General features: G+C 59.0%; 186 protein-coding genes, 2 tRNA genes, 2 pseudogenes and 1 CRISPR repeat array (2 of these 191 running past the window's edge). Of the genes and pseudogenes, 104 read left to right on the forward strand and 86 right to left on the reverse strand.

What is annotated here, in order from left to right; all coding sequences use genetic code 11:
- The 14 genes from DDIC_RS05495 to DDIC_RS05560 form a co-directional block, all read left to right on the forward strand.
- On the forward strand, window positions 1-405 hold the 3' portion of the coding sequence (locus DDIC_RS05495) for a 3'-5' exonuclease (protein ID WP_247647566.1). Its footprint begins 126 nt before the window's first position; 405 of the gene's 531 nt are visible here — the last part of the coding sequence; its start codon lies beyond the left edge, outside the window; the stop codon is at window positions 403-405.
- 240 nt (window positions 406-645) lie between these two features.
- Window positions 646-1,059: a flagellar basal body rod protein FlgB gene (gene flgB / locus DDIC_RS05500; protein ID WP_136399509.1), complete on the forward strand. Its 414-nt coding sequence runs from the start codon at window positions 646-648 to the stop codon at window positions 1,057-1,059.
- A 69-nt stretch (window positions 1,060-1,128) separates the two neighbouring features.
- Complete coding sequence (gene flgC, locus DDIC_RS05505; RefSeq protein ID WP_136399510.1) at window positions 1,129-1,566, forward strand: flagellar basal body rod protein FlgC; 438 nt, start codon at window positions 1,129-1,131, stop codon at window positions 1,564-1,566.
- A 56-nt stretch (window positions 1,567-1,622) separates the two neighbouring features.
- Window positions 1,623-2,069, forward strand: coding sequence for a flagellar hook-basal body complex protein FliE (fliE, locus tag DDIC_RS05510; protein WP_136399511.1), 447 nt, complete (start codon window positions 1,623-1,625; stop codon window positions 2,067-2,069).
- Window positions 2,070-2,294: 225 nt separating this feature from the next.
- Window positions 2,295-3,938: a flagellar basal-body MS-ring/collar protein FliF gene (gene fliF / locus DDIC_RS05515; RefSeq protein ID WP_136399512.1), complete on the forward strand. Its 1,644-nt coding sequence runs from the start codon at window positions 2,295-2,297 to the stop codon at window positions 3,936-3,938.
- Window positions 3,916-4,122 (forward strand): flagellar M-ring protein FliF, encoded by a 207-nt coding sequence (locus tag DDIC_RS05520; RefSeq protein WP_247647567.1) that lies wholly within the window; start codon window positions 3,916-3,918, stop codon window positions 4,120-4,122. The genes fliF and DDIC_RS05520 overlap by 23 nt, the downstream gene beginning before the upstream one ends.
- A gap of 44 nt (window positions 4,123-4,166) precedes the next feature.
- Complete coding sequence (gene fliG / locus DDIC_RS05525) at window positions 4,167-5,162, forward strand: flagellar motor switch protein FliG (RefSeq protein WP_136399513.1); 996 nt, start codon at window positions 4,167-4,169, stop codon at window positions 5,160-5,162.
- Window positions 5,163-5,199: 37 nt separating this feature from the next.
- Window positions 5,200-6,801, forward strand: a complete 1,602-nt coding sequence (locus tag DDIC_RS05530) for a FliH/SctL family protein (protein WP_136399514.1) — start codon at window positions 5,200-5,202, stop codon at window positions 6,799-6,801.
- A gap of 6 nt (window positions 6,802-6,807) precedes the next feature.
- A complete protein-coding gene (locus DDIC_RS05535) occupies window positions 6,808-8,325 on the forward strand; it encodes a FliI/YscN family ATPase (protein WP_136399515.1) in 1,518 nt (505 codons plus the stop codon).
- Between the two features lie 338 nt (window positions 8,326-8,663).
- Window positions 8,664-11,294, forward strand: coding sequence for a PEP/pyruvate-binding domain-containing protein (locus tag DDIC_RS05540; protein WP_136399516.1), 2,631 nt, complete (start codon window positions 8,664-8,666; stop codon window positions 11,292-11,294).
- On the forward strand, window positions 11,294-12,997 hold the full coding sequence (locus DDIC_RS05545; protein WP_136399517.1) for a sensor histidine kinase: 1,704 nt from the start codon (window positions 11,294-11,296) through the stop codon (window positions 12,995-12,997). Before DDIC_RS05540 ends, DDIC_RS05545 begins: the two co-directional genes overlap by 1 nt.
- A 50-nt stretch (window positions 12,998-13,047) precedes the next feature.
- Window positions 13,048-13,425 carry a response regulator gene (locus DDIC_RS05550; RefSeq protein ID WP_136399518.1) on the forward strand — a complete coding sequence of 126 codons (378 nt, stop codon included), beginning with the start codon at window positions 13,048-13,050 and terminating at the stop codon, window positions 13,423-13,425.
- A gap of 2 nt (window positions 13,426-13,427) precedes the next feature.
- On the forward strand, window positions 13,428-16,076 hold the full coding sequence (locus tag DDIC_RS05555; protein ID WP_136399519.1) for a PEP/pyruvate-binding domain-containing protein: 2,649 nt from the start codon (window positions 13,428-13,430) through the stop codon (window positions 16,074-16,076).
- A gap of 191 nt (window positions 16,077-16,267) precedes the next feature.
- Window positions 16,268-17,239: a 2-hydroxyacid dehydrogenase gene (locus DDIC_RS05560; protein WP_136399520.1), complete on the forward strand. Its 972-nt coding sequence runs from the start codon at window positions 16,268-16,270 to the stop codon at window positions 17,237-17,239.
- A gap of 316 nt (window positions 17,240-17,555) precedes the next feature.
- Here the strand turns inward: DDIC_RS05560 and groL are convergent, their stop codons facing one another.
- From groL to DDIC_RS05575, 3 genes are all read right to left on the reverse strand, one after another.
- Complete coding sequence (gene groL / locus DDIC_RS05565; RefSeq protein WP_136399521.1) at window positions 17,556-19,208, reverse strand: chaperonin GroEL; 1,653 nt, start codon at window positions 19,206-19,208, stop codon at window positions 17,556-17,558.
- A gap of 41 nt (window positions 19,209-19,249) precedes the next feature.
- The gene (gene groES, locus DDIC_RS05570; RefSeq protein WP_136399522.1) at window positions 19,250-19,537 is read right to left on the reverse strand and encodes a co-chaperone GroES; all 288 of its coding nucleotides are present in this window, start codon (window positions 19,535-19,537) and stop codon (window positions 19,250-19,252) included.
- Window positions 19,538-19,918: 381 nt separating this feature from the next.
- A complete protein-coding gene (locus DDIC_RS05575) occupies window positions 19,919-22,993 on the reverse strand; it encodes a hypothetical protein (RefSeq protein ID WP_247647568.1) in 3,075 nt (1,024 codons plus the stop codon).
- Window positions 22,994-23,220: 227 nt separating this feature from the next.
- Here DDIC_RS05575 and DDIC_RS05580 point away from each other — a divergent pair, with 227 nt between their 5' ends.
- The 8 genes from DDIC_RS05580 to aat all read left to right on the forward strand — a co-directional run bounded on the left by DDIC_RS05580 (window position 23,221) and on the right by aat (window position 31,780).
- Window positions 23,221-23,484 (forward strand): hypothetical protein, encoded by a 264-nt coding sequence (locus DDIC_RS05580; RefSeq protein ID WP_136399523.1) that lies wholly within the window; start codon window positions 23,221-23,223, stop codon window positions 23,482-23,484.
- Between the two features lie 309 nt (window positions 23,485-23,793).
- The gene (locus DDIC_RS05585; protein ID WP_136399524.1) at window positions 23,794-25,428 is read left to right on the forward strand and encodes a sensor domain-containing diguanylate cyclase; all 1,635 of its coding nucleotides are present in this window, start codon (window positions 23,794-23,796) and stop codon (window positions 25,426-25,428) included.
- 219 nt (window positions 25,429-25,647) lie between these two features.
- Complete coding sequence (locus tag DDIC_RS05590) at window positions 25,648-25,953, forward strand: hypothetical protein (RefSeq protein WP_136399525.1); 306 nt, start codon at window positions 25,648-25,650, stop codon at window positions 25,951-25,953.
- Window positions 25,954-26,138: 185 nt separating this feature from the next.
- Window positions 26,139-27,482: a DNA repair protein RadA gene (gene radA / locus DDIC_RS05595; protein WP_136399526.1), complete on the forward strand. Its 1,344-nt coding sequence runs from the start codon at window positions 26,139-26,141 to the stop codon at window positions 27,480-27,482.
- A 12-nt stretch (window positions 27,483-27,494) separates the two neighbouring features.
- Window positions 27,495-28,136 (forward strand): class IV adenylate cyclase, encoded by a 642-nt coding sequence (locus DDIC_RS05600; protein ID WP_136399527.1) that lies wholly within the window; start codon window positions 27,495-27,497, stop codon window positions 28,134-28,136.
- A gap of 19 nt (window positions 28,137-28,155) precedes the next feature.
- Window positions 28,156-28,476, forward strand: coding sequence for an ATP-dependent Clp protease adapter ClpS (gene clpS / locus DDIC_RS05605; protein WP_136399528.1), 321 nt, complete (start codon window positions 28,156-28,158; stop codon window positions 28,474-28,476).
- Between the two features lie 9 nt (window positions 28,477-28,485).
- Window positions 28,486-30,801 carry an ATP-dependent Clp protease ATP-binding subunit ClpA gene (clpA, locus tag DDIC_RS05610; RefSeq protein WP_136399529.1) on the forward strand — a complete coding sequence of 772 codons (2,316 nt, stop codon included), beginning with the start codon at window positions 28,486-28,488 and terminating at the stop codon, window positions 30,799-30,801.
- 196 nt (window positions 30,802-30,997) lie between these two features.
- Window positions 30,998-31,780 (forward strand): leucyl/phenylalanyl-tRNA--protein transferase, encoded by a 783-nt coding sequence (gene aat / locus DDIC_RS05615; protein WP_136399530.1) that lies wholly within the window; start codon window positions 30,998-31,000, stop codon window positions 31,778-31,780.
- On the opposite strand, the gene DDIC_RS05620 is transcribed toward aat, so the two are convergent.
- Window positions 31,741-32,235 (reverse strand): hypothetical protein, encoded by a 495-nt coding sequence (locus DDIC_RS05620; protein ID WP_136399531.1) that lies wholly within the window; start codon window positions 32,233-32,235, stop codon window positions 31,741-31,743. The two genes, aat and DDIC_RS05620, sit on opposite strands and share 40 nt — an antisense overlap.
- Window positions 32,236-32,292: 57 nt before the next feature.
- On the opposite strand from DDIC_RS05620, the gene uvrB reads away from it, so the two are divergent.
- The 3 genes from uvrB (at window position 32,293) to dapB (ending at window position 37,371) form a co-directional block, all read left to right on the forward strand.
- Window positions 32,293-34,332: an excinuclease ABC subunit UvrB gene (gene uvrB, locus DDIC_RS05625; protein WP_136399532.1), complete on the forward strand. Its 2,040-nt coding sequence runs from the start codon at window positions 32,293-32,295 to the stop codon at window positions 34,330-34,332.
- 104 nt (window positions 34,333-34,436) lie between these two features.
- Window positions 34,437-36,566, forward strand: coding sequence for an NAD-dependent DNA ligase LigA (gene ligA / locus DDIC_RS05630; protein WP_136399533.1), 2,130 nt, complete (start codon window positions 34,437-34,439; stop codon window positions 36,564-36,566).
- Between the two features lie 16 nt (window positions 36,567-36,582).
- Window positions 36,583-37,371 (forward strand): 4-hydroxy-tetrahydrodipicolinate reductase, encoded by a 789-nt coding sequence (gene dapB / locus DDIC_RS05635; protein ID WP_136399534.1) that lies wholly within the window; start codon window positions 36,583-36,585, stop codon window positions 37,369-37,371.
- Window positions 37,372-37,750: 379 nt separating this feature from the next.
- On the opposite strand, the gene DDIC_RS05640 is transcribed toward dapB, so the two are convergent.
- Both DDIC_RS05640 and DDIC_RS05645 read right to left on the reverse strand, forming a co-directional pair.
- Window positions 37,751-40,066, reverse strand: coding sequence for a methyl-accepting chemotaxis protein (locus DDIC_RS05640; protein ID WP_136399535.1), 2,316 nt, complete (start codon window positions 40,064-40,066; stop codon window positions 37,751-37,753).
- A 250-nt stretch (window positions 40,067-40,316) separates the two neighbouring features.
- A complete protein-coding gene (locus tag DDIC_RS05645; protein ID WP_136401035.1) occupies window positions 40,317-41,171 on the reverse strand; it encodes a DMT family transporter in 855 nt (284 codons plus the stop codon).
- Between the two features lie 334 nt (window positions 41,172-41,505).
- On the opposite strand from DDIC_RS05645, the gene DDIC_RS05650 reads away from it, so the two are divergent.
- Window positions 41,506-41,928, forward strand: coding sequence for a hypothetical protein (locus tag DDIC_RS05650; RefSeq protein WP_136399536.1), 423 nt, complete (start codon window positions 41,506-41,508; stop codon window positions 41,926-41,928).
- Between the two features lie 256 nt (window positions 41,929-42,184).
- Entirely contained in the window at window positions 42,185-42,598 is a 414-nt protein-coding gene (locus tag DDIC_RS05655) for an aspartate 1-decarboxylase (RefSeq protein WP_136399537.1), read from the forward strand.
- Window positions 42,599-42,749: 151 nt separating this feature from the next.
- Here the strand turns inward: DDIC_RS05655 and DDIC_RS05660 are convergent, their stop codons facing one another.
- The 20 genes from DDIC_RS05660 to DDIC_RS13775 all read right to left on the reverse strand — a co-directional run bounded on the left by DDIC_RS05660 (window position 42,750) and on the right by DDIC_RS13775 (window position 65,417).
- The gene (locus DDIC_RS05660; protein WP_136399538.1) at window positions 42,750-43,748 is read right to left on the reverse strand and encodes a J domain-containing protein; all 999 of its coding nucleotides are present in this window, start codon (window positions 43,746-43,748) and stop codon (window positions 42,750-42,752) included.
- Window positions 43,749-43,750: 2 nt separating this feature from the next.
- Window positions 43,751-44,203, reverse strand: coding sequence for a YkgJ family cysteine cluster protein (locus tag DDIC_RS05665; protein ID WP_136399539.1), 453 nt, complete (start codon window positions 44,201-44,203; stop codon window positions 43,751-43,753).
- A gap of 3 nt (window positions 44,204-44,206) precedes the next feature.
- Window positions 44,207-44,647 (reverse strand): CoA-binding protein, encoded by a 441-nt coding sequence (locus DDIC_RS05670; protein ID WP_136399540.1) that lies wholly within the window; start codon window positions 44,645-44,647, stop codon window positions 44,207-44,209.
- 174 nt (window positions 44,648-44,821) lie between these two features.
- Complete coding sequence (locus DDIC_RS05675) at window positions 44,822-46,840, reverse strand: cation:proton antiporter (RefSeq protein ID WP_136399541.1); 2,019 nt, start codon at window positions 46,838-46,840, stop codon at window positions 44,822-44,824.
- Window positions 46,841-47,092: 252 nt separating this feature from the next.
- The gene (locus DDIC_RS05680) at window positions 47,093-48,034 is read right to left on the reverse strand and encodes a hypothetical protein (protein ID WP_136399542.1); all 942 of its coding nucleotides are present in this window, start codon (window positions 48,032-48,034) and stop codon (window positions 47,093-47,095) included.
- Window positions 48,031-48,696 (reverse strand): Fe-only nitrogenase accessory AnfO family protein, encoded by a 666-nt coding sequence (locus tag DDIC_RS05685; protein WP_136399543.1) that lies wholly within the window; start codon window positions 48,694-48,696, stop codon window positions 48,031-48,033. The genes DDIC_RS05680 and DDIC_RS05685 overlap by 4 nt, the downstream gene beginning before the upstream one ends.
- Before the next feature lie 111 nt (window positions 48,697-48,807).
- Window positions 48,808-49,671 carry a homocitrate synthase gene (locus DDIC_RS05690; RefSeq protein ID WP_136399544.1) on the reverse strand — a complete coding sequence of 288 codons (864 nt, stop codon included), beginning with the start codon at window positions 49,669-49,671 and terminating at the stop codon, window positions 48,808-48,810.
- On the reverse strand, window positions 49,664-50,608 hold the full coding sequence (locus tag DDIC_RS05695) for a homocitrate synthase/isopropylmalate synthase family protein (protein WP_136399545.1): 945 nt from the start codon (window positions 50,606-50,608) through the stop codon (window positions 49,664-49,666). The genes DDIC_RS05690 and DDIC_RS05695 overlap by 8 nt, the downstream gene beginning before the upstream one ends.
- Window positions 50,609-50,689: 81 nt before the next feature.
- Entirely contained in the window at window positions 50,690-53,413 is a 2,724-nt protein-coding gene (nifB, locus tag DDIC_RS05700; RefSeq protein ID WP_136399546.1) for a nitrogenase cofactor biosynthesis protein NifB, read from the reverse strand.
- A gap of 73 nt (window positions 53,414-53,486) precedes the next feature.
- Window positions 53,487-54,914, reverse strand: coding sequence for a nitrogenase iron-molybdenum cofactor biosynthesis protein NifE (nifE, locus tag DDIC_RS05705; protein WP_136399547.1), 1,428 nt, complete (start codon window positions 54,912-54,914; stop codon window positions 53,487-53,489).
- A gap of 62 nt (window positions 54,915-54,976) precedes the next feature.
- Window positions 54,977-56,341 (reverse strand): nitrogenase component 1, encoded by a 1,365-nt coding sequence (locus DDIC_RS05710; protein WP_136399548.1) that lies wholly within the window; start codon window positions 56,339-56,341, stop codon window positions 54,977-54,979.
- A 1-nt stretch (window position 56,342) separates the two neighbouring features.
- Window positions 56,343-57,932: a nitrogenase molybdenum-iron protein alpha chain gene (gene nifD / locus DDIC_RS05715; protein ID WP_136399549.1), complete on the reverse strand. Its 1,590-nt coding sequence runs from the start codon at window positions 57,930-57,932 to the stop codon at window positions 56,343-56,345.
- Between the two features lie 11 nt (window positions 57,933-57,943).
- Window positions 57,944-58,321, reverse strand: a complete 378-nt coding sequence (locus DDIC_RS05720) for a P-II family nitrogen regulator (protein WP_136399550.1) — start codon at window positions 58,319-58,321, stop codon at window positions 57,944-57,946.
- Between the two features lie 9 nt (window positions 58,322-58,330).
- Window positions 58,331-58,654 carry a P-II family nitrogen regulator gene (locus DDIC_RS05725; protein ID WP_022659259.1) on the reverse strand — a complete coding sequence of 108 codons (324 nt, stop codon included), beginning with the start codon at window positions 58,652-58,654 and terminating at the stop codon, window positions 58,331-58,333.
- A 27-nt stretch (window positions 58,655-58,681) separates the two neighbouring features.
- Entirely contained in the window at window positions 58,682-59,503 is an 822-nt protein-coding gene (gene nifH, locus DDIC_RS05730; protein WP_136399551.1) for a nitrogenase iron protein, read from the reverse strand.
- A 784-nt stretch (window positions 59,504-60,287) separates the two neighbouring features.
- A complete protein-coding gene (locus DDIC_RS05735; RefSeq protein ID WP_136399552.1) occupies window positions 60,288-61,052 on the reverse strand; it encodes a class I SAM-dependent methyltransferase in 765 nt (254 codons plus the stop codon).
- Between the two features lie 67 nt (window positions 61,053-61,119).
- Window positions 61,120-62,331 carry an anaerobic glycerol-3-phosphate dehydrogenase subunit C gene (locus tag DDIC_RS05740; RefSeq protein ID WP_136399553.1) on the reverse strand — a complete coding sequence of 404 codons (1,212 nt, stop codon included), beginning with the start codon at window positions 62,329-62,331 and terminating at the stop codon, window positions 61,120-61,122.
- Window positions 62,328-63,617 (reverse strand): anaerobic glycerol-3-phosphate dehydrogenase subunit GlpB, encoded by a 1,290-nt coding sequence (gene glpB / locus DDIC_RS05745; protein WP_136399554.1) that lies wholly within the window; start codon window positions 63,615-63,617, stop codon window positions 62,328-62,330. The genes DDIC_RS05740 and glpB overlap by 4 nt, the downstream gene beginning before the upstream one ends.
- Window positions 63,601-65,208 (reverse strand): anaerobic glycerol-3-phosphate dehydrogenase subunit GlpA, encoded by a 1,608-nt coding sequence (gene glpA, locus DDIC_RS05750; RefSeq protein WP_136399555.1) that lies wholly within the window; start codon window positions 65,206-65,208, stop codon window positions 63,601-63,603. The genes glpB and glpA overlap by 17 nt, the downstream gene beginning before the upstream one ends.
- On the reverse strand, window positions 65,160-65,417 hold the full coding sequence (locus DDIC_RS13775; protein WP_168732477.1) for a hypothetical protein: 258 nt from the start codon (window positions 65,415-65,417) through the stop codon (window positions 65,160-65,162). The genes glpA and DDIC_RS13775 overlap by 49 nt, the downstream gene beginning before the upstream one ends.
- 76 nt (window positions 65,418-65,493) lie before the next feature.
- Here DDIC_RS13775 and DDIC_RS05755 point away from each other — a divergent pair, with 76 nt between their 5' ends.
- Complete coding sequence (locus DDIC_RS05755) at window positions 65,494-66,273, forward strand: HAD-IIA family hydrolase (RefSeq protein ID WP_136399556.1); 780 nt, start codon at window positions 65,494-65,496, stop codon at window positions 66,271-66,273.
- Window positions 66,274-66,370: 97 nt separating this feature from the next.
- Here DDIC_RS05755 and DDIC_RS14040 read toward each other — a convergent pair whose 3' ends face one another.
- From DDIC_RS14040 to DDIC_RS05780, 6 genes are all read right to left on the reverse strand, one after another.
- Window positions 66,371-66,496: a hypothetical protein gene (locus tag DDIC_RS14040; protein ID WP_282097280.1), complete on the reverse strand. Its 126-nt coding sequence runs from the start codon at window positions 66,494-66,496 to the stop codon at window positions 66,371-66,373.
- A complete protein-coding gene (locus tag DDIC_RS13940; RefSeq protein ID WP_247647569.1) occupies window positions 66,483-66,668 on the reverse strand; it encodes a gamma-glutamyltransferase in 186 nt (61 codons plus the stop codon). Before DDIC_RS13940 ends, DDIC_RS14040 begins: the two co-directional genes overlap by 14 nt.
- A gap of 87 nt (window positions 66,669-66,755) precedes the next feature.
- A complete protein-coding gene (locus tag DDIC_RS05765) occupies window positions 66,756-68,045 on the reverse strand; it encodes a TRAP transporter large permease (protein ID WP_136399557.1) in 1,290 nt (429 codons plus the stop codon).
- A 9-nt stretch (window positions 68,046-68,054) separates the two neighbouring features.
- Window positions 68,055-68,615, reverse strand: coding sequence for a TRAP transporter small permease (locus tag DDIC_RS05770; protein ID WP_136399558.1), 561 nt, complete (start codon window positions 68,613-68,615; stop codon window positions 68,055-68,057).
- A 199-nt stretch (window positions 68,616-68,814) separates the two neighbouring features.
- Window positions 68,815-69,819 carry a TRAP transporter substrate-binding protein gene (locus DDIC_RS05775; protein WP_136399559.1) on the reverse strand — a complete coding sequence of 335 codons (1,005 nt, stop codon included), beginning with the start codon at window positions 69,817-69,819 and terminating at the stop codon, window positions 68,815-68,817.
- Between the two features lie 826 nt (window positions 69,820-70,645).
- Complete coding sequence (locus DDIC_RS05780) at window positions 70,646-71,743, reverse strand: DUF362 domain-containing protein (RefSeq protein WP_136399560.1); 1,098 nt, start codon at window positions 71,741-71,743, stop codon at window positions 70,646-70,648.
- Between the two features lie 211 nt (window positions 71,744-71,954).
- Here DDIC_RS05780 and upp point away from each other — a divergent pair, with 211 nt between their 5' ends.
- The 16 genes from upp (at window position 71,955) to DDIC_RS05860 (ending at window position 94,278) form a co-directional block, all read left to right on the forward strand.
- Window positions 71,955-72,581 carry a uracil phosphoribosyltransferase gene (upp, locus tag DDIC_RS05785; RefSeq protein WP_136399561.1) on the forward strand — a complete coding sequence of 209 codons (627 nt, stop codon included), beginning with the start codon at window positions 71,955-71,957 and terminating at the stop codon, window positions 72,579-72,581.
- Window positions 72,582-72,591: 10 nt separating this feature from the next.
- A complete protein-coding gene (locus DDIC_RS05790; protein ID WP_136399562.1) occupies window positions 72,592-73,851 on the forward strand; it encodes a uracil-xanthine permease family protein in 1,260 nt (419 codons plus the stop codon).
- A 391-nt stretch (window positions 73,852-74,242) separates the two neighbouring features.
- Complete coding sequence (rfbH, locus tag DDIC_RS05795) at window positions 74,243-75,544, forward strand: lipopolysaccharide biosynthesis protein RfbH (RefSeq protein ID WP_136399563.1); 1,302 nt, start codon at window positions 74,243-74,245, stop codon at window positions 75,542-75,544.
- Window positions 75,541-76,107 (forward strand): KdsC family phosphatase, encoded by a 567-nt coding sequence (locus DDIC_RS05800; protein ID WP_211088898.1) that lies wholly within the window; start codon window positions 75,541-75,543, stop codon window positions 76,105-76,107. The genes rfbH and DDIC_RS05800 overlap by 4 nt, the downstream gene beginning before the upstream one ends.
- Before the next feature lie 72 nt (window positions 76,108-76,179).
- The gene (locus DDIC_RS05805) at window positions 76,180-78,015 is read left to right on the forward strand and encodes a thiamine pyrophosphate-binding protein (protein ID WP_136399564.1); all 1,836 of its coding nucleotides are present in this window, start codon (window positions 76,180-76,182) and stop codon (window positions 78,013-78,015) included.
- A gap of 11 nt (window positions 78,016-78,026) precedes the next feature.
- The gene (locus tag DDIC_RS05810) at window positions 78,027-79,544 is read left to right on the forward strand and encodes an N-acetylneuraminate synthase family protein (protein WP_136399565.1); all 1,518 of its coding nucleotides are present in this window, start codon (window positions 78,027-78,029) and stop codon (window positions 79,542-79,544) included.
- Between the two features lie 144 nt (window positions 79,545-79,688).
- On the forward strand, window positions 79,689-80,729 hold the full coding sequence (locus DDIC_RS05815) for a radical SAM protein (protein ID WP_168732478.1): 1,041 nt from the start codon (window positions 79,689-79,691) through the stop codon (window positions 80,727-80,729).
- Between the two features lie 92 nt (window positions 80,730-80,821).
- The gene (locus tag DDIC_RS05820; protein WP_168732479.1) at window positions 80,822-81,820 is read left to right on the forward strand and encodes a radical SAM/SPASM domain-containing protein; all 999 of its coding nucleotides are present in this window, start codon (window positions 80,822-80,824) and stop codon (window positions 81,818-81,820) included.
- Complete coding sequence (locus tag DDIC_RS05825; RefSeq protein ID WP_168732480.1) at window positions 81,808-82,734, forward strand: NAD-dependent epimerase/dehydratase family protein; 927 nt, start codon at window positions 81,808-81,810, stop codon at window positions 82,732-82,734. The genes DDIC_RS05820 and DDIC_RS05825 overlap by 13 nt, the downstream gene beginning before the upstream one ends.
- A 10-nt stretch (window positions 82,735-82,744) precedes the next feature.
- Window positions 82,745-84,601 (forward strand): B12-binding domain-containing radical SAM protein, encoded by a 1,857-nt coding sequence (locus DDIC_RS05830; protein ID WP_136399569.1) that lies wholly within the window; start codon window positions 82,745-82,747, stop codon window positions 84,599-84,601.
- Between the two features lie 369 nt (window positions 84,602-84,970).
- Window positions 84,971-86,371: a hypothetical protein gene (locus DDIC_RS05835; RefSeq protein ID WP_136399570.1), complete on the forward strand. Its 1,401-nt coding sequence runs from the start codon at window positions 84,971-84,973 to the stop codon at window positions 86,369-86,371.
- A gap of 28 nt (window positions 86,372-86,399) precedes the next feature.
- Window positions 86,400-87,518 (forward strand): CDP-glucose 4,6-dehydratase, encoded by a 1,119-nt coding sequence (rfbG, locus tag DDIC_RS05840; protein WP_136399571.1) that lies wholly within the window; start codon window positions 86,400-86,402, stop codon window positions 87,516-87,518.
- Window positions 87,519-87,545: 27 nt separating this feature from the next.
- Window positions 87,546-89,000, forward strand: a complete 1,455-nt coding sequence (locus DDIC_RS05845) for a hypothetical protein (protein WP_136399572.1) — start codon at window positions 87,546-87,548, stop codon at window positions 88,998-89,000.
- A gap of 538 nt (window positions 89,001-89,538) precedes the next feature.
- Window positions 89,539-90,801, forward strand: a complete 1,263-nt coding sequence (locus tag DDIC_RS05850; protein ID WP_168732481.1) for a GGDEF domain-containing protein — start codon at window positions 89,539-89,541, stop codon at window positions 90,799-90,801.
- Between the two features lie 208 nt (window positions 90,802-91,009).
- Entirely contained in the window at window positions 91,010-91,318 is a 309-nt protein-coding gene (locus DDIC_RS05855) for an MFS transporter (RefSeq protein ID WP_136399574.1), read from the forward strand.
- A 419-nt stretch (window positions 91,319-91,737) separates the two neighbouring features.
- On the forward strand, window positions 91,738-94,278 hold the full coding sequence (locus DDIC_RS05860) for a glycosyltransferase (protein WP_136399575.1): 2,541 nt from the start codon (window positions 91,738-91,740) through the stop codon (window positions 94,276-94,278).
- A gap of 141 nt (window positions 94,279-94,419) precedes the next feature.
- Here the strand turns inward: DDIC_RS05860 and DDIC_RS05865 are convergent, their stop codons facing one another.
- Window positions 94,420-94,641, reverse strand: coding sequence for a hypothetical protein (locus tag DDIC_RS05865; RefSeq protein ID WP_136399576.1), 222 nt, complete (start codon window positions 94,639-94,641; stop codon window positions 94,420-94,422).
- A 252-nt stretch (window positions 94,642-94,893) separates the two neighbouring features.
- A complete protein-coding gene (locus tag DDIC_RS05870) occupies window positions 94,894-96,045 on the reverse strand; it encodes an HD-GYP domain-containing protein (RefSeq protein ID WP_136399577.1) in 1,152 nt (383 codons plus the stop codon).
- 408 nt (window positions 96,046-96,453) lie between these two features.
- Between DDIC_RS05870 and DDIC_RS05875 the strand changes: the two genes are divergently transcribed.
- Both DDIC_RS05875 and DDIC_RS05880 read left to right on the forward strand, forming a co-directional pair.
- On the forward strand, window positions 96,454-97,413 hold the full coding sequence (locus tag DDIC_RS05875; RefSeq protein ID WP_136399578.1) for a polysaccharide deacetylase family protein: 960 nt from the start codon (window positions 96,454-96,456) through the stop codon (window positions 97,411-97,413).
- Window positions 97,414-97,441: 28 nt separating this feature from the next.
- Complete coding sequence (locus DDIC_RS05880; RefSeq protein ID WP_136399579.1) at window positions 97,442-98,086, forward strand: HAD hydrolase-like protein; 645 nt, start codon at window positions 97,442-97,444, stop codon at window positions 98,084-98,086.
- Window positions 98,087-98,336: 250 nt separating this feature from the next.
- Here DDIC_RS05880 and DDIC_RS05885 read toward each other — a convergent pair whose 3' ends face one another.
- The 4 genes from DDIC_RS05885 to DDIC_RS05900 are packed head-to-tail and all read right to left on the reverse strand — an operon-like array spanning window position 98,337 to window position 102,139.
- On the reverse strand, window positions 98,337-99,560 hold the full coding sequence (locus DDIC_RS05885) for an aspartate kinase (RefSeq protein WP_136399580.1): 1,224 nt from the start codon (window positions 99,558-99,560) through the stop codon (window positions 98,337-98,339).
- A gap of 58 nt (window positions 99,561-99,618) precedes the next feature.
- Window positions 99,619-100,110 (reverse strand): tRNA (adenosine(37)-N6)-threonylcarbamoyltransferase complex ATPase subunit type 1 TsaE, encoded by a 492-nt coding sequence (tsaE, locus tag DDIC_RS05890; protein ID WP_136399581.1) that lies wholly within the window; start codon window positions 100,108-100,110, stop codon window positions 99,619-99,621.
- Complete coding sequence (locus DDIC_RS05895) at window positions 100,098-101,765, reverse strand: NAD(P)H-hydrate dehydratase (protein WP_136399582.1); 1,668 nt, start codon at window positions 101,763-101,765, stop codon at window positions 100,098-100,100. Before DDIC_RS05895 ends, tsaE begins: the two co-directional genes overlap by 13 nt.
- Before the next feature lie 2 nt (window positions 101,766-101,767).
- Window positions 101,768-102,139, reverse strand: a complete 372-nt coding sequence (locus tag DDIC_RS05900) for a holo-[acyl-carrier-protein] synthase (protein ID WP_136399583.1) — start codon at window positions 102,137-102,139, stop codon at window positions 101,768-101,770.
- A 166-nt stretch (window positions 102,140-102,305) separates the two neighbouring features.
- Between DDIC_RS05900 and DDIC_RS05905 the strand changes: the two genes are divergently transcribed.
- From DDIC_RS05905 to cas2e, 9 genes are all read left to right on the forward strand, one after another.
- Entirely contained in the window at window positions 102,306-103,643 is a 1,338-nt protein-coding gene (locus DDIC_RS05905) for a UDP-glucose dehydrogenase family protein (protein ID WP_136399584.1), read from the forward strand.
- Window positions 103,644-104,175: 532 nt separating this feature from the next.
- Window positions 104,176-106,758, forward strand: a complete 2,583-nt coding sequence (gene cas3 / locus DDIC_RS05910; protein ID WP_136399585.1) for a CRISPR-associated helicase Cas3' — start codon at window positions 104,176-104,178, stop codon at window positions 106,756-106,758.
- Window positions 106,755-108,374: a type I-E CRISPR-associated protein Cse1/CasA gene (gene casA, locus DDIC_RS05915; protein WP_136399586.1), complete on the forward strand. Its 1,620-nt coding sequence runs from the start codon at window positions 106,755-106,757 to the stop codon at window positions 108,372-108,374. The genes cas3 and casA overlap by 4 nt, the downstream gene beginning before the upstream one ends.
- Window positions 108,371-108,922 carry a type I-E CRISPR-associated protein Cse2/CasB gene (casB, locus tag DDIC_RS05920; protein WP_136399587.1) on the forward strand — a complete coding sequence of 184 codons (552 nt, stop codon included), beginning with the start codon at window positions 108,371-108,373 and terminating at the stop codon, window positions 108,920-108,922. Before casA ends, casB begins: the two co-directional genes overlap by 4 nt.
- On the forward strand, window positions 108,919-109,539 hold the full coding sequence (gene cas6e, locus DDIC_RS05925) for a type I-E CRISPR-associated protein Cas6/Cse3/CasE (protein WP_136399588.1): 621 nt from the start codon (window positions 108,919-108,921) through the stop codon (window positions 109,537-109,539). Before casB ends, cas6e begins: the two co-directional genes overlap by 4 nt.
- A 27-nt stretch (window positions 109,540-109,566) precedes the next feature.
- Window positions 109,567-110,619 (forward strand): type I-E CRISPR-associated protein Cas7/Cse4/CasC, encoded by a 1,053-nt coding sequence (gene cas7e, locus DDIC_RS05930; protein ID WP_136399589.1) that lies wholly within the window; start codon window positions 109,567-109,569, stop codon window positions 110,617-110,619.
- Window positions 110,609-111,331 (forward strand): type I-E CRISPR-associated protein Cas5/CasD, encoded by a 723-nt coding sequence (gene cas5e, locus DDIC_RS05935; protein ID WP_168732482.1) that lies wholly within the window; start codon window positions 110,609-110,611, stop codon window positions 111,329-111,331. The genes cas7e and cas5e overlap by 11 nt, the downstream gene beginning before the upstream one ends.
- Before the next feature lie 8 nt (window positions 111,332-111,339).
- Complete coding sequence (gene cas1e, locus DDIC_RS05940; protein WP_282097281.1) at window positions 111,340-112,242, forward strand: type I-E CRISPR-associated endonuclease Cas1e; 903 nt, start codon at window positions 111,340-111,342, stop codon at window positions 112,240-112,242.
- The gene (gene cas2e, locus DDIC_RS05945) at window positions 112,223-112,531 is read left to right on the forward strand and encodes a type I-E CRISPR-associated endoribonuclease Cas2e (protein WP_136399592.1); all 309 of its coding nucleotides are present in this window, start codon (window positions 112,223-112,225) and stop codon (window positions 112,529-112,531) included. Before cas1e ends, cas2e begins: the two co-directional genes overlap by 20 nt.
- Window positions 112,532-112,573: 42 nt before the next feature.
- A CRISPR array of direct repeats spans window positions 112,574-118,713; the repeat unit is 29 nt; unit sequence GTGTTCCCCACACGCGTGGGGATGAACCG.
- Between the two features lie 606 nt (window positions 118,714-119,319).
- On the opposite strand, the gene DDIC_RS05950 is transcribed toward cas2e, so the two are convergent.
- The gene (locus DDIC_RS05950) at window positions 119,320-119,586 is read right to left on the reverse strand and encodes an RNA recognition motif domain-containing protein (RefSeq protein WP_136399593.1); all 267 of its coding nucleotides are present in this window, start codon (window positions 119,584-119,586) and stop codon (window positions 119,320-119,322) included.
- A gap of 313 nt (window positions 119,587-119,899) precedes the next feature.
- On the reverse strand, window positions 119,900-120,127 hold the full coding sequence (locus DDIC_RS05955; RefSeq protein ID WP_136399594.1) for a hypothetical protein: 228 nt from the start codon (window positions 120,125-120,127) through the stop codon (window positions 119,900-119,902).
- Window positions 120,128-120,485: 358 nt separating this feature from the next.
- On the opposite strand from DDIC_RS05955, the gene DDIC_RS05960 reads away from it, so the two are divergent.
- The gene (locus DDIC_RS05960; protein ID WP_136399595.1) at window positions 120,486-120,689 is read left to right on the forward strand and encodes a dual CXXC motif small (seleno)protein; all 204 of its coding nucleotides are present in this window, start codon (window positions 120,486-120,488) and stop codon (window positions 120,687-120,689) included.
- Window positions 120,690-120,710: 21 nt separating this feature from the next.
- On the opposite strand, the gene DDIC_RS05965 is transcribed toward DDIC_RS05960, so the two are convergent.
- Window positions 120,711-122,171, reverse strand: a complete 1,461-nt coding sequence (locus DDIC_RS05965; protein WP_136399596.1) for an NAD(P)/FAD-dependent oxidoreductase — start codon at window positions 122,169-122,171, stop codon at window positions 120,711-120,713.
- 104 nt (window positions 122,172-122,275) lie between these two features.
- Here DDIC_RS05965 and DDIC_RS05970 point away from each other — a divergent pair, with 104 nt between their 5' ends.
- The gene (locus DDIC_RS05970; protein WP_136399597.1) at window positions 122,276-123,289 is read left to right on the forward strand and encodes a YheT family hydrolase; all 1,014 of its coding nucleotides are present in this window, start codon (window positions 122,276-122,278) and stop codon (window positions 123,287-123,289) included.
- A gap of 77 nt (window positions 123,290-123,366) precedes the next feature.
- On the opposite strand, the gene hrpB is transcribed toward DDIC_RS05970, so the two are convergent.
- The gene (hrpB, locus tag DDIC_RS05975; RefSeq protein ID WP_136399598.1) at window positions 123,367-126,135 is read right to left on the reverse strand and encodes an ATP-dependent helicase HrpB; all 2,769 of its coding nucleotides are present in this window, start codon (window positions 126,133-126,135) and stop codon (window positions 123,367-123,369) included.
- A gap of 116 nt (window positions 126,136-126,251) precedes the next feature.
- On the opposite strand from hrpB, the gene DDIC_RS05980 reads away from it, so the two are divergent.
- From DDIC_RS05980 to bioA, 6 genes are all read left to right on the forward strand, one after another.
- Window positions 126,252-127,397: a sigma-54 interaction domain-containing protein gene (locus DDIC_RS05980; protein ID WP_136401037.1), complete on the forward strand. Its 1,146-nt coding sequence runs from the start codon at window positions 126,252-126,254 to the stop codon at window positions 127,395-127,397.
- Between the two features lie 62 nt (window positions 127,398-127,459).
- A complete protein-coding gene (locus DDIC_RS05985; RefSeq protein ID WP_247647572.1) occupies window positions 127,460-130,789 on the forward strand; it encodes a tetratricopeptide repeat protein in 3,330 nt (1,109 codons plus the stop codon).
- A gap of 335 nt (window positions 130,790-131,124) precedes the next feature.
- Window positions 131,125-131,862 (forward strand): DUF4851 domain-containing protein, encoded by a 738-nt coding sequence (locus tag DDIC_RS05990; RefSeq protein WP_247647573.1) that lies wholly within the window; start codon window positions 131,125-131,127, stop codon window positions 131,860-131,862.
- A 332-nt stretch (window positions 131,863-132,194) separates the two neighbouring features.
- Window positions 132,195-132,593 (forward strand): MucR family transcriptional regulator, encoded by a 399-nt coding sequence (locus DDIC_RS05995; protein ID WP_136399600.1) that lies wholly within the window; start codon window positions 132,195-132,197, stop codon window positions 132,591-132,593.
- A gap of 238 nt (window positions 132,594-132,831) precedes the next feature.
- A complete protein-coding gene (bioB, locus tag DDIC_RS06000; protein WP_136399601.1) occupies window positions 132,832-133,782 on the forward strand; it encodes a biotin synthase BioB in 951 nt (316 codons plus the stop codon).
- Complete coding sequence (bioA, locus tag DDIC_RS06005) at window positions 133,769-135,856, forward strand: adenosylmethionine--8-amino-7-oxononanoate transaminase (protein ID WP_136399602.1); 2,088 nt, start codon at window positions 133,769-133,771, stop codon at window positions 135,854-135,856. The genes bioB and bioA overlap by 14 nt, the downstream gene beginning before the upstream one ends.
- Before the next feature lie 71 nt (window positions 135,857-135,927).
- Here the strand turns inward: bioA and DDIC_RS06010 are convergent, their stop codons facing one another.
- Entirely contained in the window at window positions 135,928-136,137 is a 210-nt protein-coding gene (locus DDIC_RS06010) for a hypothetical protein (RefSeq protein ID WP_136399603.1), read from the reverse strand.
- Window positions 136,137-136,535: a hypothetical protein gene (locus tag DDIC_RS06015; RefSeq protein ID WP_136399604.1), complete on the reverse strand. Its 399-nt coding sequence runs from the start codon at window positions 136,533-136,535 to the stop codon at window positions 136,137-136,139. Before DDIC_RS06015 ends, DDIC_RS06010 begins: the two co-directional genes overlap by 1 nt.
- 256 nt (window positions 136,536-136,791) lie before the next feature.
- Here DDIC_RS06015 and DDIC_RS06020 point away from each other — a divergent pair, with 256 nt between their 5' ends.
- From DDIC_RS06020 to DDIC_RS06040, 5 genes are all read left to right on the forward strand, one after another.
- On the forward strand, window positions 136,792-138,570 hold the full coding sequence (locus DDIC_RS06020; protein WP_136399605.1) for a formate--tetrahydrofolate ligase: 1,779 nt from the start codon (window positions 136,792-136,794) through the stop codon (window positions 138,568-138,570).
- Window positions 138,571-138,814: 244 nt separating this feature from the next.
- Complete coding sequence (locus DDIC_RS06025; RefSeq protein WP_136399606.1) at window positions 138,815-140,869, forward strand: HD domain-containing phosphohydrolase; 2,055 nt, start codon at window positions 138,815-138,817, stop codon at window positions 140,867-140,869.
- The gene (locus DDIC_RS06030) at window positions 140,866-143,064 is read left to right on the forward strand and encodes a CHASE2 domain-containing protein (protein ID WP_136399607.1); all 2,199 of its coding nucleotides are present in this window, start codon (window positions 140,866-140,868) and stop codon (window positions 143,062-143,064) included. The genes DDIC_RS06025 and DDIC_RS06030 overlap by 4 nt, the downstream gene beginning before the upstream one ends.
- Before the next feature lie 31 nt (window positions 143,065-143,095).
- A complete protein-coding gene (locus DDIC_RS06035; protein ID WP_136399608.1) occupies window positions 143,096-144,172 on the forward strand; it encodes a FecR family protein in 1,077 nt (358 codons plus the stop codon).
- A 12-nt stretch (window positions 144,173-144,184) separates the two neighbouring features.
- A complete protein-coding gene (locus tag DDIC_RS06040) occupies window positions 144,185-145,555 on the forward strand; it encodes a tetratricopeptide repeat protein (protein ID WP_136399609.1) in 1,371 nt (456 codons plus the stop codon).
- Between the two features lie 413 nt (window positions 145,556-145,968).
- On the opposite strand, the gene DDIC_RS06045 is transcribed toward DDIC_RS06040, so the two are convergent.
- The 17 genes from DDIC_RS06045 to DDIC_RS06125 all read right to left on the reverse strand — a co-directional run bounded on the left by DDIC_RS06045 (window position 145,969) and on the right by DDIC_RS06125 (window position 161,326).
- Window positions 145,969-146,400 carry an ACT domain-containing protein gene (locus DDIC_RS06045; RefSeq protein ID WP_136399610.1) on the reverse strand — a complete coding sequence of 144 codons (432 nt, stop codon included), beginning with the start codon at window positions 146,398-146,400 and terminating at the stop codon, window positions 145,969-145,971.
- Window positions 146,401-146,429: 29 nt separating this feature from the next.
- Entirely contained in the window at window positions 146,430-146,639 is a 210-nt protein-coding gene (locus DDIC_RS06050; RefSeq protein WP_136399611.1) for a twin-arginine translocase TatA/TatE family subunit, read from the reverse strand.
- A gap of 147 nt (window positions 146,640-146,786) precedes the next feature.
- Window positions 146,787-148,082 carry a transcription termination factor Rho gene (gene rho / locus DDIC_RS06055; protein ID WP_136399612.1) on the reverse strand — a complete coding sequence of 432 codons (1,296 nt, stop codon included), beginning with the start codon at window positions 148,080-148,082 and terminating at the stop codon, window positions 146,787-146,789.
- A gap of 183 nt (window positions 148,083-148,265) precedes the next feature.
- Entirely contained in the window at window positions 148,266-148,781 is a 516-nt protein-coding gene (locus DDIC_RS06060; RefSeq protein ID WP_136399613.1) for a CarD family transcriptional regulator, read from the reverse strand.
- Between the two features lie 311 nt (window positions 148,782-149,092).
- Window positions 149,093-149,689 carry an aminoacyl-tRNA hydrolase gene (pth, locus tag DDIC_RS06065; RefSeq protein WP_136401039.1) on the reverse strand — a complete coding sequence of 199 codons (597 nt, stop codon included), beginning with the start codon at window positions 149,687-149,689 and terminating at the stop codon, window positions 149,093-149,095.
- The gene (locus DDIC_RS06070) at window positions 149,679-150,581 is read right to left on the reverse strand and encodes an alpha/beta hydrolase (protein WP_136399614.1); all 903 of its coding nucleotides are present in this window, start codon (window positions 150,579-150,581) and stop codon (window positions 149,679-149,681) included. The genes pth and DDIC_RS06070 overlap by 11 nt, the downstream gene beginning before the upstream one ends.
- 95 nt (window positions 150,582-150,676) lie before the next feature.
- Window positions 150,677-151,270, reverse strand: a complete 594-nt coding sequence (locus DDIC_RS06075; protein ID WP_136399615.1) for a 50S ribosomal protein L25/general stress protein Ctc — start codon at window positions 151,268-151,270, stop codon at window positions 150,677-150,679.
- Window positions 151,271-151,379: 109 nt separating this feature from the next.
- The gene (locus tag DDIC_RS06080; protein WP_136399616.1) at window positions 151,380-152,327 is read right to left on the reverse strand and encodes a ribose-phosphate diphosphokinase; all 948 of its coding nucleotides are present in this window, start codon (window positions 152,325-152,327) and stop codon (window positions 151,380-151,382) included.
- Between the two features lie 146 nt (window positions 152,328-152,473).
- Window positions 152,474-152,548, reverse strand: a tRNA-Gln gene (locus tag DDIC_RS06085).
- 3 nt (window positions 152,549-152,551) lie between these two features.
- On the reverse strand, window positions 152,552-153,433 hold the full coding sequence (ispE, locus tag DDIC_RS06090; RefSeq protein ID WP_136399617.1) for a 4-(cytidine 5'-diphospho)-2-C-methyl-D-erythritol kinase: 882 nt from the start codon (window positions 153,431-153,433) through the stop codon (window positions 152,552-152,554).
- Window positions 153,434-153,457: 24 nt separating this feature from the next.
- Window positions 153,458-153,991 (reverse strand): ATP-dependent protease subunit HslV, encoded by a 534-nt coding sequence (gene hslV, locus DDIC_RS06095; protein WP_136401040.1) that lies wholly within the window; start codon window positions 153,989-153,991, stop codon window positions 153,458-153,460.
- 4 nt (window positions 153,992-153,995) lie between these two features.
- The gene (locus tag DDIC_RS06100; protein WP_136399618.1) at window positions 153,996-155,405 is read right to left on the reverse strand and encodes a beta-barrel assembly-enhancing protease; all 1,410 of its coding nucleotides are present in this window, start codon (window positions 155,403-155,405) and stop codon (window positions 153,996-153,998) included.
- A 59-nt stretch (window positions 155,406-155,464) separates the two neighbouring features.
- Entirely contained in the window at window positions 155,465-156,916 is a 1,452-nt protein-coding gene (gene cysS, locus DDIC_RS06105) for a cysteine--tRNA ligase (protein ID WP_136399619.1), read from the reverse strand.
- A gap of 18 nt (window positions 156,917-156,934) precedes the next feature.
- The gene (gene rpiB / locus DDIC_RS06110; protein ID WP_136399620.1) at window positions 156,935-157,369 is read right to left on the reverse strand and encodes a ribose 5-phosphate isomerase B; all 435 of its coding nucleotides are present in this window, start codon (window positions 157,367-157,369) and stop codon (window positions 156,935-156,937) included.
- A 126-nt stretch (window positions 157,370-157,495) separates the two neighbouring features.
- A complete protein-coding gene (locus DDIC_RS06115) occupies window positions 157,496-158,281 on the reverse strand; it encodes an outer membrane lipoprotein LolB (RefSeq protein WP_136399621.1) in 786 nt (261 codons plus the stop codon).
- On the reverse strand, window positions 158,278-160,062 hold the full coding sequence (locus tag DDIC_RS06120) for a tetratricopeptide repeat protein (RefSeq protein WP_136399622.1): 1,785 nt from the start codon (window positions 160,060-160,062) through the stop codon (window positions 158,278-158,280). Before DDIC_RS06120 ends, DDIC_RS06115 begins: the two co-directional genes overlap by 4 nt.
- Window position 160,063: 1 nt before the next feature.
- The gene (locus tag DDIC_RS06125) at window positions 160,064-161,326 is read right to left on the reverse strand and encodes a sigma-70 family RNA polymerase sigma factor (protein ID WP_136399623.1); all 1,263 of its coding nucleotides are present in this window, start codon (window positions 161,324-161,326) and stop codon (window positions 160,064-160,066) included.
- Between the two features lie 298 nt (window positions 161,327-161,624).
- On the opposite strand from DDIC_RS06125, the gene DDIC_RS06130 reads away from it, so the two are divergent.
- The 6 genes from DDIC_RS06130 to DDIC_RS06155 all read left to right on the forward strand — a co-directional run bounded on the left by DDIC_RS06130 (window position 161,625) and on the right by DDIC_RS06155 (window position 168,051).
- A complete protein-coding gene (locus DDIC_RS06130) occupies window positions 161,625-164,021 on the forward strand; it encodes a homocysteine S-methyltransferase family protein (RefSeq protein ID WP_136399624.1) in 2,397 nt (798 codons plus the stop codon).
- Window positions 164,022-164,070: 49 nt separating this feature from the next.
- Window positions 164,071-164,535, forward strand: coding sequence for a TlpA family protein disulfide reductase (locus DDIC_RS06135; protein ID WP_136399625.1), 465 nt, complete (start codon window positions 164,071-164,073; stop codon window positions 164,533-164,535).
- Window positions 164,535-165,044, forward strand: a complete 510-nt coding sequence (locus DDIC_RS06140; protein WP_136399626.1) for an N-acetyltransferase — start codon at window positions 164,535-164,537, stop codon at window positions 165,042-165,044. Before DDIC_RS06135 ends, DDIC_RS06140 begins: the two co-directional genes overlap by 1 nt.
- Window positions 165,031-165,579, forward strand: a complete 549-nt coding sequence (gene hpt, locus DDIC_RS06145) for a hypoxanthine phosphoribosyltransferase (protein ID WP_136399627.1) — start codon at window positions 165,031-165,033, stop codon at window positions 165,577-165,579. The genes DDIC_RS06140 and hpt overlap by 14 nt, the downstream gene beginning before the upstream one ends.
- Window positions 165,580-165,621: 42 nt before the next feature.
- A complete protein-coding gene (locus tag DDIC_RS06150) occupies window positions 165,622-166,341 on the forward strand; it encodes a zinc-ribbon and DUF3426 domain-containing protein (RefSeq protein ID WP_136399628.1) in 720 nt (239 codons plus the stop codon).
- Between the two features lie 348 nt (window positions 166,342-166,689).
- The gene (locus tag DDIC_RS06155) at window positions 166,690-168,051 is read left to right on the forward strand and encodes an amino acid permease (protein WP_247647574.1); all 1,362 of its coding nucleotides are present in this window, start codon (window positions 166,690-166,692) and stop codon (window positions 168,049-168,051) included.
- A gap of 595 nt (window positions 168,052-168,646) precedes the next feature.
- Here DDIC_RS06155 and DDIC_RS06160 read toward each other — a convergent pair.
- Window positions 168,647-168,722 (reverse strand) — tRNA-Lys (locus DDIC_RS06160).
- Window positions 168,723-168,805: 83 nt separating this feature from the next.
- Here DDIC_RS06160 and DDIC_RS06165 point away from each other — a divergent pair.
- Both DDIC_RS06165 and DDIC_RS06170 read left to right on the forward strand, forming a co-directional pair.
- A complete protein-coding gene (locus tag DDIC_RS06165; protein ID WP_247647575.1) occupies window positions 168,806-170,737 on the forward strand; it encodes a protein-disulfide reductase DsbD family protein in 1,932 nt (643 codons plus the stop codon).
- A 168-nt stretch (window positions 170,738-170,905) separates the two neighbouring features.
- The gene (locus DDIC_RS06170; RefSeq protein ID WP_136399630.1) at window positions 170,906-171,382 is read left to right on the forward strand and encodes a chemotaxis protein CheW; all 477 of its coding nucleotides are present in this window, start codon (window positions 170,906-170,908) and stop codon (window positions 171,380-171,382) included.
- A 575-nt stretch (window positions 171,383-171,957) separates the two neighbouring features.
- Here DDIC_RS06170 and DDIC_RS06175 read toward each other — a convergent pair.
- The 4 genes from DDIC_RS06175 to DDIC_RS06190 all read right to left on the reverse strand — a co-directional run bounded on the left by DDIC_RS06175 (window position 171,958) and on the right by DDIC_RS06190 (window position 176,003).
- Complete coding sequence (locus DDIC_RS06175; RefSeq protein WP_136399631.1) at window positions 171,958-172,188, reverse strand: hypothetical protein; 231 nt, start codon at window positions 172,186-172,188, stop codon at window positions 171,958-171,960.
- A 9-nt stretch (window positions 172,189-172,197) separates the two neighbouring features.
- A complete protein-coding gene (locus DDIC_RS06180; RefSeq protein ID WP_136399632.1) occupies window positions 172,198-172,815 on the reverse strand; it encodes a GDSL-type esterase/lipase family protein in 618 nt (205 codons plus the stop codon).
- 3 nt (window positions 172,816-172,818) lie between these two features.
- Window positions 172,819-175,494: a TIGR03960 family B12-binding radical SAM protein gene (locus DDIC_RS06185; RefSeq protein WP_136399633.1), complete on the reverse strand. Its 2,676-nt coding sequence runs from the start codon at window positions 175,492-175,494 to the stop codon at window positions 172,819-172,821.
- A 167-nt stretch (window positions 175,495-175,661) separates the two neighbouring features.
- Window positions 175,662-176,003, reverse strand: a complete 342-nt coding sequence (locus DDIC_RS06190; RefSeq protein ID WP_136399634.1) for a hypothetical protein — start codon at window positions 176,001-176,003, stop codon at window positions 175,662-175,664.
- 101 nt (window positions 176,004-176,104) lie between these two features.
- Here DDIC_RS06190 and rnc point away from each other — a divergent pair, with 101 nt between their 5' ends.
- Entirely contained in the window at window positions 176,105-176,848 is a 744-nt protein-coding gene (rnc, locus tag DDIC_RS06195) for a ribonuclease III (RefSeq protein WP_247647576.1), read from the forward strand.
- A gap of 115 nt (window positions 176,849-176,963) precedes the next feature.
- On the opposite strand, the gene DDIC_RS06200 is transcribed toward rnc, so the two are convergent.
- The 6 genes from DDIC_RS06200 to DDIC_RS06225 all read right to left on the reverse strand — a co-directional run bounded on the left by DDIC_RS06200 (window position 176,964) and on the right by DDIC_RS06225 (window position 181,466).
- A complete protein-coding gene (locus DDIC_RS06200; protein WP_136399635.1) occupies window positions 176,964-177,869 on the reverse strand; it encodes a flagellin in 906 nt (301 codons plus the stop codon).
- A gap of 71 nt (window positions 177,870-177,940) precedes the next feature.
- Window positions 177,941-178,231, reverse strand: a complete 291-nt coding sequence (locus DDIC_RS06205) for a hypothetical protein (RefSeq protein ID WP_136399636.1) — start codon at window positions 178,229-178,231, stop codon at window positions 177,941-177,943.
- A 55-nt stretch (window positions 178,232-178,286) separates the two neighbouring features.
- Complete coding sequence (locus tag DDIC_RS06210; RefSeq protein ID WP_136401043.1) at window positions 178,287-179,015, reverse strand: amino acid ABC transporter ATP-binding protein; 729 nt, start codon at window positions 179,013-179,015, stop codon at window positions 178,287-178,289.
- A gap of 20 nt (window positions 179,016-179,035) precedes the next feature.
- Window positions 179,036-179,713, reverse strand: a complete 678-nt coding sequence (gene gltK / locus DDIC_RS06215; protein ID WP_136399637.1) for a glutamate/aspartate ABC transporter permease GltK — start codon at window positions 179,711-179,713, stop codon at window positions 179,036-179,038.
- Window positions 179,706-180,455, reverse strand: coding sequence for an amino acid ABC transporter permease (locus DDIC_RS06220; protein WP_136399638.1), 750 nt, complete (start codon window positions 180,453-180,455; stop codon window positions 179,706-179,708). Before DDIC_RS06220 ends, gltK begins: the two co-directional genes overlap by 8 nt.
- 99 nt (window positions 180,456-180,554) lie before the next feature.
- On the reverse strand, window positions 180,555-181,466 hold the full coding sequence (locus DDIC_RS06225; protein WP_136399639.1) for a glutamate/aspartate ABC transporter substrate-binding protein: 912 nt from the start codon (window positions 181,464-181,466) through the stop codon (window positions 180,555-180,557).
- A gap of 694 nt (window positions 181,467-182,160) precedes the next feature.
- Here DDIC_RS06225 and DDIC_RS06230 point away from each other — a divergent pair.
- The 3 genes and pseudogenes from DDIC_RS06230 (at window position 182,161) to DDIC_RS06240 (ending at window position 188,128) form a co-directional block, all read left to right on the forward strand.
- Window positions 182,161-183,867, forward strand: a complete 1,707-nt coding sequence (locus tag DDIC_RS06230; RefSeq protein ID WP_247647577.1) for a bacteriohemerythrin — start codon at window positions 182,161-182,163, stop codon at window positions 183,865-183,867.
- A 392-nt stretch (window positions 183,868-184,259) separates the two neighbouring features.
- Window positions 184,260-184,562 (forward strand): annotated as a pseudogene (locus DDIC_RS06235) (diguanylate cyclase); the annotation flags it as partial.
- 311 nt (window positions 184,563-184,873) lie between these two features.
- Window positions 184,874-188,128, forward strand: a complete 3,255-nt coding sequence (locus DDIC_RS06240; RefSeq protein WP_168732483.1) for an EAL domain-containing protein — start codon at window positions 184,874-184,876, stop codon at window positions 188,126-188,128.
- A 60-nt stretch (window positions 188,129-188,188) separates the two neighbouring features.
- On the opposite strand, the gene DDIC_RS06245 is transcribed toward DDIC_RS06240, so the two are convergent.
- From DDIC_RS06245 to DDIC_RS06260, 4 genes are read right to left on the reverse strand one after another with little or no spacing between them, the layout of a single operon-like run.
- Window positions 188,189-189,013 carry a lysophospholipid acyltransferase family protein gene (locus tag DDIC_RS06245; protein WP_136399642.1) on the reverse strand — a complete coding sequence of 275 codons (825 nt, stop codon included), beginning with the start codon at window positions 189,011-189,013 and terminating at the stop codon, window positions 188,189-188,191.
- 2 nt (window positions 189,014-189,015) lie between these two features.
- Window positions 189,016-190,239, reverse strand: coding sequence for a replication-associated recombination protein A (locus tag DDIC_RS06250; RefSeq protein ID WP_136399643.1), 1,224 nt, complete (start codon window positions 190,237-190,239; stop codon window positions 189,016-189,018).
- Complete coding sequence (locus DDIC_RS06255; protein ID WP_136399644.1) at window positions 190,236-190,994, reverse strand: 16S rRNA (uracil(1498)-N(3))-methyltransferase; 759 nt, start codon at window positions 190,992-190,994, stop codon at window positions 190,236-190,238. Before DDIC_RS06255 ends, DDIC_RS06250 begins: the two co-directional genes overlap by 4 nt.
- The gene (locus tag DDIC_RS06260) at window positions 190,991-192,709 is read right to left on the reverse strand and encodes a hypothetical protein (protein WP_136399645.1); all 1,719 of its coding nucleotides are present in this window, start codon (window positions 192,707-192,709) and stop codon (window positions 190,991-190,993) included. The genes DDIC_RS06255 and DDIC_RS06260 overlap by 4 nt, the downstream gene beginning before the upstream one ends.
- Before the next feature lie 272 nt (window positions 192,710-192,981).
- On the opposite strand from DDIC_RS06260, the gene DDIC_RS06265 reads away from it, so the two are divergent.
- The 3 genes from DDIC_RS06265 to DDIC_RS06275 all read left to right on the forward strand — a co-directional run bounded on the left by DDIC_RS06265 (window position 192,982) and on the right by DDIC_RS06275 (window position 196,191).
- Window positions 192,982-194,019 (forward strand): GAF domain-containing protein, encoded by a 1,038-nt coding sequence (locus DDIC_RS06265; protein ID WP_136399646.1) that lies wholly within the window; start codon window positions 192,982-192,984, stop codon window positions 194,017-194,019.
- A 2-nt stretch (window positions 194,020-194,021) separates the two neighbouring features.
- Window positions 194,022-195,047, forward strand: coding sequence for a rod shape-determining protein (locus DDIC_RS06270; RefSeq protein ID WP_136399647.1), 1,026 nt, complete (start codon window positions 194,022-194,024; stop codon window positions 195,045-195,047).
- A gap of 328 nt (window positions 195,048-195,375) precedes the next feature.
- Window positions 195,376-196,191, forward strand: a complete 816-nt coding sequence (locus DDIC_RS06275) for an inositol monophosphatase family protein (RefSeq protein ID WP_136399648.1) — start codon at window positions 195,376-195,378, stop codon at window positions 196,189-196,191.
- 14 nt (window positions 196,192-196,205) lie between these two features.
- On the opposite strand, the gene DDIC_RS06280 is transcribed toward DDIC_RS06275, so the two are convergent.
- On the reverse strand, window positions 196,206-196,721 hold the full coding sequence (locus DDIC_RS06280) for an NUDIX hydrolase (RefSeq protein ID WP_136399649.1): 516 nt from the start codon (window positions 196,719-196,721) through the stop codon (window positions 196,206-196,208).
- On the opposite strand from DDIC_RS06280, the gene rimI reads away from it, so the two are divergent.
- The 4 genes from rimI (at window position 196,720) to DDIC_RS06300 (ending at window position 199,535) form a co-directional block, all read left to right on the forward strand.
- Window positions 196,720-197,178 (forward strand): ribosomal protein S18-alanine N-acetyltransferase, encoded by a 459-nt coding sequence (rimI, locus tag DDIC_RS06285; protein WP_247647578.1) that lies wholly within the window; start codon window positions 196,720-196,722, stop codon window positions 197,176-197,178. The two genes, DDIC_RS06280 and rimI, sit on opposite strands and share 2 nt — an antisense overlap.
- Before the next feature lie 14 nt (window positions 197,179-197,192).
- Window positions 197,193-197,957 carry a triose-phosphate isomerase gene (tpiA, locus tag DDIC_RS06290; protein WP_136399650.1) on the forward strand — a complete coding sequence of 255 codons (765 nt, stop codon included), beginning with the start codon at window positions 197,193-197,195 and terminating at the stop codon, window positions 197,955-197,957.
- Window positions 197,958-198,008: 51 nt separating this feature from the next.
- Entirely contained in the window at window positions 198,009-198,404 is a 396-nt protein-coding gene (secG, locus tag DDIC_RS06295) for a preprotein translocase subunit SecG (RefSeq protein WP_136399651.1), read from the forward strand.
- Window positions 198,405-198,485: 81 nt separating this feature from the next.
- On the forward strand, window positions 198,486-199,535 hold the full coding sequence (locus DDIC_RS06300; protein ID WP_136399652.1) for a Smr/MutS family protein: 1,050 nt from the start codon (window positions 198,486-198,488) through the stop codon (window positions 199,533-199,535).
- Between the two features lie 208 nt (window positions 199,536-199,743).
- Here the strand turns inward: DDIC_RS06300 and DDIC_RS06305 are convergent, their stop codons facing one another.
- From DDIC_RS06305 to xerD, 6 genes are all read right to left on the reverse strand, one after another.
- Window positions 199,744-200,157: a DnaJ family domain-containing protein gene (locus DDIC_RS06305; protein ID WP_136399653.1), complete on the reverse strand. Its 414-nt coding sequence runs from the start codon at window positions 200,155-200,157 to the stop codon at window positions 199,744-199,746.
- Entirely contained in the window at window positions 200,150-202,870 is a 2,721-nt protein-coding gene (gene mutS, locus DDIC_RS06310; protein WP_136399654.1) for a DNA mismatch repair protein MutS, read from the reverse strand. The genes DDIC_RS06305 and mutS overlap by 8 nt, the downstream gene beginning before the upstream one ends.
- Window positions 202,871-202,980: 110 nt before the next feature.
- Window positions 202,981-203,421, reverse strand: coding sequence for a LapA family protein (locus DDIC_RS06315; RefSeq protein WP_136399655.1), 441 nt, complete (start codon window positions 203,419-203,421; stop codon window positions 202,981-202,983).
- 159 nt (window positions 203,422-203,580) lie between these two features.
- Entirely contained in the window at window positions 203,581-204,123 is a 543-nt protein-coding gene (locus tag DDIC_RS06320; protein WP_136399656.1) for an HIT family protein, read from the reverse strand.
- Between the two features lie 19 nt (window positions 204,124-204,142).
- Window positions 204,143-207,004: a CBS domain-containing protein gene (locus DDIC_RS06325; protein WP_247647579.1), complete on the reverse strand. Its 2,862-nt coding sequence runs from the start codon at window positions 207,002-207,004 to the stop codon at window positions 204,143-204,145.
- On the reverse strand, window positions 207,001-207,930 hold the full coding sequence (xerD, locus tag DDIC_RS06330; protein WP_136399657.1) for a site-specific tyrosine recombinase XerD: 930 nt from the start codon (window positions 207,928-207,930) through the stop codon (window positions 207,001-207,003). The genes DDIC_RS06325 and xerD overlap by 4 nt, the downstream gene beginning before the upstream one ends.
- Window positions 207,931-208,093: 163 nt before the next feature.
- Between xerD and folK the strand changes: the two genes are divergently transcribed.
- Both folK and DDIC_RS06340 read left to right on the forward strand, forming a co-directional pair.
- Window positions 208,094-208,609: a 2-amino-4-hydroxy-6-hydroxymethyldihydropteridine diphosphokinase gene (gene folK, locus DDIC_RS06335; RefSeq protein ID WP_136399658.1), complete on the forward strand. Its 516-nt coding sequence runs from the start codon at window positions 208,094-208,096 to the stop codon at window positions 208,607-208,609.
- Window positions 208,610-208,716: 107 nt separating this feature from the next.
- A complete protein-coding gene (locus tag DDIC_RS06340) occupies window positions 208,717-209,013 on the forward strand; it encodes a transcriptional regulator (protein WP_136399659.1) in 297 nt (98 codons plus the stop codon).
- A gap of 130 nt (window positions 209,014-209,143) precedes the next feature.
- On the opposite strand, the gene DDIC_RS06345 is transcribed toward DDIC_RS06340, so the two are convergent.
- Both DDIC_RS06345 and DDIC_RS06350 read right to left on the reverse strand, forming a co-directional pair.
- A complete protein-coding gene (locus DDIC_RS06345; RefSeq protein WP_136399660.1) occupies window positions 209,144-213,478 on the reverse strand; it encodes an acyl-CoA dehydratase activase in 4,335 nt (1,444 codons plus the stop codon).
- Between the two features lie 252 nt (window positions 213,479-213,730).
- The gene (locus DDIC_RS06350; protein WP_136399661.1) at window positions 213,731-215,059 is read right to left on the reverse strand and encodes a M23 family metallopeptidase; all 1,329 of its coding nucleotides are present in this window, start codon (window positions 215,057-215,059) and stop codon (window positions 213,731-213,733) included.
- A gap of 227 nt (window positions 215,060-215,286) precedes the next feature.
- On the opposite strand from DDIC_RS06350, the gene DDIC_RS06355 reads away from it, so the two are divergent.
- The 13 genes from DDIC_RS06355 (at window position 215,287) to DDIC_RS06415 (ending at window position 226,768) form a co-directional block, all read left to right on the forward strand.
- The gene (locus DDIC_RS06355; protein ID WP_136399662.1) at window positions 215,287-215,898 is read left to right on the forward strand and encodes a protein-L-isoaspartate(D-aspartate) O-methyltransferase; all 612 of its coding nucleotides are present in this window, start codon (window positions 215,287-215,289) and stop codon (window positions 215,896-215,898) included.
- A 41-nt stretch (window positions 215,899-215,939) separates the two neighbouring features.
- The gene (locus DDIC_RS06360; protein WP_136399663.1) at window positions 215,940-216,854 is read left to right on the forward strand and encodes an Mrp/NBP35 family ATP-binding protein; all 915 of its coding nucleotides are present in this window, start codon (window positions 215,940-215,942) and stop codon (window positions 216,852-216,854) included.
- Between the two features lie 144 nt (window positions 216,855-216,998).
- The gene (gene pgsA / locus DDIC_RS06365) at window positions 216,999-217,547 is read left to right on the forward strand and encodes a CDP-diacylglycerol--glycerol-3-phosphate 3-phosphatidyltransferase (RefSeq protein WP_136399664.1); all 549 of its coding nucleotides are present in this window, start codon (window positions 216,999-217,001) and stop codon (window positions 217,545-217,547) included.
- 12 nt (window positions 217,548-217,559) lie between these two features.
- Window positions 217,560-217,814, forward strand: coding sequence for a hypothetical protein (locus DDIC_RS06370; protein ID WP_136399665.1), 255 nt, complete (start codon window positions 217,560-217,562; stop codon window positions 217,812-217,814).
- Window positions 217,814-218,122, forward strand: coding sequence for an FtsB family cell division protein (locus DDIC_RS06375; protein WP_168732484.1), 309 nt, complete (start codon window positions 217,814-217,816; stop codon window positions 218,120-218,122). Before DDIC_RS06370 ends, DDIC_RS06375 begins: the two co-directional genes overlap by 1 nt.
- Complete coding sequence (locus DDIC_RS06380; RefSeq protein ID WP_136399666.1) at window positions 218,119-219,192, forward strand: tetratricopeptide repeat protein; 1,074 nt, start codon at window positions 218,119-218,121, stop codon at window positions 219,190-219,192. Before DDIC_RS06375 ends, DDIC_RS06380 begins: the two co-directional genes overlap by 4 nt.
- A 14-nt stretch (window positions 219,193-219,206) precedes the next feature.
- On the forward strand, window positions 219,207-220,643 hold the full coding sequence (locus tag DDIC_RS06385) for a hypothetical protein (protein WP_136399667.1): 1,437 nt from the start codon (window positions 219,207-219,209) through the stop codon (window positions 220,641-220,643).
- Between the two features lie 213 nt (window positions 220,644-220,856).
- Complete coding sequence (gene fbp, locus DDIC_RS06390) at window positions 220,857-221,864, forward strand: class 1 fructose-bisphosphatase (protein WP_136399668.1); 1,008 nt, start codon at window positions 220,857-220,859, stop codon at window positions 221,862-221,864.
- Window positions 221,865-221,939: 75 nt separating this feature from the next.
- A complete protein-coding gene (tsaD, locus tag DDIC_RS06395; protein ID WP_136399669.1) occupies window positions 221,940-222,992 on the forward strand; it encodes a tRNA (adenosine(37)-N6)-threonylcarbamoyltransferase complex transferase subunit TsaD in 1,053 nt (350 codons plus the stop codon).
- Window positions 222,993-223,161: 169 nt separating this feature from the next.
- The gene (gene trxA / locus DDIC_RS06400) at window positions 223,162-223,485 is read left to right on the forward strand and encodes a thioredoxin (RefSeq protein ID WP_136399670.1); all 324 of its coding nucleotides are present in this window, start codon (window positions 223,162-223,164) and stop codon (window positions 223,483-223,485) included.
- On the forward strand, window positions 223,482-224,408 hold the full coding sequence (trxB, locus tag DDIC_RS06405) for a thioredoxin-disulfide reductase (protein WP_136399671.1): 927 nt from the start codon (window positions 223,482-223,484) through the stop codon (window positions 224,406-224,408). The genes trxA and trxB overlap by 4 nt, the downstream gene beginning before the upstream one ends.
- Complete coding sequence (locus DDIC_RS06410) at window positions 224,401-225,132, forward strand: outer membrane protein assembly factor BamD (protein WP_136399672.1); 732 nt, start codon at window positions 224,401-224,403, stop codon at window positions 225,130-225,132. Before trxB ends, DDIC_RS06410 begins: the two co-directional genes overlap by 8 nt.
- 178 nt (window positions 225,133-225,310) lie before the next feature.
- Window positions 225,311-226,768, forward strand: coding sequence for a cation diffusion facilitator family transporter (locus DDIC_RS06415; protein ID WP_136399673.1), 1,458 nt, complete (start codon window positions 225,311-225,313; stop codon window positions 226,766-226,768).
- A gap of 297 nt (window positions 226,769-227,065) precedes the next feature.
- On the opposite strand, the gene yihA is transcribed toward DDIC_RS06415, so the two are convergent.
- Window positions 227,066-227,719, reverse strand: coding sequence for a ribosome biogenesis GTP-binding protein YihA/YsxC (gene yihA / locus DDIC_RS06420; RefSeq protein WP_136399674.1), 654 nt, complete (start codon window positions 227,717-227,719; stop codon window positions 227,066-227,068).
- A 186-nt stretch (window positions 227,720-227,905) separates the two neighbouring features.
- On the opposite strand from yihA, the gene efp reads away from it, so the two are divergent.
- Together efp and DDIC_RS06430 are read left to right on the forward strand one after the other, a co-directional pair.
- Window positions 227,906-228,463, forward strand: a complete 558-nt coding sequence (gene efp, locus DDIC_RS06425; RefSeq protein WP_136399675.1) for an elongation factor P — start codon at window positions 227,906-227,908, stop codon at window positions 228,461-228,463.
- 6 nt (window positions 228,464-228,469) lie between these two features.
- Window positions 228,470-230,686 (forward strand): annotated as a pseudogene (locus DDIC_RS06430) (DNA translocase FtsK); its annotated part runs 255 nt beyond the window's last position; the annotation flags it as partial.

The following is a 230,686-nucleotide window of genomic DNA, read 5'->3' on the forward strand; positions in this document are numbered from 1 at the left end:
AGCCTTATCAGGCCGCCGTCGTCGCGGATAATGTTTACAGAGATACACGGCCTGACCTGGCCCATGCTTAAGGACGCGCCAACCTTTGCCGAAGTGTGGCCCCAGATGCAAACCTTTTTTGAAGGGGCGACGCATCTGCTTGCGCACAATGCCTCGTTTGACAGGCGCGTGCTGGCCGCCAGCTGTCAGGCTGCGGGCCAGCGCGAACCGCGCACGCCTTTTTTGTGCACGCTTAAAGGATCCCGGCGCAGTCTGCCGCTTGCCTCCAAAAAACTCAGCAGCGTGTGCTCCTATTTTGGCATCGCGCTGAATCATCATCACGCTGGCTCCGATGCCGAGGCCTGCGCACGCATCTATCTGCAGCTGCGTTCGCTGGGCGTTACCGACGCCCAGATGCGGCTGTAGCTCCAGCTGTCCCAATTCATAGCGCCGATTTGCCCGCCCGTTTTTTCGGGCGGGTTTTTTTGTTGCCGGCCCCTGAGCTTCTCCCTGTCTTGCTCCATCCTTGCGCCTTGCTGTCAAAATACTGTCCATCAGTGGCGTATGCTGCGTTAACTTACTGTAATTAAATGAATTATTAGTAATGGAACGCTTGTTGCTATAAACTTGGCAAGCAGATTTCCGTGAATCACGGGGGTACGAATAATGAAATCAATGTTCAATATGGAAATTGGCCTTGTGGGCAAGGTCATGGATATGCAGCTGCAGCGGCAGAACATCATTTCGGGCAACATCGCCAACGTCGAGACGCCCAACTACAAGCCGCGCGAGCTGACCTTTGAAAAAGAGCTGCAGTCGGCTCTGGGCCTTGACGCCAGAGGCGAGATGACCCGCACCGAGGCGGGCCACATGCCCACGGCCTTCAGCCCGGATTCCTTTGGTCCGCAGTGGGATATGGCGGTCAAACCCCGCGTTGTCCACGGCGAAGACCGCGTGAATATTGATAAGGAAATGGCGCGACACGCCAAAAACCAGTTGCAGTATACGGCGCTTACCCAGGTGATGACCAAGTCTTTTGAAGGCTTGAACACCATCATTCAGGACGGCAAGCAGGCCTGATTTTTTGCCCGCCGCCGCGTCCCATGCGCGGCATAGCCGGAGAGGCAGCGGGCAGCGTAGGAGGAAGCCATGGACTTCATGACGGCATTTGACATCAGCGCGTCGGGCCTTGCAGCCGACCGCACCCGCATCAACACCATTTCGATGAACCTGGCCAACGCCAAGACCACGCGTACGCCCCAGGGCGGGCCGTACCGCCGCCGCAGCGTGGTGCAACAGACGGCGGATGTGGATGATCCTTTTTCCATCCACATGCGTTCGGCTCTCGACAGGGCGGTGCAGGGCGTGCGCGTATCGGCCGTAACCATGGACAACCGCCCCTTCAAGCGGGTGTACGAACCCGGCAACCCCGACGCCAATGCCGAAGGGTATGTGATGTATCCCGATATCAACGTGGTAGAGGAAATGGCCAACCTCATGACCGCCCAGCGCAACTATGAGGCCAACGTCACAACTGTGGACGCCGTCAAGGGCATGTTTGTCAAGGCTCTGGATATCGGCAGATAGGTTTTGGCTACGGTTGCGGCATAGAAAACGAATTTTTGCGAAGCGCGGAGGTTGTCATGAGTATCCAGGCAGTTGGCATGAAGGCGTACAGCGAGGCCATACAGAATTTCAGCAAGGTTCAGGGCAGCCTGCAGCAGGGCGCTTCTGTCGGGGGGCAGTCCCAGTTTGCCAAAACGCTTGATCAAAGCCTGCTGCGCGACAGCGTGGACCGTGGCGAAAACTTTGGCGCCCAGGCCGATTTTATCAAGTATCCTACGCAGGCGCACACCCAGGTAACGCCGCAAAACAGCTTTTCGGGCACGATCAAAAATTCGCTCAACAAGGTCAACGAACTCGATAATGCCAAAAACCTCGCCATCGACGATTTTGCCTCGGGCCGCACGCAAAACGTGCACGAGCTCATGATCACCATGCAAAAATCCAGCATGGCCATGAAGCTTACCTCGGCTGTGCGCGGCAAGGTGCTTGAAGCATATAAAGAAATTTCCAGAATGCAGTTCTGATTTTTTTCCTTTCCGCACGCACTCCTGAACGTCAGGTCCCTCCCACGGCTCAGCCTCGGGAGGGATTTGACGTTTTAGGCGTCACAAATTTGAACATGCTGCCATGGTTATAAAAAGATTATTTTATTATAGGTAGTTATCAAGTGGCATGGCAATTGCTTTGGCATGGCATATGTCCGGCCAAAGCGCCGGAATTACGCCAGTCTTCGCACCAGGAGCTAACTTATGCCGGCTTTTCTTATGCAGTTTGTCAATTCCATCAAGGCGATCTGGGCCAAAATGAGCGTGATGCAGCGCGTGGCCGTCCTGGGTGGGTTGGTGCTTGTAGGCTCTGCAGCCATCGGCCTTTCCATCTGGGCTTCACGCCCCGATTTAAAGGTGCTGTACTCCAACCTCAGCGCCGAAGACGCCAGCGTCGTCATCAAGTCTCTCCAGGCCGACAAGGTCATGTACCAGCTCACAGACAATGGCAAAACCATCCTTGTTCCCAAGGAGATGGTCTACGACGAACGCATCAAGATCGCGGGCGAAGGCGGTCTGGTGGGGCAGGGCATTGGTTTTGAAATTTTTGACAAGGTCAAGGTCGGCCAGACCGACTTTGTGCAAAAGATAAATTACACCCGCGCGCTGCAGGGGGAACTTTCGCGTACCATCAGCGAGTTTCCGGGGGTGGAAAGCGCCCGCGTGCACCTTGTTATTCCGCACCGCAGCCTTTTTGTCGAAGAGCGCCAGTCGCCCTCGGCTTCGGTGGTGCTCAAGCTCAAGCACCCCAACGTCAAGCCCGACCAAAAGGAAATCAACGCCATCCTCAACATGATGCTTATGGCGGTTGAAGGGCTCGATAAAACGCACATTTCCATCTCTGACAACGGCGGCAAGGTGCTGTACCAGCCGGAGTCGGACAGTCTTGCCGGAGCCAGCTCCACCCAGATGGAGCACCGCCAGCAGGTGCAGCGCAACCTTGAGCGCCGTATCGAAGAAATGCTGCAGCCCATGTTTGGCCCTGGCCGCGTCATCGCCAAGGTCAACGTGGACATGGACTTTAGCCAGCGCACCATCCGACGCGAACTTTTTGACCCCGAAAAAACAGCGGTGCGCAGCGAGCAGCGCAGTGAAGAAACCCAGCAGGGCCGCTCAAATCTTGAGGGCGGCTCGCCCGACGCCAACTTTCGCGGCGACGGCGTTACCGGGTCGGCATCCACGCAGAACGGCAGCCGCGAAACCCGCACCACCAACTACGAGATCAATAAAGAAGAGCAGCAGATCGTAACCAATGTTGGCGATTTGAAGCGCATGACGGTTGCAGTCCTCATCGATGGGACGTATGAAAAGACCAACGGTGCGTGGACGTTTATGCCGCGCAAGGCAGACGACCTTGAGCGCGTGCGCCAGCTCGTCACCAATGCCGTGGGTCTGGACAAAGCCCGTGGCGATGCTCTTGAAGTGAGCTCTGCTCCTTTTACGGATTCCGAGCCGCCCAAGGACCCCAACTTTGCCGAAATGCTGGCCGATTACGCAGAACGCCTGGGCAAGCCCCTGCTCAACGCGCTGCTGGCCTTTCTGTTTCTCATGCTTGTGGTGCGGCCCGTGGTTTTGGCCCTTATCCGTCCCAAGGTTGAAGCCGGTGAAATGATCGAGGGCCTTGAGGGCCTGCCCGCCGCCGAAGAGCAGCTGGCGCTCTACGAGGCGCTTGAAGAGGCCGCCAAAACGGATGATGCGGCAGAAGTCGATGAAAGTGACGACGATATGGTTTTCAAGGATGTTGAAGCCCTGAAGGCGCATATTTTCACCCTGTCCGACAATCATATGGAACAGGTGGTGATGCTGGTGCGCGGCTGGATGAAAAATGATGAAACAGCTACAGCCTAAAAAAGCGGGCAGCCCGCCGGCGGAAAGCAGCTCGTCGCTCTCGCAGCTCAAGGCGATCCGCCTGGCGCAAAAAGAAAGCAACCAGCGTGTTGAAGAACTGAAAATGCGGCTCTTTCATATTACCGAGCAGCATATGGACCAGGCCGTGCGGCTTATCAAGCGCTGGCTTGCAGACAAGGAATAGCAACCCCGATGGGCCTCGTGCGGCCACGGTGAAGGAGTAGGGAGATGGAGTTGACCGGCAAACAGCGTACTGCCGTGCTGCTGCTCGCCATGGGCGACAAATTTACGGCTGACGTGTTCAAGCGCATGGACCGGCAGGAAATAGCCGACATCTCCAGAGCCATTGTGGAGTTGGAGCCAGTACCCCGCGAGGTTGTGGAGGAAGTGCTGCGCGAGTTCCACGAGTCGCTGGTTGAAGGTGTGGATATGATCACTGGCGGCAGCGATACGCTCAAACGCCTGCTGGTCAAGAATCTTGACCCCGAAACCGCCAAGTACGTCATGGACTCACTGAGTCTTGAGACAGGCCCGGCGCCCTTCCGCGAGCTGGAATCGGTCAGCCCCAAGCTGCTTTCGCAGATTTTGCGCAACGAGCATCCGCAAACCCTGGCCCTGATCATCGGTCATCTGCATCCCGATCAGGCCGCCAATTTGTTGACAAACCTTCCCGCTGGCGTGCGCGCCGAGGTGCTCATGCGCCTTGCGCGGCTTGAGGCCGTGCCGGAAGAAATGCTTATGGAAGTGGACAAGGTGCTCACTAGCCAGCTTATCGCCATGGGCGGCAAGGAAGGCAAAAAAGTGGGCGGCGTGCAGTCTGTGGCCGAAATCCTCAACGCTGTGGACCGCGCCACCGAAGAAGAAGTGCTTTCCGAAATCGAAGAAGACTCCGCCCAGATGGCCGAAGATATCCGCAACCTCATGTTTGTGTTCGAGGATTGCAAAAATATCGACGATCGCGGCGTGCGCGAAATGCTCAAGGAAATTTCCAACGAAGACCTTACCCTGGCCCTGCGCGGCGCCAGCGAAGATCTGAGGGAAAAATTCTTCAAAAACATGTCGGAACGCGCGGGCAACATGATTCGCGAAGAACTGGAGTTCATGGGCCCGGCCAAGCTCTCCGACGTGGAGGCGGCCCAGCAGAACGTCGTCAAGATCGTGAGGCGGCTTGAGGGCGAAAACAAGCTGGTCATCAGCCGTGGCAGCGGCGACGTTTTTGTTTAGCGGCTCGCCGCAAAATCTGTAACCATCGGAACCGGCCATGGCGTCAGACCAGTTGCGCAAAAAATGGGGCACCATCTTTATGGGCGAGCGCGAGACATCCCCTCAGCAGCTCGATGCCATGCAAGAGCCGTTGCTCCGTGAGCGCGCCCAGCACCAGCAGCAGGAAGATTATCTTGCGCGGGTGCGTGCCAGGGCCGAGGAACGCGCACGCGAAATTCTTGGCGCTGCCTATGCTGAACGCCAAAAGGTGCTGGAAGAAGCCGGGGGCGAAGCTCAGGCCAAAATACAGCAGCTTACGCAAGAGGCCCGGGCGCTTAAGGCGCAGGCGCAGGGCGAAATGGCCGCAGCCCATGACGAGCACGAAAAAGCCCGCGAGCTGCGCGATGAAGCCGAGTTTATTCGCAACAACGCGCACAACAACGGTTTTCAGGCCGGGATGGAACAGGCCGGAGCCGAGCTTAAGGAATTCAGGGCCGACGTGGGGCAGATGCTGGGCAATACCCTGCTGGCGCTGGAGGCCCAACGGCATGCGCTGGTTGAAGACTGGCGCGACGAGCTGGCCGAGCTGGCCCGCGTGGCCGTCGAGGCCGGTACCGGCTGGGTTTTGCAGACCGAGCACCAGAATGTGCTGCAACATCTGGTGTTCAGCTCGCTGCAGCTGCTCGAAAACCGCTCTACCGTGACCCTGCGCGTGCACCCCGACGACGAGGAGACCGTGAGCGACCTTTTCAGGGCTGCCCGCGAGCGCGTGCCCGAGCTGAACCAGTGGATCGTCAACGGCGACGCCTCCATCGAGCTCGGCGGCCTTGTGGCGGAGAGCGCCAGCGGTTCGGTGGAAAATCTGCGCGCTCACTACCGCGAGATGGTCAACGGCATTCTTGAGCACCTCACCTTGCCGCAGGGAGCGCAAGAGGGGCAGGCGGCGCAGGCTGCCAGCGAGGTGTCGGCGCAGGAGCTGGCGAGGCTGGCCGAGGTTGTGCCTCCCAGGCCCGTACCAGCAGGGGAAATGCCCGTTTTGGTGGACGACATGCCCGAGGGCGAAGCGGGGCCGGGAGCCGAGCAGGAATCCGGGCCTGAATCCGTGGAGGATTCTGAGCCGCCGCAGCCAGGCGATCCCGAACAGGGCGCGGTCCTCGCCATGGGGTCCACTGCGAGCAACGACGCCGCACCCGTGCCTGCGGATGCGCCAGCAGACCCCGCCGTACACAACTTTGACGCGGGCGCGCAGCCCGATGACGGCGCCGCTCCCATGCGCGCGCCTGAAGCGGCATTGCTGTCCGATGCGGCCCCCGTACATGACGAGCCCCCCGCATCGGCGCATCCTGCAGTGCCCGCAGCCCCAGAGCCTGTAGACCCGGCAGCTGCCGGTCAGGCCGCCCCCAAGCACGGAGCGGACAACGTGCAGCAGCCTGCCAATGAACATTCTGCAGACGTGCAGCCGACATTTGCAGCGGAGCCTCAGGCCCCGCAGCAGGCTGACGCCCATGGGCGTCAGGTTGCCAATCCCAGTCTGGCCGAGCTTGAGGACGAGCTTTTTCCCCTGCCGGAAGAAGAAAAAATCCACGCAGCCCAGCCGGATTCCAGCGTATTTGTCAGCGGGGGCTTTTTGCCCGGCTCCGGCAACGGTCAGCCGGAGTAACCCGTCATGAAGCTCGACCCTGATGCCTGCATAAAACTGCTCAAAACAAGCACGCCGGTGCGCCTTTACGGCAAGGTCAACAAGGTTGTGGGCCTGGTGGCCGAGGGCAGCGGCCTGCGCGCACCCCTTGGGGCCGTGTGCCACATGCTGCCCGACGACGGCGACGAGGGCATCGCAGCCGAGGTGGTGGGCTTTCGCGATGGCAACCTGCTGTTTATGCCCTACGGCGACATGCGGGGCATACGGCCCGGCAGCCGCATACGCAATACCAGTCTGCCGCCGGTTTTTCCCGTAGGGCCGGAGATGCTGGGCCGGGCGTTTGACGCCTTTGGCTCGCCGCTGGACGCAGGCGCTCCTGTGAGCGCCGAGCTGTACGTTTCGCCCCTGCCCGTGGGCGAAAGCTCCAAAGAAGACTTTATGCGTCAGCAGGAGGAGCAGCGCCCCTTTGCGCCGCAGTGGGCCGACGAGGCCCGCAAACTCTGGCATCCCGAGCTTGCGCCCATCTATGCCGATCCGCCGAGCCCCCTGCAGCGCCCCCGCATCACCGATATTCTTGATGTGGGCGTGCGCTCGGTCAACAGCCTGCTTACCCTGGGCAAGGGGCAGCGCGTGGGCATCATGGCCGGTTCGGGCGTGGGCAAGTCCACGCTCATGGGCATGATGGCCCGCTACACGCGCGCCGACGTCAACGTCATCGCCCTCATCGGCGAACGCGGGCGCGAAGTGGTGGAATTTATGGAGCGCGACCTTGGCCCCGAGGGCATGGCCCGCTCTGTGCTTGTCATCGCCACTTCAGACCAGTCGCCCCTTGTGCGCATGCGCGCGGCCTACGCGGCCACGGCGGTTGCGGAATACTTCCGCGACAAGGGCATGGACGTGCTGCTGATGATGGACTCCGTAACCCGTTTTGCCATGGCCGCCCGCGAGGTGGGTCTGGCAGTGGGCGAGCCGCCCACCACCAAGGGCTACACGCCTTCGGTTTTTGCCCAGCTGCCCAAACTGCTGGAACGCGCCGGGCGCTCCGCCAAGGGAACCATCACGGGCATTTATACGGTGCTTGTTGACGGCGACGACTTTAACGAGCCCATCGCCGACGCCGTGCGCTCCATCCTTGACGGGCACATTGTACTTACCCGCGATCTGGCCGATCAAGGGCATTTCCCCGCCATTGACGTGCTGCGTTCCATCAGCCGTTTGCGCTCCGACATCTGCGACCGGCAGGACGTGCTGGCCGGGCGCGTCGTCACCCGCTGCATGAGCACTTTCAGGCGGGTGGAAGACATGGTCAACATCGGCGCCTATGCCAGGGGCACCAATGCCGAGATTGACGCGGCCATCGCCAAAATGCCGCTTATCAACGCCTTTTTGCGACAGGATGTGGGCGAGCCGCAGTATGTGGAAGACTGCATGGCCCAGATGCGCGCGCTGGCCGACATGGACGACGGCCAGCAGGGCGACCCCAACGGCAACCCGCAGGGCGGCATGCCCGTGCCGCAGCAACCCAACGGCGTCGCGCCTCTGTAGACGCTCACGGCATTCTGCCTTTCCCCTCATTATTTATTTTAAGTATGGGAATTCTGTCACATGCGGCTTGAAGGCGGCTTAGTGCTGTGCTAGGTTCAATGTGCAACTGTTGGCGCTGACCGGTTTTTTTGCCCTGGCACGGGCTTGCTGGGCGGGGGCAGGGCAACGCCAAAAGTTTGTCCGCCCCGCGTGGTTTTTTGTAAAAACCCGACGCAATACGCGTGCAAGGCAAACTTTCCGCCCGCCACGATGCACGACGTTATGGACGAAGACAGCAACGGTGTTTTGCCGGTAAACAGGCATTTCACAGTGAAAACGCTCTATCTTGTGGAGCCGCCATGTCCCTGAGCCGCCTGTTGGGCTTTTTAACGCGAGCCGCCCGGCGCGGAGATGAATCCGTGTCCACTTCTTCCGTCAGCTCGGCGGAAGAAGCTCAGCGTTTTTTTGCCTTGCGGCACCACTCGTTTCGTATGTTTCTTACGGCATGGAACGCCTTTCAGGAAACCATGACCGACCTCGAATACACGCTCTGTTGCGACCACCCCTTCGGTCTTTACCGCGTGCGCGCCCTGTGCACATCCATGGCCACCCAGGTTTTTCAGTGCATCAAGCAGCTTGAGCGGCTCGACCCAGCGCCGTGCGCCGCCCTGTATGCGCGCTTTGGCGAGCTGCAGAAGCTTGTGGCCGAAGAAGTGTACGAGCCGGAGGCCTGCCTGCTGGGGCCGCTGGTGGTTCCTCTGTGTCAGGACGACGCCGGATGTCTGGCCAGCCTGCACAGCGAGGGCCGGGTGCTGGTAGACCCGGCAACCGCGCGGCTCGAAAGGCTGCGCCCGATGTTTCCCGGTGCTGTGCCGCAGGGCTTTGTGGTTACGGCGGCGGGCTGTCAGCATTATTTTCAGAGCGGCGACCTGCAAAGCGAGATAAACCGCTGCATTCAGGCCGCTGGCGGTCTTGCCCCCAACCACCTGGCGCGGCTTTCCAAAAAGCTGGGCGCACTGGTGGAGGCAACCCCGCTGCCGGAGGATCTCGCCCGCGAAATTATCGAGCAGGTGCAGCGGTTGCGCGACCTGTGCGGCAGCCGGCCCATGCAGCTTTTGCTGCGCGGGCGCGTGTGGCCGCCTGCGGCTGGCGAGGGCGAAGGCTGCGGCGTTGTGTTGTGGGGGCCGCCGGTACCTCTTGATGCGCCGGATGAGGATATTTTGCGTGCCGTGCGCGCAACCCTGGCCAGCAAGCAGCGCGCGCAGGCCCTGGTGTACCGGCGTGCGCGGGGGCTTACGGAAGGCGGCACGGGCGTCTGCCTGACCTGCATGGCCGTGGATGCTGGCTGCTGCGGCGGTATTGCCCAGTCGTCCGCGCCGTTGAGCCCGCACAGCGCCAACGTGCATGTCTACGGGTGCTCGGGCCTGCCGCAGGAGGTGGAATATTCCACCATGCCGGTGGACGCCATAAGCGTTTCGCGCGCGGCCCCGCATGCGGTGACAGACCGCCACCCCTTCAAGCCCAAGCGCCCGGTGCTGGATGATGCAACCGCCGTGCGGGCTGCTGAGCTGGCCCTTGCGGTGGAGGAAGCCGCAGGCAGGCCAGAGGTGCTCACCTGGGTATGCAACCCGGAGGGCCGCGTTTTTATGCTCATGGCCCGGCCCATGTCGCTGCCGCAGCAAGAAGAACAGCCGCTGCCCCAGCCCGGCAAGGCTCTGGACGACGCCCTGCTGCTCGAGGGAGGCTTTACGGTAAACCCAGGTCGGGTCTCCGGCCCTGCCTGGGTGGCCCGCCGTTGGGAGGATGCGCGGCGTTTCCCCACTGGGGGCATCCTGGTGGTGCCGGGCGATAATTATATCTGGGGGTCGCTGATCGACCGTGCTGCCGGCATTGTGACGGAGCGCGGCTTTCAGGGGTCGCGTCTGGCCTCGCTGGCGCGCGAATTTGGCAAACCGGCGGTTTTTGGCCTCAAGTGGGCCACTGAGGTCGTGGAAAGCGGCCAGCGCATTACGCTGTGCGCCGACCTGCGCACCGTGTACGAAAACCGTCAGGATTCGCTGCTGCCCAAGGTGCCGCCAGGCAAGGACTATATGCCCGGCAGCCCGGTGTACCAGATTTTGCAGACCGCCTCGCGCCGCATTCTGCCCCTCACGCTGGAGGTGGACAGCGTCGATTTTAAGGCCGCCAACTGCGCCACCTACCACGACATTGTGCGCTATTGCCACGAAAAGGCCGTGAGCGCCATGTTCAGCCTCGGTTCGGAAAAAAAATACGCTCCGCAGCGCATCAAGCAGCTGCGCGACAAAGTGGTCAAGCAGTTCTGGGTGGTCAACCTCAGCGACGGTTTTGTGCGTACCCCCCAGGGACCGGTTATCGACGTGGAGGATGTGGCCTCGCTGCCCATGCAGGCCTTGTGGCACGGTATGAACGCCCACCCCTGGCAGGGGCCGCCGCCCGTGGACGGCAAGGGTTTTCTTTCGGTGCTGTTTGAGGCCACGGCCAACCCTAATCTGGACCCCGCCGCACAGACCGCATATTTTACTGAAAAAAATTATTTTCTTGTTTCAAGCGATTATTGCAGTTTGCATTCCCGTTTTGGTTTTCATTTTGTTTCGGTGGAGGCTCGCCTTTCAGACCGCACCAGCGAGAATTATCTGAATTTTCAACTGCGCGGCGGCGCTGCCAATATTGAACGCCGTATCTTACGAGTGCGCTTTGTTGCCGATATCCTTTGGGAATTTGGTTTTTCACCAGTGGTGCGCAACGATGCCGTGAGCGCCACGCTCAAGAATATGGATAAAGAAGAAGGCGAGCGCCTGCTGGCCGTGGCGGGTTACATGACCATCCATACCCGGCAGCTTGACATGATAATGCAGGATCCGGCCATGGTGGCCGCCCGCCGCAACGAGATGCTCGGCCACTGCCGGGCGCTGTTTCAGGGCGAGCCCATTGCTGCTTCCACCGACTCTCCATCGCAGGAGGCCCGTTGATGTCGTCCACCGTGCCTGCTCCCCACAGAGGCTACAGGGCCATTTACCGCCGGGTGCTGGTTACCCTGCTGCTCATGGCGCTTACGCCTCTCGTCGCTCTTGGACTGTTTTGTCTCGACAGGCTCAGCGCCATCTATGACGAAAAAATCACAGCGGGCATCGAGGCTGTTATCAGCAGCAAGCACCGCGCCCTTGATACCTTTATGGTGGAGCGCATCGCGCAGGTCAAAAATCTGGCTTTTACCCACCCCTACGCCGACCTTAGCAATCCTGTGCGGCTGAGCGAAATTTTCAGCGTGCTGCAGAGCAACAGCCGCTCGTTTGTAGATCTGGGCATCATTGGCATGGATGGCCGTCATGTTTCGTATGTGGGCCCTTTTGACCTGCGCGACGCCAACTATTCCGACGCGCCATGGTTTACGGAGGTGCTGCGCAAGGGCGTGTACGTCAGCGACGTGTTCATGGGCTATCGCCATGTGCCGCATTTTATCATTGCCGTGCTGCGGCACGAGGGCGGCCGCAGCTATATAATGCGAGCCACTATTGATATGGACGCCATCGACGCCCTGTTGCGGCGCATCTACTCCGGCCCGCACAGCGACGCCTTCATTGTCAGCAATCAGGGCGTGCTGCAAACAGGCTCGCTTTACTGCGGCGAAATCATGAGCACGTTTGACCTGCCGCAGGAAAACCTGACCCGCAACAACGTGGTGACCATGCACAAGACCATCCCCAGCGGGGAAGAAATGGTCGTGGCCATGATGCGGCTTGATTCGATGCCCTGGGTGCTGGTGGTCATGGACGACGTGCGTGACAGCCTCAGGCCTTTGCGGCAGCTCAAGGCGCTGATACTCTTTTTTACCCTGCTTGGCGGCGCGCTGACCTGCATGGGGGCCGAGCTGTGCACCCGGCGGCTGGTGGCCTCGCTTGAAGTCTCGGACCAGAAGCAGGCGCACATTGACGCCCGCATGCTGCAATCGAGCAAGATGGCCGCCCTGGGCAAGATGGCTGCGGGTGTTGCGCATGAGGTCAACAATCCGCTGATGCTTATTCAGGAAAACGCGGGCTGGATCCGCGACCTGCTGGACGACGAAGACCCCGAAAAAATCAAGAATTACAAAGAAATTGTTGAAAGTACCGAAAAAATCGAGCAGCACGTCAAACGCGCCAAGGGCATTACCCAGCGGATGCTGGGTTTTGGGCGGCGCATGAACCCGGGCCGTACAGAAATTCTTATCAGCTCGCTGGCCGATCAGGCCATTGAAATGCTCAAGTCCGAGGCAAACAGCCGCAATATTGCCATTGTACGGCAGTTTGACGCGCAGGTTCCGGTCATTTTGTCCGACCCGGCCCAGCTTGAGCAGATATTTATCAACGTGATCGACAATGCCATTGACGCCATGGGCAAGGATGGAACCCTGACCGTCAGCACCCAGCCATGGAAAGCCGGCGTGCGCGTTTCCATCACCGATACGGGGCCGGGTATGGATCAGGAAACCATGCGGCAGATTTTTGACCCCTTCTTTACCACCAAAAAGGTCGGCGAGGGTACGGGTCTTGGCCTTGCAATCTGCTACACCATACTTGAAAAGCTTGGCGGCCGCATAGACGTGCAGAGCGAGCTTGGGCACGGCACCACGTTCAACATCTTTTTGCCGGCGGAACCGCCGCAGCTTGCGCCTGAAGACAGCGCGGAAGCGTAATACCACCGGGCTGCCCCGTCGGGGCATGCTGCCATATAAAGGAGGCCCCCATGCGCGCACTGTTTGTGGACGACGAAGTGGAATTTTTGGAACTGATGCAAAAACGCCTCACCCGGCGCGGCATGGATGTCGTCACTGCTCCCGACGGGCAGTCGGCCCTGGACGCGCTCGACCAGGCCCTTGCCTCGGGCCAGACCTTTGAAATTGTGGTCATGGATGTTCGCATGCCGGGCATGGACGGTCTGGAAACCCTGCGGCATATGAAGGAAAAAGCCCCAAAGATCCCTGTTATCCTGCTTACGGGGCATGCCTGCATGGGCGTGGCCGTGCAGGGGCTCGACCTCGGCGCGTACGACTACATGCTCAAGCCCGTGGCCATCAGCGAGCTTATCATCAAGATGGAGGAAGCGGCTCGGTCCGCTATGTAAACATGGCGCTGCTCGACTGCCTGCGGAAACTGCTGGGGCGTGATGGCCCGGACGAGCCGGATGCGGAACAGCTTGCGCGCGAGGAGGCCTTTAAGGCCCGCCTGCGCGAGCGGTGCGCGCGCTTTCGCCGTTTGCTGTCGTCCAACAAGACCGCGCTTGAGGCCATGAGCGATGTGGAAGAGCATCTCTCCGGCTCGCGTCCGTTTGGCATGGATTACGTGCATGCCGCAAGCACCCGCGTTGTGACGGCTGTTTTTCAGATGGTGCGCGACCTCAACGCACTGTCCGACGACGAGTACCAGTCTTTGCAGCAGTCGTTTGACCGCATCCGCGGGCAGATGCAGAGCCTGCTTGAAGAACAGCCGCTGCAGGACGGCCCCAGCATCATGCCGCTTGGCGATATCCGCCTGCGCCACATTGCCTTGGTGGGCGGCAAAATGGCCAACCTGGGCGAGGTGGCGGCCCACGCCGGGCTGGATGTGCCCGAGGGCTTTGCCGTAACTGTGAGCGCCTATTACCGCTTTATGGAATACAACGGGCTGCGCAGCGAGCTGAACCGCCGTATTCAGGCCACAGACATGCACAGCCTTGAGGAAGTCTTCAGCCTTTCCGCTGCGCTGCAGCAGGCCGTACTCAGTGCGCCGCTGCCGCCCGATCTGGAGCGGGAAATTAGCGAATCCGTCGCGGAAATGCAGCGCCGGGCCGGGCCGGGCCTGCTGCTGGCCCTGCGCAGCAGCGCAGTGGGCGAAGATTCGCTTGGGGTGTCGTTTGCCGGGCAGTACCGCTCCGAGCTTAACGTGCCGCCAGAAGAAGCCTGTGAAGTCTGGAAAGAAATTGTCGCCAGCAAGTATGCCGTCACGGCCATGAGCTACCGCTACCAGCATGGTATCCCTGACGATACGGCCCCCATGTGCGTGGGCGTGCTTGCCATGGTTCCCGCCGCCGCAGGCGGCGTGGCCTACAGCCGCGACCCTGTGGCCGCGGCGCGCGGGCAGGAGCAGGTGCTGCTCAACGCTGTGCCGGGCTTGCCCCAGGGAGTGGTGGACGGCGCCGTTACCCCTGATGTCTTTATTTTTACCCACGCCAACCCGCCCAGACCCATCAGCAAGTCGCTGGCCGGCCTTGCGGGCGTGCCTGCCAGCCTTACGGATTTTCAGGCTGCGGAGCTTGCCCAGGTGGCGCTGGCGCTTGAAGAATATTACGCCGAACCGCAGGATGTGGAGTGGGCGCTCGACTCGCGCACCGGGCGTATTGTGGTGCTGCAGAGCCGCCCCCTGCGCGAGGCCGATGCCGCCACCGAAAACCGCGCCGTTGATGCGGATGCCCAGGGCGCAGCCGGGGCACCTGCCGGGGAGCTTGACGACGCTGGCGCTCGGCCCGGCGAGTGCAAATGCCTGTCGGAGCTGCCCGATGGGCTGAAAGTGCTTGCTGCGGGAGGCGTGGCCGTGAGCCCCGGCGTGGGCATGGGGCCGGTATTTGTGGCCCGCAAGGAAGCGGACATGCTCTCCTTTCCCAATGGCGGAATCCTGGTGGTAGAGCGGGCATTGCCCCGCTGGGCACCGCTGCTTTCGCGCGCGTCGGGCATGGTAAGCGAAACGGGCGGCATGGCCGGGCATCTGGCCTCTGTGGCCCGCGAGTACCGCCTGCCTGCGCTGTTCAGCCTGCCCAATGCCTGCGCCCTGCTTGAAAACGCAGGCGACGCCACCCTTGACGCCGGGCATTGCGCAGTGCTTGCAGGGCGTAATCCCCAGCTTGCCGCCCGTGTGGCCGAGCCGCCCAATCTTATGGAAGGCAGCCCCGTGCACCAGCGCCTTGAGGCCTTGGCCCGGCTGATGGTGCCGCTCAATCTTCTGGATCCGGAGTCGCCTCAGTTCGCGCCCGAGCATTGCCAGACCCTGCACGACATAACCCGTTTTTGCCACGAAAAATCCGTACAGCTCATGTTTGAAGACGGCTCGGGCGTCAACCAGCGCATGGGCAAACAGCTCAAGGCCGGGGTCAAGCTGCAGTATTGGATTGTGGACATGGGCGGGGGTTTTGCACGGCATGTGGGCGGCGCAGTGGTGGACATTGCCGATATCGCCAGTACGCCCATGCTGGCCCTGTGGGACGGCATGATTGCCGTGCCCTGGGCAGGGCCGCCAGCCGCCAGCGCGTCGGGTTTTATGAGCGTGATGATTGAAAGCACCATGAATCCCGACCTGGAAAGCACGGCGCCCAATGCCATGGCGAATAAAAACTTCTTTATAATTTCTGATAATTACATGATTTTGCAGGCCCGTTACGGTTACCACTTTTGTACGGTGGAAAGTCTGGCTGGCGCAAATAATCACGAAAACTTCGTGAGCTTCCAGTTCAAGGGCGGGGCAGCCGACAGGCAGCGTCGCCGCCTGCGCGCCCGCATGGTGGCAGATCTTCTTGAACAGCAAGGTTTTCGCGCCGACGTCAAGGACGACTCGCTGTTTGCGGTGGCGGAAAACTTCGCCGCTGACGACATCCTGCAAAAAACGCGCATGATAGGCTATCTGCTTATCCACACCCGGCAGGTGGACATGATCATGCTGGAGCAGGAGCGTGCCGCAGCCCTGAAGGAAAAACTGGGCGGCGATATGGCTTCGCTGCTCGACCGGCCCCTTGCACCGGGCAGGTAGCTGCCGTTGTAACTCTGCCGCCTGCCGCGAACAGCCGCAAGGCATTGCATGCCGTGGCAGCAGCGGCGTGCCGTGTTCTTTATTCTTGCTTTCAGCCCTTCATCTGATTACTTACAAAAGCATACCTGCTGTGTAGGGAAACCGCACCAGGCAGGGATGTTTCTATTTTTTTGCCTTTTGGGAGAGTTGCCATGCGCAAGCCAAGAATTTTTATACCCCGGGCGGTCGTCCCTGAAGCCCTTGAACTGCTGCGCACCCGCTGCCATGTGGATATGGGCCCAGTGGGAGGCCTGACCGACGATAAACTGATAGAGGCCGTGCGCGGCTGCGACGGCATCCTTTCTCCTGTGGTTGCCTTGCGGGCGGAAGTTATTGAAGCTATGGCCCCCACCTGCAAGATTATTTCATGCTTTGGCGTGGGTTTTGACCATGTGGATATTGCCGCCGCCACCCGTAACGGCATATGGGTGACCCATAACCCCGGCTTTGTGACCGACGATACTGCGGACATGGCCTTTGCGCTCATACTCGGCGTGGCCCGACGGCTGCACGAATGCGACGGTTACGTGCGCAGCGGTGTAAAGCCCTGGCCCATGACCAGCAACATAGGCTTGCGCGTGTCGGGTAAAATTCTGGGCCTTGTGGGCAGCGGACGCATTGCCCAGGCCGTGGCCGCCCGTGCGGCTGGCTTTGGCATGACCCTGCTGTACACGTCGCGTCACCGCAACGAAGACTTTGAGACCCGCACCGGTGCGCGCTACGCCAGCGAGCGGGAGCTGCTGCAGCAGGCTGATTTTGTCAGCCTGCACATGCCCCTGACCCCTGAAACTGACAAGTATATAGGCAAGGCTGAGCTTGAGCTCATGCAGCCCCACGCCATACTCATCAACACGGCGCGGGGCAGGGTAGTTGACGAGCAGGCCCTTGCCGACGCCCTGCAACGCGGCGCCATAGCCGGAGCCGGGCTGGATGTGTTTGAAAACGAGCCGCGGGTTCTCCCCGCCCTCTGCGCGCTGCCCAATGTGCTGATGACGCCGCACAAGGGCGCTGCAACCATGGACGGATTCCTCAACATGGGCCGCAGCAGCGCGGAAAAGATCTTTGCCGCGCTTGATGGCAAGTTGCCTGCCAACTGCCTCAACCCCGAGGCTCGGCCCGCATAGAGCTGGTCGGCCCGGGAGATGTGGGGGCTTGTGCCGCCGCCGGGGTTTGTGAGGTGGCTCCGGTGGGAATCTGGTTGACGCTCTAAGCCGTAAATGAATATCAGGGCAATAGCCACCCTCGCTGTCCCATCTTTTCCCCTGTCCCATCTTTTCCCCCGTAAAAGGCTTATGGGGTTTTTCAGGCTATTGAACAAGCGCCTTCGATGGGGGGGGGCTGCCACTGCCCGACAGGCCAGCTGGTCGTCGTCAGCGCAAAAAAAGGCTCCCGCCGAAGCGGGAGCCTTTGCTATTCAAGCGTATGAGCCCAGGGGCTGGCTTAGTACATGCCGCCCATTCCGCCCATGCCACCCATGCCGCCCATGTCGGGCATGGCAGGAGCCGCACTCTTCGGTTCGGGCTTTTCAGCAATGGCGCATTCGGTGGTCAGCAGCAGAGAGGCCACGGAAGCGGCGTTCTGCAGGGCCGTACGGGTAACCTTTTTGGGGTCGATAACGCCAGCCTTGATCAGGTCTTCGTATTCGCCGGTGGCGGCGTTGAAGCCGAAGCCGTCCTTGCCCAAGCGAACCTTTTCGACCACGATGGAGCCTTCAAAGCCGGCATTGTGGGCGATCTGGCGCAGGGGTTCTTCGATGGAGCGGCGGATGATGTTCACGCCAGCAAGTTCGTCGTCGTCGGCGGGCTTGATGTCGTTGAGCACCTTGGAAACGCGGATCAGAGCGGTGCCGCCGCCAGGCACGATGCCTTCTTCAACGGCAGCGCGGGTAGCGTTCAGGGCGTCTTCAACGCGGTCTTTCTTTTCTTTCATTTCCACTTCGGTGGCAGCGCCCACATGCACAACGGCCACGCCGCCCACGAGCTTGGCCAGGCGTTCCTGCAGCTTTTCGCGGTCGTAGTCGGAGGTGCTGTCTTCGACCTGGGCGCGGATCTGCTTCACGCGGGCCTTGATGTCGTCGCCCTTGCCAGCGCCGTCGACGATGGTGGTGTTTTCCTTGTCGATAACGATGCGCTTGGCAGAGCCAAGTTCGGCAAGGGTCATGCTTTCAAGCTTGGAGCCGGTGTCGTCGGAGGCGACCTGGCCGCCGGTCAGCACGGCGATATCCTGCAGCATGGCCTTGCGGCGGTCGCCGAAGCCAGGAGCCTTGACGGCCACAACCTGAAGGGCGCCGCGCAGCTTGTTGACCACCAGGGTGGCCAGGGCTTCGCCTTCGACGTCTTCAGCGATGATCATGAGGGGACGGTTAACCTTGGCAACCTGCTCAAGCACGGGCAGCATGTCTTTCATGCTGGAGATTTTCTTTTCCGTGCACAGGATGTAAGGGTTGTCCATTTCGCAGACCATCTTTTCGGTGTTGGTCACGAAGTAGGGGGAGAGATAGCCGCGGTCAAAGCGCATGCCTTCCACCACGTCCATGGTGGTTTCCAGACCCTTGGCTTCTTCAACGGTGATAACGCCTTCCTTGCCCACCTTGGACATGGCTTCGGCAATGATGTTGCCGATGGTGGTATCAGAGTTGGCGGAAATGGTGCCGATCTGGGCAATTTCCTTCTGGTCGCGGGTGGGCTTGGCAAGGTTGGCCAGCTCGGCGATCAGGGATTCAACAGCCTTGTCCACGCCACGCTTGATGGCCATGGGGTTGCGGCCGGCGGCCACAAGCTTGGTGCCTTCGCGGTAAATGGCCTGGGCCAGAATGGTGGCGGTGGTGGTACCGTCGCCAGCGGCGTCAGAGGTCTTGGAGGCCACTTCCTTGACGAGCTGAGCGCCCATGTTTTCAAACCTGTCGCTCAGTTCGATTTCCTTGGCCACGGTAACGCCGTCCTTGGTGATGACGGGCGCGCCAAAGGACTTTTCAATGGCAACATTGCGGCCCTTGGGGCCAAGTGTAACTTTAACGGCGTTGGCAAGCTTGTCTACGCCACGGGCAAGTTTTTCACGGGCTTTAACGTCAAAAAGAATTTCTTTAGCGGACATTGGGAAAGTTCCTCCTGAATATAATTCGGCAGCAGTGGGAGTTAGTCAATAATGGCGAGAATGTCTTCTTCGCGCATCACAAGATGATCAACGCCGTCCAGCTTGACTTCGGTGCCGGCATACTTGTTGAACAGCACCATGTCGCCCGCTTTCACAGCCAGAGCGACGCGTTCGCCATTTTCCCCAGTCTTGCCGGGACCAGCAGCAACAACCTGACCCTTGGAAGGCTTTTCCTTCGCCGTATCGGGGATGTACAGGCCACCGGCGGTTTTTTCTTCGGATTCAAGGCGTTTGACCAGCACACGGTCGTTAAGGGGCTTGAGCTTCATGACGTCAAATCCTCCCGGAAATGATTTTTTTTATTGTCCATCTAGGACGCAGCAGCGGCCGCATCTCTTTGGCCGCGCTGGAAATATTGCGCGTTACGAACCGAAGCATGGTAAGCTTCGCCCCGGTTCCGCACCGGCATAGAAATAAGACGCGCTTGGAGCTTGAAAAGGGGTTGAGGCTGATTTTTTTTACTTTTTTTGAAAAAAACAAAAAAATCAAATAAATCAGCACTGTTGCAGATCAATCTTCTTGCGGCTCCATCCGGTTGCACCCATGTGCGCACAATACGTTGGGCATGCAGCTCTAACGGAGCAACGATGTGCAGTCAAGCAGATACTGGCGCTGGCTGGCTCCCGCCCTCCCTGTGGAGGTGCAATGCATCAGCACTGGCAGACGCCGTCGTTGAGCCTGATCCGCGCTTCGCGGCGCAGTTCCTTAACATATGCGGCGTTGTTTTGCAGGTAAAACGCCAGAGAGCGGGCAAAATCTTTTTTCAGCAGGCCTTCAAGAATCAAGGTGCTGATCTCGCGGTCAAGCAGAAGCAGTGAATTGAGGCCCATGACAATGCTGCGCTCGGCCTGCGGCAGGGCGCACATTTTGCGCCAGAACACCTCTCTGGCCCTCGGCTGGTAGTACCACATGTACATCATGTCGAGCAGGTGGGTGATGGTTTGCCGCGCGGTGGCCCTGTCCTTGCCGTAGAGTATCCGCCAGTACTCCGCCGGGTCCTGCAGCAGGGTCTCAAGATCCTTGCTGGGAAACAGCAGCTCCTGACGCGTAAGGTTTTTATACAGCTGGGCAAACTTGCTGTCGTAGTCGCACTGCCGCATGCGCAGGTACATGTTGCGGTCGGCAAAGCCCTCGATGATCGAGGCGACCATGTCCGAGGAGCACTTGGACACGATGGCGGCGCAGTTTTGCAGCAGGCTTGCGGGGTCTGGCAGGTGCATGGCCGTAAAAAAGAGCAGCAGGCCGTGCCCCATGAGCAGCGAAAGCGGTATGGAAAGGGCGCTGCGAAACAGGTTGCCGACAATGGCCTCCTTGGGCAGCCCTCGGTAAATGTTGTGGCCCGATATGTACGCGCTGTTGACCATGGCTATGACCGTGTACACCGCCAGCGCGTTGTCCTGCACGGTGAGGCCCATGAGATCCTGCAGCAGCCACAGACGCACCACCACCTCGAGCAGCGGCACCGACACGCCCGTGTACAGCAGTGAATCGGCCATGCGGCTCCAGCTGACATAACGCTTCCAGGGCACGAGCATGGAGCGGGTAAAGGCGCCGCCGCCCACCACCGCCTGACCCACGTTGCGCACAGCCGTAATGGCAAACCATATGAACGCGCCAAACCAGGTGAGCACCCACCAGCCGTTTACGTAGCTGAACGCCCATTGCGCGGGCAAAAAACCCGCCAGAATTTTGAGGGCGTTGACGATGTCGCTGTTCATGTAGTCTGGCGACCAGAAGGGTATTTCTTCCTGCGAGGGGCTTTGCAGCTGTTGCAGGTCGCGGTTTACGCCCTTGGCGTCGACGCCGCCCAGGGTAACAAGGTTGCCCTCGTGCCCGACCCTGGTAGTGTTTTTTTCAAGCCCCCAGCCGCGCACCTTGTGGCAGCCAACGTTACCGAAACCGGGAATGCGCCTGAGCAGGCGCTGCCACAGGGGCTGGGGCTGCTGCGGCTCGTGGTACTGGGTAAAGCGGTAAATGTCCGTATGCACGGGCAGGGTGAGCCGCTGGGCGTTGTCTTCGCTGCGCAGCACCGCGCGGGCCTTGGGCGGCAGGGTCTCCACAAAAACCAGCCCCATGCCGTGGGTGTGGTGCGAGCGGCTGGTGGAGTCGGTGCCGATGCGCGAACCCAGCGGCGACAGGGCGTAATATTCCTGCAGCTGCGGTATATGCCCAAGAATCTCGTGAAACAGGTGCATCCTTGCGGAGTCTTTAGGTTCGCCGCTGATGATGCGGCGGATAACCTGCTTGAGCCGTGGGGTGCTGCCCTCGTTGACCGCCCTTTGCAGGGTGTTGATCTCTTCCACATGGGCAAGCTGCCCGCTTGTCCACTCGCGCAGGTTAAACAGCTCGAGGTGCGTGATGCGGCCGCGCCCGATCCACAGCAGTTCAAGCACATCCTGCGCCGTCAGGCCCGCCAGGTTAAGGATGATCTGGCAGGGGTGCAGTGGGTGGATGTTTTCGAGCAGAAACTCCGGGGGCTGCTGCATGATGGCGGGCAGCTCGGTGTTTGGCGTGTAGGGGAAGACAATTTTGGGGTTGGCCTCGGGGCCAAGCCAGTCTTCGCGCAGCATGTCGGGAACCATGTCGGCCAGTTCCGTCAGTCCTTCGCGCAGCTTGGCCGCTCTGGCCGGGTCGGTTTCCGCCTCCAGCGCCGCGCTCAGGCGTTCCTTGCGCATCTGGCGCAGCGGCTCCAGCTGGTTGTAGATAAATTCGGCAAGGTGCAGCGACGAGGGCTGGCGCTGCCCCACATAGGCAAGGAATTCGTCCTCCTTAAGCGGGGCGGGCGTCGGCATATCCCAGCGCGCGGCCAGCGAGGCGGCGTGACGTTCGTTCCAGGCGCGCAGCAGTTTGAGCACGTATTCGCGCATCCAGTCGTTTACCGGCGCATACTTACGCAGTGCGTCCACGATGTCGCGCCGGTGCAGCAGGTCGTTAAAGGCCTTGGACGTTTCGGTATTGAGCGGTGACCAGGTAAATTCCACCAGTTTGTCGCGAAACGTGGCCTTGAACTCTATGCCGATGCGCACCGTAATGCCCATGATGTGCGCCGCGCGCAGCAGCTCCTGCGCGGCTTCGGGATCGACGGTGTTGTAGTAGATCACCGTCAGAAAGCGGATGCCCTTGATCCATGCGTCCATGACCAGATGCGTGGGATTTTTGCGCCCCTTGGTATTGGCGTCGTGCACATGGTGGTCAAAGGCGTGCTGGTTCCATTCCTCAGGCATTTCGAGCAGATGAAACTTGCGCAGCAGGGCGCGTACAATGCGCGGCGTGCCGCGCACGGCCTGGTGAAATTCGTGCGCCAGGGGCAGCTGACGGCAGGGATCGTCGGAGCGCACAAGGTCTTTCATTATCTGCACGAGCACGCGGGCGGTATTGTTTTGCAGCGACGAGTGCGAGGAGTACAGCACTTCGTCGTGAAGACGGCGCAGAGCCTGCAGGCGCTCGTTGGGGCCGCCAGCCTCCAGGCTTTCAAGCAGTACAATTACGGCGCTCGCCAGCCGCAGGCCGTGGGACGAGGCCATTTCAATAATGCCGTGGGGGTGCAGGCCCGGCTCGGGCTGGCGCAGCGCGTTGTCCTGCGCGCGGGCTTCCACAAAGGCGTTGACCAGCTGGATCAGCTTGTGATCCTGCGGGTCAAACAGCAGTGAAGAAAATTTCCGGTGCGTGCGTGAGGTCACGCCGGTTGAACAGGCGTCCGGGGTGGTGCGTAAAGATGTGCGCATGTAAAAAAACTTGGCAAAAAGTGCTTATAGATGTTTGCAGAGCCTTTACGGCCTGTAAATAAACTGAATTTTTCTCATGATGCAGCGCATGTGCGCGAAAGTCCAGCGTCATGTTGCGGGCGCGGGGCCGGTTTGTCGGCGTATTGAAAAATAGACCGGCTGCCGTTACCAATAAAGAATAAATCCTCACGCACAGGCATCTGCCACCTTTTACCACGGGAGGCCCAATGTATCAGAAAACCAACGATCTGGCCGGGGGGCATGTGTTTGCAACCGCGCAAGACATGCTGGACTGGCTTGAAAAAGCCATGACCGACAATATCAGCAACAACCGCGACCGCCAGCGGTTTGAGGCCGATCCCTATGCTTATACCGTCAATTACGCCGAGGCTGCCGGGCTTGCGCTTGACGATTATCAGGCGGGCGAGGTGCAGCGGCGCGTGGCGCAGTGGGTTCAGCAGCAGTATGCGGAAGATATGACGGAAGAATAGGCGTATGCCTGCGCCTGCGCGGCATCGGGCAGGTCGGCTGCCCGGTGCCCGTAAAAATGCCTGCGCCATGCAGTTATGCTAATATGCGACCGTATTGTCCATATATTGCATATGATATCAAATAGGCACGTGGCCTTTGTTGTTTCTTTCAACCAGTCGCGGACAAAATTATTAATTTACATTACGCAGAGTAACAGTAAAAACGTCTCTGTTTGAATGATAAAAAATATCTTTTTTGTTGCAATATTCCTGCAAATTGATGAAGCTCGCGTCAGTTAATTTTTTGTGTTTTTTTAAGGTAAGTTAAGGATGATGAAAGCAGTTTTACGCAGTGCAGCCGCACTGCTCGGCAAACTCAAAATCCATATTGAAGAACGGCCCACGCGTACCATATTGGCGCTCTGGGCGTTATCCATACCTTTTGCAGCCGCGCTTTCGCTGCTGGTTGCTCTGTATTGGCGCTCCGAACATTTTGCAGCAGGCCTTGACGAAGCTGAATTTTCGTTGACGCAACGGGTGCAGCGCGTTGCGGAAATGACGGAACTCAAATTTGATACAATCCGCAAACTGACGGCGCTTCTGGCGACGGATTCCCGCATTGTCGCCGCGCTCAGTGGGCAGGGCAATCTGGTGGAGTGCACCAGCTACCTGCAGAGCGTGGGGTATACGCTACGCCTGCACCGGGCGTTTTTGCTCAACAAAAACGGCGTGTGCGTCGCCTCAAACGATGCCGGGCTTGCCAAAAATCTGCTTGGGGTCAACCTGGCTGACCGTGAGTATTTTATTCGCGCCATGGCTGGCGAAAGCGCGGTGCAGTTTGTGGTGGGGCGTGTTTCCACTGTTCCCGGTTTCCATTTTTCCGCTCCCGTGATCGGCCCGGACGGATACCTTGGGGTGGTCGTACTCAAAATTGACAAGGATACTCTGGCCCAGCAGCTGTACCTGCCTACCGGCTTTGTCACTGACCGCGCCGGGGTTGTTGTTGTGCCAGATGTGCCGGAAAACATGCTGCGGGTGGTGCCCGGCGGGTCTGCCGCGTCGCTTGGCGTGGAGCAGAGCCAGCTGCGTTATCAACGCGCGAAGCTTGAAACGGTGTATCTGCGCGAGGTGAACGTGCATGGCCATAAGGCCTGGCTGCGCCATGCGGAGGGACAGCCGTTTTTATGCACGGTTGCCAGCATCGGCAAAGAGGGGCTGAGCGTCTACGGGTTTGAAAACATTGGCCAGCTGGTTGCCGAAACGGAGGCGTCCTTCAGGGTGCGCCTGCTGACCGCGTTCTTTTTTTTGATTCTTGGCTCTGCAGTTATCATTGGCACGTTTGTGAACTTTTTGCGCGACAGGTATCAGCGCAACACGCTGCAAAAGCTCAACGACACCCTGCGGGTGCAGGCCCAGCACGATGCCCTGACCGGGCTGCTCAACCGCAGAATGTTTGATGAAATGGCCGAATCCTGGTTTGCCCAGACCCTGCGTCTTGGGGTGCCCTTTTCACTGGTGCTGTTTGACATAGACCACTTCAAGCGACTCAACGATTCTTTTGGGCACCAGGCAGGCGACAACGTGCTGCGCAAAATAGCCGCCTGCGTGCAAAATACGTTGTCGCGAAAGGGCGACAGGGTGTTTCGCATCGGGGGCGAAGAATTTGCCGTGCTTGCAGGCGCGGAGGACGAAGCGCAATTGCGCTGTTTGATGGAAAAAATCCGCACTGCGGTGGAAGGGTTGCAACTGAAGCATCCCAACGGCCCCAAGGCTGTGGTGACTGTTTCGCTGGGCGGCCTGCTGGTGTGCGGTTGCTGTGATCTCTCGTTTGACGGGGCCTTCAGAAAAGCAGACGAGGCCCTGTACCAGGCCAAGGCCAGCGGGCGTAACCGCAGCGTGCTGGCGGACGCCTCCTGTCTCGTGACCGTCCCCCCCGTCAGGCTCAGATCGCGGAAGCGTTCGTGAGTCGGGATAATCCACTTCGTCTGATCTTTTGTGCTTTCTGCGTGTTGCGGCCTGCGTTTGGTGGCTGCTTTGCGCGCACTGAATTCCGGCAGGGAACTGCGAAAATATTGGGTGTGCACAGTTTGTTGACTTTGAATTTCATTTTCATATACTAAGCCTGCTGCCCGTACAGGGCAGAACTTTTACCGCCTTCAGGCGCAAAGGAGAACAGGCAGAGATATGGCTAACCGTTTTGCAACAACGCAGAATATGGCGATCCAGTCTGTACGCGAAAATGGAAAGGATCTGGTGCTGGCCATCGACAGCCGGGGGCTGTACCTCACTACCGCGCAGTATGTGGGGCGGCCCATTGCCGACCGCAACCGCTACAGCGGCGCGCGGCAAGATACGGACCAGCGCATAGCCGCACTCGGGCTCGACGCTGCCGACCTGCTGGCGGCCAACCAGCACCGTATCCAGGTCGAAACCGTGGCCGCCAAAAAGGTCAACCCCCTCAAGGCCTCCAAGCGCGGGGCCAAGGGCTAGATCGGCGGCATTAGTCGGCCGGTCGCCGCCGGTCGCGCCGCCGCACTTTCGCCCGTTGCGGGGTGGTTGCCAGTTGTGGCCCGCCCTCCGCAGCGGGCGATTGTGTTATTGCATCGTCGCCCTGGCAAGGCCTTTTGCGCGCACAGAAACTTGCGCCCTGTGTACTTTTTTCGTAGGCTTTATTCATGACGAAAACACGCGAGATTTATATCTGCTCATCCTGTGGCTCACAAACCATGCAATGGCGTGGGCAGTGCCCCAACTGTCATGAATGGAACACCCTGCAGGCGGCGGTGCAGCCCAAATCGGCCCCCGGCGGCAACAGGCCCAGACCGGCCCTGGACACGTCCAGCAGGCCCATCCCCCTGCGGGAGGTGCAGGACGCGGGGCACGAGCCATACGGCAGCGGCCTCAAGGCGCTTGACCGCGTGCTGGGCAAGGGGCTTGTGCCCGGTGCGGCAATTTTGGTCGGCGGCGAGCCGGGCATAGGCAAATCGACCCTGCTGTTGCAGGTGGCGGGCCTGGTTGCGGCGCAGGGCAGGCATGTGCTCTACGCCAGCGGCGAAGAATCGCTGCCGCAGATCAAGGGGCGAGCCGAACGTCTGGGCATGCTTGCTCCCGACCTTATGGCCATTGCCACCTCACGTGTGGAAGACGTGCTTGAAGCCGCCAATGCCGCGCCGCCAGCCCTGCTGGTGGTGGATTCGGTGCAAACCCTCACGAGTCTTGAGGCCGACGGCCTGCCGGGCAACGTCAGCCAGGTGCGCGCCGTGGCCACGGCCCTGCTTGAGGCCTGCCGCAGGCTTTCGTGCACGCTGGTGCTGGTGGGGCATGTGACCAAGGACGGCGTGCTGGCCGGTCCCCGGCTGCTTGAGCATATGGTGGATACCGTCATTTCCCTTGAGGGCGACCGCCGTCAGATGTTCCGCCTGCTGCGCGTGTTCAAAAACCGCTTTGGCCCCAACGAAGAACTGCTGGTCTTTCGCATGGAAGCCACGGGCATGCAGATTGTGGACGACCCTTCCACGTTTTTTTTGGGCCAGCGCGATCCTTCGCTTTCGGGTACGGCGGTGGTCATGGCTGTGGACGGTCAGCGCCCGCTGGCCGTGGAGGTGCAGGCCCTTGTGTCGCGTACGTTTTTGAGTATTCCGCGTCGCGCGGCCCTGGGGTTTGACGTGGGCCGCCTGCACCTGCTGCTGGCCGTGCTGGAAAAAAGACTCAAGCTCAACTTTGCTCAGGTTGATATTTACGCAAAGGTGGGCGGCGGCATGAAACTGAGCGAGCCGGGGCTTGATCTGGCGCTGGTAGCCGCTGTGCTTTCGTCGTATTATGATGTTCCCCTGCCGGAAAAAAGCGTACTTTGGGGCGAGGTTGACCTCAACGGGCAGGTACGGCCCGTATCCGCGCAGGATCTGCGGCTTACGCAGGCGCGGCGTCTGGGTTTTGACCCCATAGTGCATCCGGCCATGGAGCAGGGCGGCATCAGTACCATTGCCGCGCTGCAGCAAAGGCTATTTCATCGCAAGTAAAGGCGGGCGGGTATGGGCCTTGAGATTGAGCGCAAATATCTGCAGGTAAATTTGCAAACCCTGCGTCAGACTCTTGTCGATAACGGGGCGCATTGCCTTGGCGCGCATTTTGAATGCAACTGGGTATTCGACACCTCTGCGGGTGGTCTGGTTACAGGCGGCCAGCTGCTGCGGCTGCGCAGCCAGCTGTGGCAGGACAAAACGCGTTATCTGCTTACCCTCAAGCTGCCTGTCCTGCAAAGCGGCGGCTTCAAGATGCGTGAAGAGCGCGAAACCGAAGTGGCCGACGGCGCGGCCATGCGCAGCATTCTTGAAGGGCTGGGCTACATTGTGGCGGCGCGGTATGAAAAAATACGCGAGCCATGGCGCATGGACACCGTAGAGGTAGAGCTGGACGTGCTGCCCTTTGCCGAAGTGGTCGAGCTTGAAGGCCGCGCGCAGGATATAGAATCGGTGGAAAGGCGTCTGAACCTTGACAATGCCGAAATAAGCACCAAAAGTTATCATGAGCTGCATCAGGAATGGTTGCGGCAAAACCACAAGCCGGAGCAGCTCTCCTTTGTGTTTGACGAAGCGCAAAGAGAGCACTGGCGCACATTGCTGGGCCTGACGGACAGGGCCGCCACCAATCCGGCCTCAACGCGGCAGAGCTGAAACGCCTTGGGAGCCACGAATGTCTTTTCTTCCTGACAATCAAACAGGCGGCGAAAGCCGCGTAATAGTGGAAAAAAAGCTTAAGGAGCCGGATCGCTACCGGGTTCTGCTGCACAACGACGACTATACAAGCATGGAGTTTGTGGTGTCTGTATTGTGTGGTATTTTCCACAAAACCGCAGAAGAAGCCACCGCCATCATGCTGGCAGTACACCAGCGCGGGGTGGGCCAGTGCGGCGTTTATACCCTTGAAATAGCCGAAGCCAAAGTTCGGCGCGTTCACAACACGGCGCGGGCGGCAGGGTATCCCCTCAAATGCACCATGGAAAAAATCCATTGAGATAAGCCTATGTTGAGTAAAAATGTTCAGTTGGTCATTCGGGACGCCCTTATGGAAGCCCACCGGCGACGGCATGACCTGTTGACTGTGGAGCATGTGCTCTTTGCGCTGACCAACAGCATGAAGGGGCGCATCATCCTTGAGGGCAGCGGGGCGAGCGTAGCTGTGCTGCGAGAGCAGCTCGAGGAATTTTTTAACAAGGAACTGGAACCCGTCTCGCTGGCGGAAAAGCACGAGGTAGCGCAGACAGACAGCGTGCAGCGCGTGCTTGAGCGGGCGCTTGCGCACATCCGCTCTTCGGGCCGGGATGCCGTCGAGCTTGGCGACCTGCTTATTTCCATCATTGACGAGGAAGAAAGCTACGCGCACTTTTACCTGCGCAAACAAGGGGTTGAGCGCCTGGACGTGCTGACCTTCATTTCGCACGGCCTTGATGAAGGCCCCGGCTCGCGCGGCGTGGAAGCGGGAGCGGAGTCGGGCGAAAACGGCGAGGCCAAGGCCGATCCGCTGGCGCAGTACACCGTGGAGCTTACGGCCCGCGCACGCGAAGGCAAGATTGACCCTCTCGTGGGCAGGGTTACGGAACTTGACCGCGCGGTGGAGGTTTTGTGCCGTCGGCGCAAAAACAACCCGCTGTTTGTGGGCGACCCCGGCGTGGGCAAAACCGCCCTGGCCGAGGGCCTTGCCCTGCGCATTGTGGAAGGCAACGTGCCCGGCATGTTTGCCAAAACCAAGCTCTATGCGCTCGACATGGGTCTTTTGCTGGCGGGCACGCGCTACCGGGGCGACTTTGAAGGCCGCCTCAAGGCCGTGGTGCAAAGGCTCAAGGAGCAGCCCGACTGCATCCTGTTTATTGACGAAATACACACCATCGTGGGCGCCGGTTCCACCTCGGGCGGCTCGCTTGACGCATCCAACCTGCTCAAGCCCGTGCTGGCCAACGGCGAGATACGCTGCATTGGCTCCACCACCTACGAGGAATACCGCAACCACTTTGAAAAAGACCGCGCGCTGGCCCGCCGGTTTCAGCGCATCGACCTTACCGAACCAACGGTGGAGGAGTGTCTTGGCATCCTTGAAGGTCTGGAGCCGCATTACGCGCAATACCATCATGTGCGCTACAGCCCTGCGGCCCTCAAGGCCATGGTTGACCTTACCTCGCGTCATGTGCGCGACCGTCTGCTGCCCGACAAGGCCATTGATGTTCTGGACGAAACGGGCGCAGCCGTGCGGCTGGGCCGTGGCGTAACGCCCGCCGCAAAGTCGGGCAAAAAGAACGGCAACAACGATCCGCTGGTTGGCGTGCCCGACGTGGAGCGCATTGTAGCCCGCATGGCGGGCATACCCGTGCGTACAGTTTCCGGCAAGGAACGCAACAAGCTGGCAACGCTTGAAAAAGACCTCAAGGGGCTGGTTTTTGGGCAGGAAAAGGCCATAGAACTGACCGTGCGCGCCATTTTGCGCGCCCGCGCGGGTCTTGGGCAGGAGCAGCGCCCCGCAGGGGCCTTCCTGTTCTACGGGCCCACGGGCGTGGGCAAAACCGAGGTGGCCCGCAGCCTTGCCAAGCTCATGGGCGTGGAATTTTTGCGCTACGACATGAGCGAATATATGGAAAAGCACTCCGTTTCGCGGCTCATCGGCGCGCCTCCAGGCTATGTGGGCTTTGACCAGGGCGGGCTGATGACCGAAGCGGTGCGCAAGGCTCCGTATTCCGTCGTGCTGCTCGACGAGGTGGAAAAGGCCCACCCCGATATCTTTAACGTGCTGCTGCAGGTCATGGATTACGCCACGCTGACGGATAACACCGGGCGCAAGACGGACTTTTCGAACGTTATCCTTATCATGACCTCCAATGCCGGGGCCTTTGAAATGTCGCGGCCCGCCATGGGTTTTGGCGGCACAGCCCCGCAGGATGCGGCGCACAAGGGCCTCAAGGCGGTGGAAAACACCTTCAGCCCCGAGTTCCGCAACCGGCTTGACGCGCTGGTGCCCTTTGGCAGCCTGACAGAACCCATGATGCTGCGCATTGTGGACAAGTTTGTGGGCGAGATACGCACCAGCCTTGATCAGCGCAGCGTAACGCTTACGCTGACCGAGAGCGCCCGCAAGTGGCTGGCCCGCAAAGGCTTTGACCCCTCCATGGGGGCGCGGCCCTTGCGCCGTCTGCTGCGCACCGAGCTGGAAGACCGCCTGGCGCACGAGCTGCTGTTCGGCTCGCTCAAAAAGGGCGGCAGCGCCAAGCTGACGGTCAAGGGCGACGATCTGGCGCTCGAGCATGAGGGCAGCGCGGCCAAAAACCGCAAGCCTGTGCCGGTAGACGCCTGATAGGCAAAATTGCAAGGCGGGCCGGAGCTGTTGCCGATTGCGGCAGTTCCGGCCTGTTTGCGTCACTGCCGCGTATGCGGCTTTTGCGCGCTGCAACGCCCTGGCGCGCGGATATTTTCAATGCCCGCATGACCTCCCGCAACGCATTGAATAGTGCTCTGCGCAAGCTGAACAAAGCCTGTGAGCAAAGGAAGCTATGATCGGGGCATTTACGGCACTGGCCTCCCAATTTCCACCTACGGAATCAGCCCGTGACGACGGCCTGCTGTGCATCGGGGGCGATTTGCGGCCGGAGCGTCTGGTTGCCGCGTACAGCCGTGGAATTTTTCCCTGGTATTCTAAAGGCATGCCAATTATCTGGTGGTCGCCTGACCCCCGTTGCGTCATGCCGCTTGAGGGCTTTTGCCTGCCGGCGCGCAGCGCCCGCAAATTGCGCCTCCATCCCTTTGAGTTGACCCACAATGCCGCCTTTGGCCGCGTAATACGCGCCTGTGCCGCACCGCGCGACAAGGAGGGCGGCACCTGGATTATTGACGACATGATGCGCGCCTACGAAGGCCTGCACGCCCTCGGCTATGCCCATTCCATCGAGGCATGGCAGGACGGCGAGCTGGTGGGGGGGCTGTACGGCGTGGCCCTTGGGCGGGCCTTTTTTGGCGAATCCATGTTCCATACCCGGCCTGAGGCCTCCCGGGCGGCGCTGGCCGGGCTGGTGGCCCTGCTGCGCCAGCGCGGCGCAACCCTGCTTGATTGTCAGCAGGAAACCCCGCACATCATGCGCATGGGCGGCGTGATGCTGCCGCGAGCTGTATTTCAGGCCGAGCTTGCACGGGCGTTGGCCCCGCAAACGCAAACAGGCGCTGCACAAAATTGCGCAACGCCTGAAATGGCCGGAAGCGGCCTGCCGTTTCCCTGGCTGCCCTGGGGGCTCGTGTACAGTTATTCCCCCGCGGAGGGCTTCTGGGCGGCCAGATCGTAAAATCCGTAGGCCGGGAAGGGCAGCGGGTAGTCGCGTACCGCGTCAAAACGGATAAAACCCGTGGTCTTGCCCTCGCCGATGCCCGCCAGGGGCGCGACGCCCATCGGTACGGGCAGGTCGAGCGGGCAGACCGTGATTCTTTCAATCTGGTCGGCGTAGCGCTTTTCAAGGTATTCGACCAGGGCGTGGCTTTCTTCAGTGGTGAAGGATTCAAGCACGCAGCGCAGAGCGGCTTCTTCGGTGGCGCCCTGCAGCACTTCTGCCGGCACGGAAGGGTCAGCCGGGGCCACAAGCCCAAGGTCCTTGATGGCTTCCAGCTCGGCATCGGTGGCGCCGGGGCGGAAAATCTGCACGTCCACGTGGCGGCAACCCTTGAATGTGCTGAGAGTGGCGGCCACAATGAAAACCCGGTCAAGGGGCAGATCTATCTGCGAAGGAACAAAGATTTTTTCCATGGCAATTCCCGTTCGTTATTGATGTAATCCTGTCCTCTTACTCCAAAACAGAATATTATGGAAGATAATCAGGTCATCCCTTTTAGCCTTGAAACGGCCTATACGCCCACCGGCGATCAACCCAGGGCCATTGACGCTCTGGTGGACAACATACAGGCGGGCGTGCCCTCGCAGGTTTTGCTGGGCGTTACCGGCTCGGGCAAAACCTTTACCATGGCCAACGTCATTGCCCGCTGCAACCGCCCGGCCCTGGTGCTGGCCCCCAACAAGACGCTGGCCGCGCAGCTGTACGGCGAGTTTCGCGAGCTGTTTCCGCGCAACGCGGTGGAGTATTTTGTCAGCTACTACGACTATTACCAGCCAGAGGCTTATGTTCCCGCCTCGGACACCTATATTGAAAAAGATTCGTCCATCAACGACAACATAGACAAGCTGCGCCACGCCGCCACCCACGCCCTGCTGACTCGGCGCGACGTGGTCATAGTCGCCTCTGTTTCGTGCATTTACGGCCTTGGCTCGCCGGAATACTACGCCAAGATGGTTATTCCCGTCGAGGTGGGGCAGCACTTCCCCATGGACAAGCTCATCACCCGGCTGGTGGAGGTGCACTACGAGCGCAACGACTACGACTTCCACCGAGGCACGTTTCGCGTGCGGGGGGACGCGCTCGAGATTATCCCCGCCTACCATCATGAGCGGGCGCTGCGGCTTGAATTTTTTGGCGACGACATTGACCTTATGCGCGAGATTGACCCCCTCACCGGCGAGGTGCTGGCCGAGGTGAGCAAAACCGTGCTGTATCCGGCCAGCCACTTTGTCTCGGCGCAGGACAACCTCAAGCGGGCGGCCAGCGACATACGCGACGAGCTGGCGGTGCGGCTCACATATTTCAAGGAGCACAACCAGCTTGTAGAGGCCCAGCGGCTTGAGCAACGCACCCAGCTTGACCTTGAAATGATTGAAGAACTTGGCTATTGCAACGGTATCGAAAATTACACACGTCACCTCGACGGGCGCAAGCCGGGCGAGCCGCCGTCGTGCCTGCTCAACTACTTTCCCAAGGATTTTCTGCTGTTTGTGGACGAGTCGCACATTACCATTCCGCAGGTGGGCGGCATGTACAAGGGCGACCGCTCGCGCAAGCAGACTCTGGTGGATTACGGCTTTCGCCTGCCCTCGGCGCTGGATAACCGGCCCCTGCAGTTCAACGAGTTCACCAATCTGCTCAATCAGGTGGTTTACGTATCGGCCACGCCCAGCAAGTACGAGCTGGATCAGGCCCAGGGCATTGTGGCGGAGCAGATCATCCGGCCCACGGGCCTTGTGGACCCGGTTGTGGAAGTGCGCCCAACCAAGGGCCAGATGGAAAACCTGCTTGGCGAGTGCCGGGGCAAGGTGACGCTTGGCGAGCGCGTGCTTGTCACCACCCTCACCAAGCGCATGGCCGAGGACCTCACCGAATACTGCTGCAACATGGGCGTGCGGGCGCGCTACCTGCACTCGGACATAGATACGCTTGAGCGCATGCAGATCATCCGCGCCTTGCGGCTGGGCGAATTTGACGTGCTGGTGGGCATCAACCTGCTGCGCGAGGGGCTGGACATACCCGAGGTGTCTCTGGTCTGCATTCTGGATGCGGACAAGGAGGGCTTTTTGCGCTCCACCGGCTCGCTTGTCCAGACATTTGGCCGCGCCGCCCGTAACGCTCAGGGCAAGGTGATACTGTATGCCGACAAGGTTACCGACTCCATGCGTGCCGCCATGGGCGAAACCGAGCGCCGCCGCGCCAAGCAGTCGGCCTACAACCAAGAGCACGGTATCACCCCCACGAGTACCCGCAAATCGCTTGAATCACCGCTGGATAGCCTGTATGTGGAGGATGGCGGCCACGGCGGCGCACGCGGGCGCGGCAAGGGCAAGGGCAAACAGCGCGAGGCCGACGCAGTGCCGCTGACCGCCGAAGATACCGCCGTGCTTGTGGCCAAGCTTGAAAAAGAAATGCGCCAGGCCGCCCGCGATCTGGAATTTGAGCAGGCCGCCGAGCTGCGCGACCGTATCCGTATTTTGCGGGCCAGGCTTATCGCCATGCCCGAATAAACAGGCGCGTGCGCCCCTGTTGAGCCGGGAGCCGCCGTTTGCCCTGGGACACGATCAAGGCCAAACGCAAGGAAAGCCCGGCTGATCATAAAAAAGGTTTTTTCATGTCGCAGAATTCACGTAACGGCAGGCAGGAGCAAAACAGCCTCTTTGCCGCCGCCCCCGCTGGCGGCCCCAGCAACGAGGAGCGCAGCCGCGCCCGCTGGCTGGCCGCAGAGCTGGAGCGCCACAACTATCTGTACCACACGCTGGACGCGCCGGAAATTTCGGACGACCAGTTTGACGCCCTGTTTCACGAGCTGGCCGCGCTTGAAGACCGCTGGCCCGAGCTGCGCTCCGCCCATTCGCCCACCCTGCGCGTGGGCGGCAAGCTGTTGGACGGCCTCGTTACAAAAGCGCACAGCCTGCAGATGTACGGCCTGAGCAACGTTTTTTCCGCTGATGAATGGCGCGATTTTGTGGAGCGCATGCGCCGCGCCTGGGACGCTGACGTCAACGGCCCCATGCCGCAGGCATTCTGGTGCGATCCCAAGCTCGATGGCCTTGCGCTGGAAATCATCTACGTGGACGGCGTGCTGCAGGAGGCCCTGACGCGCGGCAACGGCGAGGTGGGCGAGGTGGTCACCGAGGCCGTGCGCACCATCCGCACAGTACCTTTGCGCCTCAGGGGCGAGGGGCCGTTTCCCGCGCGGCTTGAGGTGCGCGGCGAAGTGGTGATGTACAAAAACGACTTTGACGCTCTCAACGAGCGGCAGGAATCGCTGGGGCAAAAAACCTTTGCCAACCCACGTAATGCCGCCGCCGGAACCCTGCGCCAGCTTGATATTTCGGTTACGGAATCGCGCCCGCTGCGCTTTCTGGCTTACAGCCTGGGCGATGCGCAGTGGCCCCCGGCGCGGCCGTGCCGTCTGCATTCCGAGCTGATGGCCCGCCTGAAGGAATACGGCTTTTTAACGCCGCCAGATGGCAAGCTGTGCGAGACCCCCCAGCAGGTGGAAAACTACGTTGACTGGGTGCGCGAGCACCGCCCGGAATTTGCCATGGAAATTGACGGCGCCGTGGCCAAACAGAACGACCTTGAAGCGCAACAGGCCCTGGGCTTTACGGCGCGTGCGCCGCGCTTTGCCGTGGCCTTCAAGTTTCCGGCCATGCAGGCGCAGACCCTGCTTGAGGGCATAGAAATTCAGGTGGGCCGCACCGGGGCGCTCACGCCGGTGGCAGTGCTGGCCCCCGTGGCCGTGGGCGGGGTGATGGTGTCGCGCGCAACCCTGCACAACGAGGACGAAATCCGCGCGCGGGACGTGCGCGTGGGAGATACCGTCATTGTGCAGCGAGCGGGCGACGTCATCCCCGAAGTGGTTGGCCCTGTGCTCGATAAACGGCCAGCTGGCGCTGAACCTTATCAGTTTCCCCGTACCTGCCCGGCCTGCGGGCAGCCCGTGTACCGTGAGGAGGGCGAGGCCGCCTGGCGGTGCGAAAATCTGGCTTGCCCCGCCATCCGCCTGCGTTCCATAACCCATTTTGTTTCCAAGGCCGGGCTTGATATTCAGGGCGTGGGGCAAAAGTGGATTGAGCAGCTTGTGACCAGCGGGCGCGTGCAGTCGCCAGCCGACCTGTTCAGCCTAAGCGTGCAGGAGCTGCTGGGCTTTGAGCGCATGGGTGAGGTGCTGGCCCAAAAGTTTGTGGACGCGCTGGACAGCGCCCGCCATACCGCCACCTTGCAGCGGCTCATCAGCGCCCTTGGCATCCGCCATGTGGGCGAGCAGACGGCCCGCACGCTGGCAGCGCGTTTTGCCGATCTGGACGAGCTGGAAAACGCCACGGTGGAGAGCCTGCTGGCACTGCCCGATGTGGGGCCGGAAGTGGCCTCGTCCATCCGCAACTTTTTTGACAGCCCGGCAAACCGCGAGCAGCTGGCGCGGCTCAAGGCCAACGGGCCGTGGCCCAAGGGCACGGATGCCGCTTTGGGCGCGCAAAACCTTGCGGGGGGGCCGCTGGCGGGCAAAACCATTCTCTTTACGGGTACCATCAGCGTGCCGCGCGGCACGGCGCAAAAATGGGCCGAGGCCGCCGGGGCCGTTCCCCTTGGTTCGGTGAGCAAAAAACTGGACTATCTGGTGGCGGGCGAAAAGGCGGGCAGCAAGCTTGATAAGGCACGCGGTCTTGGCGTAACCGTGCTGGACGAAACGGAATTCAGAAACCTGTTGCGTGAATCCGGCATTGAGCCGGAATAACGGAAACGGAGAAGCTATGAGCACTTCAATTATCGTGGTTGGGGCCAGCGGGCGTATGGGTAAAACCATCAGCGGGCTTGTGGAAGCCGACCCGCAGTACACCCTTGCGGGTCTGGTGGACAGCCCGGAGCGCATAGCCGCTCTTGCGGGCGCTGCCTGTCCTGTTGCCGACAGCCTGGCGGCCCTGCTGCCCAAGGCTCCTGGGGCTGTGGTTATTGATTTTACCGCGCCTGAGGTGAGCCTTAACTCCGCCAAAGCCGTGGCGCAAACCGGCAATGCCCTTGTTATCGGCACAACCGGCTTTACCGATGCGCAAAAGGACGAGCTGCGCGCCTTGGCCGCCAAGGCCCCCATTTTTTGGGCTTCAAACATGAGCATAGGCATCAATGTGCTGCTCAATATTTTGCCCCAGCTCACCAAAGCCCTTGGCGAAGATTACGATATTGAAATGGTCGAGCTGCACCACAACCGCAAAAAAGACAGCCCCAGCGGCACAGCCCTGACCCTTGGCGAATGCCTGGCCGAGGCCCGCGACTGGAAGCTCAACGACGTGCGCTGCTCCGCCCGCGACGGCATCATCGGCGCGCGCCCCAAGGAGCAGATCGGCATTCAGGCCATACGCGGCGGCGATGTGGTGGGCGTGCATACGGTGTACTTTATGGGGCCTGGCGAGCGCATCGAAGTGACGCATCAGGCGCACTCGCGCGAAAATTTTGCTCGCGGAGCCATCCGCGCCGCAGGTTGGATGGCTGGGCAGAAACCCGGCAAACTGTACAGCATGCAGGACGTGATCAAGGATATTTAAGGGCGGCATCCGTGCCCTGACCGGCTTTGTGCCGTCAGCACGAGTGGTCGGTCTTTGGCTTGTATAACGGCCCGTTGCCGCGCGGATGTTTGCGCGGCAACGGGCCTTTGTCTGTCATGCTGCCCGGACAGGGCGGCGGTATACGAGGCCTGCGGCGTCAGCCTGCTTGCATTTACCCGCTGGGGTAGGCGGCATGTTCTGTAATGGTGGGCGCGGGCAGTTGGGACGATGTTTTAACGGTGCAAGGGGCGGCAAGCGCGCCCGGTAGCCGCCGTCAGTTTCAGCGCGCATGGATGAAAAACCCCGGCGTGGGGTGACCGCGCCGGGGTTGATGCGTGCTTGCTTGCGGTTGGCGCTGTGCGCGCCAGCCATCGTATGCTTACGAAACCATCTGCGCTATGAGCTTTTTGAGGGCCTGCGCCTGAGTGGCCAGCTCTGAAACTGCAGTCGCAGACTGGGCCATGGCGGAGGATGTCTCTGCGCTGATGGTGTTGATCTGCTCAACGGCCTTGTTTATCTCGTCGCTGGTGGAGGACTGCTCTTCGGCAGCGGTAGCGATGGAATGCGCCTGGTCTGCCGCCTGATCCACCAGAACCACAATTTCAGAGAGGGCAGCGCCAGAGGTGCCCGCAAGCTCTGTTGTGTGCTCAATGGTATTGACCGTGTCGTTGACCTGGGCAATGTTTTGCGTTGTGCCGCTCTGTATGCCCTCGATGGCCGAGCCAACCTCGCGGGTCGCCTGCATGGTTTTTTCCGCCAGCTTGCGCACTTCGTCGGCCACAACGGCAAAACCTCGTCCGGCCTCGCCCGCGCGTGCGGCCTCGATGGCGGCATTGAGGGCCAGCAGGTTGGTCTGGTCGGCGATGTCGGAGATGACTGTCATGATCTGACCGATGCTCTGGGCCTGATCGCCCAGCGAAGCCATGCCGTTTTTGAGCGCCAGGGCCTGCGTGTGCAGCTGGTTGATGCCCTGCACCACCTTGTTGACCACTTCCGCACCGTGTTCGGCCTTGCTCTTGGCGTTGGTGGTAGTGTCTGAAGCGCCGCCGGCGTTGCGCGCCACTTCAAGCACGGATGCGTTCATCTGTTCCATGGCTGTGGCGGTTTCAGACACGCGCTGCGTTTGCAGATCCGCGCCGCGACTGGCCTGTTCAACCTGCGCGGAGAGCTCTTCGGTTGCGGTGGAGAGCCGGTCGGCAATCGTGTTTGCGTCTTTGGCCACCTGTGCAACCGCATCACGCTGTTGCTCGATAACATTTTGTTGATGCTTGATTTCTGTAAGGTCAAACACCAGCGTCATGGCCCCCACAATATTGCCGTCCAGGTCTCGGATAAGCGAAGCGTCAATGCGAAGGAACTTGTGCGCTCCGTTTGAAAAGGTCATTTCAGTTTCAATGTCGTGCGCATTGGTGCCTTCCTCAAGGCATTTGTGGCTTACGGTGCGCCTGTTGGCATCGCCGTAAAAGAACTGGGCAGCCGACATGCCGACAAGGTCCTTGGGTTGCCCGGTGACTCCCACAAGTTTGATCATGGCTTCGTTGACGTAGGTAATGCGCACGTCGGTATCGGCAACCAGAGTAGGAAACGTAATGCCCTGCAACACGCCGTCTGCAAACCCCAGACGGTTTTTCAGCACAGCGGTTGTTTCCTTGAAGTTGCCCGCAAGTTCGGCCAGCTCAAAGCTGAAGTTGCCCTTGAGCATGGCCTTGAAGTCGCCGTGCGCAATCTGCGCGCTGTAGTCCATAATGTTTTTGAGCGGGGTTGTGATGACCTTGCGCACCATAAAGATAATGCTGCCAAGCAGTGTCACAAAAATGCCTAGGGCAAACAAGATCAGCGTATTGCGCTGCGCAATGGCGTCTCGTGCAAGGTCGTCTGTAAAGGCAGACGTGCAGACAAGCCAGCCTGTTCTTTCAATGGTATTAAAGACCAGCACCTTGCTTTTGCCCATGAATTCATAATCAAAAAAGCCGTTTTTTGTCTGCAGGGCTTTATCCACGAAGGCAAGCTTGCTGCCGTCGGTCATGTGCACGTCGGAGTTGGGGTGAGCAATGATCCTGTGCTTTGCATCAATGATAAAGGCATAACCCTGCTCTGCAACCTTGACGTTGAGCACATGACTCTTGATATAACTTGCCCAGTTCAGCGTCACGCATACAGCGCCAATGGGCTTGCCGTTGGCTCCCAAAATGGGCGTTGCAATGGCAAAAACTTCTTTTTTGGTAGTTTTGGCAACGATGATATCGGGGTCGATGGCATCCTTGCCCTGCATTGCTGTCTTGAAATATCCCCGTTCGGCATAGTTGTTGCCTATAAATGACTCGCCCGTGTCGGACGCGCCGGATACGGCTATGCCCTGGCTGTTCAAAACAAATATGGAATTGATGCCCTTATATTCTTTTACGAGTGCATTGATCAGGTTGTCCATGTCTGCGCTGTCGCCGTCAAGGGCCTTTTTCGCCTGGCCGCTCTGCGCAGGAACCTTGATCATGCTCATGTTTGCATCAATCAGGTCATTAATGCTCGCTATGAGACCTTTGTTGATTATTCGCATGCCATCAACAGACGTTTCATTGATGATGCTGTATGATGACTTGCCAACATAAACAACAAGTGCGGAAACACCAATAAGCAATGTTATGCTTAAAATTACTGATAATGCAGTGTTTACGCTTTTAAACGAGATCCTTGGCATACAATCCTCCGGTGAGTGCGGTAGCCAACTATTATAATGTTACGCTTGCAACTGTTTGAAAATGTATATTGTCGTTAAACTGCTCACGGCGAGCAGTCGCGTTTATGTGCGTATAGGAAATAATATCGTCAATTTTTTTTAACACTTTATGCTGTTAAGAAGTAAAAATTATTAAAGTCATCGAATTTGTCATTAAATAATCAGTTGGTTATGTGCTCGGGCTTGAGTAGCAGCTGGCAGACGATGCAAGTTATCGTCTGCTGAGCAAAAAAACGGCTCCAAGAATAAGCGTGCCGCCCGCTATGATTCCAGGACCGGGGGCTTCGCCCAGAAGCAGCCATGCAATAATAATGGCGTACACAGGCTCAAGGGTGATGATGATTGCCGCCTGCCGGGCCTTGAGAACCGTGAGACTGCTTACGTAAAGGCTGTATGCCAGCGCCGTGCACAAAAGTCCCAGGCAGACGATCCACAGCCAGTCAAGCGGGACGATGGCTGAAAAATTCTGCCCGGCAAAGGGCAACAGGCAAAGGATGATAACCGCATTTTGCCACCAGCAGGTGTGCATGCCCGACATGCCGCCGGCAAAGTGCCTGTTGGCTATGGCCACCAGACCGTACACCGCTGCGGAGGCTATGCCCCACAACAGCCCGTGCGTGGCCGTGTCGGCCAGAGAATACGACGGCGCAAGGCACGCCAGGCCAATGCTGACCATGATGATGCACAGCAGCTCGCGCATGCTGGGGCGTTCGCGGTAGGCAATGGCCTCAAAAAGCGCCGTAAATGCGGGAAAACAGGCAAACCCAAGCGTGCCCACGGCCACGCCGCCAAGCTTGATGCCCATAAAAAAAGTAACAAAATGCAGCGTCAGCAGTACGCCGCTCACGGCCAGGCCAGCGAGGTCGCGCGCTGTGATGCCGCGCCAGGGTGGATTGCGCTGCATCAGGCACAGGCCTGCAAGAGCCGCAACTGCAACCATGGCCCTTCCGCAGACAAGGTCAATGGCTGAACATTGGCACAACTTGCCAAAAATACCAGAAACTCCAAACAGTACTGTTGCCGCGTGCATACGCAACAAGGCGGAACGAACCGCGTCATGTTGCATCGCACCCCCCGCCTGCCCGGCAGTGTTCAGTAGGTTTTGCCCAGCCTGATTGGCCTGCAGCATGTAAACTCCTTAATGGCAGTGTTTATAGGTACGCGTAATGACAGTGCGCGGCAAGTCTTGTCCATGGGTTGTGCCGGGCAATACAGGCGTGCTTGCGGTGCGGCAGCTAGCCCAGGGACAGGCTCGGCGGTATGCGCGGGTGATGTTTCTGCAAAAAAGTCTAGATTTTATCTTGAAATTCACGGGCAGGTAGTGTAGCGCAAAAAGAAAAGATGGCGTAACACGATGCTTGGCGAACTTGCGCCAGGCCGCACGCATCATCGGGGGCATCATGCCGCAGGTCGCAGCACGCATTAACGACGATCAGGAACGCTGGCTCAAGGACTACTTTCGCACAAAAAGCGCCGGGGCGGAATTTATTTTGCCTTGGGCGGTGGATACGTTTTTTCGGGCCATCACGGGTATAAAGCACATTTTTAGCGCGGCAGAACTCAAAACCATTGTGGAAGCCCACAAGGATATGAAGCTCATGCCCGATCACACGCGGCTTTCCTACCTCTTGCTGCGCGTAACGGATGCCTGCGACGTCAACGGGGTGCATTTGCGCCACGGAGCCAGCAAATCGAGCCTTGAAACCAAGATTAAAAGTCTGGATGATACGCAGGCCACAGCCTTGATGGTCTGGGCGTCTGCTTTTTGGGTCAGCCGCAACTGCTCTGCAGAAAATATGGACGAGTACATCAAGGCCTATTGATTTTTTTCGGTCATATATCTAGGTTCACACCGCCCATGCGGCCCGGAGTGTTGCGACCGCGCCGGGCCTTTCGCCCCCCTGCGGCAGCTGTGAGCATCACGTTGCTTGTGTAGCGATCTGCCTGTCTGGGCTGCAGATACGCGGGGTTTCGCTGAAGCAGCATATGCGGGCTGGGCAATCTGGCCACGGCAATTTTATGGTCGCACGGGCGACCTTTTTTATTTTAGCGCGGGGCGACCGCGCAAGAGAGTTTGTCATGCTGCAAATACTGCGCGCTAAACTGCACTGCATCCGTGTTACCGGCTGCGACCTCAACTATCACGGCTCGGTAACGCTTGATCCGGAGCAATGCCGCGAGGCGGGCATTTACCCGCTGGAATTTGTGTATATCTGGAACAAAAGCAACGGTCAGCGCATTTCTACCTACGTTATCTACGGCGAGCCCGGCTCGCGCTGCTGCATCCTCAACGGCGCTGCGGCCCGTGCCTGCCAGCGCGGCGATGAGGTTATCATCAGCGCGTACGAATTTGTGGACGGCCCGCAGGACCTGTACAGCCGTAAACCCGTTGTGCTCACCTTTAACGCGGACAACAGCGTGCAGGAGCGCCTGCGCTATGTGGTGGACGGCGAGGAAGACGGCGATTTTGGCTTTCACGTAGAAAGCGAGTAGCCTGCGTTGGCCCGTGATTCCGCTATTTTTTCGGGCTGTGCGCTCTCGGGCGCACGGCTCTGAAATGCAAAAGGCTCCGCAAGGAGCCTTTTTTTGTGCGAAGTTTTGGGCGCTGACCGCGCCAGCCCATGGTGCGCAGCTGGCCGGGCGGTTATTCGTTGGTCAGTATGAGATACAGGTCGCCTTGCCAGGGGCCCACGCGCTTGCCCAGGCCTCGCAGCCGTATGGGTTTGCCCACGGCAAAATCGGGCGGCAGGGTTATGTCTACTGTCTTGAGCTCGCCGGAGATCGCCTGACGTATCTGCAGGCGAACCCGCTTGCCGGGCGCCAGGTTGGCCGAGGGCAGGGCAAGGGTCTGCTCCTCGTCGATCTGCCTGCGCAGCCAGCCCTTGACCATGCCGGTAACGCCCTTGCTGTGATCCTTGTTCCACTTGGGCGTGCCCCAGGCCAGATTGCTCTGGTGCAGCCTGACGGTGCGTTTTTCCGCAGCGGCCGGTTTGGGTCTGGGCTGCTCCGGCGCGGGTTCTTCCTGCCGTGGCGGGGCCTTTTCCTGCTGCTGGCGGTTCAGCTCGCTGTAAATATCTTCAAAAACACGGCGGGCAAAGGGGTCGGTCAGCAGGTCGCGCAGCACATCGTGCTCGGAATAGCCGTTTTGCGCGGCCTGTTGCCCGGCTGCAGCGCCGTTTGTCCGTTGCTGCTGGTTGCCAGCAGCATCTGACGCTGGGCCTGCAGCGCCTGCAGGGCCGGATGCCCCGCCTGCAGCATCCTGTCGGGGCGTTTCCCCCTCCGGGCTGGACTTGGACTGGCTTTCTTTTTCCGCCTGGGCAGAGGCCTGCCGCTCGGATTTTTCTTCAGCGGCTTCGTCCTTTGCGGCCTGCGCCTTGCCTTCCTCTTGAGCGGCCCTGCTGGTCTCTGTGGCTGCCTGTACCGTGTCCTCGTGCTTGAGTACGGCACTGAGCGCCACGTAGGCCTCGTTGAGCAGCTGAAATTCGCGGCTGGCCTCGGGGTTGTCGGGGTTGAGGTCCGGGTGCAGTTCAAACGCGCGCCGCCGGTAGGCACGCTTGAGGTCGGCCGTGTCGGCGTCTTTTTTCAGCTTGAGAATGTCGTAGCATTCTTTAAGCGAGATTTGGCGGGAATGGCGACGTCGCATGGCTATTTGAGGATAAGAGCGTTGGCTTCGCAGGAAGCATCGGAAGCAAGCAGGCCGTTTTTACGCAGGTATTCGCGCCCCTCATGCGCAAATTGCGCATGTGTGGCGTCATGTTCGATACCGGGGCAAAATTCTTTGGCCATGGCAAGGCTCGCCGGGTCTTCGATATTGCCGCGAAAAAAAGGCCAGGCCCGGCAGATGGCCGGTTTGCCCTCGTGCACGCCGCAGCCGCTGCCCTGATGAAAAAATATGCAGTAGCCGTCGTCGCCGCAGCGGATTTTGAGCTTGCCGCCAATGCGTTCGCAGTAGCCTTCAGCCACCTGTTGCGGGGGCTGTTGCATGTGCGCGGCCAGTCGGGTCAGGTCGGCTGGGCTGACAACAATGCCTCCCCTGCCTTCGCAGCAGTGGCCGCACATGCGGCAGTTGAAAACGGAGTCTCCATGAACGGCGGGCATGGGCTATAATCCTTGGCCTTGAGTCGTGAATGAGGGGCGCAGCAACCGCGCGTGTTCCACCATGATGCAGGAATCTTCCACCAGGGCTATGCCCGTTTTGGCCAGTGCCTGGCGCGCTTCGGTTGAGCGTATGCCAAGCTGCATCCAGAAGAGCCGGGGTTTCCAGCCCAGTTGCAGCACTTCCCGCGCATGGCCGGGGCAGTATTCTGGCGCGCGAAACAGGTTGACGATGTCTACCGGCTCGGGCAGCTCGGCAAGGCAGGTCGCCGCCGGCAGCCCCCACACGGTCTTGCGCACGGGATGAACCGGGAACACGCGGTATCCCTGATCCATCAGGTAACGGCCCACTCTGTCCACGGCCTGACCGGGTTTGTCCTTGGCGCCGATAATGGCGATGCTGCGCGATTCGCCAAGCAGGGCGCGCAGCAGGCTGTCGTCAAGCATAGTACATCCATGCCGCCTTGAGGCGGTTTGTCAGCGGGCAGCCCAGCGGGTTGCTCCCGTAGGTGTATCTGTAAACATTTCTAATAGACGGCAATGACAAAATGCGCAAGCTCCAAGCCTCGCGGCGAGCAATCTTTTCGGTGCTCCGCAATCCCCCGTAGGCAGGGCGGGAGGCTATGCCGCCCTGGGCGGCGGGCTGGTGTCCTTGCCCGATTCGCGCAGCGGGCCGGAAAAAAGCGGCGCAATTGCAAGCAGTTTGTCTGTCTTGCCAAACAGATAAACAACGTCGTCAGCTTCAAACAGATCATTGGGTTCAGGCGAGGCCTGGGTCGCTCCTTTGCGCAAAATGGCAATGACCGTCACGCCATATTTGCGGCGCATCTGGCTTTGGGCAAGGCTGATGCCGCACAGGGGCGAGGATGCCGCAAGCCGCATGCTCTGCACGCCCATGTCGGGCAGGCGGCTGACCATGGCGTCGAGCTGGTTTACCGAGGCGCTCATGCGGCGGATCATGCGGTAATTCTCTTGCCGGATGCGGGCGGCGAAAGAATCGATGTCCTGTCGGGGCACCAGATACCGCGTGAGCACGCGGCTGAAGACCTCGATGGATGTTTCAAATTCTTCGGCGATAACTTCGTCCGCGCCCAGGCCGCGCAGGGGGGCAACCTCGCTCACAAAGCGCGTGCGGGCAATGATGTGCAGGTGGGGGTTAAAGCGGCGGGCCTCGATAACAATGGCGCGTACGGCTGAAGGGTCGGAAATGACGATGGCAAGAACGCGGGCCTTGGTGACGCCCAGATGTTCAAGCACGATGGGCTGCGAGGCGTCGCCGTGCGAGATGGGCTCCTTGTGCCGGTACCGGGTCACGGTCTCGGGGTTCATTTCGAGGATGGTGTAGCAAAGGCCCGACTCGCGGGCCACATGGGCCAGGTGTTTGCCGCTGATGCCAAAGCCAACAATGATCAGGTGGTCATCCATGGCGCAGGCGCCTTCCTGGTTTTCTGCCGCGGCAAGTTTATGCTCGTTGCGCTTGCCAGCGATCATGTCGGCAACGCGGGGGGCAACGGCCATAAGGCCAGGGGTGAGCATCATGGTGAGCACGCTCACGTCAAGGAAGGTCTGGTAGGCGTTCATGTCAAAAAGCTTGGCGCTCAGGCCCGACGCCGCCAGAACAAAGGCAAATTCGCCCACCTGCGCGAGAGAGAGCGAGGTGATGATGGCCGCCCGCAGGGGGTAGCCCTGCACCAGTACCGAGGGCAGGGTCAGCAGGGATTTTACGACGATGAACAGCGCCGTCAGTACAATGATGGCCACAAAATGCTGTAAAAAAAACTCGAGGTTCAGCATCATGCCCACAGATATGAAAAACAGGCTCATGAAAACGTCGCGGTAGGGCAAAATACCCGAAATGACGCTCATGCTGTACTGCGAGCGGGCAAGCATCAAGCCTGCCAAAAAGGCCCCAAGCGAGAGCGAGAGCCCCAAGTGGTTGGTGAGCATGGCCATGCCAAGGCACAGGCCAAGGGTCGAGAGCAGCAAAATTTCTCTGGTGCGGGTGCGCACCACGGCTTCCATGAGCCTGTCGAGGCCAAAGCGGGCGAACAGCAGCACGCCGCCCAGCACCACCACTACCCGCAGGGTGGAAAAAACCGCTCCCTGCAGCGAAAGCTCAAGCGTACCCGCCAGCAGGGGCACGCACAACAGCATGGGCGCAACCATGATGTCCTGAAAAACAAGGATGGCAAGCGAAAGACGGCCTGTGGGCGTGCTGGTGGCCCCGCGCTCCTGCAATATGCGCAGCACGATGGCCGAGGACGAAAGCGCCACAAGACATCCCCAGAAAAGGCCTTTTTGGTACGTGGCGTCGCGCAGCAGCATGGCAATGCCCGCCACGGCAAGAACCGTCAGGCCGATCTGCAGGCTGCCGCCAAGAAACACCGGCCTCTTCAGCCGGTTAAGGGCCTCGCCCGACAGTTCCATGCCGATGGTGAACAGCAGCATGGCAACGCCGAGTTCAGCAATGTGGTCAATGGCCTGCATGTCCTTGACGATACCGAGCAGGGACGGGCCGCACAAAACGCCTGTAAGCAAAAAGCCCACAGTTGCAGGCAGTTTGATTTTGTTGCAGACGATGGTGACAAAGATCGAGAGAAGAAAAATAATGACTATTTCATAGAGTAAAGGAACTTCCATGCCGCCTCCTGCGGCAATCTAACACTGCGGGCCTGCACAGCGCAAGGCGCATAGTACTGGCTGCGCCCGTTGTATACTTATAGGTATAACTTATTGTAATAAAAGTAGTATTGCACAAATTGAGCGTGCTGGAGCAGATACGCGCCGTAAACGGCGGTCTGCTCCAGCACGGATTTTGACAGAATCGCGCTGCAAAATATTTGCAGGGAGGGCTTGCGCCGACAGCAATCGGGCATTCTGACGCGGGAGGCTCTAATGCCCTGGCCGCATGTCGGGCAGAGCCACAAAGGGCGCAACAGATATGTCCTGCGCCATGGCCAGCATGACCTGCTGGCCGTCGTCCATCTGCACCAGCCCGTCAGGCAAGAACGTCAGCCGCAGGGGAACCACCACGGTGCGCAGCATGGTGAGCTGGTCCTTTTCCATACGCGGCGAAATACTGTGCTGTTTGCCGTCTGCAAGCCAGCGCAGCGAGCATGCGGCGGTGACAAGGCTCGAAACCGCGCCGTTTTCAAAAAAACACAGGGAATTGACGTCGCCGCAAATGGCCGAAGCCGTGGAGTCGTAGGCCGTCAGATCGCCCAGGGGCGTGGGCACGTGCACAGGCCGCGAGGGTTCGCAGCTGCGCAACGCGCCGTTGTCGTAAAAGGCGCAGCCGTACCGCACGGGCATGGGGCCGAGCGGGGCGAGAAGGCGGATGTTTTCTCCCGGCCAGAAGGTGACGCTTTCAAGCAGGCCAGATGGGTAGTAGCGCAGGCCCTGCACCCTGGCGCGGATATCCTGCCCGTACAGGTCAAGGCTGAGCTCTGTGGTCAGTTTGCGCTCGTCCTCCTCTGTCCAGTAGCCGCTCAGTTTGCCCTTGCGCAGCAGTATGCGCTTGAGCGCGCCGTTTCCGTGCCATGCCAGCCATTCGGCGGGCATGTCGCCCAAAGGCGTGCTTACGGTGGTTTGGCTTTGCAGCTCAAGGTTGCGCCACATGCCGTTGGGGTAAAGGCTGAAGCTCTTGCCGCTGCTGCGGCGCACGTCTTCCGGATCGTAGAGCGGCACAAGCCAGCCCTGCGGCGTGGGCACGGTATCCTTTGCCAGCAGGCGGCAGTCCTGCGGAGCGCCGTCCGCCCAGCGCGAGAGCACGTGTACGTCTGAAATTGGGCCGTAGGGGGTAAATACTGTTTCGAGTTGCAGCGTCATGCTCATGATCTGTGCTCCTGAAGCCCGCTGGACGGGGTCTCGCCGCAGAGGGCGTGCGAAATGCTGGCGTGAACGGTTCCGTCTTCCTGTCGGGCAATGGAGCAGGTCAGGCGGTGCTGGCGCAGGTGTTCCTCAAGCCACGGCGGCATGTGCCCGCAGATGATTTTAAGTTCCACAAAGGGCGTGGAGGCCAAAAAGGGGCGCAGAGCTTTTTTTGACGTGATGTCGGGGTGCGCGGCCTGAACTTCCATGAGATTGATGCTGTACACGCCGGGCGCATCTGTGGGCGTGGGCGCGGTGGGAACCTCCGCCTCGCCCTGGGCGGAAGCGAGTATTTCGCTTGCAAGGGCGTCGAGAATATCGGGCGTAAAGGCATCAAGCTCGCACAGGCAAAAGCCCATGCGGCTGAGTTCGTTATATGCCACGCCTGAGATGCTGGCCCCGGCAATGGCGGAATCTGCAGGCAGCAGGCTGGCCAGTTGCCGCAGTTTGTCGCGCATCTTGGCAAGCGTGTCGCACCCTTCAAGCGAAAAAGGCACGGATTCGGCGGCATGCCAGCCCTTGCCGACGCTCCAGTCGCGCAGCCAGACAGAAAGGCGCGTGCAGTTTTCCATGTTGGTGATTGAATTATCAGTATTTTCCAGCACTGCAATGCAGTCGCATTTCATGGCTATCTCCGTATGCTGGGGGCGTCCAGAGTGTTAGCGGCAACCAGTAATATAGTTATTTAAAATAACGTCTATTTATATGCCGTAATATAATAAAGGTATTTTGCGCCACTATAAGCCAAAGGGGCGGGTGCCATACCCGTACCCCAGATGCTTGCCCCAGCCGTTCATGGATTTTTGCGGCAGCAGCGTGGCCGCAAGGCGCTCCAGTTCCAGGGCCTTGCGGGCGTCTACCGCGCAGGACGTATTGCCCAGCCGCCCCGCAGCCGCCGTAAAGGTGGCCAGACCGCAGTTGCCCGCCCGCTCGCCAATGCCCCACAATGTGGTGTTGACGTAGCGCGCCCCGGCATTGACGGCCATGAGGGAGTTGGCAACGGCCATGCCAAAGTCGTTGTGCGCGTGAATTTCCACATCCACGCCAGTTTCGCGCAGCATGCGCACGGCCCGCCAGACCTTGTCGGGCGTGTAGCAGCCCACGGTATCGCTGAGGCGCACGCGCACAACCCCGCATTGCCGCGCGGCCCGCGCCGCTTCGCGCAGCTGGTCTGGCGAGGCGTGCGAGGCGTCTTCAAAGCCCACGGTCACTTCCGCCCCACGGCTTGCGGCCAGAGCGACGCATTTGGCCAGCGAGGCCAGCACTTCGGCGCGGGTGGTTTTGAGTTTGTCCTTGATCTGTCGGTCAGAGACGGGACAGCACAGGTGGATGATGTGGGGCGAGCAGTCAAAGGAGTGGCGCACGTCGCTCTCGCGCAGGCGGTTCCAGGTAGAGATGCGGGCCGTGGCGCAGGCCTCGCGGATGGAACGGATGGTAGCTTTTTCGTTTTCGCCCATGGCGGGAACGCCCGCCTCAATCTGGTCCACGCCCGCCTCGTCCAGCATGGACGCCAGGCGTATCTTGAGGGCGGGGGCAAAGGCGAAGCCCGGAGCCTGCTCGCCGTCGCGCAGGGTAGTGTCGACAATAATGATCTCAGGCATGGCCCACCTCCGCAGAAGCCGTTGCACCCGAAAGACCGCAACAGTCCGTTCGGGCAGAAGACAAGGATTCGGGGGGATGGCATGTGTGACACAGGTCGAGAAACTGGGCGTCGCTCAGGCTGCACTGCTGGCTCTCGGCCAGCTGCTGAACTTTTTCGAGTATATGTTCTTCCGCCTCGCGCGGCAAGGTTAAACCCATCTGGCGGGCCTTGAGACGCACGGAAACACGACCGGAATGCTTGCCCACCACAATGTGGCGCTCAAGACCGACGGTGGCTGGCGGATACGGCTCGTAGAGCAAGGGTTTTTTGGCGATGCCGTCCACATGAATGCCGGATTCGACCGCAAAAACATCCGTGCCCAGCACTGCCTTGTGGCGGGATATGTCAAAGCCCGCCCGGGTCAGCAGGGCCGTGGCGCGGGGCAGCTTTTTAAGGTTTGTCAGGCCGGTGTCGAGCCCCTGGGCGTGCAGGCTCAGGGCCACTTCTTCCAGCGCAGGGCCGGCGTCGGGGCCGTGCAGGGCCGAGCCGCCAATGCATCCCGCCACGCGTGGGCCGCCCTTGAGCAGCCACATCACCGCCAGGGCCGTGGCGCAGCCCGAATGATCGCCGGGGCAAAATTCCACGGTATCCCTGATGGCGGCAAAGCGCGGCCACAGGTCTGTTTCAAAGGTATAGAGCGCATCGCAGCAGCCGCTCAGCCTCGCCCAGGGGCCGTAAGGGGCCGGGCGTTTGCCCGTACGACGGGCCTTGGCGCTGGCTGCGGCAAACTGCAGGTCAGGGGGAATTTCGACCACAAAACCCATGTGGCGCATGAGGTCGATCCATTCCCCGGCCCAGAGCGCAAATGCGTCAGCGGTCTGCCTTTGCTCCTGCGAGTGCGCGGCTGGCAGCACCCGGTACAGCAGGCAGAGCGTTCTGTCCACCAGTTGAGGCATGGAAATAACCTCTTGGCAAAGTTGGCGTGTGCCCCGGCCTGACCGGTTTGCCTCCGGTCAGGCCGGTGGAATGGGCCGGAATTATCCGCAGAGCGCCCTGGCGGCGTCATTCACGGCCTTGTCCACATTTTCGTAGAGGGTGAACACGCGTATACCCCTGGTCTCAAGCTTTTTGAGCGGGCTTTCGCCAATGCGCAGGGCAAGCACGCCCTTGCAGTCGTCCACGGCGGCCAGAATGCCCGCCATGCGCCCCGCCTTTTCACCGCAATCGTCCATGCCGTTGCAGTAACGGGAGACGCTGCGCGTTTCGACGTAGCTGGCGGCGTCGCCGTCGCTTTCGTAGATGTAGAACTGTTCGGCCTGGCCAAAGTGCTGGTCAACGGTCATGCCGGTCTTGGAGGCAACGGCGATGCGTATCTTGCGGGCCACGGCGTGCTTGGCTTCTTCCACCACGGGGGCCTTTTCGGCCACGGGCGGGCGGTAGTCGATGGACCTGTCGTCGGCCAGCAGGCCCACGGCATCGGCGCGGCACTGCTTGCAGTGGTACATCTGCTTGAGCGTTGGCTCGCAGCTGCGGCGCATGTCCATGAGCTCCTTGTTGCTCACAAGGGGCATGTTTTGAAAAACGCTGCCCTTGACCGGGATGAGCTGCATGATGTTGGTCATTACCGCGCCAAGTTCGCGCGCTGTTTCAACCACCTGCGGGATGTGCCCGTCGTTGATGCCCTTGAGCAGCACAGTGTTGACCTTGCTCACAATGCCCACCTGGGTGAGGGCCCGCAGGCCCGCCATCTGGTTGGCCAGCAGCAGGGCCGCGGCGGTTTCGCCCGTGTAGCGCTTGCCGCGGTACATGGCAAACTTGTAGATCTGCGCGCCAATGGCGGGATCGACGGCGTTGATGGTCACGGTGGCGTGGCTCACGCCGACGCGCTTCATGTCCTCCACGTATTCCGGCAGGGCCAGACCGTTGGTGGACATGCAGAAAGTGATATTGGGGTCTTCCCTGCGGATCATCTCCAGCGTGCGAAAGGTCTCATGCGGGTTGGCCAGTGAATCGCCGGGGCCAGCGATGCCCACAACCGTGAGGTTGGGCATGTCGCGCTTGACCGACATAAAGCGGTCAAAGGCCTGGGCCGGGGTGAGCACGGCTGTGGTGACGCCGGGGCGGCTCTCGTTGGCGCAGTCGTACTTGCGCAGACAGTAGTTGCAGCTCAGGTTGCACTTGGGCGCTATGGGCAGGTGCAGCCGCGCCGAGGTGGAGCAGGCCCCGCAGCTGAAACAGGGGTGGGACTTGGTGCGCTCCGCAATGATGGCAGTGCTGGGGGCCACCAGCTCGTTGAGCGCGGAGGCGGCAACGGGCGCAGCTGAGGCGCTTGCCTGCCCGCTGGCTGGTTCGGCAACTTCAATGTGGGAGGCTTCAGCCTGCATGGAGGCTTCATCCTTGAAGTATTTGTTAAGAAGCTCCTCGCGAAAGCTGCTCTCGGTGTGTTGCAGCATGGCGTTGGCCGTTGCTTCCATCAGGCAGAGCGAGCCGTCATAGAACAACAGGCGCGTGCGTTGCCCGCCGACCCTGTCGTGAATGGGAAAGCCGTACCGCAGCAACGGGACATGGTGGCTCTCCTCGATGCGGCGGCCGTCGGAATTGCCCAGCATGAGGTTGGCCTTGCGGGCCAGCAGCGCGTTTTCAATGCCGGCAAAGTCCGCAAAATTGAGAATGTCAAAGTCGCCGCTGAACTGCGTTTCCGTGGCCTGGGCCATGTCGGGCGCAAGCGTCTTTTCAAACGCGGCGCAACGGCTGCCAGTGGCTGCCACCACGGGCACAGCGCCGTTTTCGCTCGTGGCGCGCACAAGGGCCAGCACCATGTCCGGTTCGCCAAATACGGCAACGCGGCACTGCGCGTTGTATTTGTGCGCATCGATCATGGCGTCAAGGTACCGGGCGCGCTCTTCGCGCACAGCGGCGGGGATGGATCCGCCAAGCGCTTCGAGCGTGGCCACAAAGGCGTCGGTATCGCGCAGGCCCACGGGCAGGTTCATGCGCAGGAGCGGCACGCCCCAGGTATCGCGCAGATACGCGCCGGGCGAATATTCCTCGGGGCAGAAGGGCGAAAGCTCAAGCGTGATCCGCGCCCCGGCCATGCGGCCAATACGCGCAAGCGTCGTGCCGTACTGGGGCAGTCGGTTGTAGTTGTCTTCGTGTCCGCCATCAAGGTTTTGCGAAAGGTCGGGCAGCAGCACGTAGTCAAGGCCGCAGGCGTCCAGCAGCGCTTTGAGCGCCCTTGTGTCCGCCGCCGAGAGGTGCCCGGTGATGATGTTAACCAGGTTGTTTGGCGCGGAATCCATGGGGACGTGACGCACAATGGCGTGCAACGCGCGGAAAAAGCCCTCGTACTGCGAGCCGCCGTAGCCGGGCGACGACACAGGGATGATGGTGGCCGTCACCTCGGGGTGTTCGTCCTTGAACTGCTTGATAATGGCGGGCACGTCCTCGCCGATGGTCTCGGCCAGGCAGGTGGTGGATACGCCGATCACCTCGGGGTTGTACAGCTTGATGAGGTTTTCAAGCCCCTTGAGCAGATTTTTTGTACCGCCGAAAACTGTTCCCTCTTCCGTAAGTGAAGAAGAGGCGATATCTACCGGCTCATTGTAGTGGGTTGCCATGTGCCGCCGAATATAGGTGCTGCACCCCTGCGAACCGTGCAGAATGCTCATGCTCTTGCTGATGCCGTAGAAGGCGCTTACCGAACCCATGGGCATGCACATCTTGCAGGGATTTGTATTCAGGTTGACAAGATTGGCGCTCATTGTCTTCTCCTTTGTTCCAGGCGGCCAGTGGCCGCGGCGGCGGGCAAACTGCGTGCAAGCCGATTACGCTGTGCTAGAAATGTGCTGCTCTTGCGGCCAGTGCCTGGTGCACCAGATTGGCCTGCGCCTGCGCCGCCCCGGCAAATGAGGCGTTGCTGCGCGTGAATTGCCACACAGGGCTGTTGATCGAAAGGTTCACCTCGCGGGTGAAGTTTTCCACGCCTTCAAAACCGCCCAGGGCATGCTTGCGTTCGTGGTTGTGGTCGCAAAAGGCAATGCCGAGCTTGTAGGCCAGGGGGCGTTCCTTGACGCCGCCAACCAGAATATCCGCGCCTTTCTGCTTCATGAATGTTTCAAGCTCCGCCGGGTTGGCGTCGTCCAGTATGACGGTGCCGGGGTTCACCAGGCTTGAAATGATTTCATAATCTTCAGGCTTGCCGGTCTGGGTTCCGACCACCACGGTTTCGATGCCCATCTCGTTGAACTGGCGGATGAGCGATATGGCCTTGAAGCCGCCGCCCACAAAGATGGCGGCCTTTTTGCCCACAAAGTGCGGCTTGTACTGTTCAAGAAAAGCCTCGGCTCTGGCGCCGCGCTCGGCAATAAGGGCCTCGGCCTGACGCCTGGCGTAGTCGTCGTTGAGGCGTTCGGCCACCTGACGCAGGGCTGTGGAGGTGTCCTCCACCCCAAAGAAGCTGGCGCGCATCCAGGGCACGCCCATTTCGTCTTCCATGCGGCGGGCCAGATACATCATGGAGCCTGCGCACTGCACAATGTTGAGCTGGGCAGCCGGGGCCTTGATGAGCGTCTCGTACGCGGCGTCGCCGGTGAGCGTGGCCACAATGGGAATGCCCATTTCACGCAGGTAGTTGCGGATGATCCACATTTCGCCCGCGAGGTTGTAGTCGCCAAGGATGTTGACGCCCTTGATCTTGGGCTGGTCCTTGTGCGGCTCCATAAGCTGCACGAGGGCGTTGCAGGCCATGCGGTAGCCCGTGGACTTGGTGCCCGAAAAACCCGGAGCCTTGACCGCGATAACTCGTATGCCGTGCATTTTTTCGGCATTGCGGCACACGGCCTCCACATCGTCGCCGATGACGCCCACAATGCAGGTGGCGTAGACAAAGATGAGTCTGGGCGCGTAGTTGGCCACAGCCTCGTCAATGGCGCGGGTGAGCTTTTCGGCGCCGCCAAAGATGATGTCTTTTTCCTGCAGGTCGGTGGAAAAACTGTTGCGGAAGAGTTCCGACCCGCTTGTGAGGCTGCCGCGAATATCCCAGGTGTAGCTGGCGCAGCCGATGGGGCCGTGAACAATATGAAACGCGTCGGTAATGGGGTTTAACACCACGCGCGCACCACAGTACACGCAGGCCCGCTGGCTCACGGAACCGGCCACGCTGGCCGTATCGCAACGCAGGCCGTCGCCGCTGCAGCAGCCCCCGCCCTTGTTTCCCTTTTCCTTGATGGACGTGCGGCGTTCTTCAAGTATTTCCATAGCCATGGGAACCCCCTTGGAAGGGCGGGGGGCGTACCCCCCGGCCCTTGTCGCGGCTTTGAGCCGTCTTACATGATCAGATCCATGTCTTCGTCGGCGCAGTTGCGGTCAAACTCGTCCATGAGCGCATCGGCGATTTTGGTGGCCAGCTGGAACGCGCCCCGGTAGCCGACGATGGGCAGCGACGCGTGTCCGTAACGGTCGAGAACCGGGAAGCCGGCGCGAACCAGCGGAATGCTCTCGGCCTTGGCGATCTGCTTGCCGTGCGAGTTGCCGAGCAGCAGGTCAACGGGTTCATCCTTGATGAACTGGTGCAGGTCAAAGAGGTCTTTGGCCGCGAAGGCCTGGCACATATCTTCCTTGCCGTATTCCTTGAACAGGGCCTTGGCCAGCTTGACAAAGGTTTCGCCGGGCGTACCGGTGAGCACGTACTTGGGGACCATGCCAAGCTCAAGGCAGAAGCGGGTCATGCCCAGCACCGTGTCGGGATCGCCGTAGATGGCGACTTTTTTGTCATAGAAGTAGGGGTTGGCGTCGAGCATGAGGTCGAGCAGGCGGCCCCGTTCTTCGTCGATAAGCGGGTCAACTTCGCCGCCGTTGAGGCTGGCCATGGCCATGATAAAGGCATCGGTGTCGGCCAGGCCCATGGGCAGCGGCAGCAGGGTAAAGTCCACACCGCAGCGGCGCTTGAGCTGGGCGGCTGGTTCCGCGCTGGTCAGGCGGCCAAGCGCCAGAACCTTGCGGCACGAGCCCAGAGCGCGGATCTCGTCAATGGTGGTTCCGCCTTCGGGGTACATCTTGTATTCGCCGGTCATGGGGGCGTCCATGACGTTGCTGCAGTCGGGGAACATGATGGACTTGAGCTTCATGAGCGACACAAGGTGCTTGTACTCGCGGATGTCGCCGGGGTTCACAAAGCCGGGGAACACCGCAACGGTTTCGGTGGCCTTGCCCTTGACGGCAAGGTAGTTGATGAAACCGGCCATCATGTTGCCAAAGCCCGTCACGTGCGAGCCGACGTAGCTCGGCGTGTTGCAGTGCACCACGATCTTGTCGTCGGGAATTTCCATGTCGTCGATGTAGGTCTTGAGGTCATCGCCGATGGTTTCCGAGAGACAGGTCGTGTGTACCGCGATGATGTCGGGGTTGTAGACCTCAAAAACGGTCTTGACGCCCTGACGGATGTTGGGGCCGCCGCCGAATACGCACGCGCCTTCGGTAAAGGAGCTGGTGCAGGCGATGGCGGGTTCCTTGAAGTGACGCGTAAGGTAGGTGCGGTGATACGAAACGCAACCCTGCGATCCGTGGCTGTACGGCATGCAGTTGTGCACGCCCAGCGCGGCAAACAGTGCGCCCACCGGCTGACAGGTCTTGCACGGGTTGATAAGAACGCCCGATCTGTTCACATGTGTCTTTGGGGTGAGGTCAAGCATACTATTCTCCCACAGTTCCTTGCAGGGTGGCGCGGTTTTTCCAGGGCGGGGTTACCATGTGCCATGCGGGGGTAAAGTACCCCATGCAGAGGTCGTAACCGAATTTTGCCGCACCCTTGAAACCCGCGTAAGGCCCGCTGTAATCGTAGCTGTGCAGCTGCCGGGAGAGGGTCCCTGCCTTCTGCAGCGCGTACTTGTCCTTGATGCCGGAGAAGAACATGTCGGGCTTGAGAATTTCCATAAATTTTTCAGCTTCGTACATGTTGAGGTCGTCAACCACGTAGGTGCCCTCATCCATGTCGCGCATCATGCCGTGGTACTTTTCAAGCGGGATCTCGGCGGCCAGCTTGTCGTACTGTTCCTGGGTAAGGTAGGCGTGATACTTTTTGTCGTCCTTTTCCACGGTGATGTGTTCGATGTTTTTGCTGTCCGCGTCATCCTTGATGTTGGGGATGACTTCGCGCCCTTCGTAGTCGTCGCGGTGGCCAAATTCGTAACCGGCCAGCACGGTCTTGATGCCCAGGTCCTGCAGCAGGCCCTGATAGTGGTGCGAGCGGCTGCCGCCCACAAAGAGGGCCGCGGTCTTGCCGTTGAGGCGGGCCTTGTACGAGGCCACCTGGTCCTGCACTTCGGCCAGTTCTTCGGCGATAACCTGCTCGGTACGCTGCGCAAGCTCCGGATCGCCAAAGTAGGCGGCCATGTTGCGCAGGCTTTCAATGGTTCCTTCCAGACCGATAAAGTTGACCTTCAGCCAGTCCACGCCGTACTTGGTCTTCATCATTTCGGCGATGTAGTTGATGGAGCGGTGGCACTGCACAAGGTTGAGATTGGCCTTGTGCGAGCTGGCTATGCGTTCCACTTCGCCGTCGCCGGTGAAAACCGAAACCACTTCGTAGCCGATTTTTCTCAGGATGCGCTCCTGCTCCCAACCGTCGCCGCCGATGTTGTATTCGCCAAGGATGTTGACGGAATACTTGGTGGCGGGCTCGTAGCTGCCGGTGCCGATAACGCGCTTCATCAGGCCGTTGTTGGCGATGTGGTGACCAGCCGACTGGCTTACGCCCTTGTATCCTTCGCAGCTGTACGCCACGCAACGGATGCCGTATTCCTTTTCAGCTTCTGCGGCCACGGCCTGAATGTCGTCGCCGATCAGGCCCACGGGGCAGGTGGCGGCGATCATGATGGTCTTGGGGTGCATGAGCTCCATGATCTCGTCGATGGCCTTCTTGAGCTTTTTGGTGCCGCCAAAGACGATGTCCGGTTCCTGCATGTCCGTACTAAAGCAGTACTGGATGTAGTTTGGGGTATCGCCCTCTGCCTTGGCCTTGTTGCGGCGCGTGCCCCAGCTGTAGAAGCCGCAGCCCACAGGGCCGTGGGTAATCAGGACCATATCCTTGATGGGGCCGAGCACAACGCCCTTGCAGCCCGCGTAACAGCAGCCCCGGTTGGTCATGATGCCGGGAATGGCACGCGTGTTGGCTATAATCATCTGGTCTTCCGCAGGATTGACCTTGAGCATGTGCTCCTTGCGGTTTTTGAAGACCTTGGCGTTGTAGCGCTCAAGCACTACTGCGTTGGCGTCAATACTCATACATACCTTCCTTATGCGTCAGCGCGCTCGCCAGTGCGAACCACATAGGATTCTTCCACCGGCATCACAAAGATCTTTCCATCGCCGGGGTGGCCGGTGCTGTTGGCCTCTATGATGGCCTTAACAACTGACTCGACCTTTTCATCGGGAACGCAGATATTGAACAACCGTTTGGGAATCAGCCTGCCCACTTCGGTCAGCGACTCGCCCGCCGGAGTGCGCGGCAGCTCGCCGCTTTCCATAACCATGCGCAACGTGGCGGGATCAATACCCTTTTTTCCGCGTCCCAGGCACTTTGTGCATGAGAATGAGGGACATCCGGCTTTGGACAGGGCATTTTTGGTAGCTGCCACCATGTTGGCTCGAACCATTGCAACTATTTCCTGCATGGGAGCCTCCTACAGGCCGGACTTGCCGCTGCTGATGGTCCAGGCCTCGCTGACGCTTGAAACAAAGATTCTGCCATCGCCAAAGTGTCCGTCGCCGGTTTTGGCCACTCGCAGGATAACGCGGATGGCGTCGTCCTTGTCTTCATCGCTGACCACAAGCATGAGCATCTGCTTGGGAATTTCGTCGTACTGGATGTCGCCCACCATGATGCCCTTCTGCTTGCCGCGGCCCACCACGTCGAGCTTGGTAACGGCGGGGAAGCCCGCTGACAGCAGCTCGGAGAGAACCTCGGTGGTCTTTTCAGGCCGAATAATCGTGCGAATCATCTGCATAGCTGTTCTCCGTATTGTGCTGTTGATTTAGGCGTCCATCAGGCCGTGTTCCATGAGCAGCTCTTCGAGCCGTTCCTGGGAGAGGGGCTTGGGAATGATAAACATGTCGTTGCCGTCGATCTTCTGGGCCAGGGAGCGGTATTCATCGGCCTGTCCGCAGGTGGGGTCGAATTCGATAACGGTCTGCTTGTTGATTTCGGCGCGCTGCACCATGTTGTCGCGCGGCACAAAGTGAATCATCTGGGTGCCGATTTCCTTGGCGACGGCAGAGACGAGCTCGGCTTCGCCATCAACCTTGCGGCTGTTGCAGATGATGCCGCCAAGGCGCACGCCGCCGGTATTGGCGTACTTTTTAATACCCTTGCAGATGTTGTTGGCGGCGTAGAGGGCCATCATTTCGCCCGAAGCCACGATGTAGATTTCCCGGGCCTTGCCTTCACGGATAGGCATGGCAAAACCGCCGCACACAACGTCGCCCAGAACGTCGTAGAACACGTAGTCGAGGTCTTCGGTGTACGCGCCCAGGCGTTCCAGCAGATTGATGGAGGTGATGATGCCTCGGCCAGCGCAGCCGACGCCAGGTTCGGGGCCGCCGGATTCCACGCAGCGGATGCCCTTGAAGCCGTTTTTGAGCACCAGATCCAGTTCGATGTCTTCACCCTCTTCGCGCAGGGTATCGAGCACGCTCTGCTGGGCAAGGCCGCCCAAGATAAGACGGGTGGAGTCCGCCTTGGGGTCGCAGCCGACGATCATGATCTTCTTGCCAATTTCGCCAAGGCCAGCGTTAAGGTTCTGTGTGGTTGTGGACTTGCCGATACCGCCCTTGCCGTAAATTGCTACCTGACGCATGAGAATCCCTCTGGGTTTGATGTTCCCGCGCTCGTTGCGCTTGTCCCTCTTTGTGCAGAAAGCGTGCCGTATGATTAATATACTTATTTTATTGAATAATTTTATAATTTGCCTGTACAATCAATACAAAAATGTAAAAACAGCCATGCAGAAGAAAAATGGCGCTATCAACGTAGTGCAGTAAAATTATTAATCAAATTTCTGCGGCCATTTTTTCGGCCCTTGCGACAATACAAATTTGTCTGAAACTGCCCGTCGTCACTGGGCCAAAACGACAATCGAGCGCATGACCGCAGCTGTGGGGCCGCGCCCACGCTGCCTGCCGTTGCGCTTTTAATCCGCGTAAGCGGCATATGCACAAGCGACACAACAACGCGCAGGCTTGCCCCGCAGACGGTAAACCCCGCCATGCGGCAGGGCAGGGCGGGGCTGGGGCATGCGTGAGTCAGCACTTTGCACTGGCTGTCAGGCAGGCTTGGGCAAGGCACGCGGCATTGCGCCGGTCGGGCGGCGCTGGGAGGGGATTTTGTGTATGTGTGGTCTTAGATGAGCGAGGCGCGGGGAATTTGAGCTAAAATTGTACCAATATACAGAAAAATCTGTTGCGCACGCAAAGCGTGAGTGGATAGTAAAAAAATTAGATATTACAGCTGGTAAACAAATTTGTCAGCCAGGCAGCGGGCCATATTGCAGGTAAAGCTGGCGGCAATGGTTGCGCATGGGGCGGGACGGGCGGATGCAGCTGCAGAAAATCTCGGCAAACGAGTGTCAGCAGCCAAAACCTTCAGCAAATATGCCAGATTAGCATTTCAAGGCTGTAGCTGGTGCGCTCAATATATTGTCCGTCAGCGTTGCGAAAGGCTTCAACGTGCGCGGCCAGATGGGCCATATCCGGCTGTGCGCCCCGTGCAAGCAGGTTTGCCGCGCAGGCCTTGAGCAGATGCTCGCGGCTGTGCGGCACAATCCACTGTCCGTCCACAGGCAGTGCCGTGTGCGCAATGCGGCGGGCCTGCAGCCATGCGCGCATGGGTGGGGCATCGGCAAATTGGGGCGGGCTGACGGCATAGCGCACATACAGGTCGGCCATTACATCCGAGGGTTTGCGCTCGGTAAAGCCGATAAAGACCACCTGCTCAAGGGCACAGGCGTGCAGCTTTTCGCGGGCGGCATCGTCGGTAAGGGCTGGGGTCATGGAGGCGAAAACAATCTGGTACCGCTGGTCATCCGCAAAGTTTTGCCAGTCTGAAACAACGGGCCTGATGTTGTCGAGGCCCTGCGCTGCGGCGTCCTGCATGAGGATGCGCAGCATTTCGTCCGAAATATCCACCGCAGTTACCGATGCCGCCTCCTGCGCAAGGCGGATGGTGTACATGCCGCTGCCGCTGCCCACGTCGAGCACTGTTTTGCCGCAAAAATCCACGCCGTTTTCACGGGCAAGGCGCAGCATGCGGGCCTCGTAGTTGTCGTCTCCCGCTTCATAACGGGGAAATGACGCCGCCCGGCAGTTCCAGAAGTCTCTGGTGGCGTATTTGCTATTGTCGTTTGTCATATGAAATTCCTGGGTGCAGGCGGCAGAGCGCCTGCACCCGTTGGGCTGTAAGCAGATGTCGTTGCGTCTAGCGCGCCTCAAGCCGCTGACGCAAAATGCTGACCGGGTGCAGGCTGAACTTGCCAGAGCCGTGCGTAATCTGCACGCGGCAGGTTCCGCACTCAGACACAGCCGCCTGAGCGCCGCTTTCGCGCACTTTGGCAAACAGTTCTGCGCCCACGGTCTGGGCGATGTCGTACTTTTCCTTTTTAAAACCATAGCTGCCGGAGATGCCGCAGCAGCCGGCGTCGGCGTTTTCCACAGTTACGCCGTCGAGGCGACGCAGCAGCTCAAGGCCCGGCAGGCCGTTGCCCTGCGCCCGCAGGTGGCAGGGAGCATGGTAGATGAGCTTGAGGTCGGGCAGGTTTGTATGCTTGCCGTCAACAGCCAGCGAAAGGTCGCCGCTGTCCACGGCATCCAGCAGAAATTCCTGCGCGTCGGCCAGGCTGCACGCGCCGTACTTTTCCGCCACATCGGGGAAGTACTCCGGCAGGTCAACGCGGAACATCAGCGCGCAGCTTGGGCAACCCGTCACCACCGGCAGACCGGCGTCGCGCCATTGGCCAAGGGCTTTGAGGTTGTGCTCCGCATTGGCGCGGGCATGCTGCCAAAAGCCGTTGGCCACCATGGGCAGGCCGCAACACACAAGCTCATCGGGCACAATAACCTTGTATCCCGCACGGTTTATGGCCCACACCATATCAAGTCCGGTGCGGGGGTCGTACACGTCCACATAGCAGCCGGGGTAAAAAATCACGCTGCGTTTGTGGTCGGGCTGGTGCACATGGCGCATGAGCTGGCGGAAGGTCTGCGGCGCAAATGCTGGCAGGGGGGCGCGTTTGTCGATGCCCAGAGCGTCCAGCACCGAACGCGTGACAGGGTTGAGCATGCCAAAGTTCTTGAGCGCTGCCGGGATAAGCCGCAGCCATTTGGCCATGAGCTCGCCGTGGCCAAGCACCCAGTCGCGCAGGCCGGGAGAGTGCGTTTTGAACTGGTCTGCCCGGGCCATCATGTTGAGGCTCGACACCGGCACGCCATGGGGGCAGGAGATGTCGCAGTTTTTGCAGTTGGCGCAGTAGTGCAGCGAGGGGTCTTCGGTCAGCCCCAGCAGACGAAAGCGCTCGTAGGCAGGGCCTATCATGCGCGGGCCCAGAAACTTGGGGGTGGCCTCCGCCACGGGGCAGTGCACCACGCAGGTGGTGCAGGCTATGCATTTGTCAGGATTAATGCGCACGCTCATTGGTTTTCCCCGGCTCCGGCCGCTGCGGCGGCCATGCGGCCCGCCTGCCAGCCCGTGGCTATGGCAACGCCGTGACCGCTTTTTTCTGTTGCATAATCGTAGCCGCCAAGGCTGCGCCCGGCAAAAAAAACGTTTTGCCAGCGCACGGCTGCCGCTGCGTCCACGGGCCGCATTTCGCGGTCAACCCGGACGCCCATGTGTGAAAACAGATGGCTGCCGAATATCTCGGGCTCTGACCACTGCGCCACATCCTGCGGAACGGTAATGTCGATGCCAAATACGGAATCCCAGCATTTACCGGGCTCAAGGGTCATGCCGCCGCCAAGGATGCCGCCGGTGGCCGCCACAAAGGCTCGGGCGGCGTGGCGGCGCAGCTGGCCGGACGCCTCGGCCACCAGCGCGGTGCAGGACTTGCCGCTGATTTCGGCCCGCAGAACTGTGGTGTTTTCCACCATTTCAAAGTTGTGCTTGTGCAGGGCGTGCAGCAGGGCGTCGCGCAGGCGCAGCCCGCCCACCCCCGGAGGAATGGACAGCATCTCCACCACCGGGCAGCCCGCTGCGGCATTGATGGCCTGCCATGTTTCGGGGTTGGCCTTGCTGCCGCACAGGGGCGGTATAAGGATAAGGTCGTACTTGCCGGCATGCGGGGCCAGAGCGTCCAGCAGCCACTGGCGGCTTTGCGGCTTGTCCGCAAGGCGGGCGAGGTCGAGGGCTGTTATGGCGCGGTGCGTCTCGCCAAAGGGCGAAGGCAGGAGCCCCTGGCTGAATTCCCTGTCGGTCCAGCTTTTGTAGCGTTTGAGCTGGCTGACCACCAGCGCCGTGCGGCAATCGCGCAGACCCTGCACGCTGAGCACCAGCACCCGTTTGGCGCTGGTCAGGGCCTGGGCGTCCAGGCTGGCGGGCAGCAGATAGGAAGGTTTGAGCGTGCCCATGATGGTGGGCAGCTGGGTATTGCGCGGCGCGCCGGATTGCGCAAGCGCAGGGCGCATGGGCCAGTGCTGGCGCTCCATCACGTCAGCAAAAAACTGAAAGGCCGAGCGGACGCTTTCTGTCCCCAGCAGCCGGTAGGGATGGTCTTCGGGCAGCAGGGCAAGGCTCTGCCAGGGGTCGGCGGCAAGCCTGCCGTCGGCGTAGCCAAGAAAGTCCACCGAGCCGCCGCTGATAGCCAGCGAACCCATGCCCGTTGTGAGCAGCTGCACGCTGCGGCCCTGTTCGGCTGCGGTAAGGGCGGCCATGAGGCCCGCCATGCCGGAGCCGACCACCAGTACGTCAACAATCCTGCTCATGGGCGGCTCCATCAAGATTGAGTGTTCCCGCGTATACGGCGCGGCCAAGTTCCATTTCACGCGCCTGCATGCCCCACAGGGCGGGGCGCAGGCCGCCCCAGCGCTCCTGCAGGAAGCGCCGCACGTTGTCGGTGGCAGAAAATTCGAGGGTAACGCCGTGCTCCGACAGCGCCGCCACCGTGCGCAGCGAGCAGAACGTGCCCTGGCAGGTGCCCATGCCCAGACGCGTGCGCAGGCGAATGTCGGTAAGCGAGTGGGTGGAGGGGTCGTTGGCCACGCATTCTATTTCGGCCAGGCTGACCATCTCGCATTCGCAGAGCAGGGGGTTGCTGTCGGCTTTTTCCGCGTGTTCCAGCACCGGGGTGAGGTCGTCGCCCATGCGGTCGGCCATAAGCTTGATGCCCTGCACGGGAAAGTACTTGGCGGCGCGGGAAAGCGTGGCTTCGTCCGGGTCGGGCACGATGGCCTCCTGCGCGGTGCGGCAGGATGCGGTAACGCCAAGTTTGGCGCAAACCTTGTCTGCGGTGCGTTCGCCCATGAGGCGGTATGTGGTCAGCTTGCCGCCGAAAATGGAAACCATGCCGTCAAGGCCCTGCTCGGCGTGGTCCATAACATGGAAATTGCGGCTGGCCTTGCGCCCGGCGGCATTGCCCGGCGTGTAGAGGGGGCGTGTGCCCGCAAAAGCGCGCAGAATGCGGTATTCTTTCACTCTGGGGAACAGCGGTTCGCCAATTTTGAGCAGGCGCAGCACTTCCTCGCTGGTGGGGGTGGTGTCGTCGGGTCTGTCGGTGGGCGTGGATGTTGTGCCAAGGATGGTAATGGAACCGTGCGGCACAAAAATATCGCCGTCAGAGCCAGGGTGCAGGCGGTTGACCACGCGCGAGGTAAACCGGTGGTTAAAGACCACAAGCGTACCACGGTCAGGCGAAACAGCCACATCCAGCCCGGCCAGCGCCGCGATGCGGCCCGACCACGAACCGGCGGCGTTGACGATGACAGAGCAGGCAATTTCCACGCTTTCGCCCGTTTGGCGGTTGACGGCGGTAACACCGCAAACCTTGCCGTTTTTTTGGCGAATGCCTGTCACCTCGTGATAGGTGAGCATGCGCCCGCCGTAGCGCCGGGCCGACATGGCGTTGTGCAGCACCAGGCGAAAGCCGTCAACGCACGAATCGGGCACGCGAAAAACGCGGCTGATCTCTGGCGACATGTTGGGCTCAAGGCGCAGGGCCTCTTTAACGTCTATCTCGGGCGCGTCGATGCCAGCGCGGCCGCAGGCCTCAACCCAGCGATCCACATAGGCGGGGTCGTCCTCGGGCGTCAGGGCAAAAAAACCCTCGGTTTCTTCCACGCACTGCCTGCCGATACGCCGCACGATCATGTTTTCTTCAATGCACTCGCGCGCTGATTCGTTATCGTTTACAGCATAGCGGCCGCCGCTGTGCAGCAGACCGTGAAAGCGTGAGCTTGTGCCGTGGGCAAGGCCGCCCTGTTCGAGCAATATGGCAGAAACGCCGCGCATGCAGAGATCGCGCAGTGTTCCTATGCCTGTTGCGCCGCCGCCGATGACGACAACAGTAGTTTCAAGCATGGTTTCTCCAGTGGAGCAAATTGTCCTAACCGTCCTGCGGCAAGCAGACGCTGCAAGATGCCGCGCCCCTGTGCCGCCGTATGATCACGGCGCAACTGCGCGACAAAACTGAAGTGCCAGACCGATTGAGTGGTTGCAGCGGTTTTGCCCAGGAAGGTTGTTAATGCCGTATGGTTATCAATTTGCTGTGTTGCGTCAAGATTGAACACGGGGCAATGTTGTTCGCGCCCTTGCCATAGGCGTCAATGCCGCATAATAAATGCAAAAAACTCAAGGATTGCAGATATGGACTGGTCACAAAAACGCTGCGTTGTGCTCGATATGGACGGCACCGTTTATCTCGGTCATATCCCCATCGCCGGAGCGGTGCGTTTTATTCAGCAGCACTGGGGCAGACTCGATTTTTATTTTTTGAGCAACAATACTTCCAAATCTCCCCTGACCTATGTGGACAAGCTCAATGGAATGGGCATCGCCGCGCGCGAAGATCTGCTGCTTTCACCCGTGACGCCGCTGGTGGATTTTTTGCGGTCCAGGGGCATCTTGCGCGTGTTTCCGGTGGGCAATGCCGACTTTCAGCACGACCTGCAAAGGCGCATGCCCGAGGTGCAACTGGTGGAACAGGGTGCGCAGGCCGTTGTGCTGGCCTACGATACAGAGCTTACCTACCACAAGCTTGCCCGGTCGGCCCTGCTGTTGCAGGACAGCTCCGTGCTTTTTCTTGCCACGCATCCCGACCTTGTGTGCCCCTCGCCCGAAGGCCCGCTGCCCGACGTTGGCAGTTTTATCAGCCTGTACGCAACCGCCACGGGCAGAAAGCCCCAACATATTTTTGGCAAGCCCGACCCCGCCGTGCTCGCGCCCTTGCTGGCGCGCTACCGCAAGGAAGAAATGGTCATGGTGGGCGACCGCCTGAGCACAGACATGCAACTGGCCCGCAATGCGGGCATAGATTCCATACTGGTGCTCAGCGGCGAGGCCACGCGCGCTGATCTGGCGCGTGAGGAGCACCAGCCAACCCTGGTGCTCGAAGACCTTGGCCACGCCGACATGGACCGGGCATAGCCCCGCACAGACATTTGCCACCTAAAAAACCCGCCGGGGCTTGTGCCTTCGGCGGGTTTTTTAGGTGGGGCTCAGCCCCGCAGGTTGCGCTATAAGGCTAGTAGGCCACGGCTGCGCCGTCGCCCCTCGGGTCAGTGCCGCCCTGGCGCACGCCGGTGGCCTGATCCACAAGGATGGCGCCAGCATGGCCCATGGTGTCGGTGTAATTTTCAATCAAACGCACGGGATGCGGCAATGGCCTCTTGCGGGGTCATGCCAAAGTCGACCACGCGGGTAACAATGGCGGCCTGGGTTTGGGGTTGGCCCTCGCCGCCCATAGTGCCGTACACAAGGTAGGGCTTGCCGTTTTTGACCTTGCTGGCGGTCACATCATCCTGACGGATGCTGGAATCCACACTTTTGGGGATTGCGCTAATGGCGGGGCCATAAAAAAGCCCCTGCCTTGGGTAAAGGCAGGGGCTTGATGCGTCAGGGGGCTGCTGCTAGTTGCCGCCCATAAGCCAGTTCATGGGAACAAGCGAGAGCTTGGGGAAGAACAGCAGCAGGAAGAGCATGATGGTTTCCACCAAAACAAATGGTAGCAGTTTGACAACCAGGTCGGCAAACTTGATGTGTCCGATGCCGCACACCACGTACAGCACCGTGCCCACCGGGGGCGTGATAACGCCGATGCCGAGGTTAAGCACAAACAGCAGGCCGAAGTAGTAGGGATCAATGCCAGCCTGCTGGATGAGCGGGTAAAATACCGGCGCAAAAATCAGGATGTTGGGCGTAAGGTCCATGACCATGCCGATCAGGAACAGGAAGATATTGATGCTGATGAGCAGCAATATGGGGCTGTCGATGAGCGGCGAGAACAGCGCGGTCATCTGGTTGGGAATTTGCGCTATGGTGATAAACCAGCCCACAGCCGTGGCCGTGGCCACAATCAGCATAACCACCGAGGTGGTGCGGGCCGCGCGTGCGCTGACCCGCAGCAGATCGCGGAACGAAAGCTCGCGGTAGTACAGCACGCACACCAGGATGGCGTAAATGGCCGCAAATGCGCCGCCCTCGGTGGGCGTAAAGATGCCAAAGCGGATGCCGCCCAGCAGCAGCACCGGCATCATGAAGGCTGGCGTGGAATCAATAATGATCTTGATTGCTTCCTGTTTGGTGAAACGGATGGTTTCGTTGTAGCCGTCCTTGCGCACCACAAAGAACCACACCACCATGAGGGCCAGACCGATAAGGATGCCCGGCACAAGGCCGATCATGAACAGCTTGGTGATGGAAAGCCCGCTGACCGTCGCGCCAAGCAGAATAAAGTTGGTGCTCGGCGGGATAATGGGGCCAAGTATGGCGCCAGATGCTATGACCGCGCCCGCGCGGCCCGGATGGTAGCCCACTTCTTTCATCATGGGCAGCAGCAGACCGCCAAGGGCCGCGGCTTCACCCACCGAGCTGCCCATAAGACCGGCAAAGATAATGCTGGCGATAATGGCCGCATAGCCAAGGCCGCCGCGTACCCGGCCAATCATGAGCTGGGCCAGCTGCACCACGCGTTTTGAAAGGCCGCCCTCCGCCATGATTTCACCCGCAAACACAAAGAAGGGGATGGCCATGAGCGGGTAGTTGTTTGCGCCGTCCAGCATGCTGCCGGGAATGATCATGGCGTCCCACATGCCCGAGTTCCACATAAGCACAATGGCGCACAGCACCAGCACCAGCGCCAGCGGAACGCCTATGAGCATGAAGAAGAAGAGGGAGCCGAGAAAAATAAAGAGTTCCATTCTTCTCTCCTAGCCCTGGTGGAAGGTGGATGCAGGTCTGCGAACAAGGCCCGCAAGGGAGCGCAGTTCCACAATAACGCCTACCAGGGCCATGACGGGCAGGGTGCCGTTGATAAAGGCCATGTTGACGTTGGTCGCCACAGAGTAGGTATCGAGCGTTTGCAGCACGTTGACCACGCCGCCGTAAAACAGCAGGCCAAGGGCAAAAAGGCTGCATGCCGATGCCATGATGTCCAGGGTCTTGCGCTTCACTCCTCCAAACTTGACCACAAACAGGTCGACGGCAATGTGCTTCTTGCAGATGAAGGCCTCAATAGCGCCAAAAAACGTGATGTACATGAAGAGAAACCGCGCCCATTCTTCGCTGGGCGGGTAGCTGGATGAAAAGATGTAGCGCAGCAGGGCATTGTAAAACACAAGGCCGATCATGCCCAGAAAGATAACGGCGCAAAATATTTCAAACAGCAATTGCCCTATGGTTTCATGCTTGGGCTCCTGCTCCGGCTCAAGCAGGGCGTGGATGCCCGGCGCATGATCGGGCGGAAAGTTTTTGGAATTGTCGTCGCTCATAACGAACCTCAGTAAAACGCTGCCCCAATCGCTGGCTGTGCAGAGCAATGCCGGTGTCGGCACGTCTGTTGCGCCGCCCTAGATAGCCGCGTGAAAAATTGTTGCAACCCCTGGGACATCGCAAGCGCAGGGGGGGGTGCTCGTGAACCGCGCAGGCCGGAAAAGCATGCGCTCTTCCGGCCTGTAAAGCAGAGAACAGTTATTTGGAGTCGCGGTAGCTGGCGGCGCTGTCCAGAATGGCCTGGCAGTTGGGAACAGTGTCGTAAAAGAGCTTCCAGCTGCGCTTGCCTGCTTCGACCAGATATTCGTGAAATTCCTTGCTGGGCGTGTTGATGTGGCCCTTGTTGGCAAGGATGGTTTCCTTGGCCTTTTCGTCGCCTTCCTTGACCATGCTCCACACGTCGTTGGCGGAGCGCTTGGCCGCTTCGTCAAACCACTTTTTGTCCTCGGCGGGCAGCGACTGGTAGAACTTGTCGTTGATGTAGAGCGAGTGGATGACAAGGATGTGGCCGGTAAGGGTAATCTCGGGCGTGATTTCGTACATTTTGAGGCTGACGATATCGGCAAGCGGGCTGTCGCCGCCGTCGATAACGCCCTGATCGAGGGCGCCGGGCACTTCCGCAAAGGGCATGGGCTGACCGCTGATGCCGCATTCCTTGGCAAAGTTGGTGTACAGCGGAATGTTGGGCACGCGCATGCGCAGGCCCTTTATGTCTTCGACCGTATTGATGGGCTTTTTGGTGTAGAAGTGGCGGAAGCCCAAGGGAAAGGCGTTCATGGTGCGCAGGCCGGATTTTTCGGTAAAGCCTTCGTTGATCAGGTCAAAGGTCTTGCCTTCCATGGCGCGGCGGGCGTGATCCAGGTTGTCAAACAGCATGGGCGTTTCGAGCATGGCCATGGCGGGGTGCAGGGCAGAGGTCTGCGTGCCGGTGGCGCACATCTGGATGATGCCCTTGCGGGTGGCGGCGATGTAGGCGTCCTCCTTGCCCAGCTGGCTGTTGGGGAAGACCTGCACCTCGTATTTACCGTTGGAAAGCTCGGCAAGATACTTGCCAAACAGATGCATGCCCAGGGTTTCCGGCTCGCCTTCGGGCTTCATGCCCGCAATCTTGATGAGGGTTTTGGCCTCAGAGGTCGGGGCAAAGCCAAGGGTCATGCCGCAAACAAGACCCAGTGCGATAAACAGGGCTACGATACGTTTCATTCTGTAAACCTCCTGCTGGTGAAACTTTTGTGCCACAATAGTAATGAACCCAAACCCTGACCACAGCAGGGCCATAGTTATACCATGCAACGGTCTGCATACCCCAATGCACGCAGAGCGTTAGATCCTTGCAGGCCAAAAGCTGAGGCAAACTTAATGGACGTACCACCAAAAATTCAACTGTTATTTGCGGTAAAAGTTTAATTTTTTCAAGATAAATGTTAAATGGGCCTTAAAAAACCCTACCAATTGAATGCGATATGTAAAAAACTGGTCAGGCGATGAATTCTTTTATCAGGTTTTAAAGTTATATTGAATAGATATTTATTATTTTAATGCTAATATAATATGAAAATATTGTATTTGTATTTATTAAGTATATAGAACATGAGTTTTGTATGTAAAAATAATAAATATTTTGTATAATGAGTAAAAAATTTCTGTCTGAAAACTTTTTTATAAAAAAATATTATTTTTTATAAAAAAATTGTGCAGCATATTTACCTATGTAATCAAAACAATACAAAAATTTTTAAATATAGCATGTGTAGTGTTAAAATATGTGACAAATACATTACAGTTATGTGACGTTTTTATGTCGCAGGTGGTAAGCAGCTGAAAACCCCGCCATTTCAGCGAACCCGCCCTTTCAGCTGCAACAGATATCAGCTGAAAGGGCGGGGGATGCACGATGCTGCCGTGGCGGAGGCCTTGCTGCCTGTATGTACGCTTGTCCATGCCGCGCCGTGCGAGGCTGCTTGCCCCGCAGCCAGCAGGCAGGCTGCGGAGCTTCGCTACTGGGTTGCCCCGCGCTCCGGGGCGGGCCCTATACCTTTTTAAGCTTGTATTCGCGGCTTCCGAGGCCCAGCGATTCGCCGTAGGCGAGCTGCACAGTGCCGCAGGTGTTGGGCCAGCGGGCGGTAAACTTGTCGGTTATCTCGGCTGCGGGCAAGCCCGACGCAAGGGACGGCGCTTTTGACACCAGGTCAAAACAGGCCTGATCAAGGGCCACCGGGTCGGTTGAAGCCAGAATGCCCAGGTCGGGAACCAGCGGCATGTCGCTCCATGGCGCGCAATCGCAGTCTGGCGTTACATTGAGTACAAAGTTGATATAGCAAATATTTTTTTTACGCCCTTTAACAACGCCGTAAGCATACTCCGTCATGCGTTCCATGAACGGTTGAATTTCTGTTTCCCAGTCGACGCTGATGGCCTTTTCGGGGCAGACGGTGATGCACTCAAAGCAGCCGATGCATTTTGCAATGTCCACAACGCTCTTTTTGCTCTTCATGCTGAGGGCGTGTTGCGGGCATACCTTGACGCACTTGGCGCAGCCGACGCATTTTTTATCGCTCACAGACACATGGGTTGCGTGTTGCTCCTTTTTGCCGCGCACCCCTGCGCCGCCCATGGCCAGATTTTTTATGGCCCCGCCAAAGCCCGCCATTTCGTGGCCCTTAAAATGCGACAGCACCACCATTGCCGGAGCGCGGCGAATCTCTGTGGCTATGTGCACCTCTTTGAAATGCTTGCCGTTAATGCGCACAGGTTGGTCGTTTTCGCCATACAGGCCGTCGGCAAGAATGACCGGCGCGTGCACAACCGACGGCGCAAAGCCGTGGGCATAGGCTGTTTGCATGTGGTCGACCGCGTTGTGGCGACTGCCGGAATACAGGGTGGTTGTATCAGTCAAAAAAGGCTTGCCGCCCGCTTCAACAATCTTGTCCACCACCTGTCGCACCAGTGTGGGGTTGAGATGGGTGTCGTTGCCGTATTCGCCAAAGTGCAGCTTTATGGCGGCGAGTTCTTTTTTCTTGATGATTTTCTTCAGGTTAAGGGCATCGCAAAGCCGGGCAACCTTGGCTATTTTGCTGTTGTCGTGCGAGCGGCAATGCATGTCTGCATAATAGACTGTGGCGGGCATGGTCTGACCTCCGAATATGAGTGTTTGCGCGGCCGCAGGGCTGGCGCGGCAGAAGGGTTGCGCCCTGTGAGGCAGGCCTCACTCTACCGTAAGTCGGTTTGACAGAGCAATAGCGCAGCAGGAAAGTATGATTGACATAACATGTGATTAAGAATAGCGTATTTCGGTTTTAATTTTTTTTATCCGCCCGTATGTAAGGTAAGGAGGCGTTATGGCCGTTTATGTCGTTGATCATCCTCTTGTGCGCCACAAGCTGGGCATTTTGCGCATGGGGGCCACCTCCACGCGCGAGTTCCGTACCGTTTCCAACGAAATTGCGCGCTTGCTGATTTACGAAGCCACCAAGGGCTTTCGCACCGAAAAGCACACCGTCGAAGGCTGGGCCGGACCGGTGGAAATTGAGGTCATTTCGGGCAAGATGGTGACGGTTGTGCCCATTTTGCGCGCGGGCCTTGGCCTGATGGACGGCGTGCTGGACATGATACCCGGCGCCAAGATCAGCGTCGTGGGGCTGTATCGCAACGAAGAAACGCTCGAACCCGTTGAATATTACGTAAAGCTCGCCACCGACATGGATCAGCGGCTGGCTATCATTCTCGACCCCATGCTGGCCACTGGCGGATCGCTCATCGCCGCCATCAGCCTGCTCAAGCGCCATGGCTGCAAGCAGATATGCAGCCTCAACCTTGTGTGCGCCCCCGAGGGGCTCTCAAAGGTGCAGGCCGCCCACCCAGACGTGGACATTTACACGGCCGCCATCGATTCGCATCTGAATGAAAACGGCTATATCATCCCTGGTCTCGGCGACGCCGGCGACCGTATCTTCGGAACCAAGTAGCGAGGATCCCATGAGCTCAGCCAGCGCGCGGCGCGAAATTGCACCCACTGACTATAATTTTCGCTTCAGGGATTGCCTTATCGGCGCACAGATGCTTTTTGTGGCCTTTGGCGCTCTGGTTCTGGTGCCCCTCCTGACCGGGCTCGACAGCAACGTAGCCCTGTTTACCGCCGGTGTGGGCACGCTGCTTTTTCAGGTGTGCACCCGGGGCAAAGTCCCTATCTTTCTTGCCTCCTCCTTTGCCTTTATTGCACCCATCATCTACGGCGTGCAGACCTGGGGCATGGCGCAAACCCTTGGCGGGCTGGTGTGCTCGGGTCTTGTGTACTTTTTGCTGAGCGGGCTTATCCGCTGGCGCGGCACTGACGTGGTGCTGCGCGTGCTGCCGCCCATCGTGACCGGCCCGGTCATCATGGTTATCGGTCTTATTCTGGCCCCGGTGGCGGTGCACATGGCCCTTGGCAAAACCGGCGACGGCGCTGTGGTGCTTGTGCCCGAAAATACCGCCCTGTGGATATCAATGACTTCGCTGGCCGTTACCGTGCTGGTGTCGCTGCTGGGCAAGGGATTTTTGCGGCTCATGCCCATTTTGTGCGGTATTGCCGCCGGGTTTATGGTTTCCATCTTCCTTGGCGTGGGCGACTGGACCAATATTGCCGCCACCCCCTGGCTGCGGATGCCATCGTTTACCTCCCCCGAATTTGCCTGGGAGCCGATACTTTTTATCATGCCCATTACGCTGGCCCCCGCCATTGAACACTTTGGCGACATTGTGGCCATCAGCTCCATCACCGGACGCGACTATCTTAAAGACCCCGGCGTGCACGCCACCATGTTTGGCGACGGCGTCGCCACCATGGCCGCTGGTTTTGTAGGCGGCCCGCCCTGCACCACCTATGCCGAAGTTATCGGCGCGGTCAGCCTGACGCGGGTGTTTAACCCCGCAGTCATGACCTGGGCGGCCATGTGCGCCATCTTGCTGTCGTTTGTGGCCAAAATCGGCGCTTTTCTCGGTTCTATCCCCGTGCCTGTCATGGGCGGCATCATGATTCTGCTCTTTGGCGCAATCATGGTGGTGGGCCTCAACACGCTGGTGCGTGCGGGCAAGGATTTGATGGAACCGCGCAATATGATCATTGTGGCGCTGATCATCATCTTTGGCGTGGGCGGCATGCAGTTCAGCATCGGTTCGTTCAAGCTCGGCGGCATCGGCCTTGCGGCGCTTACGGGCGTTGCGCTCAACCTTTTGCTGCCTAAAAGCCGTTCGTAGACTGCCCTTGCCGGGCGCTCTGGCGAACCTTGCGATTACAGTGCGGTATGGCGATTACGTCATACCGCTTTTTTTTTATTGGCGTCGTGGCGGGGCAGGGCGTGTTGCTGCCTTGCCTCGCGGCCACTGCATGGCCGGGTGTGACCATAGTCACAGTGATGATTTTTTGAGGATAGCGTGGTAGTTGTAAAAAATATTCACGTACTATGCCGCAGCCGATGCTTGCGGTGGGCTGTGCGATTTTCTGACGCGGGCGTGGTACGCTGTATGCATTACTCGCCGGGGCAGGAGGGTTTTTGCCGCCGACAGGGCGGCGCAGGCTGGCGTGAGCGCCGCTGGCAGTCTTGATGACTGGTTCCCCTGCTTTTTGACGCCTTCATGAGGAGTGCGCATGTTTGACGATGCTTTTCGGGCAGAAATAACCGCCATGATCAGGCAGCGCGAGGTTGCTGCCGAGACCTTTGTTGCGGGCGCATCGTCGGTTCCTGTGTCGGGCAAGCTCATAGGCAGGGACGAAATAAGCTGCATGGTCGAAGCCGCTCTGGACGGATGGCTCACAGCAGGGCGCTTTAACAGCGAGTTTGAAAGCCTGCTGGCCGATTTTTTGGGCGCGCGGCATGTGCTGACGGTCAATTCCGGCTCATCGGCCAACCTTGTGGCGCTGTCGGCGCTTACCTCGCCCATGCTTGGCGAGCGGCGCATCTTGCCGGGGGACGAAATAATTACCGCCGCGGCGGGGTTTCCCACCACCATCGCCCCCATATTGCAGGTGGGCGCGACGCCTGTTTTTGTGGATATTGACCCGCAAACGTGGAACGTGACGCCCGCAGCGGTTGCCCGCGCCATTACGCCCAAAACAAGGGGCGTTGTGCTGGCGCATACCCTGGGCATGCCCTATGACGCCGAAGCGTTGCGCCAGCTGTGCGACCAGCATGGGCTGTGGCTTGTCGAGGACTGCTGCGACGCCCTTGGCGCGCGCTGGAACGGCAGGCTTACGGGCTCGTTTGGGCATATCGGCACGCTTTCTTTTTATCCGGCCCACCACATTACCACGGGCGAGGGGGGGGCCGTATTTACCAATGATCCCCGGCTTGCCCGCGCCATGGAGTCGTTCCGTGACTGGGGCCGTCATTGCCACTGTCGCCCTGGGCAGGACAACGCCTGCGGCAAAAGGTACGACGGCCAGTACGGCGACCTGCCTCAGGGCTATGACCACAAATATGTGTACTCGCACGCGGGCTACAACCTCAAGATGACAGACATGGCGGCTGCCTGCGGCGTGGCGCAGATGCGCCGCCTGCCAGGCTTCGTCGAGGCCCGCCGCCGCAACTACGCATACCTGCACGGGCGGCTTGCCGGCTGCCCGTGGTTTGACTTGCCGCAGCTGCCGCCGCAGGCCGAGCCGTCGTGGTTCGGGTTTCCCGTCATTTTGCGGCAGGGCGCTCCCGTAGCGCGGCTTGAGCTGCTGCGGGGGCTGGAGGCCCGGCGCATCGGCACACGCCTGCTTTTTGCGGGCAACGCCGTGCGTCAGCCCTTTATGCAGGGGCGCACTTACCGTTGCGACGGGGCGCTGACCAATTCGGACGCCATCATGGAGCGCGGGTTCTGGCTCGGCGTATGGCCGGGCCTGACGGAAGAAATGCTGCGCTACGTTGCTGATTCTCTGCTGACGCTGCTTGAGGGGCATAAATGATGCTGCTGCACCGCGCCATGCTCTGCTCGCCCATGAGCATCAGCCATGTGGTCATTGATGTGGACGGAACCCTTACTGACGGCGGCATCTGCTACGACGCCACCGGCAACGAGCTCAAGACCTTTTGCACACGGGACGGAGCGGGGCTTTTTGCGGCGCGCAGGGCAGGGATTGCGCTGGTTGTTCTCACCAGCCGCGAGAGCGTCGCCGTGCAGAGGCGCGCGGCCGATTTTCAGGTGGACATCCTGCAGCAGAACGTGACCGGCAAGCGCCGCTGGCTGCTTGATTTTATGGAAAAAAACTGTCTTGGCAGGGAGCATCTGGCATATATAGGCGACGACCTCAACGATTACGCCGCCATGGAGCTGGCGTGTTTTGTGGGCTGCCCCAAGGACGCCTGCCCCGAGGTCAGGGCTGTGGCCAACTATGTCGCGCCGCGCTGCGGCGGCCACGGGGCCGTGCGCGACGTGCTGCGCTGTCTGCTGACCCTGCGGGGACAGTGGGACGACGCCGTGCGGGCTGTGTACGGCATTGACGCCTGGCGCGCCGACGCCGCCCGGTAGGCGCTGAAATTTCTTTTATTTTACGCTGGGCAAACATACCGTAACCATCATTTGCTCTGCACTGGGGGAACTGTGAAACTGCGCGTTGCCGATGTGATGATGAACGAACTGTCCCGCCAGGGTCTGAAGCACGTGTTCATGCTCAGCGGCGGGGGCATCATGTACCTGATGGACGCGCTGGCAACAAGCGATCTGCGGCATGTGTGCTGCCACCACGAGCAGGCCGCAGCCATTGCCGCCCAGGCCTACGCCATGCAGTGCGGCGGTTTGGGAGCCTGCCTTGTGACCACCGGCCCTGGCGGCGCCAATGCGCTGACCGGCTGCGCTGCTGCCTATGTGGATTCCACCCCGCTGATCTTTATTTCCGGCCAGGTAAAGACGGCTGACTTTGCTTCGCTGCGCAAGGTGCGGCAGTTTGGCGCGCAGGAAAACGACATTGTTTCCATGGCCCGGCCTGTGACCAAGTATGCCGTGCGGGTGGACGACCCCCGGCAGGCCCTGTTTGAGCTGCAAAAGGCCCTGTACATTGCCGCGCACGGGCGTCGCGGCCCGGTGTGGGTCGATGTTCCGCTGGATGTGCAGAGCGCCATGGTCGACGTGCCGACCCTGCCGCTGTTTGACCCTTCGCGCGAGGCCGGTTGGTGCACGGACGACATGGCCGCGCAGCTTCATCCCGATGTTTGCGTTTTGGACGAGGGAGTGGCGGCAGTGCTGCATAAGCTTGCAACCTGCCGCAGACCTTTGCTCTATGCCGGGCACGGCGTTGCCGCCTCCGGCGCTGAGGATCTGTTCCGCACTTTGGCGCGGCGGCTGGGCGCGCCTGTGGCCGCGAGCTGGCGCGGGCTGGGCATTATGGACGGCGACGACAGGCTGTTTTTTGGCAGCCCGGGGCTGCAGGCCCCCCGTTATGCCAACATGATCACGCAGGCGGCGGATTTTTTGCTGGTGCTGGGTTCGCGTCTGGACAACATGATAACGGCCTTTTCTGAACGCAATTTTGCCAGGCGGGCTGCCAAGGTCGTTGTGGACCTGGACGCGGCGGAGATGGACAAACTGGACATGCCCGATGTTGTACGCGTGCGCGGCGATGTGCGGCAGTTTCTTGAACGGCTGCTGGCCGCGCTGCCCGAGCAGCCCCGGCAGGTCTCCGCTGAATGGCGCGAATTCTGCACCGGTTTGCGTTGCCGGTTTCCCCTGCTGGAAGAAAAGCAGGCGGCCCCCCTGCGTGGGACCGACCTTTACCGGCTGACGGCGGCTGTGGGCCGTGCCGCCTCGGCAGATGACGCCGTGGTGGTCTCTTCCACCAGCCGTTGCAACACGGCCGGGCACCTGGCCTTTTGCTACAGGCAGGGGCAGCGGCCTGTTTCGTCCATGGGCATGGGGTCCATGGGCTTTGCCTTGCCTTCGGTCGTGGGCGCGTGGTTCGCCTCGGGCAAAAAACGCGTGATCATGCTTGAGGGCGACGGTTCTTTGCAGCTCAACATCCAGGAATTGCAGACAATTGTTTATCACGGCATCGACGCCAAGCTGTTTGTTTTTTCCAACAGCGGCTATGCGGCCATTGCCACCATGCAGGACCGCAATTTCGACGGCCGGCATGTGGGCAGCGACGCGCCCAGCGGCGTGAGCATGCCCAGTCTGCAGCGCATTGCCGGGGCCTACGGGTTGCCCTATGTGCGCATTGAGGACGACAGCCAGATAGAAAAGGGCGTTCAGTCCGCGATGCAGACAAAAGGCCCGGTGCTGTGCGAGGTACTGGGCGATATGGCCTTTGACGAAATTCCCAAATGTATTTCGTATGTGAACACAGAGGGCAAGCGGGTATCCGCAGCGCTGGAAAATCCCTTTCCATTTTTATCGGAATCAGTGGTGCGCGAGATTTTTGAGCGTTTTGACACAACAGAATAAGGACACGCAGCATGGAGAGTTCTTCATTGCCCCTGTTTGTTTTTGAGATGGCCAACAACCATCAGGGCAGCCTTGAGCATGGTCGGCGCATTGTCGAGGGCATGGCGCGCAGCGCGGCCCCCTATGCCGGACGCTTTCGCTTTGCCGTAAAGTTTCAGTACCGCGATCTCGACACCTTTATTCACCCGCGCATGCGGGGCAGAACCGACGTAAAAAACATCAAGCGCTTTGAAGATACCCGGCTGAGCCGTGATGAATTTTCCAGCCTGTTCGACTGCGTGCGGCAGCACGGCATGCTGACCATGTGCACGCCCTTTGATGAGGCCTCTGCCGTGCGCATCGGCGAGGAGGGCTTTGACATCATCAAGATCGCCAGTTGCTCCTTTGCCGATTGGCCGCTTATGGAGGCAGTGGCGCAGACCCGCTTGCCGGTCATCGCCTCTGCGGCCGGATGCGGGCTGGAGGTTATCCGCAATGTGCTGTCGTTTTTTCAGCACCGGCGCATCCCCATTTCGCTGATGCACTGCGTGGGTGAATACCCCACGCCCAACGAGCACCTGCAGATGAACCAGATTGATGTTTTCAGGCGCGAATTTCCCGAGGCGCCGATTGGTTTTTCCACCCACGAGGCCCCGGACAACCTGGAACCGGTAAAAATTGCCGTGGCCAAGGGCGCGCGCATATTTGAAAAGCACGTGGGCGTGCCGACGGAGAGCATCACGCTCAACGGTTATTCGGCCAATCCCGATCAGGTGGCGGCGTGGCTGGCGGCGGCTGCCGAGGCCTATGACATCTGCGGGCAGGAGCAGGGGCGTTCGGCCCCGCAGCCCAAGGAGCTTGCTGACCTCGCGGCCCTGCGGCGCGGTGTGTTTGCCAGGGTTGATCTGCCTGCGGGCAGCGTGCTGGACGGCTCGAACATCTATTATGCTTTTCCTTGCCAGCCGGGGCAGGTCATTGCGCAGGATATGTCCAAGTACACCCGGTTTGTGCTTAAAGAGCCGCTGGCGGCCGACGCCGCCGTCATGCAGCCGCAGGTGGACATTGACCGCAGCCTGCAGCGCCTTGTGGCCGGGTACGTTGAGCGCATCGCCGCGCTGCTCAAGAGCAGCAACGCCGTTGTGCCTTTTGACAGCGAATGCGAGCTCTCGCACCACTACGGCATTGAAAGGTTCACCGAGGTTGGTCTTGTGCTTATCAACTGCGTCAACAGGGAATACTGCAAAAAATTGCTCGTGCTGTTGCCCGGTCAGACCCACCCTCTGCATTATCATGTAAAAAAAGAGGAAACGTTTATTATCCTGCACGGCGACCTCACGGTTATATGCAGCGATAACGAGCGCACCCTTACCCGTGGCGACACCATGACTGTCGAGCGGGGCACGCCGCACAGTTTCTCGAGCAAACACGGCTGTGTTTTTGAAGAAATTTCTTCCACGCACTGCTCTGACGATTCGTTTTATGAGGACAAGGGCGGATTTACGTTTCCGCGCAAAACAAAGGTGTATTTGACCAAGGATGTCCTTTGCTAGCGTTGCGGCTGGCAGCAGAAACCCGGCGCAGGACAAGGCCGCGCAGCCTGGGCGTCAGGCTGCTTTGTGCCGTCGCGGCGGCGCAAAATTGGGCGTGACAGCTTCTTAACCTCCTGAAGTACCGTTGTTTTGAGGATGTATGCTATGGAATTGACCGCGCAGGAAATGCTGAAAAGAGAAAAATTAAAAGAAACGAATCCGTACATATACGCAAAGATCCTCCGGCAGGAGCAGCGCTATCTCAATGGGCTTGCAGCCCCGACCATACAGTTTCAGTACGACTATACATGCAACATGCGCTGCGAGCATTGCTGCGTCAGCAAACTTGACAAAAAAGACCGTGTGCTGACGCCTGATGTTCTGAAAGATCTGGCGCGGCAGGCTGATGCGCTTGCGGTCACCCAGTTTACCATTTCTGGCGGCGAACCACTGCTTTTCAGGGACTTTGAAAAAATCGTGCAGGCCATAGGGCCGGACAGGTTTTTTATCGCCACCGATACCAACGGCTGGCTGCTCACCCCGCAAAAGGCGGCCTGGCTCAAGAATATAGGCGTGGGCAAGGTTCATATAAGCCTCGATAGCGCCCTCAAGAGCGCGCACGATGCCTTTCGCAAAACTCCGGGAGCCTATGAGCACGCCATTGCCGCCATAACAAATGCCAAAAAAGCCGGGTTAAGCGTCACGGTCAATACCGTACTTACCAAGGAGCGCGTGCATACTGACGAGTTTTTGCAGTTTCTGCAGCTTGTGGACGACCTTGGCGCGACCACGGTTCTTATGTTTGCCAAGCCCCTTGGCGAGTGGGAAGGCAATCTGGATATCCTGCTGGACGACAAGGATATTGCCTACACCAGGGAGCTTGAAAAAAAACACGCCGTCTGCTCGCACCTGACCCGCAATTATGGTTTTGATCATGGCTGTCTGGCTGTAAAAAGAATGATTTCCATAACTCGTTACGGCGATGTGCAGCCTTGCATGTCCATACTGGTTTCTCTGGGCAATATCTTTGATGAACCGCTGGAAACAATACTTGAACGAGGTATGCGGTCGGAGATTTTCGGCGCGTATTCGCCAACCTGCAGAGCCTGCGCCGATAAGGATTTTGTGGCCCTTTACAACGAAAGAACGCTCGGTAAAGCCGAGCCTCTTGCCTATGCCGACTTTATTTCGAAAAATAAATCATAAAGAGTACTGCAATGGATTCAGGAAATAAAATTAAATTTTATGAAAGACAGGCTGGTGAGGTCATTCCAGATTCGCCAAGCTCGATTAAACGATTGAAACTGAGCGAGTCGCTGCCTCTCGACACGCCGCTTGCGGTGCATCTTTTTCCCGTTTACGCATGCAACCTGCGATGCGAGTTTTGCATCTGGGCGCTTACGGAACAGGAGCGCGGCTATCTCTCCGATGTAAAGGTCATGCCCTATGACCTGTACTGCAGGGCTATCGACGGCCTGGCGCGGTTTCCAAAAAAACTGGGGCTCTGGCGCATCGCTGGCGTGGGCGAACCCCTGATGCACCCGCAGATCGTCGATCTTGTGCGCTATGCCCGGCAGTCTGGATACGTCGAACGGGTTGAAATTGTTACTAACGGAACATTTTTGACGCCTGAAATGTCAAAGGGCCTTATTGATGCCGGGCTGACGCGTTTGCGCGTGTCTGTAGAGGGCAACAGCAGCGATACCTACCTTAAATACGCCAAACGCAGTATTGACTATGACAACCTGGTCAAAAATATAGAGTACTTTTACAAAAATCGCGGCGAAACAAAAGTATATGTAAAAGTCATGGATTACATGCTGCACTCGAAGGCAGAGACAGAGGAATTCATTGCACGGTTTGAGCCCATTTCAGACGCGTTGCAGATCGAGCATCTGACCCCTGTCATTCATGGCATAGATTTTACCTCTCTGTGCGACAGTCATAGCCTGAATATACGGCAAACAGGCGGCGTTTATGACGATGTAGAGGTTTGCGCCCTGCCGTTTTATATGCTGCAGCTTAACCCGGACGGCAAGATTTTTCCCTGCTGTTCGTTTCGCGTGCCAGAACCATTGGCAAATATTAACGAAAAAAGTCTCTATGATGTGTGGAACAGCGATACGCTGCGTAATTTTCAGCTCAATATGCTCGACGCTGGCGCGGCAGGGATGGGCGGAATATGCGAAAAATGCAATTATTTTAAATATATCATGCAGGATAGCGACAGCATCGATGCCGCAAGGGGCGTCATCAGGCAAAAAATCCTTTCCGGATGCCGTCCATGCAAAAAGTAGCCGTTACCGGGCCGACCGGCGAGATCGGCTCCGCCTTTGTGCGGTTTTGTCTGGACGCGGGGCTGCAGGTGCTCGCCATTTGCCGCCCCGGCTCGGCCCGTGCGCATGTTTTGCCAAAGCACAAAAACCTGCGCACTGTCGCCTGCGCCCTTGATCAGCTCGATTCGCTCGATGTTGCGCAGGCTGGGCAGCAGGATGTTTTTTTTCATCTTGGCTGGGCGGATACCTTTGTTTCCGCAAGCAGGAATGACCTTGTCCCGCAGCTGCTGAACGTCAAATACGCCATTGAAGCTGCGCGGCTGGCCAAACGGCTAGGGTGCGAGGCCTTTGTGGGGGCGGGCAGTCAGGCCGAGTACGGGCGCTCTGCCGTGCCTCTGCGACCCGATTCGCCCTGCCATCCCGAAAACGGTTACGGCATGGCCAAACTCTGCGCAGGGCAAATGACGCGGCTTGAGTGCCGCACGCTTGGCTTGCGCCACATCTGGCCGAGGTTTTTTAGCGTTTACGGGCCGGAAGACCGAGCGGTAGCCATGATCCCGTCCATAATCGCCAACTGTCTGGCTGGCGTCAGCCCCAAACTTACCTCTGGCGAACAGCTGTGGGATTATCTGTATAGCCGGGATGTTGCGGAGTCTTTGTACCTGATGGGACAAAAGGGCAGGGATGGGGCCATATATACTGTGGGCTGCGGTAAACCCCGGCAAATCAGGGAATATGTCGAAATAATATGCAAAATGGCTAACCCTGCCGTCAAACCTGAGTTTGGCGCCGTGCCATACGCAAAATCTCAAGTAATGTTTTTGTGCGCCGATATCGAAGCGGCGCAAAAAGATCTTGGGTGGCAACCCAATACCAGTTTTGAACAGGGCATCGCATGGACGCTCGATTGGCACAAGAACATTATAAATAAATAATGGGTTACATATGATCAATTCATTGATTGTTATCCCAGATTACCATAATCATCATTACATCTTCCCCATGGGGATTGCATATATTCATGCCGCTCTTAAAGAAAAGAATTTTTCTGTGAGCGGTATTAATTTGTCTGAGCTTGCCATTATTAAAGATTCGCAGTTTGCCGCCGATAAGCTCCAGAGCATTTTGGCGGAAAACAAGATTGATATTGTAATGTGCGGAGCTCTGACGACTGAGCTAAAATACATACGAAGTGTTTTTGAAACAGCAAAAAAGTTTAATCCAGACATAATAACCATCGGCGGCGGCGGTGGTTTTACTTCCGAGCCGGTCATATTTTCTCAATTGACGGGCGTTGACTATGCCGTCCTTGGCGAAGGTGAAGTAACTATCTGTCAACTTGTTGATGCCATAGAAAACAACAAGGATGTTTCGTCGATAAATGGAATAGTGTATCGCCAGGGCGACGAATATATCCTGACGGGCAATCCCGGCAGCATCAAGGACATCAATTCCATACCCTTGCCCGATTACAGCGGATTTGAGTTTGAGCGTTACCTTGAACGCAATCCTTCCATGCCCATGATACTCGCGCGGTCATGTCCGTATCGTTGCCGGTTTTGTTTTCATCCAAGTGGCAACAAATACAGACAGCGCGATTTCAAGCTTTTTTTTGAAGAGCTTAAAATCTGGATTAAACAGTACAATATTTCATCCATCTCTTTGGTGGACGAGTTGTTTTGCTCCACAAAGCAAAAAATCAAGGATTTTTGCGAAATGCTGACGCCCTACGGCGTCAACTGGACCTGCCAGATGCGTGTGGAGACTGCGGACGTGGATGTCCTGCAGCTGATGAAGGGGTCTGGCTGCACGGAAATCAGCTACGGTTTTGAAAGCCATTGTCAGCGAATTTTGGATCATATGGGCAAGGGCATCAAATGCGCGCAGATCGATCGGGCCGCCCAGGTTACCTACGACGTGGGCCTGGCCATTCAGGGCAACTTTATTTTTGGCGATGAGCTTGAAGACTGGGCAAGCGTTATGGAAACCTTGCAATGGTGGTACGATCACCGTCACTACGGCATCAATCTTGGGTTTATCATGGTTTACCCAGGTACAGGCTACTACAAAAGCTCTGTTGAACGCGGGCTGATAAAGGACAAAAAGGGTTACATCGAAGCTGGCTGCCAGTTGATCAACATGTCCAGAATGACCAATTTTGAAGTGATCAGACTTCAGGCGCTAGAATGGTTTGTGAGTGACAACTACTTGGGCGCAACCAATGTGGCGACTGTTATGGAGAGCAGTTACATTGATGATTTGATGTCTTACAGACTAAGCATTAAATGCGCACATTGTGGAGAAGTTTTTTATGCTGATGTTTATAAAGACATTGCAGAAAGAAAACTGTTCAGAGTTTGCTGCTCTCAATGTGGTCGTCGTAATCAGCTCTCGCTGATCGAATCAGACAATAATTGTAAATTTGATTTGTCTTCAATTGAAAAATATATGGACATCGCATTTAAGATGCGTTGTGGCTACGTTACAAAATGTATTGAATATTTACGTTCAAAATTTAAGCGCATTGGTGTATATGGTGCAGGTGGTAATGGTAACCTGTTCTTAACGCTGCTTGAGAGTGCCAATACAGACATACAGGTTGCCTATGTTGCTGACAGGGATGCGCAAAAGCTGGATGTGTTTAAAAATCGCTACCATGTTACTAGTGTCGACTCTTTGGCCGACTATAATGTAGATGCAATTATTGTTACACCTCTCAGTTTTACACATGAGATTGTGACATTTATAAATAATAGTTGTCCTGAATCACAGACAGTGTGTTTGCAGGACTTTGCAGAATAATCATTTTAGGAGTGATTCATGAAGATCGCCCTCATTATTCCTTCTTATAAGCATACGCTCATACTTGAAGAATTATTGATTGTCAGATTAAAAATGTGGCGGAAGCACGGTATTGATGTTTATATTTATGATTCAAGCAATATATTGAATACAAAAAAATTTGTGGAACGCAAAATTGCATCTGGATTTGACAACCTGTTTTACAGACAGTTGCCCTGTACACTACATGGTAATGAAAAAGTATATATTGCTATTGCGCAAATTCTTGATATGGGCGTGTACGACTATATATGGATTTGCAGCGACGGTATTTCGTGGAACTCTGACGCGTTACTTGAAGTAGAAAGGTTTGCGCAACAGCAGACTGACATGATTATTCTTTCTACAAGAGACAGGGGTAATGTCGGTCTAAAAACATATGCCAGCGCCAACGACGTTTTTAATGACCTCGCCTGGCATCTTACGCTTATGGGCTCCATTATAGCCCGTTGCGACAGCCTGCTCAAGGATGTCGATTTTGACTATCTGCGAAAAAAATACATGACAGATTTGTGCTCGGCCTTTTCGCATGTGGGGCTTTATCTGGAGCAGGCAGCCAAACTCGACAGGTTCAGTGCTGTCCATTTGCCTCCCTATCGGTCCAGATTTCGCAACAGCCCCATAAAATCCGCCTCGGGGTGGTACAAAAACCGGTTTCATGTCTGGGCCAAGTGCTGGACAAAAACGGTGCTCCGCCTGCCCCGGTGTTTTGCAAACAAACAGGCTGCCATCTGCACCAACGGCGAGCGCTCGGGCGTGCTGCGCGAAGAAAGTTTGTGCTGGTCCAGAGCTCGCGGCGTGCTGAACCTGGTTGTATTTTTGTCGTATCTTACGCGCTGGAAGCGCATTACCGAGTACCCCGCATGGCGCATTGGCTGCCTGTCGGTTACCCCGCGTTTTATTGCCAGGCTGCTGCCCGCCTGGCGAAAAAAGTGCGAAACTTTTGCGCGCTACAAGGAACTGACCGCGTTTTTGGACCGCCACAAAAAAATCGCCATTTATGGTACCGGAGCGGCAGCCCTCAGCAGCGCCGCCCTGCTGTCCCTTTGCGGGCGTTCGTTTGACTGCTTTTTGGACTACGCCAATGCGGCGGGCAACAGTTGCAGCGAGGTCTACCCCTGCAGGGTCATGCCGCTTGAAGATTTGATAAATGCCCCGGACAGGCAGGATTATGGCGTTCTCATCGCTCTTGATGATGCGGATATTCCCTCTGGTCTCGACGCGCTGAGGGCGTCAGACATCGGGCGGGAGGCCCTTGGATTGAGCGGTTGCTCAGCCATGGATGAAACCATGGCTGACCTGTACGCATGGCAAAACCGGCTGCCAGAAAAATCCTGGAAGCCCCTGTTCAAGTATTATTTTACCTCGATACGCGAGCGCTTTCAGCTGTTTTTGGTGAAGCGCAAGATTTGTTGCGCCATTAAGGGCGCGGCAAAGCGTCGCAAACGGCTGGCCATCCTGGGCGCTGGCGAGCAGGGCGCGCTGGCCTCGGCCATACTTGACTTTTCAGGTCTCGAGTTTGACTATTTTATCGACATGACAGGCGATTACCCTTCAGATACGTACTGTGGACACCCTGTTTTGCAGTATGCAGATTTTGAAGCGTACAGTCAGAAAAATTCTTTTTGCCTGCTTGATCCGTGTAATCAGGCTGCCTGGAGTGGTTTTGACTTTGGTAAAACCCGCGTTTTCAACATGCATCACCTCATTTGCAGCCTGTTAAAGGTGTAGACTTGCCTTGGAACCGGTTGGAGGGCAAATGGATCAGTTGAGTTCCTTTACCGGTATATATGCCGGGCGACGGGTGCTGGTGACGGGCAGCAGCGGGTTTAAGGGCTCGTGGCTTACGCTGTGGCTGCAAGGCTTGGGCGCGCGCGTTTTGGGTCTGGCGCTCGACCCGCCCAGTACGCCTTCCATGCATGAGGAGCTGGCCCTTGGCGGCATCGTCGCCGCAGAGCACGCTTCCATCACAGACTTTGCGCGCCTGCAGGCCATAATGAAGGACTTTCAGCCAGAGATCGTCTTTCATCTGGCAGCCCAGGCACTTGTGCGCGAATCGTACGCGCATCCGCTGGAGACCCTGCAAACCAATATCATGGGCACTGCCCATGTGCTTGAAGCAAGCCGCCATGTACCGTCACTGCGGGCGGTTGTTATTGTCACCAGCGACAAGTGCTACCGCAATAACGAATGGGTATGGGGATACCGTGAAAACGACCCCATGGGCGGCCACGACCCATACAGCGCAAGCAAGGGCTGCGCTGAGCTGATAACAGCCTCGTATATCAAATCATTTTTTCCTGCCGACAGGTATGGTCAAGACCATCAGGTGGCCGTGGCTTCCGCCAGGGCGGGCAATGCCATAGGCGGTGGCGACTGGGGCAAGGACAGGCTGATACCCGACTGCTTTCGCGCGCTGCATGCAGGGCAACCCATCGTGATCCGTTATCCTCAGGCGGTACGGCCCTGGCAGCATGTTTTGGAGTGCCTGAGCGGGTATTTGCAGCTGGGTTGCCGTCTGCTGGAGCATGGCCCCAGTTATGGCTGCGGCTGGAACTTTGCCCCCATAGATATGGGCGATGTCTGGCCGGTGGAGCGGGTGGTGCGCTACATCTGCACCTTGTGGAAGGACGGGCGGTATGAAGTGCAGCAAGGCAACCAGCCGCATGAGGCCAACATGCTGTGTCTTGACTGCACCAAGGCCAACATAGAGCTTGGCTGGCGGCCCCGCTACAAGGTGGCTGAAGCCCTGCGTGTAACCACCGCGTGGTATCAGGCCTGGGCTGCAAGCCGGGATGCGGCCCATATGCGGGCATTTACCCAGGAGCAGATAACGGCCTACACCCAGCGCCAGCTCCCGCAGGAAGACGAACTGTAATCGCTGTTGCAGCCAAAGCTCTCAACCATGGACAAACGCTATATTATCTGGGCGCCGGCCCTGACCAGAAGCGCAGGCACAAAGGCGCTGTATGCGCTCTATGGCAAGCTGCGCGACAAGGGCTGCACAGCCCTGCTTTTTTGCCCCGAAGAACATCGCGAAGAATACGAATATATAGATGTTCTTGATGAACATACCTTACGTAACGATATCGTGGTGTACCCGGAGATCGTGTGGGGCAACCCTTTGCGTTTCAGTAATGTCGTCAGGTTTGTTTTTTATTTCCCGGGCAGGCTGGCAGGCGAGCCGCAATTTCACCACAGTGAAATGGTCTTTACCTGGTGGGTTGGTTATTTTGATGCGCCAGTGCTGCACTGGCCAACCCTTGATACTTCGCTTTTTTATGACGAAAACCTCCCCAGGACGCATAACTGTTATTTTTTGAATAAAAAATATGACAACATGAAGCTCATTGATGCGCTTGATGGCGCTATCGAAATTACCATGTCCTATCCCGCGAGCAGGGTGGAATTGGCGCAGTTATTAAAAACAACCAAGATATTATACACCTTTGACCGGTACTCGCTGCTCAATGACGAGGCTTACGCCTGCGGGGCGGAAGTCTGCCTGGTGCAGGACGGCGAGCTTGTGCCCTATCGCTCCGATCCCTATATCGACGTTGCCGAGGCGGAAACCCAGCTCGTCAGCTTTATTGCCGCCACCCAGGCTATGAACTACGTCGGCGAGCTGCAGGACGACACGCCGTTTCTGGATAAGTTTGGCGGCCTCAATTACAAAACTGCCATGCGGTGCGCCGCCTGCGGCGCCTGGGAGCAGGCCTTGACGTTTGCGCACAAGGCTTTTTGCGGCCGGCCGCTGCTCAGGCCTGCGCTTGTCGATGCAGGCAGCGAAACCCCTGCGTCGCCTGCCGGGCATGATGATGTGCCGGGCCCCAAATGGCGTATGTTGCTTGAAAAATATTCCGCGTTTGTGCAGCGCAAGCAGTTTGGTCAGGCGGACGCCGTACTGTACGAGGGCATGATGTCGGCCATTGCCGACAACAGGCGCGAGGTTTTTGCCCTGCTGGCTGCCCTGCGAAGCGTGCTGCGCGAAAATCGTGGGCAGGGCAGGGCTTCGCTTCGGTACGCCGAGCTGGCTTTGCTGGCAGACCCGCTTAACGCAATGGCATCGCAGATGTGCGTTTATCAGTATCTTGCCGAGGGCAAGGTCAATCTGGCGGTCATGACCGCCTGCCGCATGTGTTGTCTGTTTTTGAAACCGCTAGTGTTTGAGAGGGCGTTTTTTGGCACGGCCCTGCTTGGCCTTGTTGTTGCGCAATCCGGGCAATCGCCGCTGCAGCTTGCTGCCAAAATGCCCCAGATTATGCAAGCCGCTATGGATGCCGTAAAAAAGCAGGTTGCCTCGCCCACCTCGCCGCGCGAGTGGGGGGCAAAACTGGCGGAAGCGGAGCAGAGTCTGTAAATTTGTACAAAATATATTGCGGGACCTTTGCGGGGCGGGGCCTGCCTGCTGTGCTTTTTTCTGGTTTTTTTATATAATAACAGTTGGTTACTTGATTGATAATTGGTAAACGACTTCAAGGTATCGTGCCGGTTTTGCCGCGCGCGGCATGCCTTGTCTGATTATAACTAGCATATTATTATAAATTCACTGCAGCATCATCATTCTATGTGTATAAGTGAAAAGGAATTGTGTTATTTTTTTAAAAAAATATATTTCATTTGAGTTTTTATTGCTGGTATTTTAATAAAAAATGGAACTTTATTATGTATGTTTTATGCGTAACGTTATAGTATTTGAAAAATAAATTATTATATTTATAAAATTTTTGAAGCTAATAATTTGTATATTCGATATTATTTGGTATCGTATTTAAAAATTGCTGTACCTGCATAAAAAAAGCCTATATATATCTGCAACCCCCTAGCTTGCACGGGCTATGTTTGCGGCAAGCTACAATCTGTCCTCTTTTTTCATCTGGGTAAGTCCTGAGTCAGCAATGCAGCGCAGTAGTAATCACCAGTCGTGGGAATGGGTAGCCGGTCCTGATTTGTGTTATTGCGATGATGTACCGCTCAAGTCGGCAATCCTCGGCGTTCCAACAGTCAAAGGGCAGACTCTTTTTTTCGGCATGGATGTGGCCGACCAGCAGATGGCCATGGAAACGCTTATGGACGAGTACGGCGAGCCGCGCGCTTTTGCCAATGTCGTCGGCCACTATGTGCGCAAGTCTGACGGGGTTCTTTTTTTGCTTGAGATGAGCGGCGTGCCGCTCTTTGACGACGGCTACGGCCTTATGGGGTTCAAGGGCGTAGAGCGCGTAATTGCCAGCATTTCGCTCTATTCCGCAGGTATTTCCACCTCCATCGATCTTGATACCATTTACGCCACAGCGCCCATCGCCATGTGCGTCGTCGACCGCAACGGCCTGCTGATCTCGGCAAACGAGCACCATGTGCTGCTTTCGGGCCGGTCGCTGTTTGATACCAGCGGCGAGCACATTTCGTTGCTGCACACAGAGCTGGAAGAAAAAATCCAGAGCGACTTTTGCAGACTCGAAGAGGGCGGGCAGGTTTCTGACCACGAAGTACGCATTGACGGCAGGGATTATGCCGTCTCCGTCACGCCTGTCCGCAATGCTTCAAGCTCCATCACTGCGCTTTCGTTGGCATATTTTGACATTACCGAGCGCAAATCGCTGGAACGCAAGCTTAAGGAAGCCAACGAACGACTGCGGCATCTGTCCATCCACGACCACCTCACCGGTGCGTACAACCGGCGGTTTTTTGATGCCATCCTTCGGCGCGAAACCGCGCTGTGCAAGCGCCGGTCGGGCAATCTTTCTGTAATTTTGATGGATATCGACTTTTTCAAGTTTTATAACGACAGATACGGGCATGTGGCGGGCGATGAATGCCTGGTGCAGGTCGCCAGCGCAATGCAAAGCTCTCTGGACGGCGTCGGCGGCGAGCTGTACCGCTATGGCGGCGAAGAATTTGCCGTTGTCCTGCCCGAGTACGACGCACCAAGCGCCCATGATGTGTGCGAGTCGTTGCGCACAGCAGTGTATGACCTCAAAACGCCGCACTCTGGCAACGTGTGCAGCTATGTGACCATCAGCGCGGGGGTGGCAACCCTGCGGGATGCGGTGGACGACGCGTCTTCTGCCGGCCTGGCCGCCAAAATTGTCAAGGCGGCGGATACCGCGCTGTATCAGGCCAAAAATACCGGGCGCAACCGGGTAGAAGCCATCATTCTCTAATTGCTCCCCGGAGCCCCGCAGCAAACCTGCCTTGCCGCTTTGCCGGACAGACAGGTTTTTGTTGTTGCGGGGCAGCGCGGCAAGGCCGTGGGTATTGCCTTTAGCGGCGTGTTGTGCGGCATACTGCTTGCCCGCGTAGTGTCTGGCGCTGTGGGCCAGTGGCTTGGCTGGCCGACGCCCTGGCCGTGCTGTTGGGCGCGCTGCTTGCATGGCCGCCCTTGTAGCGGGGGTTGTTATGCTCGACTTTGGCGTGTCCATTGCGCAGGTGTCCAATCAGTCGCTTATTCTCGGTCTTTCGGAATCGGCGCGGGGCCGGGTCAATACCATCTACATGACGGTACTGTTTATGGGCGGTTCTCTCGGTTCGGCAGCAGCCAGCCATGCCTGGGCCGCGTATCGCTGGCCGGGCGTTATGCTGACCGGCGGTGGTTTTGCCCTTGCGGGCCTTGTTTTTCACCTGCTTGAAAGGCGCTGTCCCAGCCCTGCAACGGGCAGACAGCCGCAGGGGTGCTGCTAGGCCGTTGCGCGCGGCGTCGCGCATGCGCGCTTGGGGCGTTTGCACCGGGTCTGTCGCCAAGCGGCGCTGTTCGTTGATGGACAGCGCCGCTTGGCGTTTTTAGCCAAACTCTCTGGTCTCGCGAGCTAATGGAAATGCCTACGGTTACAGTTTTGTGCTGCGTGCCGTAGCAGCAAAACAATTTCAACCTGTTAGCGCCCGCGCGGCAGAGCTGAAAAGCACACGAAACTTCACGCTGTCAGCACACAAGCGGTCTGGAAATTTTCTATAGTTCGCCCATGCAATACCCAGTACGCATCCGCATCATATCCGGCACCACGGCAAATGGCGGGCGCATGACGCCGTTGCAGGGGCGTGGTTGCTGAAGGCCGAGGATGACGGAAGCGCGGACTGCCTACGCACACCCAGGAGGATGCCGCATGTTCCAGAGCATTGCCGGAGAAAAAAAGGATTCCAGCCCGTTTCAAGCCTCGTTTTGTGTTGATCTGCATGTCCATTCCTGCCATTCAACCTGCCCTTCGCAGTGGATTTTGCAAAAGATCGGCTGCGGCGAAAGTTACACCCCTCCCCGCAAGATATACGACATCGCCAGAGCCAGAGGCATGAATTACGTGACCATAACGGATCACGACACCATCACCGGCGCGCTGGAAATAGCCCACCTGCCGCAGACCTTTATCAGCGAAGAAATTTCGGCCTACTTTCCCGACGACAGATGCGAAGTCCATGTGCTCGCCTGGAACATTACCGAAGCCCAGCACAAGGAAATAACACGCCTGAGGCAAAATATCTTTGAGCTTGTGCCCTACCTGACGGAGCAGGGCATAGCCCATGCCTGCGCACACCCCCTGTGCGCGGCCAACAACAGGCTTACCTTGAGCCATGTGGAACAGCTTATTTTGCTGTTTTCGGTATTTGAGCTCAACGGGGCGCGCAACAATGTGCAAAACGAGGTGCTGCGCAAAATTGTTGGCGCTCTTACGCCCGAGGCCACGGCCAAAATGGAAGACAAGCACGGTTTCGGTGCCCATGTCGCCCAGCCGTGGCTCAAAAGTTTTGTGGCCGGGTCCGACGACCATTCGTCGTGCAATATCGCCAGAAGCTCCACCGTGGTCGAAGTGTCCCGCAGGGATGTCGGCCAGTCGGGGCATGCGCCCACAACCGCGCTTTTGCGGTCCATCATGGCGGGCAGAACCACCCCCCGCGTCATTCCGGCCACACCGCTGGGCTTTGCCCACAACCTGTACGCGATCGGCTATCAGTTTTACAAAAATTCCACCGGCCTTGCGCAGGATATAAACAACAGCACCGTACTGCGCTTTGCGGAAAACATGCTCACGGGCCAGCCCGATACGCGCAGCCGCAGCATACGAACGCGCGTCATGTCCATAGGCGGATTTTTGCTGCAATGCGGCCGCTGGGTGGCGCGGTCGGAAAAAAGTATGCAGGAAAACATGCTGGAGGCCGCAGGCCGGGCCATTGGCCGCTCGCAGGACCTGCTGGCGGCTGCGGACAGCGTTAACGTCATCCTGCCGCAAGAGCGCATGCCCCAGCGCGAGGCTCTGCTGGCCAGCTTTGTGGCCGAAGTAACGGAAAGCGTGCAGCTGGCCTGCTCCAATGCCGTGCTGGCAGATGTTCTCAAGGGTAATTTTTTCAATGTATTCAAATTGGTAGGGGCCATGGGTTCGCTATACGCCATGCTCGCACCCTATGGCATCGGCTACTCGTTGTTTGCACAGGACAAGATGTTTGCGCGCGAGTGCCTGCGGCGTTTTGTCCCAATCGGCAAAAAACATGAAATCAACGGCGACAGGGCCGCCATAGCGTACTTTACCGACACCTACCTTGAAGTAAACGGCGTTGCCAAAACGCTGCAGTCCATGCTGCCTCTGGCCAGAGAGCAGGGTAAAAAAATGGATATCCTTACCTGCGTGCGTCCTGACAGCGCGTCCGATACCCCAGGCAGCGATCTTGGCCCGGTGAATTTTTGCCCTATCGGCAGTTTTTCCATACCGGAGTATCCCGAGCTTACGCTCAATTATCCCCCGGCGCTCAAGATTGTGCAGCACTGCTACGAGAGCGGCTACACCCTGCTGCATTCCGCCACCCCCGGCCCCATGGGCCTGGCGGCCCTGCTGACGGCAAAAATGCTCAAGCTGCCCATTCATGCTACTTACCACACGGCTTTTCCGCAGTATATTCTTGAGCTTACGGGCGATCCTTCGCTTGAGGAGGCCACGTGGCGCTACGTGTACTGGTACTATAACCAGATGGATGTGGTTTTTGCGCCCTCGGCGGCCACCATGAAGGAACTCATTGCTCACGGCCTGCCGGAAGAAAAAATACGCCTGTACCCCAGGGGCGTGGACGCCTCGCGCTATACCCCGGCATGGCAGGGCAGCCAGCAAGGGCAGGATTCGGCCGTGCGGTTTTTGTATGTGGGCCGCCTCTCGCGGGAAAAAAGCGTAACCCGTCTGGTGGACGCCTTCAGGCTTGTTCTGGAGCAGATGCCTTCAGCCCGGTTGAGCATAGTGGGCGACGGGCCGCAGGCCGAGGAGCTGCAAAGCCAGGCCGCTGGCATGCCTGTTACCTTTACAGGCTATCTGAGCGGCGCCGCCCTGGTACGGGCCTACGAACAGGCCGACATTTTTGTCTTTCCTTCCACTACCGACACGTATGGCAAGGTAGTGCTCGAGGCGCAGGCCGCTGGTCTGGCGGTGGTGGTGAGCGGGCAGGGCGGCCCCAGAGAAAACGTCATCCCCGGCAAGAGCGGGCTGGTGGTCAGGCAGGAAACAGCCGAGGCCTACGCCTCGGCCATGCTGGCGCTGGCAAGCGACGCCAGCATGCTGCTTGCCATGAAGCACGAGGCGCGCTGCTATGCGGAGTCGCGCAGCTCGCAAAAGGCCTTTGCCGCGCAGTGGAAGCTTATTGAAACCCTGAGCCCGCAGGCCTGCTGGTAAGTGCCGCTGCACACCGTGCAATGCGCACTCCCAGCCCGCTTCTGGCAGGTTTGTGATGCCTGGCGGGTCAGGGCAGGCCCGGCCTTTGGGGCCTGCAAGCCATGTTGACGACCGCCTCCGGCAATGCCGCCGGAGGCGTTTTTAATTGCTGATTCTGCTCACCAGCCGGGCCAGCACGTCCGGGCCGTCCTTGACCAGCCTCTCGCGCAGGGCCGAAGCCTCGCCGAACGAGAGCTCCGTCAGCATGTCCTTGCCCTTTTCAGGGTTGGCAGAAAGTATGGTTTCAAAGGTCTGGGCCACAGCTTCTTCATCACGGCCGGTCAATTCGCTGAGGGCGCTGACCAAAACATCAAGTCTACGCATGTGAGGTTTCCTTAAGCCTGGTGCTGGCGTTGGGCATGCAAACAGCCGCGACGCGGGGCAAGATTTTGTCGAGTGCGGGGAACATGCCGGAATAGTAAAATTTATTTTCTGTCAGCTGTATAGCGTCAACGCGGCGTGCGGGGCAAGCCCCAAAAAGTCAAAAAAAGGAAGAACAAGGGCGACCGACTGCGGCAGCCAGACACGGGCAAAACGGAAGCCGCGCCTCCTGCCTGCGAGGGCGAGCGTCTTGCGTTATGCCGGGCCGCCCAGCAATTCCGGGATATCAAAGGCTGCGGATTCGGTTGCGGAAAGCGAGCGGGTAATGCGCAGCCCGATAAAGCGGGTGAGGTCCACAAACTGCGGCTGTATGGCGCGTCCATCGGGGTCTTGCGCCACAAGGATGCACGGTTGCGCAGGAAAGTTGGTGTTGGAGCGGCACACAATGCCCCTGTGCTCGTTGGACAGCTCCACCGCTGTACCCACGGGGAAAATGCCCACCATTTTTATGAAGCGCTCGACATAGCCTGGGGCCCAGGCCTGACCGCGCATTTTGTACATCATGCCCAGTGCCTTGTTGGGGGGCAATGGGTTTTTGTAAACCCGCTTGGACGACAGGGCGTCGTACACGTCGCTGAGGGAGAGCACCCGGCCAAAAACGCCGATCTGCTTGCCCGAAAGGCGACTGGGGTAACCTGTGCCGTTGTGTTTTTCGTGGTGCTGGGCGATGCCTTCAATAGTTTCTGGCTCAACATTGGAGAATTGTTTGATTTTTTCAACACCCAGCAGCACATGCTCGCGCATGGTCTCGAATTCCTGAAAGGTCAGCGAGCGAGGAGCGGTGAGAATTTCATGCGGAATCAGCGCCTTGCCGTAATCGTGCAGCAGACCGGCCAGCCCCACGTTGTGCAGGCGGTCTTCGGGCATGCCCAAAAAGTTGGCAAAGGCCACGGCAAAAATGGTGACGTTGACGCTGTGGGCGTACGTATATTCGTCGGTCTTTTTTAGCAGCGAAAGCGTGACCAGGGCGTCAACGTTGCGGGCAAGGCTTTTGATGATGTCGCCCACCAAGGGCCGGGCAAAGGTCAGGTCAAGCGCGCCGCCACGTGCGGATTCAAGAAAGTTTTTTACGTTTGCGTAGGCATCTTCGTAAATTTTGTTGGCGTGTTGCAGTTCTACGGCAAGCGGAGTATTGGGCAGCTGGGCCGCTGGGGTTTCGTCAAACGAGCGCTCGGGGTCGTAGTAGGCCTCGGCAAACCCCTGCAGGATGATGTTGTTGATCTCATCCGTCGATGCCAAAATGCCCTCCTGCATGTAGAGCAGGGGAGCCTTTAGCCACGAGATCCCGGGGTCGACAATATACATGCCGGGGCGGAGGGTGGAAACGGGTATTTTGATGTGTGGCATCTGTCGCTAATCGCTTGGGGTAAGAGCTTGCCTTTTCCTTGCTGTTTGCAAACGTTGCAGGCTCAGACATTGGCCTGCTCACTGTCGCAAATAGTCTTTTGCATCATGCGACATTTGATTAATAAATTCAATACGCAAATTGCTAAAAAATAATACTGTAATTCCGGTGTAGTACGTGTCATATCTGCCTCGCTTGTGGGCGAATGGCGTAAGGGATATAGACCCAGCGTGACGGTAATGCCGTACTGCGGCATGGCCCTGCCGGGCAAGCCGACAAAATTCCGCTTTGCGTGAGCTGCTGATGCGTTGGCACCGGCGGCGCAGGAGGATCAACCCATGTTCATGCCATTTGCACGGTTAGGGCGTTTTTGCGTCATGTGGGCGGCGTCATTGCTTATTGCGACCGCCATGCCCTCAATAGTGTCCGCACAGCAAACCGCGTCCGCAAACGATGCGGCCTCTTCATGGCTGCCCGACGCCCAGGACGCCCGCAAGGCCCTGCCCAACGATTCCACGCCTCCCGCGCGGCGCGAACCCGCTACAGTGCTTCCGCCGCTGCCTGCCGCGTCTGTGGGCAATATCCGTCGGGTGGCCATTGCCGACGGGGCCAAGGTCGTCGCCCTTACCTTTGACCTGTGCGAGCTTGATACCGTCACCACTGGCTGCGATATGGATATCCTCGGTTTTTTGCGCAGCGAACGCATACCAGCCACGCTGTTTATGGGCGGCAAGTGGATGCGCACCCATTCGCGCCGGGTTTTGCAGATAATGACCGAGTCGCAGTTTGAAATTGCTAACCACGCATGGTCGCACGGCAATTTTGCGTTGCTCTCGCCTGCGGGGTTGCGCGCCCAGGTGCTGTGGACGCAGGCGCAATATGAGTTGCTGCGCGACGAAGCCTTGCGGCAGGCGCGGGCGCAGGGCCGCCCTGAACCAAACATTGCGCCCGTGCCCACGCTGTTTCGCCTGCCCTACGGGCGCTGCAACGATCAGGCTTTGCAGGCGCTGGCAAACCTTGGCATGCAGGTAGTGCAGTGGGATGTGGTGGCCGAGTCGGGCGGGGACAATACCAGTCCCGAGCACGCGCGGCACGAGGCCAAGCTGGTAGCCTCGCAGGTCAGGCCGGGTTCCATACTGCTGTTCCACGCCAACCTTGTGCCCAAGGGGTCGGCCCAGCTGCTGCGCGAAACCGTGGCCGAGCTGCGCCGCAAGGGATACAGCTTTGTCTCTGCCGGTACGCTGCTGGGCATGGGAACGCCGCAACGCACCATGAACGGCTACTTTACCAGACCCGGCGACAACAAGGCGCTGGACAGCCAGTTTGGCGTTGACGGCACCGGACGGCACACGCCTTTTACCGGCGACTAGCCCCCGCAACCAGACCTAAGGAGCGCCTGTGAAGCAATACCTGTTTTTTGATCTCGACGGCACGGTGACAGATTCCAAGCAGGGCATTATCCGCTCTGTGCAGCACGCGCTGACGTATTTTAACATTGCGCGGGCGGATGAAGAGCTGCTGTACTTTATCGGTCCGCCCCTGCGCGATTCGTTTGGCAAGCTGTTTGACGGCGACGCAGCCAAGGCGGAGCTGGCCGTGAAGAAATACCGCGAATATTACTCCGTCAAAGGTATTTTTGAAAACGCCCTGTACGACGGTATTGCGGATTTGCTGGCCGATCTGCGCGCCGCCGGGCGGGTGGTTTCGCTGGCCACTTCCAAGCCCGAACCTTTTGCGTTGCGCATCCTTGAGCATTTTGGCATTGCCGGGGTATTTGACCATGTGGCCGGGGCGGAGCTGACAGGCCCGCGCAACAGCAAAACCTCAGTGCTGCGGTACGCCTGCGGTTTGTGCAATGTCGCGGATATGAAGCGCTGTCTGATGGTGGGCGACAGAGAGTACGACGTACTGGGAGCCCACGCCGTGGGCATGCCCTGCGCCGGGGTGCTGTACGGTTACGGATCGCGCGGCGAGCTTGAACAGGCCGGCGCCGACAGCCTGTGCGCCGACGTGCCCGCGTTGCGGCAATTGCTGCTGGCCTGATGCGCTGCCTGCCGTGCGCGGCGCGGTTGTGCCGGATGTCCGGCGGGCGGCAGTCACGATGGATGCGGTGCTTTGCGGATGCAGCCCGTCAGCGTCCGCCGCAGGCTGGGGATCCCGCCTTCGGCCAGCCGGGTGAGCATGCCTGCCGTGCGTGGCGGGCTGTGTATTTGGCGCAAAAAAAGCTCCCCGCAGTGCGGGGAGCTTTTTTTGTTCAGTCTGCTGTTTGTCCATCAACCGGGCGGGGCAGGGCCTAGCCCAGGTCCCAGTCCAGGCCGAAGGTGTCGTGCAGAATGCGCACGGCAAGCTCGACGTATTTTTCCTGGATCAGGATGGTGATCTTGATTTCAGAAGTGCTGATCATAAGAATATTGATGCCTTCCTGAGTCAGGGCGGCAAACGCCCGCGCCGCGACGCCGGAATGGTTGCGCATGCCCACGCCGATGGCCGAGACCTTGGCCACGCTCACGTCGTGCAGCACTTCGCGCGCGCCGGTCTTTTGGGCGACTTCTTCCATCATCTCCAAGGTCTGCTTGAGCTCCTTGCGCGAGACGGTAAAGGTCATGTCGGTGTGGCCGTCCTGGCTGGTATTCTGCACGATCATGTCGACCAGAATGCCTTTTTCGGAAAGCGGGCCAAACACTGCCGCCGCCGTGCCAGGCACATCGGGGAGGTCGCGCAGGGTCACGCGGGCCTGATCTTTGTCATATGCAATGCCGGAAACGAGTACGGCTTCCATGGTGGAGTCCTCCTGAGTGACAAGCGTGCCTGGATCATTGCTGAATGTGGAGCGCACGCGCACGGGAACCTTGTATTTTTTGGCAAATTCTACAGAGCGGATGTGCAGTACCTTGGCCCCCATGCTTGCCATTTCAAGCATTTCCTCATAGGCCACGCGGTCCATTTTGCGGGCCGTGGAGCAGATATTGGGGTCGGTGGTGTAGACGCCGTCAACGTCTGTGTAGATGTCGCACTCCACAGAGCCAAGCGACGCAGCCAGCGCCACAGCCGAGGTGTCCGAGCCGCCTCGGCCAAGTGTGGTAATGCGGCCGTCTTCGGTGCAACCCTGAAATCCGGCTACCACAAGCACGTCATAGTTCTGCAGGAATTTACGCAGGGAATTGCTGTCGATGGAGCGGATGCGCGCACGGCCAAAGTCGTCGTCCGTGGTGATGGGAATCTGCCAGCCGAGCAGTGAGCGGGCGCGGATGCCCGCGTCTTTCAGCAGCATGGTAAACAGGCTGATGGAAACCTGCTCGCCCGTAGAGACGAGAGAATCAACTTCCGCGCGGTCAGGCGTGGAAGACCATTCATCGGCAAGGGCAAGCAGCTTGTTGGTGTCGCCAGCCCGCGCCGAAAGCACCGCAATGACCTTATACCCCTGGGCAAGGCCTGCCAGTACTTTCTCACGCACCTGCTTCATGCACTCCAGCTTGGCAACGGAAGTGCCGCCAAATTTCTGGACCAATATTTTCATGCCTGTATCCATTGTCCTCAATCCTTGATGGGTACAACAGGTCAGCCCGCCCCAATACCTAGCCGTGGGCAGAGCTGTCCACAGGCCAATTTTGGCGCAGGTGGCGCAAAAGCTTCGCGGCAATAGGACCGTGAGCTTGCAGCGTCAGTTGGCGACTTACTTCGCACGGTTGCAGGGATATGTCCAGATAATCTTGCGGCATTTCCGCCTCGGGCAGGTATTCGGACCACTCCAGCACAGAAAAAATTTCAGGTCTGTCGAGACCCTCGGCAATCTCGTCGGGCAGGCTGCCGGGGCTGCGGTAAAGGTCGCAGTGCATCACCGGCGGCGTGGTTGGGTAGTAGTTGCAGAGCGTAAACGAGGGGCTGGCGACCTCTGCCTGGTCGCCGCCAGGCAGAGCCTCTACCAGTGCGCGTGTAAGCGTTGTTTTGCCGCTGCCGAGCGGCCCGCGCAACAACAATGCCGCAATGCCGCAACTGCCTACGGCTTCGGCCAGCATGGCCCCGAGACGCTCTGTTTCTGAGAGATTATGCAGGGTTATCTGGGCCATGGCAAAAAATCGTCCTCCGGCGCAGGGGTAGCGGTGTACGCGGCAAGGGCCGCTGGCAGGGCGTCGGCCACGGCCGAGGGGGTGTTGCCCCGCAGGGGCCATTGCCCGGCAAGGCTTTTGCCCGCCAGCGCGTGCAGGGCCACGGCCTGACCGGCCAGCATGTGCGCTGGCTGCAAAACGGTTGCTGCGGTATTGTCGGTCTCCGCGGCGGCGTATTGCGGCGCGTGCGGCTGGGGCAACATGCGGGCAAGCAGGCCTCCCATGCAGCCCGCCAGTACATCGCCAGAACCGCCGACGGCCAGCTGCGGCACATCATAGGGGCACAGCAGGGTTGGCGCTTCGCCTTGCCCTACTAGGCTTGCCGCGCCCTTGAGCACAACAACCGCCCGGCTCAGGCCGCACAGACGCTTCAGGGCGCTTTGCCTGTCAGCCTGCACATCTGCGGCGGAGCTGCCCAGCAGCGCGGCTGCTTCGCCTGGGTGCGGGGTTAATACATCGTGCGCGCGCAGACGGGCCTGCAAATCAAGCCGTCCCGCCATCAGCATCAGGGCGTCGGCGTCAAAGACCGTGGGCGGTCTGTGCGGCAGGGCCAGCAGCGCAGCGATAAAGTCCGCCGCGTCGGCCCCGCGGCCCATGCCGGGCCCGACCACAAGCGCGGCGCAGCGCCCGACAAGTTCTACAAAGTGCTCTGGCAGGCTGGCAGGCCAGCGGCCTTGGGTTTCGCCGAGCGGTAGCGTCATGATTTCAGGCCAGCCGTTTTTGATGTCGGCAATGCCTGCTCCCGGTGCGGCTGCCGTCACAAGGCCCGCACCAGCGCGCAGGGCGGCGCGGGCGGCAAGGTGCGCGGCGCCGCCAAGACCGGGTGCGCCCCCGACGACCAGTACATGGCCGTACGAATTTTTAAAACCGTCGGGCTGTATCCGGGCCAGCGGGGCGAGGCTGCGTCCATCCACCGCATAAAAGGAGCAGGGCGCGCGGCGTTGGGCCGCCAGCGGAATGCCGATGCCTCGCACGTGCAACTCGCCAGTCCAGGGGCGGGCATGGGGCAGCGCAAGGCCAGGCTTGGCGGCGGCAAAACTTACTGTTGCGGTTGCGCGTATGGCTTCGGGCATGGCTAGGCCTGTGCGGCCGTCAAGACCGGAGGGTATGTCGATGGCCAGCACAAAGGGCTGTCCTGGCAGGGCGTTGACACGGCGGATGATTTCCAGCGTTTCGGGCCGCAGCGTGCCGCAAAATCCTGTTCCCAGCAGGCCGTCGACAACGATGTCCGGCAGGGTGCCCCCTTGCGGAGCCAGGGCCGTGTACCGCGTAAATATTACCCCGGCTGCCCTGGCAATGCGCACATGCTTGCCGCAGGCCCCCTTGTAGGACGAAAGGGGTCGCGTGTGCAGCACCAGCGGATGCGCGCCCGCATCCAGCAGATGCCGCGCAAGGCAGGCAGCGTCGCCGCCGTTGTTGCCGCCGCCCATCAAAAGCCACACCCGCAACCCGGCAAGGTGTGGCCGGTAGACGCGCAAAACGTCCAGCGCCGCGCGGGCGGCGTTTTCCATCAGCAGTTCTTCGGGCAGCCCAAGGGCCATGGCCTGCGCATCCCATTGGCGCATTTCGTCCGGCAGCGGAAGCGGGGGAAAAAGATCGTAAAAACGGCTTGGCATGGTTATGCCTCCAGCACCACAACCGCCACAGCGGCATTGCGGTCATGGCTTATGGAAATGTGGGCGTTGCGCATGCCCAGGGCCTCGGCGCGCCGACAGGCCGGGCCGTGCAAATGCAATAGTGGTTGGCCGGCCGGGCCGCGCAGCACTTCTACATGCAGCGGGCCAAGCCCGTCGCGAAAGCCCGTGCCCAGCGCCTTGACGGTTGCCTCCTTGGCGGCAAACCGACCTGCAATGTAGGCAAGGGGACTCTCCGGCAGATGTTTCTGCTCCTCTTCAGTGAGGATTTTTTGTAAAAAACGTCGGCCAAACCTGTCGTAACTGGCCTTGATGCGCGCCAGTTCAGTGATGTCCGTTCCAAGACCGATAATCATACAGTGGTCCACCAGGCGCAGTACGGTCAGAATGTACTGCAGGTTGGGCTGTTGCCCATTTATGGGAAATAGCGTATTGATTTGCTTTCAACCTAAACTATTCTGACCCGTTCCCCGCCGTAACGTCAAGAGCGTTGGCCGTGGGAGCGAACGGAGAAATTTTGTTATGAAGTTGTGCATTATCGGGACAGGCTATGTTGGTCTGGTCAGCGCCGCGTGTTTTGCTGAAATGGGCAATACCGTGACCTGCGTGGACGTTAATCCGGCTGTGGTGGAAAAGCTCAACGCCGGTTCCGTGCATATTTTCGAGCCTGGCCTTGAACCCATGGTTCGTCACAGCCGCACCGACGGACGGCTGAAGTTTACCACCAAGCTTGAGGATGGCATTGCCGACGCCGATTGCGCCTTTATCTGCGTGGGTACGCCGCCCCAGCCCGACGGCTCGTGCGACCTGAGCTATGTGCGCCAGGTCGCGGGCGAAATTGGCCGCCATATGCAGAAGGACCTTGTGGTTGTCGACAAGTCCACCGTGCCGGTGGGCACGGCCGACGAGGTTCGCGCCCTTATCGGCAAGGAGCTTGCCGCCCGTGGCGTATCCTTTACTGTGGATGTCGTTTCCAACCCCGAGTTCCTTAAAGAAGGCGACGCCATCTCCGACTTTATGAAGCCCGACCGCGTTGTGCTGGGCACGGATTCGGAACGCGCCGCCTCCGTTATGCGCGAGTTGTATTCGCCCTTTGCCCGCACCCGCGACAAAATCATTGTCATGGGCGTGCGCAGCGCGGAAATGACCAAGTATGCCGCCAACTGCATGCTGGCGACCAAAATTTCGTTTATCAACGAAATCGCCACCATCTGCGAAAAAGTGGGCGCAGACGTGCGCGACGTGCGTACGGGCATCGGTTCCGATACGCGCATTGGCTACCAGTTTATCTACCCCGGCGTGGGTTACGGCGGCTCGTGCTTTCCCAAGGACGTCAAGGCGCTTATCCACACTGCCGAAAAGGCTGGCGTGGAACCCAAGCTGCTCAACGCGGTTGAAGACGTCAACGCCAGGCAGAAAAAGCACATGGCCGGGCGGATCATGGAATATTTTGCGCCTCAGGGCGGCGTAAAGGGCAAAACCCTCGCCCTGTGGGGGCTGGCCTTCAAGGCCAACACCGACGACATGCGCGAGGCCGCGGCCATCAGCATCATCAACGATCTCACTGCTGCGGGCATGAAGGTCCGCGCCTTTGACCCTGTTGCCGCCGACAACGCGCGCCACATTTTCAAGGACAACCCGCTGGTTGAGATCGTTGAAGGTCAGTACACCGCTTGTGAGGGCGCTCAGGCCCTGCTGGTGGTTACGGAATGGAACCAGTTCCGTAATCCCGATTTTGACAGGATCAAGAGCCTGCTGACTGCCCCTCTGCTGTTTGACGGGCGCAACCTGTACTCTCCCAGTTTTATGGCCCAGCGCGGCTTTGCATACTTTTGCATTGGCCGTCGCACTGAGGCCTAGCCTCGCCCTCTGCCCGGCAACGGGCCGACGGATGACATGACGTTAACCGCCCGGAGCTTCTGTTCCGGGCGGTTTTTGTATGTAGCCCCCCCGCGAGTATAACCCCCATCATGTTTTCAAAGGTTAAGCCTGGTGGGGCTTTTTGGCTTTGTCTACCTGATGGGGGTCATACCTCTATGCCGGGGGATATTTATTGTCTGTGCGCACCGCCCGGCCAGCGCCTGGCAAGGCAGCCGCAGCGAAAGGCTGGCGACAATTTGCGGCAGCCGGGGCAGCTGAAAGAAAGGGCTGCGTTTCTATTCGTTCGTTCTACTTTACCGTCTCACTTATTTATACATTATACACAGATATGTTTTATGGTGCGCGGTTTGTTCCATAGATTGGCTACCTAAAAACGCTTGGGGGGGGTGCGGCAAACAATCAGGCAATTGGGGTGGCTGCAGTTATTTTTTTACATATATTTCAGCTGAATTTATAACATTTAGCGATACTTGTTTGTTGTTTATTGGTTGCGCCCGTGTTATGATAAGCCATGAAAAAATTACCTTTCTGGGCAAAAACACATGGCGCGTCGCAACCGGGGATTTCTGTTGATCAGCACGGGCGCTTTACCAGCGCTGTGGGGCAGCAGCTTGTGCAGGCCATGTTTCCACAAGCATGGCAAAATCTGCAATCTGCCATTGCCTTTCTGTTAGCCGTGCACGACGTTGGCAAAATCAGCCCGCAGTTTCAGATCAAATGCGAGGCATGGGTCGAGCAGTCGGGGCTTGCCAAAGAAGCCGCCAATAACGCATGGGCCACTATCGGCGATCCTCACGCCCGCGTCTCGCAGGATGTTCTTGATTATTTCTGGCAGCAAAAAGGCGCGCTGTCCGAGTCGCACGCATTATGGAGCGCCATTGTCGGCGCGCACCATGGCAAGTGGGCAAAGGCAAGGCCCTACGGGTACGGGCCGGTTTCGCCCCCCTGTCTGGCCCCATCGCCTTCCATAGACTGGTTGCGGGAAGAGCTGGATTTTGTGGCCCGCCAGTGGGAGCGGCAGGGCAGCGTTGAGCTGCCCCCCGTTACCGATGCCGACGGTTACCTGTATGCCGCCTCGGGGCTCATAACCCTCGCTGACTGGATAGCCTCGGACGAACGTCATTTTCCCGCTGATCCCGCATACGCTCCTGTTGATGATGCTCAGATCGACCATCAGGCGCGCGATGTGGTTGACGCCCTCGGCCTTGGCGCATTGACTGTCCGTCCTGGCCTGAGCTTTGAAGAAATATTTGGCAACGCGCCGTACCCCATGCAGGAGGCCGCCTGGCAAACCATAACGGAGCCGGGCGTTTATGTTATTGAGGCTCCCATGGGCATGGGCAAAACAGAGGCGGCGCTTATGGCCGCTTACAAGCTTATGGAGCAGGGCAAGGCGCGGGGTCTGTATTTTGGTTTGCCCACGCAGGCCACGAGCAACCGCATTTATGAGCGCGTGCGGGACTTTGTATGCTGCATATCGCCCACAGCCCAGCGGGTGCAGCTCATCCACGGCAATTCGTGGTTGCTGGACGATCTGCTTGCCGCACCCTACCAGCAGCAACACTCGCCTGCGGATTTTGCCGCTGCCGAGGCGGCGGCTGACCCCTCGCGCTGGTTCTGCTCATCACGCCGCGCCCTGTTGGCCCCTGTGGGCGTGGGCACTGCCGATCAGGCCATGCTGGCGGCGCTTGCGGTAAAACACTTTGCCCTTCGCCGCGTTGCCCTGGTGGGCAAGGTGGTCATTCTGGACGAGGTGCACAGTTACGATCACTACACGCGCGCCGTTATCCGCGAGTTGTGCCGTGTGCTCGCCGACCTTGGGGCTACGGTCATTGTGCTTTCCGCCACGCTCACGGCCTCCGCCCGCACGGCGCTGCTGCAGCCCGGCGGCCCAGTGCCCAGCATGGATGCGGAGGGCGACAGCCTGCCGTACCCCTGCATCAGCGGCCGTGTTTATGGGCAGGATACCGTGCAGCTTTGCCCGTGCGAGGCCCCGCCGTCCCGCTCGGTGCTGGTGGATTTTTTGCCGCAGCAACTGGCGATCGATCAGGCTGCGGATATTGCGGCCTCCGGCGGTCAGGTGCTGTGGGTGTGCAATACCGTCGCCGACGCGCAGGAGACGTTCAGCCGCCTGAAAGACCACGTTGCAACCGCTGCCCCGCATATTGATATGGGTATTCTGCACGCGCGGCTGCCCTTTTTTATGCGCGAGGAGCGCGAAACAGAATGGATGCGGCGTCTGGGCAAGGAGGGTCAGCGCCAGCGCGGCTGCATCCTGGTTTCCACGCAGATTGTGGAACAGAGCGTTGATCTGGATGCCGATGCGCTGTTTACCCAGCTGGCTCCCACAGACATGCTGCTGCAACGCATGGGCAGGCTGTGGCGGCACAATCGGCGTGACCGGCCAGTTGACCAACCCTGCCTGCATATAATTGCCGAAGACCTTGCGCTTGACGACCTGCCATCCATGAATGCAGCGGCTATCAAGCAGGCACTGGGCAGCAAGGCCAACGTGTACGATCCCTTCATATTGCTGCGCACGCTCGAGGTGTGGGGCAAAGTCTCGTCGGTAACCCTGCCAGACGACATCCGTAGTCTTATCCATACAACATATGCAGAACCAGAATATCTGTCGGATGCTTTGCAGGAGCTGTATGACAAACAGTTTGGCAAAAATATTGCCATGAAAATGCAGGCAGATATGAACACAGATGTGTGGCGTCTTGCGGGGTCAGATGTGGAGGAGTACGCTCCAACAAGGCTGTCAGACCATCAGGAATACGGCTTTGTCATGTATCGCACAAAGAAAAATGGCCAGATAACGCTGCTTGACGGCAGCATCATCAATTCCCGCAGTACAGACTTTGTAAAAGATACAGCCCGCAAGCTGCACCGCAACGCCCTCAAGCTTCCAGATTACCGACTTGCGGCAAACCCTCCGCAATCCCGCTTTTTGGCAAACTACAATCTGCGGCACTGGATACAGATTTTTGATGACGGAAAGATGAACGTCTTGGGTCTCAAGGATGGCGAGCATCCGTATTGGGATCAGGAACTGGGCATCGTTTGGCCCAAACAAAGGAAGCAACCATGAACCTTGTGTCAGAAAAGTGGATTCCTGTGCTGAACACGGGTGGCCGCCGCCAGCTTATAAGCCTGCGCGATGCCTTCTGTCAGGGGGAGCAATGGCGAGATCTGGCCGTGCGCCCGCACGAGCGGGTGGCCCTTATGCGGCTGCTGCTGTGCATTGCCCACGCAGCGCTTGAGGGGCCATCCCCCGGCGAGTGGCCGCTCGTGCCCAAACTGCTGCCGAAAAAGGCTGAAGAGTATCTGAAAAAATGGGAGGGCAGCTTTGACCTGTTCGATGCCAAAAAACCCTTTTTGCAGATAGCAGGGCTGAAGGCGGCGACAAAAAAGGCCAAGGATGGCGATGATGCAGACGGCCCGCTGGTCAACGCCAGCAAGCTGGATTTTGCCCTCGCCACAGGCGATCAGAGCACGCATTTTGATCATGAGGGCAGCTTGCCCCAGCGGTTGGTAGAGCTGGCGGCGCTCGCGTTGAATCTGCTGACCTATCTGTGCTTCAGCCCCGGCGGCCTGATTGGGTCCGTCACCTGGAGCGGTCAGGCCACAGCCCGTACCTCAAGCGACGCTCCCTGCGCCGTGGGGTCCATGACGCACACCTTTTGGCGCGGCGGGCATCTGCTCCAGACGCTGCAGCTCAATATGTGCGACCGTGCAGCCATTGAAGCGCATTTGAAGTGCATCGGCGCGGGCTGGGGAAAACCCGTGTGGGAACAGATGCCCAAGAGTCTGGACGACAAAGCCGCATGGGATAACGCAACCCAGACCTATCTTGGTCGGCTGACCCCGCTTCCGCGTCTTGTACTGTTTCAGCGCGAGGGGGCATCCATCATACTTGGCACAGGGCCGGCTTTCCCCAATTTTAATAATGAAAAGGCCCCCTTTGTAGAAGAACCTACTTCTACCGTTGTCTCAAGAATTAGAAACGACAAGCCGACTCAGGCGCTTTTGGCTGTAACACCCGGCAAGGCCCTGTGGCGTGAGCTGCATGCCATTGTAGCCCACCGCAACAAGGATAATGTAGGCGGTTTTTGGGCGGTAGGATTATCGTCGTCAGAAGGCCCTGCAGATCGGGATATCATTGTGGCAGGCATGGCCAGAGATAAGGCCAAGGTGGTAGATACGCTCGAATCTGTCTACCACATCCCGCAAGCCATGCAAAATACGCCGGGGCAGGAGATTTATGAAAAAGGCGTGCAACATGCCGAGTCTATGTCCCGCAGGCTTGGGTGGGCGGTGGAGACCTACCGCGCAACTATTGACGGCGGTTGGTCTGGCAGGCTCAAGGGGGCTGGCGCAGGCAAGGTCGGTCTGCTGAGCAAACTCAGGCAAAAGGCCTTCATCCAATACTGGACAGCTGCGGAGCAGAATCTGCCCCTGCTTTTTGCCTGCGTGGAGAGCCTCGGTACCGATAACCTCCCAGATGCGCAAAAAACATGGGCAAAATCCCTGTTTGCCGCCGCCCGGCAGGCCTACGCCGCCGCCTGCGCACCGCAAACTCCCCGTCAGCACCGGGCTTACGCCCTTGGCCTCGCCAAACTCAGCAAACCCGTTGATGGTGCAAATTCTTCAACGGCGGCTTCAGATACTTCTTCCGACACATCCCATGAGGAGGACGACGAATGACAGCACTGGTGCAATGGCTGCGGACACAAAAGGAGCGCCGTGGGGTTTTGGCCCAATTGCGGTGCGGCATTGTGCCCGGCAAACAGCAAAGGGCATGGCCCCTGCTAGCGCGTTTTGACGGCATTGAAGGGCACAAGGGCGAGGTAGTGCGCACTATCGCCGCCCTGTATGCCGCACACCCTGATGAATCCCCTTCCGGCAGCATGGGGAGCATGTGCCGAAAACTGTGCTCGGGCGACGAAAAACCCGACGATGAAAAGCCCGGCCCCATTGGCGTGCGCTTTCAGCACCTGCTCGCAGCCGAGACGGCAGAGGTGTGCCCCCGTGTGGTGCGCCTGGTTTTGCGGGCCAAGGTGCGGGGCATACCCGTAAATTACGAGCAGTTGCAGGAAGACCTGCTGCAATGGGCGTTTCCGCAAAAACGCAAATATGTGCAGGAGCGGTGGGCGCAGCAGTTCTGGGCCCCGACCGCGGCATCTGCTGCGTCTGACGATGTACCCGGCCAACAGGCGGAAACCCCGCAGGATACCCCGGAGACAATGCCATGACCTGGATGACCCGTTTTATGGTGGATATGCCCGCCATGTACCGCCACCGGCTGAGCGACTGCTATGCCTGGCATCAGGCCATCTGGCAGTGCTTTCCGCATCGGCCCGACGCTGACCGCGATTTTCTGTTCCGGCTGGATGAAATTCCCACAGGGGTTCTGGCGCATGTGCTCAGCCCGCTTGAACCGCAGCGGCCGGATTTTTGCGCGGCGGAGCACTGGCAGGTCAAGGCTGTGCCGCCCAGTTTTCTGGAGCACGACAACTACCGGTTTGACGTGGTCTGCAACCCTGGCCGCAAGGTCAAGGCTTTTACCGGCGACGGGCAACGCAAAAAGAACAGCCGCCGCGAGGCCATCATCAAGCCGGATGAACAGCGCGAGTGGCTCGACCGCAAGGCGGAGGCCAACGGTTTTGAAGTGCTGCCCGGCATGCGCGCAGACCCGTCAACCAGTTATTCTTTCAGAAAAGGCCAACAGTCGGGAACCCACATAGGCGTGCGGTTCAGCGGCGTGTTGCGCGTCACCCGGCGGGACGCCTTTTGTCAGGCATTTACTAACGGCCTTGGCAGTGCGCGCGGTTTCGGTTTTGGAATGTTGCTTCTCTGCCCCGTGCGATAATCATTATACTAATTCAGGAGAGTAATCATGCGCCATCTTGAACTGCATATACTGCAATCTGTTCCTGTTGCCTGCCTCAACCGTGATGACCTTGGTTCGCCAAAGACTGCAATTTTTGGCGGCGTGCAGCGTGCAAGGGTCTCAAGCCAGTGCTGGAAGCGGGCAATACGTGAATACTGCAACGAGCTGCTGCCCCAACGTTTTGGTGGAGAGCGTACCCGTTTGATAGTTGAGCCGCTGCGCGACATCTTTATACAAAAGCATGGCATGGATGAGGCAACCGCCCTTGGCAATGCCAAGACTCTGGCGGAAGCAGTGGCAAAGTTTGACGCAGGCGCCGCCCAAAAGGGCAAACTGCAAACCAAAACGCTTTTCTTTACCAGCAAGTCAGAGCTGGAGGCCTTGGCCGCTGGCCTTGTCGCCAATGAAAATGTTAAAAAACACGCCAAAAACTTTGCCCAGTCCCTGTGCACGGACGCGGCGGATATAGCCCTGTTTGGGCGCATGGTGGCCAGTGAGCCAACTCTTACGCTGGAAGGCTCGGCCATGTTTTCTCACGCGCTCTCCACGCATAAGGCAGACAATGAAATAGATTTCTTTTCTGCCCTGGACGACATGCAGCCCGCGGAGGACACCGGGGCGGGCATGACCGGCACGCTGGAATTCAACGCCGCCACCTATTACCGTTTTTGCGCCCTCAATCTGGACATGCTGGCGGATGCCGCCCACCTTGGCGCGCTCAGCCCGGAGGAGCGGCAGGATATTGTTGCCGCCTTTGTGGAGGCGACACTCAAGGCCATGCCCGGAGCCAGAAAAAATTCCATGAACGCCACCACCATGCCCGCGTATGTGCTGTGCGTGCTGCGCGATAGCGGGCACCCTGTACAGCTGATCAACGCCTTTGAAAAAGCCGTGTATTCGCCCGACGGCAGGGGCTATGTGGATGCCTCGGCCAAACGCATGGATGAGGAATACCAGCGGCTGGAAAATACCTGGGGCCTTACGGCGGCGGAGACCATACGCATGCCGGAAAAGGGCCTTGCTGACCTGCTGCAGGGGGTGCGGCGGCATGTGCGCTGACCTTTGCTGCCTTGCCCTGCGCTTGCAGGCCCCAATGCTTTCGTTTGGCAACGAAAGCCGGTTTAACCGGCGGCTGACCGCCTCGTTGCCGTCAAAAAGCGTGGTGGCTGGTCTGCTGTGCGCGGCCAAGGGGTTGCACAGGGGCAGTCACGAAGAGCAGACTTTTTTGCAGATGCTTGCGTCCATGCCCATGCTGGCCGTGGCTGTGCCGCGCAGGCTCGCTGCAGGCGGCAAGGGCTGGGTTGTGCCCGCCGGGCGTACAGTGGATTATCATACCGTACAGGGGACCCGCAAAGCTGCAGGAGGAATAAAGGACTGCCATATCACCTTGCGGCACTATCTGCACGACAGCGCCTTTGGCGTGTTTCTTACCGGCCCGCGCAACGTGCTGGAAGAGGCGGCCATGGCCGTGAAAAATCCCGTGTGGGGTCTCTGGATAGGCCGCAAATGCTGCATACCCAGCGCACCGGTGTTTGGCGGGATTTTTGATTCCGAGGCTGCGGCGTTGCAAGATATGCTTGACGGCCCGCTGGAGCGCTACACCCACGAGCGGGAGGTGGATAAGTTTGAAGACGGCAACGACTCCCTGCCTGATCAGGCGGAAAGCTTTAACTCTGCCGCGCGCAGGTTTGCTCCACGGCGTGTCATGCGTATACGCGCCAAAGCGCACGGCGGGCAGCACACCGAGCAGACAACCGGTGGTGACGGCTGATGCGCCTTATGTCCGAAACCGTGCCCATTAAAGAAAGAAACTCCATGCTCTTTCTTAAATACGGGCGCATTGACGTGGAGGACGGGGCCTTTGTGCTCATAGACGCATCGGGCGTTCGCATGCAGATTCCCGTAGGCGGCGTGGCCTGCCTGTTTCTTGAGCCGGGCACCACGGTGACCCACGCCGCTCTGGCTCTGGCTGCCGATTGCGGCACCTTGATGGTCTGGGTAGGCGAGGGCGGTGTGCGGTTGTACTCAGCCGGGCAACCCGGTGGAGCGCGGGCCGACCGGCTGCTGTATCAGGCCCGCCTTGCCCTGGACGACGAACTGCGCCTTAAGGTGGTTCGGGCCATGTACCGTATGCGTTTTAATGAAGAACCCCCGCAGAAACGCAGCATAGAACAGCTGCGTGGCATAGAAGGCGCTAGAGTGCGTGCGCTGTACAAGTTTCTTGCCGCGCAGCACAGGCTGACCTGGGGAAAGCGGTCTTACGATCCCAAGGAGTGGGATGCCGCTGATATAGTAAACAAGGCCGTAAGCGTCGCCTGTCACTGCTTGTACGGAATCTGCGAGGCGGCGGTGCTTGCGGCAGGGTATGCGCCTGCCATCGGGTTTATCCACTCGGGCAAACCCCTTTCGTTTGTGTACGATGTGGCCGACCTGTTCAAGTTTGAAACCGCCGTTCCTGCGGCCTTGTCGGTTGTGGCAAAAAATTCGGGCAAGATAGAAAGTGAGGTGCGTTTGCGCTGCCGTGATCTGTTCAGGGAAACACGGCTGCTGCAAAAAATTATCCCAGCTATCGAAGAGGTGCTTTCTGCAGGGGGAATCGCCAAACCAGAAAGCCCCCCCGAGGCAATGCCCATAGCCATACCCAACAAAAAGGGGCTTGGTGATGCTGGTCATCGTAACTGAGGCGGTACCTCAACGGTTGCGGGGGTATCTGTCCCGTTGGCTGCTTGAGGTCAGGGCGGGCGTGTACGTTGGTAACTTCTCTGTGCGTGTGCGCCAAAAATTGTGGGAGGTTGTGTGCAAGCAGATAGGCGACGGCAACGCGGTGCTGGCCTGGACATCGAGCCATGAATCAGGGTTTGAGTTTTTAACTGTCGGTACTAATTGTCGCACGCAGGTTGATTGGGATGGGCTGCCGCTCGTCGCATACACCCCTAGGGTTGATGAGGGGGATGCATCGGTAGATTTGTGATGCGGCTGTAACATGCTGTTATAATAACTGTATTAGCGAAGAGTGTTCCCCACACGCGTGGGGATGAACCGCTTATAATTCTATGAAAAAATATGTTAATCCAGTGTTCCCCACACGCGTGGGGATGAACCGAATATCAGTTATGCTAGCCGATGCATCGGATAGTGTTCCCCACACGCGTGGGGATGAACCGATGACCGGGCAATGAGTGACAACAGCAATTCTGTGTTCCCCACACGCGTGGGGATGAACCGACCTCAAGGCCCGCATTGATTGCCAGTTCTGGGTGTTCCCCACACGCGTGGGGATGAACCGCCGCTGCAATTGCTATGTTTTCGTCAATTTGCGTGTTCCCCACACGCGTGGGGATGAACCGGCCCGGAGCGAACCACCACTCCGGGCAATCACGTGTTCCCCACACGCGTGGGGATGAACCGCTGGGTAAACAGGTATGGGTTAGTCAACGCGAGTGTTCCCCACACGCGTGGGGATGAACCGGCCGCGATCAGCTCGCCGCACTCCTCAATGCAGTGTTCCCCACACGCGTGGGGATGAACCGTGGCAAGGACATGGAACCACTCTGACCAAATAGTGTTCCCCACACGCGTGGGGATGAACCGCGGGCGTCATATTAAAAAGCATGGGGCCAATCGTGTTCCCCACACGCGTGGGGATGAACCGCTTTAGCTCGCCCGGAGCAACGGCCAGCAACCGTGTTCCCCACACGCGTGGGGATGAACCGTCTTTTTCGAGTCGGTCTATGGCCTGTCCCTGGTGTTCCCCACACGCGTGGGGATGAACCGCGCACGGCAATATGTGCGGATTCTCCCAGAATGTGTTCCCCACACGCGTGGGGATGAACCGAGCTCGCCGCCAGAAAAGTTGCGGCAGTCAAAGTGTTCCCCACACGCGTGGGGATGAACCGGACATTGTGCGCCTATACGGTAGCTGGCGCTAGTGTTCCCCACACGCGTGGGGATGAACCGCTCCCTGCCCGGGCGTGCTGGCCGATTTCTTGGTGTTCCCCACACGCGTGGGGATGAACCGCTACATTCAAAGTTTGCATTTTATTTCCCCTTGTGTTCCCCACACGCGTGGGGATGAACCGCGCCCGTACTTCCCCGGCAACGAATTAAACATGTGTTCCCCACACGCGTGGGGATGAACCGCAATATGGCGTCAAAATGCTGGCGTATGGCCCGTGTTCCCCACACGCGTGGGGATGAACCGTTTAGCGGAAAAGCAATAAAAAGCCCCCGGCGGTGTTCCCCACACGCGTGGGGATGAACCGACAACTTGTTATAGTTAAGCGTTGAATTATCCGTGTTCCCCACACGCGTGGGGATGAACCGTGTTAGGCTATTTGTCTAGCCTGTACTACTTGGTGTTCCCCACACGCGTGGGGATGAACCGCTTTCTTCGCTAAGATTGCAGGTCTTGTGCGTGTGTTCCCCACACGCGTGGGGATGAACCGCTTTTGACGCCCGCAACGTTGACCCTTCGCAAGTGTTCCCCACACGCGTGGGGATGAACCGCGTTTGTAATCATGGCTGTACCTTATGGGTTAGTGTTCCCCACACGCGTGGGGATGAACCGAGGGCCTTTCATGGCACGTACCGGCAACAGGTGTGTTCCCCACACGCGTGGGGATGAACCGAGACAAACACAAGTTGGGGGCCATATTCGGCCGTGTTCCCCACACGCGTGGGGATGAACCGGAGCCAAATATGATGAGCCTGTCCACAATACTGTGTTCCCCACACGCGTGGGGATGAACCGATAGCGTGTACCATTGCCGCAAAAACTGGACGGTGTTCCCCACACGCGTGGGGATGAACCGCGTGCGCCAGTAAGTATCGTCTACAACTGGACGTGTTCCCCACACGCGTGGGGATGAACCGGTCGTTGCATGCCCGCTGTGCGGGCATGGTTTGTGTTCCCCACACGCGTGGGGATGAACCGCCAGGACCGATTACGACATGTGGGGCATGTAGGTGTTCCCCACACGCGTGGGGATGAACCGTTTGGGTATCGCGGCAGCGTTGAGGCTATCGGGTGTTCCCCACACGCGTGGGGATGAACCGCCAACGATCAGGCACCGCTGGCCATTCGCGGCGTGTTCCCCACACGCGTGGGGATGAACCGAGCTGGCGCAGGCAGAGGGCAATACGCGCGCCGTGTTCCCCACACGCGTGGGGATGAACCGCACCGGCGTCAAAATCAATGTATTTTTCTACGGTGTTCCCCACACGCGTGGGGATGAACCGGGCAGCGAGTACAAACACGGCCAGATATCTGAGTGTTCCCCACACGCGTGGGGATGAACCGACTCCCGATACAACGTGAGGCGGCAACCACCGGTGTTCCCCACACGCGTGGGGATGAACCGACGCGCAAAAAACAGCTGATATATTGCCGGTTGTGTTCCCCACACGCGTGGGGATGAACCGGTTACGGAAAATATAGGTTTGCCATTAGCAAAGTGTTCCCCACACGCGTGGGGATGAACCGCTTGTATGCGGCATAACCGGGAATGGCCCCAGGTGTTCCCCACACGCGTGGGGATGAACCGGGGCTTTTTCAGTTTACCGGCGAGCAGCCCGTGTGTTCCCCACACGCGTGGGGATGAACCGTCAACGTCTATGTGCAAAACAGCGGGGACACCGTGTTCCCCACACGCGTGGGGATGAACCGCCTGAGTGCCATAGCGAGCTCAGCCAGTGTGAGTGTTCCCCACACGCGTGGGGATGAACCGGGCTGTATCAGAAGTGGGCTAACTGCGATGCGGTGTTCCCCACACGCGTGGGGATGAACCGTGGCGCGGCTGCAACAGCGTGTGAACGAACTGCGTGTTCCCCACACGCGTGGGGATGAACCGTGGCGCTTGTCTTCAAACCCGCGCTGTTTTCCGTGTTCCCCACACGCGTGGGGATGAACCGCTCAAACTGCGGTTCATCATCATCTGGGCAGAGTGTTCCCCACACGCGTGGGGATGAACCGAATGTCCCGGCCTTGGCGCACACATGTTCCCTGTGTTCCCCACACGCGTGGGGATGAACCGAGGTTCTCGACAATAATCCTGACCTTGATCCAGTGTTCCCCACACGCGTGGGGATGAACCGCGCGGGCTGTCTCTACCAGATCAGCTGGGCGTGTGTTCCCCACACGCGTGGGGATGAACCGACGCCTTTTATGACGCCGCAAACGATGCTGCAGTGTTCCCCACACGCGTGGGGATGAACCGGTAGACGGCATCGTCTTCCGAGTGATGGTAGAGTGTTCCCCACACGCGTGGGGATGAACCGAATCCCCCTTCATCGAAACCAACGACAACTTCGTGTTCCCCACACGCGTGGGGATGAACCGGAACTCTTCCCAAACACCGGGGGGCGGCGTCCGTGTTCCCCACACGCGTGGGGATGAACCGCGAAAACCCCTGATCGAACAGGGCGTCTTCGTGTGTTCCCCACACGCGTGGGGATGAACCGTCGTTTGTCTCTGCTGCTTTCAGGGCAGTATCGTGTTCCCCACACGCGTGGGGATGAACCGCCGTTCAAGATGAGGTGTTGAGCGGCGTTGATGTGTTCCCCACACGCGTGGGGATGAACCGATGGTTTGGTATTTTTGCAAGGCGGCCGGGTCGTGTTCCCCACACGCGTGGGGATGAACCGACTGCGCTGCCTGACCACAATGTTGTCATATAGTGTTCCCCACACGCGTGGGGATGAACCGCTGACGTTGATGGTCTGAGAGCTGCTGCTTGGGTGTTCCCCACACGCGTGGGGATGAACCGTCTTTTGCGCGTGCCATTATTGCACCACCAGAGTGTTCCCCACACGCGTGGGGATGAACCGTATTGTCCAGGTCGCGCGGGTCACGGCGCAGGGCCTGTGACGGTGTTCCCCACACGCGTGGGGATGAACCGAATTACAGTTTGGTCTCCATAGAGACCGGCGCGTGTTCCCCACACGCGTGGGGATGAACCGCTCAATTGTTGTTTGGCTAGAGAGTACTATGTGTGTTCCCCACACGCGTGGGGATGAACCGGATTTGCGCCCATACCACGAGGCTGTGAGCATGTGTTCCCCACACGCGTGGGGATGAACCGACTTCTACGGTCTGCGCGACACCGTGCGACTGGTGTTCCCCACACGCGTGGGGATGAACCGACGGAACCAGCCTTGAGCTGGCCTCGGCGGAAGTGTTCCCCACACGCGTGGGGATGAACCGGCGGTGTCTGCCTTGCCGGTGTTGCGGTTTATGTGTTCCCCACACGCGTGGGGATGAACCGCCGTTTTTTGGCAAACGTTCAAAAACGTTCAAGTGTTCCCCACACGCGTGGGGATGAACCGCACCTCACAGCTTGTTCGGGGATTTGGTCACAGTGTTCCCCACACGCGTGGGGATGAACCGATTGTCGGTTACGTATGATTTGTCCCCGACTAGTGTTCCCCACACGCGTGGGGATGAACCGACACGTGGGGGTGGCTGATGATCGCCATCATCGTGTTCCCCACACGCGTGGGGATGAACCGCTGGCGCATAAATACATCAACGAGAGCGGGAAGTGTTCCCCACACGCGTGGGGATGAACCGTTCAATGCCAGTGTAGCAGATGCCCAGCGCGCGTGTTCCCCACACGCGTGGGGATGAACCGGAGCTGTGCTGATGGGTGCTTTACTCGCCGCTGTGTTCCCCACACGCGTGGGGATGAACCGCCGTATTTTTCAGTAAACGCCTTAGCATCCATGTGTTCCCCACACGCGTGGGGATGAACCGCGTGGACTGTACCGACAGCTCAATAATTCCCCGTGTTCCCCACACGCGTGGGGATGAACCGACGACGATTCATCGTTCTGGCCTGAGGGTATCGTGTTCCCCACACGCGTGGGGATGAACCGTGGTTGGGGTTTATCAAAAGCGGCAATCCTGAGTGTTCCCCACACGCGTGGGGATGAACCGGAGTCGCCCGCGCCGCTGGCCATGGAGGGTGCGTGTTCCCCACACGCGTGGGGATGAACCGTACGCAGCGCCGCCATGGCACTGCAAAACCATGTGTTCCCCACACGCGTGGGGATGAACCGGATTCAAAAGATTCAAAGCGCAGTAACATTGAGTGTTCCCCACACGCGTGGGGATGAACCGGGCAGGAGGCGGAGTTGCTCGACGCCCTGGGCGTGTTCCCCACACGCGTGGGGATGAACCGGCGGTTGATCCGCCGGTGGCTGTGCCGTCGTCGTGTTCCCCACACGCGTGGGGATGAACCGCGGTAAAATCTTTGTCTGGCACATCTATTGTGGTGTTCCCCACACGCGTGGGGATGAACCGAGCACAATACCAGGTTCTTTTCCACGCTCAATGTGTTCCCCACACGCGTGGGGATGAACCGTCGCGCACAAATCCGAGATGGACAAGGTGCAGGTGTTCCCCACACGCGTGGGGATGAACCGCCGCCCGCCGGGCCGTGGCTACGCCTCCCACTGTGTTCCCCACACGCGTGGGGATGAACCGAAGAATTTCACTCTGCGTTTCGCAAGGGCTAAGTGTTCCCCACACGCGTGGGGATGAACCGACCGCGCCATTCCATAAAATGGAGGCCGAACGGTGTTCCCCACACGCGTGGGGATGAACCGCTCACCAGATGATCGGGCGTCCACTGGCCGCGGTGTTCCCCACACGCGTGGGGATGAACCGACACCATCCTCACCGTCCCAGCAAGCGGCAATGTGTTCCCCACACGCGTGGGGATGAACCGGTAGCCGAGCTGCGAGAGCAAGCTAACATGGCGCGTTCCCCACACGCGTGGGGATGAACCGTCGCAAAACTCCTGCGGCGTAATTTTGTCGCCGTGTTCCCCACACGCGTGGGGATGAACCGTTTATGCGGGCCTTGCGCTTGCCGTACCGGGCGTGTTCCCCACACTCGTGGGGATGAACCGTCTGGAATGCATCGTTCTTGACGCTATCCAATGTGTTCCCCACATGCGTGGGGATGAACCGCACCGTGTCGGCCTCAACGCCCTGATCCCAGAGTGTTCCCCACACGCGTGGGGATGAACCGGTACATCTGACAAGTAAGCCGGTGGCGCTCATGTGTTCCCCACACGCGTGGGGATTATTCTTACATTTTCCATATGCGCAGCTCCGAGTAGACGTGTTCCCCACACGCGTGGGGATTATTCCCCTCCACCATCATTCCGTTGAAAGCCAATGCATTCTGACATATGAGTCAACAATCGGGTGAGCGCCGTTACTTGATGGGGCGGCATAATAAAAATCGCGCCGCATGCCGACCCGCGCCGCATTCGCCCGCAGGCTGCCTTTTGCGGATGAGGATTACATGGAACTGAAACGAATTTTGGGCATTTTACGTGATCTGTTCTTGCCGCAGCCCCGCAACGCCTGTCCGCATTGCGGCGGAATACGTTGCATCGGCGCATGCCAGTTTAATGAAAAACAGCCCGTGGCTGCAGAAGACAAGGCCGCCCCAGCGGTTGCGCCGTCCGAAGCTCCCGCGTCTGTTACGCCATTTTCGCCGCCTGCGGCATCACATCTGGCACCGTCGCTTGCATCGTCGATGCCGTCCGACCGCTCCCCCTCATCCGCAGCTGCCGCTCCGCCAGCCAAAACCTTCGACGCCCCGACCGAACCGCCCGCAGCACCTGCCGGGCAGGCGGCATCCCTCCCGGCAGAGCAGGCAAAGACAGGGCAAAAATAGTTTTAGTCCGTCCACAGGGCACAAAAAAAGCCGCTGTTTGCACAGCGGCTTTTTTGTGGGAAATTTGCTGTCTACCAGCGGCGGGGCGCAGGGCGGCGTTCTTCCGCCTGATTGATGCGCAGGGTACGTCCGCCGAAATCAACGCCGTTCAGGGCTTCGATGGCCTTGTGAGCGTCGGCTTCGTCCATTTCAACAAAGCCAAACCCACGGGGGCGGCCTGTTTCGCGGTCCATGATGAGCTTGACGGAAAGGGGTTCACCATAAGGGGCGAAAAGGGCTTCAATGCCTTCCTGAGTGGCGGAAAAGGGCAGATTGCCGACATAAATGGAAACGGCCATAACGACTCCGTTGTTGAGGTGGGTAAACTTTCCGCTTGAAGCCTTACCCACGCAAAGTCTCTGGCAAAAAGAAGTACTGCACCCTATGAATAATGGCGAACACTACTGTCAAGCGGTAATGTCGTCAAGAATTATCTGCAACGGTAAATGAAATGATCGGCAAGACGGCAAAATAGACTGAATTGCTAGTATTGAAATTTTTTTAGTAAAGATGATATGATTTACATTATTGCAGCGAGTAGGGAGCAATGCGCAAAGAAGCATTGCCTGTACTGCAAAAGGCCGGTAAAACCGGCCTTTTTGACAGCAAGATCTAGATGGCCTGCGTCTTTTTCTTGGCAGGAGATTTCTTCGCCTTGGCAGAAGACTTGGCAGAAACCTTTTTTGCTTTGGCGGGAGCCTTGGCCTTGCTGGCTTTGGGCGCTTTGGTTCCACTTACAACAGGAGCATTAGCATTGCTTGCAGCGTTGGCTTCGCTGCTGATCCAGCAGGGGGCGGTGATCAGCGAAAGAGCCATGGCGGCCAAAATGAGCTTTTTCATGTTATTATCCGTTTCTTCTGGTTATGCCACATTCACAACGATATGGCTGTACGTCTATGGCATGAGCTGACGCAGGACGCAATAACAAATTTGGCCCTACGTAACCGCTGGTTTGCGGGCATTTTTTTGCAGGTTGCGGTCTATGCGCTGCTGGTTTTAGCCTTGCTGGCCCAATGTTGACAAAAATGCAGCTTGAATGCTTTAACAACAAACTGCGTAGTGGGTCTCTGCCCATCCGTCGCTCAATTTTGGCTCAGGCGCGCGGCAGCCAGCGGCATGCGGATCAAACGCGCCGTTTGCGCAACTCGCCCGCAGTGCGCCGCGTTCGGCTTATTCATCTTTTACACACAGAGTCGTCATGGCTTTTTTTGCCCCTCGTGATGCCAAAACTACCCTTGCATGTCCTACCTGCGGCGCGTCCCTGCATATCGCCCGTACCTGCCATGAGGTGTACATGCACTGCCCGGCCTGCAAGGCCCAGTTTCAGCTTCAGGATTACATCCGTCAAGCGGATGAAGCCATGGAGCATTTTTTGGAAAACGTCTACTGCAACCGCATCTGACAGCCATTTGCCCGGCGCGCGTCAGTCTGGGTACGTGTCCGCCTGCTGACCCGCCTGCGGGGTCGGGCGACCCACGTGGCGGCATTTTACCAGCTCTCTGGCTGCGGCCATGCCGCTGGCCCAGGCCCAGTGCAGGTTGTACCCGCCCAGCAGCCCAGCAACATCAAGCAGTTCGCCAACCACAAACAGATTTTGCCGCACACGGCTGCGCATGGTTTTGGGGTCTACTTCGTCGGTATTCACGCCGCCGGAGCAGGCCTCTGCCTTTTTGAGCCCTGCAGTAGCAGCAGGGGTTACGCTATGCCGCTGCACAGCCTCCACAATGGCCAGCCGCGCGGCGCGAGATAATTCCGCCGTTTTGCGGCGTGCCCACTCCTGCGGCAGCAGGGCATCCACCAGGCGTTGCGGCAAATGTCGGGCCATTAGAGCGCGCGGCGTCTGTTTGCCTGTCTGGGGCGCATCCAGCAGGGCGGCCACATCGATAGAGGGCAAAAAGTTCAGCTTCAGGGTCGCGCCCTGATCCCAGTAAAGCGAGGCCTTGAGCGCAGCCGGGCCGCTAAGCCCGTCATGGGTAAAAAGCAGGTCGTCCTGCCATTGCCGCTCGCCCAGTTCTAAGCGTACCGGCAGGCTTATGCCTGTAAGGTCCAGCAGGGGGGAGTCGGCGTTGAGCCGCAAAGGAGTCAGCACCGGGCGGGGCGGTATAACGCTGTGCCCAAGATCCGCCGCCAGCCGGTAGCCCGCGCCGCTGCCGCCAGCCTGCGGCCAGGCGGGGCTGCCCAGGGCCAGTACCAGCGCCTTGCCGCGCCACTGGCCGCCTTCGGTCTGCACAACAAAGCCGTCGGGCATCGTCTGCACCCCGGTAACGGCATTGCCGCAGACAATGTGGCAGCCGTGGCTGCGGCAGTCGTCCACCAGCGCCCGCACAAGCCGCTGGGCGGCGACAGTAAGAAAAAGCTGCCCGTGCGAACGCTCTTCAAAAGGCAGGTTCCACGCCTGTACCATGCGCAGCATATGCTCTGGCGTAAAGGCCTTGAGGGCCGGGGCGCAAAACGCGTTGCCCCTGCTGCCGTCGCAGCGGTAATCACGCGGGGCCACCGAGCGGTTGGTAAAGTTTGCCTTGCCGCCGCCGCTCACGGCCAGCTTGCGGCCCGGCGCAGGCCCGCGCTCAAGCAGCACAACGCGCATACCGTTTGCCGCAGCCTCTCTGGCGCACATAAGACCGGCCGCGCCCGCGCCCAAAATCAGCACGTCAACGGTTTCAGGGGAGGCAGAGGCCTTGCCCACTTGAACTGAACGTCCGTCAGGGCTGCCGTAGAGGGGCGCTGGATTGCCGCGATTGGCGGTTTTGCGGCCAGCGGGTTTGTCCTTGCCGCAGTCGGCCTGGGGCGTGTCCCGGTTGGGTTGCGCCTGTGCAAAGGCCTGCCGGGCGGGATTTGACAGAATTTTACGCGCGGCGCTATTTTGGGGAGCTTTGTTATGCATGCGGCGAAAATATACGAGGCTTTGGCGGCTGCCAAGCCCTCATTTCCCCGCCTTTGTCCGACACGACCTGCGCCCGGCCGCAGGCCCATTCTACCGGAATTGCCATGCCTGTTCTAGCTTCATCCTACGTTGCGCCCTGGTACGCGCGCAACGGCCATGCAAATACCATGTGGCCGGTTCTTTTTCGCAAGCGGCCAGCAATTTCGCCCTCCATGCGGCGCGTGCGCATCGACACGCCCGACGGGGATTTTATTGATCTGGACCAGCACCCGGCCTGCGAAAAAAGCGGTACGGCGTGCGGGGCGGAGCGCCCTTTCGGGCAGGGACGCGGCGTGGCTGTGGTCTCGCACGGGCTTGAGGGCAACAGCCGCCGCAAGTATGTGCTGGGCATGACCAACACCTTGCGGGCCGCCGGTTTTGACGTGCTGGCCTGGAACATGCGTTCGTGCTCCGGCGAGAGCAACCGCACGGCCCGCCTGTACCATATGGGTGAAATAGACGACCTGGGAACAGTGGTGCGCTACGCCGAAAGGTTTGACCGTCCTGTGCTGCTGGCTGGGTTCAGTATGGGCGGCAACCAGATTTGCCGCTATCTGGGCCGGGGGCCGGTTTCCCCGCTTGTGCGGGCGGCTGTGGCGGTGTCCGTTCCCTGCGATCTGGCCGCTGCCGCGCCTGTGATGGACGGCCCCGCCTGCCGCATCTACATGGAGTATTTTTTGCGTACCCTGCGCAACAAGGTGCGCGAAAAGGCCGGGCGCTTTCCGTCCTATCCGTCGGTGGAGGGCGTGGACAAAATCCACACGTTTGCAGAGTTTGACGAGCGTTTTACCGCGCCTGCCTTTGGTTTTGCCTCCGCCCGGGACTACTGGCAAAAAAATACGGTTCTGCCCGACCTGCCGCGCATTGCCGTGCCGACGCTGCTGCTCATGTCGGCGGATGACCCGTTTTGCGCGCCCTCGTGCTATCCGTGGCAGGTGGCCGAGCGCAGCGAGCATCTGTACCTTGAGGTTGCGCCGCACGGCGGGCACGTGGGCTTTGTGCGCCCCGGTCAGGAATATTATAGTGAGCGGCGCGCGCGCGAGTTTGTGCAGGGGCTTGTGGATCGCGGCGTTTACTAGCACGCGGCTTGCACTGCATGCTGATGCCTGTGCGGGCAGGGCCGCAAGCGGGCGGGGGCGTTCCCAGTTCGCGAAGGTCAGCCTTTTTGCCGCTCGGCCATACGTTTTTTGGTCAAAACCGTGGCTGGGGCGCTCAACGGGTCTTCCGGCCAGGGATGTTTGGGATAACGACCCCGCATTTCGGCACGTACAGCCGGATAGCCGTTGCGCCAAAAACTGGCCAGATCGCGCGTAACCTGCAGCGGGCGGCCAGCGGGGGAATTGAGGCGCAGCACCAGGGCCACGCGGTTGTTGGCAATGCGCGGCGTATCCACGCAGCCGAAAAGTTCCTGCAGTTTGGCGGCCAGCCATGGGCCGCCGTCTTCACCATACACAATGGGGCGCATGGCCCCTGACGGAACCTGCCACTCCGGGGGGGCCTGCCGGTCAAGCATACGGTGCAGATTGCCCGGCAGCAGCCCGCGCAGGGCATCGTACAGCCGTGCCGGGGCGAGCGTTGCCAGCGCGTTGGCGCGCGACTGTTTTTCGCTCTGCCCAAGGGCCTGCGCCAGCGCGGGCGCAAGCCAGTCCTCAAGCCCAGCCAGCAGGGCCGCGTCCGAAATATCCGGCCATGCGTCTCCCTCAAGTTCGCGCATCAGGCTTACCCGTGCGCGCCACTGGCGTGCCGATTCGTCCCATGGCAGACATTCCAGCCCCTTATTCCGCACATGTTCGCACAGGGCCGCAGCGCACTGATCGGGCAGGGGGCGGGGCAGGGGGGCGTCTTCCAGCACCAGCGCGCCAAGGCTGCGTTGGCGTCTTGCGCTGACCAGCCCTGCGTCGGAAACCGAAAGCCTGTCTTCGCTACGGATGTCCGCGCTGAAAAGTTCCGTCAGATCCTGTTCCGCCAGCGAAGCCGCAAGGCGTATACGTCCGTGCGGGGCGGCTCCGTCCACCTCCGCCACAGCCAGAAAATCCTGTCGTGCAAGCGGGTCGTCGCTCGCAAGCTGTGCTGCCCGGCCGCTGCGCAGCAAAAAGGGCGTGCTGGCGGCAAGACCGCCGCTGGTTTGCTGCCCGTCGCCCTGGCGCATGGCGACCTGCTCCGGCCAGGCAACGGCAATAAGCCGACCAAGATTGGCCGCCTGCCCCAGCGCCCGGGAAAAGAGATTGTCCCCGTGTTTCAGCTGGCTTTGCTGGCCGCATGACGGGCCGGTCTTCGAGCCAGCCTGCGAGCATGGTTTGTCCGTCCGCCCCGGCTGGCGCGCAAGCCGCTGGGCCAGACTGCGCAGACGTTCACGGGCGGCGTCTGCGTTTTTGATCGTACCGGTATCGCGGCAGAGCCAGTCAAGGCGGCGCAGCACGTCGCAACCGGCTCCGGCTGCGGACATGCCGGTGCCTTGCTTGCCGGTTGCGCGCGCAAGGGGGTCGCGCTCTTCGAGCAGGGCCGCCGTGCAGGCTGCCAGAGGGGCAAGACCGTTGTCGCGGCCCCACAGCAGCAGCCGGGCTGTACGCGGGGCAAGGGGCAGGGCGGCCATCTGCCGCCCAAGGGCTGTTGGCCGCAACTGGGGGTCAATGGCCCCAAGTGCCTGCAGGCTCGATTGCGCCACCGTCATGCGGGCGGCTGGCGGCGTATCCAGCCAGGGCAGGCATGCGGGATCCGTAACGCCCCACACGGCCAGCTGCAGCGCAAGGCCGCTGAGGTCGGCGTCGAGAATTTCAGGCCGGATGTGCGGGCGCATGCCGTGCTCCTGCTCTTTTGCCCATAGGCGGCAGCAGATGCCTGGTTCAATGCGCCCCGCGCGCCCTGTCCGCTGGGCGGCGCCCGCCAGCGAAACACGCTCCGTCACCAGACGCGTCAGGCCGCTGGCCGGGTCAAACCGCGCCAGACGGGTCAGGCCGCAGTCCACCACCAGCCGCACGCCTTCAATGGTCAGCGAGGTTTCGGCAATGGAGGTGGCCAGCACCACTTTGCGCAGGCCCTTGACCGCAGGCGCAATGGCGGCGTCCTGCTCCCGTGCGGAAAGGTTGCCGTAGAGCGGGCACAGCGTCGCATCCGCTGGCAGCGTGCCTTCGAGCAGGGCCGCAAGGTGGCGTATTTCTCCCGCTCCGGGCAAAAAGGCCAGCAGGCTGCCCTGTTCGGTCTGCAACAGGTGGGCAATCACGTCGGCCATATGCCGCCACAACAGGGGACCCGCCCCTGCCGTGGATGCCGGGCCGCCGCCCACCACCTGTCCGGCCCGGATTTTGGGCGGCAGGTGGCGCAGTTCTACAGGATAGGTCTTGCCCTCGCAGGCGACGGCGGGGCAGTCGCCAAGCAGCGCGGCTACAGCAGCCACATCCAGCGTGGCAGACATGACGAGCAGCCGCAGGTCGGGGCGCAGCGCCGACTGGCTTTCAAGGCAAAGGGCAAGGCCCGTGTCGGCAATGAGCGAGCGCTCGTGAAATTCGTCAAAAATAACGCAGGCGACGTCCGGCAGGTCGGGGGCCTGCTGCAGCATGCGGGTAAGCACGCCTTCGGTGACGACCTCCACGCGGGTGTCTGGCCCCACGCGGCTTTCGTCCCGCATGCGGTAGCCAACAAGCCCGCCGGGCTGCCCACCCGTCAGAGCCGCCATATAGCGGGCCAGCGCCCGCGCCGCCACCCGCCGTGGTTCAAGCAGCAGAATGCGGCGGCCCTCAAGCCATGGCTGGTTGACGAGCCACAGGGGCACGCGGCTGCTCTTGCCCGCGCCGGGCAGGGCGCTGAGCACCAGATTGCGGCCTTGCGCCAGCGTATCAAGAATTTTTGGGCGCGAGACGTCGAGCGGGCAGGGGGGCAGGGACAAATCGTCAAGTGGGGCGGTGGAGTGCGCTGGGCGGTCGGTCATGGCAAAAGGCCGCAGGGCTGAGGGTAAATACAGAGTAATAGACGCATTTTTACTGGTAATCCAATGCGTGTCAGTGTATTGACACAGGAAAGGACATGCACGCGGAGAATGCACACATGGAGTTGAACACCAGCGGCATTATCGGCCAGAGCACGACTCTGGCTGAAGTCTTCAAGGTTCTCGGCAAGGTTGCGCCGACGGACAGCACTGTGCTTGTAACCGGTGAATCGGGAACTGGCAAGGAATTGCTTGTGCGCGCCCTTCACGCCAACAGCCGCAGGGCTGACAAGCCCTTTGTGCCCATCAACTGCGGGGCCATACCTAAAGAACTGCTTGAAAGCGAACTTTTCGGACACGAAAAGGGCGCCTTTACGCACGCCATCCGCTCCAGGCCTGGCCGGTTTGAAATGGCCGACGGCGGAACCATCTTTCTTGATGAAATTGGCGAGATGGAGCTGAGCCTGCAGGTCAAAATCTTGCGCGTGCTGCAGGAAAAAGAAATAGAGCGCGTGGGCGGCACGGGCAGCAAAAAGGTGGATGTGCGCATTGTGGCCGCCACCAACCGCGATCTGGAGGTAGAAGTTGCCGCCGGGCGCTTTCGCGAGGATCTCTATTATCGCCTGAACGTCATTCCGCTGCATCTGCCGCCGCTGCGGCAGCGCGGCAACGACGTGCTGCTGCTCGCCCGGTACTTTCTCAACCATTTTTGCGTCAAAAAAAATCGCGTGCCCCTTGTGCTGGACGAAACCACCCGGCGCATCCTGGCTGCCTACGCCTGGCCGGGCAACGTTCGCGAGCTTGAAAACTTCATGGAACGCCTGAGCATCCTTGTGGACGGCGACACGGTTTGCATGGAGGATCTGCCGCCCAAGATACTGGACCACGTGGGCGACGTCTCGCTGCTGCCCCCTGTGGATGAAGACCCCCCAGCAGTGGCTGCGGAACAGCCCCCGGCTGCCCATGGAGAAGCTGCCGCCGTCGCGGGGGCGGACGCCAGCGCTGCAGTTGCAGGGGCGGCCACGGCTGCCGCGTCACCGCCCGATGCGGCTGCGCCAGCGGCAGCAGGCGGGGTGTTTGTGTGGCCCAATCTCGGCGTTTTGACCGAACACGGGCTGAACCTCAAGGATTTTTTGGACACCATTGAGAACCGCCTTATTGATGAGGCGCTGGCCAAGGCGGAAGGCGTTAAAAACCAGGCCGCAGAGCTTTTGGGCATCAAGCGGACAACGCTCATTGAAAAGCTCAAAAAGCGTGGTTCTTAGCGGCATAAAATTTGCATGAATTCTTGCGGCTCACATGCCACGACTTTTCCTGCGAAGTGCAAGTGAAAACACAACTTTTTGCCGACGCGCCACGGCCTCATATCACCACCCGCAAGGGTGCGCCCGCCAAACCCCGCTTTTGCCTGGGGCCTTTGCTGTTTTTGCTGAGTTTTTTGCTGCTTGCCCAGCCCGCCCACAGCATGAGCTGGAGCTGGGCCCCCCTTGCCGAAAACGGCGGGGCCCCGTCAGCCGCTCGCCCCGCCAGCGAACGTCTGAGCCTGAACCTTGACAACCCCGGTCAGGTGCGCAGACTTGTGCGCAGCGGCACCAATACCCTGCTGCTTTTTCTTGAAGGCCCCGCACCCGAGCTTGTGCGTCATGGGGCGGCGCCCGTGCCTGGGGCGATGCTCGAGAGCGTTGGCGTTTCCAACGGGCAGGTGCGCATTACACTTTCGCCCAAGGCCGTGAACCATGTGATGCGGCGGTCTTCGCCCTCGGTTCTGGATATAGAAATTTTTGCCGCCGGGGCACAGCACGAGGATGCTGCCGCCCGTCAGGGGGGGCTTACCCAGACCTCTGGCGATGACGTTGCCAGCTCTGACGGACAGGAACCTTCGTTTGCGGTTAATTTGCCGGCTGAAGCCGCCAAAGGCTTTTTGCGTAGCGCCGTCGCAATGCTGGATGATGTCCAGCGGGGCGTCCGGGCCATGTCGGCCTCTGACATGATGTCGGCTGCCAGGGCCCGTATGGAGGGCTTTGGCCAGTCGTTTTTCAACTTTTCCGCTACTGATGCCGCCATTGCGGCGGAGGTTCCCGCACAGCGGACAGCGGCCGGCACAGGCGGTTCGACACTGCAGGGGCCGAGCCTGATGAGTAGGGTGAACCCTGGCGGGCCGGAAAACTGGCCTGACGAAAAGGGGCTCTCCACCTCTATTCCCGTCAATGCCGCACCGGCTGCATCGGCAACGCCAGCGGCAGCAGCTCAGGGCGCTGTCTCGGCAGGCTCCATCCAGCCCGCGCAGCCCGCGACTCAGGCGGCGCCACAGCCCGCGTTGCCTGCGTCCCCAACCCGGCCCGCAAATGCCCCGGCTGCCGCAGCCCTGCCCGCGCAAAAGCCAGCTCCTGCTCCCGCGCAGGCCCCGGCCCAACCTCCTGTACAAATGCAGGCCGCCCCTGCTGCTTCTCCGGCAAAACCTGCCGAGATCATTGGCAATGTATCTGGCAAGGTCAGCGGTGACATGGTGGGGCTGCCCAGCCAGGCCGACAAGGGCGGGCATGGCGGCGGAGGCGGCGCGCAGGGGGCCAAGGAAGAACCCGCTCGCCCCGTGGTCTATGTGGACGAGCAGGGCAACCCTGTGGAAAAGCCCGCTGATCCGCTCAAGATGATGGACGATGTGGAACGCCTCATCAAGGAACGCAAATTTGTCGAGGCATTGCCCCAGCTGGAAAAGCTCAAGGAAATGCCCTCGCTAAGCGCAGAATTGCGTGAAAAAACGCTGTACTACATCAGCGACTGCACCTGGGCCAGGTATTCAGACAATCCTCTGGCGGGGTTTGAACCCATTGTTTCCGCCACCAGCGAGGCCATGAACTTTAACCTGCGTTCCATACGCGTGCCCGAGGCCCTGTTGCGGCTGGGGCTTGTAAACGTCAATGTGGGCAATCTGGTGGACGCCAGCGGCTACATAGTGGCCATGTACCGGCGGTATCCCGATTATCCCGGCGTGGCGCAAGGCTTTACAGCGCTGGGCAAGGCGCAGCTCAAGCGCCACATGGACGCGCAGGCGGAAGTGTCGTTTGCCATGGTGCTCGACAAGTACCCGGAATCTTCCTTTTTGCAGGAGGCCTCCGTGGGGCTGGCCCAGGCCTTGAGCAACCAGCGCAAGTATCAGAATGCGCAGGTTATACTGGACTTTATCAGCAAGCGTTGGCCCCGCTATTATATTGAAGACCCGTTGTTTCTCTTTTTGCAGGCTGGCAATGACGAGGCCTTGAACCGGCCCGCCGACGCCCTCACCCTGTACTGGCTGTACTATAACCTCGTGCCTGCGCAAAAGGGCAATGACGAGCTGCTTTTCAAGATGGGCGACATGTACGCCCGCCTTGGCAACAAGGCCGCCGCCGATTTTCTTTACACGTATCTGACGCGGCTTTTTGCCGACAGCCCCGTTGCGCGGATGGCCAACCTGCGGCTTGCCGAGGGCGGCATATATGACGCGCCCATCAATTACGAAGCCATGAGTCAGGTTTTTGCCAGAGCTGCCAGCGGCAACCTGCAAAAGGTATATACAGACCTTGCCGCAGCCTCGCGCACCGCGCCCGAGTCGGTCACCGCGCGCATCAAGGAGGCCATGTGGCTTTACTGGAGCAAACGTTACACCGAGGCCATGGGCAAGGCCGCTGATTTTATTGACAGCTACCCCGAAAACGTCAACGTGGCGCAGGCCCGCGACATCATCTGGCTGGCCTTTCAAAAAGAGCTGGCCAACTCCATGGCCGAAAAAAACTACGGCCGCATTCTTATTCTCTGGAACGGTTTTCCGCTGGTGCGCGAGCGGTATGGAGCCATTGACCCCCGCATGCGTTACGCCCTTGCCCAGGGCATGCTTGAGCGCGGAGAGGAAAAACCAGCCCTCGACATGATGGCCGAATTTTTAAAGTCACCCATGGATCCGCAGTACGGCGAGGCGGCCTTTACGGAATTTTTCAACCGTTACCTCAAAGCCGGGGACTGGACCAAAATACTTGATCTCGGCAAAATTGTGTCCACCTGGCCGCTCAAACCCCAGCTTCGCAGCCAGCTTGATTACGCCATGGCGCTTTCGGCCCAGAATCTCAACCTGACCGGCCCCGCGCTTGCCATGTGGCGCAACCTTGCAGACCGGCAGGATATTCCCGTGTACCAGCGGGCTTACGCCACGTATTTTCTGGCCCGCGATGCGGAGCAGCGCAAGGACATCCGTAATTCCTACACGCTGAACCGCAAGGTTATCGAGCTGTTTACCCAGCTGCAGGACGAGCGCTCGGACAAGGCTGATCCGCAACGCATCAAGGACGCCATGCTCTCGCTTATGGATATCTGCGAGGTGGCCAACCGCGTGCCTGAAGCGCTGGAATGGCTTGCGAGGTATAATGCCTTTGTGCCGCAGAATTCGCCGGAGTATCCCGGGCTGCGTTTCCGCGAGGCGCGGTTGTACCGCAAGCTGGGCGACTCCACGCGGGCCCAGGCCCTGCTTGAGGATATTGTGCGCAACTATGCCGATTCTCCTTTTGCCAAGGCCTCCACTGCGGAACTGCATACCTTTGAAGTGTCGCGCGACCTGCAAAACTACCTGCCCGGCGGGGCAGGCAGTCAGGCCGCCCCTGCTGGCAAGCCTGCGGGCAACCCCTGATTTTATCCGTTTACATTCGGCGCGTGCGGGCGCTGGCTGTCTCCTGACGCGCGCCGGGCGTGCTCTGCGGTTGCGTCGAGCCATGCTCTCGCGACATGTCTTGTGGTGCGTTGCCATACTTTGTTCCGCTTGCCATCTGTGTGCCGGGCGGGTTTTTGCGCTTTGCGGCAAGGCTGCGAGATGCGCATTGCATGCGGTTTGTGCTTGGAATATAATAAAACAATACGAGTGGGCCTGCGGTTATCCTGGCCCAGATGTACAAAGATTGATCCAACATGACAGGGCGATATAGCTGCCTGCGCTGGCGGATTGCGCCGTCAGCCCTGGAGGTGCATATGAACAGAGTACTTTTTTGCTTTGCAGTAAGCCTGGTTGCCTTGATGGCCGGATGCACCGGTGCGCTGCAAAGGGGAATGCAGGGCAATGCCTACGTTTCCACTGCCCGCCCCGCCATCAGCTTGCAGGCGGTCGACATGCCCCTGCTCACCGGCGGAGAGGGCAAAGCCAAGCTTGACGGCGCTGGCATGCTTGGCGGCCTGTTTCTCAACTCATGGGTAGCGGTGTACGGCAAGGGCGACCCCCAAAGCCCCATGGCCATTGTCGCCATGGCTGAAGTGCCGCGCGGCTGGTACTGGGACAGCGACGGTCAGCGTCCCTTCAGCGTCGACAGGGGCGTCGAGGTCTTTAATAACGACGGCTACGCAGCCTGCACCTACATTGCAGACAGCAAAAGAGACGCGTTTGCCACTCTTGCCGGGCTGAACGACGAGGCCAGGCCCATGCGCTGGCTGGTGCGCAATTTTGCCGCCAGATACAATTTTAATGACACCAAGGTTGTCATGGAGTACAGGGAACCCCTGCCCGAAAATCTGGCAGGGCAGGAGACCCTTACCGAGAGCATGACCGACCAGCTCAAGGCCTTTGAAAAGCGCGCCAGCGCCGCATTTGCAGTGGCGTCGTTGCCGAGCCTTGCTGGCATAAAGCCGGTATACGCCAGGGATGTCCGTTGGCAGTACCTTGATCAACGCTTTTGGGGAACGGTGTCAAAGTATGAGGTATTTGACGCAAAGTAGCGCCTGATATTGGCAATCTGTCATAGAGCAGGCATGCCGCAAAGACGGCCGTTTGAGAGGTTCTTTTCAAACGGCCTTTTTCAATTTTGTATTTGTTGCGTGCGCATCAACTCCTGAAGACTGTAACAAGTTATTACATTCCGGATTAGTGGTTATGTAAAATTTGCAGTTGAATTTTATATTATAGGGTATAGTACATTGACGAAACAATAGCTGCTGTGTATGTTCTCCCCACCAGGGCAGGGGGGTGACCGACTGTTCTGTCAGTGAACCAATCAGGCGGGTTCGCAGCGCGTCAGATTGAGTATGTTGAAGACATAAAAGGGGTAATTATGGACGATTATCTGAAAGAAGCGCTGGAAATTACCAGAGCGCAAGCTGGCGTTCGAGTAATGAGTGAAGAAGAAATAGCCGCCTTTATACAGAAAGTGGCTCAAGGGATCAGGGCTGTTGCAGAGGGCGAAACGCCCGTTGAACTCGACAGCGGTGAAATGGCTGTTGAAGCCCGCAAGTCCGTCAAAGAAAAGTCCGTTACCTGCCTTGAGTGTGGCAAGAGTTTCAAGATTCTTACCAAGCGTCACCTGGCAAGCCATGGTATAACCTCTGCCGAATACCGCGAAAAGTGGGGCTTTAAAAAAGACGCACCTCTCGTGTGCAAAGCCCTGCAGCGCGAGCGCCGCAAAAAGATGAAAGATATGAAGTTGTGGGAAAAACGCCGCAAAGTTCAGTAGTCTTCGCAGAATGCCCGCCCTTAAGGCGGGCATTCTGCGTGCTGGCGGAGTCAACGTGCGCAAATCCGCTAAACGCGGCCCGTCGTCGGTCTGAAGGCCCACCCTTAGGTTGGGCTTTTTTTTTGGCCCGAAAAGTGGCATGTTGCGAACCTGAACAGCAGCATTGGCTGCCTGTCAGAGCGGTTTTAGCCGGTAATCAATATTTTGCTCTGCATCATCGTTTTTTCAGGATTGCGACATGACTGAATCTCTGGCGGTTGCAACGCCCGCCCAGGCCTTGGCGCTGCTTTCCTTACCACAGGGAGAGCTCTTTGCCAGGGCCACTGCGCTGCGTGAGGCGTCATTTGGGCGCAACATAGTTTTGTGCGCCATCATCAATGCCAAAAGCGGAAACTGCAGCATGGACTGCCGTTTTTGTTCCCAAAGCAGGCATAATCACACGCCCATTGAGGTTTTTCCTCTGCTGCCCGACAGCGAGCTGCGCGAGCGTATTTTGCAGCTGGCGACGCTGCCGGTGGCTCGCATCGGCGTTGTCACCAGCGGCTCGGCCCTGAGCGGCGGCGAGCTGCAGCGGCTGTGCAACGTGGTTGCCTCCCTGCCCGAGCCTGTGCGCCAGCGCGTCTGCGCTTCGCTGGGCAAACTTGCGGCTGATGATTTCAGCAGTTTGTCCCGGGCCGGGCTGACCCGGTTTCATCACAATATGGAAACCTCACGCGATTACTATGCGAGCGTCTGCACCACGCAAACCTGGGAGCAGCGGCGCGATACGGTGCGCAGGGCTGGCGAATCAGGCCTGAGCGTTTGCTCAGGAGGCCTTTTTGGCCTGGGCGAAAGTTGGCAAGACCGGGTGGATTTTGCCTTCAGCCTTAGAGAGATGGGCGTGGAACATGTGCCCATGAATTTTTTGCATCCGCATCCCAGGACGCCGCTTGCGGGGCAACAGCCCCTTTTTGCTGATGAAGCTCTGACCATCATTGCCTTGTTCCGGCACATCCTGCCTGAGGCCACCCTGCGTATCTGCGGGGGCAGGCCTCTGGTGCTTGGCGACAGGCAGAATGAAGTTTTTGCCGCTGGCGCCAATGCCATGATGACTGGCGATTACCTGACGACCCACGGGCAAACCATAAAGCATGACCTTGAAATGATAGCCGCCCTTGGGCTTGAGGTTACGTGCGATGTCTCCTGCTGAAAATACCATGCTGCCCCTGCGCCCTCTCCGGGGTCTGTTTGTAACCGGGTCTGGTACGGATGTGGGCAAAACCGTGGCCACGGCGGCGCTGCTGCGGGCCCTGCTGCTGGCCAACGTAAGAGTTCAGGCCATCAAGCCGGTGCAGACGGGCGTCGCGCCAGCAGAGGCGCGCACGGCCCCACTGGCTGACGCGCGGGTTTACGCCGAAGCCGTGGCAGGTCTGCCTCAGGCGGCATCCATGCAACCGCCTACAGCCCTGCGTTGTTTTACCCTGCCCGCCTCGCCGCATCTGGCTGCGGCGCGTGAAGGCGCGCACCTGACCTGCGCCGGGCTGCGCAACGATATTGAGGCCCGCTGGCAGTCGGGCGCTGCGGACATGCTGCTGCTCGAGGGGGCAGGCGGCCTGCGCGTGCCCCTCAACAAACGCGAGGACATGCTTGACCTCATGGCGGCGGTGGGTTTGCCCGTGCTGCTGGTGGGCGGCAACTATCTGGGCGGTCTCAATCATATTTTGCTTTCGCTCGACGCCTTGCGCCACAACGGTCTGCAGGTGGCCGGGATTGTGCTTGCGCCCCCGGTCGATCCGGCTGCCGGTTGCCCCGGCGTGGATGTGCAGGCCATGCTTGCCGATAACGCCGCCATGCTGCGCGAGCGCATGCAGCAGCAGGGTATTACGGCTCCGCTGGTGGAGCTGCCCCGTCTGGCGCGGCTTGACGCCGCAGGCTGGCAGACGCTGGCCGAGCGCCTCACGCCGCTGGTCGGGCATGTGTTGCCCAAATGCGGGGATTGCGAAGCGGAGATAGTGCGCCGCGACCATCAGGTCATATGGCATCCCTACGCTTCGGCCATGCAGCCGCCGCTGCTCAGCGCTGTTGCGCGCACGCGGGGCAACCGCATTGTGCTGGCGGACGGCAGGGAGCTTGTGGACGGAATGTCGTCCTGGTGGGCCGCAGTGCATGGGTACAACCATCCCCGGTTGATGGAGGCCCTGCACGCCCAGGCCGGGCGCATGCCCCACGTGATGTTTGGCGGCCTGACGCACGAGCCGGCAGTTGCGCTGGCCGAAAAGCTGCTGCAACTCATGCCTGACGGGCTTGAGCGCGTCTTTTTTGCTGATTCCGGCTCTGTGGCGGTTGAGGTGGCCCTGAAGATGGCCCTGCAGTACCAGCAGGGCAGGGGAGAAACCCGGCGCACCAGGTTTTTGACGCCGCGCGGCGGATACCACGGCGACACCTTTGGGGCCATGTCGGTATGCGACCCGGTCACGGGCATGCACAGCCTTTTTACCGCCATGCTGCCCCGGCAGATATTTATGGAGCGGCCCGGCTGCCGTTTTGATCAGCCCTTTGACCCCGCCAGCCTTGATGATGCCCGCCGCAATTTTGCCGAACACGGGGCGGAGATTGCCGCCGTTATTCTGGAGCCGGTTGTGCAGGGCGCTGGCGGCATGTGGTTTTACCATCCGCAGTATCTGCGCGGTCTTGCCCAGCTGTGCCGCGATGCGGGCGCGCTGCTGATATTTGACGAGATAGCCACAGGCTTTGGCCGCACCGGCAAGATGTTTGCGGCGGAATGGGCTGGCCTTTCGCCGGATATTTTGTGCTGCGGCAAGGCGCTTACGGGCGGGGTGCTCACGCTTGCAGCCACGGCCTGCAGCGGCGAAGTGGCGCAGGGCATCTGCGGCGGCGGCAACGTGTTTATGCACGGCCCGACCTTTATGGCCAACGCCCTTGCCTGCGCCGTGGCCTGCGCAAGCCTTGAACTGCTTGAAGAAGAAGGCTGGCGGCAGCGTGTGGCTCTGCTTGAGGAGGGCCTGAGCAAGGGTCTTGCCCGGTGCGCGGGGCTGACGGGCGTGGCCGATGTGCGGGTTCTGGGCGGCATTGGCGTTGTGGAAACGCGCGAGCCGGTCAATGCGCAGGCCTTGCAGCGGTATTTTGTGGAGCACGGCGTCTGGATCAGGCCGTTCAACCGCCTTGTTTACCTGATGCCGCCGTACATAAGCCCGGCGGAGGATGTGGAGCGGCTGTGCTCGGTAACGGCAGGGGCCTTGAGCGCGGGAGTGCATGTGCAATAAGGCGCACGCACGGCAGCCTTGCCCGTATGACGCGGCGCGCTGGGTATGTCGGCGCGGACGGGCGCAGGCAGTTATTTGTCGGTCGGCGGCGGGGGGACAGGCAGCCCCTTGAAGATGATCCTTGTGGCGGCGGCATCGGCAAGGTCCCCCAGGTCCATGAGCTTTTCGAGCAGTTCGAGCAGGTAGTGGCGGTCATTTTCGCAACCGTCCTTAAAGTCCGCTTCAAGTTCGCCGCTACGGATGTAATTTTCGAGTTCTGTAAGATCGTTTGCCGTAAGCATTAACAGTCCTTTTGCAGTGCAATAATGCAGCGTTGCGTGAGATCGCGGGTCATTTGTTCGACCTGCGTGATTTCTTCACGGGTGATGTTGTCGTAATGAATGCCCGCGCTGACGCATACGGCGCAGTTGAGCGCCTGGGCCATGCTCTCGGCCATGTACTGCGCCAGGTCGGCCTCCTTGTGGCCGGGTAGACCCAGAAGCTGAACCTGAATTTGCGCATCGTGCTGCGCCTGCCCCTGCGCCTGCCCCGGCATTGGGGGGTGATCAGCCACAGGCGCGGCAAGGGCTACCGCGCCGATATGGGTTGCGCCGCCTCCGCAGAGCACCTGGAGGTCGCGCCCCTGGCGAAATACGCGCAGATGTATGGTTAACCGGCCTCGCCGGGCGGTAAATCGCATGCAGGTCCTGCCGTGCTGGCGGGTAGTGAGTGATGTTTGCCTCCGGGCTGTCTGTAAAAACAGAGGCAACTACGGGGCTCCCCCTTGTTGCCTGTCGCTACGGGCAGGCAAGGCCGCCCATACGCAGGGCGGAATTGTTGTGATATATCCAATGCTGCCAGCCGCCGCAAGGCTCGGGCTGGCCCGCTGTTTCAGGCTTGACGCCCCTGCTGGCGGTCCGTAACATTTTGACAATTCTATGTTGTATGGAGAACGCATGACCCTTGATCCTACCAAGCACCCGGACTGGCAGATTGCCCTGGATGCGGAAAAGAATATGAAAACCTTTGAGGCCCTCACAGCGGAGATGGGCCTGAAGCCTTCAGAAGTTCTGCCCTACGGGCGATATATGGGCAAGATTGAGCAGCAGGAAGTGCTGAACCGGCTCGAAAACCGCCCCAACGGTAAATATGTTGACGTTACGGCCATTACGCCCACGCCGCTTGGCGAGGGCAAGTCAACCACCACCATTGGTCTGGTGCAGGGCCTTGCCCGGCGCGGCCTGCGGTCTTCGGCGGCCATACGGCAACCCTCGGGCGGCCCCACCATGGGCATGAAGGGCTCCGCCGCTGGCGGCGGTCTTTCGCAGTGCATCCCGCTGACGCCGTATTCCCTCAATTTTACGGGCGACATACATGCAGTCGGCGCAGCGCACAACCTCGCCATGACGGCCCTGACGGCCCGTATGCAGCACGAGCGCAACTACGACGACGCCACGCTTGAGCGGCTCTCGGGCATGCGCCGGCTGGATATCGACCCCACGCGCGTGAGCACCGGCTGGGTGATGGATTTTTGCACCCAGGCGCTGCGCAACGTCGTCATCGGCATGGAAGGCGACGGCAGGCGCAACGACGGTTTTATGATGCGCTCGCATTTTGACATCACCGTGGCTTCCGAGGTCATGTCCATTCTTTCGGTCGCGCGTGATCTGGCCGACCTGCGTCAGCGCATGGGCCGCATGGTTCTGGCCCTTGACCGCAACGGCAGGCCCGTGACCACTGCTGACCTTGAGGTGGACGGGGCCATGACCGCCTGGCTTGTCGAGGCCATCAAGCCCAACCTTATCCAGACCATCGAGGGCCAGCCCGTGTTGGTGCATACAGGCCCCTTCGGCAACATCGCCCTGGGCCAGAGCTCGGTTATCGCCGACAGGGTGGGCCTCAAGCTGGGCGACATCCATGTGACGGAATCCGGCTTTGCCGCCGAAATGGGCTACGAAAAATTCTGGAACCTCAAGTGCCGTTACAGCGGGCTTGCGCCCGATGCGGCGGTGATTGTGGCCACCGTGCGCGCCCTCAAGCACCACGGCGGCGCGCCGCAACCGCGCCCCGGCCAGCCCCTGCCCGAGGAATACCTGCGTGAAGACGTGGGCCTGGTGGAGGCCGGGTGCGTCAACCTGCTGCACCATATCGGCATTGTGCGCCGCTCCGGAGTGCCCTCGGTTGTGTGCATCAACAAGTTTTATACCGACAAACCCGCAGAGATTGCCGCTATCCGCCGTATCTGCGAAAAAGCCGGGGCCAGCGTGGCTGTGTCGGAACATTGGGAAAAAGGCGGCGAAGGCGCGCTGGAGCTGGCGGACGCCGTTATGGACGCCTGCAATTCGTCCAGGCGCGGCTTTCGCCCGCTCTATGACTGGAAGCTGCCCCTTGCGGAACGCATTGTCTGCATTGCCCGCGAGGTCTACGGCGCGGACGGGGTCGATTTTGAACCCATGGCTGCCCAGCGGCTCAAGAGCCTGCAGGAGCGGCCAGACGCGGACGAGCTTGGCGTATGCATGGTCAAAACCCAGTACTCGCTTTCGGACGACGCCAAGCGCAGGGGCGTGCCGTCGTCGTGGCGGCTGCACGTGCGCGATGTGCTGCTGTTTGGCGGCGCTGGGCTTGTGGCCCCGGTGGCGGGCGATATCAGCCTTATGCCGGGTACGGGTTCCAAGCCCTCGTTCCGCAATATCGATGTGGATGTGACAACCGGGCGGGTCACCGGCCTGTTCTAACCTCCAGTGATTCTGACCGCATGCGATCTATACCCGCGTTATCCGGCCTGCTTTACCGGATAACGCGGGTATAGATTTCCATAAGTAAAATTTTTTTAAAAAAAGGATTTTTGAGTAATATACATTATTTATAGGGGATTGTAATACTTGGTTTCAGATAACCTGAATTCATCTCTTGAAAAAAGCCACAAATTCAATACTATTAATAAAATAATTCCGCTGTATAGAGCCATTGGGAGGCCCCATGGAAGTTGTGCTCAGAGGCGTGCGCGGCAGCATAGCCACGCCAGCTCCAGCCATGTCTTTTTACGGTGGCAACACCTCATGTGTTGAACTGCACACCGACAGCGGGGCGCTTGTTTTTTTTGATGCGGGTACAGGCTTGCGCGAGGCAGGCGAAAACCTGCCGCCAAGCGGAACCTGCCATCTTTTTATTTCGCACGGGCATACCGACCATATCCAGGGGCTGGGCTTTTTTCGTCCCTTGCATTCGTCCCGCTGGACCACCCACATCTATATCCCCGCCTGGCTCGAAAACGTGCTGGACAACCACTTTGCCCACGGCATGTTCCCCATCGCCTTCAGCGACTTTGCCGGAACAGTGGTGCGGCACTGCCTTGAACCAGGGGATGCGGTAACCATTGACGCAGCCACCACCATCACGGCCATAGAGGCAAATCATCCCGGCGGCGCGCTGGCGTACAAGGCATGCGGCGAAGGCGCAGTTTTTTTGTATAGCGGCGACTACGAGATTACCCGCGACGACAAGGTGCGGCAGGCCACGCGCGCAATGCTTGAAAATGTTGATCTGGCCGTTGTGGACAGCATGTACAGCACGTCCAGCTATATCGAGGGATGGGGGCACTCCCGCTGGGAGGACTGGCGCGATCTTGGCCTTGAGGCGGGGGCTGGCTGCGTTGTCCTTTCGCACCATTCGCCCCAAATGACCGACAGGCAGATAGACGTGCTGCAGCGCGAGGCTCTGCAGAGTTGCCGTCTAAACGGCCTGCGCCTGTGTTTTGCGCGCGAAGGCATGCGCTTTGACCTGCCCATGGGCAAAGACCGCACCTGCAACGAATGCTCTCTTGTGCAGTTCAGCGACTGGCTTGACAAATTTGTTGACGCCCTGTCGCAATACCAGGATGAAAATACGCTGCTGGACCGCATACTTGCCAAATCGCGCGAAATCACCAACGCCGACGCCGGTACTATTTTTCTTGTGGACGGCGAAGACCTGCTCTTTGCCTACACTCACAACGACAGCCTGTTTTCTGTCAACACCGCTTCAAAGTTCGCCTATTCATCGGCACGGCTGCCGATCAACACCCAGTCCATTGCCGGCTATGCCGCCTGCACAGGCGAGCTGCTCAACCTTGCCGATGTACGGGCGCTGCCGTCTGGTCTGCCGTTTTCGTTCCGCGATGATTTTGACAAGGCTACGGGCTACCGCACCGAATCAATGCTGGTGGTTCCGTTTCATGATCACGCTGGCCGCGTCTCGGGCGTCATGCAGCTCATCAACAGTCTTGACCCGCGCACGTGCAGGCCGCGCAGGTTTACGCACGATATGGAAGGGCATATACGGGTGCTCGCGCGCGAGATCGCAAACGTCCTCGAGCGCAGCCACCTTGTGCGGGCGAGCATCAACAGGCTTATCCGTCTTGCTTCGGTGCACGACCCGCTGGAAACCGGCCCCCATGCCGAACGCGTAGGGGCCATCGCCGCAGAAATGTATCAGGTCAGGGCCAATCAGCTGAATCTCGACCCGGACGTAACCCTGCACGTAAAAAGCCAGATACGCCTTGCCGCCATGCTGCACGACATTGGCAAGGTGGGCGTGAGCGACCTGCTGCTGAAAAAGCCGGGCAAGCTCACCGACGAAGAAATGTCCGCCATGCGGGCGCATACCATGATCGGGGCTGGCATACTTGCGGCAGAAGCCCAGGGTGGTGGTTTTATGGCTTTTGCCCGCGACATTGCCCGCCACCATCACCAGAAATGGAACGGCCAGGGCTATGCCGGTCCCAGCGACGTGGGCAGGCTGTCTGGCGAGGATATCCCCATTGCGGCCCGCATCACGGCCATTGCAGATGTTTTTGATGCGCTGGTTTCGCCCCGCTCGTACAAGGCCGCCTGGCCCCACTCAAAAGCTCTGGCGCTGATGCGCGAGGAGGCGGGCAAGCATTTTGACCCCAACCTGGTGGCCTGCCTTGAAGAAGTAATGGATGTCGTGGCCAAAATTTATGAGCGCTTTCCCGATGCTGATCCGGTGCAGGTCAGCCGCGATGCCGCCTCATGAGCATAGGGTCCGCCCTGAAGCGGCTGCTGCGGCAGCCATGGCTTTTTACCGCCATGGCGGGACTGTGCGGGGGCGTGGTCATGCTGGCGCTGTATGTGGCGCAGCCTGTGGCGTTGCAGCGCCTTGACCTGAAAATTTATGACGCATTGCTGCCCCTGCGCAAGCTGAGCCAGCCATCGGCTGTACCTGTTATTATCGACATCGACGAGCAATCATTGGCCCGCTACGGCCAGTGGCCCTGGCCGCGTTACCTGGTGGCCGATCTTGTGGACAGGCTGAGACAAAGCGGCGTTGCCTCCATCGGGCTGGATATCATGTTCGCCGAGCCGGACAGAACATCGCCCGCGCGCATGCAGCAGGATATTTACCGCAACAGGGGCATATCGCTTGAAATTGCTGGCCTGCCTGCGTCGCTGGCAGACTTTGACGCGCTTTTTGCCGCATCGCTGCGCGCCGCGCCAGTGGTGCTGGGCGCATTTGCACGCTACACCGGCGAGCCCGGCGGCGGCCCTCAACCCCGCCCTCCGGCCATGATCGCGCGCGGCGGCAAGGATGCCCCCCCGTATGACCAGTTTTTGCCCCTCGCTTCAGGCGCGGTTTTACCGCTGCCGCAGTTTTTTGAACAAGCCCCGGTGGGATTTGTAAATGTTTCACCCGATGTCGACGGGCTGGTGCGGCAGATTCCGCTGCTGATCAGATTTGGCGATGCCGTTTACCCTTCGCTGGCCCTGCAGGCGCTCATGCGGGCGCTGGGTACGGACTCCCTCAGGCTGTACACCGGGCCGGACGGGCTGTTCAGCCTTGCGGCCGGCAGTTTCAAGATTCCTGTATCGCGCGAGGGGTATATGCAGGTTCCCTTTCAGGGGGCGCGGCATACGTACAGGTACATCAGTGCCGCCAGGGTGCTGGAGGGCACAGCCGACAAGACCGACCTTGGGGGCTGCATAGCCTTTGTGGGCACGTCGGCCCCCGGTCTGGCCGATATACGGGCCACGCCGTTTGACAGGGTAATGCCGGGCGTGGAGGTGCACGCTGCCGCCATTGACGCCATGGTCAACGGCAACTTTGTGCAGACGCCCGCGTGGGCCCCCGGCGCGCAGATGCTCATGATAGCCATTGCGACCTGTGCCGCAACACTGGCTTTTGGCTTTGCCGGGCCGAGGGTGTATGTGCCCGCCGCCGTCGCCCTTATGGGGGCGACAGTGCTTGCGTCGCGGCAGCTGTTTATGACGGGGCTGTTTCTTTCACCCCTGTATGGCCTGCTAACCTCGCTGCTGTGCGGCGGCCTGCTGCTGAGCGTGCGCTTTTGGCACGAAGAAAAGCAGAAACTTGTGCTGCGGCGGGCTTTTTCGCGCTATGTGTCGCCCGAGGTGGTCAGGCAGATCAGCAAGAGGCAGGGGGATTTGCTGGCGGGCGAAAACCGTGAGCTTTCCATCCTGTTTACGGACATCCGGGGATTCACCAGCCTGTCGGAGTCGCTTTCGCCCCAGAATGTGGTGCAGCTGCTGAACCGGTACTTTACGCCCATGACGGCCATTGTGCGCAACCGTTGCGGCACGTTGGACAAATTCATCGGCGATGCGCTCATGGCCTTTTGGAACGCGCCTCTTGATGTGCCCGGGCACGCCGCGCTGGCGGTGGATGCGGCCCTGAGCATGCAGGAGCAGCTCGAGGCCCTGAATGCGGAAATTGAGGAGAGTTTTGGCATACGGCTGGCCATGGGGGCGGGTATCCATACGGGGCAGGCCTATGTAGGCAACATGGGCTCGGACGATCTGATCAATTACACGCTTATCGGCGACAGCGTTAATCTTGCTTCGCGTCTTGAGGGCCTGTGCAAGCGCTACGGCGTACCTGTGGTTGTCAGCGAGGATACAATGAAGGGCTGTGGGGAGACTTTTGCCTTTGTTCATCTTGATTTGCTGAGGGTCAAGGGTAAAACTCGGCCTGTAAGCATCTACTGGCCCATGCGGCCGGGTATGGATGAAATTTTTCAGCAGGCCATGCCGCAGTGGACAGCCGCCCGCACATGCTACGAGAGGGGCGCGTTTGCCGAGGCAGCGGCGGAGTTTGCCGCTCTGGCGGCGCGGTACTCCGGTGTGCGGCTGTTTGAGCTGTACTGCGAGCGATCACGCATGCTCGCGCAATCGCCGCCCCCGGCATGGGACGGCATCTGGACCATGGAAGATAAGTAGGTCTTTTATACTGTAGAGTTGGGGGGAAATCATGATTCGATACACGTTTGGGCATGGCGCGCTGGCCCTGTGCCTTATCTTGTTGACTGGCACCATGTGCGCGGCCAAGGATGTGGGACAGGTCATTTCCTACAAGGCGGGTGTTACCGCCCAGCGGGAAGGGCAACCTGTTGCGCTGGGCATGAAAAGCCCTGTGGGCGACAGGGATGTGCTGTCCACCGATGCCACAGGCCGGGCGCAAATTCTCTTTGACGACGATACCACGGTTGCTCTTGGCTCCAACACGTCGCTCAGTCTTGAGACCGTTGTGGCCGAAGGCCCCAACCCCGCCTTCAAGGCCAAACTGGGTGAAGGCGTGGCCCGTTTTATAACGGGCAAGATTGTTGAAAAGAACCCTGATGGTTTTTCTGTGGTAACGCCAGACGCAACCGTGGGTATTCGCGGCACTATTTTTTCTGTCAAAGTGAGCGACGGAACCACAATAGTTTATGTGACCAACACAACCAAACAGGTCTTTGTCAACGGGGTGCTGGTTCCTTCCGGCTTCAAGATGTCCCTGCCGCAGGGGGCGGTAAGCCCCATGACGCCAGCTGATACCAATACCATTATGGGCAGCGTGGCAACTCGCAGTTCTGCCCCTGGCAGCCCGGCGCCCCTTGCGCCGCCCTCCACCGCGTCGGTCGGCGTAACTGCGCCCACATCGTTGGCGCAGGCGCCGCTTGTGGCGCAGGCGCAGACCAACCAGCAGGGATTTGGAATAGATACGTTCCGGCATCTCAATAATGCCGTTGTTTCAGGAGTGCTGCAGAACAGTGATCACCTGGATGCAGGTACGTTCAACTTTCACGTCAATCTTGCAAGTGGTATCGTCAGCAACGGAATGATGAAGCCGGATGGTCTGGGCACGCTTACTGGAGGCAATGGATCAATTTCCGGATCTTCCCTGAGCGTGACCAATTTTACGAACCACAACTATAGCGGCAGCATGACTGGTACTGCGGCAACCAGCAGCGGTATATTATCCGTGAACGGCAATTATACAATTTTAGATCGCTCTGATCTGTCAGAAGTCAGATCTGCTCAATTTTACGGAAGCCAGCACAATTAGGGGAACTGAGGCATGAAATTTTGCGTCTCAATCAACCCCGCTGTGCAGTTTTTTGCTTTGCTGCCCCTTCTCTTGCTGTTGGGCTGCTCATCAGCCATGGCGGCGGAGGATTCGCCCGCTCTGCGTACGGCTGTTGGCTCTGCCAAGGCCGACGCTGCAGCGCTCATGCAACAGGGCAAGTACGCGTCGGCCTACGAAATGTATATGCGCCTGCTGCGCGAAACCCCGGATGATGACGAAGTCAACCTTAACCTTGCCCGCACCTCCATGCATACAGGGCGTTACAACCAGGCTGTGATGGCCTATGAGCGGCTTACGGAAAAATATCCCAGCGAACCTGTGCTCTTTGGCGAGCTGGCCCAGGCCTACATGGCGCTTGAAGACCGCCGGAGCGCGGAAAGCGCCATGGCTACAGCGCTCGCCCTTAACCCCAATATCAACAAGGCCGACAGCGACAGGTTGCTCGACTCGCTCGAAAAGCGCTACGAGCACTGGCAGATACACGGCAAGGTGCGCAGCGGTCTGCTGTACGATTCAAACGCCACCTTTGGCCCTGCAAGTACGAGCATGGATCTTGGTTCATGGCGCATTGACGTGCCGGATTCCGGGGCTAAAAGCACATTTGGCGCGTATCTTGGCAGTAATCTTGATGTCGCCTGGAAGGCCGAGCGCGACACCCCCTGGTGGGTCGTGGGCGATGTGCAGGGGCTTGCGCGCGGCAACGGCAATGCCTCGCTAGACAACGTGCACAGCCGCACTTCGGAGTGGGGCAGGGCCGCAGCGGGCTTTCGCCATCTTACGCCCACAACCATGCTGGACGTGCGGTTTAAAAGCGAGGTTTTTGACTACCAGTGGTACCAAAACGTCTCTGCCTCCGGCACGGAAGCTACCTGGCTGTGGGCTGTAACCCCCGCGTGGCACCTGATTACGCGCGGAACCCTTGATTCGCGCGCCTATTCAAGAGACGGCGACCGTAACGGTGCGTACTGGACGCTGGGGCAGTACGTGCGCCGCTATTTTGGCGAGAGCAACCACGAGATAATGCTGGGTGTGAGCTACCTTGGCGGCAATACGCCTGAGAAGGCCGACTATTGCTATACCGGCATTGAAACCAGCGCTCGGGTGGTCTTTAAGCTGCCCAAGGATTTTGAGTTGTCGCCCTTCGTTTCTTTTGAAAAAGACTGGTATAACGGCCCGGCCACCGCGCTGGAAACCTCAAACCGCCTTGACCAGAAGTGGCGCACAGGCGCTGCGCTCACATGGCGCGTTACCGAGGCCTGGTCTGTGGAAACGTCGTACCAGTACACGCACAACGCCTCTGAAAGCGCGATCTACAGGTTTGACCAGTCGCTGGTTTCACTTGGGGTTGCCTGGTCATTTTAGCCCGGCATATGACGCGCGCCAGCGAGCCTTGATGATCGCAGCGCGGCGGGCTGTCTGTGCGTCTGCCCTGGTAAGGGGCGGGCGCACTTTTTTTGCGAATAACGCACTGCTTTTTTGCACAGTAAAAAATGGCAGTGCCACAAGCCGGATAGGTTTGGCTGGCAACCGCCAAACCAGCATTAAGGGGCTACAAAGCTATCAGGGTGAACAATAGAGAGGACGTCCCGGCAATTGCCGTCGTATGGCTATTGCGACGCAATAAACAGGCCCCACCGGCAGATATATGGGCAGGCGGGCAAAAAATGTCAAAACCGGTCAGTTTTGTCTGCAATGTGCAGAAAAACTGACCGGTTTTTGGTTACGCAGAAATGTTACGGATTGGTAAGTCAAAAAACCGTCTGCGCGTGCCAGACTTAGCGGGCGCAAAGGCGCTCGGCCGGAATGATGACAAAGTTGTTGGCTTTGAGCACTTCAATGGCCTGATCGATCTTGTCGAAGCGAAAGATCATAACGGCGCTTTCGGCTTCGCGCTGCACAAAGGCGTACATGTATTCCACGTTGATGCCGTTTTTTGAAACGGTTTGCAGCACAGAATCAAGACCGCCGGGAGTGTCGGGAACCTCCACAGCCACCACCGTTGTGCGGCCAAGGGTGAAGCCTTTATCTTTCAGCACGACCTTGGCTTTTTCATGATCGCACACAATCATGCGCAGGATGCCAAAGTCAGAGGTGTCGGCCAGCGACAGAGCGCGTATATTGATGCCTGCCTCGGCCAGGGTGTGCGTAACCTCGGCCAGACGTCCGGCCCGGTTTTCCAGAAATACAGAGAGCTGTTCCGTTTTCATGACAAATCCTTTGAGTTCGTCAGGCGGGTTTAGGCCTTGTGATTGGGATCGTCAGAGGACGTGGGCTGTTTTTTGTCCTTGGGAGTAATGTCGATTTCATCCGGTTCGGACGACGCGCGGCGAAAGTTGCGGATTGCCCTGCCAAGCCCACCACCGATTTCCGGCAACTTGTTAGACCCGAAAAGAAGCAAAACAACAACCAGTAAAAGCAACAATTCAGGCATGCTTACGCCGAACATGCGGGGAGCCTCCGTTGAGAGTTGGGCAAATAATGCAAATTACACCTTAAAGATAAGCCCTGCGGAACACGAGGTCAAGGTTAATCCTGAAGCCAGCCAGTGGCTCATGGCCTCCGCCGCGGGCAGGCACGGCTGTGCCTGGGCGGCCTATTTGCCCATGGCGTTCATAAAGTCTTTGTTGGACTTGGTAGCGCGCATTTTGTCGAGCAAAAATTCCATGCTGTCGATGGACGACATGGGGGCAAGAATCTTGCGCAGAATCCACACGCGGTTGAGCACGTCGTCGGCCAGCAGCAGGTCTTCCTTGCGCGTACCGGTGCGGTTGATGTCGATGGCGGGGAAAACACGCTTTTCCGACAGATGACGGTCGAGGTATATTTCCATATTGCCGGTACCCTTGAACTCTTCAAAGATAACTTCGTCCATGCGGGAGCCCGTGTCGATAAGGGCCGTTGCAATGATGGTAAGGCTGCCGCCTTCTTCAATATTGCGGGCCGCGCCAAAAAAGCGCTTGGGCCGCTGCAGGGCGTTGGCGTCAAGACCGCCGGAAAGCACGCGGCCTGACGAAGGGGTAACCGCGTTGTAGGCGCGCCCCAGACGAGTGATGGAGTCGAGCAGGATGACCACGTCGCGCTTGCGTTCCACAAGGCGCTTGGCCTTTTCGAGCACCATTTCGCACACCTGCACATGGCGCTGCGGAGGCTCGTCAAAGGTGGAGCTGATAACTTCGGCCTTTTTGACCGTGCGCTCCATGTCGGTGACTTCTTCGGGGCGCTCGTCGATTAGCAGCACAATAAGGTAAACATCGGGGTTGTTGGCGTTGATGGCATTGGCCAGCGCCTGCAGCAACATGGTTTTACCGGTGCGGGGCGGCGCCACGATAAGGCCGCGCTGACCGCAGCCAATGGGGGCCATGATGTCGATAACCCGGTTGGAAAGGTTTTTTTCGCCATTTTCCATGACGAGCTGGCGATCGGGGTAGATAGGGGTGAGGTTATCGAAAAGAACGAGGTTTTTGGCGTGCTCCGGCGGTTCAAAGCCGATCTCGGTAACCTTGAGCAGGGCAAAGTAGCGTTCGCCCTCCTTGGGCGGGCGTATCTGCCCCGAAACAATATCACCCTTGCGCAAAGAGAAACGTCTAATCTGCGATGGCGATACATAGATATCGTCCGGGCCGGGCATGTAGCTGCACAGCGGCGACCGCAAAAAGCCAAAACCATCGGGCAGGATTTCGAGCACACCATCGCCGTAGATGGAGCCATTTTGCGAGGCGCAGGTAGAAAGCAGTGCAAAAATGAGCTCCTGCTTGCGCATGGAACTGGCATTTTCAATTTCATACTGCTCAGCCAGCTCCATGAGTTCTTGCATGCTACGCGTCTTCAGATCCGTGAGGCTTAAGGCGCTGTCGGTCAACAGTGTGGAAGTAGCTTTCTTTTTACGCATAACAGTCCGATATTTTGATAATACACAGGGTAACACTTACAGTATTTGTATACTGTAGTGTGGTAGGCGGATGATATTGGGAACAAAAAAGATGTGTGAAATTGCGATTAGCCCATCTTTTCAGTAATGGCAAGGAAAAAATGCGTTACAGCCCACAAAAAAGTTGGTCATGGTTCCAGAGCGCTAGCTGACAGGTTCCTGCGGGGCTGGCGGCGGGGCATAAATTTCAAGCAGCTCGTCGCGTACTTTGCCTTCTTCGACGTCCAGAACTTCAGACAATTCGCCGGTAACAAGGCCCATGGCCTGCTCCTGAAGGCGTCGCTCGCCGAACGAAAGCTCCTTGCTGCGGCCTATCAGCAGCAGCTCGCGCAGCACTTCGGCTACCGTGGCAAGGCTGGGGCTTTTGAGTCGCTCGGAATATTCGCGAAAACGGCGGTTCCAGTTCTGGCCGGTGTAGACGGCCTTGCCCGAGTCGTTGCGCAACGATTCGAGTATGGCTTCCGCCTCGTCCTTTGGGGTAAGCATGCGCAGGCCCACATGGGCTGCATTGTTCACCGGAACCATCAACGTAACGTTGTTTGCCCGTATGCGCACAATATAGAGCTCGCAGACAAGACCCCCAACGGTTTTGCTGTCTATGCGTTCTATTTTGCCCACACCTTGGGCAGGGTAAACAACGAGATCGTCCGAAGTGAACATGATGCCACCAACACGCCCCATAAGGGGCGCAACTAAACGAGACCTGGAGCGATTTAGCTGGAAGTCGCGAATTAACTGAAAAATAGGAAGAGTCTGAAACCAACTCTTCAAAGACCTTAGTCCAAGAATGGGCAAGAGTCCAGTTGAAAAAGCATTTTGCTCATATTCATGCAGAGTGCCGCCGCGTAGTAAAAAACGAACTCGTGCGCACTGCAGTTTTGTCAGGGTTGCAGCGCGTTGGGGCGCATTGTTGCCGCAATCACACTCGGTACAGTAGTAATTTGCATGCGCTGCGACGGCCCCGGTAAATGTCAGGCTGTTTTTCGTGAGGCCCTGACCGCGCTTTCCAGTCCTTTATCCGCAAAGGCAAACAGCGTCTCCGCTGCCTGCGCCATGGACTTTTGGATATTTTGCGCATCTTCGCCCTCGGGGCGGCCCAGCACCCAGTTGGTCACATCGCCCTTGTGCGGTGGGCGGCCAATGCCCATACGCAGGCGGTAAAAATCGGGCGTGCCCAAAAGTTCGGTGATGGATTTGAGCCCGTTGTGGCCGGCATTGCCGCCCCCAAGTTTGAACCGAAGCTCGCCGGCGGGGATATCCAGCTCGTCGTGCACCACCACCATGTCTTGCGGCTTGAGTTTGTGCCAGGCAAGCAGGGGCTGCACGCACTGGCCGCTCAGGTTCATAAAGGTCTGAGGCTTGGCCGCAAGCCAGCAGCCCCCGAGCTCTGGCAGGCGCAGACGCCACAGCTCGCACGAAAACTTGCCCCCGTTTTGCTGGCTGGCCTCCCCCTCGCGGCTGGCAAGATCCACAAGGTACGAAACAAATTCAAAGCCGCAATTATGGCGGGTGTGGTCATATTTAGCGCCGGGGTTGCCCAGTCCGACGATTACGCCTTTATAGTCCATCAAATGCGCCTCCAGACGCGATAGAGCTGCGTTCAAGCCGCAGCGGCAGCTTGAGCCCCGCGCAAACGGCAGCGGCGGTGCAGGCCATAAAACGGCAGAGCGGGGGATTCATGGCCGCCAGATGTCCTCCTCCGGCAAGCCACACCAGACGTTTTGACGGGGCTTCAAGAGCGTCAAAGGTCGCCTGAATGACTGCGGGGGTAAACAGGGCGTCGTTGCGCGCACTGAAAAGGCACACAGGGCAGCCCAACTTGTGGGACAACCGGGCGTTGAACAGGCTGGCCAGAAATTCGAGCGGATAGGTAAACCGGGCCTTGCGGCGGTCGGTTACTGTGCGCCTCGCCCCGGCGAGGATCTTGCCCGGTTCAAGATATGCGTGCAGCGGCAGGGGCAGTCTCGGCAACCAGCGGGCCAGCGTGGCAAAAAAAGCGGCTATTTTTTGCCTGCGGTCGGCCAAGGACGCAAAGCGCGTAAGATAAATGGCCTCGCGCATCTGCGGCAGTATGCCGGTGATGGGAAAGGCCGCCGTGAGCCTGGACGAGGCGGCGGCGTGCGCCAGCGCAAGTATGCCGCCCTGGCTGTGCCCGCACACGGCAATGTCGCTGTGTCCCTCGGCCCGCAGCCAGCCTTCCGCATCCAGACCGTTTTGCAACAGGTCGCCAAAGGTAAAGCCGGTGCTGTGCCGGTTGAGGCCGTGTCCTGTCAGGTGCAGGGCCGCCACGGCAAAGCCCGATTGACGCAGAGCCGCAAGCAGGGGCCGATACTGAAAGGGCGACAGCATGGTGCCGGGATAAAACAGCATGACCCCGGCCCCCTGGTTGGGCCAGATTTCCAGCTGCAGCTCCCGGTGGCGGGAAGGCAGTTTGCGAATGACAGTGGCGAATTTGTGCATAAAACCGCGCGCATAAAAATGAGGCCGGCTCCGCGAGGAACCGGCCAGTACAGTCGCGCAAAGGCCGGAAACAACCGGCTTTGCAACAAGCAGTATTACTCTGCGGCCTCTTCAGCGGCATCCTTGGCCTTGGCCAGAACGCTGACGATGGCAAAGTTTCGGTCGTAAACGGCCTTGACGTTTTCGGGCAGCTGCAGGTCGGCCACGTAGATGGTGGCGTTGATGTCCATGGGGGTCACGTCAACAACAATCTTTTTGGGCACATCCAGGGGCTTGCTGCTCAGGCGCACGACTTCGCGGTAGGTTTCCAGCTGACCGCCAAGCTTCACGCCGCGCGACACGCCCACAAACTCCACGGGCACGTCAACGGTGACGGGCTTGTCGAGGTCAACGCCGTAGTAGTCGATGTGGCAGAAGACCTTCTTGTAGGGATGGTACTGCACGTCCCAGATGATCACGGGATGAACGGTCTTCTGGCCGTTGTCGTCGATCTCCAGGTTGAACACGGAGGTGCGGCCGGCTTCGGCATACAGCTTTTCCAGCGGCAGGGCAGGGGCCTGCACAGAGATGTTTTCGCCCTTGGCAGTGTAGAACACGCCGGGGATCAGATTTTCGGTACGCAGACGGCCGCTCGCGCCTTTGCCGCTACCCTCGCGCTTCTGCACGCTCAACGTTTTTTCAATATTCATGTCCTGCTCCTTGGCTTACCGCCGCCGAAACGTGCGGAAAAAGTTCTGTTATTATGGAACCGGCCCTTGCGGGCAGATTTGGGTCTACACGCTTGCCGCCCTCAGCGGGCTACACAAACAACACGCTTACCGAAGAACCGGTATGAATGTTGTGAATGGTCTTGCCCAGAAGGGCAGCCACAGAGACAACTTCAAGCTTGGGACAGCGTTCGAGCTTGTCGCCCATGGGGATGGTGTCTGTGACAAATACCTGCGAGAGCGCCTCAGTGCTGTTGATGCGCTCAATGGCCGGACCGGACAGCACAGCGTGGGTGGCGCAGGCGACGATTTTGGTGGCGCCGTTTTTCAGCAGCACATCGGCGCCGGCGCACAAAGTGCCCGCAGTGTCGATCATGTCGTCAACCACAATGGCCAGTCGGCCTTTTACATCGCCGATAACGTGCATGGCCTGAGCCTGATTGGGCTTGTCGCGGCGCTTGTCCACAATGGCCAGGGGCGCGTTGAGCCTTTTGGCGTAGGCGCGGGCGCGTTCAACGCCGCCGGCGTCGGGCGAAACAATGACGATGTTGTCGTCGTGCAGCCGCCGCAGTGATTCAAGCATGACAGGCACGGCAAACAGGTTGTCCACAGGGCAGTCAAAGTAACCCTGAATCTGTCCGGCGTGCAGGTCAATGGTGACCACGCGCTCCGCACCGGCAACGCTGATAAAGTCTGCCACCATCTTGGCGCTGATGGGCGCACGGGGGCTGACCTTGCGGTCCTGGCGCGCATAGCCGTAGTACGGAATAACGGCTGTTATCCTGTCTGCGCTGGCCCTTTTGAGGGCGTCGAGCATAAGGCAGAGCTGCACCAGGTTGCGGTTGATCGTCGGCGGGCAGGTAGGCTGCACCACAAAGACGTCATCACCGCGAACATTGTCGCCTATTTCAATCCGCAACTCGCCGTCGCTGAACGTGGTAGCCAGCGTGGGCGTGAGCTGACAGCCCAGATGGTTGCAGATGGCCTTGGCCAGATCCGGATTGGAAGACCCGGTGACGATCTTGAGATCGCTGTACATGAACCGTCCTGCCTTGCGCGCCAACGTGCACTTACGGTTATATATCCTTGCTGCCGTCGCCGGAAGAAAGGCGGCGCATTATTGCCAGGCCGCCGAAAGCCGACGGAAGACGCGTGATAGCGCCCAAAGCGCTGAGCAGCAGTGCATGGCTGGGATGGAAGGGTTCGAACCTTCGAATGACGGAGCCAAAACCCGTTGCCTTACCACTTGGCTACATCCCAGTATTACAGCACATGCGCGTATACGCGCCTGTTCTCTCCCTGCAGCATGGCAGCCGCCGCCTGCGATTCCACATGAAATTCGCGCGCGAAAAGCGCCACAATGCCTGAGCCGCTGCCACTCATGGCCACGGCCCCAGCCCCAAGGCGCAGCAAGTTCGCCTTGATTTCTGCAAGTTGCGGATGGCGTGAAAACACAACGGCCTCAAGGTCATTGTGCATGTCCAAAGCTGTCCGCACCCCGGAGAGAAAAGTTCCATTAGCCTTGCTTTGCGGCTTTGTCAAGCAATTTTGCCCGGGAATAGTGTTTGAAGCCTGCATGGCGGCGTCATAATCAGCATATGCCTGCGGGGTTGAAGCGTGAATGTCAGGACATACCAGAACAAGGTGCATGCCTGCAAGCTCATCCTGCGCATACGGTTCAATAATTTCACCAATTCCACGTACGCGACAGGGCGCGTTTTTAAGAAAAAACGGCGTGTCCGCGCCCACGCTGAGGGCGACCTTGGCCAGCGCGGCCTCATCAAGGGGGTGCGGCAGCCTGCCGTTGAGCCAGCGCAGCAGGGCCGCCGCATCGCTGCTGCCGCCGCCAAGACCGGCCCCTGTGGGTATGCCCTTGTTGAGCCTGACCTCAAGACCGGGCAGCCCCGGTACGCGATCGGCCAGCGCTTTGTATGATCTGGTCAGGGTGTTGCGCGCAAGGTCTATGCCCGGCGTGTCGCAGTGCACCACAAGCCCCGCGGGGCCGCCTGTCTCCCTGATATGCAGCCTGTCGCAGGGCCGGGGCAGGGGCCAGAAGAGCGAATCAAGCTCATGATAGCCGTTTGCGCGCACGCCCGTGATGCGCAAGCCGAGGTTAACCTTGCACCCTGCAACAACTACGCTCATGTGGTTTGTCCTGTCGAAGCAACGTTACAGGGTTTCAACAGTCAGGTTGCCGTTGGTGTACACGCAGATTTCGGAAGCAATGCGCATGGCCTCGCGGGCGATGGTCTCCGCGTCCATGTCGCTGTGCCGCGTGAGGGCGCGGGCCGCCGCAAGGGCGTAGGGGCCGCCGCTGCCAATGGCCGCCACATCGTCGTCTGGCTCGATGACGTCGCCCGTGCCCGACAGAACAAGTATGTGCTCGCTGTCGGCAAGCAGCAGCATGGCCTCGAGCTTGCGCAGATACTTGTCCTTGCGCCACTCCTTGGTCATTTCGACAGCGGCGCGGACCATGTTGCCGCGCAGCTCCTTGAGCTTGGCTTCAAACAGCTCAAAAAGCGTAAATGCGTCGGCTGTGGCCCCGGCAAAACCTGCCAGAATCTTGCCGTCATACAGCCGCCGCACCTTTTGCGCGCCGTGCTTCATGATCATGTTCTGGCCAAGGGTCACCTGTCCGTCGCCCGCAATGGCCACGCGGCCGTCTTTGCGCACGGCCAGTATGGTTGTGGCATGTGTGTCCATCATATCAGTTCTTTTCCCATATTTCCTTGCGCTCTTTGTAGGCGGCTTCGAGCCGCTGAAAAGGCCGCTGGTCGGCTGATCTGCCCGCAAGCGACTTGGCCTGGTTAAAGTAGCGCTCGGCCTGTTTTTTGTTGTTGGAATACAGGGCGCTGTATGCCATGTGGATGTAAGCTCCGGCGGTGTCGCCGGTTTTGCCGAGCGAGCGGGCATAGGCCTCGTGCACTTCGGCGTCTTCAGGCACATAGCGCAGCACTTCCTGGTAGTATTGCGCTGCCTGGGCCTGCCTGCCGGTTTCGTCCAGCATGCGGGCGTAGAAAAACGAGGCCATGTAGTCGCGCGAGTCAAGGCGCATGGCCTGACGCAGCAGTCCGTCGGCCCGGTTCATGTCTCCCTTGCGATAATGGAAGGCCCCTGCCTCGCGCAGCACAAGGGGGTCGTTGGGCGAAGCGGCAAGGGCCTCGTCAAAGGCCTTGTTGGCCTCGCTGACCCGGTTGATGCGGGCCAGCACAATGCCCCGCCCCATGCACGAGAGGCCGTCCTTGCCCGAAAAACGCTGCTGGGCCGCCTGCTCGTCGCCATAGCGGGCCCACAGCAGGGTCTTGACGCGGACAAAGCGCTTGTTGTCCTGCGTGCGGCCCTGTACGGCCTTGCCCATGCCCTGTATGCGGGCCTGCAGGCCGTTGATGCGGTCGCCGATGGCAGGGTGGGTAGAAAGATATGTGGGCACGCTGGAGCCGCTCATCCAGCTTTTCTGGCGCAGAACCTTAAAGCCGTCCACCATGCCCTGCGGGGGATAGCCCGCAGCCACAAGATATTGCAGGCCTATCTGGTCGGCTTCGGTTTCGTCCATACGGCTGTAGTTGAGCATGGCCGACTGACCGGCTCCCAGAGCGCCCACGGCCAGCGCGCCGCCGCCCGAGCCGCCCACGGCAACGCCAGCAATGGCCAGCAGCAGCGAGCCGACAGTTACAAACTGCGCCCGTTCAAGTCGAGTGGCCACATGGTGCTGGGTCACGTGCGCCAGTTCGTGCGCCAGAACACCGGCAAGATCTTCTTCCTTGTCCAGATTCATGATCAGGCCGGTAAAAACATACACATAGCCGCCGGGCACGGCAAAGGCGTTGAGCGAATTGTGCAGAACCACCGCCGCCTTGAAGGTAAACGGCTGCGGCGGGATGGTCTTGACCAGCCGTTGCACGATCTGGTTGACGTACTGGCTCACTTCAGGGTCTTCAACAATACCCATGTTGGAGCGGATCATTACGTCAAACTTGTGCCCCATCTCCTTTTCGTCCTTGATGGTGACGCCGCCGAAAAAGAAGGCCTGGGCTGGCGCCGCCACAAGCTGGGCCGACAGAAACGACAGGATGATCAACAGCGCCATAACGCGGCGCACGGCAACACGTTGCAACATGTATTCCTCGCTGGGCCGCGAAAAAAACGCCCGCGCCGAAAACCGACGCGGGCAGCGGCTTATTCCAGATCCCAGACCTGACCTTCGGGGGTGTCGCGTACGCTGACGCCAAGGTCGGTAATTTCCTGCCGCAGCGAGTCCGAGCGGGCAAAATCCTTGCTGGCTCGGGCTTCGTGCCGTGCAAGCATAAGCTGTTCCACGCGGGCTACGTCAATGCTTTTGCGGCGGGCGCGCTGGCCGCGCAGGTCGGCCAGAAAAACCTGCGGGTCCTGGCCAAACAGGCCAAGGCGCTCATTCCATCCCCGCGCGCGCGCAAGAAACTGCTGCAACAGGTCGCGTCCGGCTTCGCCAGCGCGCAGTCCCTTGTCTTCAAGCAGGCGGTTGACCAGGCGCACCTGAGCAAATACCTGCCCCAGGGCCTGGGCGGTGTTGACGTCGTCCTCAAGGGCGGCGTCAAAAGCCTTGGGCAGAGATGCCCACTCATCGGCCATTTCGGGGGGCAGGGGGGTCTTTTTCCACTTGTCGCGGGCAAGGGCCTTGCCCGCCTCAAGCAGGGCCGTATAGACGCGGTGCTGGGCTTTTTCCGCCTCGTCCATGCTGTCGGCGGTAAAGTCGATGGGGCTGCGGTAGTGCTTGCCCAGCAGGAAAAAGCGCAGGGTTTCGGGCAGATAGTTTTCGAGAATATCGCGTATGGTCTTAAAGTTGCCCAACGACTTGGACATCTTTTCGGCGTTTACCTGCACAAATCCGTTGTGCACCCAGTAGCGGGCCAGCGAACAGGCGCAGGCCGCCTCTGACTGGGCAATTTCGTTCTCATGATGCGGAAAGATAAGATCCTGCCCGCCGCCATGGATATCCAGGGGCAGATAGGGCTGGCTCATGGCCGAGCATTCGATATGCCAGCCGGGTCGGCCCTTGCCCCAGGGGCTTTCCCAAAAAGGTTCGCCGGGTTTGGCCGCCTTCCAGAGGGCAAAGTCGAGGGGGTCTTCCTTTTCCTCGCCGGGTGCAACGCGCGCTCCCGACAGCAGATCGTCAAGGCTGCGGCCCGAGAGCTTGCCGTAAGGCTCGTATGCCCGCACCCTGAAATACACGTCGCCCGAAGGCGTGGGGTAGGCCTTGCCCTCTTCCACAAGGCGGGCGCACAGGGCCTGAATCTGCGGGATATATTCGGTGGCGCGTGGCTCGTCGTCGGCCCGCAGCACGCCGAGGCGGTCCATATCTTCGTGAAAGGCGGTTATGTAGGTCTGGGCGACCTCGCGCCAGTCGCGGCCTTCCTTGTTGGCCCGGTTGATGATTTTGTCGTCCACATCGGTAAAGTTGCGGACAAAGCGCACCTCAAGGCCCATGTGCCGCAGCTGCCGCACCAGCACGTCAAAGACAAGGGCGGAACGGGCATGCCCGATATGACAAAGATCATAGGCCGTGATGCCGCAAACATACATGTTTGCCTTGCCCGCGTGCACGGGGACGAATTCTTCCTTTTTGCGGCCCAGGGTATTGTAGATCAGCATGTATATCCCTTACCCGGCCTAGCCGGGAAGATTGATCAGATCAATGCGGCGCTGATGCCTGCCGCCCTCAAACGTTCCTTCCAGAAAAGCCTCGACAATGGCCTGGGCCAGTTCGACGCCGATGATGCGCGCGCCAAGGCAAAGCACATTGGCGTTGTTGTGCTGGCGCGAGAGTCGCGCCTGCAGCTCGGTGCTGCACAGGGCCGCGCGGATGCCGGGGTGGCGGTTGGCGGTAATGGAAATGCCTATGCCCGTGCCGCAGATAAGAATACCCGTGCCCTGTTCCTTTTCAACCTCGGCGCACAGCTTGTGCGCCAGCACGGGGTAGTCGCAGCTTTCGGTGGAGTGGGTGCCGTCGTCCACCACGTTGACGCCCTTTTGGGCGAGAAACTGCACGAGGTGATCTTTTAGCGCGTAGCCTGCGTGGTCTGAGGCGATGTGGATGGTTTGCATGTCTGCTCCTGCAAAGTTGCGGGCGGTGCGCCCGGACTGGCCGGACGCACCGCGTAATGGCTGTAGATACAGACCGCCCGTATGCTGCAAGCGCCAAAAAATCAGCGCTGCGCCAGCAGGGAGCGGCTATTGCTGCTGCTTGAACTTGGCAAGAGGCAGCAGGGGTGCGTCTTCCGGAAGGGGTAAGGCCATCTGCTCTTTTGTAAAGGGCTGGGAGGGCTTTTCTCTTTCCTTGATAAGTACAATTGCGCGTTTGCCGTTGCTGTGGGCGAGGTTCAGACGGCGGGGCAGCGGTACGGCATCGTCGGAGTACTGGATTTCCATGCTCCAGCCCTTGCCGTTGGGTTGTTCCTGCCACTCGACGGGCAGACCCTGCTCGTTGAGGGTCAGGCGGCCTCCCGGCTGTCCCTCGAGGTCGTACACGGCCTTGCCGTCGGTAGAAAAGGCGGTTTTACCAAACTGTTTGCCAAATACCGCCGCGTACCTGCCGTTGAGCAGGTCGGCCAGGTGCACGAGGTTGAAGGGAACCGGCACGCCAACCTGCAGCAGGGGCTTGGTTGCTCCCTGATAAAAGTAGGCCTTGTTTTCGCTGGGGCTGTAAACAAGAAAATGCTGGCCGTCCTCAAGAATTTTGGCAACCGTGGTGCCCACGCCGGCCATGACGTCAAGGCGCAGCTGGCGCTGGCTGTTGCCCCAGAACAGCGCAGTGACGCGGCGCGTGTCGCCCTCAGTGCCAAAGCGCAGGCTCATCTGCAGGCGGTAGGGATCGGCTTTTTCAACAGCGCCTATGGCGGCGAATTTTTGCCAGCGTTGTTCGAGCGCCACGCGGTTTTCAGGCGTGGTTTCCAGCACAGGCTGACGGGCGCATGCGCAAAGCAGCGCCAGGCAGCAGAAAATAACGAGTTTTTTCATAGGTGTGAAAGCCGCTGCCGCAATGCTTCCGCATTGTCGGGTTTGAGTTCCATGGCCTTTTGATAGGCGGCGCGGGCTTCGTCCTTAAGACCGGCACGCGCGGCGATATCGCCATAATGCTCCCATATGGAGGCATCCGTATGCTCGTCCAGCGTAACGGCGCGGCGGATTTCCTTCAGAGCGTCGTCAATTTTTCCGGCCTTGAAATAGGCCCAGGCCAGAGAATCCACAATGTAGGACTGGTTGGGCGCAATTTCGTCCGCCCGGACAAGCAGCGTCAGGGCGCGGTCAAGATCGCGGTTTTCCTCGGCAAGGGTGTAGCCCACGTAGTTGAGGGCCTGATAGTTGTCGGGGTGTTTGGTTATGAGCTGCTCCATGGTCTTGAGGGCGGCTTTTTTGTCGCCGGTCTCATCCTGCAGGGAGCCAAGCAAAAAAGATACATCGGCATTGTCGGGCCAGCGTTTTGCTGCGTCCAGGGCAACCTGCAGGGCCTGCGTCATCTGCTTTTGCCGCGCCAGCAGCCGCACTTCAACTTCCACCAGCTCGGAGGAGTCCGGGTTGGTGCTTATGGCCTTGCGTACAGCGGCGAGCGCCTCGGCGTCGCGCCCGGCCTCGGCCAGCAGCTGCGTGCGCAGCAGCTCGCCGCGTACAGCCGCCTTGCTGGACGGAGGTATTTTGTCCAGCCACGAAAAAGCCAGGTCAAGGTCGCGGCGCTGGTCGTAGGCCAGCTCGGCCAGCAGCAGATAAACGTCCAAAGGCGCGTCGCCCTGGGCCACAATCTGTTTGAGCAGGCTCTCCGCCTGCAGAAAGTGGCGCGAATCCATAAACATGCTGGCGACAGTGAGCCTGAAGGGCGTGCTGTCCGGCCCCTGCTGCATGTATTTGAGCGCCTTTTCAGGCTGGCCCATGCGCAACGAAATGTTGATCAGCCGCAGCAGCACGTCCTGTGAAGAAAAGTGGAGCTTGAGCAGTTTTTCGTAGATGGCGCGCGCAGCCTTGAGGTCGGGCTTTTGCTCGTACACAAAGGCCAGCTCTGCCATGGCTTCCACAAAATCGGGCATGTCCTTGATGGCGCGCTGCAGATAGCTCACGGCCTCGTTGGGCCTGTCCATGCCGATGAGCGCCCGTGCGTGGTAGTAATCCACCAGCGGGGTGCGCTGTTTGCCGGTAACGCTGTTGAGCAGCCCCTCCGCCTCGGGATATTGCTTGCTTTTGACCAGCAGCAGAGCCAGCTCCATGCGGGCATCCACAGAATCGGGATGCTTTTTAAGGTATTCGCGCATGAGCTTGACGCCCAGTTCGGGGGAGCCCTTTTCCATAAGGGCTTCGGCGTACAGCAGGTTGAGCGATATGTCGTCGGGCCAGACGCTGAGCGCCTGCTCCATGACCGTCGCCGCGTGGGGCGACTTGCGGCTCAGCAGCCACACGCCGCCCTCGAGCCAGATGTTGACGGGCATGTGCGCCTTGGCCAGCAGCGGAGACGCCGCTGCAAGCGCGTTGTCGTCCTCATTGTTCATGGCCTCGGCAAAGACCAGAAATGCGTAGGTGTTGAGCGCATTGGGCGACAGCTCGGCTTCAACCGGGCGCAACGAAACGCCCTTGAGGTCGTGTTGCTGCGCCTTGGCTGTGGCGGGAGGCGCGGTTGATTCTGCCGCAGGAGCATCCGTGTTTTGGGACGCCTGGTGGCGTGCGCCCGAGCAGCCGCCGCACCCCAACAGAGAAAAAGACGTGGCGGCGGCAAGGGCCAGAGCGCACAACAGCGCAACGTGGTTACGTTTCATATCAGGATTGTATCCATGTGTCTGAAAAGTCCTTGATGTCCACAGCAAGATGCTGCCGGATTTTTTCCAGCAGTCTTGCCTCAAGCTGGCGGACGCGTTCCCGCGTGACGTTATACCGTTCGCCTATCTCGCGCAAGGTTACCGGCTCGTCCGTGAGCAGGCGGTTTTGCAGAATATACAGCTCTTTTTCGTTCAGTTTGGGCAGTATGGTCTTGAGGCGGCTGCGCACAAGACCGGCGATCTCGTTGCTGGCAAGCGTGTCTTCTATGCCGGGGCCGAGAGCGGGCAAAAAATCCATGCGGGTGGCCCCGCCCGCATCCTCGCCCACGGGCACGTTGAGCGACATGTCGGTGGAGGCGAGGCGCTGGTCCATCTCGTTGATCTGGTCTTCGGTAACGCCCAGCCGCTCGGAAAGCATGGCCGCATCAGGGTCAAAACCCTGTACCATGAGCTTTTGACGTTCGCGGTTGAGGTTGTAGAACAGCTTGCGCTGCACCTGGGTGGTGCCGATCTTGACCATGCGCCAGTTGTCCATGATGAACTTGAGAATATAGGCCTTGATCCAGAACGAGGCGTAATACGAAAACTTGATGCCCTTGTCGGGATCAAACTTGTTTACCGCGCGCATGAGCCCCACGTTGCCCTCCTGCACAAGGTCGAGCACGTTCTGCATCCAGCGGCGCTGAAAGTCCATGGCGATGCGCACCACAAGGCGCAGATGCGACGACACCAGCCTGAAGGCGGCGTCGGGGTCGTTGTGGTCGCGCACGCGCAGGGCAAGCTCATGCTCCTCGTCGGGTTTGAGCAGGGGAAAGCGGCTCACTTCGCGCAGGTAGAGGTGCAGGCTGTCGCGCGGGCCAACGGCGGGCAGGCGGGGAGTGGAGGGCGCAGGCAGGTCGTTCTGGCTGTCCTCTTCAATCGCGAGCGGGTCAAACTCATGGTCGACGGGGTCAAGGTCAAGATCGACATCCGTGGCGGAATCGGCCAGCGCCTCGTCGTCCTGATCTTCCACCGGCGAATCGACGGTTGTTTCCGTTACGTCGGAGGCTTCGACATCAAGAATATTGCGGGACGCAGATTTTTTTTCACCAGACCGGGGTCGGGGAGCTGCAGCCGCGACGCGAGAGCTTCCCGTGCCCACGGCGGTACGTTTGTCCGCCTTGGGAGCATCCAGAATTTCCACCTCTGGCGCGGAAATTTCAGACTTCGCCGGGGATTTGGCACGTCTCGTGCGTGGGGGAACTATCGGACTGTCTTTTTTCATGATATTTATGTCAGGTCATCGCAGCCTGTAACTGGCTGCAATGTTTGATGCTATAGTTTTGATTTGTTCTTTTCAACGTTTTTCAGTAGTAAAAGGCCTGCCGGTTTCCACGGCGCGGCTGAATTTTTTGACCCCGGCTGCGTGCTGCCCCGGTTTCGGCTTGCGCGTGCTGGCCTGCAAATATCTGCGCAGCCAGCGGCTGCAAACAACTGAAGCCCCACCATACAGGTAATGCAGGCGGAAGGCAAAGGTGCTCTTTCGCTTGCGGCAGGTGTGCTGGGAACACTGCGAGACGACGATGACATTCCGACAAGCCCTCGGCCTTGGCAGGCCTCTTTTGCTCGACGGCGCCATGGGAACCATGCTTCAGGCCTCGGGCATGCCCGCTGGCGCGACGCCCGAAGAATTCTGCATGGAAAACCCCGACACCCTGCGCGGTATCCATAAGGCATATCTGGACGCGGGCGTCGACCTGCTGACCTCGTGCACCTTTGGCGGCAACATCTACAAGCTGCCCAAGAGTCTGGATGTTTTTTCGTTTAACCGCCGTATGGTCGAAATTGCCCGGCAAGCCGCGTCGCAGGTGGGGCGGCCTGTCTTTGTGGCGGGCAATGTGGGCCCAACCGGCCATTTTGCCAAGCCTTTGGGGCCGGTGGAGCCGCGCGACCTTATCGCCGCCTTTGCCACGCAGATTCGTGGTCTTGTGGCCGGCGGGGCAGACCTCATCTTTATTGAAACGCAGTTTGACCTGGCCGAGGCCAGAGCCGCCGTCGCCGCTGCAAGGCAGGAGTGCGACCTGCCGGTCATGGTCTCCATGACTTTTGAACAGGGCGTGAGCCTTACCGGGTCGAGCCCCGCAATTTTTGCCGAAACCATGCAGAACATGGGCGTGGATGTGGTGGGCACCAACTGCAGCCTTGGGCCGGACCAGATGCAGCCCGTGGTGCAGGAGCTGCTGACCGCCTGTGAGTGCCCCGTGATGGCCGAGCCCAACGCGGGCCTGCCCGAGCTGCGCGACAATGTAACGGTGTTTCCTCTCGGGCCGGAAGACTTTGCGCAAAAGACCGCGCCGTTTGCCCACATGGGGGCGCGCGTGCTGGGCGGCTGCTGCGGCACGACCCCCGCGCATCTGGCCGCGCTGGCGCAAGCCCTGCGCGGTATGGAAAGCGTCGACCCGCCCAAGGTGACGCGCGCGGGCATCTGCCTGACCAACCGCTCGCAGATGGTGCGCATTGCCGCAGGGCAGCCGCTGACCATTATTGGCGAGCGCATCAACCCCACCGGCAAAAAGGCCCTTACCCAGGAGCTGCAGGCCGGGCTGTTTGATGTGGCCATGCAGCTGGCCGACGCGCAGGTGGACGCAGGCGCCACTGTGCTGGACGTGAACGTGGGCGCGCCGCTGGTGGATGAAACCCAGCTGCTGCCAGAACTGCTGCAACGTCTTGTGGCGCGGCTGCCCATGCCGTTTTCCATTGATTCGTCCAATGCGGAGGCCATTGCCAACGCCCTGCCGTACTGCCCGGGTTCTTTTTTGGTCAATTCCATCAGCGGCGAGGCTGGGCGCATGGAGATGCTCGGCCCTTTGTGCCGCGATTTTGGCGCGCCCTTTATTTTGCTGCCCCTGCAGGGGGCGCATCTGCCGGAAAAGGCCGCCGATCGCATCCGCACGGTGGAAAGCCTGATCGAAAAAGCCGAAGCCATGGGTATCTCGCGGCGGCTGATGATGGTGGATATTCTGGCTCTGGCGGTCTCCTCCAGCGCCAACAGCGCGTTGCAGTGCCTTGAAATGACGCGCTGGTGCGCCGCCAACGGCCTGCCCACAACGCTTGGGCTTTCAAATCTTTCTTTTGGTCTGCCAGCCCGCGAGCTGCTCAACGCCACATTTTTGTCGCTGGCGGCGGGAGCGGGGCTTACCTCGTGCATTGCCAACCCTTCCGCGCAGCGTCTGCGCGAGGCGGCCGACGCGCTCAAGGTGCTGTGCAACCACGACGCGCACGCCTCGTCGTTTATCGCCTCCTACTCTGGCTGGAAGCCCGGCGAGGGCTCGGTGCAGGTGCGGCAGGGCGCTGGCGCGGCGGCAAAAACCCTTGCCGAGGCCGTGCTCAACGGCGACAAGGAAAACGTGCTGCCCCTGCTTGATGCCGAGCTTGCCAAAGGCTCGGACCCGTTTATCCTGGTGCAGGAAACGCTTATCCCCGCCATTACCGAGGTGGGCGCGCGCTATGAGCGGCGCGAATACTTTTTGCCCCAGCTCATCCGCGCGGCGGAAACCATGCAGACGGCCTTTGCCCACCTTAAACCACTGCTTGAAGCCAGTCGCGGGGCCGAGGTACGCCCCGTGGTGGTGATGGCCACGGTGGAGGGCGATATTCACGACATCGGCAAAAATATTGTTTCGCTCTTGCTGGGCAACCACGGTTTTGACGTGGTGGACGCGGGCAAGGACGTTCCGGCCGAGGCCATTGTTGCTTGCGCACTCAAGCATAACGCGCGTATCGTCGGCCTGTCGGCGTTGATGACGACCACCATGGTTCGTATGGAAGACACCATCAAAATCGTCAGGGAGCGCGGACTGCCCATCAAGGTTATGGTGGGCGGCGCGGCCGTTACCCAGGCTTTTGCCGACGCCATCGGCGCGGATGCATATTGCGCTGACGCCGTAGGTGCGGTAAAGGCCGCCAAGCAGTTTGTGTAGCCGCGCCCTGCGTGGTCCGTGCTTCTACCCTTAAAACTTCGGGTGAATTATGAAGAAAGTCATCCTCGCCTTGTTGCTGTGCCTGGCTTTGCCGTGCTCTGCACTGGCGGCTTCGTCTGTTCCTACCCTCAATTTGGCCGGGCTTACCGACATGCTTGCCAAAAACAAGGGCAAGGTCGTCATGCTCAATTTTTTCGCCACATGGTGCCCTCCGTGCCGCGTTGAAATTCCCGAGCTTGTGAACGTGCGCAAAAAATATGCGGAGAAGGACGTCCTTATCGTGAGCCTTTCGCTTGACGAAGACGCCAAGGTTGTGCCCCCCTTTGTGGAAAAGATGAAGATGACCTACCCCGTCTTTATGGCCGACCGCGAGATCGCCAAGGCGTTCAAAATTTCGCAGATTCCGCACAATGCCTTTTACAGCAAGGACGGGCAGCTCATACTCTCCGAGCCTGGCATGGCCGATGCTGAAATGGTCGAAATGGTCTTTAAAAAGTTGCTGGAACAGAAATAATGGAAAGTACCCTTGTGGTGCGCAAAGCCCACATGGACGACGTCAAGTCCATGCATGGGCTTTTGCTGCAATGCGCCCAAAAAGGGCTCTTGCTGCCCCGTGCCCTGATCCATCTGTACGGGCATGTGCGCAATTTTATGGTTGCCGAGAACGCAGCGGGCGAGATTGTGGGCTGCTGCGCTCTGGCGCCGGTTTGGGAAGACCTTGCCGAAATATGCTCGCTTGTTGTACGCGACGACCTGCGCCGCATGGGCGCGGGCAGGGAGCTGGTAAACGCCTGTCTGGTGGAGTGCCGGGATCTGCACATCAAAAAAGTGTTTGCGCTTACATACCAGGAGGCTTTTTTTGCCCGCCTGGGGTTCAAGGTTGTGGACAAGAGCGTTTTGCCGCAAAAAATCTGGGCTGACTGCGTGCACTGCGCCAAGTACCCCAACTGCGATGAAACAGCTGTTTATTTTGAACTGGATTCCGCTGCACAGGAAGCAGGAGAAACACATGCCCAAGGCTAAAGAGATCAAGGTCAAAGAACTGAAACCGGTGTTTACGCCGGAACAGATAGCAGCCCGGATCCAGGATCTGGCCCGCGAGATTGACGCAGTCTACGGTGACGAACCGGTAGTGGCGGTATGCGTGCTCAAGGGCGGCTTTATGTTTTTTAGCGATTTGGTTCGGTCTTTGCATAACACGAAACTGGAGCTGGATTTTGTTCGCCTTTCCAGCTACGGCAAGGGATCCTCAAGCTCCAAGCATGTTATTTTCAGCAAGGATGTAGAGATTGACATTTGCGGCAAGCATGTGCTGATTATTGAGGATATAGTGGACAGCGGGCACAGCATGCGCTTTTTGCTGGGCCAGTTTGCGGCCCGCAAGGCCCGCAGCCTGCGCCTGGCAGCTCTGGTCGACAAGGACGAGCGCCGTGAAGTTGACGTTACGGTCGATTTTGCGGGCTTCAAGTTGAACCAGGGGTTCATTGTGGGCTATGGCCTGGACTACGCCGAGCGTTACCGTATGCTGCCCGGCGTGTTTGAAGTGATTCCCGAGTAGGCTTTTCCCGGCTCCGGCAGCCGGTAGGTTTGGAGTATTGGCATGGAAATAAAATGTCCCAGTTGCGCTAGCCGCTTTAATTTGCCGGATCAGCTTGCCAAGCCGGGCGTCAAGCTGCGGTGCTCGGTCTGCAAAACGGTTTTTGCCTACGAGCCAGAGGTCCCTCTGGCGGAGCAGGGCCCCCTGCCCGACATGCCCATAAAGAAAAAACTGCCGCTGGTTAAGCTGGCGCTGGTTTTTGTGCTTGTGCTGGCGTGCGCGGGCGGAGGCTGGTGGTACTACACCACAAAGGGCGCTGCCAAGCAGCAGAGCGAGCAGGACATAGCCAAGCAGGTCGAACTGCTTACCATGCGCAATGTGCGGCAGTACTATGTAGATAACGAAAAAGTGGGCAAGGTCTTTGTTATCGAGGGCAGGGTGGTCAACGAATTTCCGCAGCCAAAGGAACTCATAACCATCGAAGCCGCCATTTACGACAAGGATAAAAAAGCGCTGGCCGTTAAAAAACAGCTGGGCGGCGTGCAGCTTTCACTTTTTCAGCTTCAGGTGCTGAGTGAAAAGGAGATGGAATCCTTCCTCAACAACAAGGTAGAGATCCTTTCCAACAACACCAACGTGCCGCGCGGGGGCGAGGTGCCCTTTATGGTGCTTTTTTACTCCCCGCCCGAAGGTGTGGCTGAATTTGGCGTACGGATAATTGATGCCAGGGATGTGTCCGAACAGGCTGCGTCTGCGGCTGGCGGGTCCGAACAATCCAAGTAAACCAAGCGGCTCCCGGATGCTGGCGCCTGTGCGCGCCCTGCATCGGGGAGCCGTATTGCGTGCATTATCCAGATAACCGGCGGGGCAAGCCGGATCACCGCCGCGACAGCCATGGCGCGGGCGGAGTTTTGCGTCTGTTGATGGTCATGCCTGCTGCGACGCGGCTGGCGTGAAGATGGTTTTGTGGCGTTGGGGCAGCGACTGGTAGGGATACACCGCCCGTGACGCGCTAAGGATGGGGAGTAACCGGCCGCATACCGGGTATGGTGCAACAGGACCACTCTGGCGGGGGTAGTCGCAGCCAATTTTTTGCGAATGAAAAACAATACACAAGAATTAAAAAGAGCCTTGAAAAACAGGCATGTACAGCTCATTGCCTTGGGCGGGGCCATTGGTACGGGGCTTTTCCTCGGCTCGGCGGGCACCATCCAGATGGCTGGCCCGGCTGTTTTGCTGAGCTATTCCCTGGGCGGTTTTATCGCCTTTATGATCATGCGCCAGCTTGGCGAAATGATGGCTCAGGAGCCTGTTGCCGGGTCGTTCAGCAACCTTGCCCATAAATACTGGGGCGATTTTCCCGGTTTGCTGTCCGGCTGGAACTACTGGATACTCTACGTGCTTGTGGGCATGTCCGAGCTGTCGGCTGTGGCGGTGTATGTGCAGTACTGGTTTCCCACTATTCAGCCCTGGCAGACGACGGCATTTTTCTTCTTGCTGATTACGGGCGTCAATCTTTGTCATGTGAGCCTGTTTGGCGAGATGGAATTCTGGTTTGCCTCCATCAAGATTGTGGCCATTGTGTCCATGATTCTTCTGGGCACTTTTTTGCTGTTCAGCGGTCAGGCCGGGCCGGATGCCGCCGTCAGCAATCTGTGGGCGCACGGCGGCTTTTTGCCCCACGGCTGGGAGGGCGTGTTTACGGCGCTTGCGGTCGTGGCCTTTTCGTTTGGCGGGCTTGAGCTTGTGGGCATCGCCGCAGCGGAGACCGACAACCCGCGCGTGACCATCCCCAAGGCTATAAACCAGATCATCTACCGTATTCTTATTTTTTACATCGGCGCGCTGCTCGTGCTGCTGACCCTGCATCCCTGGAGCCAGCTTGGCGCGCCTGTGGACAAGAGCCACTGGGCCCAGGCCATGGTGGCCAGCCCCTTTGTGCAGATTTTTGACCTTATCGGCATCCCCTCCGCCGCGCATGTGCTCAACTTTGTGGTGCTTACAGCGGCGCTTTCGGTTTACAACGGCTGCGTTTACTGCAACAGCCGCATGCTCTACGGCCTTGCGCTTCAGGGCAACGCCCCCAAGGCTCTGGGCACTGTCAGCGCGCGCGGCGTACCGGTGTACGCGCTGCTGATTTCGTCGCTGGCCACGCTGATCTGCGTGCTCATCAACTACGCCATGCCCGGCAAGGCTCTGGGCCTGCTCATGTCGCTTGTGGTGGCCGCGCTGGTCATCAACTGGGCCATGATCAGCCTGACCCACCTCAAGTTTCGCGCGGCCATGGTGCGCGCGGGGGAACTAATCTACTTCAAGGCGTTTTGGTATCCCTTTACCAACTACCTTTGCCTCCTGGTCATGGCCATGGTGCTGATCGTGCTTGTGATGATCGGCGAAGGGTTGTCGGTGATGCTGGCGCCTATCTGGATTGCCTTTGTCTGGGTGGGCTACAAGCTGAAAAAGCAGTCCAAGCACCTGCCGCCCAGCGCATAGCGGCTTTGCCGCAAGCTTCAGCTCTTTTATCCGGTTCAGGCCCGTTTGCCCGCATGTTTAACTGCATGCGGGCAAACGGGCCTGACTGTTTGGGGGACGCGCAGGCTGCCAGCAACTTGCGCGCTGCCTGGCTTGGTCACCCCAGGACATGCAGACTAGCATTGTCTGTCCTCGGCACGCCCTTGCCATCGGATCTCCCGGCTTGACCGTCAGCGTCGTGGTTGAGCACGGTTTGGAATAATTCTTTTACGCACAAGCGGCGCTGTTGGCATCAGCAACAAAATGGCTGACAGCCCGTGACGGGTTGTGGGCAGCGATGCCCAGAGCGAACTCCTGCGCGTAAAGCCGATCTGCGCGGGCGTGACGAAATTTCAGGCCGCAGTTGCGGCGCGGGGGCAGGGAGAGGACGTGCTCAGGCAGCGATTGGTCAGGCAAAGATGAAAGGCGCAGATTTCACAAGTAAGGTGGACAAGTTACGGTAGTCTGGACTTGTTTTAGACGAGCGGCTATTGTCTTGGAACAGGTGAACGGCCATGGAAAAACGCAAAAAGACAATAAAAAAAGGTTCGCGGCTGAACCGCGAACCTGAATTTTCTGGTGGGCCATCAGGGACTCGAACCCCGAACCAACTGATTAAGAGTCAGCTGCTCTACCAATTGAGCTAATGACCCGCATTGCGTGAAGAGGTGTTTACGCTCAAGCGCCCCTGCCTGTCAAGCAATTTGAAAAAAATCAGCAAAAAAGAGATATCGCTTTGAAATATGACAAGTTGGTTGCAACGGCAATCGTCTTTGCCGACCTGCGCTGGCGTGTGCTGCGCGCAAGCCTGGTCGCGCTGATTGCCGCCCTGTTTATGTGCACCGGAGCGCGTGCGGAAAACCTGCACCCGCAGCTTGAAACAGCCCGCGACGGGCAGAATGTGATTGCGGCCCTGCACATTGCGATTCCCGCCGAGTTTCATGCCTACGGGCATGAACCAGGCGAGGCAGGCAGGCCTACCACTGTGGACCTGCTTTTGGAGGGCAGGCGCGTACTCCCTGTGTTTTACCCGGACGGGGCGGTGCAGCGGGATTATTACGACCCCTCGGCCACGGTAAACGTGTACGAAGGCGATGTGACCTTTTTTATCCCTCTGCCAGACAATGCGGCGGGCAAGCCCTTTACGGCCGAGCTGAGCATGCTTTTGTGCTCAAACCGCAAGTGCGTGCCGGTCAACGAAGAGGCGTCAGGCGTGATACCCGCCCCAGCCGGCACTGTAGGCGACATGCCCTGGGGGGCCCAGTGGCAGGCGCTGCGGCATAAACCCCCGGTTGATGCCGCAGCCGCGCAGAACGGCGACCCGCAGGACGAGCCAGGCAGCGACGATGCGGCCTCCGAGGCATGGGCTAAAGAAACGCAGACCTCCGAAGGGGCATGGGCAGATGAGAGCGCCCAAAAACTGCCGCCGCCCGACGGGTTTGACGTGCGCCTTACGCCGCGCTTTTTGGACGACTCCCTTGAAATTTCCGGCTTGGGCAAAGCCCTGCTGTTTGGCATCATTGCCGGGTTGCTGCTCAATGCCATGCCCTGCGTGCTGCCGGTGCTCACCTTCAAGGTCAGCGGCCTGCTGCTGGTGGGCGGGCGCGACGCCGCCGGGCTCAGGCGCTTCAGACAGCACAATTTGTGCTTTGCAGCGGGGGTGATGACGCTTTTCAGTGTTCTTGCCCTTGTGCTGGGGCTGGCCGACCTCATGTGGGGGCAGCTATACCAAAACCAGGCAGTGCTCATGGTAATGCTGCTGGTGGTCTTCCTTATGGGGTTGTCCACGCTTGGGGTGTTCAGCCTGCCGGTCATTGACCTCAAAACCGGGGCGAGCAGCAAAAATCCCTGTCTGCAGGCCTATTTTACCGGCCTTGTATCGACTTTTCTGGCCACTCCTTGCAGCGGCCCCCTGCTGGGCGGGGTGCTGGGCTGGGCTTTTACTCAGCCGCTGATCATTGTCATTGTGGTCTTTTGGGCTGTGGGGCTGGGCATGGCCCTTCCGTACATACTGTTTTGCCTTTGGCCCGACCTTGCGCGCATTCTGCCCAAGCCAGGCGCCTGGATGCACGTCTTTGAGCGCATTGTGGGCTTTATGCTTATGGGGACGGCTCTGTATCTGCTCTCTGTGCTGCCGGTCGAGCGGCACATGCAGGTGCTGACCGTGCTGCTGGTGCTCTCGCTGTGCGCCTGGCTGTGGGGCCAGTATTGCGGCATAACCGCGCCCCCGCTGCGGCGCAGGGTCATGAGCGTTTTGGGCGTGTGCCTTCTGGTGGCATCCGTTTTTTGGGTGCTGCGTCCGGTTGCGCCCCTGCCCCAGTGGCGTCAGTTTACGCCGGAGGCCTTTGAGGCCAACTTGGGCAAAAAGCCCATGCTGCTTGAATTTACTGCCAACTGGTGCCCCAACTGCAAATTTATGGAAGCCACCGTGCTGACAGATGAGCGCATGCGCAAACTGCAGGCACGCTATGGTATGGAACTGGTGCGCGTTGACCTTACCAATGCCAATGCATACGCAGTGCGTCTGCTCGATGCCCTGGGCAGCAAAAGCATCCCTCTCACAGCGCTTTTTTCCGCAGGTGAAGACGCCAACCAACCGCTCGTGTTGCGTGATGTGTACAGCGTCCGCACACTGGAGCAGGCCCTGAGCGAAGCGTATGAAAAATAATGCTCTTTTTTGCGGTATGCCCTATGGTTCTTTACTGCACTGCCGATATTGTCTAATGTGTGACCATACAGCAGTGCTTGAGAAGCAAATGAGAGTTTTGACCCTGCGGCGATACCCCGTTTGATTTTTGGCGCACGACTGCGGCCTACTTGCGACAAGGGAGCAGACATGGATCTGAGTCAGAAAAAACAGGAAGACGAACTTCTGCAACTGGTGACGTTCAGCATCGGTGAAGAAGAGTTCGGGGTGAATATCCTGAAGGTTCAGGAAATTATCCGCACCATGGAAATTACCAAGGTGCCCCGCGCTCCGGAATTTGTGGAAGGCGTCATCAATCTGCGCGGCAAGGTGATCCCGATCATTGATCTGCGTCGGCGCTTTGGTCTTGCCCCCAAGGGGCACGACAAAAACACGCGGATTATTGTCATTGAAATCAACAATATTATCGTGGGCTTTGTTGTGGATGCCGTTTCCGAGGTGCTGCGCATACCCGCGAGCACGGTCGAACCGCCGCCGCCAGTCGTGGCCGGGGTGGACTCGGACTACATCAGCGGCGTGGGCAAGTTGCAGGATCGCCTGCTTATCATGCTTGACCTTGATAAGCTGCTTTCTGGCGACGACATGGAGCTGTTGACGACCGTCTAGTCAGCAGTGCCTGCCTTGGCTTTGTCTGACCTGCTGCTTGATACGCAATGGCCAATGCCGGCATCGGGTATCTCTGATGTCGCGCGCAGAGCGCCGTTGCGGCAGCTTGAGCAGCAGGCGCGTCGCAAGACGGCTTGACAAGCAGACAGCTGAAGATGCCGTAAGATGCCAAAGGGTATTTACCAGACAGGCCGGGCTTTTGCCCGGCCTGTCTGCGTTTGAATCATGGCATGTCTTAAAAAGCCTGAATGCCCCCGGACAAGGTACGGTGAGCTGGAATACCAATGCAGTGTGCGCCGCTATCTGCTGGCAAACGCGTGCCAATGCGGATCTGACGGGCAGTATCGTCGGTCAGGACAGGGCAAGCGGCGCTGCCGCAGAGCTGGTATGAAGGCAGCACCGGGCGCCCGCCCGTCATGCTGGTTTTGGGCGCGCTACAGCTGCAGGGTAACGATTACGGCGGCAGCTGGGCATTTGCGGTACTGCAAAATATAAAAACAGGCGCGGCTTGTTGGCCACCTGGCCGTGCCGACTGCGCGCAAGCACATTTACGGCGAGCGGCCTTCAGGCATTGTCTATTTGTCCAGCGGGGCTTGCCGCACGCGGCGGCTGGAGCGCAAAAAAAGCTCTTCGACAATGGCCTTTTCATAATCCGGGGCAAGGGTCAGGTCTGCATGCAGGGCGCTGCAAAGCAGGCTCTCGAGCTGTTGGGTTTCTTCCCAGATTTCGAGCAGTTCATCGTCTGCCATGGTTTTGACACGTTCCGCAAAAGGCTGTTCGTCTATAAAGGGAATACAGGAACCCATTGTGTTCTCCTACGCTGTCCGCATAAAGGCACTTACGCATTGCTGCGCTAAAAGTATTTGCGCCATCAGGGCGCATCCCTGCGAACCAGGGTGCAGCCCGTCACTCAGGTCATTTGTATAGTCGGGGTTGTTTGCCAGCAGGGTATACACCTGGGCAAACGGTATGCCGCGCCTCTGGCATATGCGCCGCTGCAGGTCGACCAGCAGCGCAATGCGCGTGTTTGCCCGCGTTTCCGTCACTGGCGGCGGGCTGATAGCCAGAGTTGGCGCGACACTAGCCGCCTGGGCCAGCAGATTGTCAAACTGGTCGGCAATCCGCGTTGGGTCGGCAGCCACGCCACCTCCTGGGGCGGCCATGTCCACCACGCCAGTGCAAAACACAAGGCGCGGCTCCATGCCGGGTATAAGCCTGCTTTCCAGCTCAGACCGCCAGCGGGCGGCAATGGTCGCCGTACTGTGCCGCCGTGCGCCCAAGTTGTAAAACGTGGCGCGTGGTATGGAGCACAGGCCTGCCTCGTTCGCCAGCACGGCAAGCCTGCTGGCCCAGCCGCCGGGCATGAGCTGGTCGTTGACGCCCTGCGTCAGCGAATCTCCAAAAAAGAACCAGGCGGGTGTGGCATGCGGCATTGTTTACTCTGGATAGCTCTGGCCGTCTGCAAAAATCTGCGCTGTTTTGAGCAGGCCTATGCGTTGGCGCAGTGTTTCCGGCGTTCCCAATGTTTCAAGCACTGCCATGCAAAATACCAGCGGAGAGAGATAACCGTTACCCCAGTCCGCCACAAATGTCACGGCTTCAACAGCTCCCGTCTCGCTGTGCCGTGGCGACCAGCTGCGCAGCATCAGGCGTATGTCGGCAGTGCGCGGTCCCTTTTTGGTGTCGCGGGTGAACATGCGTTCCGGCAGTTCTGCAAAATCGGCAAAGCAGCGGGCTGCTGCGGCGGTTTCATCCTCTGTGGGCATGCGCAGGGTAAAGGCCTCGGCAACGGCCTGCTCGGTGCGGCGGCTTTTTTCGACCGGCTCCACCCGCATCACGTTCATGCCGGGGGGCAGCAGGGGCCTGAGGCGATCGGCCACTTCCTGCGGGGGCAAGGCCTTGTGCAGGGTAAGCGCAAACCATTCGGCCTGACTTTCTACCCCGACCGGCAGCGCGCGGCCAAACGAAAGCAGCGGCATGGGGTGAAAGCCCTGCGAAAATGCCAACGGCATGGCGGCGCGGCGCAACGCGCGGTCAAGTACCGCCTGCAATTCAAGCTGGCTCAGATAGGCGCTGCCCTGGGCCTTGCTGTGCCATACGCGGTACTGCGCCGCCTTGACGGTCAGCTCTGCCGTAATTTTGGGCGGGCGGCTGGTCTGGGGGCGGCACACGAGGCGGCCGTCAGCATCAAGCGTAGGCGCGTGAGCCGTCTGGTCGCGTTGCGGCAAGATAAGCCTGTTGCGGTGCAGGGGCTGGTCGGGGCCGTCATTTGCCGTGGGGGCGGAGGCGTGCTGCATGCGCGAGGGCGAGGCCTTGGTATCGCACGCGCCGCACTGGCGGCATGCGCCGTAGCGGCAGTCGTCGGTAATTTTTTCCGCCAGCGCCCGCTCTCGCTCGCGCAGCAAAAATTCTTCCGAGATGCCCGCTTCAAGGTGGCTCCAGGGCAGCGCAGCGCCCGGTTCGCGAGGGCCGGTGCAAGCGTCGGCGCTGATGCCGCATTCGTCGAGCGCTTCAAGCCAGGGCGGCAGCGAAAAATGCTCCATCCAGCTCGTAAACACCGCGCCCTTGCGGTAGGCCTTTTCCACCACGTCGGCCATACGGCGGTCAGCGCGGGACAGTATGCCCTCAAGGTGGCTCATGGCCGGTTCGTGCCAGCGCAGCTTGAGGAACTTTTGCCCTTTGAACTGCTGGCGCACAAGGTTGACGCGCCGCTGGATTTCATCCTGTCCGATCTGCGCAACCCACTGAAAGGGTGTAAAGGGCTTGGGCACAAAGGGAGAAAGGGCAGCGGTAACCTGCAGGCGGGGGCCGCCGCGTCCGGCGGCGTCGCGCACCTTTCGGCAGATGTCGGCAATGGCTATAAGGTCTGCGTCCGTCTCGGTGGGCAGCCCTATCATAAAATAGAGTTTTACCAGCCGCCAGCCGTGCTCGAGCAGTTTTTGGGCGTGCAGCAGCAGGCCCTCTTCGGTGACGCCCTTGTTGATAACATCGCGCAGACGCTGGCTGCCTGCCTCGGGGGCCAGTGTAACGCCCGTGCGGCGCAGGTCGGCCATGCGCTCGATGATTTCGTCGTCAATGGAGCCTACGCGCAGCGAGGGCAGCGAAAGGCTGATCTGCTCGCGGGCGCAGCGGTCGAGCACGCCGAAACTCAGAGTTTTGAGCGCCGAAAAATCACCAGTGCTCAGCGAAAGGAAGGAAATTTCGTCAAACCCCGTTTCGTTGAGGCATTTGCTCAGCAGCTCGTTGATATCCTCAAGCGAGCGCTCGCGCGCCGGGCGGTAAACCATGCCCGCATGGCAAAAACGGCAGCCGCGCGTGCAGCCTCGGGCAATCTCGAGCGAAAGCCGGTTGTGCACCGCACCGACGGGCACAACCTGCCGGGTAGGGTAGGCGGCGTTGTTGAGGTCGGCCACAATACGGCGGGAGGGGCGCTGATAGTCGTCGCGCAGCGGCTTGAGCGGAAAAACCGGCTCGCCCCAGGCGGTTGTTTCCTGCTTGAAAAGCGAGGGCACGTACACGCCGGGAATAGTGCGCGACTGCAGCAGCATTTCGCTGCGGGTCCAGCCCTGGTCAAGGGCTGTCTCGAGCATGCGCAGCACGTCGGGCAGGCTTTCCTCGCCGTCGCCAAGCACCATGATGTCTATGAAGGGCGTCAGCGGTTCAGCGCTCAGCAGCGCGCCGCCGCCCGCGATGACCAGCGGGCATTCGGTCAGGCTTTGCGGCCTGTCTTCCATACGCAGGGGGATGCCCGCCAGATCGAGCATGTAGAGCACATTTGTGTAGCAAAGCTCGTGCGTGATGGAAAAGCTCAGGCAATGCATGCTGGCAAGGGGCGTGTCAGATTCCAGGGTGGCCAGCGGGGTGTTGTGGGCGCGCAGTATCTCGGCGGCCTCTTTTTCGGGCGCCATGACGCGTTCGGCCCACCAGTGAGGCACGCTGTTGACGATATTATACAGAATTTTTTGCCCAAGGTAGGACATGCCCACATCATAGGTATCAGGAAAGGCCAGAGCCACGCGCAGGCGCACATCCTCGAGGTTTTTACGGCAGGCGTTGTCCTCAATGCCCGCATAACGGCTTGGTTTGGGCAGTAGGGGCAGCAGGTGGCGCATGTCTATCCTTGTGTGGGTTGGAGAAAAGGCGAGGGGTGCAAAAAGGGCGGCGTTTAGCGCCGCCCCCTGAAGAAGCAGAAAAGCCGAAATGTCAAATGACTTACCCGGCAAATCCGTCCGGCAGGCAGCCGGGCGGAGGTGGCGGGTACGCGGAGGCTTTTCAGAAGTTACTTGATAAGGCCGCTGCCAGAGCCATTGAATGGCTCGGAGCTGAACTGCATCCGGCCAAGGCCGCCGGCCACGGTCAGATTGGTGCAGGCTTCAATATATTTGTCCTGCAGTTCCTTGGGGGTGTTGGCATAGCGATAGAGGAAATTTTTGCCCTCGATGCTGCCGGTAAAATCAGGTTCAAAAGGATAGCCGTAGGGCAGCATCATCATTTGCACGCCCTGCTGGGTGGGAATGGTCTGAATGGTGGCCACCTCGTTAAGGCAGTCCTTTTCGGCGTCGTATTTGCCGATGATCAGTTCACCCGTCACCAGCTTCATCAAACGGATATCGTAAGCCATGCTCAACTCCTCGGTAGTCGTTGGTTTTACCTAGGCATTGGTGAAGCGCATGTCAAGGTATTTTGTGTTGCCATCGGTCATGAAATGAATAGAGTACGGCTATGCAAAATTTTGACGCTTCATCAAATATGCCGCCCAAGACAGCGGCAAAATTGCTGGAACCCGTGCTGGGCTACACCTTTATAAGACCGGAGCTGCTTGATCTTGCGTTGACGCACAGCTCGTGGGCCAACGAGTGCGGCATGGGGCAGAACCATAACGAAAGGCTTGAGTTTTTGGGCGATGCGGTGCTTGAGCTTTGCGTGTCTGCCCAGCTGTATCGTCGTTTTCCTGACGCGCGCGAGGGCGAGCTTACCAAGATGCGCGCGCATCTGGTAAGCACGGTCAGCCTTGCGGAGCGCGCAAGAAAAATCGGGCTTGATACCCTGCTCAAGCTTGGCAGGGGTGAAGAAAGTCAGGGCGGGCGCACGCGCGACGGCGTGCTGAGCGACGCGTTTGAAGCGATGCTGGCAGCTGTGTACGAGGACGGCGGTTTTGACGCGGCCAGGGAGGCTGTGGCGCGGCTTTTTGCCGACCGCTGGCCCACAGCGGCGAGCAAGACCATGCCCAAGGATTACAAAACCAGACTGCAGGAGACCTCGCAGCAGCAGTTTGGCGAGGCGCCCTTGTACACCCGGCTGGGCAGCAATGGCCCAGAGCATGCTAAGGTTTTTGAAATAGGGGTTAAACTGCCGGACGGCAGAGAATTTGTGGCTACAGGCAGCAGCTGCAAAAAGGCGGAACAAAATGCCGCCCAGCAGGCGCTGGATATGCTTGAAACGGCCAAGAGCACCAAAAACAGCTGACACATTCCCCAACATACCCAGCCTGTTACGTGGGCATATTCGGGAATGTCCCGGTCCGGGGGCACAGCCCCCGGACCTCCCATCTTTGGTCTACCACAGCCTAGTTTGTGATGGCCTAACCGCCAATAAGCTTCATGGCCATCTGCGGCAAGGAGTTGGCCTGCGAGAGCATGGCCACCGCTGACTGGGTCAAAATTTGTTCACGCACAAACTGCGTCATTTCCGTCGCCACGTCCACGTCCGAAATACGGGATTCAGCAGCCTGGAGGTTTTCAGCCTGAGTGTTCAGGTTGGTGATGGTGTTTTCCAGACGGTTTTGCACGGAACCGAGGTGGGCGCGGATTTTGTCCTTGGAAACAATGGCCTGCGTAATGGCGTCAAGGGACTTCTGCGCAGCCTCCTGCGTGGACACCGTACCGCCGTCGCGCATATTGCCGCTGGCGTCAAGGGCCTGATTGCCCACGCCCAATGACGAGGCGGTGGCGCTGCCGATGGTGATGTAATAATAGTCTTCGGCAGAGTCGTTGCCCGTGCCAAAGTGCACTTTGAGCTTGCCGCTCGAATTCATGCCGCTGCCATCGTGCGTTTCGGACGAAAGCGCGCCGTTGAGCAGATGGATGCCGTTGAAGTCGGTGGCGTTGGCGATACGGGTAATTTCCGACGCCATGGCCTGATATTCCGATTCGATCATCAGGCGCTGGGTGGAGTCGTACGTGCCGGTTGCGGCCTGTTCTGCCAGTTCCTTCATGCGGGTGAGCTTTTCGTCAACGACCCCAAGAGCGCCGTCGGCGGTCTGGATCATTGAGATAGCGTCGTTTGCGTTACGGGCGCCTTGCTGCAGGGTGGCTATATCGGCACGCTGCAGTTCGCGGATTGCCAGTCCGGCGGCATCGTCGGCGGCGCTGTTTACGCGAAGACCGGACGACAGCCTTTGTGTTGATTTACCCAATGCTGAGTAGTGCGCATTTAAATTTCTGGCCGTGTTGGCGGCCATCATATTATGGTTAATGACCAAAGACATGGGACACCTCCTGGTGGTTGCTAAGCTGTACACGCCAAGATGCAATCCATGTGCCAATAAAAAAAATATAATTATTGCAAATGATTATAAAATGACAGAACAAGCAGGAAAAATTTTCCCCCGGCAAAGGGGAATTTTTGACAGTATATCAGGGCATTCGAAGGCTTGCCCGACATCGGTTTTGTGCATAAGGAACGGCGCATCAGGCCACCGGCTGACTTGCAGTCGACAAATTGTTTCAGCGGCATGCGCGCCATGATTGATCTGCGGATGCCCTGCCTTTGCAACGCCGCAATGCCAAACAGGTAAACCCAGTCTGCGGGTGAGGAGCAGACAGAAAAAAACGTAAAAGCCCCGGCCATGTCTCTTCAAGCTGAGAGACATGGCCGGGGCTTTGGCTATATAAGAAGGAAGCTGTTAGTGCGGAATGATGTTGGCCAAAAAGTCTTTTGCACGCTGGGTGGCGGGGTTGTCGAAAAACTTGTCCTTGGGCGAGTCCTCAAGGATCGCGCCGGTCTCCATAAACAGAACCCTGTTGGCCACCTTGCGGGCAAAGCCCATCTCGTGGGTCACAACCATCATGGTCATGCCCTCGTAGGCGAGTTCAACCATAACGTCCAACACTTCATTGATCATTTCGGGGTCAAGGGCAGATGTTGGCTCGTCAAAAAGCATGGCCACAGGGTCCATGCACAGCGCACGTGCAATGGCCACGCGCTGCTGCTGCCCGCCGGAGAGCTGCGAGGGGTATTTGTCCGTTTGCGGCTCAAGCCCCACGCGTTTGAGCAGCATAAGGCCTTTCTCCATGGCTTCTTCGCGGTTGCGCTTGAGCACTTTTTCCTGAGCGAGCACAAGGTTGTGAATGATGCTCAAATGCGGAAAAAGCTCAAAGTGCTGAAAAACCATGCCCACATGGCTGCGCAGCCGGGCCAGATTGGTTTTTTTGCTGGTCACCTCTGTGCCGTTAACAATAATCTTGCCATCCTGCACAGGTTCCAGGCCGTTGACGGTCTTGATAAGCGTGGACTTTCCCGAACCGGAAGGCCCGCACACAACCACAACCTCGCCCTTGTGTATGCGCGTGCTGCAATGGCTCAGCACATTGAAGTCACCGTACCACTTGGATACGTTTTCCATAATAATCATGGCTTCATCGGTAGGGTTGATCATAGCTTGAGTCTCTTTTTTACCATGGTTACGGTGACTGATACACAGAAGCAAACAATAAAATAGCCCGCGCCTGCAAACAGCACCATATCAATTTCGTTGCCGGTCGTCTTGCCAATGTTGGAAGCGGTACGGAAAAAATCCGCCAGGCCGATGATGTAGACCAGGGCTGTATCCTGAAAAAGAATCATGCCCTGGGTCAGCAGCAGGGGAGTCATAACGCGAAAGGCCTGGGGCAGAATGACGTAGGTGAGCGTTTGCGACTTGGTCATGCCGAGCGCCAGCGCTGCGGAATACTGCCCGCTGGAAACGCTGCGCATGCCTGCGCGGATGATTTCGGCATAGTAGGCCGCCTCAAAGGCGGTAAATGCCACAATGGCGGAGACCAGTCGAATGTCTGTTTGCGGCGAAAGGTTGAAAAACGAACTCAAAAAATGCGGCACAATAAGGTAGAACCACAGCAGCACCATAACAAGCGGTATGGAGCGGAAGCAGTTTACATAGCTCGCCGAAAGCCAGCGCAGGGGCGCGTACACTGAAATGCGCGCGACCGCCAAAAGCGTGCCTATAACCATGCCCAGCGCAATGGCCGTGACCGTGATTTTAAGCGTAACCAGCGCTCCCTGACCGAGTAGGGGCAGGCTCTGCTGAATGATGCTCCAGTCAAAGCTAAACATTTTTGCCTCCTGCACTCGTGGAGGGCAAACGCATCTTGTTCTCCAGCAGTTTCATGGAACGCATGACCACAAAGTTCAGCAGCGCATAGGCAAGTGTCACCGCGATAAATGATTCGTAGGCGTAGCCCGAAAATTCCAACAGCCTGTTGGCCTGGGCGGTCAGCTCAATAAGACCGACTGTTGAGGCAACAGCCGAGTTTTTTACCATATTGAGCATCTCGGAGGTCAGCGGCGGTATGATGATGCGGTATGCGTTGGGCAGCAGCACATGCCGGTAGGTCTGGGGCAGCGTGAGGCCGAGGGCCAGAGCCGCATAGCGCTGCCCGTGCGAAAGCGCCTGAATGCCTGACCGTACCTGCTCGCATACGCGCGCGCCCGTAAAGAAACCCAGCGCGCAGACAGATATGATGAAAAATTGGATATTGGGGTTCAGTTCTGCCTTGAACCACACGCTCGCCCTGTAAGGCAAAAGGTCTGGCGCGGCAAGATACCAGATAAAAAATTGAACAATAAGAGGTATGTTACGAAAAATGGTCACATAGGCTGCGCCGATGTTGCTGAGAATCTTGTTGGGCAATGTGCGTAGAATGCCAAATAGCGAGCCCAGAACAAAAGCCAGAATCCAGGCGCAGACAGACAGGGCCACTGTTGTCAAAAAGCCATCCACCAGCCAGCTGAAGTAGGTGACGTTTCCAAACGGCGCCTGTTCAAAAAATATGCCCCAGTTCCAGTTAGCCTGCATTCTTTGGTTCCATCCCTAGTGTAAAAACATATATCAAGTGCTGCGGGCTGAACCGCATGTGCTGACGCGCTGCAAGCAGCGCGTCAGCACACACCAAAATCAGTTCAGGGCCTTGTCGTTGGGGGCCTTGAAAAGAGCCTTCATTTCGTTGGACATTTCAAAGTTCATGTTTATGTTCTTGGGCGGAATGGGCTGCATGAACCAGCGGTTGTACGACTTTTCGGCGTCGCCGTTCGCCTGTTCGGCGGCGATGGTGGCGTCAACCAGCTTCTTGAACTGGGCGTCGCCCTTGCGCACCATGCAGCCGTATGCTTCAAAACTCTGCGGCGTGCCAACGATGATCCAGTCGGTGGGCTTTTTGGCCTTGGCGCGTTCGCCCGCAAGCAGGGCGTCGTCCATAAAGAAGGCCACAGCGCGGCCCGATTCAACAGTGCGGAAGGCGTCGCCGTGGTCTTTAACGCTGATGATGTTGATGGCGAGGCCCTTGTCGTCGTTCATCTTGTTCAGCAGTTTTTCGGAGGTGGTGCCCGAGGTCACGGCTACGTTTTTGCCCTTAAGGTCGGCAAAATCCTTGATGCTCGAGTCTTTGTTGACCAGCAGACGGGTGCCGATGATGAAAAAGGTGTTGGAGAAGTCAACCTGCTGCTGACGTTCCAGGTTGTTGGTGGTGGAGCCGCATTCAAAGTCAAAGGTGCCGTTTTGCAGAAGGGGGATGCGGTTCTGCGAGGTGATGGGCACGTAGCGAACCTGCAGGTTGGGCATGTTCAGCTGCTTTTTGACGGCGTCAACGATCTTGCTGGAGTAATCCTGGGCATAGCCGATAACATTCTGCTGCAGGTCGTAGTAAGAAAAAGGCACGGAGGATTCGCGGTGACCCACCACGATAACGCCGGTATCCTTAATTTTTTGCAAGGTTCCGGTGAGTTCTTCTGCCTGGGCCTGACCGCCCTGAGCGGAGGTCAGAAGAAGCAGAGCCGCCAAAGCGGACAAAATGGATTTTTTCAGCGCCATGGGTTCCTCCTGAATTGGCATTTACAAAAGGCGACGCCACGTTTGCCAAATTATAGCGCCGCGCAAGAAAATAGTTGAGCAAAAACGTGTCAGAAGCGCCCCGAAGCACCGCGCCTGCGGGCCGCTCCATGGGTGAATGCCCGGGGGCGTTTTGCCAGACGGTTTTTACCGGTTCTCCTGCCAGAGTACACAGCCTGCACACATCAGACGCGCCAATATGGGCAGACAAACATGCCGGATGCGCATCACGATTTTTAACGCACGCCGAATCACGCCACTGTAAACGATAACGCATCAATCAGCAAAGAAAAATACTATCAAGCCATACGGACGCATAACGTCCCATGGCTCGATGCTGATTGGTGCCTTGGGGGGAAAAGGCGCCTCCGCACGTAGGCGTGCAGAAACCACAAATGCTGGCGGTAAAATACCTGCTGCAGAATTGTCGCTAAACTACCTCGTTACAATTATAAATATTGAGGGTGGTGTCAATAAGTCCGTGGCCTGTCCATGGCTGTGCTGCCTTGCTAACGGCTGTTTTTGGGGGCCTTCAAACTGTGCGTTTTTTTTATTTTGTCTCTGCTGACGCCGCTTGTTTTGTCCGATAAAGGATAATATGATCAAAATGCTTGGTTTGTGTCTTTGCCATTGTCCGTAGCACCCCCGGAAGCCTGTTTCTCCAAAGGATGAGTTTATGGTTTTTATTCCACACGTTTTTGCCTTTATTCTGCTGATGATTTTGGCTTTTGCAGGCAATTTGGGCGGATTTTTATGGGCTGCCTGGGCGGGGGTTGCTGCCTGCATGGTCGGCGACGCGCTCTTGCGGGTACGTTTACTGGCTGCCGCCGGGCAGATGCGCAGGCAGATGGAGGCCGCTATCGATGATGCCGGTACGGGCGGCGGTGCACGTGCGGGTTTGGGCGCAAGCGCAAGCAATGCCGATCTGCTTGCCCTTTGTCTTGAGCGCCTGCGCAGAGCGGAATCGAACCTTGCCGCAGAGCGTGTGCGTGCGGCGGAGCTTGAAACCGCTGGCGGGGAACTTCAAAACAGCCTGCGGGATGCGCAGGCTGAAAAAGCCGCGCTGCTTGAAAAATTTGCCAGTGGCGATGCCGTGCTGCGCAAAGCCCATACGGTTTGCACCAAGCTCTCTGCTGAAGCGCAGCATCTTGCGACGCTTGTTTCAGAGGTTAATCAGGGGGTAGGCGTGCAGCGTGACCGCCTGAACGAAACCGGCGGCGCCATGGAAGCGGTTGCGCAGGGTGCGCAGGAGTCCTCCATGCGCGTGCGCGAGGTTTCGGAAAACGCCCACACGGCCAGCGCCAGCGCGTCGGCCAGCAAGCAGGAGGTAGACGGTGCTGTGGCGTCCATTGATAAGCTCAAGGACACCATTGTACTGCTCAAGGAGGCCATGGCTGGCCTGGGCGAAAAAGCCAGCAATATTGGCAAGGTAATGGCGGTGATCAACGAGGTTGCCGACCAGACCAACCTGCTTGCCCTGAACGCGGCCATCGAAGCTGCCCGTGCGGGCGAGGCCGGGCGAGGGTTTGCCGTTGTGGCGGACGAGGTGCGCAAACTGGCGGAAAAAACCATGGGCGCCACCAAGGAAGTTGAAGAAGCCGTAACCGCCATACAGCAGGAAACCCGGCGCAATGCGGAAACCGTAGAGGCGGCGGCCCATCTGGGTGTTGAGGGGGCTACGTCGGCCTCGCTGGCGGGGGGGCGTCTGGGCGAAATTCTTGAAGCCATCTCGGGCACCGCCCAGCATCTGCAGGCCGTGGCCGCTACCGCAGGCGTGCAGTCAAACAATATTGAAGACGCCAACAAGGCTCTGGAAGAAATCCGTATAGTGGCCGAGCAGACCTCCGGCAACATGCAGGTTTTTACCGCCGCGCTTTTGACTTTTCAGGGCGGCATGGAAGAGCTGGACATGATTGTCAACGCCATGGTCAGCGGCGATTACGAACGGGCGGCATCAAGCAAATTTGTGCAGTGGACGCCGCGTATGGAACTGGGAATCAGCGAGATAGACCGCCAGCACCGCATGCTTGTCGACTATATCAACGACCTGCACAGCGCCATGTCCAACCATCGCAGCGCAGAAGAACTGCTGGGCATACTGCACAAGCTGCATGATTACACCAGCACGCACTTCAGGGATGAAGAAAAACGCTTTGTCCATACAGATTACCCGTCTGTCAAGGATCATCTCCAGATCCACAGAGAGTTTGAAGCAAAGGTTGATGAAGTGGAGCGCGGCATAAAGCAGGGCACAGTCACCTTGAGCATGGATCTGTTGTCCTTCCTCAAAGACTGGCTGGTGCAGCACATAATGGGCATGGATGCGCAGTACGTGCAGTATGTCAAAAAAGGCGCCAGGGCCCCAGTCCGCAAGGGACGATAAATTGAGCTGCGTCAGGTAGCTGGCTCATTGAATCATGGCCCGTCTGGCCCCCGGTGCACTTGTTGCGCTGGCGGTTCAGACGGGCCTTTTGCTGTCCAATGCGGCACTGCGGGCTTTGGCTTGCGCAATGCCCGTAAATTATTCATTGTGTTCATGCCCGCTTACCCTCGCAATCCCATAAGGTCTGCCGGTCAGATTCGCCCCATCGCGGCATTGCAGCTGATCTTTTAATTGCCGGGCTTTGGGGATGCTGGACATGCCAGCTGCGGCGGCTCAGCGCGGTGTTCTGCACCTTTCCAATACCGGCGTCTCACGGGCCTTGCCAACAGGCAAAAATTTTCCAGCGCCCTGTCTGAGGCAATGACGGACTCGCATCGGTACGAGCGCCCTTTTCCCTTGCTGTTCTTGATGTGGACAACGTAACGTGTGTTAACGACACCATTTGGTCATCTTGCGGGCGATGCCGTGCTGCAACCCTGAGCGCCATTACCCTGAGGGCGCTTCGCCCCGGCAACATGGCGGGCCGTTGGGGAAGCGAGGAATTTCTTGTGCTTCTGCAAGATACCGCAGCAGCCGAGGCGCTGGAGCTGGCCGACAAGCTGCGGCGCAGCCTCGGCGGGCACGATTTTGCCGACGGCCTGCGTTGCGCCGTCAGCATCGGCGTGGCGGTAATGCGCCGCGAGGAACACCGTTGACAACCTTATCCATCGTGGGATACGGCCCTGTACAGTGCAAAAATGCAGGCAAGAACAGGGTGATGATGAGCCAGGCTGTTTGTGCGTGCGCCGCAGGCAGACTTGCCGTGGTTGATGCCAGAGTTTATTGTTCCTGTGCTTGCCTGAAATGATATTTTGAGATAGATTTTTTTATAGATGGCCTTCAACTAACAGCTATTTTAAGGGCCTTAAGCAAATTTCCTATGGTTTAGCATGGCTTTTGTCGGGGCCATGTGCTCCTGCTGGTCTGCATGTGCTGCATTACACGAAATCCGTTGTGCGGGGTTCATATGCCAGAGGCCCATCCACACATTCGTTCGCAAACTTCAACAAATTATCCAGTCTGGCTGCGCACATACAGGCCGTTGTGGATTATTGCCATAATTGACCTGCTTGTGCTGGGCATTATTGTGTTTGCCCTTACGGTGAGCAGACAGCGTGATTTTGAAAAAATCGCCGCAACACTCGAAAATGTTTCCAGTTCCATGGATCAAATACTTTCGTGGCGGTTTGAAAAAATTCACTTTGCGCTGCTCTCCACCATCGACGAGGTGGAGCGTCTGACCAGAACCGGCAATGCAACCTGGGAAAGCTTTGACAGTCTTGGTCTAAGCCTGGACGAAAGGGTGCCGGAAACGCTTGGTTATGTGATTGCCAACAACAAGGGCAATGTCATTTATGCCTCGCCCCGTGCTCTGACCGGCGAAATATCCGTCGCCAACGACGAGCATTTTCGCCACATGCGAGACAGCCTCACGACCGGGCTTGTTATCTCCAGGCCTTTTTACGGTCATTCGTGGCCACACCCCATTGTGGTGCTGTCCATGCCGTATGCGCAGCCTGACGGTTCGTTTGGCGGTATTGTGGCCTGCGCTGTTTCCATCAACATGTTTTCTTCTGTCATGCAGGCTGCCGAAATCGTCGGCCCCACCGCCATGGCAACGCTGTGGGATAAAAAGCCCGGGTTGATCACCCAGCACCCCGAGGGGCTGTTTGTTCTGGACGCCAAACCTTCCGCCCCGCTGCGCAAGCTCATAATGCAGGATGCGGCCCCTACCATTTACCATCACAACCGCGTTGACTTTAACAATAAAAACAGGATCGCCTTTTTTCGCAAGCTCAGCCAGTGGCCGCTGTATCTCTCCATAGGCGTGTACGAGCAGGACATACTGGGCAAGTGGCGACAAAACCTGTTTTCAATAGGCATTTTGGGGTTGGTATGCCTTGTTATCTCTCTCTGGAGCGGTCTGGCCTACACCCGGCACGTCAACGCCATAGAAAAAAACGAAAAACGTTACAAAGGGCTTTTTGACAACATGCAGGCAGGTCTGGCCCTGTTTGAGCCGGTTTTTTCGCCTTCGGGCGCAATCAGCGACTTCAAGTATGTTGAAATCAACAATGCCTATTGCAAAATTTTTAAGGTGACGCCCGAAGACGTTTTGGAAAAAACACTTCTGTTCCGCATTGCCAACAAAACATCCAAGGCCGGGCTGTGGGTGAACCCTCTCATAGCGACCGTTGAAACCGGTGAACCGCGACATTTTGACTTTTTTCTTGAAGGCAACAACCTTTGGATAGACATCGTGGCCTACCGCCCGGAAGCGGGAAAGGTGGCTATTTTGTGCACAGACGTGAGCGAAAGCCGGTTTGCGCAGGAGAGAGCCAGCCGGGTTTCGCAAATGTACGCAGCACTCAGCCGGTGCAACCAGGCCATTGTGCGCTGCAAGGCGCGCGAAGCGCTGTTTTCTGAAATATGCCGTGCAGCAGTTGAGGCTGGCGGCTTGAAGGGCGCGTGGATAGGGCTTGTTGAAAAATCAACCGGCAACGTGCGCCCGGTGGCCTCTTTCGGCCTTGATGCCGTCGATCTGCAACGACTGCGGGTGTCCATGCACGAGTCAGATCCCTTTGGGGCTGGCCCAACAGGCTGCGCCATACGCGATAACGAGGCCATCTGGTCTGACAATTCCACTGCAGATCCGCGTCTTGTCCCCTGGTGGCAGCTGATCCAGAAGACCGGCTTTCTTTCTGTCGGGGCGCTGCCCTTGCGGCAGCGTGGAGAAGTGCTGGGCAACATGACGCTCTACTCGACAGAGGTGGGCGCTTTTGACCCAGAGGCGCGCGAGCTGCTGGCCGAAATGGCCACCAACGTAAGCTTTGCGCTTGATAATTTTGCCTGGGAGGAAGAGCGCCAGCGCAACGAAGCCATAATCAACGAGCTGGCTTTCTATGACCAGCTGACCGGTCTAGCCAATCGCCCCCTGCTGGCGGACCGCATACGGCTGGCTGTTGCGGCAGGCCTGCAAAATCACCAGTACAGCGCGCTGCTGTTCATCGACCTCGACAGCTTCAAGACCATCAATGATACGCTTGGGCACGATCATGGCGACAGCCTGCTCAAGCAGGTGGGCAAACGCCTGCTTACGCTTGTGCAGCCAGAGGATACCGTGGCCCGGTTTGGCGGCGACGAATTTGTGCTGTTGCTGCAGGCGATTTCGAGCCGGCGCGACAAGGCGGTAGAAAGGGCGGGGCTTGCCAGCCGCAAGATACTGAGCGCGGTGAGAGACCCCATCATTATTGAGGGCATAACCTGCAACTGTACGGCCAGTATAGGCGTCACCCTGTTTGGCGTAGACGCCATCACGCCCGACGAGCTGCTCAAGCAGGCCGACCTTGCCATGTATCAGGCCAAGGATGCCGGCAGAAACACCGTGCGTTTTTTTGATCCGCACGTGCAACGGGTTGTTTTGGAGCGCATAGCTCTGGAACGGGAGCTTGAGGACGCCATAGGGCTTGAGCAGTTTGTGCTCCATTATCAGCCGCAGATTAATGCCGACAATCGGGTTATAGGCGCGGAGGCGCTGATACGTTGGCAACACCCTGTGCGGGGGCTGATGAGCCCCGCCGAGTTTATCCCCCTGGCGGAAGAAAACGGCATGATCGTGCGCATAGGCAACTGGGTGCTGCGCCAGGCCTGCGCCCAGCTTGCCATATGGGCTGATCTGCCGGAATTTGCCGGGCTTTCTGTGGCGGTCAACGTGAGCGTCAGGCAGTTCCGTGAAAGCGGCTTTGTCAGGGATGTGACTGCGGCGGTGCGGCAGTCGGGCATTGACCCAAGCCTGCTGAAACTGGAAATTACCGAAAGTCAGCTGGCGCTCAACATGCAGGAAATAATCTCCACCATGGTCGAGCTGGGCAATCTGGGCATACGGTTTTCACTGGACGACTTCGGCAAAGGGTATTCGTCCATGACCTATCTCAAGATGCTGCCGCTGGAGCAGCTCAAGATTGATGGCTCGTTTATCCGCGATCTGCTCACCGATTCCAACGACGCCGCCATCGCCGCAACCATTATTGCCCTTTCGCAAAGTCTTGGTTTTAGCGCGGTGGCAGAGTGCGTTGAAAACTCAGCGCAGCAAAACGCGTTGTTGCGCATGGGCTGCACGCTGTTTCAGGGGTATCTGTTCAGCAAGCCGCTTGCCGTGCAGGATTTTGAGCGGTATGTGGATGCGGCGGCAAAGGCCGCCAGCACGCTGCAGCAGGCATAAGATACGGCAGATAAAAAAGGCGAGCCGCAGCCCGCCCCATATGACATCCGTTAGCGTGCGCTATCCGTTGTTGCCGTCCAGTTGCTGCCATTTGCCAAGGCAGCTTTCAATGTGCCTGCATATGGCGGCCTGTTCCTCGCGTCCCTGACCGTTCACGCTGATAGGGTCGGCAAAGGTGTAGCGGATGGCCATGCCGGGCGTTACCGGGCCCAGCTCCTTAATTTTTTTGCCCTGACCCCAGGCGTCGGTTTTAAGCGCCAGCGGCACAATGGGCACCCCAGCCTTTTTTGCCAGCTTGACCCCGATGGAATTGAACATCTGCGGGTTAAACTCGCGCGAGCGCGTGTGCTGCGGAAACACAATAATGGAAATACCCTTCTTAAGGCGTTCGAGGCCGCCCTCAAGCACTGCGGCGAGGTCTTCGCGAGGGTTGGTGCGTCCAACTACGACGGGGTCGCGCGAGCACATCACCGGGCCAAAAAACGGCATGGTGGTAAGGCTGCGTTTGACCACAAAGGTAACGGGGCGGCGGGGGCGTATCAGGCCCGGCAGCATAAAGGTTTCAAGCGTGCTCATGTGGTTGGCCACAAACAGGCAGGGGCCGTCGGCGGCTTCAATGGCGCTCATGCCCTCAATTTCGATGGGGCAGCCCATGCGCTCAACAAGGTCGGCAACCCATACGCTGGCGTACACCCACGCGGCGTCGTCGCAAAGACCCTTGGACGCACGCGCGCACAGCCAGCGTACCGGCCCGAGAAACAGGCGGCTGTAAAAGCTGAGCGATGGCATCATGCGGCTGAAAAAGCCCGCACTGGCATGTTGGCTGCTGTATGTGTCGCCTGTAAGAAACTTGGCTTCAAATGCGCCGTCAACAAAGGGGTTCATGCCTATTCATCCGTTTTTTTGATTTTGTGCAATTTGCGCCACCACTGGCTGAGCCGGGGTTCTTCGCCGTTTTCGCGCGGCTGATAAAACCTTCTGCCCTCCAGCTCGGGCGGCAGGTATGATTGCTCTATCCATGATTCCGGGTAGTTGTGGGGATATTTGTATTCCTTGCCGTAGCCCCATTCCTTTTGCAGCTGGGTAGAGGGGTTGCGCAGGTGCAGCGGCACAGGCCGCGCTCCGTTGAGCTTAACCTCACGCGCCGCATTAAGGTAGGCGGCGTAGGAGGCATTGCTTTTTTTGGCCATGGCCAGATAGGTAACAGTTTCGGCCAGTGGAATGAAGCCCTCGGGCATGCCCACAAACTCGACGGCCTGCTGGCAGGCTACCGCCAGCCCCAGCGCGTCTGGATCGGCCAGGCCGATATCCTCCGAGGCGGAGAGTATCAACCTGCGGCAGACAAAACGCGGGTCTTCGCCCCCTTCAAGCAGACAGGCAAGATAGTAAAGCGCCGCGTCAACGTCGCTGCCCCGTATGGACTTGATGAGCGCCGAGGCCAGCTCGTAGTGGTTGTCGCCGTCCTTGTCGTGGCGAATGAGCACCTCGGGCAGGGCGGCCTTGATGTGCTCCAGGTCGCGCACGTCTTCGGGCAGGGCCGCAACGTACTCCACAAGGTTCAGCAGGGTGCGGGCGTCGCCGTGCGATACGCCTGCCAGCAGGTCGGCCACGTCGTCGGGCATCTGCATCTGCAGGTCGCCCGCGCCGCGCCGCGCAAGCTCCATAAGCTCGGGGCGGCCCAGGGGGCGCAGCCGGAGCACGTGCAGGCGCGAGAGCAGCTGGCGCGTAACGCTAAAAGACGGGTTTTCCGTAGTGGTGGCCAGCAGGGTCAGGTCGCCCGACTCCACCAGCGGCAAAAAAAAGTCCTGCTGCGCCTTTGAAAAACGGTGCAGCTCGTCCAGAACCAGAATTTCCACGCCGGTAAGCGAGCGGCGCAGGTGCTGCAGCCCAGCCTCGGGCGCGCTCAGGCGCAGATACGGTCTGCCGGTGGATTTTGCCAGCAGCAGGGCAAGGGTGGACTTGCCGCAGCCGGGCGGGCCAAAAAAAAGCAGGCTTGGCAGACGGCCCGACTTCATGATCGACCGCAAGCGGTCGCCAAGGTGGGTCTGCCCAAGAAAAAGGGCCAGATCGTCGGGGCGCATGCGCTCCGGTAGGGGCCTGTTTACGGTCACTGTTTGATCTCCGTGGCGGCGTCGGCCTTGCCCGCAAGTTGCGAGCCCCACCAGTGCAGGCCAAGGCAGAGCGTTGCCGCCGTTTCGCAGCGCAGTACGCGTGCTCCAAGGCTCACTGGGTCAAATGCCGCTTTTTGCAGGGCTGTGAGCTCCCGCTGTGAAAAACCGCCTTCCGGGCCGATCACATAGACGGTAAGGCCGGGTTGCCCTGCCATCTGGGGGGTGAGCATGTGCACGCCGTCCTGCAGCTCCCAGGGCAAAATGCGGTGGTCGGCCTTGCGCGAGGCTTCGATGAGCTGATCAACCCCGCCCGAAAGGGCGCAGACCTCGGGCAACCAGGGGTTGCCGCTCTGCTTGGCGCCGGCGATCATCTGACCGAGGCAGGCTTCTTGCGCAGCAGCGGAGAGCTTGCCCTGACTGTGGTCGCCCTGCCACAGCCAGATGCCGTGCGCGCCAAGCTCGACGGCTTTTTCCATAAAAAACCCGCGCCGTACGGCCTTGCTGTAGGCCAGGGCCACAACGGCCCGTGAATGGGGAGCTGGGGTGCTGGTTTCAGAAACGCGCTCAAGCTCCACATGCTTTTTGCAGACCTTGCGCACCACAAAGATTCCTGACCGGCCCCTGCCGTCCAGCAGCCCTATCTCCGTGCCGGGCGCCGCCCGCAAAACCTGCCCCAGGTGGCGGGCTTCCTGTCCTTCAAGACTAGCTGTATCTCCCCACTGTTCCGGGGCCAGATAAAAAAACGGTCCGCTCATGTGCCTGTGTTTTCCTTGCCGCTGCGCGCCTTGCGCACAGCCTTGAACCCGTCCTGCAATGAAACAAGACGCCTGTAGTTTTTGCGAATTTCCTGCCCGGCCGTGGTAAGCGTGTCTTCCGGCGGCTCGATGTACTTGCGCTGCAGGTAGCTGTCGCGCAGGATTCTTTCCACACAGTCGATGACGGCGTCAACCAGACCGGGAAAAAAACTGACGATTTCAAATTTGAGCTCGTTGAGCAGGTTAAGGGCCTCGCGGAACATCTGCTGATAGGTGATGCGCGCGCCTTTGAAGGTGCGCAGGCACAGGTCTTCGAGGATGCGCACGCGTCGGGCCTGCTGGATGTAGCTGAAGCGCGTGCAGACCTCCTGATAGAGTTCGCGCAGGTTTTCAAAGGCCTCGTCGTTGTCGGGCGAGAACAGGTAGTTGCTCAGCACCTTGCTCACATTGGAAAAAAATTCGTCGCTGTAGCTGATCATGCGGCGCTGGTGCTTGGTCAGCCAGCTGTAGAGAAACTTGAGGCGTTTTTCGTGGGTGCCGGTGTTTTCCACCACCTCTGTGCGCTTGTAGATGATGCGTCCCGTATATTCGCCGCGCACAATGTCGTTGAGGCGCAGAAACATGTTGGACGTATCCTTGATGATGTTAAGCCCTGTGAGCGCCTTGCCCGTAATTGGGTGCAAGACCTCCTGGGCCACCACCGAAAGGGCGCGGTCCTGCCGCACGTTGCTGGGGTCAAACGTGTGCTGGCGGTACTTGATGCGCAAAATAACCACCCGGCGCGGCTTGTCCAGAAAAAAGCCGTCGCGGTCAATGATGCTCAGCACTTCGTCCTGATCGGCATCCACCGCCACAAGCGCCACCTTTTCCAGCAGGGGGTAGCGCGTGTTTTCACCATTGGCCATGTAGGTGGTGAGGGTTCTGTCGGTCTGGCCGAGCACCCGCAGCAAAAAGCGCTCGCCCATCTTGTGCAGCTTGCGGGCAAAGAGCGCGCTTGAGGTGCGCCGCTCGGAAACAATGGGGAAGCCGTAAAGCTCCATGAGGTACTGGTACACAAACATGCGGTTGCGTTCGTAAATATCGCTGTCGCCGTAGACAAACTTGCCTATGCGAATGCCAAAACGCTTGAGCTCGCTGTCGATGTCGGAGGGAAAGGAGGCAAAAATGCCAGACAGGTGAAACTGTCTGTCCGCGCCCCAGGCCAGCACATGGGCCCTGTCCATGCTGAGCAGGTAGGGCATGAGGGCGGGGTAGGTCTCAAGCAGCACGGTGTCTATGGAGCGAAACTGCTGGCGAAAAATGTCCTGGTGCACGCGCGGCAGCCGCGAGGCCAGGGTTTGCAGGTTTTGCACCATGACCTGGTTTTCAAGCGGGCAGCAGGCCCCGTCGCCTTCAGTTATAACGGGGTGCAGGCGGTCAAACTGAAAAATTTCCGAAAAATAATCAAGCTGACGGGCAAAGGCCACCATGGCAAAGCCGGGCAGCTCCTTGTATTCAAACATGTCGTTGTCAAAAGAGGGCAGCAGCTCGCGCGCCTCGACAAGCGGATAGTTTTTGTTTTCCTGATACGGTTTGACCAGGCACAGGCGGATATGCACCGCGTCAAGCAGGCGTTTGAGGTCGTTAAGCTCGCTCAGGGCGATGGAAGAGGACAACTGCGTAGCTTCCTGCCAGGGCAGGCCGTCCTTGCTGAATACCTCTTGCCATTTGATCATCAGTTCATTCCTTACTGTAATTTGTTATTTAGTACCCGCTTTTCAGATTTTTTTCCAGTAGGAATGCGGCAGGTATCCGCAAAATCGGCGGCAGCAGCGGCAGTAGCGGGTTTAGCGCCTGCGGCGGCCCGTCCGTCCGGGTGATATGGGCCGGGTTATGAGCCGAAGACGCTGCAAAAGAAGTTGCGGCGGCGCAGGCCCTTTGCTACAAGAAATGCGTTACCCAAGAGCCGTCGCGCAGGTGGCGGCCTCACCATCAACCCCATGTGCCCATGACCGCCAACTCTGTTGAAAAGCATATTTTGAGCATCGTTTGCAGCGTGTTTGACGCCTATTCCGTGGTTCTTTTTTTGCCGGATGAAGAAGGCGAGGCGCACCACCTCTCCTCTGCGTTCAGCCTTGGCGAAAAAATCGCGTCCAATGCTTCGGTGCTGCCCGGCAAGGGGCTAGTCGGCTGGATTATCCGCAACCGGCAGCCTCTGCTGGTGCCCAATTTTGACCAGCGCCAGAGCAACCTTGGTTATTACAGCAGCGGCGAAGAGGCCAATATCAAGGCCTTTATGGGCTGCCCTGTGCCCACGGGCGGCGCGCTGTGCGTGGACAGCAAGCGGCAGTATTCCTTTTCGGACAAAGACCACAAAATTTTGCAGATGTTTGCCGAGCTTATCTCGCGCCAGCAGGGTTCGGCCGGTCGGCAGGAGCTTGCGGGGGATATACCGCGTTATTTTGCCGAGCTGTCCGTCATTCAGGACCTGCGCTTTCGCTACAAGCGCTGGCCGCAGTTTTTGCAAAACTATCTGCGCATCATGGTCGAGGCCACGGGCTTTGACTACTGCGCTTTTGCCTCGGTGGACGAGCCGGGCGAGACCTATTGCGTGGAGAGCGAATCGGCCCGCCTGTTGCTGACAGGCGAGGATCCGCTTATCCTGCCCATGGGCAGCGGCATTACGGGTTGGGTGTTTCGCAACGACCAGCCGGTGATCGCCGAGGGTATCGAAGGCGCGCCCGCAGCCGTGCTGTTTGGCAAGCTGCCCGACATGCCCGACTTTCAGGCGGCCATCTGCATGCCGGTTATGGTCAACAAAAGCACGCGCGGCGTGCTGTGCCTTGCCCACACCACCCCCCGGCAGATAGACGAATCGCTGCGCAGTTTTGTGCGGCAGTCTGTGGATCATCTGGCTTTGTTTTTGGAAAATCTGTATCTTAAAATGCGGCTTAGGACCATGTTGCCCAGAGCGCGGGTACACAGCGACGGTCCTCAGGCTTACGATCCCGACACCGCGCCCATGCCGCCAACAAAAGAATACTAAGTATGCTGCTACGGCGTCTTTTCAGATTTTTGTCCAAAGACATTGCCATGGATCTTGGCACTGCCAACACCCTGCTCTACACGCGGGCGCATGGCATTGTGATCAACGAGCCGTCTGTGGTTGCCATTGACACGCACAAAAATTCTGTTCTCGCCGTAGGAGCTGCGGCCAAGGATTACCTTGGTCGCACGCCCCAGCGCATCAGGGCGGTGCGCCCCATGAAGGACGGCGTCATCGCCGACTTCGATATCACCCGCGAAATGATCGCCTACTTTGTGCGCAAGGCCATTACGGGCATGCGTCTGGTCAAGCCCTCCATGGTCATCTGCATCCCCACCGGCATTACGCAGGTGGAAAAACGCGCCGTCATCGACTCTGCCATCATGGCTGGCGCGGCGGACGTGGCAATGGTCGAGGAGCCAATGGCGGCGGCCATAGGGGCCGATTTGCCCATTCACGAGCCGCTGGGCAACCTCGTGCTCGATATTGGCGGCGGTACAAGCGAGGTGGCCGTTATCACCTTGGCGGGCATTGCCAACGCGCAGTCTGTGCGTGTGGCTGGCGACGCCATGAACATGGCCGTGCAGCGCTATATGCGCGATGTTTTTCGGATGGAAGTTGGCGACAATACAGCGGAAAACGTCAAAAAAATTCTTGGTTCGGCCATGCCCATGCCCAACGCCCCGGTGCTTGAGGTCTCAGGCAAGGACTTGGTGCGGGGCGCGCCCCGCGTGGTAAAAGTTACCGAGGGTCACGTGCGCGAGGCCCTGCGGGAGCCTGTGCTGGCCATACTGGGCGCCGTGATGCGCGCGCTGGAAAAAACACCGCCCGAGCTAGCGGCCGATATTTACCGCAACGGCATGCTCATGGCGGGCGGCGGCTCGCTGCTCAAGGGGCTTGACCAGTTTATCGCCCAGGAGACGCGCCTTAAGGTTTTTGTGGACAAGGATCCCCTTACGACCGTGCTGCGGGGTACGGCGAGGGCCATGCTTGACCGCCAGCTGTACCACTCTGTTTTTATCAACTAGCGACTGCTGCTGTGGTGTTGCCTGGCCGTCTGGCTGCGGCGACAGCCTTCTTTTACGCCGGTTGCACGCCAGCAATGGCCGCTGACCGGGGGCTTTCTTCTTCAATACGCCTGTCTGCCTTGCCGCAACACACCAGTAGCCTGGGCGCATTTTATCTTTGAAAATATGTCCTCAAAGCTGTTTCGGCGCTCGCTTTTGCTCATGTGCAAAGGGTCGGGCGACACAGACCGCTTTCGGGCATCTCATTATTATCAGCAATTGCAGCGGGGCAACCAGCCCTGCGGCATCACTGCGTTACGGCATGTCCGTGAGGCATGAAGGAAGACCCATGTTTTCATCTCAAAAAGTTTTGCAAGAGTGCATGGAAATTGTGCTGCAAAGCGGCAACATTGTGCGCGAGCACTGGGCGAGACCCAGCAACGTGATGCACAAGGGGCGCATTGATCTGGTTACGCAGACCGATCTGGCAGTCGAGGCGTTTTTGAAAGAAAAACTGGCCGGGCTTGTGCCGGGCGCAGCCTTTATGGCTGAGGAAAGCAGCCAGAGCGAGCGCGAGCCGGATGGTCTGTGCTGGATTATTGACCCTGTGGACGGCACAACCAATTTTGTTCACCGCATCCCGCAGGTAGCGACCTCTGTGGCCTTGTGGCACAATGGCCGCGCCGAGCTTGGCGTGGTCAACATCCCCATGATGCACGAGTGCTTCAGCGCGCGGCGGGGGCAGGGGGCTTTTGTCAACGACGTGCCGCTGGCCGTGAGCAAGGCCCAAACCCTTGGGGACTCGCTGGTAGCTACGGGCTTTCCGTACGATTTTACGGGGCGTCTCGACAGGGTTCTTGCGCGGCTTGCCCTTGTGCTGCCCAAGAGCCAGGGCCTGCGCCGCATGGGCGCGGCGGCAGTGGATCTGGCCTATGTGGCCTGCGGCAGGGTGGACATGTTTTATGAGGAAGGCCTGAAACCCTGGGATTTTGCCGCCGGGATGCTGCTGGTTGAAGAGGCCGGGGGCAAGGTTACCAATATGCGCGGCGATCCCCTGCATTTTGGCGATGTGCTGCTGGCCTCCAACGGCCTGGTGCATGAAGAATCCGTTGCCCTGCTTGGCCCCACTGACGTGACATCTGGCGCGACATCTGGCGCGGCGTAGCGGGTGCATGGCGCTCAGCGCGGGCGTACCAGACCGGCCTGAACCGCCACGCGCAAAAAGGGCGACAGCAGCTCGCCAAAATGGATGCCAATGCCGCGCAGCTCATCGTAGTCCACCAGCATGTGACGATCCGGGTCGCGAACGGCTGCGGCTGCCAGCAACGCAGGCACGCGCCCCTCATATAGCGCCACAAATGCGTTGGAGCTCTCCGGCCCCGGCGGGCAGACCCCCAGCGGCAAGACCCTGCCATCGTGCCCCCAGTCGTCGTTTAAGAGCTGCAGGGCCCGGAGTTCAGTCGATTGCCCGGCTGGCAGCCGCCCAAAGGACGACATGCCCCAGCCGAGCCCTGGCCTGTGGGTAAGCAGGGCGCGCCCTTGCCGGTCGCGCACAAGCAGGCCCACGGCCCTGTGGTGCAGGGCCTGGCGCAGAACGTCTTCGCTGCGCATGACGCACAGAGGCACGTTGTTTTTGTCCACAACCTCCAGCAGATCTGGAGTGGCGCTTGATGAAGGATAGAGGCTGATTTCCATGAGAGCTTCCACAGAGCAGGGCGAACGTCTTCAGATGCTTGGGCCGCAGCACGCCGCCGCCATGTACGAAATTGAGCGCCAGTGTTTTCCCTTGCCCTGGTCCCAGGAGCAGTGCGCTGCGGCGTTTGGGCAAAAGGCCTTTGCCGCGCTTGGGCTGTTCAGGCATGAAGCGCTGATTGGCTATATATCTGTTTACCATACGCTGGATGAACTGGAAATACTCAATCTGGCGGTGTTGCCGCAAGAGCGGCGGCGCGGTTACGGAAGGCGCATACTGGGCCTGGTCTTGCGCCTTGCCCGTAAAATGGCTATTAATAAAATCTTGCTTGAAGTGCGGGTGGGCAACAAGCCAGCCATTTGTCTGTATGAAAGCTGCGGCTTCAAGCGTGAGGGAGTGCGCAAAAAGTATTATACCGATACTGGTGAAGACGCGCTTATCTATCTTTGTTCCATCTGATCGCTGAGGAATCCATGCAAAAGATATTTGCCGCCAACTGGAAGATGTATAAAACCCGCTCTCAGGCAAGCCAGAGCGCTCAAGAACTGGCCAAGGGCCTTGGTCAGATGCCTGCGGGGCAGGAGGTTGTAGTTTTTGCTCCCTTTACGGCCATCAGTTGCGCGGCCGACGCCTTTAAGGGCCATGCGGGCCTTACTGTTGGCGGACAAAACTGCTATCCGGCGGAAGAAGGCGCCTTTACCGGCGAAACTTCGCCCGCCATGCTGCGCGATGCCGGCGCGGCCTGGGTGCTGACCGGGCACTCGGAGCGGCGGCACATCATGGGCGAAGATGACGCCCTTGTGGCGCGCAAAACCATTTTTGCCCTTGAACACGGCCTTAACGTGCTGCTGTGCATCGGCGAAACCCTTGAACAACGTGAAGCAGGCAAGCTCAACGCCGTGCTTGAACGGCAGCTTGCTGCAGTTTTTGCGGCCATGCCTGCCAGCCTTGGCGGCGCTGCCCTTGTGGGCAAGCTGGCCGTAGGGTATGAACCCGTGTGGGCCATCGGCACTGGCAAGGTTGCCGGACCGAAGGAAGTGCTGGACGCCCACGCCGTAACGCGGGCCCTGCTGGGCAAACTGGTGGGTGAAACCGCGTCCCGGCTGCCTATTCTTTATGGCGGCAGCGTCAAGCCGAACAATGCCGCCGGGCTTATGGCCCTTGACAATGTGGACGGCCTTCTGGTAGGTGGAGCGTCTTTAGAAGCACAAAGCTTCTTACAAATTATCGGGGCCTAACCCCACTTCGGGCGCGCCATCGGGCAGTGGCCGGACGGCGAGGAGGAATTCGTGCAGACTCTCATTCTTACGCTGCATATTATTGTGTGCGTGTTGCTGGTGATTCTTGTGCTGCTTCAGGCAGGCAAGGAAGGCATGGGCGTAATTTTTGGCGGCGGCAACAGCTCTGTGTTCGGCAGTGGCGGCGCAGGCGGCATACTTGCCAAGCTGACCGCGCTGATGGCTGTGATTTTTATCATCACCTCCATCAGCTACACCCTTGTGACCAGCTCGCGCCCCGCTAATCAGTCTACAATTCTTGACGTCAAGATTGAAGAACCTGCCGCTCCCCGGCCCGCAGCCCCGGCCATAAAGCCCGGCGCTGAAGCAGCACCCGCACCTGCGGCGGCCCCAGCGGCTCCGGCAGCCCCTGCCGGGCAAACCGCCCCGGCTCCTGCGGCCCAATAACCGCAGCATACGTTTACTGTCAAAGCCGCGGCATGTGCTGCGGCTTTTTTTTATTAGCGCAACCCATGGGTGGAGCCTGTCATGTCTGATGCTGATGCCTTTGGCGCAAATCCCTTTCGCACGCTCAATGCCAAGCAGTTTCCGGAAAAGCAGAAACCGGGCGACAGGCATCCCAAACCTGCCCACCAGGGGCGCGGCAAGCGTGTTGTTGCCGGGGCGGCCAACGTCCAGCACGCGGAGCTTTCGGATGAAGACTGCGACCTGTTTTTGAACGCCGTCAGCAGTGTGACCCCTGCAAAAAATTCAACAAAATCCTCACAGGGCGGGGCGCAGGGCTTTTCGCTTGATGAGCGCGGCGCATTGACCAGCATGGCCGACGCTCTGGCAGACGAGCGCGGCAAGGGCAAGGCAAAAAAAACCGCCGGGCGTGCCAATTCTGCCCAGGCTATGCCCAAGAACATGCCGCAGGCCAAGGGGCAGCCCAAGGCGCAGGGCAAACAGACTCAGCCGGCAGATGCCATGTCTGGGGATTTTGCCGCTGCCGCCCAGCAGGAGACTGACGACGAGGCCGCCGCCTTTTTGACAGCCATGGGCACGGTAAGCCCCCTCTCCGGTAAAGGGCGCGACGTGGCCCCGGCCCCGGAAGCTGGCACGCCTCCCCCTCAGGGCGAGATGAGCCTGCAGGACTTTATGGACGGCAAGCTTGAGTTTGCCCTGACGTTTTCGGACGAATATCTTGAGGGGCATGTCGTCGGGCTTGACCAGATGATTCTTAACAAACTGCGGTCCGGGGGCCTCAGCCCGGAGGCGCACCTTGACCTGCACGGCCTCAATGCGCTGCAGGCTTTTGAGGCTCTGCGGGGCTTTTTCAAGGGCAGCTGGTACAAGGGGTTGCGCACGGTGCTGGTAGTGCCTGGGCGTGGCCGCAATTCGCCGGACGGCGTGGGTATTCTGCGCGAAAAGCTGCAAAGTTGGCTGACGCAGGATCCCTTCAAGCGGGTTGTGCTGGCCTTTTGCACTGCGCAGCCGCATGACGGCGGCCCCGGCAGCGTATACGTGCTGCTGCGCAAATACCGCAAAAAAGGCCGTATTTACTGGGAAAGGATGCCTGCGGATTCTGACCTGTACTAGAGCGGGTCAGCCTCGGGATGTCTGGCAGGGGGCACTTGGCAAGGGGAACCTTTCTGGAGCGCCGCACAATATATTCCCTTACGCTGTGGGGCGTCTCAGCAACAAAACAGGGGTGAGCCGCCTTGCCAGCGCGAGGTCATGAAGTCAAAAATGGCCGGGATTTCCCGGCCATTCTACGCGATATGGGGCGGACGAGCTGGGCTCGCGGTCAGCCAGCCTTGCCCGGTTTGCCTGACATGGCAGTGAGCCTGTCCAGAAGACGGTCATAATACGGGTCGTCCTGCTCGATGTGCAGGGGCCGCTGAAAGCGTATTTTGGCCTGCGTAACCATAAAGCGCACTCTTTGCATTTGCCGCAAGCGTTCCTGCTCGTCCTCGCAGTGCTCCAGCAGGTCGACAAGCCTGTTAATCTCTTTGCGTTCCTCAAGCTCCGGCGGCAGGCAGCCCGCATTGCGCAGTATTTTATAAGCCATGCGCATGTCTTCCGGCACATGGCTCAGGTCTTCAATCTCCAGAGGTTTGCCAGCGCCGGGCAGATTGTCAAAGGCCCCTTGCGACAGGGCCTCCTCGATGCGGCGTTCCGCCACAAGCTGGATGACAGACCAGGGATTGGCGTTACTCATGGCTGTTTTCGTCCCGTTGTGAGGTGGCCGTTGCCTCGTTTGCGGCATCGGGGTCGTCGCCCCACAGTTTTTTCCATTCCACAAGCTGCCGCAGGGCATCCATGGGGCTGAGCTCGTCAGGGTTAAGCTCACGCAGCAGCAGCACAAGGGGATGCTCCGTGCGGGGCGGGGCGGCGGCAATCTCCGGCAGGTCCGGTTCCTTTTTTGCGGGTTCCGGCAGGTTCAGACCGGGTAGGGCAACCGCCGACACCACGGTTTTACGGGCGTTTTCGCGGCCACGCTCCAGCCCCTGCAGTATGGCTCTGGCACGCTGCACCACCGGACCGGGCACGCCCGCAAGGCGGGCCACCTCCACGCCGTAACTGCGGTCTGAGGGGCCGGGAACCAACTTGTGCAAAAAGAGAATGTCGTTGTTGTACTCGCGTATGGCGATGTTCATGGTAAATACGCCCGCGATGCGGCCTTCCAGCGCGGTAAGCTCGTGGTAGTGGGTGGCAAACAGCGTGCGCAGTTCGCCGCCAGCCCGTTTTGCCAGGTCTTCCACCACGGCCCAGGCCAGCGCCACGCCGTCGTAGGTGCTTGTGCCGCGGCCAATTTCGTCAAGAATGACAAGGCTTCTGCGGGTAGCCTGACGCAAAATGCGGGCCGTTTCCATCATCTCCACCATAAATGTGCTCTGGCCCTGGGCGAGGTTGTCTGACGCGCCCACGCGCGAAAACAGACGGTCTACCAGCCCGAGGCGGGCTGCGGTGGCCGGAACCATGGACCCCATCTGCGCCAGCAGGCAGATGATGGCCACCTGACGCAGTACGGTTGATTTGCCCGCCATGTTGGGGCCGGTGAGCAGACACAGACGACGCCCGGCATCCAGCCTGAAATCGTTGGGAACAAAGTTGGCCCGGCCAAGCATGGCCTCGACCACAGGATGCCTCCCCTCGCGGATGTCGAGGTCGGCCTCCTGGTCCAGCTCGGGCCTGCACCAGTTGTTGTTGCGGCCAACCTGCGCGAGGCTCTGCCAGTAATCAAGCTGGGCCACCATATCCGCCGCGTGGATGATACGTTCACGCTGGCTGGCCATATGGTTGCGCAGCTCCTGAAATAGCGAATATTCAAGGCTTTTGCGCTTGTCGGAGGCGGAGAGCAGCTCCTCCTCAAGCTCCTTAAGCTCGACGGTGGTGAAGCGCTCGGCGTTGGCAAGGCTTTGCCTGCGGATAAAATGGAAGGGCGCTGGGCCGCTGTGGGCGGCGCGGGTAAGCTCGTAATAGTAGCCAAATACGCGGTTGAAGCCCAGTTTGAGTTTGCTGATGCCTGTCTTGGCCTGCTCGTCGGCCAGCATGTTTTGCAGTTTTTGCTCGCCGTGCTCCGCCAGATCAAGCAGACGGTCAAGCTCGGCATTGTAGCCGTTTTTAAACAGCCCTCCCTCGGTGATGACGGCGGGCGGGCTGTCCACAAGGGCGCTTTGCAATAGGGCCGCGCTGTCTTCCATGCTGTCCCACGACTTGACCACGTCGGCGACGCTTTTGGGCATGCTGGCAGCGGCATTTGCCGTGCACAGGGCGGCATGAACGTCCGGCAGGGCAGCCAGACTGTTGCGCAGGGCGATAAAGTCGCGGGGCGCGCCCTGGTTCAGGCTGATGCGGGTAGAGAGGCGCTCGAGGTCATAGACGTTTTTAAGCGCCTCGCGCAGGGCGTCGCGGCGGGCGTCGTCCGCATAAAAAAACGCCACCGCGTCCTGAATGCGCGTGATTGGGCCAAGCTCGCGCCAGGGGTGACGCAGCATGTCTTCAAGCAGCCTGCCGCCCATGGGCGTCATGGTGTCGTCCAGGGCATGGCGCAGGGTTCCCTTGCCTTTGCGTCCATTAAGGCGGGCAAATATCTCGAGGTTGCGCTCTGTCACGTCGTCGATGATCAGTCGGCGGCCAAGATCAAGCGGGGCAAAAGGCATGAGGTGGTCGGGGTTGCGCATCTGGGTTTGCCCCAGATAGGCAAGCAGCGCCCCGCAGGCGCGCGTGAGTTCCGGCTTGCCCTCAAGCCCCAGTGCTCCGGCCTCGCGCACTCCTTGAGCCGTCACAACGCGCTCTGTGGCGCGTTTAAGCTCAAACTGGCCCGCAGGCATGCGTACAAGGCGTATGCCCTCCAGGATGCAGCGTGGGGGCGGTTCTGTGCCTTCAGGTACGAGAAGCTCGCGGGGAGCCAGCTTTTGGGCCCATTGCCACAGCTCGGCCTCGCGTTTGAACTCCACCCCGGACCACTGGCCGGTGGAAATGTCCGCCCAGGCGAGCCCGCCGGCGCCGCCTGCCGCAGCGAGGCAAAGCGCGGCCAGATAATTGTGGCTTTTGCTGGCCAGGTTGGCGTCTTCCAGTACCGTACCCGGCGTGATAACGCGGGTAACGGCGCGTTTGACCAGCCCCTTGGCCGCCTTGGGGTCTTCTGTCTGGTCGCAGATGGCCACGTGATAACCCTTGTCGATGAGCTGGGCCACGTAGCCCTCGACCGCGTGCCACGGCACGCCGCACATGGGGATGGGGTTTTCCGCATCCCTGCTGCGGCTTGTAAGCGCGATCTGAAGTTCGCGGGCCGCTACCTTGGCGTCTTCAAGAAACAGTTCATAAAAATCACCCATGCGATACAGCAGCAAGGCATCAGGGTGCTCGGCCTTGATGCGCATGTACTGCTCAAACATGGGGGTCAGTTTTGCGGGGGCTTCAGACATAGTGATTCGTGGGGTGACGGTGAAGGCGGCGCGCAAACGCTGCCATAAAAAAATCGTGGCGCTGCCCAGACGTTAAGCCGAACAGCGCCACAAAGCGGTTTGCAATAAGTCTACTGCTGCTTGTTGTCCGGGTCGGGCGCCAGGGTATCTTCGGCAGCGGCAGCGGTTGTGGCGGTGGCCGCAACCGCAGGCGGGGTCTCAGGTTTGCCGTTTTTGCTCAAAAACTGCGCGCGTGCAGTGTCTGCGCCAAGCTTTTTCTTGGTCTTTTCGAGCTCGCGCTCTAGGCTGCCGATCTGCCATTTTTGCTTCATCAGGCGGGCAGTCAGGTTGACCTTATCCCACACCAAAAAGCCCAGCGTCATCAGCGCGCCACAGGCGAAGGCCGCGATGACGAGAAAATAGAAGGGCAAAGCAATGGAGGACATGGCGGGAATAAAGAACAGATTGAGCGTGAGAACCATGCTCTGGGAAAGAGCGCCCTGGTTCTGAAAAAAGAACACGAGCGCAATAAAAAAGACGACCGCGAGCAACAATACCTTGATATACCGCATAGACATACTCCTCAGGCTAAATAAAGCTATCTCAAAAAAACTTCACGGGCTCTTTGAGAATGCCGCATCGCCCAAGAGGGCACAGCATCGCGCTCTCCAGCCGGTCTTTGTCGCCACCAGCGAAAAAGACAATCCCCGCCATAGGGTCATTGCGGCACGCTACGTGCCGCTACCTTCCTGCCCCGGCGTGGAAGCGGCGCGGCCTTGCTTGCCGACAGCCGCGCCATTCGTGAAATACGGTTTCAGGGCCGCGTAGGTGCGGCTTAGGTGTTCGGGCATGGTGCGCACTTCATCAAATACTGCCATAAATGACGAGTCGCCCGTCCAGCGCGGAACCAGGTGAAAGTGCAGATGCTCGCGTATACCCGCGCCAGCAGCCTGCCCCTGGTTGAGCCCTATGTTGATGCCTTCACAGTTAAAGTGTTGCTTTAAGATTACAGTACAAAGTTGAAGAAGATCCATGATTTCATGGGTTTCCTCCGGCTTCAGGTCTGCAAGCAGCATCACATGCCTGTAGGGACAAACCATGATGTGCCCGTTATTGTACGGGAACTTGTTCATGATGACAAAGGCGTTCTGGCCCCTGTGCAAAACCAGTCTCTGTTCATCGTCTGCCGTATGATCGGGCAGGCAGAATACGCATGAATCCGGTTTTGGGCCAAGAATGTACTCAATGCGCCATGGAGCCCAAAGTTGTTTCATAGTTGTTTTTATACACCTCTTATAAACGCTGGGCAAGTGAAGAATTCCTAGTGGCTTGTTCTTCTTTTTCTGTGTCGGAATTTTCGTCAGCCTGGCGCGCCAGAGTGCGCGCAAGCTCTAGCTGTTGCTCGGTGGTGGCGGCCAGCCCGTCGAGCTTGGCGGTCAGCACGGCCTCAAGTATGCGTCCAAAGGCCGGGCCGGGCTGCAGCCCCATGGCGAGCAGGTCTTCGCCGCCCACGTCGGCCTTTTGTCTGCGCCACAGGGTGATGTAGCGCGAAATGTTTTTTTGCAGCGCCGCATTGGTGGTGTCGGCCATGAGACAGAGCAGAAATTCCAGCGACAGGGGCCGCAGCAGGGCGCACAGGGCGCTTATTTTTGCCCTGCCGGTCTCGTGGTCTTTTTGCCACGATTCCAGCTTGCCGCGTACAGCCCGCATGTGCTCGCGCTGCCTGAAAACATCTGCCCGTTGCGGTTCCGGCAGGCCCATGCGCTGATAGTGGTTGGCCGTATCGGCATAGCTAAGGTTGTAGTTGAGGGCCAGAAAGTAGGCCAGCCACGGCTGCGCGGCCTGCTCGAAATACAGCAGCCTGTACCATGTGAGCGTTTCCTGCAGACGCAGCAAAAGCGACTTTTTTGTGGGGTTGAGCGCCAGCAGGGGCGATATGGCCTCAAACACGCCCAGCTGGTCGAGCCGGGTTATGCAGGCCGTGGGGTCGTTCTCGTCGCAGATGTGCTGAAATTCGTGGAACAGCCTTGCGCCCGAGAGCTTGTCCATAAGTTTGAGCTTGAGCGCATTTTTTATGAGCTTTTCCGTGCCTGCCCCGATGTGGAAGTTGTAGCGCTGTTCAAAGCGCACGGCCCGCAGGCAGCGGGTGGGGTCTTCCACAAAGCTCAGGGTGTGCAGAACCCGTATGACGCGTTCCTTCACGTCGCGCTGGCCGCCAAAAAAATCCACCATCTGGCCAAACGGCTCGCAGTCAAGGCGCACAGCCAGCGCGTTGATGGAAAAATCGCGGCGGAACAGGTCCATCTTGATGGACGAAAGCTCAACTGTGGGCAGGGCCGCCGGGTATTCGTAATATTCCAGCCGGGCCGTGGCTACGTCTATGCGCGCCTGCTCGCCGTTTTCGTCCTTGTAGATGACCACGGAGGTGAGGAACTTCTGATGCTCGCGCACGCGGCCGTTGAGTTCCCTTGCCAGCGCCCGGGCCAGGGCGATGCCGTTGCCCTCGACCACAAGATCGATGTCCTGATTGGGGCGCTGCAGCAAAAGATCGCGAACAAAACCGCCAACCGTGTACACCGGCAGCCCGAGCTCCCTGCCAAGCCTGCCCGCAAGATGCAGCAGCTCCCGGCTGGCGCGGGGCAGCCTGTCGTTGATGAGCTTGCCGAGGTTGCGCTCTTTGCTGCCGGTGGTTCGCGGTTCGGGCATATGCCCCGGCTCTTGCGCAAAGACGTTGATAAGGTCGGTGCGCGTCACCACGCCCACGACCTTGCTGCTGTCCACAATGGGCACGAGCCGCTGACGGCCCCCCACGATGGTGGTGGTAAGGTCCTTGAGCGTCGCGTCGGGCGGCAGGGTGATGATGCGGCGCGTCATGTAGTCTTCGACCGTGTACGCGCCCAGCCCGTGCGCGCTGGCCCGCGAGGCCGTCAGGGCGTCAAGCAGGCCGACGCACACGCGGGTTCCCGGTTCAAATACCGGCACGGCCTTGAGGCCGAAATGCAGCATGAGCTCGTCGGCATCGTGAATACTGGCTGCAGACTCTACCCCCACGGCTGGGGACGACATATACTCGCGCGCTGTTTTGTCGGGGTAGGCCTGGGCATAAAGGTGCCGCAGGATGACGTCGCGCACTTCGTGCACCGTCATGCTGCGCACCGAGGCCGAGGCCGCGTAAGCGTGCCCGCCGCCGCCGAGGGCCGCGCATATGTCGCCCACGTTGATGGCCTCGTCGCGGCTGCGGGCCACCACCTGAATACGGTCGTCCATGAGGCCGATGGCAAAGAGCACAGAGAACTTTTCCATCTCCATGAGCCGGTGGGCCAGATAGGCGAAATCGCCTAGGTAGTGCTCCATGGCCGCTTCCGAAATCGCCACCTGCACATTGTTGATGCTGTACGTCTGGGTGGATTCGAGCAGGCTGTTGAGCGCCTGGATGTGCAGGCTCGTCAGCTCGTGGGCCGCCAGCGCATCGACGCGGTTCAGATCCATGCCCTGGCCGAGCAGCCATGCGGCCGACTGAAAGTCCGCCTGCGTGGTGGAAGAATAGGTGAATGAGCCGGTGTCGCTGTAAATGCCAAGCCCAAGCAGGGTGGCGTCGTCGGCTGTCAGGCTGAGACCCCGGTCGGCGATGGCCTGCACAATCAGGCTGGTGACCGAGCCGATGTGCGCCAGATGCGTGTGCGGGGTGGTGATGTCGTCAGCGGTGTCCGGGTGGTGGTCCCACAGCTCGACGGCTACGTCCGGGCGGTCGAGCAGCTGCGATACGTGGCTTATGCGCCCGCGCTGGCGGGTATCGACCACCACCAGACGGTTGATTGTCTGCCAGGGGATCGCTGCGGTTTCCGTAATGCCCAAGGCTTTGCAATCCAGCCCGGCAACAAGTTTTTGCAGCCCGCGCTCCTGCGTGCCGGGAAACAGCAGCACGTGCGGCTCGTACAAAAAGCGGGCCGCCAGCATGGCCGCAAAGGCGTCAAAATCGGCATTGGCGTGGCAGGTGATGAGGGTGACGCCCTGAGGGCCGCTCCCGTCCGGTCTGGCTGCGTCCTGTGCGCAGGCAGGCGCACCCGGCTGATCGGGCATGGTGCGCCCGGCATAAGCCGGGCTGACAGACGCAGCCGATGCCGTCTCGGGCAAGGTATCCGGCGCTGGAATCACAGGCGGCTCCGGGGATGGAATTGGTGGTGTATGCCCCGCAGGCGCTCGGCCTGCACATGGGTATAAATTTCTGTAGCGCTGATGTCGGCATGCCCCAGAAGCATCTGCACTGCGCGCAGATCAGCGCCGCCTTCAAGCAGATGCGTGGCGAACGAATGCCTGAAGGTATGCGGCGAAATGGCCCGGCGAATGCCCGCCTCAAGCGCGTATTTTTTTACCATCTTCCATATGTACTGTCGCGTGAGGCCGCGCCCCGACCTGTTGGCAAACAGCTGGTTGCCTGTGGGCGTAAAATCGGGCCTGCAGTGGGCGAGATACTCGGCCAGCATCTGTTGCATGAGGTCGTGCAGCGGTACAAGCCGTTCTTTTGAGCCCTTGCCAAAAACACGTACGAGGCCGCGTTGCAGGTCAAGGTCGGGAACGCACAGGGAGCACAGCTCGGACACGCGCAGCCCTGCGGCGTACAACAGCTCAAGCATGCAGCGGTCGCGTTTGCCGCACTTGTCGCGCAGGTCGGGCTGGGACAGCAGCGAGTCCATTTCATCCTTGGTCAGCACTTCGGGCAGGTGTTGGGGCAGCTTGGGGTTTTCCAGCAGTTCAGCCGGATTTTTCTTCAGCCTGCCTTCGTCAACGGCAAAGGCAAAAAAAGCCCTCAGCGCCGAGAGCCTGCGTGCAAGGGTACGACCCGTATTTTGCCGCGCCCGCAGCCATGCGAGATACAAAAAAATTTCCTGCTCATCCGGGTCGGCCAGCGTTTCGGGGCTTGCCCCTCCTGCAAGCTCCTGCCGGTAAAGAAAAAAGCTTTCCAGATCCTGACCGTAGGCCTCGACGGTATTGGGCGACAGCCCTCGCTGCGCCAGTAAAAAATCCTGCCACAGGGGCAAAAGGGTTGCCAGTGCAACGGCTTTGGTGCGTGGTTGTGCCATGCCGCCATGCTAGCCGCCTTGGCAGGGCGGGGCAAGTCTTTTGCCATGGAAGCGGCCAATATGTATTGCAATCGGCCAAGGCTCATTTGTGGGCTTTATACTTTGCGGCAAAATAGATATACTCATGAGATAGGAAATAGAGACGCGGACGCAAGGATTGGTAATGGCCGAACAACCAGCGATACGGGCTTATGTGAGCCTTGGGTCAAACTGCGATGCAGCGGCGGAAATGCTTGCTAAGGCCCTGGCAGAGCTTGCCTGCCTGCCTGATATACGCGTGGGGGCAACCTCGCCCGTCTACCGCACCGCACCTCAGGGATATGCCGATCAGCCCTGGTTTCTTAATCAGGTGGTTGAACTTTTTGTCGGCCCAGGCTGGCGGCCCTGCAGCCTGGTTGATGCGCTGCTTGGCCTGGAGGCCCGGCTTGGCCGGGTGCGCAGCGCAGACCCCGCGTTGCGCTACGGCCCGCGCGTGATAGATGCTGATCTGCTGGTATTTGGGCAGGAGCACAGTGACGACCCGCACTGCCTTGTGCCGCACCCTCGTTTGACGGGCAGGGCATTTGCCCTGCGCCCGCTGCTGGATGTGGCTCCACAGCTCGTTGTTGGCGGTTTGCCTGTCAGCAGCTGGCTGAAGCGGATTGATTACCGCGTGGAAGGGGACAGAATTTTTCAGTGACGCGTGTTGCCCTCTATGATATTGTCTTTCACGGTTTTTACAGATGCCTGAAAGGGCTGCAACCCAGCCGCATGCGACCCGTGCCACGGGATTAAGGAGCATTACAGATGGTAAAGTGGCTTATTCTGATTTTGGCGGGCTACGCCCTATATCGCCTTTTTGCCAATGATTTGAACAAGAAAAAGAAGGAAAACAAGCAGGAAAGCACTGCGGAAATGGAGCGCAAGGTTGCTGCTGGCGAAATGGTCAAGGACCCGGAATGCGGCGCATACGTGGCTGTTGACAGTTCTATCTCCGTGCGCGATGGCGAGAATGTCTACCGTTTTTGCAGCTACGAATGCCGGGACAAATTTTTGCAGCGTCTTGAAGAAGGCGGTCGCGAACTGCCCCCGCGCGAAGAATAGCTTTTTGTTTAAGGAGCAGCCGCTCTGTTCACTTGTGCTTCAGGCATGTTGACTGGGCATGATGTGCAAGATTTGTGCGGCCAATCAAAACCCCCTGCGGACAGGCGGTTTTGATTGGCCGTTTTTTTTGTTACTGCCAGTGTCCCAGGCCTGCCGCCGCATCTCCGGCATACGTATGGCGGGCGTGGCGGGCGGCTTCTTCCCTTTCCTTTTCCTTTTCTCTGGCGATGGCCATAAACAGGCGTATGCGGTTGAGCTGGTTGGCTTCGCTGCTGCCGGGGTCATAATCAAGCGCCATGATGTTGGCCTCTGACCGCTGACGGCGCACGGACTTGAAGGCTCCGCGCCCCACCACATGGTTTGGCAGGCAGCCAAAGGGCTGCAGGCAGAGTATGTTGCTGGTTCCGTGTTCGAGAAACTCCAGCATTTCCGCTGGCAGCAGCCAGCCCTCGCCAGCGCTGTTGCCCAGCGACATGACGCTTTGTCCCAGCCGGGCCAGGTCGTCTATGTGCGCCACCGGCATGACGTGGGCGCTCAGGGGCGAGGTGTTGAGCGCGCCGCGCATATAGCGCCGCATGCCCTCTATGCGGCGCATGACAATGCTGTTGCCAAGGGCCGCCCAGGCGCTGCCGCCCTGAAAGCGCCAGTCGTACACCGCATCGCGCAGGCAGTAGAGCATAAAGTTGGCAAAGTCGGGCAGCAGCGGCTCGCCGCCCTCCTGTCTGATCTGCTCAACAATATGGTTGTTGGCGTCCGCGTGGTAGGTAAGCAGAATTTCGCCAACTACCGCAACGCGGGGCCTTGGGGTCAGGTCTGTGCGTATGGTGGCAAAGTCGTACACAAGGCGCGGCAGCATCTGCCGCAGGGCGGATTCGTCCCCCTTGCGGATAGCCGGGGTAAGCAGCTGCAGCCAGTGCTGCAGGCGGTCTTCTGTCTGGCCTTTGCGGCACTCGTACGTGCCTGTGAACAGCGAGAGCCTTTGCAGCATGTCTCCCGCCAGCATGCCGAGCAGCATGCGCCAGAGCATTGCCCGGTTTGGCCGCAACCCCGGCTGGCTGTCAGCGCCCGAAGCATTGAGCGTCAGCACTGGGATGGGGTCGTAACCGTATTCCTGCAGGGCTTTGCGCAGCAGTGCGGGATAATTGCTCGCCCGGCAGGGACCGCAGGTTTGCGAAAGCAGCAGGGCGGTACGGCGCGGGTCAAGCCCGTCATTGCGCAGGGCAAGCAGCAGCTGCCCGATGGCCACAATGGCAGGGTAGCAGGCATCGTTGTTGACGTAGGCCTGCCCAAGACTCACAGCCTCGGCGCTGACGGTAGGCAACAGCCGCACGGTATGGTCGCTGCCCGCAATGGCCGCTGTCATAAGCGGAAAGTGCAGAGGAGCCATCTGCGGCACCAAAATGGTGTGCGTGCCCGCATCGCGTTTGCTGAACACCGGCGCGGCCAGCGAATGCGCCTCCTTGGCGCTGCGGCTCCTGTCGGCGTGGCTTACCGCCAAAAGAGACCTGATGCGGATGCGCGCAGAGGCCAGCGCGTTGCCCTCGTCCATCTTGATGAGCGTGTACAGTTTGCCGTGAGCCCGCATAAGCTCGCGCATCTGGTCGGCCGTGATGGCGTCAATGCCGCAGCCAAACGAGGTGAGCTGCACAAGTTCCACGCGCGCCTGACCGTGATCGGCTTCGCAGGCCCACAGACCGGCCCGGTACAGCCGTGCCGCGTATGTCCACTGGTTGCGCGCCCGTAGCGCAAAGCTCATGCGGTGCGTCACCCAGTTGCGGGGCAGGGCGTCCTCGCTGACAACCGCAGCCCCAAGTGAGGCGATAAAATCGGGCAAACCGTGGTGCACCTGGGGGTCGGCATGGTAGGGACGACCCGCAAGCACCACCATGACGCCCTTGTTGCGCAGGGTTTCCGCATAGATATGCTCGGCCTCGGCGCGCAGCTCGCGCTGGTAATGGGCCTGCTCGTGGCGGGCTGCCCGCACAGCGGAGCGAACCTCGCCCCTCGGCAGGTTAAATTCGCGGCAAAGGTTGCTCACGAGCGATGCCGTGTGCGTCAGGTTGACAAAGGGCGCGTGCAGGACGGCCCCGGCATCCTTGATTTCCGGCAGGTTCTCGCGGATCACCTGCGGGTAGCCGCAGGCAACCGGGCAGGAAAACGAATCGCACATCTCGGCAAATTCCTGCGCCTCGCGTGGAATGCAGGGAAAGAATATGCTTTTGATGCCGCTTTCAAGCAGGGCCAGCACATGGCCGTGCGCCAGTTTGGCAGGGTAGCATACGCTTTGCGAGGGGACGGAGGACAGCCCTGCGGCAAACAACGCGCGGCTGGTGGGCGGCGACACCTCGACCCTGAACCCCAGCGAGGTAAACAGGGTAAACCAGAAGGGATAGTGGGCGTAGACGTTCAGCACCCTGGGGATGCCCAGCCTGCCGCGCGGGGCGGATTCGAGAGGCAGCGGCTCATAGCGGAAGAGCCGCTGGTTTTTCCAGGTAACGAGGTTGGCGGCGGTAACGCTTGCGCCGCGTCTGGCCTCGCTGAACCTGTCGCACCTGTTGCCCGCAATGTGCCGCGAGCCGTGCGAAAAGCGGGTTTCGGTCAGCAGGCAGTTGTTGCCGCAGTCGCGGCAGCGAAAGCTGCGCGTGCGCATGGCCAGCCCCCTGATGAGGGAGGCGGTGATGCCCGAGCGGGTGCCCGTGCACTCTGACCTTTCCATGGCTTCAAGCGCTGCGCCGTACGCTCCCATCAGGCCGGAGGCCGCCGGGCGGTGCACATGCCGCCCAAGGGTGCGCTCCATGGCGCAGAGCAGGGCGTCATTAAGAAAAGCCCCGCCCTGTACAACCACATGTTCGCCCAGTTCCTGAGGATTTTTGATGCGCAGCACCTTGTCCAGAGCGTTGCGCACCACAGAATAGCAAAGGCCGGCGGCAATATCGGCAATTGGCAGGCCGTCTTTTTGCGCCTGTGTCACGCGCGAATTCATAAATACGGTGCAGCGCGAGCCCAGATCGGCAGGATGCGCCGCAAAAAGCGAAATATTTACAAACTCCCGCATGCTCAGGCCAAGGCCCCGGGCAAAACTTTCAAGAAAAGCCCCGCACCCGGCAGAGCAGGCCTCGTTGAGGCTCACGTCGCTGATCACGCCGTTGTCAATCTTGAGGCACTTCATGTCCTGGCCGCCGATGTCTATGACATAGCTGACCTCTGGCACGAGCTGTGTGGCGGCTTTGAAATGGGCCAGGGTTTCCACCATTACGTTGTCCACCCCAAGGGCTGACTCAGCCAGATGCGCGCCGTAGCCGGTGGCTCCGGAGGCAGAAAGCCACGCCCCGTCCGGAATGCGGTCAAGCATGTCCGCCAGAGGCGGCAGCAGGGTCTGCAGCGGGTTGCCGCCGTTGGACGCGTAGCAGAAATCAAGGATGCGCCGCTCCCCGTCCACCAGCACGGCCTTGACCGTTGTGGAGCCGAGATCAAGACCGAGAAACAACGCTCCGCGCGCCTCCTGGATATTGGCCGAGGGCATGGCGTTGGCTGTCTCGTGCCGCTGGCGGAAGTGGGCGTATTCCCTGCTGTCGGCAAACATGCCGGGCAAAACTTTGTCTGTAGATACCTTGGGAGAGTGCGACAGGCTGCCCGCCAGCCGGGCGAGGTCGGCAAGGTTTTGCGGTTGCGCCGTGTCATCGGCGGATATGGCGCAACGGGCCGCGCCAATGGCGGCCGTGCACTGCGCATGCGGCAGATACGCGATGTACTGGGGGGGCAGGTCGAGATTTTTGATAAAAAGGTTTTTAAGCTCTGACAAAAAGTGCAGCGGCCCGCCCAAGAAGGCCACTTTGCCGGTAATGGGCCTGCCGCAGGCAAGCCCGCCGATGGTTTGTTCAACAACTGCCTGAAAAATGGATGCGGCTATGTCCTCGCGCGAAACGCCGCCGTTGAGCAGCGGAACGATATCAGTCTTGGCAAAAACCCCGCAACGCGAGGCAATGGGGTAAAGCGTGGTGTGGCGGGAGGCCAGCTCGTTGAGGCCTCCTGCATCCGTATTCAGGAGGCGGGCCATCTGGTCGATAAACGCCCCGGTGCCGCCCGCGCACGATTCGTTCATGCGCAGCTCCACATCCTGCCCCAGGTAGAGCAGCTTGGCGTCTTCGCCGCCCAGTTCCACCGCAACGGACGTGTCGGGGGCGCTGAAAGAAATGGCGCGGGCCGTGGCGAGCAGCTCCTGCACAAAAAGGATGGAAAGCTGTTTGCTGAGATCAAGAGCTCCCGAGCCGGTCATGGCGCAGCGCACGGTGGCGGAGGGGTAGAGCTGTGAAATCTCTGCAAGCAGGCTTGCCAGCGTGGCGCGAACCGCAGTGCCGTGCCGGCAGTAGCGTGTTTCGGCAATTGCGCCGTCCGCTTGCAGCAAAGCCAGTTTGACTGTGGTGGAACCTATGTCTAAGCCTAAATAAAATAGTGGTGGAGACACGTACAAGTCCTCACATGAAACAGGGTTATGTGAATCGGGCCTGATGTCTTCATGAAAAATAACAGTACTATTGCCAATTTTTCATCAATTCAGACTACACTCGAACGTGATAAAAATTCAAGGCCCTTGGCGCAAAAAAAAAAACCGGCCCGCGCAACTGTTCAGCTTCTGCAGAAACTGTCTGGTTGCGCGGGCCGGTTTTATCGGCCGTTATATGGTCTGTTATATCTGCGCCATGCGGCAGTCCGCCAGCTATTGCTGGGTCATTGATGCGTCGAGGCGCCCGGTGATGTTGTCGCGGATCCACTTGGGGTCAAGCCATTCAAGGGGGGTTACTTCCACCCCGCCCACAAGAATGCCAAAGTGCAGATGGTCGCCAAAGGCAAGGCCCGTGCTGCCGGTGTGGGCGATGATCTGGCCCTTTTGCACCACGTCGCCCACTTTGACGAGCTGGTCGTTGAGGTGCGAGTACAGCGACATCAGCCCCAGACCATGGTCGATGACAATCATGTTGCCGTAAATGCCCAGATTGCCGCAAAACACCACGCGGCCGCTGTTGGCGGCGGGCACTTCGGCATTGCGTACAGAGGCGAGGTCAAAGCCCAGGTGGTACGACTCGCCCACCTGCTTGCCCTGATAGTTGAAAAAGCGGTGGTCGCCAAAACCGGCGCGCGGGGCGGAGCGGGGCAGTCTTTCAAACGCGCCGCTCCACAGCATGGCCGAGGCGGTGTCGCGGCCTATCTCGCGCAGGGCCTGCACGTTGCCGCTGCGAACCTGATTGTTGATGTACAGGTAACATTCCAGCGGGTTGGTTGCGTCGGGCGCCAGATCTCGCAGTTTGCTTTCCACAGCCAGCAAAAAGTTGTCGGAAACTTCAATGCTGTCGCTTTTGAACACGCGCTCAAACGACATGACCGTCAGGTGGCTTTTGGTGACGTTGCCCGCAAGGTCGGTGGCGGTAATTTCCACGCTGTTTTTATAATCGCGGGCCGTCATGGTGTACGGAAAGGGGAAAAAGCAGATATAGCTGCCGTCTTTTTGCAGGTAGCCGGGCACCAAATAGCCCGCCACCAGCACGCCGCTGCTTGTTATGTCCTTGTCGACCGTGTAGCGCACCACGGCGGTGCCGCCCCGGCGCACGTTGGGGGGCAGGGTTTTGACAGAAATACGAGGCGGTTGCGTATCAAGGCGCATGGGCAGCTGCACCGTGCGGGTATTGCCCTGGCCAAAACCGGCAAGCGAGCCGTCGGTGGCGCGAATTTCCAGTTCAAACGCGCCCTCGCGCAGGTTGGCGTCCTTCATGGGAACTTCAACCTCGCGTTCGGCGATATATTGATCAAAATGCTTGCTGAAAATCACATTGAGAACATTATTTTTGCGCACGCCCACCGAAATGGAGCGGATGCCCGACGGGTCCTTCATGCGCACCTTGAGCACGCTTGCAGGCGAAACCCTGCCGGTGTTCGGCGTTACTTCGACAGTAGGGCCGTCAAGATCTTTAAAAAAAACATAGCCGCCCAAAACCAGCAGGGCGACCACTAGAATACCCAGCACCGAAGAAAACAGACTTCTTTTACGCATTGCCGACTCCTCGTTCTCGCTTCCCGCAGGGTTGCATAAAGAAAGGCAAGTTTCAAGGGAAACTCTGGAACTTCTCTTGATCTGCCAAAACTGCCGCCGGGCGCATTGACTTGGCGTTAAAAATCTGTTTTCACTTCCGCAGTATGCAGTACGGTAAATATTCCGCGGCTGGGGGCGCTCCCCGCGAGCCTTTGCCTTCCGTGGATCCCAAACGTCTGCGGCGTCGAATGGTGCGTGAACAGCTCGAGGCCAGGGGCATCAGTGATCCTGCGGTGCTTGGGGCCATGTCTGCGGTGCCGCGCCATCTTTTTGTGCAAGAAGCGCTGCGCGCTCAGGCCTACGAAGACACCCCCCTGCCCATAGGTTACGGGCAGACCATATCACAGCCCTACATCGTAGCCCTGATGACCCAGCTGCTTGAAGTGCAGCGCGGCATGAGGGTTCTTGAGGTCGGCACAGGCTCCGGCTATCAGGCCGCCGTGCTCGCCACCATGGGCTGCACGGTGTTTACCGTCGAGCGCATGCGCGAGCTTTATCAAAATACATCAAGCCTCTTGCGGCAACTGGGACTTAGGGGTATCCACATGCAACGGCGTGACGGCACGCTTGGCATGCCCGAGGCCGCGCCATTTGACCGCATAATTGTTACAGCCGGCGGGCCTGAAGTGCCGCGCCCCCTTGTTGACCAGCTTGACGAGGGCGGCATCATGCTTATTCCCGTAGGGTCAAAGCCCCGCACGCAGCGTCTCGTGCGCGTGCGCAAAGAGCAGGGGCGCGTCAGCAGCGACGACCTGGGCCCGGTAGTTTTTGTAGATCTGGTGGGCGACCACGGCTGGTAGACACGCTGCCGTGCGGCCCCGCCAAAATTGAAGGAGATGTCATGGCATCCTGTTCATCCTGTTCTTCTGCAACGTCATGCCCCAGTGCGACCGGCAAGGGCGGCAGCGGGAACTGCAATGACCCCATGGCCAAGCAGGACCGCGCCATAGCCGAGCGCCTGGGCCATATACGCCACAAAATATTCGTCATGAGCGGCAAGGGCGGCGTGGGCAAAAGCTCCGTTACCGTCAACACAGCCGCAGCTCTGGCGCGCCGGGGATTCAAGGTCGGCATTCTTGATGTTGATATCCACGGGCCCAGCGTGCCCAACCTGCTTGGGCTTACCAGCACGGTTGAAATCGACGAAGCCACGCAGCTGATGATTCCGGCGGCGTACGACGAAAACCTGTCGGTTATTTCCATGGATACGTTTCTGCAAGACAAGGACCAGGCCGTTCTGTGGCGTGGCCCCAAAAAAACCTCGGCTATCCGCCAGTTTATAGCAGACGTAAAATGGGGCGAGCTTGACTTTTTGCTTATCGACTCCCCTCCAGGAACGGGCGACGAGCACATGACCGTCATTCAGGCCATACCCGACGCCCTGTGCGTAGTGGTGACCACCCCGCAGGAAATTTCGCTGGCAGACGTGCGCAAGGCCATCAACTTTTTGCAGTACACCAACTCCAATGTGCTTGGCGTGGTGGAAAACATGAGCGGCCTTGTGTGCCCGCACTGCCACCAGGAGATCGACCTGTTTAAAAAGGGCGGCGGTGAAGAACTGGCAAAGCGCTACGGCCTCAAGTTTCTTGGCGCCGTGCCGCTCGACCCCACCACCGTGGTGGCTGCTGACAAAGGTATCCCTGTGGTGTACCTTGAGGCGGAAAGCGCGGCCAAGGCGGCCTTTCTCAATCTGGCGGATTCCATTGCCGCCGCTGCCGACGGCAGCCTGGAAGCTCTTGCCAGTTCGCGCAGCTAGATACGCCGCGTATATGGCCCGGTAGGAATGCAGGCTTCCCTGGCGGCCAGGTTCGGCCGTCGGGGGAGCTTTTTTTCTCCTTTTCTCCTGTATTGTTTTGTGGTAACGCATTAAAAAATTCGCACGGAACGCCTGAGAGGAAAAATGCTTAATCTTGCTAATAAAATTACACTGTTACGCATTTTGATGACCCCTCTGGTGGTTTTGCTGCTCTATTTTGAAGGGCCGATTGTCTGTATTCTGGCCGCTCTGGCCTTTATTTTTGCCTCTCTCACCGACTGGGCCGATGGGTATATTGCCCGTCGTTCCAATATGGTCACCAGCATGGGCAAGTTTCTTGACCCGCTGGCCGACAAGGTGCTGATCTGTTCGGTGCTGATCATGTTTGTCAAACTGGGTTGGGCGCCTGCGTGGGTGGTGATCGTCATTGTCTGCCGCGAGCTTGTGGTTACGGGCTTGCGCGCCATTGCCATCGACGAGGGTATTGTCCTTGCCGCCGACAAGTTCGGCAAGGCCAAGACAGTCATGCAGATCTTTGCCGTCGTGCCCCTTACGCTGCACTATCCCCTGTGGGGCATGGACCTGCAGCCGCTTGGCCTGGCGCTGCTGTATGCGGCCCTTGTGCTGGCCATTGTTTCAGGCTCCAACTATTGCTATGATTTTTACCGCAATACGCGTAAACAGGCTGGCTAACGGGAACAACGCATGAGCACGTTGCAGATCCGTCTGAAAAACTGCATCCAGACCATTCTGGAACTGGAACCCGACATGCGCGCCGGGGTCTGGGGACGTCACTTTGATGATGAGCTGAGCACGCTCAAGGATTATCTGCATCAGGTCGATCAGATGAATCTGGCGGAGGAAGATGTCACGCGGCTTGAAAAAGCCACGGCCACCTTTCTGGCCGAGCTGCGGCTTTCGGCTGGCAACGGATCCCAACCGCAACGGTTGCTGCAGTAATGTTTTGGCGTACGTTCATTCTCGTTGTGCTGGGTCTCGTCAATGTGGTGCTGTTTGCGCGCATGGTCTGGGGCCCCACGGGGCTTATCGAATACCGGGAGCTCAAACACCAGTACTCCGTACTTGAAAAGCAGATTGCAAGCCTTGATGCGGAAAACCTCTCTCTGAGCCGCGAAATTCGCCTTTTGCAGTCAGACAGCCAGTATATGGAAAAAGTCATTCGTCAGCGCCTCCATTATGTTCGTGACAACGAGGTGCTCTATCTTTTTGGCGATATGGCGAAACCGGGGCGGGAGCAGAAACCATGACGGAAAAAATTGAATGGTACAAAGAAGTCCTGGAGCTTGAGCCCAATTCCAAGGTCTTTTTTCCTTTGGCCCGTCTGCTGGCCGAGGCCGACCGCACGGACGAAGCTGTTGAAATTCTGGAGCAGGGCCTTGCCCGCCATGAGGAATTTCTCGAAGCCAGACTTTTTCTTATAGAACTGCTGCATTCAACCAACAAGCTCGAAGCCTGCGAAAAGCAGGTCGCCCGCCTGACCAAGATGTTTTCTACCTATGCCGGTTTCTGGCAGGCCTGGGCCGCGTGCATCAATGCCGCGGGCAACGCCCCTGATACCGCAGCGGTGCTGCGGTTTTTGGCGCTCAATTTTTCAAAAGGGCCTGTATCGCTGCATGAGGTCATCAATCAGGGCCTTGCGTCGCTGTCTGGCCAAGGGGTTGAATCTCCCGTTCTGGGGCAGGCTGAAGCGGCTGGCGCTGCAGAACCCCTGCACGCGGCTCCCTTGGCTGCGGCAGCCCCCGATGCGGCGGTCGCAGCGCTGACGGAGCCGCAGGTTGTTGCCGCGCCCAATGCCGCGTACGACGCCAGTTTCCACGCTGCCAGCCGTTACGCTGCCGCTGGCGACGAAATTTTGCACGATACTGTCGACTTTGATCCCGATCTTGCCATGGCTGATGACGAAGCGCTGCCGGCGGCGGCGGATGAGGGCGTTTCGCCCATGCTGGCCCGCGGGGCTGACGCCTACGCCGCTTACGCCGCCCCGGTAACGCAGGCCGAGGCTGTGGTGGAAGACGCTGACGAAACTGAAGAACGCTTTTCGCTGCGCACGCGTTCCATGGCTGAAGTGCTGGCTGAACAGGGAGATATCAAGGGCGCTCTTGATATTTACCATGAACTGGCGGCTTCGGCGGTGCATCCTGAAGAAAGCGCCGATCTGCGCCAGCGTATAACAACGTTGACCGCCCGGCTGGGCAACGCCCAGACGATGGATTCCGTCCAGCCCGCTGCCCCGGCAGAACAGGCTAGCGGTAAGGACAAGCTGATAAGCATGCTTGAAGCTTTGGCTGAACGTGTTGAAGCCAGGGCGCACAGTTAATGAGGGAGATCACTGTGGTGAAATCATATGTGCGTTATTTCTTTTTGCTGGTATTTGCTGCATCGCTCGTAGCAGGCTGCAGTTCATACCAGCCTACCAAGAACGTCTGGAAATCCACAAAGTCGTTCTGGAACACTTATGTTAGCCCCCCGGCTACCGTGGATTTTGAAGAAAAGGGCGAGCTTTCGCCTCAGGCGCTTGCTCTCACGCACAGCATGATGGGTATTGACGTTGAGCTTACCCGCCTTGAGAGGACCATGCTTAATGCCGACAAGCCGCCGACGCGCGAGTGGCTTACCTCGTTCCTTACGTCCTTCCCCTGGGTCAGTGGTTTTGCCGGCGTAAAGTACGACGGCACCATCCTTGGGCAGGAACCTGCCAACCCCATGAAGCCGCTTGATTTTATTCCGCTGCTTTATGAAGACAAAAAGCAGAGCAGCCGCGCCCTGCGCGCCGATGTGCAAAATACGCCCTACGGTCCCGAAGTGCTGCTTGCCTCGCCCCTGTACGACGGTGTGGACTTTTTGGGCGTGGTCGTGACCAACTTCGACATGCGGTCGCTCATGCAGTACTCGCATACCCCGCAGGATGTGGTTATTCTTTCGCCCCAGGCGCTGCTCTGGCCCGGCAAATACGACTTTGCCTCTACGCCTCTCGCTGGCGTAAACTGGGACGAAGTCACTGCCAAGAGCACCTCTGGCACCTGCACCAACGTAAACGGCACGTTCTACTATAATGTCCGGTACCTTGGTAATGTGCCGCTGGTCTTTGCCGTGGCCGAAACGGGCAATTTCCCGCAGGGCAACGGCAGCGTCGATCAGGGCATGTCTTTCTTCCCCAAGGATCGTCCCAAGCTCACGCCGCCGCCGCACGTTGAGCGCAAAAACAAAAACCGTTTTGAAGAAAGCCAGAACGTGGACGTAACGCCCGAGCAGGCCACCGCCGCACCCGCCCAGGCCACCGGCAAGCCCACTGGCGGCGCGGACATCCAGCCCGGCAGCCACGACAGCATGCTGCTCAAGCACAAAAAAGCCGAGCGCCGCAAGGTGCAGGAACGTCAGCTTGAAGGTGAAAACACCTCTGTTGACCGCGCGCCCGCACCTGCAAGAAGTAAAACCAAGGAGACCCCGCCCACCGGTCTTGGCATACAGCCCGATGCCGACGCGGCTATCTTGCCTGGCGGTCGTCCCAGCCCGTTTGGACCCAAGGATGGCGACAACGCCGCCAAGCCCGCAGACGCAGGCTCCGGCAGCGCAGCGCCTGCCGACAGCAACGCTGGCAGCGCAAAGCCCGCTGACACAGGTGCTGGCAGCGCAAAGCCCGCTGACACGGGTGCTGCCAGCGCAAAGCCCGACAGCGCGGCTGGCAAATCCGACGCTGGCGCTACGGGCAGTGAAACTCCATCGGCTTTGCCGGGTGGACGGCCAAGCCCCTTTGGACCACGGAACTGACGCATTCAAGCTTAAACTTGCGCCGCCCCGGGGCGGCGCAAGTCTTTTGGTCTATGCTCTCCCTGATACGTAGCCCAGCTGGCGAATATGTTTCGCCAGCCAGCAGGTTGCAACGCGGATTCTGGCTGATCTTTGAGGCGGCAAATTTTCGCTTTCAGGGCCAAACGTTCTAATGTTCCTCTCAATTTTCTGGATGTTGTAAGGAGCCCCCCAATGGCTGACATCACGGTTACGGAACACCTGCTGCTGCACCAGAAGCGCACCCCCCAGGCAACGGGCCAGTTCACCGGCCTTCTGTACGACCTCATTTTGTCTGGCAAAAGCATTTCGCGGCGCATTGCCAAGGCCGGGTTGCTCGATATTCTCGGCGGCACCGGCGAGGTGAATGTGCAAGGCGAAAATGTGCAGAAGATGGACTCCATCGCCAACCGCATCATACTTTACCGTATGGAGCGGTGCGGGGCGCTTTGCGCCATGAGTTCCGAGGAAGAAGCCGAGCTTGTCCGCGTCAGCAAGGAATTTCCGCGCGGCGATTACATCCTTATTTTTGATCCGCTGGACGGATCGACCAATATTGATGTGAACATCAATGTCGGCACCATCTTTTCCATCCTGCGCAGGCCCGAGGGCCGCACCGGCGAGGTGAGCATTGATGATGTGCTGCAGCCAGGCGTAAAGCAGGTGGCTGCCGGCTACATTTTGTACGGCCCCGCTACAATGCTGGTGCTCAGCACCGGTCAGGGGGTTCACGGTTTTACCCTCGACCCCGGCGTCGGAGAATTTTTGCTTTCACACCCGGATATGCGCATACCCGAGCAGGGGCATATCTATTCCGTCAACGAGGGCAACTGGAAAAACTGGGACGCGCCCGCCCGCGAGGCGGTAACCTGGTTCCACGGTTGCGAAACCTCTGACGGCAAGCCCTATTCGTCCCGCTATGTTGGCGCGCTTGTTGCCGATTTTCATCGCACGCTCATTAACGGCGGCATCTATATGTACCCGCCCGACGCCAACAAGCCCAACGGCAAGCTCCGGCTCATGTGCGAGGCCAACCCGCTGGCTTTTCTTGCCGAGCAGGCTGGGGGCAAGGCGAGCGACGGTCATGGCCGTATCCTTGAAAGGGTGCCGGACAAACTGCACGCGCGTACGCCTCTCTACATCGGCTCTACCAGCGATGTGGAAGCGGTGGAAAAGATTTACGCAAGGCATGCGGGCAGGTAGTTTTTTTGCGGCAGCCCTTGCCATTTGCGGGGGCTGCCTTCTTGTACCGGCCTTGAGCCGTAAATGGCGATATGCATGCTGTGCCTTGGAATTGAAAGTTCTTGTGACGAGACCGCGCTGGCGCTTGTGGAAGACGGGCGGCTTGTGGAAGCCGTGCTGGCAAGCCAGGCCGATGTGCACGCCCTGTTTGGCGGGGTAGTGCCGGAGCTGGCCTCGCGCGAGCATTACCGTTTTGTCGGGGCGCTGTTTGACGAGTTGATGCGTCGCAGCGGCAGGGACAATGCCGACATTGACCTTGTTTCTGTGGCCCGTGGGCCGGGCCTGCTTGGCAGCCTGCTTGTGGGCGTCGCCTTTGCCAAGGGGCTGGCGCTGGGGCTTGGCAAACCCTTTTTGGGGGTCAACCACCTGCACGCCCATCTTTTGGCTGTCGGGCTGGAGCACGAACTGCGCTTTCCTGCTCTTGGCCTGCTGGTATCGGGCGGCCATACGCATCTGTACCGCATGGAATCGCCGTGGGATTGCCGCCTTCTTGGCCGTACGCTGGATGACGCGGCGGGCGAGGCCTTTGACAAGGTGGGCAAATTTTTGGGGCTGGCGTACCCCGGCGGCAGGCTCATGGATGCCCTGGCGCGTGCGGGCCAGGCCAAGCCGAAACTGTTTCCGCGTCCGTACCTTGATAACGACAACCTCGACTTCAGCTTCAGCGGGTTGAAAACAGCTGCCACAGGGCTTGCGGCGCAGCAGCTGGCAGGCCATGACTGGCCGCGCCCGCTCACCGATGTTGCTCACGCGCCGCAGGTTCTCAAGGATTATTGCGCCTCATTCAACCTCGCTGTGGTGGAGACGCTGTGCGCCAAAGCAAAGCGGGCGCTTGACCGCAACCCTGACCTGAAGACTCTTATAATGGCTGGCGGCGTTGCCTGCAATTCGCTGTTGCGCGAGAGTATTGCCGAGCTTATGCAGAGCAGGGGGGGCAGGGCCCTTATTCCTGACTGGCAACTGTGCACCGACAATGCAGCCATGATCGCCCATGCCGGATGGCTTTTGGGCAAAAACGGCTACCACCACGATTTGTGTATGGAAACCATACCGCGCGGCAAGGCCATACCCCAAGACATGCAGTGCTGATTGTGCGGAAAAGCTCAAGAAACCTTGCAAAACAAGAGATTGTCTTGACAGAGTGCACATTGGTATCTACTCTTACTCAATACAGAAGCATACACAAAAATACGCTTCTGTTCGCGTCGTGGGTTGAAAGTGGCCACGGCGCGACACAAAGCAACGTAAGGAGATAGTTATGGCTGAACAGGTCACTGACGCCACCTTTGAAAGCGTTGTGCTCAAGTCTGATCTTCCGGTTCTGCTCGATTTTTGGGCTCCCTGGTGCGGTCCTTGCCGCGCGGTAGGCCCCATCATCGACGAACTGGCAACCGAGTATGACGGCAAGGTACGCGTTGTAAAAATGAACGTGGACGAAAATCCGGCCACGCCCACCAAGTTTGGCATTCGCGCTATCCCGACACTCGTCCTTTTCAAAAAGGGTGAAACGGTGGAGCAAATCACCGGAGCCGTCACTAAGGCTGCCCTCAAAGACCTTATTGACTCAAAGGCTCTGGCATGAAGGTATATGACGCCGTTGTCATAGGCAGCGGCCCCGCTGGTATTACGGCTGCCATGTATCTGGCCCGTTCTGGTTGCTCGGTGCTTTTGCCCGAGCAACTGGCAGCAGGCGGTCAGATACTGCAAACTGAAGCCATGGAAAACTATCCAGGTTTTCCCAAGGGCATCAAGGGCTATGAGCTGGCGGATCTTTTTGATGCGCACCTGGCCGGTCTTGCTGTAGACCGGCCAGCCGCATCAGTTGAATCGGTGACCGGCTCGGCTGGGCATTTTGTTGTTCGCGCTGGCGGCGCAGAGCACCATTGCAAGACGGTTATTGTCTGCTCTGGCGCGCACCACAAGCCGCTTGGGCTGGAAAACGAAGACAGGCTGCGCGGCCACGGCGTATCGTATTGCGCCATCTGCGACGGCAATTTTTTTCGCAACCAGACGGTAGCGGTAGTTGGCGGCGGCAATTCGGCGCTGGAAGAGTCACTTTACCTTGCAAAGATTGTAGGAAAGCTCTATCTTATCCACCGCCGCGATGATTTTCGCGGGCACAAGATTTATCAGGATAAGCTTGCCGCCTACGGCGACAAGATCGAGATCATGCGCAGCTGCGTTGTAAGCCGCTTGCACGGCGAAAACGAGCTGACAGGCCTAACGGTAAAGGAACTGAAGACCGGTCAGGAACGCCATCTGCCCGTAGACGGGCTTTTCGTCTATGTTGGGTATGAGCCTTCCACCGCCTTTTTGCCCGCAGAGGTCGTCCGTGACGAACAAGGCTTCATTATCACCGATACGGAAATGCGCACGAGCATTCCGGGCATTTTTGCCGCTGGTGATATCCGTTCAAAGCTTTGCCGTCAGGTAATCACTGCCGCCGGTGACGGCGCAACTGCCGCGCAGGCGGCGTTTGTCTTTTTGGAACAGCTCCATGCATAAAAAAATGCTTCGCTCCCTTTTGCTTGTCATAAGCATGTTTGCGGTTTCCGGTTGCGGCATCATTGATATGATATACCTGCCGCCGGCGGAAGATACCGCCCAGGAGGTTTTTGAAGCCGCCAATGACGCCATGAGTGAAAAAAACTACGTGCGCGCCGTGGAGCTGTACAACAAACTTCGCGACACCTACCCCTTCAGCCCCTATACGGTTGATGCGGAGCTGTCGCTGGCCGACGCCTATTTCCTTGACGAGGAATACGAGCTTGCAGCCGAAACCTACAAGGATTTCGAGTCGCTGCATCCTCGTCACGAAGCTATCCCCTATGTTCTGTACCAGACAGGCATGTCGCTCATGAAGCAGTTCCGCTCCATCGACAGGGCCACCACAGAGCTTAAGGAAGCGTACGACTACTTTGACCGCTTGCGCCAGACCTTCCCCGATTCGCCCTATTCCAAGAGCGCGGAAGAGCACATGCGCACGTGCCGTCAGCTTATGGCCGAGCACGAACTGTATATTGCCGACGTGTTCTGGCACATGAAGAAATACGGCCCGGCCTGGCATCGCTACGAGTACATTGTTGCCACTTACAAGGATGTGCCTGAAGTTGCCGAGCACGCCCAGGAAAAGAGCCTCGCTGCCTATCACAACTATCGTGAGGCGCAGTCGAAGGACGTTCGTGAAAAACGCGAGGGCAGCTGGAAAAAGTGGTTTACTTGGCTGTAAGCGTACGTAACGGTTTTTGCTAAAAGTTTGCACGCATTACAAACCGGCTGTTTTGAAAAAAACAGCCGGTTTGTGTCGCATTACGCCCATGCCTTGTATTTGCGCCGCTGGCCGTCTTGCGTAGTTTGTGCCTGCATTTTATAACCCTCAGAATATCTGCCAGATATAGGGATGCCCTATGACTATGCTTAACAGCGGTGCAGACGAAAAAAGCCGTGCCGCCATGTTTTCGCTGCTGGCAGCGCTGGCGCTTACCAGTGTCAAACTCGCCGTAGGGCTATATACAAACAGTCTTGGCATATTGTCCGAGGCGCTGCACAGCGGGCTTGACCTTTTGGCTGCGGCCCTTACGCTTGCAGCGATAAAAATTTCATCAAAACCTGCCGATTCGCGGCATCCCTACGGTCACGGCAAGGCAGAGAACCTGTCCGCCCTGGCGCAGACGGTGCTGCTGTTCGTTACGTGCGCCTGGGTCGTTTATGAAGGCGTGCACCGCCTCACATCCGGGGCAAGCCCTGTTGTTCCCTCGCTTTGGGGTGTTGGCGTCATGGCTTTTTCCATGGCCATAGACATCAATCGGGTGCGCGTTTTGCGGCGTGTGGCCAAAAACTTTAACAGCCAGGCCCTTGAGGCCGATGCTCTGCATTTTTCCACCGATATTTTGTCCTCGGCCGTGGTGCTTGTGGGCGTGTTTGCCGTATGGTTAGCGCAGGCCTTGCAGTTGCCGGCGCCTGTGAGCAGGGTGCTTTCGCAGGCGGATACGGTGGCCGCGTTGCTGGTGGCCGCCATTATTTTCAGGGCCAGCATGCACATGGCGGCGGATGCGGTGGACATGCTTATGGATTCCGGCTCTGCGCACGCCAGCGAGGCCATTGTCGCAGGAGTCAAAAAAATCGCGGGCATATCAGAAGTCACACGGGTGCGCGTGCGCACAAGCGGCCCGCAGAGCTTTGTTGACCTGACGGTGGGTGTTGCGCCTGGTTTGAAGGTAAGCGACGGTCATCGGCTGGCGCACGAGGCGGAGGAGGCCGTGGCCGCCGTCTTGCCGGGCGCGGATGTGACCGTGCATGTCGAGCCGCGCAAATCGTGCCGCATTGACGAAAACAACCCCTTTGTCCTGGTGCAGCTTGCCGCCTCGGAGCACGGTCTGGCCGTGCACGACGTGCATGTCCTGAGTGCGGATACGGCCTGTCACATTGAGCTGCATGTGGAGCTGCCCGGCCAGATGCCCTTTGACAGGGCCTACGCTCGCGTCAAGGCTTTTGAGGATTCGCTGCGCGAAACCTTGCCGGGCGTTGAGATCGTCAGCCATCTTGAGCCCAAGGCCCCAAGCGCTGCGCTCGAATCCGGCGCTTCGGTTTCACTGCCGTTTTCAGAAATGGCCTGGCGCGAGATTGAGGCGGCTGTGGGAAATGAACCCCTGGCGTGCACGCCGCACAAATTTTCTACCTACGTGCTGCCCGAGCAAGGGGTGTGTATTTCATTCCACTGCAATGTCAGCGTGGGCCTGTCGGTTGAGGAGGCTCACAACGTATGCTCGCGCCTTGAAAAGCGCATCAGGGCAGCCGTGCCCCAGCTGGGGAGACTGAGCATACACATGGAACCCGCCGTAGATTCGGGCAATGCCAAGACGTAGCGCCCAGACGCTGTCCCTAACGAACGTCAGCCCGTAGCCTCGCTTGGCGGCACTTGCCGCCAGAGTACTGCCGGGACCTCAGCCTCAAAGCCATTGTCATGCCTTGACAGGCGAGGTAAGACGCCATACTCAGGCCGCAATGGCGTGACCCGTCGTAAAAGGGACGCATAATACGCCTTGGCAGAGCCATTGCCCGCGTCCAAATGTCTGGCGTGGCTGCAGCTGCGTGTGGGGCTGCTTGCGGCGGGCGCAAAGCGCTGTCCGCAACCTTGTTGCGCTCTGATTATAGGCCTGATTTTACTCTTGGTTTTGCGCCAGGTTTGGCGCTACATCTTGCGGTTGCGGTTCGCCGCTGTCGCTATCAGCGTCAACGCGCTGGGGAGCGGCTGTTTCAACCAGCGCACGCCACAGATTGTCTATGCCGTATCGGTTGCTGGACGAGGTGACAATCGGGCGCGTTCCGAGCAGTTCCTGCCATTCATTTTGCCGGTTGGCGCGCTCTCGCTGGGTGCACTTGTCGGCCTTGGTCAGTACGGGCACAATATTCAGGCCATTGGTGCGGGCAAAGGCTGCAAGGTTTTTGTCGAGCGTTTGAGGCTCAAGGCGGCTGTCGAGCAGCAGGGCCAAAGCTTTGAGGCTTGCGCATTCCACCAGGTAGCGCTCAAGCAAATGCGCCCATTTTTCGCGTTCGGAATGGCTTGCGCGGGCATAGCCGTAGCCCGGCAGGTCCACAAGATAGAAATTGTGGGGCGTGACGCGATAATAATTTACCGAGCGTGTTTTGCCGGGGGTAGAGCTGACTTTAGCCAGTTTTTTTCGTCCGGCCAGCGCGTTGATAAGCGATGATTTGCCGACATTTGAGCGCCCGGCAAGGGCTATTTGCGCCTCTGGCAGCGATATGAGCTGCTCAAGGGTATAGGCGGTGGTTTCAAGGGTAAGAACGGGATTCATAATAAACCTCATGTAATACTTTAGCTTTGTGTCTTGACAAGCAGGCTTGTTTCAGCAAATATTTTCAATTCAGGGCTGACATTTTCAGCCAACTTCCGTATAAGGTAGCCGCTCTTGCCGCAGTTGGCAAATGATCGGCTTTTCTGCCAGCCTGCGCCGGTTTGAGGCGACATGTTAGGAGGACAAATGTATTCTACCACAGACTTTCGTAAGGGCCTGAAGATTGAAGTCGAGGGAACCCCTTTCGAAATCGTTGACTTTCAGCACTTCAAGCCCGGCAAGGGTGGCGCCATGGTGCGCACCAAACTGCGCAACATCCTTACCGGCCGCATGCAGGATATAACCTTCCGTTCCGGCGAAAAAGTTGGCAAGCCCGACCTGGAAACCCGCGACATGCAGTTTCTCTATCGCCAGGAAGACGACCTTATCTTCATGGATATGACTACCTACGAACAGCTGCAGATGCACATCACCACCACCGACGGCAAGGAAGGCTTCCTTAAAGACGGTCAGGAATGCCGCGTGCTGCTGTACAAGGGCAACCCCCTTGATATCGACATCCCGCTGAGCCTTGTGCTGACTGTTATTGAAACCGAGCCCGGCGCCAAGGGTGACACTGTAAGCAACGTCACCAAGGCCGCCAAGCTTGAAACCGGTATTTCGGTTCAGGTGCCCATTTTTGTCAACGAAGGTGACCGCATCAAGGTTGACACCCGCACCAAGGAATACCTGGGCCGGGAATGATAACCGGTTCGGGAGGGTAGCCCTACGGACGCCCATAAATTCAGCCGCGAGCTTCTTGGCCTTTTTCTTATCTTCTGGGCACTGCTGCTGTTGCTCAGCCTGCTCAGTTTTGACGCCAACGACCCTGGTCTCAACCATGTGGTCAGCGGCGTGGTCAAGGTCAGAAACAAGGCGGGCCTTTTCGGCGCGTACACTGCTGGTTTTCTTAACGATGTGTTTGGCGTGGCCGCCTATCTCTGCCCACTGATTTTCGGTGCGCTGGGGGCGGCCTACGTTTCTCCTGCGTACAGCCTGCACTGGTCGCGCTGGCTGGGCTTTTTTTTGCTGACCATCTGTCTGCTTGTTATCGGCTCGGCCGCTGACATCACCCTGGGCGACATGTGGGGCGGCGGCATGGTGGGCAACGCCCTGCATATCAATGCCAGCCGGTTTTTGAGCCCGGGCGGTTCAGCTCTGGTCTGGCTGTTTATTGCGCTTGTGGGCACGCAGCTTGCTTGCAACATCTCATGGTTCAATCTGGCGGCCCGTTTTGCGCAATGGGCGCAGGCGCGTCTTGCCGCGCGGCAGGGCGAATCTGCGCAGTCGCCCCCGGCGGCAGAGCGTCAGCCCTCGGCAAGCGAGGGCAAACGCTCATGGTCGCTGCGGCAGCTGCATCTGCCTTCCATGGAATTCTGGACGCGCTGGCGTGACCGCCTGGGCAACATTCAGCCTACCGCAGATTCGCTACCTGAGGTTTTTGAAGAAAAAAAGAACCGCGCCGCCCAGCAGCAGGCTGAAGAAGCCAGCCTGAGCCGCACGGACGCGGACGATCCTTTTGCCGTGGCCGAAGACTTTAACGGCGTGCCCATCTCGCCCGGGCTTGAAGCGCCGGAAGCGGACGAGCGGCAGCATGCGGCTCAGCGCGAGTCTTCTGCCGTGCAGGCCCCTCCGGCAACGGTTGTTCAGCCTGCTGTCGGCAAGGCAAACGCCCCTGCAGCTCCCGCTGCCGAAGCACCCAAAAAACAGGGCGCTCTGACCGGGCTGCTGTCGGGCATGACCGGCCGCAAGGTAGCCATACCCATGCCCGGCCTTGATCTGTTGGCCCCGCCGGTTAAAATTGCTGGCAACACCAGCAAGGAAGAACGCGAAGCCAGAGGCAAGGCCCTTATTGCCTGTCTGAAAGATTTTGACATCCAAAGCGAGCTTGTGCATGTGACCCCGGGGCCAGTGGTCACCATGTATGAGGTGCGACCAGCGCCGGGCATACGCGTGAGCCGTATCGCCAACCTCAGCGACGACCTTGCGCTGGCGCTCAAGGCTGTGGCTGTGCGCATTCAGGCTCCCATTCCCGGTACTGATACGGTGGGTATTGAAATACCCAACGACAACCGCGAAACAGTCAATTTTAGGGAACTGGCGGCCTCCGAGTCTTTCCGCAAGGGGTGCGGCCCCCTGACCATGATTTTGGGCAAGGATATTGCGGGCAAGCTCGTGATAGCCGACCTCACGCGCATGCCGCACCTGCTTGTGGCTGGCGCTACCGGCGCGGGCAAGAGCGTGTGCCTCAACGGCATTCTCATCAGCCTGCTGTACCGTACGCAGCCCAAGGACATGCAACTGCTGCTTGTGGATCCCAAGCGCATTGAAATGGCCGTGTACGCTGACGAGCCGCATTTGGTGCACCCCGTGGTCACCGAGATGAACGAGGCCAAAAACGCCCTTGACTGGGCCGTGCACGAGATGGACCGCCGCTACGAGGCCATGGCGCGCCTTGGGGTACGCAACGTTGCGGGCTTTAACCAGAAGCTGGCTGCCTGCAAAAATGAATTGCCGCCCGACTTTGCCGACCTTGAGCCCCTGCCTTACCTTGTTATTGTCATTGACGAGCTGGCAGACCTCATGATGACCGCAGCCCGCGAGGTGGAAACCAGCATCGTGCGTCTTGCGCAGCTGGCCCGTGCGGCAGGCATACACATGATAGTTGCCACCCAGCGCCCCAGCGTGGACGTGGTGACCGGTCTCATCAAGGCAAACTTTCCGTGCCGTATATCCTTTCAGGTTACTTCCAAGCATGATTCGCGCACCATTCTTGATCAGGTTGGCGCGGAGCATCTGCTTGGCAGGGGCGATATGCTCTTCAAGCCCAGCGGTGGGCGTTTGCAGCGCCTGCACGGCCCCTTCCTGAGCGACGAAGAGGTGCAGGGAGTGGTGGCTTACTGGAAACGTCAGCTCAGCCCCTCGTAC

The sequence above is a fragment of the Desulfovibrio desulfuricans genome (assembly GCF_004801255.1).
Taxonomy (GTDB): domain Bacteria; phylum Desulfobacterota; class Desulfovibrionia; order Desulfovibrionales; family Desulfovibrionaceae; genus Desulfovibrio; species Desulfovibrio desulfuricans_C.

Bases quoted from the DNA above. Each gene is read 5' to 3' on its own strand.
- flgB (WP_136399509.1), top strand. From the start codon at position 646: ATGAAATCAATGTTCAATATGGAAATTGGCCTTGTGGGCAAGGTCATG.
- flgC (WP_136399510.1), top strand. From the start codon at position 1,129: ATGGACTTCATGACGGCATTTGACATCAGCGCGTCGGGCCTTGCAGCC.
- fliE (WP_136399511.1), top strand. From the start codon at position 1,623: ATGAGTATCCAGGCAGTTGGCATGAAGGCGTACAGCGAGGCCATACAG.
- fliF (WP_136399512.1), top strand. From the start codon at position 2,295: ATGCCGGCTTTTCTTATGCAGTTTGTCAATTCCATCAAGGCGATCTGG.
- DDIC_RS05520 (WP_247647567.1), top strand. From the start codon at position 3,916: ATGATGAAACAGCTACAGCCTAAAAAAGCGGGCAGCCCGCCGGCGGAA.
- fliG (WP_136399513.1), top strand. From the start codon at position 4,167: ATGGAGTTGACCGGCAAACAGCGTACTGCCGTGCTGCTGCTCGCCATG.
- DDIC_RS05530 (WP_136399514.1), top strand. From the start codon at position 5,200: ATGGCGTCAGACCAGTTGCGCAAAAAATGGGGCACCATCTTTATGGGC.
- DDIC_RS05535 (WP_136399515.1), top strand. From the start codon at position 6,808: ATGAAGCTCGACCCTGATGCCTGCATAAAACTGCTCAAAACAAGCACG.
- DDIC_RS05540 (WP_136399516.1), top strand. From the start codon at position 8,664: ATGTCCCTGAGCCGCCTGTTGGGCTTTTTAACGCGAGCCGCCCGGCGC.
- DDIC_RS05545 (WP_136399517.1), top strand. From the start codon at position 11,294: ATGTCGTCCACCGTGCCTGCTCCCCACAGAGGCTACAGGGCCATTTAC.
- DDIC_RS05550 (WP_136399518.1), top strand. From the start codon at position 13,048: ATGCGCGCACTGTTTGTGGACGACGAAGTGGAATTTTTGGAACTGATG.
- DDIC_RS05555 (WP_136399519.1), top strand. From the start codon at position 13,428: ATGGCGCTGCTCGACTGCCTGCGGAAACTGCTGGGGCGTGATGGCCCG.
- DDIC_RS05560 (WP_136399520.1), top strand. From the start codon at position 16,268: ATGCGCAAGCCAAGAATTTTTATACCCCGGGCGGTCGTCCCTGAAGCC.
- groL (WP_136399521.1), bottom strand. From the start codon at position 19,208: ATGTCCGCTAAAGAAATTCTTTTTGACGTTAAAGCCCGTGAAAAACTT.
- groES (WP_136399522.1), bottom strand. From the start codon at position 19,537: ATGAAGCTCAAGCCCCTTAACGACCGTGTGCTGGTCAAACGCCTTGAA.
- DDIC_RS05575 (WP_247647568.1), bottom strand. From the start codon at position 22,993: ATGCGCACATCTTTACGCACCACCCCGGACGCCTGTTCAACCGGCGTG.
- DDIC_RS05580 (WP_136399523.1), top strand. From the start codon at position 23,221: ATGTATCAGAAAACCAACGATCTGGCCGGGGGGCATGTGTTTGCAACC.
- DDIC_RS05585 (WP_136399524.1), top strand. From the start codon at position 23,794: ATGATGAAAGCAGTTTTACGCAGTGCAGCCGCACTGCTCGGCAAACTC.
- DDIC_RS05590 (WP_136399525.1), top strand. From the start codon at position 25,648: ATGGCTAACCGTTTTGCAACAACGCAGAATATGGCGATCCAGTCTGTA.
- radA (WP_136399526.1), top strand. From the start codon at position 26,139: ATGACGAAAACACGCGAGATTTATATCTGCTCATCCTGTGGCTCACAA.
- DDIC_RS05600 (WP_136399527.1), top strand. From the start codon at position 27,495: ATGGGCCTTGAGATTGAGCGCAAATATCTGCAGGTAAATTTGCAAACC.
- clpS (WP_136399528.1), top strand. From the start codon at position 28,156: ATGTCTTTTCTTCCTGACAATCAAACAGGCGGCGAAAGCCGCGTAATA.
- clpA (WP_136399529.1), top strand. From the start codon at position 28,486: ATGTTGAGTAAAAATGTTCAGTTGGTCATTCGGGACGCCCTTATGGAA.
- aat (WP_136399530.1), top strand. From the start codon at position 30,998: ATGATCGGGGCATTTACGGCACTGGCCTCCCAATTTCCACCTACGGAA.
- DDIC_RS05620 (WP_136399531.1), bottom strand. From the start codon at position 32,235: ATGGAAAAAATCTTTGTTCCTTCGCAGATAGATCTGCCCCTTGACCGG.
- uvrB (WP_136399532.1), top strand. From the start codon at position 32,293: ATGGAAGATAATCAGGTCATCCCTTTTAGCCTTGAAACGGCCTATACG.
- ligA (WP_136399533.1), top strand. From the start codon at position 34,437: ATGTCGCAGAATTCACGTAACGGCAGGCAGGAGCAAAACAGCCTCTTT.
- dapB (WP_136399534.1), top strand. From the start codon at position 36,583: ATGAGCACTTCAATTATCGTGGTTGGGGCCAGCGGGCGTATGGGTAAA.
- DDIC_RS05640 (WP_136399535.1), bottom strand. From the start codon at position 40,066: ATGCCAAGGATCTCGTTTAAAAGCGTAAACACTGCATTATCAGTAATT.
- DDIC_RS05645 (WP_136401035.1), bottom strand. From the start codon at position 41,171: ATGCAACATGACGCGGTTCGTTCCGCCTTGTTGCGTATGCACGCGGCA.
- DDIC_RS05650 (WP_136399536.1), top strand. From the start codon at position 41,506: ATGCCGCAGGTCGCAGCACGCATTAACGACGATCAGGAACGCTGGCTC.
- DDIC_RS05655 (WP_136399537.1), top strand. From the start codon at position 42,185: ATGCTGCAAATACTGCGCGCTAAACTGCACTGCATCCGTGTTACCGGC.
- DDIC_RS05660 (WP_136399538.1), bottom strand. From the start codon at position 43,748: ATGCGACGTCGCCATTCCCGCCAAATCTCGCTTAAAGAATGCTACGAC.
- DDIC_RS05665 (WP_136399539.1), bottom strand. From the start codon at position 44,203: ATGCCCGCCGTTCATGGAGACTCCGTTTTCAACTGCCGCATGTGCGGC.
- DDIC_RS05670 (WP_136399540.1), bottom strand. From the start codon at position 44,647: ATGCTTGACGACAGCCTGCTGCGCGCCCTGCTTGGCGAATCGCGCAGC.
- DDIC_RS05675 (WP_136399541.1), bottom strand. From the start codon at position 46,840: ATGGAAGTTCCTTTACTCTATGAAATAGTCATTATTTTTCTTCTCTCG.
- DDIC_RS05680 (WP_136399542.1), bottom strand. From the start codon at position 48,034: ATGAGCATGACGCTGCAACTCGAAACAGTATTTACCCCCTACGGCCCA.
- DDIC_RS05685 (WP_136399543.1), bottom strand. From the start codon at position 48,696: ATGAAATGCGACTGCATTGCAGTGCTGGAAAATACTGATAATTCAATC.
- DDIC_RS05690 (WP_136399544.1), bottom strand. From the start codon at position 49,671: ATGCCTGAGATCATTATTGTCGACACTACCCTGCGCGACGGCGAGCAG.
- DDIC_RS05695 (WP_136399545.1), bottom strand. From the start codon at position 50,608: ATGCCTCAACTGGTGGACAGAACGCTCTGCCTGCTGTACCGGGTGCTG.
- nifB (WP_136399546.1), bottom strand. From the start codon at position 53,413: ATGAGCGCCAATCTTGTCAACCTGAATACAAATCCCTGCAAGATGTGC.
- nifE (WP_136399547.1), bottom strand. From the start codon at position 54,914: ATGGCTATGGAAATACTTGAAGAACGCCGCACGTCCATCAAGGAAAAG.
- DDIC_RS05710 (WP_136399548.1), bottom strand. From the start codon at position 56,341: ATGCTTGACCTCACCCCAAAGACACATGTGAACAGATCGGGCGTTCTT.
- nifD (WP_136399549.1), bottom strand. From the start codon at position 57,932: ATGAGTATTGACGCCAACGCAGTAGTGCTTGAGCGCTACAACGCCAAG.
- DDIC_RS05720 (WP_136399550.1), bottom strand. From the start codon at position 58,321: ATGCAGGAAATAGTTGCAATGGTTCGAGCCAACATGGTGGCAGCTACC.
- DDIC_RS05725 (WP_022659259.1), bottom strand. From the start codon at position 58,654: ATGCAGATGATTCGCACGATTATTCGGCCTGAAAAGACCACCGAGGTT.
- nifH (WP_136399551.1), bottom strand. From the start codon at position 59,503: ATGCGTCAGGTAGCAATTTACGGCAAGGGCGGTATCGGCAAGTCCACA.
- DDIC_RS05735 (WP_136399552.1), bottom strand. From the start codon at position 61,052: ATGACAAACGACAATAGCAAATACGCCACCAGAGACTTCTGGAACTGC.
- DDIC_RS05740 (WP_136399553.1), bottom strand. From the start codon at position 62,331: ATGAGCGTGCGCATTAATCCTGACAAATGCATAGCCTGCACCACCTGC.
- glpB (WP_136399554.1), bottom strand. From the start codon at position 63,617: ATGAGCAGGATTGTTGACGTACTGGTGGTCGGCTCCGGCATGGCGGGC.
- glpA (WP_136399555.1), bottom strand. From the start codon at position 65,208: ATGCTTGAAACTACTGTTGTCGTCATCGGCGGCGGCGCAACAGGCATA.
- DDIC_RS05755 (WP_136399556.1), top strand. From the start codon at position 65,494: ATGGACTGGTCACAAAAACGCTGCGTTGTGCTCGATATGGACGGCACC.
- DDIC_RS05765 (WP_136399557.1), bottom strand. From the start codon at position 68,045: ATGGAACTCTTTATTTTTCTCGGCTCCCTCTTCTTCTTCATGCTCATA.
- DDIC_RS05770 (WP_136399558.1), bottom strand. From the start codon at position 68,615: ATGAGCGACGACAATTCCAAAAACTTTCCGCCCGATCATGCGCCGGGC.
- DDIC_RS05775 (WP_136399559.1), bottom strand. From the start codon at position 69,819: ATGAAACGTATCGTAGCCCTGTTTATCGCACTGGGTCTTGTTTGCGGC.
- DDIC_RS05780 (WP_136399560.1), bottom strand. From the start codon at position 71,743: ATGCCCGCCACAGTCTATTATGCAGACATGCATTGCCGCTCGCACGAC.
- upp (WP_136399561.1), top strand. From the start codon at position 71,955: ATGGCCGTTTATGTCGTTGATCATCCTCTTGTGCGCCACAAGCTGGGC.
- DDIC_RS05790 (WP_136399562.1), top strand. From the start codon at position 72,592: ATGAGCTCAGCCAGCGCGCGGCGCGAAATTGCACCCACTGACTATAAT.
- rfbH (WP_136399563.1), top strand. From the start codon at position 74,243: ATGTTTGACGATGCTTTTCGGGCAGAAATAACCGCCATGATCAGGCAG.
- DDIC_RS05800 (WP_211088898.1), top strand. From the start codon at position 75,541: ATGATGCTGCTGCACCGCGCCATGCTCTGCTCGCCCATGAGCATCAGC.
- DDIC_RS05810 (WP_136399565.1), top strand. From the start codon at position 78,027: ATGGAGAGTTCTTCATTGCCCCTGTTTGTTTTTGAGATGGCCAACAAC.
- DDIC_RS05815 (WP_168732478.1), top strand. From the start codon at position 79,689: ATGGAATTGACCGCGCAGGAAATGCTGAAAAGAGAAAAATTAAAAGAA.
- DDIC_RS05825 (WP_168732480.1), top strand. From the start codon at position 81,808: ATGCAAAAAGTAGCCGTTACCGGGCCGACCGGCGAGATCGGCTCCGCC.
- DDIC_RS05830 (WP_136399569.1), top strand. From the start codon at position 82,745: ATGATCAATTCATTGATTGTTATCCCAGATTACCATAATCATCATTAC.
- DDIC_RS05835 (WP_136399570.1), top strand. From the start codon at position 84,971: ATGATTATTCTTTCTACAAGAGACAGGGGTAATGTCGGTCTAAAAACA.
- rfbG (WP_136399571.1), top strand. From the start codon at position 86,400: ATGGATCAGTTGAGTTCCTTTACCGGTATATATGCCGGGCGACGGGTG.
- DDIC_RS05845 (WP_136399572.1), top strand. From the start codon at position 87,546: ATGGACAAACGCTATATTATCTGGGCGCCGGCCCTGACCAGAAGCGCA.
- DDIC_RS05850 (WP_168732481.1), top strand. From the start codon at position 89,539: ATGCAGCGCAGTAGTAATCACCAGTCGTGGGAATGGGTAGCCGGTCCT.
- DDIC_RS05855 (WP_136399574.1), top strand. From the start codon at position 91,010: ATGGCCGCCCTTGTAGCGGGGGTTGTTATGCTCGACTTTGGCGTGTCC.
- DDIC_RS05860 (WP_136399575.1), top strand. From the start codon at position 91,738: ATGTTCCAGAGCATTGCCGGAGAAAAAAAGGATTCCAGCCCGTTTCAA.
- DDIC_RS05865 (WP_136399576.1), bottom strand. From the start codon at position 94,641: ATGCGTAGACTTGATGTTTTGGTCAGCGCCCTCAGCGAATTGACCGGC.
- DDIC_RS05870 (WP_136399577.1), bottom strand. From the start codon at position 96,045: ATGCCACACATCAAAATACCCGTTTCCACCCTCCGCCCCGGCATGTAT.
- DDIC_RS05875 (WP_136399578.1), top strand. From the start codon at position 96,454: ATGCCCTCAATAGTGTCCGCACAGCAAACCGCGTCCGCAAACGATGCG.
- DDIC_RS05885 (WP_136399580.1), bottom strand. From the start codon at position 99,560: ATGAAAATATTGGTCCAGAAATTTGGCGGCACTTCCGTTGCCAAGCTG.
- tsaE (WP_136399581.1), bottom strand. From the start codon at position 100,110: ATGGCCCAGATAACCCTGCATAATCTCTCAGAAACAGAGCGTCTCGGG.
- DDIC_RS05895 (WP_136399582.1), bottom strand. From the start codon at position 101,765: ATGCCAAGCCGTTTTTACGATCTTTTTCCCCCGCTTCCGCTGCCGGAC.
- DDIC_RS05900 (WP_136399583.1), bottom strand. From the start codon at position 102,139: ATGATTATCGGTCTTGGAACGGACATCACTGAACTGGCGCGCATCAAG.
- DDIC_RS05905 (WP_136399584.1), top strand. From the start codon at position 102,306: ATGAAGTTGTGCATTATCGGGACAGGCTATGTTGGTCTGGTCAGCGCC.
- cas3 (WP_136399585.1), top strand. From the start codon at position 104,176: ATGAAAAAATTACCTTTCTGGGCAAAAACACATGGCGCGTCGCAACCG.
- casA (WP_136399586.1), top strand. From the start codon at position 106,755: ATGAACCTTGTGTCAGAAAAGTGGATTCCTGTGCTGAACACGGGTGGC.
- casB (WP_136399587.1), top strand. From the start codon at position 108,371: ATGACAGCACTGGTGCAATGGCTGCGGACACAAAAGGAGCGCCGTGGG.
- cas6e (WP_136399588.1), top strand. From the start codon at position 108,919: ATGACCTGGATGACCCGTTTTATGGTGGATATGCCCGCCATGTACCGC.
- cas7e (WP_136399589.1), top strand. From the start codon at position 109,567: ATGCGCCATCTTGAACTGCATATACTGCAATCTGTTCCTGTTGCCTGC.
- cas5e (WP_168732482.1), top strand. From the start codon at position 110,609: ATGTGCGCTGACCTTTGCTGCCTTGCCCTGCGCTTGCAGGCCCCAATG.
- cas1e (WP_282097281.1), top strand. From the start codon at position 111,340: ATGTCCGAAACCGTGCCCATTAAAGAAAGAAACTCCATGCTCTTTCTT.
- cas2e (WP_136399592.1), top strand. From the start codon at position 112,223: ATGCTGGTCATCGTAACTGAGGCGGTACCTCAACGGTTGCGGGGGTAT.
- DDIC_RS05950 (WP_136399593.1), bottom strand. From the start codon at position 119,586: ATGGCCGTTTCCATTTATGTCGGCAATCTGCCCTTTTCCGCCACTCAG.
- DDIC_RS05955 (WP_136399594.1), bottom strand. From the start codon at position 120,127: ATGAAAAAGCTCATTTTGGCCGCCATGGCTCTTTCGCTGATCACCGCC.
- DDIC_RS05960 (WP_136399595.1), top strand. From the start codon at position 120,486: ATGGCTTTTTTTGCCCCTCGTGATGCCAAAACTACCCTTGCATGTCCT.
- DDIC_RS05965 (WP_136399596.1), bottom strand. From the start codon at position 122,171: ATGCATAACAAAGCTCCCCAAAATAGCGCCGCGCGTAAAATTCTGTCA.
- DDIC_RS05970 (WP_136399597.1), top strand. From the start codon at position 122,276: ATGCCTGTTCTAGCTTCATCCTACGTTGCGCCCTGGTACGCGCGCAAC.
- hrpB (WP_136399598.1), bottom strand. From the start codon at position 126,135: ATGACCGACCGCCCAGCGCACTCCACCGCCCCACTTGACGATTTGTCC.
- DDIC_RS05980 (WP_136401037.1), top strand. From the start codon at position 126,252: ATGGAGTTGAACACCAGCGGCATTATCGGCCAGAGCACGACTCTGGCT.
- DDIC_RS05990 (WP_247647573.1), top strand. From the start codon at position 131,125: ATGAACAGAGTACTTTTTTGCTTTGCAGTAAGCCTGGTTGCCTTGATG.
- DDIC_RS05995 (WP_136399600.1), top strand. From the start codon at position 132,195: ATGGACGATTATCTGAAAGAAGCGCTGGAAATTACCAGAGCGCAAGCT.
- bioB (WP_136399601.1), top strand. From the start codon at position 132,832: ATGACTGAATCTCTGGCGGTTGCAACGCCCGCCCAGGCCTTGGCGCTG.
- bioA (WP_136399602.1), top strand. From the start codon at position 133,769: ATGTCTCCTGCTGAAAATACCATGCTGCCCCTGCGCCCTCTCCGGGGT.
- DDIC_RS06010 (WP_136399603.1), bottom strand. From the start codon at position 136,137: ATGCTTACGGCAAACGATCTTACAGAACTCGAAAATTACATCCGTAGC.
- DDIC_RS06015 (WP_136399604.1), bottom strand. From the start codon at position 136,535: ATGCGATTTACCGCCCGGCGAGGCCGGTTAACCATACATCTGCGCGTA.
- DDIC_RS06020 (WP_136399605.1), top strand. From the start codon at position 136,792: ATGACCCTTGATCCTACCAAGCACCCGGACTGGCAGATTGCCCTGGAT.
- DDIC_RS06025 (WP_136399606.1), top strand. From the start codon at position 138,815: ATGGAAGTTGTGCTCAGAGGCGTGCGCGGCAGCATAGCCACGCCAGCT.
- DDIC_RS06030 (WP_136399607.1), top strand. From the start codon at position 140,866: ATGAGCATAGGGTCCGCCCTGAAGCGGCTGCTGCGGCAGCCATGGCTT.
- DDIC_RS06035 (WP_136399608.1), top strand. From the start codon at position 143,096: ATGATTCGATACACGTTTGGGCATGGCGCGCTGGCCCTGTGCCTTATC.
- DDIC_RS06040 (WP_136399609.1), top strand. From the start codon at position 144,185: ATGAAATTTTGCGTCTCAATCAACCCCGCTGTGCAGTTTTTTGCTTTG.
- DDIC_RS06045 (WP_136399610.1), bottom strand. From the start codon at position 146,400: ATGAAAACGGAACAGCTCTCTGTATTTCTGGAAAACCGGGCCGGACGT.
- DDIC_RS06050 (WP_136399611.1), bottom strand. From the start codon at position 146,639: ATGTTCGGCGTAAGCATGCCTGAATTGTTGCTTTTACTGGTTGTTGTT.
- rho (WP_136399612.1), bottom strand. From the start codon at position 148,082: ATGCGTAAAAAGAAAGCTACTTCCACACTGTTGACCGACAGCGCCTTA.
- DDIC_RS06060 (WP_136399613.1), bottom strand. From the start codon at position 148,781: ATGTTCACTTCGGACGATCTCGTTGTTTACCCTGCCCAAGGTGTGGGC.
- pth (WP_136401039.1), bottom strand. From the start codon at position 149,689: ATGGACTATAAAGGCGTAATCGTCGGACTGGGCAACCCCGGCGCTAAA.
- DDIC_RS06070 (WP_136399614.1), bottom strand. From the start codon at position 150,581: ATGCACAAATTCGCCACTGTCATTCGCAAACTGCCTTCCCGCCACCGG.
- DDIC_RS06075 (WP_136399615.1), bottom strand. From the start codon at position 151,270: ATGAATATTGAAAAAACGTTGAGCGTGCAGAAGCGCGAGGGTAGCGGC.
- DDIC_RS06080 (WP_136399616.1), bottom strand. From the start codon at position 152,327: ATGTACAGCGATCTCAAGATCGTCACCGGGTCTTCCAATCCGGATCTG.
- ispE (WP_136399617.1), bottom strand. From the start codon at position 153,433: ATGAGCGTAGTTGTTGCAGGGTGCAAGGTTAACCTCGGCTTGCGCATC.
- hslV (WP_136401040.1), bottom strand. From the start codon at position 153,991: ATGGACACACATGCCACAACCATACTGGCCGTGCGCAAAGACGGCCGC.
- DDIC_RS06100 (WP_136399618.1), bottom strand. From the start codon at position 155,405: ATGTTGCAACGTGTTGCCGTGCGCCGCGTTATGGCGCTGTTGATCATC.
- cysS (WP_136399619.1), bottom strand. From the start codon at position 156,916: ATGCTGATCTACAATACCCTGGGCCGCAAAAAGGAAGAATTCGTCCCC.
- rpiB (WP_136399620.1), bottom strand. From the start codon at position 157,369: ATGCAAACCATCCACATCGCCTCAGACCACGCAGGCTACGCGCTAAAA.
- DDIC_RS06115 (WP_136399621.1), bottom strand. From the start codon at position 158,281: ATGAAAAAACTCGTTATTTTCTGCTGCCTGGCGCTGCTTTGCGCATGC.
- DDIC_RS06120 (WP_136399622.1), bottom strand. From the start codon at position 160,062: ATGAAACGTAACCACGTTGCGCTGTTGTGCGCTCTGGCCCTTGCCGCC.
- DDIC_RS06125 (WP_136399623.1), bottom strand. From the start codon at position 161,326: ATGAAAAAAGACAGTCCGATAGTTCCCCCACGCACGAGACGTGCCAAA.
- DDIC_RS06130 (WP_136399624.1), top strand. From the start codon at position 161,625: ATGACATTCCGACAAGCCCTCGGCCTTGGCAGGCCTCTTTTGCTCGAC.
- DDIC_RS06135 (WP_136399625.1), top strand. From the start codon at position 164,071: ATGAAGAAAGTCATCCTCGCCTTGTTGCTGTGCCTGGCTTTGCCGTGC.
- DDIC_RS06140 (WP_136399626.1), top strand. From the start codon at position 164,535: ATGGAAAGTACCCTTGTGGTGCGCAAAGCCCACATGGACGACGTCAAG.
- hpt (WP_136399627.1), top strand. From the start codon at position 165,031: ATGCCCAAGGCTAAAGAGATCAAGGTCAAAGAACTGAAACCGGTGTTT.
- DDIC_RS06150 (WP_136399628.1), top strand. From the start codon at position 165,622: ATGGAAATAAAATGTCCCAGTTGCGCTAGCCGCTTTAATTTGCCGGAT.
- DDIC_RS06170 (WP_136399630.1), top strand. From the start codon at position 170,906: ATGGATCTGAGTCAGAAAAAACAGGAAGACGAACTTCTGCAACTGGTG.
- DDIC_RS06175 (WP_136399631.1), bottom strand. From the start codon at position 172,188: ATGGGTTCCTGTATTCCCTTTATAGACGAACAGCCTTTTGCGGAACGT.
- DDIC_RS06180 (WP_136399632.1), bottom strand. From the start codon at position 172,815: ATGCCGCATGCCACACCCGCCTGGTTCTTTTTTGGAGATTCGCTGACG.
- DDIC_RS06185 (WP_136399633.1), bottom strand. From the start codon at position 175,494: ATGCGCCACCTGCTGCCCCTACTGCCCAAACCAAGCCGTTATGCGGGC.
- DDIC_RS06190 (WP_136399634.1), bottom strand. From the start codon at position 176,003: ATGGCTTACGATATCCGTTTGATGAAGCTGGTGACGGGTGAACTGATC.
- rnc (WP_247647576.1), top strand. From the start codon at position 176,105: ATGCAAAATTTTGACGCTTCATCAAATATGCCGCCCAAGACAGCGGCA.
- DDIC_RS06200 (WP_136399635.1), bottom strand. From the start codon at position 177,869: ATGTCTTTGGTCATTAACCATAATATGATGGCCGCCAACACGGCCAGA.
- DDIC_RS06205 (WP_136399636.1), bottom strand. From the start codon at position 178,231: ATGGCCGGGGCTTTTACGTTTTTTTCTGTCTGCTCCTCACCCGCAGAC.
- DDIC_RS06210 (WP_136401043.1), bottom strand. From the start codon at position 179,015: ATGATTATTATGGAAAACGTATCCAAGTGGTACGGTGACTTCAATGTG.
- gltK (WP_136399637.1), bottom strand. From the start codon at position 179,713: ATGTTTAGCTTTGACTGGAGCATCATTCAGCAGAGCCTGCCCCTACTC.
- DDIC_RS06220 (WP_136399638.1), bottom strand. From the start codon at position 180,455: ATGCAGGCTAACTGGAACTGGGGCATATTTTTTGAACAGGCGCCGTTT.
- DDIC_RS06225 (WP_136399639.1), bottom strand. From the start codon at position 181,466: ATGGCGCTGAAAAAATCCATTTTGTCCGCTTTGGCGGCTCTGCTTCTT.
- DDIC_RS06230 (WP_247647577.1), top strand. From the start codon at position 182,161: ATGGTTTTTATTCCACACGTTTTTGCCTTTATTCTGCTGATGATTTTG.
- DDIC_RS06240 (WP_168732483.1), top strand. From the start codon at position 184,874: ATGCCAGAGGCCCATCCACACATTCGTTCGCAAACTTCAACAAATTAT.
- DDIC_RS06245 (WP_136399642.1), bottom strand. From the start codon at position 189,013: ATGAACCCCTTTGTTGACGGCGCATTTGAAGCCAAGTTTCTTACAGGC.
- DDIC_RS06255 (WP_136399644.1), bottom strand. From the start codon at position 190,994: ATGAGCGGACCGTTTTTTTATCTGGCCCCGGAACAGTGGGGAGATACA.
- DDIC_RS06260 (WP_136399645.1), bottom strand. From the start codon at position 192,709: ATGATCAAATGGCAAGAGGTATTCAGCAAGGACGGCCTGCCCTGGCAG.
- DDIC_RS06265 (WP_136399646.1), top strand. From the start codon at position 192,982: ATGACCGCCAACTCTGTTGAAAAGCATATTTTGAGCATCGTTTGCAGC.
- DDIC_RS06270 (WP_136399647.1), top strand. From the start codon at position 194,022: ATGCTGCTACGGCGTCTTTTCAGATTTTTGTCCAAAGACATTGCCATG.
- DDIC_RS06275 (WP_136399648.1), top strand. From the start codon at position 195,376: ATGTTTTCATCTCAAAAAGTTTTGCAAGAGTGCATGGAAATTGTGCTG.
- rimI (WP_247647578.1), top strand. From the start codon at position 196,720: ATGAGAGCTTCCACAGAGCAGGGCGAACGTCTTCAGATGCTTGGGCCG.
- DDIC_RS06280 (WP_136399649.1), bottom strand. From the start codon at position 196,721: ATGGAAATCAGCCTCTATCCTTCATCAAGCGCCACTCCAGATCTGCTG.
- tpiA (WP_136399650.1), top strand. From the start codon at position 197,193: ATGCAAAAGATATTTGCCGCCAACTGGAAGATGTATAAAACCCGCTCT.
- DDIC_RS06300 (WP_136399652.1), top strand. From the start codon at position 198,486: ATGTCTGATGCTGATGCCTTTGGCGCAAATCCCTTTCGCACGCTCAAT.
- DDIC_RS06305 (WP_136399653.1), bottom strand. From the start codon at position 200,157: ATGAGTAACGCCAATCCCTGGTCTGTCATCCAGCTTGTGGCGGAACGC.
- mutS (WP_136399654.1), bottom strand. From the start codon at position 202,870: ATGTCTGAAGCCCCCGCAAAACTGACCCCCATGTTTGAGCAGTACATG.
- DDIC_RS06315 (WP_136399655.1), bottom strand. From the start codon at position 203,421: ATGCGGTATATCAAGGTATTGTTGCTCGCGGTCGTCTTTTTTATTGCG.
- DDIC_RS06320 (WP_136399656.1), bottom strand. From the start codon at position 204,123: ATGAAACAACTTTGGGCTCCATGGCGCATTGAGTACATTCTTGGCCCA.
- xerD (WP_136399657.1), bottom strand. From the start codon at position 207,930: ATGGCACAACCACGCACCAAAGCCGTTGCACTGGCAACCCTTTTGCCC.
- folK (WP_136399658.1), top strand. From the start codon at position 208,094: ATGGCCGAACAACCAGCGATACGGGCTTATGTGAGCCTTGGGTCAAAC.
- DDIC_RS06340 (WP_136399659.1), top strand. From the start codon at position 208,717: ATGGTAAAGTGGCTTATTCTGATTTTGGCGGGCTACGCCCTATATCGC.
- DDIC_RS06350 (WP_136399661.1), bottom strand. From the start codon at position 215,059: ATGCGTAAAAGAAGTCTGTTTTCTTCGGTGCTGGGTATTCTAGTGGTC.
- DDIC_RS06355 (WP_136399662.1), top strand. From the start codon at position 215,287: ATGGTGCGTGAACAGCTCGAGGCCAGGGGCATCAGTGATCCTGCGGTG.
- DDIC_RS06360 (WP_136399663.1), top strand. From the start codon at position 215,940: ATGGCATCCTGTTCATCCTGTTCTTCTGCAACGTCATGCCCCAGTGCG.
- pgsA (WP_136399664.1), top strand. From the start codon at position 216,999: ATGCTTAATCTTGCTAATAAAATTACACTGTTACGCATTTTGATGACC.
- DDIC_RS06370 (WP_136399665.1), top strand. From the start codon at position 217,560: ATGAGCACGTTGCAGATCCGTCTGAAAAACTGCATCCAGACCATTCTG.
- DDIC_RS06375 (WP_168732484.1), top strand. From the start codon at position 217,814: ATGTTTTGGCGTACGTTCATTCTCGTTGTGCTGGGTCTCGTCAATGTG.
- DDIC_RS06380 (WP_136399666.1), top strand. From the start codon at position 218,119: ATGACGGAAAAAATTGAATGGTACAAAGAAGTCCTGGAGCTTGAGCCC.
- fbp (WP_136399668.1), top strand. From the start codon at position 220,857: ATGGCTGACATCACGGTTACGGAACACCTGCTGCTGCACCAGAAGCGC.
- tsaD (WP_136399669.1), top strand. From the start codon at position 221,940: ATGCTGTGCCTTGGAATTGAAAGTTCTTGTGACGAGACCGCGCTGGCG.
- trxA (WP_136399670.1), top strand. From the start codon at position 223,162: ATGGCTGAACAGGTCACTGACGCCACCTTTGAAAGCGTTGTGCTCAAG.
- trxB (WP_136399671.1), top strand. From the start codon at position 223,482: ATGAAGGTATATGACGCCGTTGTCATAGGCAGCGGCCCCGCTGGTATT.
- DDIC_RS06410 (WP_136399672.1), top strand. From the start codon at position 224,401: ATGCATAAAAAAATGCTTCGCTCCCTTTTGCTTGTCATAAGCATGTTT.
- DDIC_RS06415 (WP_136399673.1), top strand. From the start codon at position 225,311: ATGACTATGCTTAACAGCGGTGCAGACGAAAAAAGCCGTGCCGCCATG.
- yihA (WP_136399674.1), bottom strand. From the start codon at position 227,719: ATGAATCCCGTTCTTACCCTTGAAACCACCGCCTATACCCTTGAGCAG.
- efp (WP_136399675.1), top strand. From the start codon at position 227,906: ATGTATTCTACCACAGACTTTCGTAAGGGCCTGAAGATTGAAGTCGAG.